Consider the following 223,239-nt stretch of genomic DNA (forward strand, 5'->3'; position numbering starts at 1 on the left):
GCCAGATCGGTTGCCATGGCGATAATTTCCGCCTGCACCCAGTAGAACCACACCAGCGGGCGCGGATAGTGATCGCGGATCTGCTCTGCGAGGTTCATCCCGGTGGCAATCCCCAGTTTGGCGGAAAGCAGCTGGATCAACATCGCCATAATATTGGCCCAGACCACCACCCACAGCAGTTGGTAGCCAAAACTGGCGCCCGCCTGAATATTGGTGGCGAAGTTGCCCGGGTCGATATAACCGATAGCAGCAATAAACGCCGGTCCCATTAAAGCAAACCGTAATTTGCGCGCTGCACGCCCATTACTATTCTCAACGCGACTACTGTTCATTTATTGCCCCTAAATATAGCCTTTGCTATGTTTTATGCTACCAAAATGAGAATGATTATCAAGTTCATTTAAATGGGTTTACCTGATTTCTCTGATAGTCAGAAACAATAGAAGGGTTGAATGTCAAGGATGGTGACGGCGACAACAGCTTTTGCCGCAGCGTTATGTTAAGAGTCTAGCAGTATGACGCAACTTTTCACGCTTTTACTTAACATAACAGAAATGTATGTTGGATCACTAATTTTGAGTCTGGTCACAGGTCATTAATATAGTGTGTGTTTGATCTCGTTTTCTTTTGTCTTGTTACATAGAATGTGCACGAAATTCCTACCCGTCTCATATTTGGAGCAAATATGTCCCGCGTTTTGCACTTTGTCCTGGCGCTTGCTGTTGTGGCGCTGCTTGCCCTGCTCGTAAGCAGCGATCGCAAGAAGATCCGCATTCGTTTTGTTATTCAACTGCTGGTGATTGAAGTTTTACTGGCCTGGTTCTTCCTGAACTCTGATATTGGCCTCGGCTTCGTTAAAGGCTTCTCCGAGATGTTCGAAAAACTGCTCGGTTTCGCCAACGAAGGTACTAACTTCGTCTTCGGTAAAATGAATGATGAAGGTCTGGCGTTCTTCTTCCTGAAAGTGCTGTGCCCGATTGTTTTCATTTCTGCTCTGATTGGCATTCTGCAACATATTCGTGTGCTGCCGATCATTATCCGCGCCATCGGTACGGTGCTGTCCAAAGTGAACGGTATGGGCAAACTGGAATCGTTTAACGCTGTTAGCTCCCTGATTCTGGGACAGTCTGAAAACTTCATTGCTTACAAAGACATTCTCGGCAAAATGTCCCGCAACCGCATGTACACCATGGCAGCGACCGCCATGTCGACTGTTTCGATGTCCATCGTCGGTGCGTACATGACCATGCTCCAGCCGAAATATGTTGTTGCGGCGCTGGTGCTGAACATGTTCAGTACCTTTATTGTGCTGTCGATTCTCAACCCGTACCGCGTGGATGAGAGCGAAGAAAACCTGCAAATGGCGAAGCTGCACGAAGGTCAGAGCTTCTTTGAAATGCTGGGTGAATACATTCTGGCGGGCTTCAAAGTTGCCATTATTGTTGCGGCAATGCTGATTGGTTTTATCGCCCTGATTTCCGGCCTGAACGCACTGTTCGCCGCTGTGCTGGGCATCTCCTTCCAGGGCATTCTGGGCTACATTTTCTATCCGATTGCCTGGGTGCTGGGCGTACCGGCTCACGAAGCGCTGCAGGTTGCCAGTATCATGGCCACCAAACTGGTTTCGAATGAATTTGTGGCGATGATGGATCTGCAGAAAATCGCAGCTAACCTCTCTCCGCGTTCAGAAGGCATCCTGTCCGTGTTCCTCGTTTCCTTCGCGAACTTCTCGTCTATCGGCATTATCGCCGGTGCAATCAAAGGCCTGAATGAAGAACAAGGTAACGTGGTTTCCCGTTTCGGTCTGAAACTGGTGTACGGCTCCACGCTGGTGAGCGTACTGTCAGCGGCTATCGCCGCGCTGGTTATCTGATTGTCATAGGCTAAAAAAACCGGGGATTTCCCCGGTTTTTTTATTCAGCTTTAGCCAGCGGCTGCGGTTTACCCAGCAAATAGCCCTGCAAATAATCGACGCCAGCATTCAGCAATAACTCGCGCTGCGCTTCATTCTCCACATACTCCGCAACAACAGTCAGCGATTTGGCCTTCGCCAGTTCGCATATCGCTTTGACGATCATCGCATCCTGCTTGTCCTGTAAAATATCCCGGATAAAACAGCCATCGATTTTGAGGATATCCGCCTGCAGCCCTTTTAAACGTTCGAAGTTGGCATAGCCAGTGCCAAAGTCATCAATCGCGATTTTGAATCCTGCTTTTCGCAACTGCTTCATATTTTGGATACTCGCTTCTGAATTAGAGAAGGCCTGCTCTTCCGTTATCTCAATAATTACCTGCCGCGGAGAGACGGCATAACGCGCGAAAAGAGCCAGAAATTGTGTAGCAAACTCTTTTTGCATCAGGGTAAGCGGCATTAAATTCACAGAATAACGTGCCGAATCGCCAGGCTCTGGATGCGCCTGCATCCACTGGAGCAGGCACTCTATAACCTGCATATCAAACCGTGCACCAAGGTTGAACTGGGCAATAACGGGAATAAAAACATCTGGCGTAATAAATTCGCCATCAACAACCAGCCGTGTGAGGACTTCCTGGTAGCCGCGCCCTTCGGCATTCACAATCGGCTGGCCATAGAGAACAATGCCATTTTCATCCAGCGCACACTTCACCTTGTTTAGCTGTAACACGCGCTCCGTAGTCTGGTCGGTAACCTCTTGCAAGCTGTTTGTAAGAGCCAGAACCTGATGATCCGCACTAGCTTGTTCTGAAAGCCAGCTTAACTGGCCCAACGTGTGGTGCAGTTCTTCGCCCGAGCCCTGTAATTCCCCCCAGGACGCGCCAAACTCAATATCCAGGGCGGTATTGTTCCAGTAAATACGGCGACTGTTCAGGTAATCCAGCATATGGTGTAAGCGCGATAATATTTCCGGCCCATTGAGTATTAACAATAACTCGCTGCCCGGAAGCTGAAAAAAACGTTCACCGTTATGTAACAGAGGCTGAAGTTCGTGGGTGATGCTGCGTTTCACATGAACACGCATCATCAGGCCAAAATGGCGGCTGAGGAACTCCAGATTTTTCATATACAGACAGCACACCACACTGTTTGGCTGCTGTTCCATCTGTTGTTCAAGCGCGCGCAAATTGGGCAAACCCGTTAAGGGATCGCTCATCGCCTGCACCTCCCAGCGCGCTTTCAACCACTCGCTACGGTTAAAAACGCGCATCATATAAAGCATGCAGATGGTAAAGCTGATAAAAACGGACATGACAAATGCCAGGGAATAATCGGAACGCACGCCATGCAGGAAATTATCGTTGTATGCCAGTAGCATAAACGCCGCAATATCCCAGCTTAATAACAACAACGTTGTACTTAACTTGCTGATGCCAAAGGTAAAAAGAATAAAAACAATGGGCACTAAATAGCCAGCAATATAATCATTTTTATATGGAATACATAAAATAGTAACAATAACGACCAGCGAAAAAATCCAACCTAATGTAAATACACGATTATTTTTTGAAAAACACGGTTCAATGCTTCTTAACCATAATGCACGGGCAAACCGTGGATTGAGGATCATCCGTAAAAAGTAATAGGCACAGGTGGTAAAAATAATCGCAGAGCAAATCAGGCTTTGAATATCGATGATAGAATAAATAACTGATGCAGGGCCAAAATAATTAGACAAACTAAATGGATAGTTAAACCAAACGCCAGCAGTATACATCGAAATTTTTATACCTATGGGGGCAATAACACCTAACCACAGGATACGAGTGCCCATGTCTTTAGCTCTGTTTGTTAGGCTATACCGCCAGCGGGAGCCTAGTTGCCAGCGAACCACACCGCAGAACAGAAACACAAAAAACAACTGACAAAACAAAAGCACTGCTGCCTCGGCAAAAGATAAATGAAAAAAAGCCTCATTTACCAGAGCAAAACCAATAATAACAGGCAGTATTCCGTGCCGTCCGAATAAAAAAATTATTGCCAGCGCTACACTTAACGGCAACCACGCAAGATAAACCTCACTGGCGTCAACAAGAGTAACAGGAGAAATAAAACGGGAAAGAGAGGTAGCTACCAGGCATAAAATTAACGCGAGGAAGAATTTTCTTATCGCACTGTATAGATTATGTTTCATCAGTATTAATGAAATGCTCTGGGCTGGTCAAAAAATGAAGAGCCGAGATAATAGGTTTATTTATTAAGCGAATCAAGTAAGCAGCGGCTCGAATAACCGCCATTACTGACGCCTCACCGGATGTTTGCTTATTAATGTATAGCAGAAAGAATTAACACAGCGCGGAATAAAACGAAAAACCCCCGCGTAAACGCGAGGGTTTGAATTTTGGTGGAGCTAAGCGGGATCGAACCGCTGACCTCTTGCATGCCATGCAAGCGCTCTCCCAGCTGAGCTATAGCCCCACAATATGCCTTATGCGCCAATTCCGTTGGGTGCGGAATTTGGTGGAGCTAAGCGGGATCGAACCGCTGACCTCTTGCATGCCATGCAAGCGCTCTCCCAGCTGAGCTATAGCCCCATCGCGTAAAGCGTGTCGTGTTGACGGGCGGCATAATATGAATTCCCTTGCCAGGTGTCAACGGCAAAATCGCGCCGCATTATTCAATCGCTGAAAAAGCATGCAAATGAAAGACATTGCGAACGCCCTCGCAGCCAGTAGTTAAACATGTCACATTTTCCCCTAAAATGGTGCTATAACATAAACCATTAATTACCCTTACAACAATTCGGGAAATTACATGCTCAAGGAACGAATGACGCCAGAAGAGTTGGCAAGCCTTACAGGATATAGCCGACAAACCATCAATAAATGGGTGCGCAAAGAAGGCTGGGTTACATCACCAAAACCCGGCGTACAAGGAGGTAAAGCCCGTCTGGTCCATGTAAATGAACAAGTCCGCGCATTTATTCGCAGCGCACAGCGTACTGAAGACCAACCAAAAGCCACACTTACCGCCAGCGATACCTCACTCGAGGCATTATTAATCCGGCTGGCAAAAGAGATGACAGACGCGGAGCAAAAACAACTCTCTTCGCTTTTATTACGCGACGGCATTACCGGCTTGTTGCAACGTCTGGGGCTCCGCGATCAAAAATAATATGATGAAATTACCTAACAAAATGACCACCGAAGAATTAGCGGAGTTTCTCGGCGTCGCCAGACAGACGGTAAATCGTTGGATCCGCCAGCAAGGTTGGACAACAGAACCGTTACCCGGTGTAAAAGGCGGTCGAGCCAGGCTGATTCACATTACGAAAGAGGTGCGCAGTTTCATTATGAAAACGCCCTCTATGCGCCATCATAATTCTTCCTATTCTATTGCCGAACCCGCGCCTGTTTACGCCAGCGGAAATAGCGCGCTGCATGAAATTATCAAAGTACTGCAAAATATGACCGCAGAGGAACAAAAACAGCTTTCAACGCTGCTGGCGCGCGAAGGTATTAGCGGGCTTTTAAGCCGTTTAGGCATTGAGAAAACGCTGGCAGAATAAAAAAACGGCCTTATGCAGGCCGATTTTTTTATCTGTTTTCCATCAATGGGTATGCTGATGATTCTCCCGCCGGTACGCACCCGGCGGCAGATTAAAGGTGCGGGTAAAGATGCGCGTAAACGTCTGCTGCGAATCAAAACCGTACTTCAGGCAAATGTCGTAAACCTTCTGATCGGTATTACGTAAATCGCGCGCAGCGAGAGATAATTTGCGCGTGCGAATATAGCGCCCCAGACTCTCCCCTTTATAGTGCAAGAAAAGCCGTTGCAGATGCCATTTGGAATAGCCCGCATGCGCTGCAATATCATCAATACGTAATGGTTGATGGAGATTGTCGTCGATCCACTCGACGATGGTGTCGATAACCTGAGCGGAAATAGTCATACTGCGATCCCCCTCTGCTCTTCGATTAATAAACGGGTTTATTCCCACCAGGCGCGGAAAACTTGCGCAGTGTCAGCCGCAAGCACCGGTTCGCCCAGCCTCGGTGTCAGTAAGCGATAGCTTTTGTCCCGGCTTGCTGCCGCCAGCCGTTTGTACGGATCGTCCCAGGTATGTTTTGCCAACACAAAACGCCCCGCATGGCCCGGCAGAACCGCGCGAGCATTAAGTTCCTGCGCTGCCAGCGCAGTCTCTTCCGGCATCATATGAATGTACTTCCAGTCTTCGTCGTACTGGCCATTTTCCATAATCGCCAGGTCAATCACGCCAAACTGTTCACCAATCGCTTTGAAATGCGGGCCATAGCCGCTATCGCCGCTGTAATAAACGTTTTGCGTGGCGGTAGTAAACATAAAGCTGGCCCATAATGTCTGATTACGTTTCAGACCACGCCCGGAAAAGTGGCGCGCGGGTAAAACGTGCACAGCCAAATCGTCGCTCACCACCACTTTCTGCTGCCAGTCCGCTTCCTGAATGATTGCCGGATCCATCCCCCAGTAACGCAGGTGCGAGCCCACACCGAGCGGCGTCACCGCTTTTTTGATTTTCGGCATCAGCGCCTTGATAGTGGCGTAATCCAGGTGGTCATAGTGATCGTGCGAAATAATCAGCAGATCGATCTCCGGCATATTTTGCGCCGTCCAGAGATCGTTACCGGCAAACGCCTTATTAAGAAATGAAAATGGCGCCGCGTAATTACTCAGGATCGGATCGATCAGAATGCGCTTGCCCGCCAGTTGCAAATACCAGGACGAATGCCCCATCCACACCAGCGTATCCTGTTCAAGCGGCAGGCTGGCCAGATCAGTGTTCACCGTCGGTAACGGTTGCTGTGGACGCGCGTTCTCGCGTTTAATGACCAGAAAATCCCACCATGCTGCCAGCATATTTTTCTTTCCGGTAAAACCGGGAGTCGGCAACTGGTTTTGAAACTTCCCGTCACGATAATGCGGTGATTTTTCGACTTCAGTAAGCTGTTCGCCCTGCGGAAGTTGGCCAAATCCGGCATTCAGAACAAAAGGTAAACTTGAGGCAGAGGCAACGAGCATAACAAGAACCACGCTGAAAATGAGACGCTTCATATCCTGACCCGACAAAATCGATCCATTCCGTAGATACGACGCTGGTTAAACTTGATTATGAGTGAGTAAGCACTCATTATAGAAAGCAACGCTCAACCGTCAAGATCATTTTTTTTCTATGACATTCGACGTTGCAGCGTTACAGAGGGCATGTTTCAATCGTGGTTTTTACAATGTGAGAGGAAAAGTGTAGTGGCTCGTCCAAAGAGTGAAGATAAAAAACTGGCGTTACTGGAAGCGGCTACCGAAGCCATTGCACAGTCGGGGATCGCTGCCTCCACCGCGTTAATCGCCCGTAATGCGGGTGTCGCGGAAGGGACGCTGTTTCGCTACTTCGCCACCAAAGACGATCTGCTCAACGCACTTTACCTGCATCTGAAAAGCGATCTGTGCGGCACCATGCTGGCGAATATCGATCTCTCGATCAACGACTCCAGGCACCACACGCAATGCATCTGGAACAGCTATATTGACTGGGGCATCCGCCACCCGAATGGCCACTGCGCCGTACGCCAGATTGCTGTCAGCGACAAACTCACCGACGCAACCCGCCAGCAAGTCGCGGAAATTTTTCCGGAGCTGCATGAGTTATGCCATCGTTCGGTACGGCCGGTGTTTCTGACCGATGAATACTCCCCTTTTGGCGATGCGATTTTCCTGTCGATGGCGGACACCACGATCACTTTCGCCAGCCGGGATGCTTCTCGCATCACCGAGTTTAAGCGCCTTGGCTTCGAAGCCATGTGGCGTGCGCTGGCCATTGAGGAAAATAATGGACAGTAAAACCCTGCAAGCGAGCGCGCACCGTATTGCGCTCGAACTGCCCTTCACCGAACATTGCTGGCCGTTTGGGCCGGAACATGACGTGTTCAAAGTGTGCGGGAAGATTTTTATGATGACCACCACCGCGCACGGCAGGCCGATGGTGACGATGAAAGCCGAGCCGCAAAAATCGCTGCTCAACCAGCAGATCTACCCCAGCATTGAGCCGGGGTATCACATGAACAAAAAACACTGGATTTCGGTATTCGCTGGCGATGACATCGACGAATCGCTGCTCGCGTTCCTGATTCAGGAATCATGGAACCGCGTGGTCGACGGCTTGCCGCGCAAAGATCAAAAACGTCTGCGCCCTTAAGCGTTTTCCGCCAGCCAGTTCAACGCCTTTTCACCGGCCTCATCCACCGGCAGATAAACCAGCAGCCGCGAGCCGTTACGCGGTGCTGAGTACCAGTACATTTGCTGAAGTGAAAACTCGCCTAACTGCGGATGGTTAAAGATTTTTATCTTATTTTCCACACCGCGCACGTCCAGATGCTTGCGCCACAACGCTTCAAATTCCGCAGAAGCCGCACAAAACCGCGCCAGCTTCGCTTCCCACACCGCATCGCCCCGGTGCTCGGCCATGGCCGCGCGGAAATAGGCAACAAAGGTCTGTAACACGCTCTCATCATAGCCGAGCCGGGTACGCCATTGCGGGTGGGTGAGATAAAGATAAATACAGTTGCGATCATCGTCGGGGATTTCGCTGAAATTAACCCCCATCAGGCGCTCAAAACCGGCATTCCACGCCACAATGTCAAAGTTGGTTTTCTGAATACTGGCCGGTTGCGGCAGCAGGCTATCCAGCAAACGCCGGGTGCCTTCACTGATGCCTTCACACTGCGGCGTATTCAGCGCTTCCGTTGGCGTTAGCCCGGCCAGCAAAAACAGATGGCGGGTTTCCGTTGGCGAACACTGCAAAGCAGCGGCAATCGCCTGCAACACGGTAGCGGAAGGATTGACGTCCCTGCCCTGTTCGAGCCAGGTATACCAGGTGACCCCCACATCCGCCAGCAGCGCCACCTCTTCACGCCGCAGCCCCGGCGTGCGCCGACGCGTACTGCGCGGCAGCCCCAGCCGCTGCGGATCGAGGCTTTCCCGCCGCGCACGTAAAAACGCACCAAGCTGTTTGCGGTTCTCATCGAGCACCGTCAGTTCCGGGATCTTTTCGACCATCGACGTCATAACCATCTCCAGCATGGTAGTGCCAGTACCAGTATAGGCAAGAACTGGTACCCGTTTTTCTGTTAAGCGATGCTACGTCCATCCGATGAATGACGCAATGGAGTTCCCATGAAAACGTCTGCTGTTTCTCCGGGCCGGGCAGGCCTGATCCTTCTGCTGACCGGGCAGATGCTGCCATTGATTGACACCTCAATTACCAATGTCGCGCTCGATTCCATCACCCTGTCGCTGCACACCACCGCCACACAGCTGGCGCTGATTGTCGCGCTATACGGCGTGGCTTTCGCCGTCTGTCTGGCGATGGGCAGTAAACTGGGGGATAACCTCGGTCGCCGGCGTGTGTTTCTATGGGGCGTTGCCCTGTTTGGTATCGCTTCGCTGTTGTGCGGGCTGGCAAATTCGGTCTCCGCATTGCTAGGCGCGCGAACACTGCAAGGCATGGGTGCGGCGTTGATTGTGCCGCAGATCCTCGCAACGTTGCATGTCACGCTAAAAGGCACAGCCCACGCGCGCGCCATTAGCCTTTACGGCGGTATTGGCGGCGTGGCGTTTATCATCGGGCAGATGGGCGGCGGCTGGCTGGTCTCAGCCGATATCGCCGGTCTTGGCTGGCGTAACGCCTTTTTTATCAATGTGCCCATTTGCCTTCTGGTGCTGGCGCTCAGCCGCCGCTATGTGCCGGAAACGCAAAACGAAACGCGCACGCGCATTGACTGGCAAGGCACGATCGCCCTTGCGATGATCCTCTGCTGCCTGCTGTTCCCGCTGGCGCTTGGTCCGGAGCTGCACTGGCCCTGGGAAACAAAAGCCGCGCTGCTGGCGCTGATTCCGCTGGCATGGTGGATGCGCACCAGCGCGTTAAAACAGCAGCAAGCGGGTTTAATCCCGCTGCTACCGCCGCGCTTACTCAAGCTGCACAGCATCCGTTTCGGGCTGCTGATTGCGTTGCTGTTCTTTAGCGCGTGGTCGGGTTTTATGTTCTGTATGGCGCTCACGTTGCAAGCCGGAATGGGCATGACGCCGTACCAGTCGGGCAACAGCTTTGTCGCGCTGGGCGTCGCCTATTTTGTCTCTGCCTGGTATGCGCCCAAAATGATTGGTCGCTATACCATGCGCACCATTTTACTCACCGGGCTGATAATCCAGGTCAGTGGCCTGCTGGCATTAATTGCTACCCTGCAGCTTTCCGGGCGGACGGTGGGTGCGCTGGCGCTCGCGCCGTCTACCGCGCTGATTGGCTATGGCCAGGCGCTGATCGTAAATAGCTTTTACCGCATCGGCATGCGCGATATCACCACCCAGGATGCGGGCGCAGGTAGCGCCCTGCTTAGCACGTTGCAACAAGCGACACTCGGCCTGGGTCCGGCGGTACTCGGCGGGTTGTTTTTGCATCTTGTCGGCCAGTCGCAAGGCAACTACAGCACGGCACTGAGTGGTTTTCTGGCAACAGAAGTGGTGATGATGCTGGTACTGGCCGCAGCGGCAGTGAGCGCACGCCATCAACTGGCACCGCGCTGCCCGGCTAACTCCTGATTCGCGCTATCCGCAGGCGTAAAAAGGGGATAATGTTATCTCCTTGTTAACAAAGGGAGCGCCGTAGTGGAACTTGATATTTACCAGGTGGACGCGTTCAGTACGCGTCCTTTTTCCGGTAACCCGGCAGCGGTATGCATGACACCGCAGGGGCTATCTGCCGCATTAATGCAGCAGATAGCTGAAGAGATGGCGGTATCCGAAACCGCGTTTTTAAACCTTGCGGACAATAACCTGCGCTGGTTTACGCCGCAGGCCGAAGTTGATTTATGCGGCCACGGCACGCTGGCAACCGCACATATTCTGCGCCAGAACGGGCGGCTTGCCGAAGGCGACGCCATCACCTTTCACACCCTTTCCGGCCCGCTGACGGCAACCGCCGCAGCGCAGGGCATTGAGCTTGATTTCCCGCTACTGACGCCGCACATGCAGCCCGAAGCGCCAGCGGAATTACTCAAGGCACTCGGACTGGCGCATGAACAGGTGAGTGGTTACGGTTTGTTCGGCGCGAAGCAACTGGTGGTGGTCGAGGATGCGCAATTAATTTACGCACTCATGCCTGATTTTGCGGCGCTTCGCGCCTTGCCAGGCCGCGGCGTGGCAGTCACCGCGCCCGGTCAGGATGAGTATGATTGCGTCTCGCGCTACTTCGCCCCGTGGGTGGGTGTGAATGAAGATCCGGTGACCGGCTCCGCGCACTGTGCGCTGGCGGCCTACTGGTCGGCGCGGCTGGGTAAGCGCTCGCTTACCGCCTTCCAGGCCTCACCGCGCGGCGGCGTTTTAGCGCTGGCGCTCAGGGAAAATGGACGCGTGCTGATCGGTGGCGGTGCGCATACGGTGCTGGCCGGCACGTTACGGCTTTGACGGTAGACGCGCAATCATCCGCCAGCGGAACCAAATCTGCGCCAGCAGGATCAACACGCCGCCAAGGATTTTTTGCAGCGGTAAGCGCTCACCGTACCAAATCGAAGCGGCAATCACCGTCAGTAAGGGTTCCAGCACCATAATGATGGCAGCGCTGGCGACGGCAGCATATTTTTGCCCTTGCAGTTGCAGGCCAAACCTGAGGCTTGTGGCAATTAAAATGCTCGCCGCCAGCCACATCGCCGTGGTGCTGGTAAAGGGTTGAGTCCAGGACTCAAACAGCGCAGAAATCACCAGCCCGGCAATGCCGGTGATCGCAAGCTGTACCGCCGTGAGCGGCAGCAGCGGCACTTCTCTGGCACAGCGGCTGGTGTAGCAAAAATAGATCGACTGCACGAACGCCGTCAGCAAAAACCAGCCCTGACTGGCATGAAACGTGATGGGCATGTGCAGGCTCAGCAGCGCTAACCCAATAATGGCGACCGGCAAACACTCCCAGTAGGCGCGCGCCGGACGGTTTTTTAGCATCACCCAGGCCACCAGCGGCACAAACAGCATCGACAGGCTCATGATAAATGCCCCCTCGCCCAGTGATGGCGTGGTCGATACCGACCAGATCCACAGGCAAAGGTTGAGCGCCATCCATACGCCGCTTATCACCACCTGGCGCACTTTTTCCAGCGCGATGCGTTGCCCACGGCAAAACGGCAGCAGCACCAGCGCCGCGCCAAAAAAGCGCAGCCCAAGAAAGGCGAAAACCGGCATTCCGCTAATGGCTTCGCGCGAGAAAATCCACCCGCAGGCGGCGATCAGTGTGGTCAGAACCAGAAATAAATCAGCTTGTCGTTGCCGGGTCATGGCAAGGCTCCCTGAGCAATAAAAAAGCCAGCGCGGCGGCTGGCGAAATCTTTATACACATCATGCCTGAAATGTCAGGCGCTGGCGCGGGAAATATAACGCCAGTCCATGATTACGCTTTCTGGCGGGCTGTCCGGGTTATCAATGCGGTTCAGCAACAGCCGGACGGCTTCGCGCCCCATCGCCTGTGAAGGTTGCTCGATAGTGCTGAGCGGCGGCGTAACCATTTCTGCCAGTTCAGTGCCATCGAAACCGACCACCGCGATATCCTGCGGCATTGTCAGCCCGGCTTCATGGATCGCCAGCAGCGCCCCGGCGGCCAGCGTATCGGAAACGGCAAACACCGCGTCCGGGCGTTGCGGCGCATTAAGCAGTTGCTGCATCGCGGTTTTCCCGGCGCTGAAACTCAAATCGCGGGCGTACGCCACATTTTCATAGCGCAGGCGTTTTGCCTGTAAACCGCTCCGGTAGCCACGTTCACGCAGCCGGGCATATTTATAGCTCAGATCGTGGTTAATCATGGCAATGCGCTGGCAGCCGCGTTCAACTAAGCGGTCAATCACGCAGCGGACGGCGTCGACATCGTTAATGCCCACGCAGGAGACGTCGCCGTTATCGGCGTATTCGGCGCATTGCACCCAGGGCGCGGCGCCAATCATGGTGGCCAGTTCCGGCAATTTCGCACACGCATCCATGGTGATGATGCCGTCAACAATCTTGCCCGACAGCAATTTGAGTGCTGAGCGCGAGCGCGCTATATCTGCACCGGAGTTACACAGCAGGATGCGGTACCCGTTTTTTTCCGCCTCTTCTTCGATGCCCTTCACCACTTCGGCGCAAAACGGGTTACCGATATTAGAGACCAACACCAGAATCATTGAGCTGCGCGCGGTGCGCAACTGGCGGGCTAATAAGTTGGGTTGGTACTGGCACGCCTTGATGGCCTGCAATACGCGTTCACGATTTTTCGGTTTCACTGATTCGCTGTTATTCAGCACACGTGAAACCGTTGCAACGGAAACGCCTGCCATCCTGGCAATTTTCTGAATGGACATAACAACAATATATTCTGCGATTGGCCATAAGATCCGAGGCTATCACAGTTGAGACATAGACATCATTACCCGTCCGGCAGGCCGCAGCCCACCGGATCTGGTAGGGAGTCGCGCGAATTACCCGCGCTTCGGCGTACGACGCAGCAGTTTGAAAGCGACAAACAGGAACACAATCCATACCGGCAGCAACACCGCTGACAGGCGCATATCGTCCATCGTGCACATCAAAACGAGGATCATCAGCATGAAGCCAATGCACAGATAGTTACCCGCCGGAAAGAGCAGCGCTTTAAATTGCGGATCGCGCCCTTTGCGGCGCATCGCCGCGCGGAATTTCAGGTGCGCCAGTGAAATCATGATCCAGTTCAGCAGCAGCGTCGCCACCACCAGCGCCATCAGCATGGCGAAGGCTTTTTGCGGCAGCAGATAGTTAACCAACACCACCAGCGAGGTGATAGCCCCCGAGAGAAACAGCGAATTCACCGGCACACCACGGCGGCTGACGCGCGTCAAAAAGGCCGGCGCGTTGCCCTGTACCGACAAACCAAACAGCATACGGCTATTGGAATAGACACCGCTGTTATACACCGACAGGGACGCCACCAGAATGACGAAATTGAGCGCCGATGCCACCAGATTGCTGTCCAGTTCGTGGAAAATCATCACAAACGGGCTGCTGTTAGCTTTGACGTCAATCCACGGATAGAGCGCCAGTAGCACCACCAGTGAGCCGATATAGAAAAGTAAAATGCGGTACACCACCTGGTTAACCGCTTTCGGAATGGTGGTGTGCGGCTCGCTGGCTTCCGCGGCGGTAATGCCGATCAGCTCCAGGCCGCCAAAAGAGAACATAATCACTGCCAGCGCGAGGATAAGCCCGTGCCAGCCGGTGGCGAAAAAGCCGTTATAGCGCCAGAGGTTATCGAAGCTGGCGCGCTCACCGCCGTGGCCGGTAAACAGCATCCACAAGCCAAAGCCAATCATGCCGATAATTGCCAGCACTTTAATCAGCGCAAACCAGAACTCGGTTTCGCCGTACAAGCGCACATTAACGAGGTTGACGGCGTTGATGATGGCAAAGAAAGCGGCGGCCCAAATCCAGGTCGGCACGTCCGGGAACCAGTACTGCATGTAGATACCGGCGGCGGTCAGTTCCGCCATTCCCACCAGCACAAACATCGCCCAGTAGTTCCAGCCAGAGAGGAAACCGGCAAACGGTCCCCAGTATTTGTAGGCGAAATGGGAAAATGAACCGGACACCGGCTCTTCAACCACCATTTCACCGAGCTGGCGCATAATCAGAAAAGCGATAACCCCGGCAATGCCGTAGCCCAGTAACACGGCAGGCCCGGCCATCTGGATCGCAGGGCCAATACCCAGAAAAAGCCCGGTGCCGATCGCGCCGCCCAGCGCAATCAGCTGAATATGACGGTTTTTTAAACCTCGTTGTAGTGTTGGCCCTGCTTCCGACGTGGCATCGGTGCTGCTTCCCGCCGCCTGTGACGCGTTTTTCACGTCCTTCCCCTTTGTGGTTTCATTTAAAGGGGCACCTTTTAACATCTCCGCTGTGGGCTGGCAAGAAATGAACCCTGAGCGGCAAAGCGCGAAACGGCCGGTTGCGTTTAAACCGTCAGGATTTCAATATTCTCTGCGCGGAAGGTTTGATGCAACGCTTTGCTGAGATCGGTTTCGACCACCAGCACATCAATCTGCTGGCTGGCGGCAACAATGTAGCGGGCCACGCCCGGGATCTTATTTGCCGTTAAGGCCACCACCACCTGGTTGCTTTGGGCGATCACCGCCTTTTTAAATTCGCAGTCGGCATAATCAAACCCGGTCAGCCCCATCTCCGGCGACATCGCGCAGCCGCCGATAAACGCCTGATCGAAAATGATCCCATTAAGCTGGCTGATGGCCGGGCCGCTCACGCAACCGCCGGTGCTGCGCTGCACCAGCCCGCCCAGCATAATCACGTCGCAATGCGGATGTTTACTCGCGGCAACGGCGATTTCCGGTGAATTCGTCACTACCGTCAGGTTTAGCGCTGGCGGCAATGCTTTCGCCAGCTCAAGATTGGTAGTGCCGGTATCGATAAATACGCAGGTACCGGGTTTGAGCAGCTGCACGCAGCGCTGCGCGAGGAGGCTTTTTTTTGCCCGGTCCTGCTCTTTCCTTTCCGTAAAACTCCCGGCGGTTGCCAGCTGCAACACCGCGCCGCCATACACCTTTTTGCAGATGCCCGCTTTACTCAGCTCCTGCAAATCCCGGCGAATGGTGTGCTCTGAAACCTGCAATTCAACGGCTAACTCCGCACAGACTACCCGTCCCTGCGTCTGCAGACGCTGACGGATCAGATCTTGTCGTTGATCGGGAAAAGCTGCATAATCGAGCATAAATCCTCTTTATAAAATTCATATCGAGCAATAATGAGCATAATCGTGCAATTGAATTACGCTGTCAATTCACATCCCCTACGCCCTGGAGGTCACCTTGAACATTGCCCATGTCGCACTCTGGACACGCCATCTCGACGAACAGCGCGCATTCTGGCGCGACTTTTTTTCCGCCACCAGCAATGAGAAATATGTCAGTCAAAACCGCCCCGGTTTTGCATCCTATTTTATGTCGCTGCACAACGGGCCAACCATTGAACTTATGACCGTGCCGGAGCTGGCCGATGCGCCAAACGCCGCAGAGTTTGTCGGCTGGGCGCATATCGCTATTCATGTCGGAGATGTCGGGGCGGTGGATAAGATGGCAGAAAAAGCCCGTCAGCAGGGCCGGTTAGCCAGCGCCGCGCGGTGGACGGGGGATGGTTTTTACGAAGCCGTGATTCTGGATCCGGATAATAACCGTATTGAACTGGTTGCCGGCTAAGAAAGGCAGGGAGCCTGTTGCCAGACTCCCTGTTCAGGTTACGCGTCGAGGCGGAACTGATGCACCGTCTGCGCCAGTTGCTGCGCCTGATCTTCAAGTGACGTTGCCGCCGCAGCCATTTGCTGAACCAGCGAGGCGTTTTGTTGCGTGACCCCGTCCATTTCATTGACGGCAATTGTCACCTGGCTAATGCCTTTGGCCTGCTCATCCGAGGCGCTGACAATCTCATTGATGATGGTCTGCACGGAATTCACCGCCTGCGTCATCTCCTGCATGGTGTGACCGGCATCATTCACCAGTTGAACCCCGGCTTCGACGCGTTTGCCGGACTCCTCAATCAACGCACCGATATCTTTCACCGCATCGGCGCTGCGCTGCGCCAGGTTGCGCACTTCAGACGCCACCACCGCAAAACCACGCCCTTGCTCACCGGCACGCGCCGCCTCTACCGCGGCGTTCAATGCCAAGATATTAGTCTGGAAAGCAATGCTGTTGATGATCGCCGTGATATCGCCGATTTTTTTCGCACTGTCGTCAATTTTCGCCATCGTTTCCACCACCTGGCCGACCAGCGTTTCACCCCGGCTGGCAATCTGCGTGGCATTGGCTGTGAGCGCCGTCGCCTGGTGGGCGTTGGCGGCGTTATGTTTCACCGTGGCGCTAAACTGCTCCATACTGGCGGCGGTCTGTTCCAGCGCCGCGGCCTGCTGTTCAGTACGCGAAGAGAGGTTAATGTTGCCGCTGACAATCTCCCCGGCGCCCTGACGCACCGAGTCACTGGCTTCTTTGATCTGCCCGACAATCTGCCGTAACTGCGCCTGCATGGTATGCAGGGCATAGAACAGGCTGCTGCGATCGTTACCTTTCACCGGGATGGCGTTATCGAGTTTGCCGTCCGCGACCGCCAGCGCGATATTCGCCCCTTCCAGCGGTTCGCCACCAATCGGCTTCAACACTTTACGGCTGAAGATCAGGCCGAGCAGCGCACACACCAACAGGATGCTGATAACCCCCAGAACAATGGCGTACATCAGTTGACGGTTAGCTGCCGCCATCACCGAACTCACCGGCGCAACGACGCCGAGATACCAGTTATCGGTACTGTTGCCAATAGAGACTGGCTGCCAGGTGATCAGCGCTTTTTCGCCGAGGATCGGATCATCTTGTTCCACGACTTTACTGGTGAAGCCCTCTGTTTTACCCGGGTAAGGCTTGCTGGTCAGGTTTTTATCCGGGTAAGAAATCACCTTTCCGGCGGTAGAGAGCAGCACCGCATAGCCGCCCCCTTCCCACGGTTTGATCTGATTCACTTTCTGCTGCAATGAGGCCAGCGAAATATCAGACGTCACAACCGCATGCAGTTTGCCACCGCTGACAATCGGTGCAGCCACCGATGTCAGCAGCGTCGGCACGCCGTTATAGGCGTAGCTGTAAGGCTCAATTAACGTGTCTTTCTGGCTTTTTTGCGGCAGCAGATAGTAATCACCCTGGCCTGGCGTAAAGATCGAGATAAGCGGGTGGAGCTTAAAATTACCGGATTGATCGTGGTCGACAAAAAAGGCATAGCGGCCTTTAGGTGCCTGATCGGGTTTGTCGGCGAACTCTGCATCGCGACCGTCAAAGGCGTTTTCTTCAAAAATAACCGAGATAGAGAGATAGTCCGGATTATCGCGCAGGGCGGAGATCAGCAGTTTATCTGCCGCCTGGCGGTCAGTGATCCCGGCTTCTGGCAAGGCAATCATGCTGTGACCGAGGTTATGCGCCACATCGCGGGCATAGTTCAGTTGTTGCTGGATAGTCAGCGCCTGGCTTTCCGCAATTTTTTGCAGATATTGTTCGGCGAGGTGTTTTTGTTCACTGCTGGACTGCCAGCTCAGTACCCCGATAGTTACCACAAAACCGAGGGTGATGGTGATGGCCCCCGTCAGCAACATTTGCGCGCGGGTGCTCATTTTTTTGGTCACACGTTCTCTGGCCATTACGGCTCTCCTGGAGTCAGCCTTTACGTCATCTTCCTTTCAGCACGAACTCCCTGTGAGATCTCTATCGGCGGTTATTTTTTGATCTTTAATTGTTGGCGAATGTGTTATTGCGCGGTAAAAACGTTTCTTAAAGCGTTAAACAGCAGCCTGCACGGGCCAATGAATGTAGTGGCAGTTAACCTATCGGTCACTGAGGCTTACTGCAGAGCTTTACGCTGAGGACGCGAGAGATCACGATTTCGATTAAGGTTAAACAGAGCGAAGAAGACAGCCCCGACAGCACGCCAGGGCGGGAAGGATTAGCCGCGATCGTCTTTCGGGCCGAGGAAATAAAAACCAAACGGCAGCGAACCAATGATGGTGAACATCAGGCTGTAGATAGCAACCCATGCGCCCTGCATGATAAACATCGTTACCGTCCAGGATTCCATCGGCAAATTGTACTGATCTTCAACGCCTTCGAAGGTCACTTTCGAAATGACGCTGACGGCAACCAGGAATACAATCACCACCGCAATGATAAATTTTTTCCCCTCGCGGGTACGCAATTTTTCCAGCATATAAACCTCCTGTCATGTGGCTTTTCTGTGCCGCGAGTGTAACCGATCTGCTGCCTGGTTGTTGTGAAAAATCAGGAAAAAGGCCATTTGCGCGAAACCATAACAAGCCCTGTCGAGCCCCTGATATTGCTGCTTTAGCCATTAACACGGAGAAAACAATGAGTAAGGAAATCCCGATACGCTGCTTTTCGATAGCCCTGTTTGTGCTGTGCAACTCCGCAGCGGGCTGGCGCGTTCTGCTGCTTAAACGCAGCGGTAAAATGCTTAACGGCCTGTGGTGCCAGATTGCAGGCGGCATTGAACACGGTGAAACGACCTGGCAAACCGCACTGCGTGAAGCTCAGGAAGAGACAGGCTTGCAGCTTAGCGAACTCTATTCCGCCGACTGCTGCGAGCAGTTTTACGAAGCGCACCGCGACGCCATCACCGTCGTGCCGGTGTTTGTTGCGTACGTCGATGAAGCCTGCGGGATAACGCTTAACCACGAGCACAGCGAATACCGTTGGGTCAGCTTTGCCGATGCCCACGAATTGCTCACTTTTCCAGGCCAGCGCAAAACACTCGACTGGGTAAAAACGCATTTCGCGGATAGCGCGCCCTCGCCGCTGCTAAAAATGCCTTCCACGCTTTAAACGCGCCATTTTTATACTATTTTTATCGCCGCGTATTTCCTTTTTACGCGGCGTTTATATCAAAATAAAAAGCGCTCTTTTATGCTGAGTTCACCGCCAAAAGGCCTGACAGAAAGAAAAAATATGAACTCGCTGATGACTATTCCGCTGCTGAAAAATATCCGCACCTTTTTTACCACCACAACATTTCCAACACCGTTGCATTCGCGATCTGTGTTGATGGTGGATCAGGAGATCAGACAGCTTCAGCAAAATTTTTCTCATGAAATCAAGGCATATCTGAACGAACATCCGCAAACAAAACACGTTGATATATATCTTAACGATACCCATGGCACATTCCGCGGAAAAAGAGTCGCCGTCGAAAACTTATTTTCGCTAAGCTCGGGTTGTTATTTTCCGCAATCTGTTTACACCATGGATCGCGAAGGGAAAATAATCACCTCTTCGCCCGACAGACTTATTAACGAAGAGCCTGATAATGTATGTTTACCCGTTTCCGGCACGCTACGCCCGAGCGCGCACAATCCGCGCCATAACGCGCAATTATTATTAACCATGCTCGACAGCAATAATATGCCCTGGCCGCTGGAGCCAAGAGTTATATTGCAAAATGTGCTGCGTCAGTTTCACCAGCATGGTCTTTACCCGGTGGTGGCAGCGGAAATGGAGTTCTACCTTGTTGACCCCGCTGCACAGCAAAACCGCCCGCAGGGCTGTTTTCATCTGGCCGTGCCGTCTGCCTACTCTGCGTTTATTGAAGAGCTGGAAAGTATGGCGGCAGCGCAGCGTCTTCCCTTATCCGGCATCGTTAGCGAAGCCGAGGCCGGACAGTTTGAGCTGAACATGTGCCATTCGCACAACGTGGTGGATAGTTGCGAGCAGGTGCTGGCGCTACGCAAACTTACCGGCACTGTGGCCGGGAAATTCGGCTATCAGGCCAATTTTATGGCGAAACCCTTCTCAGAACTGGCCGGTAATGGCCTGCATTTTCACGCCAGCCTTAATAACGCGAATGGCGACAATGTGTTTGCCAGCCCGGCAGAGGCACCCAATGAGATGGTGCGGCTCTCCCTTGCCGGCATGCTGGAACTGATGCCCGCGTCGCTGGCGATCATGGCGCCGGGCGTTAATGGGTTCAGGCGGTTGCGTAAGAATCTGGACGAACCGCTTTTTCACTCCTGGGGTTACAACAAACGCAACGCCGCACTGCGTATTCCCTGCTCTGATGCGCGCAACCGGCGGATCGAATATCGCCTGGCGGGCGCGGACGCCAACCCTTATCTGGTGATGGCGACGTTACTGACGGGTATGTTATACGGCCTGGAGCGTATTGATGATGAGGCGCTGGCCAACTTCACCCACGCCTCGCCCGATCTGCCATTGTTCCAGCAACCTGCGCTGGAGGCGTTTCGCCAGTGCGCTTACCTGGCAGACCATTTAGGCAGCGCATTTTGCGATCAGTGGTATCACGGCAAGCTGGCGGAACTGAACGCGTTTGAACGCATTGTGACAGCAGAAGAATTGTCCTGATCTGCCTGGCTGCGGCTGCATCAAGGTCTTCGCCTTGCCATTTCGTCATTACAAACGTAATGACAGGGGTAAATCCATGGGCAATTTGAATGTTCGTATCGATGACGATTTAAACGCGCGTTCCTTTGTCGCTCTGGAAAAACCTGGCGTAACACCTTCCGAGCTCCTGCGACAGACGCTCGAGTATGTTGCCGAGAACGGCAAGCTACCGTTTCAGCGCACACTGCTTAATGATGAGGATCGCCAATTGATCGAAATCGTGCGTGAGCGTTTACGTGATCCGAAACCGGTTCGTGTGACGCTGGACGATTTGTGATGAAACGCTGATACATCAATGCGGCCAGGGAAAAGCCGCTTTTAGCAAACAAGGAGGTTGTATGGTTTATCAACTGGATTTCGATGAACGCGCATTAAAAGAGTGGCGAAAGTTAGTCAGCCCTGTTCGCGAGCAGTTTAAAAAGAAAATTGCTCAGGTGCTTAAAGCACCGAGGATTGAAGCAAACAGACTCAGCCATTGACCTGATAGCTACCAAATCAAACTGCGCGCTTCAGGTTATCGCCTTGTCTACCAGTTGAACGATGGACGGATTGTGGTGTTCGTTGTCTCTGTCGGAAAACGCGAACGCCACACCGTGTATGGCATCGCAGAAAAGCACCTGAAATAACCCGCGCTGCGCGGGCTGCTCGCTTACCCGGGCTGCGGAAGCGTCACATCCCCCTCCCCCAGCGGGCGCTGCATCAGTACCGTATCGAGCCAGCGCCCGTGCTTCATACCGACGCTTTTCAGCGTGCCGATAATCACGAAACCGGCGCGGCTGTGCAACCGTAATGAACCTTCATTTTCGCTGTTGCCGACGTTAGCGATAAGCTGGCGGTAACCGTTTTGCTCCGCCCAGGCCACCGCGCGGGCGAGCAGCGCTTTGCCTGCGCCTTGCTGGCGAAAGTTGTCATCAACATAGATGGAATCTTCCAGCGTGTACTGATACGCCCGTCGCTCGCGATAACGCGATAAATAGCAGTAGCCCCGAACCTGCCCTTCATGCACGGCGACATACCACGGCAAGCCATTGTGGCGGGTTTTCGCCAGCCGCGTACGCATTTCATCCACGTCCGGCGCTTCGGTTTCGAACGTGGCGTTACCGTGCATCACGTGATAAGCATAAATCTGCACAATCGCGCTAAGATGGTGTTCTTGCGCGTCAATAATTTCCATAAACTGTTCCCCGTTTGATGATATCTACAGGCTACCGGTAACGCCGCCCGCACGGCACCAGGCTGCGCTTATCACCGTTATAAGGAAAACTTTGCCATGCCCCACTTCAGCTTTGACCAGTTAGCGACGTTTAAGCTGGTGCTCGCCCGCGGCAGTTTTACCGCCGCCGCAGAGGTGTTAGGCATTTCGCAACCCGCCGTCAGCCTGCAAATCCGCCAGCTTGAACAGGCCCTGCACGTCCGCCTGATTGAACGTTCCGGGCGTGGTCTGCGTGCCACCGCCGCCGGAGAAACCTTTCTGGCGCATTGTGCAGAGATCGAAAATGCCGTCAGCGCCGCGGTGCAGTCGGTGGCACAGCATCAGCACGCGGTCAGCGGCAGCGTGACGATAGGCACCGGCGCGACGACCTGTATTCATCTGTTGCCGCCGCTGCTGCAAAAGTTGCACCGCGAGTTCCCGTTACTGTCAGTCGGGGTGCGCACCGGCAACACCAGTGATATCGTGCGCGCGGTAGAAGAAAACCGTATCGATATCGGCCTTGTGACGCTGCCCGCCAACGGACGCAATCTGGCGATTTCACCGCTATTTACCGAAGAATTTGTGGCGATCGCAGCCCATGACGCTGACGGCGTTTTATTGCCAACACCGGCAACGCTTGCCCCCCTGCCGCTGATTGTTTTCGAATCCGGCAGCAGCACGCGCCTGCTCATAGAACAGTGGTTTAGCGCAGGCGGTGTCACCCTCGCGCCGGTGATGGAGCTGGGCAGTATTGAAGCGATAAAACGCATGGTGCGCGCCGGGTTGGGTTACAGCATCGTGCCCGGCGTGGCGGTTCAGGCGGAAGAGGACCGTCAGGGCCTGCGCGTACAACCGGTGCAGCCGCCGCTCCAGCGCCAGTTAGCGCTGGTGATGCGTCAGGATAAAGTGGTGAGCCGTGGGATGCAGGAAGTATTGAAAAGCCTGCAACAGGCGGGCATCACGCCCGCCGGATAAAACACCTATTAGAAGTCGTAACTCATTGAGACTTTTACGGTACGCGGATCGCCCTGGTAAATATAGGTGCCGTTGTCTTCTACGCTGGCCCAGTATTTCTCGTTGGTGACGTTATCCACGCCAACGCGCCAGACCATCTCGTTTTTCTCCGCATTAAGCTGCATACGGTAGCGCAGGCCGAGATCGAGTGTGGTGTAGCTGTCGAGTTTGCGGGTATTGGCGGTGTTCACATATTGCGAGCCGGTATAGTTCACTCGTGCCGTGGCGGTCAGGCCATCGACCGGTTTGATGTCATACTCGGCCCCCATCACGCCGTAGAAATTTGCCACACCAATCGGCCGGTTACCCTGATTGATACCATCTTTGGTTTTCGTCAGCTCCGCATCCAGCCAGGTCGCACTGCCATTCAGACGCAGACCGAGCACCGGCTCCCCAAACAGATTCAACTCCACGCCGCGGTTACGCTGCTCACCATCCAGCCCGTAAATATTGGTCGTGCTATTAAGAATGCCGGTCGGCTTTTTGATTTCAAACAGCGCCAGCGTACCGCCGATGCGTCCAAAGTCCGTTTTCAGGCCGATTTCGTTCTGTTTAGAATGCGCAATCCCCACGCTTTGATAGCGATTTTCCGCTGTCTTCGGCGCTACGCCGCCTGGCTGCAACGCTTCGGTATGGTTGGCGTAGAAAGAGACGACATCCCACGGCTTATAGACCACACCGTACGTCGGCATCCAGCGATCCTGGGTATAACGCGCAGTGGTGGTTTCCGCACCGGTGGCATTGCTGTAGTTGCGCACCCATAATTTCTGATGACGCGCGCCCACGGTAAACAGCAGCCGGTCGTCGAATACGCCGAGCGTGTCGCTCAGGGTATAACCCTGCGAGCGGTAGCGCGCGGTCGTCAGCGGGTCACTGTAGTTGCCGCTATGGGTCAAATTGTCCGGCAGCGGGATAGCCGAAGGATCATAAATGTTCACCACCGGCAGATTTTTTTGATCGGACTGGGTCCATGCCACGCGATCGCGCTTGATGTTCGCCGAATAACCGACGTTCACTTTATGGGAAACAAAACCGGTATCGAAGTTACCGCGCAACCCGGCCATGCCGCTCCAGGAGTCGGAAATCCGCACCGTATCCATGCGGCTGAAGGTCGCGTCACCGTTTTTATTGAACAGCTTAGGCGCTCCGTAGGTGCCGTCTTCATGAGCATGTTGGCCGCCGAACGCGCCGTAAGCTGTCCAGTCATCGGTCAGATCGTATTCGGCGCGAGCCAGGCCAAATTCGTTCTCAATATCGCTGTGCGCCCAACGCTGGCTGTAGTTTTTGCGGGTATCCGGCAGCGTCGGAATAAAGTCGACAGCGCTGATATTAACGCCCATTTCGCCGCCGTGAACCGTTTTGTTCTGGTAACCGAGATCCAGCGACGTGCGCAAGCGCTCGCCACGGTAATCGAGACCAATTGACGCCGCCGTCGTGCGGCGATGATCATCTTTCACCGCGGCATCCCCTTCACGATGCAGCAAGTTCATGCGCACGCCGAACTGGTTGTTATCACCGTAGCGACGCCCCACATCCAGCGAACCTCCGACTTGCGAGCGAGTGGTGTAATCAACGCCCACGCGGGTGAGCGGTGTGTCGTCGGCATGTTTCGGTTCGAGGTTAATCATCCCGCCGACACCCGAACCCGCAGAACCGTTCATCAGCGCATTCGAACCTTTAAAAATCTCCACGCGCTCCAGCATCTGGGTATCGACAATCTGGCGCGGCACAATGCCCGCCAGACCGCCCATCAACATATCGTCACCATCAAGCTGGAAGCCGCGAATACGGTACGTTTCGGCGAAGTTGCCGTAACCCTGCCCGACCTGCACGCCCGCATCGTTACTGACCACCTCAGCGATGGTTTTCGCCTGTTGATCCAGCACCAGCTTCGAGGTGTAACCGATAACGTTAAACGGCACATCCATCGCTTTTTGCTCGCCCAGCACGCCAAGGCGGCCGCCATGCGCCACTTGTCCGTCCAGAAACGCGGGCACCAGTTCACTGCCGCCGGGCCTGAAATCACTGACGGTGGCGGGCTGCACGACCATGGTCTCTTCGTGAGTCGGTTTAACGCTGGCGTCAGCCGTCGCCGCCTGTGCGCTATGCGCGGCCGCGCCAATGGTCAGTGCAAGCACGGTCTTGCGCAAAGGTATTGAATGTTTTTTGCGGTTATTCATCATCGTTAGCTATTGAAATAAAAAAGAAATGGCCCGTTTCCAGGCCAGTATCATTACTTGTTCAGATCGATCCTGACGACACTATCCGGGCCGCTGGTGGAGTGATCTTTGTTGAATGCCTGTTTGACGGTGACAAACAGCGTCTGACCATCGGCGGAAAGCAGCAGGCTGTTTGGATGCGGCGGCAGATCCCAGCGCTGTTTTACCGCATAGCTGGTTGCATCAAGGCTCAGCACTTTGCCGGACTCGCGCCGGGTAATGTAGATTTCATGACGTCTGGCATTGAATTTCACCGCCAGCGCATCGCCCACAAGCTGTTTCACAATTTTGCCGCTGTGGATATCCAGCACCAGCGTGGTTTTGGCTTTTGAATTGTCGGTGACGAACAAGCGGCCGGTAGCCTCATCTTCAGCGATATTCAACAGCAGTGCCGGTTTGTCGCCCAGTGGTTTCCAGCGTTGCTCAATGCGATTATTGCGCGGATTCACCACCAGGATTTCGCCACCGCCATTCGCCACGTACAAACGTTGCGTCTGCGCAGAGAAGTGCAGACCGGTCACCCATTTGCCCGCGTTTTTGATACGCGCCTTTACCTTCAGGGTCTTCACGTCAACCACCCACACCAGCGCCGGATCGGCAACGGCACCGATATATAAATTGCCGTTATGCAGCACTATTTCACGCGCGCCGTACGGCTGGCCTTTCTCGTTGCGTTCCGGGAACAGGGTACGGGAAAGCACTTTGCCGGTGCTGGTGTCGATGGCGCTCACGCCGCCGTCCAGCGAATTGGTGACATACACGGTTTTGCCATCCGGGGAGATAGCCATGCCAAAGTTTTTCAGATCGGTGTGGGTCGCGCCGAGGGTTTGTAGTGTTTTCGGATCCAGCTTGTATACCACTCCGCCCTGCACATCTTTAAAGCCTTCCGCGCTGGAAACATACAGTGCATCGCCTTGCGGGCTGATCGCCATTTCATACAGACCACTCGCCAGTTCGCGTTTCACCACGCTCTCTGGTAACTGCACTGCCGCAGGTTTTGCTGCCGGTGCCACAGGCTGTGCGCTGGTGGTGGTATGTGCGCTGCAACCGGCAAGCGCCATCGCCGCCAGCAGAGCCAGCACGGACGTTTTTATCTTCATGGGGGATCCTTTACCGTTAATGTCATCAGGGCAGACGAGCGCCCACGCCACGCATCCTGTGCGCGATCGTTTGATGAGGGCAGATGCGGCCCGGCGCAGCTCGTCACGGCTTTTAAGTGTTCCCTGTCAGCCTTCACGCTCACTGTTATTGCGGGGGAAGATCCTTGCTGCGCCCACAAACACCAAAGAGAATGAGAACTATACGCATTCTTGACTTTCAGGCAAGTACTATCGTTTCACTTCCCTGTCGAGTAAAAAGAGGCGTGTTAAAAAGTGAAAAACGGCGGGTATGAATACGGCGTGAAAGCAGGAACTGACCGGCAGTGCCGGAATTGCGGCATCATCATTCTGCCTGCCGGCAGCGTTTACGCTGCGCCTTCGCAGGCGTTAAGCAAAGGACAAGCGGCAGATGCACTGCATAAGGCATCGACGGCGAAAACAGCTATTGATAATGGCGGATGTATCTTAGTAGCCGCGCAATTTTGAACGTTGCCATGCGCTGTCAACCAGTTCAGCTGCAGCCTGTACCTGATCGCAAAATGGCGCGCCAAAGGTTTCCATCAGCGCGGCGTGTCGGGTAAGAAACCCCATACCCTCTTCGTTACCGGCAATGCTCTCCAGAAACCAGTCGGGCACCTCTTTTTTCAGGCACTGTTCGCACAGCGAGGCGCTAAATTGCGCACGCTGATCGGCATCGTTTATCCAGGAGGGTTGCTGATTATCCATCTCAGCGGCAACCGTCGCCTCGAGCGCACGCTGCGAACGGCTGTAATACTCGCGAATTTTCGCCGAACTCCACGCTTTGCCGAAAAACAGCAGCAATATTGGCACTACACACCAGAAGAGGGTCATCACTTACTCGTTATCTGTTTTAGCCGCAGAGATAGTAATGACAAAACCTGACAAAAGCATTAACAGGGATCACTGTTTGACCGGCATCATTGGCAAAAAAGAGACAGTACAAAGCGCTTCCATCGGGCTTATTTACGTCGCCAGAAGGAATGTAATTTTGTTAATGATGTGAGCTGGCGCGAATTTTTTAAACTCAATGCATTAAGCCGGTGAAGTCGCACAAAATTTGGGGTTGACCGCAAAGATGATAAAGATTATCTTTCTCATTACCGAATGGTTGAGCAAATCACTCAGGTATTCGGTACGACATTGCTCACATTGCTTCCAGTATTATTTGCCCGCCTGACAAGTGCGGGCTTTTTTTTTACCGCCTCTCCGCCCGCCGCCGCAGATATGACTGTGGTTTTGCTTAGGGAGCAATAATCTCCCGTTATTCATCGACTTACTTAATTGAAATCAAACCGTCACAAATCCGCCTTAACCTAAGATTATTCTTATATCGGGATGCTGTTTGAATCATGGATATACCGCTCGCTTCACGACAGCTTAATGCTGGTATCTTGCGCCTTGCCGTCCCGCACGTGACCCCGGATGCCAATAACGTGCAGGTCATGTCGCTGTTCAATGAACACAAATCGTTAATTGGCCTGCCGGTGCTGGAAAATAACCGTCCTATTGGCATGATTAACCGGCATATTTTTCTGTCGCAGATGAGCCGTCCGTTTTTCCATGAGCTGTATGACCAGAAAAGCTGCATCGCGTTTATGGATAAAAACCCGCTGATCGTCGATGCCGATTGCGGTCTCGAATATTTGTCCGAGCGGGTGATCGAAACTGGCGACAAAGCCGTCACCGAAGGGTTTATCCTCACCCAGCAGGGGCAATACATCGGTATTGGTCTGGGCATAGATCTTATCCGCACAGTCTCGGATTTACAGGCCAAGCAGCATCTGCAAATTATGCAAAGCCTTGAATACGCACGCATTATTCAGGAATCGATGCTGAGCCGCTCGCGTAACACCATTGAAAAAACGCTTGATGACTGGTGCCTGCACTGGCACCCGCGCGACTGTGTTGGCGGCGATATCTACGCTTTTCAGCGCGTGGAAAATGGCTGGTTGATGGTGCTGGCGGATTGCACCGGGCATGGCGTTCCCGGCGCGTTTATGACTTTTATTTTCTCCTCGGCGCTGGAAAAAGCGCTCAGCCTCGCCCCAGAGAACGCGCCGGAACAACTGCTCAGCCTGATTAATCAACATATCAAACAGACGCTCAGCCAGGTGCATCCTTCTGCCGATCGCAGCCAGTCCAACGATGGCTGTGACGCCCTTGTTCTGTTTGTCGACACGCAACATGAGCAGGTCAGTTGGGCGAGCGCGCGCATGCACGCTTTCGTACTCAGCGCGGAAAAAGACAGCGCAACAACGCTTGAAAGCTGCCGCAAAGGTGTGGGTTACACCGACACGCCAGTGGATTACCAGTGGCAGCGCTACCAGGCTCCATTGCGTCGTGGCGACACGTTCTTGATTGTTTCTGATGGCGCGACCGACCAGCCAGGCGGCCCGCGCAATGTAATGTTTGGCAAAAAACGTATTCAGTCACTGTTAGCGCAAAACCGCACGCTGCCAATGCCTGCACTTTCCGACGCCCTGCTCGCGGCGCTGAAAGCCTGGCAGGGGCAGCAAACCTCGCGCGATGACATGACGTGGTTTGGTTTTCGCTGGTGAACAACATGCAAATAAACGACCTGCAGGTCAAAGAAGCCGTTCTGTTACCCCTTTTTACGCTGCAACGGCAAAACGCCGTTGAGCTTTTTTATACGGGCTATTTTTCCCAGCAGCATATTGTTTCGCTGGGTGAAGTCATTCGCACATGGCTGGATAAACACGAATCCTCAGCGGTAACGCGCAGAAAGCTGTTCTCGGCTTTTATCGAGATGGGGCAAAACATTGTGCGTTACTCCTCAGATGACCGCTATTTATCGACTGAACAGCAAGAGCTGCGCTTCGGTTCGGTCTGCTTTCATATGGATCAAACTCACTATTATCTCGAAACCGCAAACCTGGTGGGGCCGGAAGCATCTACGTTATTGCAGACAAATCTCGATGTGTTGCGCGGTATGTCGCAGGCGGAGATCCGCGATGCCTGGAAACAGGGGCTGCGCAGTGAAACCCCGGCGACCAGTAAAGGCGCGAACATCGGTTTGTTGACCATGGCGCGGGATACCAGCCTGCCGCTGGAATATCGCATTCACCCTCTGGCGGCGGGTTCGCTGTCCGCCTTTCACTTAAAGGCAACGTTCTGCCATGACTGATATGACACTGACGCCGGCTATTGAATTGCCCGCCACCGCCGCGACGCCGGAGGTGAAATTTGATTTTGCCGCCCAACGCCTGATGCTAAAAGGCGAAGCCTACCCGGAGAATGCCGCCGCGTTTTTCCGCCCGTTGATGGATGCGCTGGAAGGCTGGTTGCAGAGTGGCCAGCAGACGGACGCCCCACTCCAGCTACATGTGGCGCTGAGCTACTTCAACAGCTCCAGCACCAAGCTGTTATTTACGCTGTTCGAAAGCCTGAATGATTACGCCCGCGACGGCGCGGTGTGTGAGCTGCACTGGTACTATGACGCGGAAGACGATATCTCCGAGGAGTTTGGCCAGGAGCTACGCATCGATTTCCCGTCGCTGACCGTTTTTCTTATCCCGGACATTAACGCATGCTAGATATCAATGAGCTATTCAAGGAGGACTATTCCGTCCTCGAAGATGCTCGTCTGGCCGCTGCCGACGACAGGCTGACGGCGGATGCCTGCCGTGAAAAATTGTGGGCGGTGGCGAAAAACTACCAGCGCCTGATCCGTGAATCGTATCGCCTGATTTCGCGCAGTGATCGCGCTGAGCGCGAACTGAATCGCATGAATGAGCAGTTGCAACAGCTGGCGGCGCGCCTTGAATATGAGGCGACGCACGACCCGCTGACCGCCGTGTTTAACCGCAGCGCGATCATTAATCACATTAACCAGGGTCTGACCACCGGCCATGTGGCGCTGATCCTGCTCGATATCGATCATTTCAAACGCATTAATGATGAGTACGGTCACCCGATGGGCGACCGCGTGATTTGCGCGCTGGTGGCGCGTATTCGCCGCGCCGTGCCGCAAAGCGCGGCGATCGGTCGCGTTGGTGGCGAGGAATTCACCATTGTTCTGCCCAAAGCGCGTGTTGAAGAGGCGATGATCACGGCCAGTTATATTCACTCGTCGCTGAACGCCTCGCCACTGGAAGTGCTCCCCCAGCAACTGGTAACCGCCAGTTTTGGTGTCAGCCTGGGGCATAAAGACAGCGATTTCGAGACGCTGTATAGCACGGCCGACACCGCGCTGTATCACGCGAAAAAACGCGGGCGTAACCAGGTGGCGCTGCATGAGGATTTTTTTCGCCCACAGGTGAAAATGGGGCTTTCATCGGAAAATGTTCAGCATTAAGGGGACGGACGTTCGACTACGTTCGGCAGAGTGCAACGATCCACAGCAACACATGGTGCTTTGCGGCAGGCTTTCTGCCTGTCTTGCTCTGTTGTAACCGACGCTTACCGGGCCAACGTTCGCGAAAACAGCAGCCCAGGCGCGGGCATCGCAGAAAAATGAAGATAACTGAGTCAATTTGCCAGGGGCTTGTCAGATTGTTTTATTGTTCTTAAGCGGCTTGTTTTTCCAGCGTTTATGCAACCATTCGAACTCCTGATAAGTAAGAGAAGTACGCAGTTTTTCCCGTAACGCCTTAATCAGCGGCTCAGCGGTTTCGTAGGTGTCTATTACCGTCGTATATGAGGCCTGCTTAATCATATTTTCCTCATAAATACCGGCTCTTATGCTTACCGCCATACGCTCATAGAAATTAAGAATGTATTGTATTTTTCGTCCTTCGTAGTTCTCATCCTTTGAAAGATTTTCTGCAACAGGGAACACATATGAACGGAAGGATTTCCCGGAGTCGCGAACGCGCCGAAGTGTATGCAGACCATCAATGTATTCACTGTCTTTTCTGCTTTCAAAAAGAAAGGTCGCCGTTTGGGTTTTCCGGGCCATCTTCACGTTAAATCGGATGGTAAGGACAGCGGTACAAATACCGCCAAAAACGAGGAGATTGCTGATGACTTGCCACGCTGTCGGACTGATTTCCATAGACAATTCCCTGTCATTAGATAAAAAAGCGGAGCCTGAGCTCCGCCTGTAAAAAAGTTGTCTGTCAGAAACCGTCGAACTCATCACATTTTTTCATATAAATCTCCCTGAACGCGTTACCCTAACAATGAGTGCAATTTCACTTAGGTGGTGATTTTATAATCGCAGTAGCCGCTTCGCAATGGCAAGTCCAATACAATCCTGTTGGATATTTCAAATTGCGGCACCGCTCGAAAAACAACGATAAGCGGTCTGTTTTTTCGGTTCTCAATTGCCGCCTTCAGCGACTGGATTGCAAAAACTTTCTCACCCTGTCCGAGTCCGGGTTGGTGAAAAATTTCTCCGGCGGTGCTTTCTCGATCAGCAGCCCTTTTTCCAGAAACACCACTTCATCCGATACCTGGCGGGCGAAATCCATCTCGTGCGTCACCACTACCATGGTGTAACCCTCTGCAGCGAGATCTTTCATCACGCCCAGCACTTCGTTAACCAGTTCCGGATCCAGCGCTGAAGTGGGTTCATCAAATAAAATCACCTCCGGCGACATCGCCAGCGAACGGGCAATCGCCACGCGCTGCTTCTGCCCGCCGGATAGCGTTATCGGGTAGACATCGGCTTTATGGTTCATGCCGACCTTTTCCAGTTGCCGGTGGGCAATCTCATTCGCCTGTTCACGCTTCATCCCCTTCACATGCACCAGCGCTTCGCTGACGTTGTGCAGCACGGATAGATGCGGCCACAGGTTAAAGCTCTGAAACACCATGCCAACCCGTTCACGGATGTGTGAGAGATCTTTATGCGACATCGCTTTGCCGGTTTTTTCATCCACACCGATGCGCTGCCCGCTGATGCGCACTTCGCCGCGATCCGGCTGTTCCAGCCAGTTCATACAGCGCAGCAGCGTCGATTTCCCTGAACCGGACGACCCCAGAATGCTGACCACTGTGCCCTTCTTCACGTTCAGATTGATATCGCGCAGCACTTCCACGTTATCAAACTGTTTGGACAGGTTTTTGATGCTTACCGCGTTTGCTTCAGGCATGGGTCATTCCTCTTTTCGCTCCGTAATGGCTCAACCGCTTAATCAGCAACTCCAGCAGAATGCTGATGCCCCAGTACAGCGCAATGGCGACAATAAAGGCGTTAAACGGAATAAAGTACGTGGACTGCACACTGTTCGCGGCGGCGGTGATCTCCTGCACGGTAATAATGCACAGAAACGCCGTGTCCTTCAGGCAAATAATCAACTGATTGCCCATTAAGGGCAGCGCGGAAGAGACTATATTCGGCAAAATAATGCGCAGGAAGATCTTATAACGAGAAAAACCTTGCGATACGGCAGCTTCAATATAGCCCGAGGAGAATATTCTGCGCTGGCTGCGTAATATTTCGAAGAAATAGGCACCATGATAAATTACCAGGGCTAATAACCCTGCGGTCCAGGCGTCCATGCTGATACCTAACTGCGGTAAACCGTAATAAAGTAGATACGCCAGAATCAAAAACGGTATTGCCCGCATCAGGCTGACAAAAGCAATAATCAGGCGATGAACAACACGGTTCTGATATTCCATCAGGTAGCAAAACAGCACACCGATCAATAACCCGACCACGGCGGCAATAATAAATAACTCTAACGTTGCCAGCAGGCCGTTGAAAAAACTCTCACGCGCGGCCCAAATAATTCCCCACTGATTCATAAATCCTCCGCCTTTTATCGCGCCAGGCGCTTCGCTTTGCGTTCTGCTACGCCCTGCAACTTCAGCAACAGACCGATAATAATCACGTATAACAGCGCCGCAGCGAGGATCGGCGACAGCGGTTCATAGGTCACAGATGAGATCCGGTTGGTCACGCGCGTTAAATCCACCACACCAATCACCGCAATCGCCGGGCTGCCTTTGATCAAAAACGACATCTCGTTGACCAGCGCCGGCAGGCTTTCGATCCACATTTGCGGCAACATGATGTGGCGGAAATAGGTCCAGCGCCGCATCCCCACAGACTCCGCCGCTTCCCGCTGTTCACGGGGGAAGTTACGGAAAGCGTTGCGCCAGATTTCCGCGTTAAACGCCGAGGTGTTCAGCGTCAGCGCGACAATCGCCGCCAGCGTTTTATCCAGGTTAATGCCGAGCGTCGGCAGGGACAAAAACAGAAACAGCACCAGCGTTACCAGCGGCGTGGCACGCGCCAGGCTGATGTAAACCACCAGAAACTGGTCAATAAACGGGATCTTCATCATGCGGATAAAGGCGATAACCAGGCCGATAACCACCCCGAACGCAATCGCCACGCCTGAGATCCAGAGGGTCGTCCATGCGCCTTCAATCAATAACTGCCATGAGATTAAGTCCATGTTCCCTCCTGTGAAAACGGGCGGCGGTTGCCCGCCGCAGGTTACTTACAAACCGGCTAACTTGTGGAACTGCTCGGCGCTGGTGATCGGCTCTTTCGGCAGTTCATAGGTTTCGCCAAACCACTTTTTCTGCAGCTCAGTGAGCTTGCCGGTTTCAGTCATATGGTTCATAAAACCGGTCATAAATTTCAGCAGCTCAGGTGAGTTTTTCGGGATCGGCCACGCCATGTAGCCCGGACCGGAAACGGCCAGGCCTTTAGCAAAGACCTTCGGTTTGGCTTTCACCAGATCGTTGACGGAAATCACCACGTTAATGACGTAATCAACGCGTTTGTTCGCCAGATCGGCGTAGGCTTCCGGATAGGACTGGTACTCCACCACCGGTCCGAGTTTTCCGCCCACTTTCTCCAGCATCGCTTTCAGCTCCGGCAAACGCGCCAGCAGCGCACTGCCCGCCTGGACGCCCACTTTTTTACCGCTGAGATCGGCAATGGTATTTAAGGTTTTATCGTCGGCGCGTTTGACAAAATAGTGCTGCGCAGAAGCCCACGGCGGGGTGAAATTAAAGACATTGAGACGTTCATCGGTAATTACCGCACCGGTGAGTGCCATATCGTATTGGCCGGTGGAAACCGCAGCGAGTAATCCCGTCCACGGTAAGATACTTTGGTTAATATTAAATTTTGCGTACTTGCGTAATTCCTCAAGCATATCCTTGTTAAAACCATCCGTCTGGCCATTATTCATAAAGTTGAATGGCGCGTAATCGTCCTCGGTCGCCACTTTCATGGTGCCAGATTTTTCTATTTCGGGTAAATCCGCTGCGACTGCGTGTAAGGAAAACGCCAAAGAGATCATGGCTGCAAGACAATATTTGCCGAATACGTTTTTCATCTCTCCACCCTTATTTAATGTGCCAGACCGGTATATCCCAGGTGTGCCGGAAGCGTTGCAAGATATATGCCTAAATACGACATCGTGTGTTTTTCGTGACTGCGTTTTTACAATAGGGAGGCTTGCGCTTTTGTGAATAGAGCCAGTTCTGGCGAATGAGTGTGTCAGTTAACAGGAAGCTGGTATGGAATTTGCTCCATCGCATTACGCGATATATCCGAAGGAGTGCAGCATGATTCGTCACCTGTTGAATGTGAATTTTGACGGCCAGCGTGGATTGCAGGAGCAAGTCCGCGAATGTTTGATCAACGCCATTCTGAGCGGGATTTTCCCGGCGGATACCGCACTGCCCTCTTGCCGCCAGCTTGCCAGCCAGCTTAACGTTTCGCGCAATACCACCGCGCTGGTGTTTGAAGGACTGGTCAACGAGGGTTACCTGGTGAGCCGCCCGCGCAGCGGTTACTACCTGCACCCGGATTACTACCGCTGCGGACAAAACCCGACGCCACCTGCACCTGAATGCGAGAGCGCTGCACCACACTGGGGCAACCGCCTGAAAATCACCCCCAGCCAGCAGGAATCGATCCTTAAACCAGCAGGCTGGATGCACTACCGCTACCCGTTTATCTACGGGCAGCCCTACACGCAGCAGTTCCCGCTTGCCAGCTGGCGCGCGGCGGCAAACTGGCTGCACGGTGGTGTGCGCGACCCGGCATGGGTGATTGATCATATTGACCAGGATGTGCCGATGCTGATTGAGCAGATCCGCACCCGCGTGTTGCCCAAACGCGGCATCGTTGCCGCACCGGATGAGATCCTGATTACGCTCGGCTCGCAAAACGCGCTCTATTTGCTGACGCGTTTGCTGATGTCGCCCGCGACGCGCGTGGCGGTGGAGAACCCGGGTTTTCGCGAAGCCATTAACACCTTCTTATTAAGCGAGCCGCAAATCGTGCCGCACGACGTGGACAGCGAAGGGCTGGTGCTCAATGAAACCCCTTGCGACTACTACTATGTGACGCCGGGCCACCAGGTGCCGACTGGCGTGACGATGAGCAAAGCGCGGCGCGTGCAATTGCTCGATTACGCTGCCCGCCACGATGCAGTGGTGATTGAGGACGATTACGACTCGGAAAGTAACTTTATGCAAAACCCGCTGCCCGCGCTGAAAGCCAGCGATCGCAGCGGGCGCGTGATTTATGTCAGCAGCTTGTCCAAAGCACTGTCGCCGGGGTTACGGCTGGGGTATATGGTTGCCGCGCCGGAAATCATTGATGAAGCGCGGGCGCTGCGCCGCCTGGTGTACCGTCATCCGCCAACCAATATTCAATACCAGATGGCGCATTTTCTGGCGCAGGGGCATTACGAAACCCATTTGCGCCGCTACCACGAAGACTCCGCCCGCCGCTGGGATTGTCTGCACAACGCGCTACACACGTTTCTGCCGGAGTGCCAGTTGATGCAGGGTAGCGAACATGCCAACGCCTTCTGGCTGCGCACACCAGAACAGATCAACACCCAGCAACTGACCTGGCGCGCCGCCCACGCGGGCGTGTTGATTGAGCCCGGCGCGCGGCATTTTCTTGATGCCGCGCCGCCGGATAACTTCTTTCGCATGGGGTTTCACGCTATCAATCCGGATGCAATTGCCCCTGGCGTGGAAGTGTTGCGTGGCCAACTGGCGCAGCTATGTTGATATTTTGAGCGGTTGTCGCCGCCTCGCAGGAAGGAATGAGTAATCGCTTCCATAATGAAGCAAACCCATTTATCGCGAGAACGTTATGCCACTGCCGGATTTTCATGTTTCCGAACCGTTTACGCTCGGCATTGAACTGGAGTTACAGGTCGTTAACCCGCCGGGTTACGATTTGAGCCAGGACTCTTCACGGCTGATTGAAGCGGTAAAACACCAGATAAGTACCGGTGAAGTCAAACATGACATCACCGAAAGCATGCTGGAGATTGCCACCGGCGTGTGCCGGGATATCAACCAGGCGGCACATCAGTTTTCCGCCATGCAGCATGTGATTTTACAGGCCGCATCCGAGCACCATGTGCAGATATGCGGCGGCGGTACTCACCCTTTTCAGAAGTGGCAACGCCAGGAGATCTGCAATGATGAGCGTTATAGCCGCACGCTGGAGACGTTTGGTTATCTGATGCAACAAGCGACGGTGTTTGGCCAGCATGTGCATGTTGGCTGCACCAACGGTGACGACGCGATCTATTTGTTGCATGGTCTTTCCCGTTTTGTGCCGCACTTTATTGCGCTCAGCGCCGCCTCGCCCTACATCCAGGGCACCGACACCCGCTATGCGTCGTCGCGCCTGAACATTTTCTCTTCCTTTCCGGATAATGGCCCGATGCCGTGGGTGGCGAACTGGCAGGAGTTTGAAGGGCTATTTCGCCGCCTGAGCTACACCTCAATGATTGAAAGCATCAAAGATTTGCACTGGGACATTCGCCCCAGCCCGCATTTTGGCACTGTTGAAGTGCGGGTCATGGACACGCCGCTGACGCTGTCACACGCCATTAATGTGGCCGGGTTTATCCAGGCGCTGTCGCACTGGCTGCTGGCCGAGCGACCGTTTAAACATCAGCCGCAGGATTATTTATTGTATAAATTCAACCGTTTTCAGGCCTGCCGTTACGGGCTGGAAGGTCTGATTACCGATGTGCACACCGGTGAGCGGTACACCATTGCTGACGATCTCACTCGCCTGCTGGAGAAGCTCGCGCCGTCGGCAGATAAACTGAATGCGGGTAGCGCCCTGGATGAACTGGCCAATGTGGTGAAACGCGGAAAAAGCGAAGCACAGATGATGCGTGAATTTATTGCCGATGGCGGCTCACTAATTGGATTAATGCAAAAACACGCTGAGATTTGGGCGGCAGGCTAACGCATTAATTTTTTAGTTATTATTCTTAACCACAACGTAAATAACCTGCGCATCAGCAGGTTATTTTTTTCTTATTACGAAAAATAATAACCACTAAGTGGTAGATGGATTCAACAGAATTGATAAATATCAACAAGCCCTGCGTTAGAAATAAAGACCCCGCCCCCTACTCCGATAACGAATTAAAGCAAACGAGAACATGAGGCATTTGTATGAGATGGATTTACCGTTTATCAATGAAATTTAAATTATTACTGGCTTTACTGCCTTTATTGTTTGCCCTCATATGGTTAGCAACCAGCGGCATCCTGGCACGCGTGGAAACAGGCCAGCAGATGCGCACCATCATTACCTTAACGGATCTGGCGAAAAATGCCGGTGGCGTTATTCATGAATTACAAAAAGAGCGCGGCATGAGCGCAGGATATATCGGCAGCAAAGGACAGCAATTTAATGCCGAGTTAACTGCCCAATATATTCTCTCTGATAAAGCCCTGAGCCAGTTAGCCGAGGCGTTAAAAGCATTCCCGCTCCAGCGGGCGAATAATGATATTCGTCATGCGCTCGATCAATTCCGCCAACATCAACAAGGCATAACGGATTTTCGCCAACAAATTCATGCCCTCAGCGTTAGCGGTACAGACTCGCTGACCTGGTACAGCACCATTATTAGCGATCTCCTCAATGTGGTGGGTGGAATTAGTCAGTTGACGGATAACGGCGAAATTGTGAATCAACTGGCGGCATATTACAGCGTGCTGAATGCCAAAGAGCAAACCGGCGTGGAACGTGCGCTGATGTCCAACGTGTTTTCCGCCGACCGGTTTACCGACGGGCAGTTCCGTCAGCTGAACGAAGTGGTTGGCAAGCAACTTTCCTGGCTGGCGGCAACGCGAGCGTTCAGTACTGCCGCCGTCAATGAACGGCTGACGGCGCAACTGCAAACTCCGGAAGTAACGCGCGCGCTTGAGATGCGCCAGCAGGCAATTGACCATGTGGCGACCGGTGGTTTTGGCGTCGCCCCAACCGACTGGTTTAATGCCCAGACGGCACGCATCAATACGCTGAAATCCGTGGAAGATGCCGCGGCAAATACCCTGTTGCAAACGGCAAAAGATCTGGCGGATAACGCCTGGCGTGATGTGATTGTTTTTGCGGTGATAAGCATTGCAGCCCTGTTGATCGCGCTGTTCTTCGCCCTGCTGGTCGCCAGCAGTATTCATCGCCAGTTGCACCATTCACTGGCCACCATTGAAGGAATGGACGGTGATCTTACCCAGCGTCTGGATGTGCCGGGCAGTGATGAGTTGTCGCTCCTGAACCGCGCTTACAACCAGGCCATTGAAAATATTCAGCATATTGTCAGCGAGATAAAACATGGCGCGGGCGTGTTGCGCGGCGCCAGTTCCGAGATTGCCAGCGGGAACCAGGATCTGGCCTCACGGACAGATGAACAAGCCGCGTCACTGGTGGAAACCGCGGCCAGTATGGAGCAGATCGCCACGGCGGTGAACCAGACGGCGGATAACGCGAATGAGGCTAAACGGCTGACGCAAGAGATGGAGCAACAGGTGCAGGAAGCAAGCCGGGTGGCGGGTGAAGCCAGCCAGAGCATGACTGCCATTCGCGGCTCCAGCGAGCAGATCTCGAATATCGTTAGTTCAATCGACGAAATCTCGTTTCAGACCAACCTGCTGGCACTGAATGCGGCAGTGGAAGCCGCACGCGCCGGTGAGCTGGGCAAAGGTTTCGCCGTGGTAGCGAGCGAAGTGCGTAACCTTTCGCAACGGTGTGCCAACGACGCGCACCAGATCCGCGAACTGGTGAGCAAAAACATGGAGCAGATCCAGCAAGGCGTCACGCTGGTGCAGGCTTCTGACCGCGCGCTGCAATCGGCAAAAGCCCATACCGGGCAGATGCTGGCGTTTGTCAGCGATATTGCGCGTGCGGCGAGCGAGCAGTCACTGGGCGTGTCGCAGGTGCATCAAGCCCTGAACCAACTGGAGCAGGTAACCCAGCAAAATGCCGGGCTGGTCGCCAGCGCGGCGACCGCCAGCCAGATGCTGGATCAACAATCGGAAACCATGGCGACGCTGGTTGACCGCTTCGTGGTAGCGTAAAGACCTGTCGGGGGACGTTGCACAGCGCGCAGCTTTCCCCGACAATGCGGCTTTTCACCTTCGATTAACGCTTATGAAACACTCGCTCGAACCGTTGCTTACGCTGGCAGGTATTCTGCTGATGGCTTTTCTCTCTGTGCTGCTGCTTCCTGCCCCTGCGCTTGGGTTGCAACTGGCGCAAAGCCTGGTGCAGCGCTTCCACCTGCTGGATTTGACGCAGCTTTATATCATTCTTTACTGCCTGTGGTTTTTGTTGCTCGGCACGGTGGAGTTTTTTGTTGTGCGCTTTATCTGGAAGCGCTGGCTCGCCGCCTGAAAACGCGCTGTTTCCCCTCCCTGCGCGTGTAAGGTGGGGAATCTCCCCGCCTTTTACCCTCGATAACTATTCAAAAGTCATTCTAATTTTTTGAATACTACGCGCAAATAGTTCAGCTTTTTCTTTCCCCGTCACCGGCCTATCATTCGTTTCATCAGGGCAAAACAGCCCATTACAAACGGAACTGGCCCGCAGGTTGGCCGTAAAATTAATCAAAACTTTCGTTGCAGGCCAGATTAACCATGAACCCATTACAGAAACTTTTTAGCGCTTTGTTTCCACAGTCCGCAGGTAACAACGTAGCGGATGTGCAGCCAACTTCAGGAGTGACTATGTCAGACAATTTTCTCGCTTTAGCAAAACAACGCCGCACTATCTATGCCCTGGGTAAAGATCTGCCGGTGGCAGAAGATGTGGTCATTGAAACCATCAAAGAAGCGATTCGTCAGGCACCTTCGGCGTTTAACTCACAGAGTTCCCGCGCGCTGATCCTGTTAGGTAAAGAACATGTGCAGTTCTGGGAGCTGACTCGCGAGCAGCTGAGAAAAATCGTGCCGGAAGAGAGCTTTAAAGCCACTTCCGACAAGCTGGACGGCTTTGCCGCAGCGGCGGGTTCCGTGCTGTTCTTTGAAGATCAGGATGTGGTGAAAGGCTTGCAGGAGCAGTTTGCGGCTTACGCCGATAACTTCCCGGTATGGTCTGAACACAGCACCGGTATTGCACAGTACGCCGTGTGGCTGGCGCTGACCGAGAAAGGCATCGGCGCGAACCTGCAACACTATAACCCACTGGTTGACGCCGATGTGCAGCGCACCTGGGGTATTCCGGAGAACTGGAAACTGCGCGGCCATATGAACTTCGGTTCGATCGTGGCCCCGGCTGGCGATAAAGCCTTTATGGATGACGCCAAACGCTTTGTGGTTGCCCGTTAATCGACGGAATTCACGCTGCGTGCAGTAAGCTGACAGCCATAAAAAAGCCGCCTTAATAAAGGCGGCTTTTTATTTACAGCAGGTAAAACTTACTGCTGGCTTTCACGCTCAGCAATAAAACCCAGCGCTTTGTTGATACGCGCGATGCTGCGCGCCTGGCCAATGGCGTGAACGGTGACATCCAGCGCCGGAGACTGACCCGCGCCGGTCACGGCAACGCGCAACGGCATCCCCACTTTGCCCATGCCCACTTCCAGCTCATCGGCGGTCGCCTGAATCGCATGGTGAACGTTTTCCGCCGTCCAGTCGGTGATAGCAGCCAGCTTGTCACGCACCACTTCCAGCGGCTGACGCGCAACCGGACGCAGGTGTTTTTTCGCCGCATCGGCGTCGAACTCGTCAAACTCTTCATAGAAATAACGGCAGCTTGCCGCCATCTCTTTCAGCGTTTTACAACGCTCGCCGAGCAGTTTCACCAGCTCAAACAGCTGCGGACCGGTATGGGTGTCGATATTTTCCTGCTCAATGTGCCACTGCAGGTGCGTCGCCACATACTCGGGATCCAGCGAATTGATGTAGTGATGGTTCAGCCACAGCAGCTTGTCGGTGTTGAACGCACTCGCGGATTTGCTTACCGCGCCAAGAGAGAACAGCTTGATCATCTCTTCGCGGGAGAAGATCTCCTGATCGCCGCTCGACCAGCCCAGACGTACCAGGTAGTTAAGCAGCGCTTCCGGCAGGTAACCATCGTCGCGATACTGCATTACGCTGACCGCGCCATGGCGTTTGGAGAGTTTTTTACCGTCGTCGCCGTTAATCATCGACACATGCGCGTATACCGGAACCGGTGCGTTCAACGCTTTCAGAATGTTGATCTGACGCGGCGTGTTGTTGATATGGTCTTCACCACGAATAACGTGGGTAATTTCCATATCCCAGTCATCAACCACAACGCAGAAGTTATAGGTTGGAGATCCATCAGTACGGCGGATGATCAGATCGTCGAGTTCGAGGTTGCTGAACTCAATCGGGCCGCGAATCTGGTCGTCAAAAATAACAGAACCATCCTGCGGGTTGGCAAAACGCACGACGCACGGCTCGTCATCAGCATGGTGCGAATGATCGTGGCGGCAACGGCCGTCATAACGTGGTTTTTCATTATTTGCCATCTGCGTTTCGCGCAGCTGCTCAAGGCGTTCTTTCGAGCAGTAGCATTTGTAGGCGGTGCCCGCTTCCAGCATTTCATCGATAACCGCGTTATAGCGGTCAAAGCGTTTGGTCTGGAAGTACGGGCCTTCGTCCCACTCCAGATTCAGCCAGTTCATGCCATCCATGATGGCTTCAATTGCTTCCGGAGTGGAGCGCTCGAGATCGGTGTCTTCAATACGCAGCACAAACTCACCGCCGTGATTACGTGCAAATAGCCAGGAGTAAAGAGCAGTGCGCGCGCCGCCAACGTGCAGATAGCCGGTGGGGCTTGGCGCGAAGCGAGTTTTGATTTTCATGAAATGGCCTTACGTTTATAAAGATGCCGACCGTCGGCAATAGCTAAAATGAAAGTGGGCGATATTCTATCACTGTGGGCTGATTCCTCAATGTTGTTGCCGCAATGAGGGGGTTATCAGGCTATTTTGTTTAGAAATCATGCTCTCGCGACGCTTTACGCAGCGGTTTGTCTAATTTTACGACGAACGAACAATTTCTTTTGAAAATGCGTTGACTCATTTTCAACTCTCCCTATAATGCGACTCCACACAGCGGGGGTGATTAGCTCAGCTGGGAGAGCACCTCCCTTACAAGGAGGGGGTCGGCGGTTCGATCCCGTCATCACCCACCACGATTTTTGTGGCTTCCGCAGTGTAGATAAGAATGAGAAGTGGGTGATTAGCTCAGCTGGGAGAGCACCTCCCTTACAAGGAGGGGGTCGGCGGTTCGATCCCGTCATCACCCACCACTTTCTCGCCAGCGAATTCTTATCAGTTGAAGTACCGAAGTGGGTGATTAGCTCAGCTGGGAGAGCACCTCCCTTACAAGGAGGGGGTCGGCGGTTCGATCCCGTCATCACCCACCACTTCGGGTCGTTAGCTCAGTTGGTAGAGCAGTTGACTTTTAATCAATTGGTCGCAGGTTCGAATCCTGCACGACCCACCAATGTAAAAAAGCGCCCTAAAGGCGCTTTTTTGCTATCTGCCCAAGTTCAAAATTCGGACCTGCGGCAGGTTCGGGTCGAACGTAGTGAGACAACGGAGCCGCTTGCGGCGACGGCCCGAAGGGCGAGTAAAGCGAGTCATCCTGCACCACCCTCCAATGTAAAAACGGCGCTGGCGGCGCTTTTTTGCTATCTGCTATTCCCCCTTCTCCTGCCCTGTTCCAACCGTCAGTTAAAATCCGTCGAAATCCATTGATTACCAACCCGCGCGATTCCAGTTATGTGACCAGTAAATCGATGAATTTTTCCCGCCGAACAATTTACTTTAAAGCAGCATACAAACGATTAAATCCACGTTACGTTAGCCAAAAAAACCACCCTGACCACAATGTAAAAACGAATAAAATTTCAGTATTTTCAATAAGTAAACACGGTAACGTTTATCCATAATTTATCCTTAATATCCCGATATGATGCCCGCCGAACGGCCATTCGATGAACACAATTCAAGAAATAGATGATGTCGGCCGATAACCATGTTTTATGGCAAAAAGGAGTGTGCAATGACCACAATTTCGACAACAACAGCGTCAATTCAAACGGGTAGCGCGGGTAGTTCATCGTCTACCGGCAACGATACCGCTTCGCAAATCAGCCGCATTACTCAGAAGATCACCAAGCTGACGCAGCAGCTGAAAGAAATCGCTAACGGGAGCGGTTCGACGGAAGACAAGAAGAAACAGCAAGAGATGATTCAGACTGAAATCCAGCAACTGCAAGCGCAGCTGGCGCAACTGCAGCGCAAACAGGCTGAAGAAGCAGAGCAGAAACAAGCCCAGCAGCACCCGCAAACGAAAGCGGAAGGTGTTAACAAACCTTCCGACGATCATCAGATTGATATTTACGTCTGAGTAAATAACGGATCGTCCTCACGGGCCTGGTTTAAACACCGGGCCTGTTCTCTGACAACTTCCCACAATGCCTGCGCCGCCCCTGAGAGCGACCTGTTTTTTCGCCGCACCAGCATAATTTTGCGCTGCATATCCGGCACCAGCCGTTTTACCGCCAGCTCGCTCCCCTGCGGCAACGGCAAGGCGAGTGCGGGCAGAATACTAATGCCTATTCCCGCTTCGACCATCGGAAACAGGGTTGCCGGGTGGCCAATCTCCTGCACGATTGTTGCGCGTACGGCGAAATGGCGCAGCGCCGCATCGATAAGCGGTCGGCTACCAGACGCGTAATCCTGCACCACTAATTGCGCCTCATCCAGCGCCGACCACGGCACCTCAGCAAGCTGTGCCCACGGATGATCGTTACGACACAGCAAAAAGAATGGCTCCTCAAGGATCTCTTCGCTCTCAAAATCGTTCACCGGGCCAGGATCGATAACAATGCCAAAATCCACCTCGCCCTGGCGAATGCTCTCCAGCACCCATTGCTGCGGCCTGTCGTGCAACACAAAATCAATTTCCGGATAACGCTGGTTGCTGCTGGCGATGCATTGCGGGATCAGGTGCGCCGAAATGGTCTGGCTCGCCGCCACGCGCACCGTGCCAGTCAGTTGCTGCCCGACACGCCCGGCTTCACGCAGCGTGCTGCTAAGCTCATCTAACAGTCGTTCGAGGCGTCCGGCCAGTTGATGCCCGGCTTCGGTCAGCACCACTTCGCGGGTGGTACGGTCGAGTAAGCGCACGCCGGTTTGCAGTTCCAGCTCTTTCACGCTGTGGCTTACCGCCGACTGGCTGAGGCCGATTATCTCCCCTGCCCGGCTAAAACTTTTGGCTTGCGCCACCGTGACGAAGACACGTAACTGACGTAAGGAATAATTCATCTTATAAATTCATGAATGGATGCAATAAATCAATTTTATTTCTCAAAGTAGAAAAAGCACAATAGCGACACCGACTTTCAGGAGTGCACATGAAACTTTTTCGTATCCTTGATCCTTTTACGCTCACGCTGGTATGTACCGTTTTGCTGGCCTCTTTTTTCCCGGCGCGCGGCGGTTTTGTGCCATTTTTCGAGGGGCTGACCACCGCCGCCATTGCGCTGCTGTTTTTTATGCATGGAGCGAAGTTGTCGCGCGAGGCGATCATCGCTGGCGGTAGCCACTGGCGTTTACATCTTTGGGTAATGTGCAGCACGTTTGTGCTTTTCCCGGCGCTCGGGGTGCTGTTTGTCTGGTGGTCGCCGGTGAATGTCAGCCAGGAGCTGTATACCGGTTTTCTGTATTTGTGCATTCTGCCTGCGACCGTTCAATCGGCAATAGCCTTTACCTCGCTGGCGGGCGGTAATGTCGCGGCGGCGGTTTGCTCAGCATCGGCTTCCAGCTTACTCGGCATCTTCCTGTCGCCGCTGCTGGTCGGCCTGCTGATGGATCTACACGGCGCAGAAGGCAGTCTTGAGCAAGTGGGCAAGATCATGCTGCAACTGCTGCTGCCGTTTGTGCTGGGGCATCTTTCCCGCCCGTGGACCGGCGCTTTTGTGGCAAAGCATAAGAAATGGATTTCAAAAACCGACCAGACGTCGATTCTGCTGGTGGTTTACTCCGCCTTTAGCGAAGCGGTGGTGAACGGCATCTGGCATAAAGTGGGCATCGGTTCGCTGCTGTTTATCGTGGTGGCAAGCCTGGTGTTGCTGGCGATTGTCATCGTAGTGAACGTAGTGGTGGCACGGAAATGTGGCTTCAACAAAGCCGATGAAATCACTATTGTTTTCTGCGGTTCGAAAAAGAGCCTCGCCAACGGTATTCCTATGGCCAACATCCTGTTCCCGACGTCGGTGATTGGCATGATGGTGCTGCCGCTGATGATCTTCCATCAGATCCAGTTGATGGTCTGCGCCGTGCTGGCGCGCCGTTATAAACGTCAAACGGAGCAACAGCAGGCGCAGGAAGCGGCGAAAGCCTAATTGCGTTTCAGGGGCTGTACCAGGTGGCTCAGCCCTTCCGTTTTGATCAGTAACGTTATTTGCATCAACTCGCCCAGCCGCCCGGCGGGAAACGACTCCTTCCGGGCAAACCACAGCAGATACTCTTCGGGCAGATCGATAAGCCGCCGCCCCTGATATTTACCAAACGGCATGAGCGTATTTGCAATCTCGACCAGCTGTTCCTTTTCCATTTACGCTCCCAGCAGGCGCATCATCTCAGCTTCGTCGATAACCTCTATACCCAGTTCCTGCGCTTTCGCAAGCTTAGAGCCTGCGGCTTCCCCGGCAATCACCAGATCCGTTTTCTTCGACACGCTGCCCGCCACTTTTGCCCCTAAGGCTGTTAAACGTGCTTTGGCGTCATCGCGCGAAAGCTGGCTCAGGCTACCAGTCAGCACGATGGTTTTCCCGGCAAACGGGCTGTCGATCTCTTCAGCCTTGACGACAACCGGCGCAGGCCAGTGAATGCCAACATCCTCAACTAACTGGCGGATAACCTCGCGGTTGCTCTCTTCATTGAAGAAGTTGTCCACGTGCTTCGCGACCACAACCCCGACATCAGGTACTTTTTGCAGCTCATCAACGCTTGCTGCCATCAGCGCTTCCAGCGTACCAAAGTAAGCCGCCAGACCGGCGGCCGTGGCTTCGCCAACCTCGCGGATACCGAGCGCATAGAGGAAACGGGCAAAGGTCGTCTCTTTGGCTTTTTCCAGCGCATTGACCACGTTTTGCGCCGATTTAGGCCCCATACGATCCAGCCCCGTCAGCTTACCGGCCGTCAGGCGGAATAGGTCTGCTGGCGTGTGGACGTACTCTTTTTCAACCAGTTGGTCGATTATCTTGTCGCCCATGCCATCCACATCCATTGCGCGACGGGAGACAAAATGCTTCAGTGACTCTTTACGCTGCGCACCGCAAATTAAGCCACCGGTACAGCGAGCCACCGCTTCGCCTTCAACACGCTCAACGTCGGAACCACACACCGGGCAGTGCGTCGGGAAAACCACTTCACGCGTCTCTTCCGGGCGTTCGGAAAGCACCACATTGACCACCTGCGGGATAACATCTCCGGCGCGGCGAATCACTACTTTGTCGCCAATCCGCAAGCCAAGGCGGTCAATTTCATCGGCGTTGTGCAGCGTTGCATTGCTGACCAGCACCCCGGCAACGTGTACCGGCTCAAGCCTGGCGACAGGCGTAATTGCGCCGGTTCGCCCGACCTGGAATTCCACATCGCGAACAAAGGTCATCTGCTCCTGCGCCGGGAATTTAAAAGCGACTGCCCAGCGCGGCGCGCGGGCGACAAAGCCCAACTGTTCCTGTAAATCGAGCGAGTCGACCTTAATCACCACGCCGTCAATATCAAAACCGAGCGTTGGGCGATCGGCTTCAACCTGGTGATAGAAAGCCAGCACCTCTTCCGGCGTGTTGCAAAGGCGTATGCGGTCACTTACCGGCAGCCCCCAGGCTTTGAACTGCTGCAAGCGGCCCAGATGGCTGCGCGGCAGCTCGCCGCCTTCGAGAATGCCGATGCCATAGCAGAAGAAGGTCAGCGGACGTTTGGCGGTGATACGCGGATCAAGCTGGCGCAATGAACCTGCGGCTGCATTGCGCGGGTTGGCAAAGACTTTCGCACCGGTACGACGCGCATCTTCGTTGATTTTTTCAAAACCCGATTGCGGCAAAAACACTTCACCACGCACTTCAAGACGGGCGGGAATATTGTCGCCGTGCAGCTTGAGCGGGATAGCGCGGATAGTGCGCACGTTGGTAGTGATATCCTCTCCGGTGGTGCCATCACCGCGCGTTGCCGCACGCATCAGCACACCGTTTTCGTAGAGAATACTGACCGCCAGGCCATCCAGCTTTAGCTCGCAGCAGTAAGTGAGCGCGTCGGTGCTTTTCAGCCTGTCCTGCACGCGCTTGTTAAAAGCAAGGAAACTCTCTTCGTCAAACACGTTGTCCAGCGACAGCATCGGCACTTCATGGCGTATCTGGCTAAAAGCGGTAAGCGGCGCTGCGCCAACACGCTGCGTTGGCGAATCCGGCGTGACTAAATCAGGGCGCTGCGCTTCAAGTTCACGCAGTTCCCGCATCAGACGATCGTACTCGGCGTCCGGGATCTCCGGCGCATCCATAACGTGGTACAGATATTCATGATGGCGAAGGCTGGTTCGCAGTTCTGTCAGTTGTTGTTCAATTGAGTCCATATCGCACCATCAATGATAAAAAACCCCCGACTGGCGGGGGTTCTGGAAGGAAATAATGTTCGTGGTCCCGTTACGCGTTGGCGTCTTTGACCTCGCGAATACGATCCTGGTATTCACGTAATTTCTGCGGGGTCATCATCCGACGCTGATCGTCCAGCACTACGCCGCCGACTTCGTCGGCAATATGCTGTGCGGATTGCAGCATCAGTTTAAAGTTTTGCAGTTCGTCGCCATAGGAAGGCACCTGCATAAAGATGGTGACGCCAGGCGTTGCCATCTCACTCATCGTATCGACATCAAACGTGCCGGGGTTCACCATATTCGCCAGGCTGAAGAGCGCCGGGCCACTGCCGTCCGGGCTAAGATGACGATGGAAGATGCTCATATCGCCGAATTTGAACCCGGCCTGCAAAATGCTGTTCAGCAGCACTTCGCCATTCAACGTGCTGCCATGGTGTGCGGCAACATTCATGATAATCACGGTTTCTTTACGCTGCGGTTTTTCCACCGGCGCTTCGACAACCGGCTCAGGTTCCGGCTGAGGCGCGGGCTGCGCAATTTCAGGTTGCGATTGATACTGCGGCGCAGGCTGCTGAGGTGCCATTGGTTGCGGCTGTGACTGTGGGGCAACAGGCTGTTGCGGTGCGTGGCGCACCGGCTGCGTTTCAAAGGCAGGTGCCTGCGCAGGGCGCTCCGGCTGCTGCTGGGAGTAAGGCTGCTGCGCGTGGTGCGGTGGCTCTGCGGGTTGAACTGGCGGTGCCGACGGGCGTGGCTGTGCCGACGCATAAGGCGGCTGATATTGGTGCTGACGCGGCGCGTCCTGCTCGTTACTGGCTCCCGGCGCGTGGTTCACTTTATGAACACGCACTTCACCTACGCCTTCGTCTTCTTCGACATCCTCGTCATCCAAATCGTCGTCGTCACGTCTCGACTTCATGCGTTTTAATGGGCGATCCCGGAACATGGACGAACGTTCTTTGCGACTGGTCCAAAACCCATGAACCAGCAAAGCAATTATGGCGATCGCGCCAACAATGATTAATATCAGACGCAAATCCTGCATCATTATATTCTCTGTTGTTCTAACACCTTGCCACCACGGCAAACATTTACTCACTAAGAGTATTTGCCCATTACGTCAAGTGCAAGTGCGCGCGTGTCTTTCACAGCATAAAGATGAATGAAATTGTGCTTTTTGCTGTTTTTTCGAACATTTCCGAACGGGTTTCCCCAGTATGATGAATATTATAAGCTGCAGTTTTCGGTCGTCATGAAAGGAGTATGGCCAGATTATGGTTTCATCATCCCCGTCTGTTGCTCGCAGCGGCATGTTTTACTTTTCCCAGGGCTGGAAACTGGTCACGCTGCCAGGCATTCGCCGCTTTGTGATCTTGCCATTAATGGTGAATATTTTGCTGATGGGCGGTGCGTTCTGGTGGCTGTTTACCCGGCTCGATAGTTGGATCCCTTCGCTGATGAGCCATGTGCCGGAGTGGCTACAATGGCTTAGCTATTTACTGTGGCCAATTGCCGTTATCTCAATTTTGTTGGTGTTCGGCTACTTCTTCTCAACCCTTGCGAACTGGATTGCCGCTCCGTTTAATGGCTTGCTGGCAGAACAACTGGAAGCACGCCTTACCGGTGCGACACCGCCCGACGTCGGCGTTTTTGGGCTGCTAAAAGATGTACCACGTATCATGAAGCGCGAATGGCAAAAACTGGCCTGGTATCTGCCCCGCGCGCTGCTGCTGCTGGTACTTTATTTTATTCCCGGTATTGGGCAAACCATTGCCCCGGTGTTGTGGTTTCTGTTCAGTGCGTGGATGCTCGCTATCCAGTATTGCGACTACCCGTTTGATAACCATAAGGTGCCGTTTAAAGCGATGCGCGTTTCCTTGCGTGAACGCAAGGTTATTAATATGCAGTTCGGTGCGCTCACCAGCCTGTTTACGATGATTCCGGTGTTGAACCTGGTCGTGATGCCAGTAGCGGTGTGTGGCGCAACGGCGATGTGGGTCGATTGCTACCGGGAAAAACACGCAATTTGGCGATAAGGATTTATTCCGTTTCTTATTCCATACTGATTAGCATTATTTCACCTCAGCATATAGATATGCGATTTCCTTACTTCCCCATCAACAGTAAGTGCGTATGCTGAGGTGGTTCCCAAATTTCATACAGTTAAGGACGGGCTATGAGTAAGATTTTTGAAGACAACTCGTTGACGATTGGTCATACGCCGCTGGTTCGACTGAACCGCATCGGTAACGGCCGCATTCTGGCGAAGGTCGAATCACGTAACCCAAGCTTCAGCGTAAAATGCCGTATCGGTGCCAATATGATTTGGGATGCCGAAAAACGCGGGGTGCTGAAACCGGGCGTAGAACTGGTTGAACCGACCAGTGGTAACACCGGGATCGCACTGGCCTATGTAGCGGCTGCACGCGGCTACAAACTGACGCTGACCATGCCGGAAACCATGAGTATCGAACGCCGTAAACTGCTGAAGGCATTAGGCGCGAACCTGGTACTGACCGAAGGCGCCAAAGGCATGAAGGGCGCAATCCAGAAAGCGGAAGAAATTGTCGCCAGCGATCCGGCGAAATTCCTGCTGTTGCAGCAGTTCAGTAACCCGGCTAACCCGGAAATTCATGAAAAAACCACCGGCCCGGAAATCTGGGAAGACACCGATGGCCAGGTTGATGTATTTATCTCCGGCGTGGGCACTGGCGGTACGCTGACTGGTGTAACGCGTTATATCAAAAATACCAAAGGCAAAACTGACCTGATCACCGTCGCGGTCGAGCCAACTGACTCTCCGGTTATTTCCCAGGCGCTGGCAGGCGAAGAGCTGAAACCTGGTCCGCACAAAATTCAGGGCATCGGCGCGGGTTTTATTCCCGGCAACCTGGATTTGAAACTGATCGACAAAGTTGTCAAAATCACCAACGAAGAAGCCATCAGCACCGCGCGTCGTCTGATGGAAGAGGAAGGTATTCTGGCGGGTATCTCTTCTGGTGCTGCCGTTGCGGCGGCGCTGAAATTGCAAGAAGACGAGACCTTTACCAATAAGAATATCGTAGTGATTCTGCCGTCTTCTGGTGAGCGTTATTTGAGCACAGCGTTGTTTGCCGATCTGTTTACTGAAAAAGAACTGCAACAGTGATGCCAGATTGTTAAATCAGCTCAAAAAAGCACCCATCGCGGTGCTTTTTTGTGGCATATATCAAATTTTTGTCCTACCTGGCATTGCCTGAAACCTCCCGGTCTGGTATTTAACCATCACATTTATTTTGATGCGCGAAATTAATCGAAGGCAAGATTTCACCAAGCTGAATCGATTTTATGATTTGGTTCAATTCTGCCTTTCGCTGCATAATGTTTAATGACGAGCGAAACGTCAGCAGCCAGAAGCGCCAGCGTTTGGTTGCGCCAGGCAGGCTTCTGTAGTTTGTCCCGTTGCGCCGGCGCTAACAATACAGGCTAAAGTCATGCCGCCAGGCTAGACTTTAGTTCCACAACACTAAACCTATAAGTTGGGGAAATACAATGTTCCAGCAAGAAGTTACCATTACCGCTCCGAACGGTCTGCATACCCGCCCTGCTGCTCAGTTTGTTAAAGAAGCAAAAGGCTTCTCTTCTGAAATCACTGTGACTTCTAACGGCAAAAGCGCTAGCGCGAAAAGCCTGTTCAAACTGCAAACTCTGGGCCTGACTCAAGGTACTGTTGTGACGTTGACCGCTGAAGGCGAAGACGAGCAAAAAGCGGTTGAGCATCTGGTTAAACTGATGGCAGAACTTGAGTAAGTTTTACTTACGAGTTCTTTTCAAGATCAGTCACAAGTAAAGGTAGGGTTATGATTTCAGGCATTTTAGCATCCCCGGGTATCGCTTTCGGCAAAGCACTGCTGCTGAAAGAAGACGAGATCGTCATCGACCGGAAGAAAATTTCTGCCGACAAGGTTGACCAGGAAGTTGAGCGTTTCCTGAGCGGTCGTGCCAAAGCATCGGCACAGCTGGAAGCAATCAAAACGAAAGCGGGTGAAACTTTCGGTGAAGAAAAAGAAGCCATCTTCGAAGGGCATATTATGCTGCTGGAAGATGAGGAGCTGGAGCAGGAAATCATAGCCCTGATTAAAGATAAGAACATGACTGCCGATGCGGCAGCGCATGAAGTTATCGAAGGTCAGGCTACAGCCCTGGAAGAGCTGGATGATGAATACCTGAAAGAACGTGCTGCTGACGTACGTGACATCGGTAAGCGTCTGCTGCGCAACATCCTGGGTATGCCGATTATCGATCTGAGCGCGATTCAGGAAGAAGTAATTCTGGTTGCGGCCGATCTGACACCGTCAGAAACTGCTCAGCTGAACCTGAAAAAAGTGCTTGGTTTTATCACTGATATCGGTGGTCGTACTTCTCACACGTCTATTATGGCACGCTCCCTTGAGTTGCCAGCGATTGTGGGCACAGGTAGCGTCACCACTCAGGTTAAAAATGGCGATTATCTGATCCTCGATGCGGTTAACAATAAAGTTTACGTTAACCCAAGCGACGAAGAGATTGAGACACTGCGTGCGGCGCAGGCTCAGGTTGCCGAAGAAAAAGCCGAACTGGCGAAACTGAAAGATCTGCCGGCGATCACCCTTGATGGTCACCAGGTGGAAGTGTGCGCCAACATCGGTACCGTTCGCGATATCGCGGGCGCTGAGCGCAATGGCGCTGAAGGTGTTGGTCTGTACCGTACCGAATTCCTGTTCATGGATCGCGACGCCCTGCCGACTGAAGAAGAGCAGTTCGACGCCTACAAAGCGGTGGCTGAAGCCTGCGGTTCTCAGGCAGTTATCGTTCGTACCATGGACATTGGCGGCGACAAAGAGCTGCCGTACATGAATTTTCCGAAAGAAGAGAACCCGTTCCTGGGCTGGCGTGCTGTACGTATTGCGATGGATCGTAAAGAGATCCTGCGCGATCAGGTACGCGCTATTCTGCGCGCTTCCGCTTTCGGTAAACTGCGAATTATGTTCCCGATGATCATCTCTGTTGAAGAAGTGCGCGCACTGAAGAAAGAGATTGAGATCTACAAACAAGAATTGCGTAACGAAGGCAAGGCGTTTGACGAGAGCATTGAAATTGGCGTGATGGTAGAAACCCCTGCTGCCGCGACAATTGCCCGCCATCTGGCGAAAGAAGTTGATTTCTTTAGTATCGGTACCAATGATTTGACGCAGTACACCCTGGCGGTTGACCGTGGTAATGATATGATTTCACATCTTTACCAGCCGATGTCACCGTCTGTACTCACCCTGATCAAGCAAGTTATTGATGCTTCTCATGCGGAAGGCAAATGGACTGGCATGTGTGGTGAGCTTGCTGGCGACGAACGTGCTACACTTCTGTTGCTGGGGATGGGTCTGGATGAATTCAGTATGAGCGCCATTTCTATCCCGCGCATTAAGAAGATTATTCGTAACACAAACTTCGAAGATGCGAAGGTGTTAGCAGAGCAGGCTCTTGCTCAACCGACAACGGACGAGTTAATGACGCTGGTTAACAAGTTCATTGAAGAAAAAACAATCTGCTAATCCGCGAGATGCGCCCAAATTACTGCTTAGGAGAAGATCATGGGTTTTTTCGATAAACTGAAATCTTTGGTTTCTGATGATAAAAAAGACACCGGAACCATTGAGATTATTGCCCCGCTTTCTGGCGATATCGTCAACATTGAAGATGTACCGGATGTTGTGTTCGCTGAGAAAATCGTTGGTGATGGCATTGCTATCAAACCGACCGGTAACAAAATGGTAGCCCCGGTTGATGGTACTATCGGTAAAATCTTTGAAACCAACCATGCCTTCTCTATCGAATCCGATAGTGGCATTGAACTGTTTGTTCACTTCGGTATCGACACCGTGGAACTGAAAGGTGAAGGTTTCAAACGCATCGCAGAAGAAGGCCAACGCGTAAAAGTTGGCGACCCGGTAATCGAATTTGATCTGCCGCTGCTGGAAGAGAAAGCCAAGTCAACCCTGACGCCGGTGGTAATCTCCAACATGGACGAAATCAAAGAGCTTATCAAACTTTCTGGTAGCGTAACCGTGGGTGAAACCCCGGTGATCCGTATCAAAAAGTAATGCGTAATGCATAAAAGAATGGCGCCGAAAGGCGCCATTTTTGCTTTACTGCGGCGGTAAAATCAGCTCGTCACAGCCTTTTTCCAGCGTATATCCCATCACTTCTACGACCCGTTCGCCCGCAGCCTGTATCGCCACATCGAGCGCTTTACCCTGAACAATACCGCTCACCAGTTCAGAACAAAACAGGTCACCAGTACCTTTGAGATCCGTCGCCACACGCGGATAACCGCTGATATGAACCGCATCGGCGGTAACCAGTACCACGTGAATGTGCTCATTTTGCTGCTCAACCGGCGCACTGGTGATCGCCACCCAATGCAGCGACGCCGATAGCAGGCCTTTAGCCGCCTCAATCGCACTTTGCAAATCCCGGCATGGCTGACCGCTCAGCACTTCCAGCTCGAACACATTTGGCGTAATACCCTGTGCCAGTGGCAGCAGATGTTCACAATATGCCTGCGGGATTTCTGGTTTTACGTAAATGCCGCTATCGGTATCGCCGATCACCGGATCGACCAGAATCAACAGGTGTGGATGTTTTTCCCGCAGCACCTTAAGCCACTTCGCCAGTAGCTTAATCTGACTGGCGCTACCCATATATCCCGTCGTGACCGCTTTAACGCTACGCAGAACATCACGCTCTTCCAGCGCCTGCAAATAGCCGCTAAACCACTCGTCGGGAATGACGCCGCCGTAAAAGGTGTCATAGTGCGGCGTGTTACTGAACAGCACCGTCGGCACGGCCAGTACATTCAAATGGTGCTGGCGAATATTCGGCACCGCTATACTGTTGCCCACGCTACCGTAGACAACCTGTGATTGTACGGCAACGATATCGGCCTGCTGCGCCCGAGTCTTATCCCTGAACAGGATCATCTCCATTCGGTCTCCTTAACGGGTTAAATCCCCGCGCCCTGCGAATAACTCTCTTCACCAAATACGCCAGTAGAAAGATAGCGATCGCCGCGATCGCAAATAATGGCGACGATCACTGCGCCCGGGTTCGCTTTCGCCACCCGCATTGCCCCGGCTACTGCGCCGCCGGAACTGACACCGCAGAAAATGCCTTCCTGTACCGCCAGCGCGCGCATGGTATTTTCCGCTTCGCGCTGATGGATATCCAGCACCTCATCAACCAGAGACGCGTTAAAAATCCCCGGCATATACTCGGCAGGCCAGCGGCGAATGCCGGGAATACTGCTTCCCTCTTCCGGCTGCAAACCGACTATCGTCACTTTTTTATCCTGCTCGCGCAGAAAACGCGATACGCCTGTGATGGTGCCAGTCGTGCCCATACTGGAGACAAAATGCGTGATTCGCCCGCTGGTCTGCCGCCAGATTTCCGGGCCGGTGGTGGTGTAATGTGCGTAGGGGTTATCCGGGTTGTTAAACTGATCGAGCAGTTTGCCTTCACCGCGCGCTGACATCGCCAGTGCCAGATCGCGCGCCCCTTCCATTCCCTGCTCTTTGCTGACCAGAATCAACTCCGCCCCGTAGGCACGCATCGCGGCGCGCCGCTCCTGGCTCATGTTGTCCGGCATCAGCAATTTCATGCGGTAGCCTTTCAGTGCGGCGATCATCGCCAGCGCGATACCAGTATTACCGCTGGTCGCTTCAATCAGTACGTCGCCGGGTTTAATCTCCCCACGCTGTTCCGCCTGCACAATCATCGACAGTGCCGCTCTGTCTTTTACCGATCCCGCCGGATTGTTGCCTTCCAGTTTGACCCAGATTTCACTCCCGTTGTCCGGGCTCAGGCGTTGCAATTTGACCAGCGGCGTATTGCCAATGGTTTGTTCTAATGTGTTCACAATCGCTGTCCAATAAAAAACCCGGTCGCAGGATGCATACCGGGCTTGTAGGCCGGGCAAAGCTGTACGCTATCCGGCAGAAACCACGTCTGTTTAAGCTATCAGGCAGAATCCGCCAGAGCAAGTTCTGCGCGGGCCTCAATGCGTTCGTTACCGTTATATAAACGGGCATGTTGCAGGCCGACGAACAGACGCTCACCGCGCTGGGGGGGATGTTCATCACGCATCACCACGGTCAACGGTTCCGTGTTCCAGCCCAGCGGCTGCACAACCAGTTGGGTGTAATGACCCTTCGGACTGGCTTCCAGCACCTGTACCGGCAGCGGAGAATCGAGACTGGTGCGACGGCTGACATCCACTTCCCACGGGCGCAGGAACAGATCGACATCCCCCTGGTAAGCCGGCGTATAACCAAGCGGCCAGCGGTGCGCACCAACATGGAATTGCCCACCGCTCACAGTGCCTTTCAGGCGGTTAACCTCACCCATAAACTCCAGCACAAAGCGGGTGGCGGGCTCTCGCCAGACCTGATCCGGCGCATCCGCCTGTTCAATGTTGCCCTGGCTCATCACAACGACGCGATCGGCAACTTCCGTCGCCTCTTCCTGATCGTGCGTCACGAATACGCTGGTGAATTTCAGCTCTTCATGCAACTGGCGCAACCAGCGACGCAGCTCTTTACGCACCTGCGCATCAAGCGCGCCGAAAGGTTCATCCAGCAACAGGATTTGCGGCTCCACCGCCAGCGCACGCGCCAGCGCCACACGCTGTTTCTGCCCACCGGAAAGCTGCGCCGGGAAACGGTCCGCCAGATGTGCCAGCTGCACCATCTCCAGCAGTTGCATCACTTTCGCTTTGATCGCCGCCGCATTTGGCCGTTCGCGGCGCGGCAGCACCGTCAGGCCGAAAGCGATATTGTCAAACACCGTCATATGACGAAACAGCGCATAATGCTGGAACACAAAACCGACGCGGCGCTCGCGCGCATGCAGACGGCTGACGTCAGTACCATGAAAACGAATGCGCCCGCTGGTCTGATGCTCAAGACCGGCAATAATACGCAGCAACGTGGTTTTACCGGAACCGGACGGGCCCAGCAACGCCACCATCTGGCCGGATGGGATATCAAGAGAGATATCATTCAGCACCTGGGTGCGACCAAAAGACTTCTTAATATTGGCAATCTCAATGCTCATGATTTCCCTCCTGTTGCTGGCGTTTTTCGTGATTATTCAAACGCCACTGCAACGCACTCTTTAAAAACAACGTCAAAATCGCCATCAACGTCAGCAGAGCCGCAGCGGTAAACGAACCGACGATGTTGTAATCCTGCTGCAGTAATTCAATTTGCAGCGGCAGCGACAGGGTTTCACCGCGGATAGAACCGGAAACCACCGACACCGCGCCAAATTCGCCAATCGCCCGCGCGTTAGTGAGCACTACGCCGTACAACAGCGCCCAGCGGATATTCGGTAGCGTCACGCGCTTGAACATCTGCCAGCCGGACGCGCCAAGCAGAATCGCCGCTTCATCTTCCTGGCTGCCCTGGCTTAACATCACCGGCACCAGTTCACGCACGACAAACGGGCAAGTCACAAACACGGTAACCAGCACCATGCCCGGCCAGGCGAACATAATTTGCAGATTATGCGCATCCAGCCAGCCGCCAAGCGGGCCGTTTGAGCCATAAAACAGCAGATAGATAAGACCTGCGACCACCGGCGACACAGCAAAGGGAATATCCAGCAGCGTCAACAGTAACTGGCGGCCCGGGAAGTTAAAGCGCGTCACCAGCCAGGCCAGCAACGTGCCGAATATCAGGTTCAGCGGCACCGAGATCAGCGCAACCAGCACCGTCAGCCAGATGGCATGGAGCATGTCGGCGTCCGCGAGGTTTTGCAGAACTGGCATCAGGCCTTTGCTAAACGCCTGCACGAAAATGTAAACCATCGGCACAACGAGGATAAACGCCGAGACAATCACTCCCGTGCCAATCAAAAACCATTTGCCCCAGTTCACCTGAGACTTGTCATAGCGTTTCAATTCAGTTAGTTCCGCCATTAGTGACCTACCACACGCTGACCAAAGCGGCTTTGCAGGGTGTTAATGGAAAACAGCAACAGCAGAGAAGCCGCCAGGATCACCGAGGCAATCGCGCTCGCCGCCGGGTAATCAAACTCCTGCAAGCGTACAAAAATCATCAACGAGGTCACTTCTGTCTTCCAGGCGATGTTACCGGCGATGAAGATCACCGCGCCAAACTCGCCAAGGCTGCGGGTAAACGACAAGGCTACGCCCGCCATCAATGCAGGAGAGAGTTCCGGCAGCACCACTTTGCGAAAACTTTGCCAGCGCGTCGCGCCCAGGGTTTCCGCCGCCTCTTCATATTCCGGCCCCAGCTCTTCCAGTACCGGCTGAATGGTGCGCACCACAAACGGAATGCTGGTGAATGCCATCGCCACCGCGATACCGAGCCAGGTATAGGTCACTTTGATATCAAACTTCGCTAGCCATTCGCCGTAAAAACCATTCACCGAAAACAGCGAGGCCAGCGTCAGACCCGCCACCGCCGTTGGCAGCGCAAAAGGTAGATCCATCAGCGCATCCAGCAAGGTGCGGCCCGGAAAGCGGTAACGAGTGAGGATCCATGCCATCAGCAAGCCAAACACGCCGTTAAAAACGGAGGCGACAAAGGCTGCAATCAGCGTGACTTTATAAGCGGCCACAACCTGCGGATTAGTGACCACCTCCCAGTATTGCGCCCAGCTCATCTGCGCCAACTGCATCACCAGTGCGCTCAGTGGCAACAGCAATATCAGACAAACAAAAAACAGGCTGCTGCCGAGGCTTAAACCAAAGCCAGGCAGCACGCGTTTTGATCCTGCAAACATCACTTACGCCCCGCCGCCAGCAACGTGTCCAGCTCACCACCGCTGGCGAAATGGGTTTTCATCACTTCAGGCCAGGAACCAAACTTGTCCTCTACGCGGAACAGCGCCGTCTGCGGGAATTTATCGCTCAGTTTCGCCATCACTTCCGGGTTGTTCACGCGATAGTAGTAATCAGTGATGATGGTTTGCGCCTGTGGGCTGTAAAGCCAGGTGAGATAAGCTTTGGCCGCTTTTTCTGTGCCGTTGGCCTTCACGTTTTTATCCACCCACGCAACCGGGAATTCAGCCAGGATGTTGACTTTCGGTACGACAACTTCAAAACCCTGCGCTTCATACTGCTTACGGATGTTATTCACTTCCGATTCAAACGAGATCAGCACATCGCCAAGCCCGCGCTCAACAAAGGTAGTTGTTGCGCCGCGACCGCCGGTGTCGAACACTTCAACGTTTTTGAGGAACTGGGTCATAAACTGCTGAGTTTTGGCTTTGTCGCCGCCATCCGCTTGATCCGCTGCGCCCCAGGCCGCCAGATAGGTGTAGCGCGCATTGCCGGAGGTTTTCGGGTTCGGGAAAATCAGTTTTACATCACTGCGCACCAGATCGTTCCAGTCGTGAATGTTCTTCGGGTTACCTTTGCGAACCAGAAACGCCATCGTTGAGTAGAACGGCGAGCTGTTATTCGGCAAACGGCTCTGCCAGTCCGCCGGGATCAGGTTGCCTTTGTCGTGCAGGATCTGCACGTCAGTGACCTGGTTATAGGTCACGACGTCCGCTTTCAACCCTTGCAGAATCGCCAGCGCCTGCTTTGAGGAGCCAGCATGGGATTGCTTAATGGTCAGCTTGTCACCGCCGTTATCTTTCGCCCATTGCTGTTCGAACGGCGTGTTAAGGGCCGCAAAGAGCTCGCGTGATACATCATAAGAGCTGTTAAGCAGTTCCGTCGCTTGTGCCTGAGCGGCCCACAGCGTCAGCGCTGCCAGCGTCAGATATCCTTTTTTCAGTAAGTTAACGGCCATTGCGCACCCTTATAAGCTGATGACATTTCGTCACTCAGTTTATTTATAACGAGTGTGAAACCAGTAACGGTTTTATATACCAATTGGTGATTTGGAATCAGAAAAGAATATAAGCAGAAGGGAGTAGTGACCGGGTTTCCCCGGTCAGCAGAAGTGCGTGGTTTACAGCGCCAGCAGCCTATCCAGCGACGGCGCGAAGTAGTAGCCGCCGGTCACCGGGCGGGTAAAACGCAGCATGGCGTCGCGCTTACCGTCGGTATCGCCAAACATGCTCAGCAGTTGCTGCTCAATGTTGTACAAACGGGCGCAATAGGTGCAGAAATAGAGCCCATGCGTGCCGCTGGCGGTGCCATAAGGCAGGCTCTGACGGACGATTTTCAGCCCTTTGCCGTTCTCTTTCAGATCAACACGCGTCAGGTGTGACGTGTCCGGGCGCGCATCACCGTCGATCTCTTCATTGGCCTCTTTGGTGCGGCCGATCATCATCTCCTGATCGCCCACGCTCATGCGATTAAGCTGCTTGAGGTTATGCTCCCAACGCTGCACCATCACGTAGCTGCCACCGGCGTCCACGCCATCCTGAATAATAGCAACCTCGCGGCGTTTCTCATCGCCTGCCGGGTTTTCGGTACCATCGATAAAGCCGCTCAAATCGCGCTCTTCCACCCAGCGGAAACCGTGCGTCTCTTCTTTAACGTCAAGCGCCTCGCCGAACGCCACCAGCGCGGCCTGAGCGACGGAGAAATTCACATCGTGGCGCAGAGAAAGAATATGGATCAGCACATCTCGCTGTGTGGCGGGCGCCAGACCTTTGCCATACGCCGGAAAATCTTTTAGCTCGTCTGCGCCTTCGGCACCGTTCAGTGCGCGCCAGGTCTTGTTGCCAAAGGCAATAGTCGCCCCCAGCGCCGCATCGGGAAATTGTAATTGAAAGGTCGCCAGCTTATCGGCGAATACGCGGCTCGCCACGCGCAGGGCATCGGTGTCCCCTTTCACGTTGGCTTCAATCCAAATCGCCGCACGGCAATGTTCTGGCAAAATGCCGCTTTGAACCTGGGACATGACTCCTCCTGGAAAAAAACAGGCCACGAAACCGTGGCGATAATCGCGGTATTGTACCTGTTTTTCCCCCAGCAGCAGCGAGTTGAGATCAAATTAACGGCGCCAGATAAACTTGCTCACTTTCCAGTTTTTCAGCGCATCATCGGATGGCATCAACCCTTCCGGGCCGCTCCACTGGCCGGTAAACACATAGCTGATATGCTGGCTACCCGGCGCTTTACACTCTACACCCACGCTGTCATCGCCCGCGCCTTTCACACAGTTACCGAAAGCTTTCTCAAACAGCGAATTGAACGGCGCGCCGATTTTTACCCCTTTATCCGTGGCGATACTATTGTCGAGCACATCAATACGGCTGATCGCGCCGTTTTCTCCGTTCACCACCAGCGCCAGTTTGTCATCTTTTAGCGCCTCAAAATAACGAACGATACTGCCTTTTTCCGTCTTCATGCCGCTACGCAGGTGGTAATCGCCACCCAGCGCATCCTGAATTGCCTGCTCGTTTAGTGGCGTGCTGGCGGTGATGTTACCAACGCCGTTGTCGCTCACCTCGACAGATGAACCAAACCAGTTCCACGGATAGGCCGCCGACCAGTTGACGGAAGCCAGCGTCGAGCAGCCGGTTAACGCCAGCGGCAGAACGCAAATAAGTGTACGCAGGGATTTCATGCTTCATTCCTTTTATTCATTGAACGCCTGTTGGAGTCCCGGAAGTGAAAAAAGTGCCGCTTAATGTTGAGCAAGGGAAAAACAGGCCCGAAGACGCCGGTTTGTCGCAAGCCACCACAGCGCAACCAGATCGGCGATAACCAGAAACAGCCCAATCCCGGAAAGCGCCTCGCCGGTAAACCAGCGCCAGGGTTGCCATACCAGCAGCGCCAGTTGCACCAGCAATACCAGCGGGTAGAGTGCGCGCCACAGGCGGGGAAAATGATCGCGGCGGCCGCTCAGTAAAAAGGTCAATGCCGCAGGAATACCGGGCAGCAACCCTAGCCAGAAATCATCGTGATCGGGGTAAAACAATGCGAGCAATGCGTCGCCTTGCCCGCGCGATGCCCCCGCAATAACAAACAGCACCCAGGTGCGTGCCTGTAGCAGCAACACGCACCAGAACAGAAAAGGGAGTTTCAAGCGACCATGACTGTCGTAATCGGCGGGATAAATTTCAGTACTCTTCATCTTCAATCAAACGCTTGCCCAGACTGGCCGAATCCATATGTTCATAACCGAGGCGCTCATACATGCCGATAACCATCTCGTTATCTTCCCGCACCATCAGGTTGATTTTCGGGCAGCCGCGGGCAATCAGCTTTTTCTCCAGCCGGCTCAACAAGGCGTTAGCGATGCCGCGCCCGCGAAACTCAGGATGAACGCCAAGGTAATAAGCCGATCCGCGATGACCGTCATAACCGCCCATCACCGTGCCGACCACTTCCCCGCCGACTTCGGCGACCAGAAACAGACTCACATCGTGATTCACTTTGCGTTCAATATCCATTTCCGGATCGTTCCATGGTCGCAACAGCTCACAACGCTCCCACAAGGTGATCACTTCTTCGAAATCTTCCTGGCGAAAAACGCGTATCTCCATGGTATTCCCCGTCATTTTCAGCTGTGTAAACGTAGATTATGGCCCTAAGCGCCTCTGTCGCCAATATCCGGCATCTTCAGCACTGAAATTTGGCATAATGTCACTCTGTCACGTATTGAAATGAAAAGTAAAACATTAGTTCGCACGGATAGTCGTAACGGTAAACACGATACGATATAACACCAGGGACCACGAATAAGACAATTCAGGCGTATGAGCACCTTTAAACCTTTAAAAACACTTACCTCGCGTCGTCAGGTGCTGAAAGCAGGCCTGGCCGCCCTGACATTAACGGGCATGTCTCGCGCTATCGCAAAGGACGAGACACCACTTAAAACCACGACCGGGCACAGTAAACCGAAAGCCAGGAAAGCCGGCGCGAAACGCATTGTGATGCTTGATCCGGGCCATGGCGGTATTGATACCGGCGCGATTGGTCATAACGGTTCGCAAGAAAAACACGTGGTGCTGGCGATCGCCAAAACCGTCCGCGCCCAATTGCGTGCGCAGGGAATTGATGCGCGCCTGACGCGCACCGGCGATAAATTTATTCCGCTTTATGATCGCGTAGAGATTGCCCACCAGCACGGTGCCGATCTGTTTATGTCGATCCACGCCGACGGCTTCACCAACCCAAGCGCTGCGGGCGCGTCGGTGTTTGCGCTTTCTAATCGCGGCGCCAGTAGCGCGATGGCGAAATACCTTTCGGATAAAGAAAACGCCGCCGACGATCTGGCCGGGAAAAAAGCCAGAGACAAAGATCACCTGCTCCAGCAAGTGCTGTTCGATTTGGTGCAAACTGACACCATTAAAAACAGCCTGACGCTCGGCTCGCATATTCTCAAGCAGATCAAACCGGTACACCGCCTGCATAGCCGCAACACAGAACAGGCGGCATTTGTGGTGCTAAAATCGCCTTCGATACCGTCCGTGCTGGTGGAAACCTCGTTTATCACCAACCCGGCAGAAGAGAAGCTGCTCGGCACGGCGGCGTTTCGCCAGAAAATCGCCAGCGCCATTGCCGACGGTGTACTCAGCTATTTTAGCTGGTTTGATAATCATAAAGCCCACACGAAGAGACGCGGATGACCACGCCTGATATCCACCCGGTTAAAAACGCCCTGCTAAATTTGCAGGACAAGATCTGTGACCAGCTGAGTGCCCTTGATGGCGGCGCATTTATTGAAGATGCGTGGACGCGTGCGGCAGGTGGCGGTGGGCGCAGCCGTGTGCTGCGTGATGGCAGCGTGTTTGAACAGGCGGGCGTCAATTTTTCGCACGTTCACGGCGACGCAATGCCCGCTTCGGCCACCGCGCATCGCCCGGAACTGGCGGGTCGCAGTTTCGAAGCGATGGGCGTTTCGCTGGTGGTTCATCCGCGTAATCCGTATGTACCCACCAGCCATGCCAATGTGCGCTTTTTTATCGCCGAAAAACCCGGTGCGGAACCGGTGTGGTGGTTTGGCGGCGGCTTTGATTTAACGCCCTACTACGGTTTTGAAGAGGATGCTCGCCACTGGCACCGCACAGCGCGCGATATCTGTTTGCCGTTCGGCGAAGAGGTATATCCACGCTATAAAAAGTGGTGTGACGATTACTTCTACCTTAAACACCGTGATGAACAGCGCGGCATTGGCGGGTTGTTTTTCGACGATCTCAACACGCCGGATTTCGATCACTGCTTCGCTTTTATGCAGGCGGTGGGTAATGGCTATCTCAAGGCTTATTTGCCGATTGTTGAACGCCGCAAAGCCACGCCTTATGGCGAGCGCGAGCGCGACTTCCAGCTTTACCGTCGCGGCCGGTATGTGGAGTTCAATCTGGTGTGGGATCGCGGCACCCTGTTTGGCTTACAAACCGGCGGGCGCACTGAATCCATTCTGATGTCGATGCCGCCGCTGGTGCGCTGGGAATACAATTATCAGCCCGCCGAAGGCAGCCCGGAAGCCGCCCTCAGCGAGTTTATAAAAGTCAGAGACTGGGTGTAATTTCTTTAATCTCAAGCCGGATGAGGTGCGCTGTTCAACGGATATGTCGCTGATGAGGTATTGTTCCGTGCACAGATGTTCCACAGTTTCTGAAACATCGCTACATGTGAACGGAAAAAGGGGAGCTGCCGCGCTCCCCTTTTCAATGCCCGCGTCTGCGCGATAAATCGGTGCTTTGCACTACGCTCACTTCCCGACAGCGTGCCTGCGCTCGGCTCGAATCACAATAACTTGCCCCTTCGGAGTCAGCGCAAGCGCTGTTCAGAACGGCTCCCGGGGCAATTTTGTCCGTGGCTCGATTCGCCTCTGGCCGCCATCCATGGCGTCCAGACCTTATCACTCACTCTTCGGTTCGCCGATTTCAGCGGAACGCAACCCATCGCGATTGAATTCCGCCCGGACAGAAAGAGCGAGCGGCTTCCTTCAAAAACAACTCAACAAGCGACAACCCGATTATCGACGGTTCGCAGACACAAACATTACAGCGGCTGCGTTTGCGCCTCCACCACCGCCAGTGCAACCATATTGACGATACGCCGCACCGAGGCAATCGGTGTCAGCACATGGACCGGTTTCGCCACGCCCATCAGTACCGGCCCTACGGTCACCCCTTCCGAACTGGACACGCGCAGCAGGTTGTAGCTGATTCGCGCCGCTTCTACGTTTGGCATAATCAGGATATTCGCCGCCCCTTTCAGCGGGCTATCCGGCATACGTTCATGGCGGATACTCTCATCCAGCGCCGCGTCACCGTGCATTTCGCCATCAATCATTAACTCAGGCGCGCGTTCACGCACCAGCGCTAACGTATCGCGCATTTTCACCGCCGCAGGCGCGTTCGATGAACCAAACTGCGAATGCGAAAGCAGCGCCACGCGCGGTTCAATGCCGAAACGGCGTACCGTTTCCGCCGCCAGAATGGTGATCTCCGCCAGCTCTTCCGCGCTGGGATCCTCATTGACGTAAGTATCGGCGATAAAGGTGTTGCCGCTTGGCAACAATAAAGCGTTCATTGCGCCTGCGACATGGACATTCTCGCGGTAGCCGAAGATCGGCTGCAGCACACTGAAATGCTCGTGATAATCACCGATGGTGCCACAAATCAGCGCGTCCGCTTCGCCACGATGCACCATGATCGCGCCAATAATGGTGGTGTTACCGATCACCGCGCGCTGCGCCTGCTCCTGCGTCACGCCGCGACGTTTCATGATGTTGAAGTACTCCATCCAGTACTCTTTAAAGCGCGGATCGGACTCGTTATTGACGATTTCAAAATCCACATCCGGGCGGATTTGCAAACCGAGTTTCTGAATACGCATCTCAATGACGCTCGGACGGCCAATCAGAATCGGTTTTGCCAGCCCTAACGTCACCAGTTCCTGCGTGGCATGCAGTACGCGCGGCTCCTCACCTTCTGCCAGAACTACGCGTTTCGGTGCGTTACGCGCCTGCGAGAAGATCGGCTTCATAAACAGATTGGTTTTGTAGACAAATTCAGTGAGCTTATCGACATAAGCATCGAAATCAGCGATAGGTCGCGTCGCCACGCCGGAATCCATGGCGGCTTTTGCCACCGCAGGCGCGATTTTGACAATCAGGCGCGGATCAAACGGTTTCGGGATCAGGTAATCCGGGCCAAAGCTGAGATCCTGGTCGCCATAGGCTGAAGCCACCACTTCGCTCTGCTCAGCATGTGCCAGTTCCGCGATAGCGTTAACTGCCGCCAGCTTCATCTCTTCGTTAATTGCCGTTGCGCCGACATCCAGCGCGCCACGGAAAATAAATGGGAAGCAAAGAACGTTGTTTACCTGGTTGGGGTAATCAGAACGGCCGGTGCAGATAATGGCGTCCGGGCGCACCGCTTTTGCCAGATCCGGCAGAATTTCCGGTTCCGGGTTCGCCAGCGCGAGGATCAGCGGCTGGCGCGCCATACCTTTCACCATTTCCGGGGTCAGCACTTTCGGCCCGGAACAACCAAGGAAGATGTCCGAACCGGCAACCACATCCGCCAGCGTGCGTTTGCCGTCATCGTCAACGGCATAAGCGGCTTTGGTTTCCGCCATATTCGGTTCGCGGCCTTTGTAGATAACGCCTTTTGAGTCGCAGACCACAATGTTGTGCTTCTGCATGCCAAGCGCCACCAGCAGGTTCATACAGGCAATCGCTGCTGCGCCCGCGCCGGAAACCACCATGCGCACATCGGAGAGGTTCTTCTCGACCACGCGCAGGCCGTTGAGAATAGCGGCGGTGCTGATAATCGCCGTACCGTGCTGATCGTCGTGGAATACCGGAATATTCATGCGTTCGCGCAGCTTCGCTTCAATGTAGAAGCACTCCGGCGCTTTGATGTCTTCCAGGTTAATGCCGCCAAAGGTCGGTTCCAGCGCGGCCACAACATCAATCAGTTTGTCCGGATCGTGTTCATCCACTTCGATATCAAACACATCGATTCCGGCGAATTTTTTGAACAGTACGCCTTTGCCTTCCATCACGGGTTTACCGGCCAGTGCGCCGATATTGCCAAGGCCGAGTACCGCAGTACCGTTGGATACCACGGCGACCAGATTGCCGCGCGCGGTGTATTTGTAGGCTGCCAGCGGGTCTTTTTCGATCTCAAGACAAGGCGCGGCGACGCCAGGAGAGTAAGCCAGTGCCAGATCGCGCTGTGTTGCCAGCGGTTTTGTCGGGGAGACCTGAATCTTCCCCGGACGGGGGAATTCGTGAAAATCGAGGGCACTTTGTTTTAGTTGGTCGTCCATTTGAGGTTCCTTTCACGTTGTTTTCAGAGTGAAACGTGCGATGTCTATCCCAATGCGCCGCATAGTATGGCCTCTGTCGCCCGCATAAACTTTGAACATAGCCAAAATCTCGCCATGACATAAACAAAATTGTTATCAATTTATCGCAACTTTGTTACGTGCCGCAAAACGCAGGGCCCGGGCGCGTCTGCTATGCTTTTTTGTTATGCACCTCTCATCCTCACAAAAGTGCGACAGAAAGCACTCCAGTAATCCATTGCTTTTAAAGGAGTTATTTTTCATGAATCACTTAGACGGCCTCAAACAATTCACTACCGTGGTGGCCGACAGCGGCGACATCGAATCCATTCGCCACTATCAGCCGGAAGATGCCACCACCAACCCTTCCCTGCTGCTGAAGGCGGCCGGGCTGGCGCACTTCTCGCATCTGATTGACGATGCCATTGCCTACGGCAAAGCGCGTGGTAAAACCCAGGAGCAGCAAGTGGCTGAAGCCAGCGACAAACTGGCGGTCAATTTTGGTGCGGAAATTCTGAAAAGCATCCCGGGACGCGTCTCCACCGAGGTTGACGCCCGCCTCTCTTACGACAAAGAGAAGAGCATCGCCAAAGCGCGCCAACTGGTGGCACTGTACAAAGATCAGGGCATCGATAAGTCACGCATTTTGATCAAACTGGCGTCAACCTGGGAGGGGATCCGCGCGGCGGAAGAGCTGGAAAAAGAGGGGATCAACTGCAACCTGACGCTGCTGTTCTCGTTTGCCCAGGCGCGCGCCTGTGCCGAAGCGGGTGTGTTTTTAATTTCGCCTTTCGTTGGCCGTATTTACGACTGGTATAACGATCGCAAACCGCTCGACCCGTATGTGGTGGATGAAGATCCCGGCGTGAAGTCGGTGCGCAATATCTACGACTACTACAAACAACATCGCTATGAAACCATCGTGATGGGCGCAAGCTTCCGCCGCACCGAGCAGATCCTCGCGCTGGCGGGCTGTGACCGCCTGACTATCTCTCCGGCGCTGCTGAAAGAGCTACAGGCACAGGAAGGCATTGTTGAGCGCAAACTGGTGCCATCGCGCCAAACCTTCCATCGCCCGGAACCGTTAACAGAAGCTGAATTCCGTTGGGAGCATAACCAGGATCCGATGGCCGTCGATAAACTGGCCGACGGGATCCGTCAGTTCGCCGTTGATCAGCGCAGCCTTGAAGATCTGCTCGCCGCTAAACTTTAACCTTTGCCATGGAGTGAATTATGTCCCGTAGAGAGCTTGCAAACGCCGTTCGCGCCCTGAGTATGGACGCGGTGCAAAAAGCCAATTCTGGCCACCCTGGCGCCCCGATGGGGATGGCGGATATTGCCGAAGTGCTGTGGAATGATTTTCTGCGCCACAACCCGGCGGACCCTACCTGGTACGATCGCGACCGCTTTATCCTCTCTAACGGTCATGCCTCAATGCTGCTGTACAGCCTGCTGCACCTCAGTGGTTATGACCTGCCGCTTGAAGAGCTGAAAAACTTCCGCCAGCTCCACTCCAAAACCCCGGGCCACCCGGAGATCGGCTATACGCCGGGCGTGGAAACCACCACCGGCCCGCTCGGGCAGGGGCTGGCGAACGCCGTCGGGCTGGCGATTGCCGAACGTACGCTGGCTGCGCAATTCAACCGACCGGGGCATGACATTGTTGACCACTACACCTATGTGTTTATGGGCGATGGCTGCCTGATGGAAGGCATTTCCCATGAAGTCTGTTCGCTGGCGGGCACGCTCGGGCTCGGCAAACTGATCGGCTTTTACGATCACAACGGCATCTCCATTGATGGCGAGACCGAGGGCTGGTTTACCGATGACACCGCCAAACGCTTCGAAGCCTATAACTGGCATGTGATTGGCGATATCGACGGGCATTCACCCGAGGCGGTGAAAAAAGCTATCGAAGAAGCACAAAGCGTGAAAGATAAGCCGTCACTGATTATCTGCCGCACGGTGATTGGTTTTGGCTCGCCGAACAAAGCCGGGAAAGAGGAGTCGCACGGCGCGGCGCTTGGTGAAGAAGAAGTGGCGCTCACCCGGCAAAAACTCGGCTGGAAATACCCGGCTTTTGAAATCCCGAAAGAGATTTACCAGGCGTGGGATGCCCGCGAACGCGGGGCGAAACATCAGCATGACTGGAATGAGAAACTGGCGGCCTGGGCTAAAGAGTACCCGGATCTGGCAGCTGAATTTAAACGCCGTATGAGCGGTGAACTGCCGGAAAGCTGGGAAAAAACCACCACCGACTGGATCAATAAGCTGCAGGCCAACCCGGCGAAAATCGCCACACGTAAAGCCTCGCAGAACACGCTCAACAGCTATGGGCCAATCCTGCCGGAACTGCTTGGCGGTTCCGCCGACCTCGCGCCCAGCAACCTCACCATCTGGTCCGGCTCCACCTCGCTGAAAGAGGACCCCGCCGGGAATTACATTCACTACGGCGTGCGCGAGTTTGGTATGACGGCCATTGCCAACGGCATCGCGCACCACGGTGGTTTTGTGCCTTATACCGCCACCTTTTTGATGTTCGTTGAATATGCCCGCAACGCGGCGCGTATGGCAGCGTTGATGAAAGCCCGGCAGATCATGGTTTACACCCACGATTCGATTGGCTTAGGGGAAGACGGCCCAACGCACCAGGCGGTTGAACAACTCGCCAGCCTGCGTTTAACGCCGAACTTCAGCACCTGGCGTCCGTGCGACCAGGTAGAAGCGGCGGTCGGCTGGAAGCTGGCGATCGAGCGACATCATGGCCCGACGGCGTTGATCCTCTCGCGCCAGAACCTCACGCAAATGGAGCGAACCCCGGAGCAGGTGCAGGCCATCAGCCGTGGCGGTTATATCCTGAAAGATTGCGACGGCACGCCGGATGTGATCCTGATTGCTACCGGCTCGGAGATGGAGATCACCGTCAACGCGGCGGAGCAACTGACTAACGAAGGCCACAAAGTGCGCGTGGTATCGCTGCCGTCGACCGATATTTTCGACGCGCAGGATGAAGCCTGGCGTGAATCTGTACTGCCATCGGATGTGAGTGCGCGCGTGGCGGTTGAAGCCGGGATCGCCGATTACTGGTACAAATATGTCGGCCTGAAAGGGGCGATTGTCGGTATGACCGGTTACGGTGAATCAGCACCTGCCGAGAAACTTTTCCCCTACTTCGGCTTCACGGTCGAAAACGTGGTGGCAAAAGCCAAAGCGGTACTGAAAAAATAAGCGTGAGCGCGCCAGCATAAATGGCTGGCGCGCCTTTTTTATTTCACCACCAGCAACGGCTCGCTCTCCTGCGGCGTCACGATATCTTCCTGCTTTTCATCCCACAGCGCTTTTTTCACCAGCACATTGCCGTTGTGCTGCGTATCGCGTTTCACCAGCGTTGCGGCGTCATCGTCTTCCTGAACATTGATGTTGATGGGAAATGAAGGCAGCGCTTTCGTCCATTGCCCTTGCTGGATATCAAAGACATAAACCACTCGCCAGGCGCTGGTCCACCATTGCGGGAAAACAACGACCCGATCGCGCCCGCTATCATCGAGCTGCGACAGCGTTTCCACCCCACCACCAATGCACTGCGGCACTACCGCGGGTTGTACAGCCGGGTTGCTGCTCCAGAGCTTACATTCACAGTCACCCTCTTCATCGCAACTGCCACCGGTTTTGGGATCGCGCGCGTTCACCCACACGACATCTTTGCTGTTGCCGTCAAACTTGCCTTTGGTCAACAGCCCCTGCACCGACGCCTCTTTTTGATTCAGGCGGGTGAGCAAATCGGTTTCGCCGCTAATGCGCCAGCCCGCAGACTGTTTGCTGAAGGTAAGCTGCGCCGGGTAGTTTTTTACCTGTTTTTCATCGAGCCCGGCTTGTTTAACAAACTCGACCTGAACCTGGCCCGCCTCATCTTCGGCGATATCAAGCGTGGTGATAATGCGCTGCGCATAGTGTGGTGAGTGAGAGGTGAACGCTTGCTGGCGGCGCAGGACCTCGTCGCGCTCAAGATGCTGGCCAAACCATTCGACCTGGGCCGCATAGAGATCGCTGCCGGTTGCCCGGGCATTGCCATTCAGATGGCTATTCCAGACGTCAACAAGCTGGGTGATGCTCTGTTTATCCGCTGAGGTCAGTTCAGCCTGTGCAGGCAGAACGGCAAAAAAGAGCACGCAGGCCGCAAGCCATTGTGGGTAAAAGCGTTTCATTATTCCCTTCCCGATAAAAATATCCGCAAGGGATTATGTCAGCGAAGGGTTAGCGCGTCACCCACAGCGTTGGCCACGCATCGGGGCCGTGCCAGCTATCGCAGGAGGGCTCCTGCGCGTAACGCACCAGGCGAAAGCGCTGGCCGTCAAAACGCCAGCGGCTCGACACGCCGCAATCCGCCAGGCTGCGGCCTTTGGAGAGCGTGGTGAGTTCGCGGGTTTTCTCATCAAATGCCGCATTCATCAGCTCCATTTCATCGTTACCGTTATCCGGCGTGAAAGGCAGCATCAGGCGCACCAGCCGCGCGGCAAACGGTTTTTCCCGTGATACCAGCCAAGCGCGTTCAACCATGTTATACGCACCCGCTTCACAGTCGATCAACAGCAACGCTTTATCATCGGTTAGCGCGCTCACACGCACCTGACGGCGCATCGGATCCAGCGAACACTGGCTGTTGTTCATTCGCCAGGTGCCGTAATCCAGCAAATCGTTCAGTTCCTGGTGCGTCAGCGGAGCTGGCGCAACGTTGGCCGTGGCTACCTTTTTCAACGCGGGTGCGGGCGGGACGCTTAACGACGGGCTATCGCCCTTTTTAATCCATGCCGTTTCGCTGCCGACACGTTTTTGCAGCGCATCAATAAACAGCAGCGCCGCTTTCAGCCCGACCAGAGAAATCTCGCCCTTGCTGCCTCGCAGGGTAAGCGCCTGGCCTTCCTGAATGTTTTTTAGAAACGAAGTGATGGCATCGGCATTATCCGTCACCAGATGCCACGGCGTGATTTGCCAGCGCTCGCCAGCCAGCACCAGCGGCTGGCCGTCAAACAGTAAGCGCCCGGCAATCGGCGGTTCTTTGGTAACAGGCGCGTCGATGCCGCCATAGTCGATACGCAGCGTCGCATCGGCACGCGCGCCGGCGCTGCGCTCCAGCGTCATTACCAGCCCCTGATGCTCACCAATATTGCGTGCCACGCAAAAGTTCTGGTTATTACAGGTGACCTGCCAGTCGGAAAAGGTTTGTTGCGCGGGCGCAGCGCACAGCCACGGTGCGGCCAGAAGGCCGAAGAGCAAAGTCAAAACGCTGCGGTAACGCATGGCTGGCACAACCCCGGAAGAATAGACGCAGAACCTGCGTATATTCTATTTCCCGGTAGGCTTGCTCAATCGGATTTGTCGGATAGCTTCATCTGAAACCGAAGCTAATAACCTTATAAATTTCAGTCCATTAGGCCAGATGTTTGCAAATATTGCAGCAAAATCACCGCTTTGCCATCACGGATCTCACCGTTGGCGACCATCGTTAAGGCCTGCCGGAAGGGCAACTCCAGCACTTCGATATCTTCATCTTCCACTCCCCCGCCGTTATTAGCGCGCTGCGCATCGTTATATTCCGCAATGAAGAAGTGGACAATTTCCGTTACCCCGCCCGGTGACATATACAACTCAAAGACTTTGCGCACTTCGCCAACTTCGTACCCCGTCTCCTCAATCGCTTCCTTACGAATGCACACTTCCGGCTCATCGTCATCCAGTAACCCGGCGCAGGCTTCAATCAGGCGACCGTCCACGTTGCCATTTACCCAGGTGGCAATCCGGAACTGGCGGATCAGCACCACACTCTGCTTTTCGCGGTTATACAGCAGGATAGTGGCGCCATTGCCGCGGTCATAAACTTCACGTTTATGACGCACCACTTCACCGTCCTGACGGGTCAAATCGTAGGTGATATTGCGCAGGACAAAATAATTTTCAGAGAGGATTTTATCTTTGATAACTTCAATTTTCAGCGACATACAGGCTCCAGAGCGCTAACAACTTTGCGTAATACTACGCTGCGAAGTATAACGCCGTGAAGCCTGTTTTATGGCAAACGCCTTAATGCTGCCCTGGTGCTTTGACGCCCAACCAGTCCATCATGCCCTGCGCGGCGTGGCGCCCTTCCGCCATCGCGGTCACCACCAGATCGGCACCGCGTACCGCATCGCCCCCGGCAAAAATTTTCGGATTACTGGTCTGGTAGCGATACTGGCTTTCGACACTGGCGGCAATGCGCCCCCAGTCATCAACGCGCACACCGTGGCGCTCCAGCCACGGCATCGAATGCGGGTTGAAACCAAACGCCATGATCACCGCATCGGCAGGCATAACAAACTCACTGCCTTCAATCGGCACCGGACGGCGGCGGCCTTTGGCATCCGGCTCGCCGAGCTGTGTGCGCAGCAAGCGAATGCCGCAAACTTTGCCGCTCTTATCCAGCTCAAGATTGACCGGCTGGACGTTGAACTCAAACTCCGCCCCTTCATCCCGCGCATTTTTCACCTCTTTCTTCGAGCCGGGCATGTTGGCTTCGTCGCGACGGTAGGCGCAGGTCACTTTGCTCGCGCCATGGCGCAGTGCAGTACGGACACAGTCCATTGCCGTATCGCCGCCGCCAAGCACCACGACATTACACCCCCTGGTGTTGATAAACGGCTCGTCGGCGCTGTCCGGCAGCCCCATTAACTGGCGGGTGTTGGCAATCAGGAACGGCAGCGCATCATAAACGCCCGGAGCGTCCTCATTTGGCAACCCGGCTTTCATGGAACGGTAGGTGCCAACCCCCACAAACACCGCGTCGTAATCGCTGAGCAGCGTATCCAGCGCGATGTCTTTACCAATTTCGCAATTGAGTTCAAAGCGAATACCCATCGCGCTGAAAATTTCACGACGCCGCGCCAGCAGCGATTTATCCAGTTTAAAAGCGGGAATGCCAAAGGTAAGCAAGCCGCCGATTTCCGGGTGGCGATCGAACACCGTGGCGCTCACGCCATGACGAGCAAGCACATCCGCACAGGCGAGGCCCGCCGGACCAGCACCGATAATCGCGATGCGCTTATCCACCGCCGCAACCTGCTGTACATCGGGTTTCCAGCCCTGCGCCAGCGCCTGATCGGAGATATAGCGCTCAATATTGCCGATCGTGACCGCGCCATACTCATCGCGTACCGTACATGCCCCTTCGCACAGCCGGTCTTGCGGGCAGACGCGACCGGTGATCTCCGGTAAGCAGTTGGTTTGATGCGAAAGTTCGACCGCAGCCGCAATATCGCCCTCTTTTACCCGCTCGATCCACTGCGGAATATGGTTATGCAGCGGGCAGGTCCATTCGCAAATGCTGTGGTCGCCGCACTTCAGGCAGCGCTCCGCTTCACGACTGGCCTGATCGGCGCGAAACGGCAGATAGATTTCATCAAAACCGCTTTTACGCGCCGCCAGTGGCAATTTATCTGGCTCACCGCGCGGCGGCGTTTTACGCATCTGCCGCACTTTGCGGTCATTAAAGGCGGGAGTCAGCGCCGCAACACTGTGCCACGGCTGCGCCTCATGGCTGGCAGTTCGCAGACGACGTGATTTCGCAAGCCCCGCCAGCGCGTCACTGTTCACCAGTTGCAGTGCATCGGCCGGGCAGTTCTGCGCACAGGCCGGCCCTTCCGCCCTGCCCTGGCAGAGATCGCATTTGTGCGCGGTGGCTTTTACCAGCCCGTCACCAGTTGGCGTGACAAGCACTTGCATGGTGCCAAACGGGCAAGCCACCACGCAGGATTTACAGCCAATGCATTTTTGCTGATTGACCTGAATCGCCTCATCAACGCGGCTGATTGCGCCATTCGGACAACTGCGGGCACAGGGCGCAGCTTCACAGTGGTGGCAGGTCACCGCGCTGCGGTGCTGCTGATGTTTAATCACGGTGATCCGTGGGTGAAAATGGTCGGCGCTTAACACATGTTGCTCATTATTGTGCGCCATCACACACGCGACTTCGCAGGCACGACATCCTATACATTGCTGGCTATTCGCCATAATAAAACGATTCATGGCACCCTTCTTTTCTGGTTTAATAAACCTTATTTTTTATATGAGCATTGTATTTACCGGGGCAGCACGACACAGGCAATGTTCAATTGCCCAGAAAGGTTATCTATTTGTCACGAGCTTGTAGCAGATCAATTTATTTCAGGATTCCTGAAAAATTATTTCATTCGATGGACGTTCAGGCCGATGTTTCCTGTACGTAACATCAGGATTGGGAAGCGCTGCAGTGATAGTCAAAAAACCTGTTTCAGGAAGCCTGGCCAGAGCCTTTTTCTCTCTTGTTTTGCTGTCGCTGCTCTCCACCGGGGTGGCGCTCGTCACGCTTGCCAGCAGCCTTGATGACGCGCAAGCCATTAATATTGCCGGGTCACTGCGCATGCAGAGTTACCGTCTTGGTTACGAACTGCAAAAACAGACCGCCGAGCTACAACCCCACCGCCAGATTTACCAGCAGACGCTGAACTCGCCCGTATTACAAACCCTGAACCACTGGTACGTTCCGCAGGAAGTGCAGCAACGTTATGGGCAATTGCACGAAAACTGGCGCCAGATGGAAAAACATCTGATTCAGGGCGACCAGCAGTGGTACGAGCAAAATATCCAGGCTTATGTCGGGCAAATTGATTTGTTCGTGCTGGCGCTCCAGCACTATGCCGAACGCAAGATGATGCTGGTGGTTGCTATTTCGCTGCTGGGCGCAGCAGGGATTTTCACGCTGGTGTTTTTTACGCTGCGCCGTATTCGCCAGCGGGTCGTCAAACCGCTTAATAACCTGGTCGCCACCTGCCAGCGTATCCAGCAGGGGCAATTTTCCTTGCTGCCACTCGATAACAAACTGGATAACGAACTGGGGTTACTGGCTTCAACGTTCGACAGTATGTCCGGACAACTGTTTAAACTCTACCGCTCGCTGGAAACGTCGGTGGCGGAAAAAACCCGCGATCTGCATGAAGCTAACAGCCGCCTGGAGGTAATGTACCAGTGCTCACAGGCGCTCAATACCAGCCAGATAGACGCCCTCTGCCTGCACCACGTGTTGCAGATCGTCTACGATCATCAGGCCGCCTGCTTCCTGGAACTGGTTGTCGATGACAACTGGCGGATCCAGCAAGGGGAGCTTAACCCCGCACTGCCGGTGAACAGCTTGCCGGTAAATATGCAGGAGAACGTACTGGGCGAGCTGCGCTGGCAAAGCCACCAGCAGCCGCTCTCTGCGCCGCTGATGTGCAATATCGCCACCATTCTTGGACGCGGGCTCTATATCAACCAGGCGCAGAAACATTACCAGCAATTAATGCTGATGGAAGAACGCGCCACCATCGCCCGCGAGCTGCACGATTCACTGGCGCAGATGCTCTCCTATTTGCGTATCCAACTGGCGCTGCTTAAACGCTCGGTGCCGGACGATAACGCCCCGGCACATCTGATTATCGACGACTTTTCGCGCGGTCTGAACAACGCCTGGCAGCAGTTACGTGAGCTGCTCACCACGTTCCGCCTCTCTTTACAGCAAAGCTCGCTACCCGCCGCGCTGCGTGAAGCGCTGGATGTCTTGCAAAGCCAGACCAGCGCGAAGCTGAATCTGGATTGCCGTTTACCCACCCAGGCGCTGGATGCGCAACAGCAAATGAACGTCTTACAAATTGTGCGCGAAGCGGTCATCAACGCGATTAAACACGCGCAGGCCAGCGAAATCACCGTCAGTTGTGTGACCGATCCTGACGGGCTGCACTCGGTCTACATTCGTGATAACGGCATCGGTATGAACAGTACGCAGGAGCCCGCCGGGCATTACGGGTTGACGATCATGCGCGAGCGCGCTGAGCGCCTTGGCGGCGTGCTGGAAATCGTCTCACCGCCGAGCAGCGGCACGCAAGTGCAGTTTCGTTTTCCGTTACCGGCCAGCGCGGAGCGTCAATAAGTGTAAAGAATTTAAAGTAAATTGATTTTGTACAGGAGGAAATTTCGCTTAAGTTTCGTTATGCATAGTTATGCCTTAATCGGGCATGATAATTTACATTTTCTCCTTTTTTTCTCCACGATTGGTTTCTGCATTGCCGCTACATTGATGCAAGCAATGTCACTATAACGATGCGCAGCAATATGAGGTTTTATTTCTGATGGCGAATTTTTTTATTGATCGCCCCATTTTCGCGTGGGTGCTGGCGATCCTGATCTGTCTTACGGGGACACTTGCCATTATTTCTTTACCCGTCGAACAATATCCCGATTTAGCCCCGCCTAACGTCCGCATTACCGCTAACTACCCTGGCGCATCGGCGCAAACCCTGGAAAATACCGTTACTCAGGTTATCGAGCAGAATATGACCGGCCTCGATAATTTAATGTATATGTCCTCGCAAAGCAGCGCCACCGGGCAGGCGACGGTCACCCTCAATTTCAGCGCCGGTACCGATCCTGATGAGGCCGTACAGCAGGTACAAAACCAGCTGCAATCGGCGATGCGTAAACTTCCGCAAGCCGTGCAAAACCAGGGCGTCACGGTGCGTAAAACTGGTGATACCAACATCTTAACCATCGCGTTTGTCTCCACCGACGGGTCGATGGATAAGCAAGATATCGCCGACTATGTGGCGAGTAATATTCAGGATCCGATTAGCCGCGTAAACGGCGTTGGCGATATTGATGCCTACGGTTCGCAATATTCAATGCGTATCTGGCTCGATCCTGCGAAGCTCAACAGTTACCAGCTCACCGCCTCGGACGTCACCAGCGCCATTTCGTCGCAGAACGCGCAAATTGCCGTCGGGCAACTTGGCGGAACGCCTTCTGTTGATCGCCAGGCATTAAACGCCACTATCAACGCGCAGTCGCTTTTACAAACGCCGGAGCAGTTTCGCAATATTACGCTGCGCGTGAATCAGGACGGCTCGGAAGTGCGTCTTGGTGACGTGGCGACGGTGGAACTGGGCGCAGAGAAATATGACTACCTGAGCCGTTTTAACGGTAACCCCGCTTCCGGGCTGGGGGTGAAACTGGCCTCCGGCGCTAACGAAATGGCAACGGCAGAGCGGGTGATTAACCGCTTAAACGAACTGGCCCCCTTTTTCCCGCACGGTCTGGAATATAAAGTCGCTTACGAAACCACCTCATTTGTTAAAGCCTCGATTATCGATGTGGTGAAAACCCTGCTCGAAGCTATCGCGCTGGTGTTTCTGGTGATGTACCTGTTCCTGCAAAATTTCCGCGCCACGCTGATCCCCACTATCGCCGTGCCGGTCGTGCTGCTTGGCACATTCGCCGTGCTCTATGCATTTGGCTACAGCATCAACACCCTGACCATGTTCGCCATGGTGCTCGCCATCGGTCTGCTGGTGGATGATGCGATTGTGGTGGTGGAAAACGTCGAACGCATCATGACCGAAGAAGGGCTGTCGCCCAGGGAAGCGACACGCAAATCGATGGGGCAAATCCAGGGCGCGCTGGTGGGGATTGCGATGGTGCTGTCGGCGGTATTTGTACCGATGGCGTTCTTTGGCGGCACCACCGGCGCGATTTATCGCCAGTTTTCCATCACCATTGTTTCGGCGATGGTGCTTTCTGTGCTGGTGGCGATGATCCTCACACCGGCGTTATGCGCCACGCTGCTCAAGCCGCTGCATAAAGGGGAACTGCACGGGCAGAAAGGCTTTTTCGGCGCCTTTAACCGCATTTTCAACCGTAATGCCGATCGTTATGAAACCGCCGTCGGTAAAATCCTGCACCGCAGCCTGCGCTGGATTTTGCTCTATATGTTGCTGATTGGCGGCATGGTACTGCTGTTCCTGCGTCTGCCAACGTCGTTTCTGCCGCTGGAAGACCGGGGCATGTTTACCACATCCGTGCAGTTGCCGAGCGGGGCTACGCAACAGCAGACGCTGAAAGTGGTGCAGAAAGTCGAAGACTATTTCTTCACCCACGAGAAAGCGAATGTTGAATCGGTGTTTGCTACCGTCGGCTCTGGCCCCGGTGGTAACGGGCAGAACGTGGCGCGTTTGTTTATTCGCCTGAAAGACTGGGAAGCCCGCGACCCGAACAGCGGTAGCGCGTTTGCCATTATCGAACGTGCCACCAAAGCGTTTAGCCGTATTAGTGAAGCCCGCGTTTTCGCCAGCAGCCCGCCCGCTATCAGTGGTATGGGGAGTTCGGCCGGTTTTGATATGGAGCTGCAGGATCACGCCGGTGCAGGCCACGACGCGCTGATGGCAGCCCGCGATCGTCTGATTGAGATGGCGGCGAAAGATCCGGCGCTGACCCGCGTTCGCCACAACGGTCTTGATGACAGCGCACAGTTGCAAATCGATATCGATCAGCGCAAAGCGCAGGCGCTCGGCGTGTCGATTGATGATATTAACAACACGCTGAAAACCGCCTGGGGCTCCAGCTACGTGAATGACTTTATGGATCGCGGCCGCGTGAAAAAGGTCTACGTACAGGCTGCGGCCAAATACCGCATGCTGCCGGACGATATCAACCTGTGGTATGTGCGAAATAGCAGCGGTGGAATGGTGCCGTTCTCCGCGTTTGCCACTTCGCGCTGGGAAACCGGTTCGCCGCGCCTGGAGCGCTACAACGGTTATGCCGCAGTCGAGATTGTCGGCGAATCCGCACCCGGCGTCAGCACCGGTACGGCGATGGATGTGATGGAGAAACTGGTTAGCCAGTTGCCTACCGGTTTTGGCCTCGAATGGACCGCGATGTCTTACCAGGAGCGTCTCTCCGGCGCGCAGGCACCAGCGTTATATGCGGTTTCCCTGTTGGTCGTGTTCCTGTGCCTCGCGGCGCTGTATGAGAGCTGGTCTGTGCCGTTCTCGGTGATGCTGGTGGTGCCGCTTGGCGTGATTGGCGCGTTGCTGGCAACCTGGATGCGCGGGCTGGAGAACGATGTCTACTTCCAGGTCGGGCTGCTGACGGTCATAGGCCTGTCGGCGAAAAACGCGATACTCATCGTCGAATTTGCCAACGATATGAATGCGAAAGGCGAAGATCTGCTGGTCTCCACGCTGCATGCTTGCCGTCAGCGTTTGCGGCCGATCCTCATGACCTCGCTGGCGTTCGTTTTCGGTGTGCTGCCAATGGCAACCAGCACCGGCGCGGGCTCCGGCAGCCAGCATGCGGTGGGTACCGGTGTGATGGGCGGGATGATTTCCGCCACCGTGCTGGCAATTTTCTTCGTGCCGCTGTTCTTCGTGCTGGTGCGCCGCCGTTTCCCGCTGAAAGCGCGCACGCAGTAATTTCTGCATAACAAAAAGGCGACCTGCTGGTCGCCTTTTTCATGTGTCGGTGCACATTGTTATTTATTAAGCCGTCACTGCTTAATCGTTGATCAGGAAATTATTTACGAAGCATGCCTTCGATAAAGTCTTTCCAGTTCCCCAGTTCATGTTCAATCATAACTACCTCTCTTATTATTTTGGCAATTCTACTCAAACCCGTAACAACATTGAAGAGACGTTAATCAATTGCTTCAATCGCTATTAGCGGGGTACTTTTAATGCTTGCGATAACTATGAGCCGATGTCATGTCATTTACTGTGAATAACGGCAATATTCCATAAAAACTTTAGGGCCAAATGAAATGACGATCACATTGTTCGATAAATCAGCAATTGAAGAGGTGGACTGGCTGGCGTTAACGGCGCTTATTGCCGCAGGCGGACTTAATCAGCGCGACCCGCTACAGGTCGAGCAAGCGTGGCGCAACAGCACCTTCTGCTGGTTCGGCTACCATAACGGGGAGCTGGTCGCCACGGCGCGTGCTATCAGCGATCTGACATGGGCCAGCTATGTTGCGGATATTGTGGTCGCGCCAGAAATGCAGGGCCGCGGTTATGGAAAACAGCTAATGTCTGACATTGTCAGAACATTATTACCGTTCGGTAAAACCTTTATTTATTCCGTACCTGAAAAGACCGGATTTTATCAACAATATGGTTTCCGTTTTTTAACCACTGGCATGGTATGCGCAACACCTGAAAGTTTATTCAAACTGGAACAGAGTGGTTATATCCGCTGAAATTTGCTTATCAGACTAATCACAGGCAAATTAAAACCCGTTATTCTAATTTCTTGTACAAATAACCAAAAATGAGACAAAAGGATTCACCATGATTACCATGTACGGTATCAAAATACATTGAACATTAGACAAAATTTTCATGTTTTCATCGAAGATGAAGTATTTTAACTATCAATAACAAGTAGTTATATGGACAAACACAAACAAAAAAGAGGCCATAGAGCCTCTTTTTTGTTACAACTTAGGATATCGAGAGGATTCGGACAACACTGATCTACACAAACTCTTCCTTTGCTCCCTGCCGCTATATCAGTTCTCAATGCTGCCAGTACTGGCAATCATCTCTTTTTTTACGCGAAACACTGTAGCCCTGCCGCAGTCGCATAACTTCGCGATCTCATCCGGGGTGTTCTTCCCTGCCTTGAGCATTTCTATGATTTTACTGTGTAGCTCCCTGTTCTTTTGCTTACCCTTGTACTTCTTAGCCTCTTTAGCAAGAGCGATCCCCTCATTGCGACGTGATGCGATCATGCCTCTTTCGAACTCTGCTACCGCTCCCATCATGGTTAAAATCAGTCGGGATTGTGGGGAGTTATCAAAGCTCATAGAGTTTGCCAGGAACTGGACAGTGATCCCGCGATCTACGAGGTTATCAATCATTTCCAGTAAGTCGCGGGTATTACGTGCGAGGCGATCAATTGAATGGGTAACGAGGGTGTCCCCTTCGCGGAGGTGTGAAAGCAGGTTCAGCAATTCGGGTCTTTCGCTGGTGGACTTGCCAGACTCTTTCTCCGTAACAATTTTATTACAAATAGGCTCCAGTACTGCCAACTGCCGTTCAAGGTTCTGATCCTTTGTTGAGACTCTCGCATAACCAAAAATCATTTCCCTGCCCTCGTTACCGATTAGTATCATTTGAATTAATATAATGATACAGTATCATTTAAATGCTTTCAATGTATAAATGATACTAAACGAGATGCAAAAGAGGAGTATCACAAGGGAGTACCCAAAAGAGATTTTTGATCGTGCGTTTTTTAGTCGATATCGGATTAGTGAAAAGTTCAGTACTGAGATCTGAGTACACGGCATTTTGTCGGCAGGGTTGAAGCTGATCATGTGAACGAGATTTTAAATCAGGCGGAAAAAATCTGACTGTACTTTTATCTCAGTAAACGATCCCTTTAACTTTTTTGTCAAAAAATGGATGAGCTGGACTTCGATTATTTTATGATTTAAAGACAGGTAACTTAGCGGCAATTTCATTTCTGTATATGGAAGGCCGTTTTCACGGCCTAAAGAGAATGCTACAACTCACACATCCGGTTCCGTCAAGGTAGCCTTGCCATCATCAATCACATTTTAGAAAAATCATGCTGGCGTACATTTATACTGATTTCTAACCACTACTGGTTGCCCTTGAAACTTAATGCGTTGATAATGGTACATTGTTGCTTGATTTACTATTACTATTAAATTCGCATTATCACGAAAAATTCCATTTTTCACTTTTTTTAAAGTATTTTGTATAAAATTTTTATTTTTATAGTACTCAAGCACTACATGATCATCACTACTATATGATCTGAGTACTGTATCTGTTTTGACTGTTTGCATCACAATATTCGCTTGAATATTAGGGTACTTACTGACACCATCCTCAGTAAAATTATAAACAGGAGTATTTTCATAACAAAATAAATCGGCTCGAACTACACTAGAGAATGACAGTCCAACTAAAATCACCGTATATATTAATACATTCATTATCATACCTCCGATTTTAATACAGCTTATATCACCTAATACAAAAAATCATTACAACTACTTACAGTAATGATTAATTATAAATTCGGGCAATGAATAACCATTGCCCTTATTATGAACTGTTCGCTAAAGGTTATCCTCTTTAAACAACTGTTCTAAGTTCAATGTTATATTCTTTTTATTCAATTCTTTTTCAATACATTCCCAACGCTTACGTTTAGCATCTTTAAGATTTGCTACGGCATTCTTTGCGTCAGCATCACTCATACTACCGATATTTGATTTAAGCTGATAATCAAGATCATCATATTTTTGATGTTCTGATTTACATACGCCAGAAATCGCTTTAGTTACAAGTTTGCTATCTTTATGCGGATCATATGTTTTGTATGCGGCAAAAGTTGAAGTACTGAATAACAACCCTAAAATTAGTAACTTTTTCATTTTATATAGCCTCTTAGTTATATATTTTTCAAACCAAAATAACAATACAATCTGATACAGAAAATATCATGTTATGGATAACACGCATTATAATCACCTCCATTTTCCTGAACACATTGTAACTTCTCAGGAAAATATGCCTCTTGAATTACTGGTTTGGCATTAGGACGAGAAAGGTGATTAGTTTGATTAATTAGTGAAAAAACACATTCTCTGAAAATGTTTTCCAGTTCAGTTTTCTTCTTAGAGTAATCGGCATTAACGATATCCCTTCTATACATTTCCTGTTTTAGCATAGACTTAGGAAATTCACTGAATGGTCGCCAATCCTGAGAGTCTTTCCATGCTGTATATGGAGCTAATTGATTTTTCAATTCCTGACGGCAATTAGATTTATCTATTGCCAAATCATACAATTTAAGACTTACCCCATAATCTAAATAGTCCATTTCCGCCACATCTCTTTCTACTGAATTATTTGAGTAAGATGCTATTTCATCAAGTATCTTTTTAGTCAATTCAGTATTTTCTTTTAGATCTTTACTGATTAACTCTTGTGCTCGCTCCTTTCTAGCAGCATCGGAAAATATAGCTACATACTTAGCCATCTTATCCTGTTCAGCTTTATCTGCTGCCGCTAACGCATCTTGAGCCGCCTTTTCAGCCTTTTTAACATTTTGCTCATCTACAAATTTGTCATAATCGGCAACGTTAGTAATGTTATTTTCACGAGCAATAGAAAACTCTTTACCGTCTTTAAATCCAAGTTTTTGTGCTCTGGATTCATCACTTGATGATCGGGCAGCACTTGCCACGAAAGCAAGTACAATGATCAGTACTGGTACTGTATAATTGTTAACGAATTTATAGGTCAGGAACTTAAATTTCAGGGTTCTAAATGCCAGCACCGCCCAGCCTATCGCAGTAATACATGCCAGTAGTTGACACAATCCAGCGACTGTAAGCATCACTACCGACCAGATCCCCGTACCGATTGCGAAAAGATCACCAAATTTCTCCATTGACGCAAGGAATAAAAACACTCCCCAAATGCCATAAATTCCTATTTTTAAATATTTACTCACCGCAATTATCCTTTAAGAATTTTCCAAGTCGATGGTTCGTTCCATTTGTATTATCGGCAATAATTCGTTTGCCTTTAGGAAGCTCCCTTAAAAAGGAATTCCCCCAAAGTCCATAGATTATCAGTTGTACCACTCTCACCGTTTTGTCCCTCCTGTTAGCTTCTTTCAGGCCAAAAGTACGGACTTGAGGCCATCCGTGTTCAGGTACTCAAGAGTAACACGCATGTCCAAAAATGATCGATATTAACGATCAATACTATTGATATTGATCGTCGTAAACTATCAATAACTATTAATTAGATACAAATCAATAGGTAAAATCGATCTAGCGGATTTTTCATCCATGAAAGGAGTTATGTATATGATTTCAATACGGAGAGTATTGACGATACCATCACGCAAACGCTCTTAAAGCGTCGCTACGCCGTTTTGCGGGGTTTTGTACATTCTAGGTATTTCAGTAATGAACATCGCATTCAGGGGCTTCCTGTGCGTTTTGTCCGAAACACCATCATGAAGGGGGGGGCATCGGATCGGGGTCGCTTCGCTCTGGTAAGTACTGACAGGGCTTTTCCAGCAACTGAAACAGCAGATACCCCACAAAGTACAAAAGGAATGATTTGTAGAATAAGTAATGAAATAACAGTTAGTTATGTACTTACTGACAGAACAAAAAAACGCGATTAGGTTCGCTCTGCCAGTGACCGAAGGAAACGCAGCAGTAGAACCGAATCCAGCGAACAGTACACGCAAAGCGTGTGCTGTTTAATCATTTTATTTGTATAAACAATGAGATAGCCATCAAGTACTCACTGCGTGAGCACTCTCACTAACTACCAGAAACAGTTCGCTTGCTTCGCTGCTCCTGCTTTCAGGCAGTTAATTCGCTTTCGCTCGTTTTTATGTCCGAAATTTATTACCTAAAGATATTATAAGGCTTTATTTTTCGGACATTTATCCGTTTTTATGATGGTGTTCTGGACTTCAATTTCTGCTTGTTTTTTGTACTTCATTTTCGTATTTGTCCCACATAGCCTTTATTTCTTCACTACTGAGACCTGCGTTGGTAGTACTGGCAAGAAACGCCCTGAAAGCTTCTAACTCAAGCCCCGGATTGCTGCCTTTCCAGCGGCGGAAACGCTTTGCTTTGGTATCATCGAGAGTGAAACGCTTTTCCTTGTTCATTGAGCCTTGCGGCCTGCCTCTCTGCCCTCGTTCGTCATCATCAATACCGAGATCTATGTACTCAATATTGTCTGTAAGAGATTTGGCCTGCCATTCATCAAAAACATAAACGGTCTGCGTTTCAGTACTGTCAAAATCCCTCGAAATTCCTCGTAGTACGAACTGATGTAGACTTTCGTACTCCCTCGCAACGTGTATCGCTTCGCCGTCAATCTCAAAGAACATTTCACACTGTTTAGCCTCTGTTTCGGAAGGACGCATACAAGCCAGCCAGACGCACGTCATAAGGTGCTGATACTTATTGAATCCTCTGGCATCCGGGCTTATCTCTGTGCCGTTCTTGAGGCTCTGAGAGTCGCTTTTGTTCTTCGTCCAGTAGAAGTCTTGCCCGTCAAGTCTGGCATCGAGGAAGTCGTATATTTTTTGTACTTTATCAGGATTGTTAGTTTTCCAGGTCCTTGATAGTTTGAGTTTTTTAGAGAAGTAATAAACCTTTAACCTGTCTTTGAGTTCTGTTTCTCGTGTCCGTAATCCTTCAAGTTCAGTGCTTTCAAATAATTCTTTGTTTCCCTTGTAGATCAATGAGTTTTCAAAGTTCGCACCAAGAAAAGTAATTGGCAATTCCTTGTACTTATTAAGATCTTTCCATGCCGTAATATTAAGCTGTACTTTTTCCGTATCGGTAAAGTACTCATTATTCATTATAAAAAGATCATTTTCATTCAATACTGAAAGTTGATTTAAAATATTCTTTACTACATCTCCCTGTACTTCTGGATTTCTTTCAGCCGCAATGTACATATTCCTATCATCCAATGATTGTACTTTGTGAATTAAATCGTTGCGTATTACACTTTTTATATCAACACTACTTTCATTTATATTCTGAAAAGAGTGAAAATTAGTCACATCGTCAATGTAAATATCCCAATTGGATAACAACTCAAGAGGGATTTTAAAAAATGTTTTGTCAGTGATTATTAAATTTGATTTACATGGCGTAGTAAGAAAATCGATAACAGCATTGATAACATTTTCATCTTTTGATACTGACTCTGTGATAATATACGTACAATCGGAAATTTGACTTGCTGTTTGCTTTATAAGCTCTTGTGTATTCTGTACTAAAATATGTTTTCCAGTACTGTTGTTAATTATATTACATATAGCCGTTGTTTTACCCGAACCACAAGGTGCGGATACATACTTTAACCTGGAGTAAATAGGTTCAGGATTAGTCATTAGTACACTCTCCATAATGATTAATTTAGAAAGGTCGATTCATTCCAGTGATTCGGCCTTTCGTCGTTTTTAGTTATTAATATTTAGGAATTCCAACTGGAGCAACATTAAACGACAATATCTTTATTCAATCCATTCAATAAAATTTTCATTGAGATGATAATCAAAACCATCAGGTTCACGCCCAACCATCATAGTCATATATGTTCTTATATCCTCTATTGATTGGTCATTCCTTGCCTGTACCGTCCAAATGTCACCATTACTCTCAACTCTAAAGATCAATCGATTATTTTCACTGAAAGAATAGATTCGCCATCCATTTTTTTGCGAAATTTCACCTACCGCATTAATAGTACCATTCTTCTTATTGAGTAAGAGCACATGCTTAATATGATCATCATTATAGTATTGAACATCTGCGATTATGAATTTTTTTTTAGACTCGGACAATATATCTATACGCTTTATAACCTTCTTCAATTCGACTTCTAAACGTGCTCTTTCTTCGATATTTTTAACATCATGAACATCATCCGAAAATTCAACATGGGTTATACTAGCACTTTCTAATTTTGTCGAAAGAGATTCTTTCAGTGCTTTTAATTTATCTTCTGCTTGAGATTGTTCATCAAGCATCGCAAAAGGAATCAACTGCCCTTGCTTTTTTCGTTTAGCAATACCCTGAACGTACTCATCAATATTTTTCTCTAATTCGACTATTTCAGACTTAATTTTATCAATTTCGTTAAATGTCCTTTCTGTATTATTCAGTACCGCCGCAATATCGATATCTTTGATATGTTTTAGCATGGCCTTTTCAAAAGGCATATAAGGTAACATTGACGCAAAGCAACCGTTATTCTCTCGTGAGTTTGAACATTTTAAATACGTGTATTTCCCTGTTGTGCTCATACTCAAAGCAGAACCACAATACGAGCATTTCACTACATAACTAAAAAGAGTTTTCTTTAAATCGTTGCGTATACGCCCACTATAATTATGTCCCTCTAAACGTCTTTGTACTTCTCTAAACTCATCGTCTGAGACTACTGCTGGATATATTTTTAATATGTCACTTGTAACCTTAATAGTATCATCGTCAAAGTTTCTATCAGTGATGTTTGTAATGTAGTCACCCTTACAGCGTACATTTCTAAGAACACGACAAATTTTCGTACCTGTCCAAAGCTTTCCGTTAATTAATCTCCCTGAATCATTCATCATCTTTGAAATATTAAAGCTGCGGATACCAGATAGATATAGTTCGAAAATATCACGAATGATCTTTGAGTTATCATTAAGTTCATATTTTTTATTAACAATACTAATCCACGGCGGGCAGTTTTTGATCATATACTGCCCTTCTTCCTTTGCCATCCTTCGGCGTTTGTCCCACCCTTTACGAATACGGTAACTTTTTAACCGGGACTCTTCATAAGCACGCTCAGCGATCATTGTCGCAAAGGTAAGGCTATTCGAGTGCCTGCGGCTAATAATTAGCCGCTTATCGACATCATGGAGTTCTATTTGCTTCTTATCGAGATGTGAAATGTATTCGACACATCTAAAGGGATTTTCACGCGAAAAACGATCAAGCGATTCAACAATGAGCACTGAACCCGGTTGAATCAGACCTTCTTTTACTTGTTTAAAAAACTTACCTAACCCAGCATTTTCCTGTAAGTGTTCGGCCTTGAACGCACTTCGCCCCTCATCCCTGATCACCTCATACTGTGGATCAAAATCCTGTGCTGCGGCATTATCCTTAAAATAATTGATTAGCATAGATTCCTGGCGATCCAAACCATCGCCCTGTATCTGCTGATCCGAACTAACCCTTACATACAGGTAGCATTTTTTCATGTCTGATAACGCCCAAAAAAGTTTGTATAAGCTCTATGGTATCAAAAACTGCGACACCATCAAAAAAGCGCGCCGCTGGCTCGAAGCGCAGCGGGTGGAATACCGTTTCCACGATTACCGCGCAGACGGTATTCATGCAGATTTACTGCGTACATTTGTTGATGAACTCGGCTGGGAAGCGCTGTTAAACACCCGTGGCACCACCTGGCGTAAGCTGGATGAAGCCCAGCGCGCAACCATCACCAGTGATGATGCCGCCATCGCGTTGATGCTTGAAATGCCTGCAATTATCAAACGCCCATTGCTCTGCGCGCCGGGTAAGCCTATGCTGCTGGGTTTCAATGAATCCAGTTATGAGAAGTTTATCAACGAGGTGTAGTTTATGTCGTGCCCGGTTATTGAGCTGACACAGCAGCTTATTCGTCGCCCTTCTCTGAGCCCCAATGACGCAGGATGCCAGGCGCTGATGATTGAACGTCTGCGCGCTATCGGTTTTACCATTGAGCCGATGGATTTTGGCGACACGCAAAACTTCTGGGCATGGCGCGGGCAAGGCGAAACGCTGGCCTTCGCTGGCCATACGGATGTGGTACCGGCTGGCGATGCGGACCGCTGGATCAATCCGCCTTTTGAACCGACCATCCGTGACGGCATGCTGTTTGGCCGCGGCGCGGCAGACATGAAAGGTTCGCTGGCGGCGATGGTCGTCGCCGCCGAGCGTTTTGTCGCGCAGCATCCGCAGCATAAAGGCCGTCTGGCGTTTCTCATCACCTCTGACGAAGAGGCCAGCGCCACCAACGGCACTGTCAAAGTGGTCGACGCACTGATGGCGCGTAACGAACGCCTGGATTACTGCCTGGTCGGCGAGCCTTCCAGTACGGAAGTGGTGGGCGATGTGGTAAAAAATGGTCGCCGTGGTTCAATGACCTGCAATCTGACGATTCACGGTGTTCAGGGTCACGTTGCCTATCCGCACCTGGCGGATAACCCGGTGCACCGCGCCGCGCCAATGCTCAATGAGCTGGTGGCGATCCAGTGGGATTACGGCAACGAATACTTCCCGCCGACCAGCATGCAGATTGCCAATATCAAAGCCGGAACCGGTAGCAACAACGTTATCCCGGGTGATCTGTTTGTGCAGTTCAACTTCCGCTTTAGTACCGAGCTGACCGACGAAATGATCAAAGCTCATGTGCAGGCGCTGCTGGATAAACATCAGTTGCGTTACAGCGTGGAGTGGTGGGTTTCCGGGCAGCCTTTCCTGACAGGGCGCGGCAAGCTGGTGGATGCGGTGGTCAATGCTATTGAGCACTATAATGAGATCAAACCGCAGTTGTTAACCACCGGCGGCACGTCAGATGGCCGTTTTATCGCGCGTATGGGCGCGCAAGTGGTTGAGCTCGGGCCGGTGAATGCCACCATTCACAAGATCAACGAATGTGTGAACGCGGCGGATTTGCAACTGCTTGCCCGTATGTATCAACGCATTATGGAACAACTCATCGCCTGATGGCCTGGAGGATGACATGGACTGGCTGGCAAAATATTGGTGGATTCTGGTGCTGGTGTTTTTACTTGGCGTACTGATTAATGTGATCAAAGACCTGAGCCGGGTCGATCACAAAAAATTCCTCGCTAACAAGCCGGATCTGCCGCCGCATCGTGATTTCAACGACAAGTGGGACGATGACGACGACTGGCCGAAACAGGATCAGCCGAAAAAGTAAGCCTCACATTATTCACCCCCTTTCGGGGGTGAATTTTTTTACTCATAAAAATTCGACAATATTGTCGTCATTCGGCTTGCCACCGCTTAACGCTTCATCGAAATAGTGCTTCGGCACGGTGTAGCGCAAATGTTTGAGCGCCAGCTCAATACTGCGATCATCAATGGCATGGCCCAAATCATCGACAATATCCAGCGTGATATCGCCGCCCAGCGTTTGCACTGCTTCCTGCGCCTTCACCGCCCAGGCCAAATCGATAACCCGGTCTTCACCGCCGTGAATCAGGTGAATGGTCTGTGCCGTGGAAACCGCCTGCGGCAGCGTGGCATAACGCCCGTTGAAGGCAATGACACGCGAGGCCAGATCCGGCTGCGCCTTCAGCCCTTCCAGCGCCATAATCGCCCCCTGCGAAAAGCCAATCAGCGCCGTGGCTAATGCGTTTACACCGCTTTGCTGCTGCCAGTAGCGCACAACGTCAATAAATTGCGGCATCACAGCATCAATGCGTTGCTGACGATTTTCTTCCGTCACGCCTGCCACGGAAAACCACTGGCGGGCAGGTGGTGCACCGCAGGCTTCCACACCGCCAATACTGACGATCAGCGCATCGGGAAAGTGCGGTGCAAACCAGCTGCCGATTTGTCCCATGGAGACCGGGTTATCGCCAACGCCATGAAACAACAGCAGTAATTGTTTTGCCGGGGATGGCGGACTTTGTACAACGAAATGGTCATGTTTCATGGTTGTCTCCTTAAATCGTTGAGTGCAGTTTACGCCCGGGAGCCATAATGACCATGCCATTTAACTGAATGAGTTAGTTAAAAAAATTGCAGTTTCTGCACCTGTGTTTTCAGATTGAGCGCGCGATCAGCATCCAGGTGCAAGAGCGCCTGTTCACACTCCTGGCGCTGAGATAACAGCAGCGCTTTACGCCCGCTCAGCGATAAACGCTGACATAACGCCTGTTCGCTTTCGCCATCGCTTACCCGCCCTCGTAATGCCGGCAAAGGCAAATGCGTTTGCGCCAGCAGACGACATAACGCGCCAAAAGCCGCCGAAAATGGTCGATGTGCAAAAGCAAAACCGGCCAGCTCCAGCCAGTCCTCTTCACTAAGCGTAGTCGACTGAACAACAGGCAGAGACAACGTTTCCTCGCGCCAGTCGGCAAGCCAGGGCAGATCGCGCGCCAGCCGGGTCTGTTCCCGCACCCGCAAGGCTTCGCCAGCCGCCGTCAGCGGGAGTATCGCCATGGCGGTAAAACAGCCGCTGCTCGCTTCGCGATGGCTGCCAAGGCGCACCAGTGAAAAACCGCAGCGCTGCCAGAAGCGCCATAACTCTGGCGTATAGCCAAAACTGACAGAGAGGTAATCACACGCCGTTGTTTGCGCCCGCGCATGGGCGATGAGCGCACTGCCAATCCCTGTCCGCTGGCAAAAAGGATGCACAGCAATGCGGCTGATGCGCCGCCCGTGCAGGATTGCCGCCAGCGGACTACCGCCGTGCGCGGCCAGCGATTGCGCGACCAGGTTACCACGCGGGCGACGAAAACCCGCCCATACAGCCAGGCTAAGCCCGGCACTTAACCCACCCTCTTCCACCAGCCAGAGCGCGGCAACGGTCGTTTTTGCCCGGCAAGCCTGCCAGAAATGCTGCCCTGGCGCATCCATCATGCGTCGCAGATCGAGCGGTGACGTGCGGTAATGGGCGCTCGCCAGCAGACGATAAATCGCCGCCGGGATCGCCGGTGCCTCTCGCCAGGCCTGCGCCGGTAGCGGTTGCATGGTGATGTCACCTCTCGGCGGTTCCGCGACAGGTTCATCGTCAAACAGCAACAGGGCGCTAATCACCTGCTCCAGCGGGCAGCCCGGCGCCCAGCGCAGCGGCGTGGAGAGCGTGTAATGGCGTAACTGCGGAAACCCGGCGCAGAACTTCAGCAAAAAACCCTGCCCGGTGCCTTCATAACCCTGAACAGTGGTGCTGAGCAATACACGGGGGAAAGCAGAAACCAGCGCATGCAGCAGCGGGCCAGGCATGGCGGCGGCTTCATCCACCACCAGCCAGCCGGGCTGCGCTCCCTGCGCCGTTATTTTCTGGAGTAACGCATCCGGGGCGATAAAGTTGAACCGCTCCCCGGCGTAGTGCGCCAGCACATCGGTGGCGGCGCGCGCAGGTGCGGTGACCGTGACAGGCTCGGATATGCGGGCAATATGCATCCCTGCCAGCGCTGATTTTCCTCGCCCACGCGGTGCCGTCACCACCGCGACACCTGGCGGCATGTGCTGTAGTTGCGCGAGGATCTGCGCCTGCTCGCGCTCGGGTGCACCGGTTGCCGCGTACCATTCAGCCCGGGGAGAAAAGTCCGGAAGAGAAAAAGAGGATGTTTGCTGCCACACCACGGTTTGTGGATCGTTACGGAGCGTACGGCAAAAGTGATCAACAAAAACCGGGGTTGGAATCGGCTCGGCGGTGTCGCTCCAGCGCAGGCTGTCTGCATCCGGCTGCTGCGACCACAGCGCGAACGGCGGTGTGAGTAACACCAGCCAGCTACCGGCCGTGAGCGTCCCGCCAAGCGCGGCGAAAGCGGCGACATCAAATCCTTCACGCGCATCAAACACCGCATGACGGAATTCCCGTCCGAGCAGGGTGGTTAATGCACGGGGTTGAATATGTTGTGGCCAGCCGCTGTTTTCACCCACCCACAGCCAGTCGCCGGGAAGGAAGTTGCGCAGTTTGCTCGCCTGCGCTTCACTCCACACGGGCTGACCGGCAATGACCAGCAAGCGACGGATCCCTTCCTGCGCCATGCGGGCGCTCAGTTCAATCAGTTGTTGCATCACGAGGTGATTACAGCTGCCCGCTGAATGTATTGCACTGCGCCGGATCGCCGCTGTCCATTCCGCGTTTGAACCAGGTGTAACGCTGTGTCGAGGTGCCATGCGTAAAGCTATCCGGGAATGCGACACCCTGGCTGCGCTGCTGTAAGCGGTCATCACCAATGGCTTGCGCGGCGTTTAACGCCTCTTCGACATCGCCCGGTTCCAGCACGCCCTGCTGCTCCATGCTGTGCCCCCAGACACCAGCATAGCAATCTGCCTGCAACTCCATGCGTACCGACAAGGCATTTGCCTGCTGTTGCGTGGCGTTTTGTTGCAGGCCGCGCACTTTAGCTTCCGTTCCCAGAAGTTTTTGCACGTGATGACCGACTTCATGGGCAATTACGTAGCCCTGAGCGAAATCACCGCCCGCGCCGAGCTTGTTTTTCATCTCATCGTAAAAAGAGAGATCGATATAAATTTTGCTGTCTGCCGGGCAGTAAAACGGCCCCATGATGGATTGCCCGGTACCGCAACCGGTATGGGTGCTGCCGCGGTACATCACCAGCGTCGGCTGCTGATAATGTCGCCCCATTTTTTCAAACAGCTGGCCCCAGGTCTCTTCGGTAGTGGCGAAAATGACGCGGGTAAAATGCGCAGACTCATCCTCGTGCGGGTTCGCGGCGCGCTGTTGTTGCGTGGGTGGGCTAACCGGTTGCCCGGTCAGTAAACTGGTGAGATCAACACCGTAATAGCTCGCGACAATCACCACAAACAGCAGGATTATCCCACCCTTGCCACCCGGTAAACGAAACCCCGGCCCGCGCATCGACGGCCCACCCGACTCATTACGTCGGTCTTCTACGTTGTCACTCTCTCGACGGCCTTGCCAGCGCATAACTACCTCACTATCCCAATGATGGACTCAGTGTATATATGATCGTAGGCGCAGAGGGAAGGATTAGCACAGGAAAAAAGTGAGGAAATCCGGAGGATGCGGGCACCCTCCGGAGGTCAGGCAGGGTGAAAATCAGTCCAGTTTCACGCCAAGACGGTGCGCCACGGCTTCATAGGCTTCAATCAGGCCGCCAAGGCTCTGACGGAAACGGTCTTTGTCCATTTTATCCAGCGTCTCTTTGTCCCACAGGCGGCTGCCGTCCGGGGAGAACTCGTCGCCGAGTACCACTTCGCCTTTAAACAGGCCAAATTCCAGTTTGAAATCAACGAGGATCAAACCAGCATCATCAAACAGTTTGCTCAGCACGTCGTTGGCTTTGTAGGTCAGCTCTTTCATGCGCGCCAGATTTTCTTTATTCACCCAGCCGAAGGTTTCGCAGTAGGATTCGTTCACCATCGGATCGTGCATCGCATCGTTTTTGAGGAACATATCAAACAGCGGCGGATTCAGCTCAATGCCCTCTTCAATGCCCAGACGTTTCACCAGCGAGCCTGCCGCACGGTTACGAATCACGCACTCTACCGGCACCATATCCAGTTTTTTCACCAGACATTCGGTATCTGAAAGCAGCGCTTCCATCTGGGTCGGGATACCCGCTTCTTGCAGCTTGGTCATAATGAAATGGTTAAACTTGTTGTTCACCATGCCCTTACGATCGAACTGTTCAATGCGCGCGCCATCCCCTGCTGACGTATCGTTACGGAATTCGAGCACCAACAGGTCCGGGTTTTCCGTACTGTACACGGTCTTCGCTTTGCCGCGATACAACTCAGCTTGCTTTTGCATCTTCATTACTCCAGGTGTGATTACAAGGCTAATTTGGCTATTTTACGCTGACGCACACGTTTGCGTCACCATAATAAAAAAAGGCCGGAAGATCCGGCCCTGAGGATTATCGGTTAAACGCCGCCTGGAAGGCTGCGACTAACGCGTCGTTCTGCGATTGTGTCAGCGTGTGACCTTTCGGATCGATGAACTGAAGGCTGCTGCGGTTATCGAGATCGCCGACCTGCAGTTTATAGTCGCCGGAGGCCAGACCCGGATCGCGCGCGCCCAGTTCCTGCCAGCTGCTGTCAGACAGCGGCTTGTAGGTCACGGCAATGCTGCCCGTTGAGCGGGTGCTGTCGGTCACTTTCATGCCCACTTTTTCCAGCACGGACGGCAGACGCTGCCACACCACGTTAAACGGACCACGCACCACCAGCATTGGCAGACCGGTATCATCGGCAGCGCTCTGGACGTTCAGCGTAGAGACGCTGCGGTTTTCCGCCGCGTTTTGCGCGTCAGTTGCGGTTTTATCCAGACCGGAGGAGATAACGTTCAGCATTTCGGTGCTGTAACGCTGCAGCGAAGCGGCGTCCGCAACCGGTTTGCCCGCCTGTTCCAGATTCACCAGCTTGACGACAACCGCCTGCTGGTAACCCTGCGGTTTCACCGAGATTTGATAACGACCACGATACTGCTGATCTTCATCCAGACGGTTCCAGTCAACCCAACCAGTGGTCAGAGTTTGCGTAGCATCGTCACGTTTGTCGATGCTGTAGTTTTTCCCCTGAAGAATGCTGACGACCTGCGGCCACAGCGTGCTGTTGCGGCCGTTTTCGACCATCAGCGTCGCGGTGTCACCGGTAAACTGGGTGCGCGCACCGCTCACCAGCGCAAGCGGCTGAGCTGGCGGACGAATGTCCAGCGCTTTACCTACAGCGCCACTGCCGTTAGCAACAGGAATGGTGTAATCACCGTTTTGCACCGGGAGGATCATCCCTGCGGGCGCGTGAAGTTCAGCAAGCGGAGCCGCATCCAGATAGGATTCGTCACCGCTAACCTGACGCTTATAACGTGAATCGGAACTACAGGCGGCGAGCAACATCACAAGTGAAACACCCGCTACCTTCGCCAGGCGCGACTTCTGTACTGAGTAAGCCATCAAATCTCCCTAAACTTTACAGCAGACCGGCATGCTTAAGCGCAGTGCGGACAACGTCACGACCGTGGTCGGTGATGGGCGTCATCGGCAGACGCAGCGTGTCGGTTGCTACAAGCCCCAACTCCATACATGCCCATTTGACTGGGATCGGATTGGGTTCGACAAATAGTTTGTTGTGTAACGGCATCAAACGCTGGTTGATCACGCGTGCTTCGGCGTAATTCCCCTCGGCCGCCAGTTTGCACATGTCAGCCATATCACGCGCCGCCACGTTGCTGGTCACGGAAATCACACCATCACCGCCGAGCTGCATAAAGTCCAGCGCGGTGGCATCGTCGCCGCTCAGCAGAATAAAGTCGTCTGAAACCAGCTCTTTGATCTGGTGAACACGACTTAAGTTCCCGGTCGCTTCCTTAATACCGATAATATTTTTAATTTTCGCCAGGCGACCCACGGTTTCCGGCAGCATATCGCAGCCGGTGCGCGACGGCACATTATACAGAATTTGCGGCAGGTCAGTATGTTCGGCGATGGCTTTAAAATGCTGGAACAACCCTTCCTGAGTCGGGCGGTTGTAGTAAGGCGTAACGGTCAGGCAACCCACCACGCCGCTGTCGTTGAAACACTGGGTCAGGCTGATGGCTTCTGCGGTAGCGTTCGCGCCCGTCCCGGCAATCACAGGGATGCGCCCGTCGGCCAGTTCAACCGTCATCTTCACCACGTCGGCATGTTCATCATGGCTCAGCGTGGCGGATTCACCGGTAGTCCCTACCGAAACGATCGCCGTGGTTCCGTTGGCGACATGGTAATCAATCAGTTTTTTCAGGCTTGACCGGCAGACTTTACCTTGCGAATCCATCGGCGTGATAAGCGCGACAATACTTCCCGTGAACATGGGCCATCCTCTGTGCGAACAAGATTCTCAATGGTACGTGCGGTGCCGTCAGAAAAGCAAGAGACCTGAGGCTCTGTGGCGGTTGTATGCCGGTTTTTTTTATGCTTTCCTTATGATTACCTCATGTTTGACAGGAAGCTCAGGTTTGACAACCTCATCACAACACTTTTTGGTTATCACTGCGCTGGGGGCCGACCGGCCTGGCATTGTGAACACGATCACACGCCACGTCAGCAGCTGCGGCTGTAATATCGAAGACAGCCGTCTGGCGATGCTGGGGGAAGAGTTCACGTTTATAATGCTGCTATCGGGTTCGTGGAACGCCATCACCCTTATCGAATCGACGTTGCCGCTGAAAGGTGCCGAGCTGGATTTGCTGATTGTGATGAAACGTACCGATGCCCGTCCGCGTCCTGATATGCCAGCCACCGTGTGGGTGCAGGTTGAAGTCCCCGATTCGCCCCACCTGATTGAGCGTTTCACTGCGCTTTTCGACGCACACGAAATGAATATTGCGGAGTTAGTCTCCCGTACACAGCCCGGTAATCTTACCGTTGCGCCAACGTTATTTATCCAGATAACCGCTCATAGCCCCGCGTCACAGGACGCGTCAAATATTGAGCAGGCGTTCAAAGCCCTATGTACAGAATTGAACGCGCAAGGCAGTATAAACATCGTCAACTATTCCCAGCATGATGAACAGGATGGAGTTAAGTAATGAATCCACTGAAAGCCGGTGATATCGCACCGAAATTTAGCTTGCCCGATCAAGACGGTGAACAAGTAAATTTGGCCGACTTCCAGGGACAGCGTGTTCTGGTCTATTTCTACCCGAAAGCCATGACACCAGGCTGTACTGTCCAGGCCTGTGGCCTGCGCGATAACATGGATGAGTTAAAGAAAGCGGGTGTGGAAGTGCTGGGTATCAGCACCGACAAACCAGAGAAACTTTCCCGCTTTGCCGAAAAAGAGCTGCTCAACTTTACGCTGCTCTCTGATGAAGACCACCAGGTCTGCGAGCAGTTTGGCGTCTGGGGTGAAAAAACCTTTATGGGTAAAACCTACGACGGCATCCACCGTATCAGCTTCCTCGTGGATGCTGACGGTAAAGTTGAACATGTGTTTGATGACTTCAAAACCAGTAATCACCACGACATCGTGGTTAACTGGCTGAAAGAGAACGCCTGACAGCAACGCACCTTTTCTCAGGGCGGCCCTATCGGGTACGCCCCTTTCCTTTGCCGCCCCCCTGCAAATAGTTGACCGCGATCACACTTCCCACCCTGATGTCGACACTTGTGCCGACAGGTTAATTTTCGCTCTACGCTGACCATCACTTTTGTTCGCCCCTCGTTCCTCAAAAACAGACAACCATTTGAAAATTAAGTATTTATAACTTTGGCACAGCTTATGCTAAAGCAGGCTCAATGTTTTTACCTCGATTCCAGGGAGCCGAAATGAACCGCTTTGTGATTGCCGATCCCGAGTGGTGTATAGGATGCAATACCTGCCTTGCCGCCTGCTCGGATGTGCATAAAAGCCAGGGACTGCAACACCATCCCCGGCTGACACTCGTGCGCACCCCCACCAAAACCGCGCCGATACTGTGCCGCCACTGTGACGACGCGCCATGCAAACAGGTGTGTCCGGTTAATGCCATTTCGTTTCGGGATGATGCCGTTTATCTCAACGAAACGCTGTGCATTGGCTGCAAACTGTGTGGGCTGGTGTGTCCGTTCGGGGCGATCACGCCCGCCGGCAGCCGCCCGCTTAATATTCCCGCCCGTTACGAGCATCACATTGCCGAAGAACAACTGCGCGATGTACCCGGCAGTGCGCCCAACGATCACCCCTTTTTACGCTGGAACGCGGGGGTGCAAACCATCGCAGTGAAATGCGATCTCTGCGACTTTCTGCCCGAAGGCCCAGCCTGTGTACGGGCTTGCCCCACGCAGGCGTTGCATCTGGAAACGGAAAACACACTGCATAAACAGCTCAAGGCCCGTCGGGAGTTGGCCGCGCTGAGTTCAACCGATGTGACCTTCCCTCCTCTTCCCTCTTCGCCGGAGCAACGCTAATGGATGCCCTGCAATTATTGATGTGGTCAATCGTGGTGTACGTCGCCGGAGGCTTCCTGTCATTGTTGCTTGCCCGCAGTCAGGAACTGGCGATCAACGTCGCCGGGATCGCCGCCATGCTCGGCGGCGTGCTGGGGATCGCCAGCGCCCTGAGCGCATTGCACGGCGGCGTGCCGCTGAGTTTTCAGGCCATTGGCCCGTTTGATTTCGCCCATTTCGTGGTGCGCATGGATAACCTGAGCGCCTTTATGGTGCTCGTTATCTCACTGCTGGTCACGCTGTGCGGGCTCTATTCACTGGCCTATGTGCGGGAATACATCGGCAAGGGTGCCGGGGCGATGGGCTTTTTTATGAACCTGTTTATCGCCTCAATGGTCGGTCTGGTGGTGATGGATAACGCGTTCTGGTTCATCGTGCTGTTTGAAATGATGTCCCTCGCCTCGTGGTTTTTGGTTATCACTGACCAGGATGAAGAGTCGATCCGCGCCGGGATGCTCTACTTCTTTATCGCCCACGCCGGGTCGGTACTGATTATGATCGCCTTCTTCCTGATGTGGCGGCAGAGCGGCAGCCTCGATTTCGCCAGTTTCCGCACGCTCACACTTGATCCTGGCACCGCGTCAGCGGTCTTCCTGCTGGCCTTTTTCGGTTTTGGCGCCAAAGCCGGGATGTTACCGCTGCACAGTTGGTTGCCGCGCGCCCACCCGGCTGCACCGTCGCACGCGTCGGCGCTGATGTCGGGCGTGATGGTGAAAATTGGTATCTTTGGCATTATCAAAGTCGGTATCGACCTGCTCGGTCACAGCGGTATTCCGTTATGGTGGGGCGTAGTGGTGCTGGCTTTTGGCGCGGTGTCGTCGGTGCTTGGTGTGCTCTACGCGCTGGCAGAGCACGACATCAAACGCCTGCTGGCATGGCACACCGTCGAGAACATCGGCATCATTTTGCTGGGCGTCGGCGTCGGCATGGCGGGCATCGCTTTACATCAACCGGTGATTGCCGCTGTCGGCCTGCTCGGCGCGCTGTTCCACCTGCTTAACCACGCGCTGTTTAAAGGCCTGCTGTTTCTGGGCGCAGGCGCAATCATCTTTCGTCTGCATACCCGCGATATGGAAAAAATGGGGGCGCTCGGTAAACGGATGCCGTGGACAGCGGGCGCATTTCTGGTGGGCTGTCTCGCCATTTCCGCGATGCCGCCGCTGAACGGCTTTATCAGCGAGTGGTACACCTATCAGTCGCTGTTCTCCCTGACCCGCATTGACGCCATCATCCCGCGCCTCGCCGGCCCCATTGCCATTGTGATGCTGGCGATCACCGGTGCGCTGGCGGCAATGTGTTTTGTGAAAGTTTACGGCGTCAGTTTTTGCGGCAATGCGCGCAGTGAAAAAGCCGATCAGGCACGCGAAGTGCCGTGGCCGATGGTTGCCGCCATGTCCGTGCTGGCGCTGCTGTGCGTCGTGCTCGGCGTGGGCGCAAGCTGGGTAGCCCCGCAATTAATGCATATCGCGCTGAGCTTAACGCCACCAGCAATGCTTGCCGCCGCTGAAGGCGCAACGCTTATCCCCGGAGATGCGCAGCAAGCGATGCTGACGCCTTCCACCGTGTTCCTGCTGTTACTGCTTTTGCCCCTGCTGCCCGGCGTGCTGTGGTTTCTCAACCGCCAGACGCGCGGCGCGTTTCGCCGCAGCGGCGATGCCTGGGCCTGCGGTTACGCGTGGGAAAAAGGCATGGCCCCTTCCGCTGGCAGCTTTACCCAGCCGCTGCGCGTGATGTTCGGCCCGCTTTACCAGCTACGTAAACAGCTCGATCCGGCTCAACCCTTACAGCGCAGCCTGGGCGGTATTACGCAGGCGGCAACGCGCACAGAGCCGTTCTGGGACGAGAAAATTATTCGCCCGCTGGTCAGCGCGACGCAGCGCGTGGCCCGCGTGGTGCAGTACCTGCAAAGCGGCGATTTCCGGCTCTACTGCCTGTATGTGATTGCCGCGCTGGTGATCCTGCTGCTGACGATCGCGCTGTGAGGAGGAGACAACAATGTTAGAACAGACATCTGCGTGGTCACTCGGGCTATTTGCCCTCTGCCAGGCAGCCCTATTGCTGGCGCTGACGCCGCTGTTTACCGGGGTTTCCCGGCAAATCCGCGCCCGCATGCACTCCCGAAAAGGGCCGGGGATCTGGCAGGATTACCGCGACTTACAAAAGCTGCTGAAACGCCAGGCTGTCGCACCGGCTTCCTCCGGCCTGATGTTTCGCGCCATGCCGTGGGTGTTGCTCAGCAGCATGCTGCTGGTGGCGATGACGCTGCCGCTGTTTATCCGTACCGCGCCGTTTGCCGGAGCGGGCGACTTAATCACCCTGATTTATCTCTTTGCCCTGTTCCGTTTCTTCTTTGCCCTTTCCGGGCTGGATACCGGCAGCCCCTTCTCCGGCCTCGGCGCCAGCCGCGAGCTGACGCTGGGAATTCTGGTGGAGCCGATGCTGATCCTTTCGCTGCTGGTGCTGGCGTTACTGGCGGGTTCCACCCAAATCAGCGCCATCAGCAACACGCTGGCGGCGGGCTGGATGTCACCGGTCGCCACCTTTTTAGCGCTGCTGGCTTGCGGGTTCGCCTGCTTTATTGAGATGGGCAAAATCCCGTTCGACGTCGCGGAAGCGGAGCAGGAGTTGCAGGAAGGTCCACTGACCGAATACTCCGGCGCGGGTCTGGCACTGGTGAAATGGGGCGTCGGCCTGAAACAGGTCGTAATGGCCTCGCTGTTGCTGGCGCTGTTTTTCCCCTTCGGCAATGCCGTCACGCTCAGCGTGGGCGCGATGGCGCTGTCGCTGGTGATCACGCTGCTGAAACTGCTGGTGGTGTTTGTGCTGGCCTCGGTGGTGGAAAACTCACTGGCGCGCGGGCGCTTTTTGCTGACGCACCGCCTGACCTGGCTCGGCTTCAGTCTGGCTGCGCTGTCCTATGTCCTCTGGTTAACCGGTTTGTAAGGAGCGCGGAAAAATAATGGAAACTCTTGCTCTGACGACGCTGCTGCTGCCCTTTGTCGGCGCGCTGGTCGTCTCGCTTTGCCCACGGAAAACCGCGCCGCAGCTTGCCACGCTCTTCGCGCTTCTGACAACGCTTGCCACCGTGCTGCTGGCCTGGCGCTTTTACCAGGCAGGCAGTGAAACCGCGGATATGCCGCTACTGGCGGCGGGTCAGGTGGTGCTGTTTGGTCTGTTAGTCGACCGCATCAGCACCCTGATCCTGTTTGCGGTGGTGTTTCTTGGCCTGCTGGTGGCGCTCTATTCGATCGGTTACCTGACGCGCAGCAACCGCGAGCATCCGCATGACGGCAGCAACCGTTATTACGCGTTCCTGCTGGTGTTTATCGGCGCGATGTCCGGTTTAGTGCTCTCCTCCACGCTGCTCGGGCAACTGCTGTTTTTCGAGATCACCGGCGGCTGTTCCTGGGCGCTGATTAGTTATTACCAGAGCGAAAAATCCCAGCGCGCGGCGATGAAAGCGCTGCTTATTACGCACGTCGGCTCGCTTGGCCTTTATCTGGCGGCGGCCACGCTGTTTTTGCATACCCACACTTTTGCCCTGAGCGCCATCAGTCAGCTACAAGGCCCGGCGGCCTATCTGGTGTATGGCGGCATTCTGTTTGCCGCGTGGGGCAAATCCGCCCAGTTGCCGTTACAAGCCTGGCTGCCGGATGCGATGGAAGCACCAACCCCGGTGAGCGCTTACTTACACGCCGCGTCCATGGTGAAAGTGGGTGTCTACATTTTTGCCCGCGCGATCGCCGAAGGCGGGCACATTCCCCACACCATCAGCTGGATTGGTGTCGGCATGGCGACGCTGACGCTGGTATACGGCTTTTTGATGTACCTGCCGCAAAAAGATATGAAACGGCTGCTGGCCTGGTCGACCATCTCGCAACTGGCATGGATCTTCCTCGCCCTGTCGCTGTCGACCTTCGGTTCACCGCTGGCCTTCAAAGCGGGGATTGTTTACATCTTCAACCACGCCTTTGCCAAGAGCCTGTTTTTCCTCGTGGCGGGCACACTCAGCTACAGCTGCGGTACGCGTCTGTTGCCGCGCTTGCGCGGGGTAATGAAGACATTGCCGCTGGCGGGCATTGGCTTTTGCGTTGCCGCGCTGGCGATCACCGGCGTGCCGCCGTTTAACGGTTTCTTCAGTAAATTCCCTCTCTTCGCCGCCGGGTTTGCCCTGTCGAATGACGCCCCGATTTTACTGGCGGTGATGATTCTGGCGCTGGTGGAGTCCGTTGCCAGCTTCGGCTGGTTTATTTACTGGTTCGGGCGCGTGGTGCCAGGTGAGCCGAGCGAAGAAGTGGCGCAGGCCGCACCGCTGCCGTACGCGATGAAACTGGTGCTGGTGATTCTGATTGTGATGTCGCTGTGCTCAAGCGTGATCGCTGCGGCGTGGCTTGGATAAGGGAGTCGATAATGACGGGAACACTGCTTGTTAACAACCTGGCGGGGCTGATGATGTTCACCTCGCTGCTGGTCACCTGCGCCAGACGCTACTCCGTCTCCTGCTGGTTGTATGCCCTGCAATCGCTGGTGCTGGTCTCTATCTTTTTTACCCTGTCGCAGCTGCTGGACGCCGAACAGTTGCTGATGTGGTCGTTCAGCGCGTTCTTCACCAAAGTGCTGCTGGTGCCGCTGATCATGGGCTACGCCTTTCGCAAGATGGCGCAATCCGGCGTTGGAGAACGGCTGTTTGGCCCGGCCACGCTGGTGCTGATGGCGGCGGCAATTGTGCTGCTGTGCTGGTTTGTGGTGCGCCCGGTGCAGTTACCGATGATCGCCCAGCTCAAACCGGCGCTCGCCGTTGCGCTCGGTCACTTCCTGCTTGGGCTGCTGTGCATTATCAGCCAGCGCAATATTTTGCGGCAGATCTTCGGCTACTGCCTGATGGAAAACGGCTCGCACCTGGTGCTGGCGCTGCTCGCCTGGCGCGCGCCGGAACTGGTGGAGATTGGCATCGCCACCGACGCCATTTTCGCGGTGATTGTGATGGTGCTACTGGCACGGAAAATCTGGCGCACCCACGGCACGCTGGATGTCAACACGCTGACGGCGTTGAAGGGGTAACACCATGAGCCATACCTTGATGTTCACGTTGTTACTGCTGACACCGCTGCTGGTTTCTGCGCTGTGCTTCACCTGCCGCCTGAGCGGCAATGCCGCGCGCACGCTGGTTACGGTGGTGCATACGCTGGGGATTTCGCTGCTGCTGGTTATCGCCCTGTGGACGGTTGCGGAAGCGGTGCGCGAAGGGGAAATTTTCGCCGCCAGCCGCTGGTTGCATATCGACAGCCTGAGCGGGCTGTTCCTGTCGCTGCTGGGCGTTATCGGTTTTATCACCGGCCTCTACTCGATTGGCTATATGCGCCATGAAGTTGATCACGGTGAGATCAGCGTGCCGACGCTCTGTTACTACTACGGTTTTTTTCACCTGTTCCTGTTCACCATGCTGCTGGTGGTCACCAGCAATAACCTGATTGTAATGTGGGCGGCGATCGAAGCCACTACGCTCAGTTCCGCTTTTCTGGTCGGTATTTACGGGCAGCGTTCGTCGCTGGAAGCGGCATGGAAATACATCATCATCTGTACCGTTGGCGTGGCGTTTGGCCTGTTCGGTACGGTGCTGGTGTACGCCAATGCCGCCAGCTTTATGGCGCAGCCTGATCACGCCATTTTCTGGACCGAAGTGCTGAAAGAGAGCGGCCAGCTCGACCCAACGCTAATGGTGCTGGCGTTTGTGTTTGTGCTGATTGGTTTTGGTACTAAAACCGGGCTGTTCCCGATGCACGCGTGGCTGCCGGACGCGCACAGCGAAGCGCCGAGCCCGGTGAGCGCCCTGCTCTCGGCGGTGCTGCTCAACTGCGCCCTGCTGGTGCTGATCCGCTACTACATCATTATTTGTCATGCCATCGGCGACAGTTTCCCCAACCGGCTACTGCTGATTTTTGGCCTGCTGTCGGTGGGCGTCGCCGCGTTCTTCATTCTGGTGCAGCAGGATATGAAACGCCTGCTGGCTTATTCCAGCGTGGAAAACATGGGGCTGGTGGCCGTTGCGCTCGGCATCGGCGGCCCGCTTGGTATTCTGGCGGCGCTGCTGCACACGCTCAATCACAGCCTGGCGAAAACGCTGCTGTTCTGCGGCTCCGGCAATGTGCTGCTGAAGTACGGCACCCGCAATATGGATGTGGTGTGCGGGATGCTGAAAGTGATGCCGTTTACCGCCGTACTGCTGGGCGGCGGCGCGCTGGCGCTGGGCGGTATGCCGCCATTCAATATTTTCCTCAGTGAGTTTATGACCGTCACCGCCGGGCTGGCGGCGGAACATCTCGCCGTCACCATCCTGCTGCTGGTGTTACTGACGCTGGTGCTCGGCGGGCTGGTGCGCATGGTGGCGAAAGTGCTGTTCGCCACGCCGCCGCAGCAGGTGGCAACCGGCGAGCTGGGCTGGCTCACTACCGCGCCGATGGTGATTTTACTGGTGATGATGCTGGTGATGGGTACGCATATTCCTCAGCCGGTCAGCCGGTTACTGGCCAGCGCTGCCACCATCGTGCAGCAAAACAATGATGATCATCCCACCCAGCTTAGCTGGCTGTGGGCCAATGTTGATACCACCGCCGCATCGGCAACGCCGTCGCATCGTCAGGGAGAGTGAAAGTGAGTTATTTAGCAAGCGTGAATCTCCAGCAACCTCGCGGCAACGCCTGTCTTGCTGCATTGAAGGCGCAGTTTCCCGGCGCGGTGCTGGACGAGGAGCGCCAGACCTTCGAACAAGTCACTATAACGGTCAAAATCAATCTGTTACCGGACATCGTGCACTACCTCTATTACCAGCATGACGGCTGGTTACCGGTGCTGTTCGGCAATGATGAACGTACCCTGAATGGTCATTACGCGGTCTATTACGCGTTGTCGATGGAAGGTGCGGAAAAGTGCTGGATTGTGGTGAAAGCGCTGGTCGATGCCGACACGCGCGAGTTCCCGTCGGTGACGCCGCGCGTACCCGCCGCGGTATGGGGCGAACGTGAGATCCGCGATATGTACGGTCTGATCCCGGTCGGTTTGCCGGATCAGCGCCGCCTGGTGCTACCGGATGACTGGCCGGACGATCTGCACCCGCTGCGCAAAGACACCATGGATTACCGTCTGCGCCCGGAACCTACCAGCGACACGGAAAACTACACCTTTATCAACGATGGCGGCAATTCCGCGCGCATTGTGCCGATAGGCCCGCTGCATATCACCTCGGATGAGCCGGGGCATTTCCGTTTGTTTGTCGATGGTGAACGGATTGTCGATGCCGATTACCGCTTGTTTTATGTCCATCGCGGCATGGAGAAGCTGGCAGAAACCCGCATGGGCTACAACGAAGTGACATTCCTGTCGGACAGGGTTTGCGGCATTTGCGGCTTTGCCCACAGCGTGGCTTACACCACCTCGGTGGAAAACGCGCTCGGCATTGTGGTGCCGCAACGGGCGCACACCATCCGTTCGGTGCTGCTGGAAGTGGAACGGCTGCACAGCCATTTGCTCAACATCGGTCTTTCCAGCCACTTTGTCGGTTTTGATACCGGTTTTATGCAGTTTTTCCGCATCCGCGAAAAATCGATGACCATGGCTGAGTTGCTCACCGGTTCGCGCAAAACCTACGGTCTGAATCTGATTGGCGGTATCCGCCGGGACATTCTCAAAGAGCAGCGCGTCAAAACCATTCAACTGGTGAAAGAGATGCGCGCGGAAGTGGCGCAACTGGTCGATATGCTGCTCTCCACGCCCAACATGGCGCAGCGCACCCAGGGGGTGGGCATTCTTGACCGCCAGGTCGCACGCGATTTCAGCCCGGTCGGGCCGCTGATCCGCGGCAGCGGTTTTGCCCGCGATTTACGCTTCGATCATCCGTACGCCGACTACGGCAGCCTGCCGAAAACGCTGTTTACCTGGCCGGATGGCGACGTCTTTTCACGCGTTATGGTGCGGGTGAAAGAGGTGTTCGATTCGCTGGCAATGATTGAGTTTGCCCTTGATAACCTGCCGGATACGCCGCTGCTGACCGAAGGGTTCAGCTATCAGCCGCATAAATTCGCCCTCGGTTATGTGGAAGCGCCACGCGGTGAAGATGTGCACTGGAGCATGCTCGGCGACAACCAGAAACTTTACCGCTGGCGCTGTCGCGCGGCGACCTACGCCAACTGGCCGGTGCTCCGCTATATGCTGCGCGGCAATACTGTTTCCGATGCGCCGCTGATTATCGGCAGCCTCGATCCCTGCTATTCGTGTACCGACCGCGTGACGCTGGTGGATGTGCGCAAGCGTAAATCGACAACCGTGCCCTACAAAGAGATCGAACGTTACGGCCTTGAACGTCGCCACTCGCCGCTGAAGTAAGGAAAGAAACGATGCTGAAATTGTTGAAAACCATTCTCAGAGCGGGCGAGCCGACGGTGAAATACCCGTTCGCACCGCTGGAGGTGTGCCCGGGGTTTCGCGGCAAACCGGAACTCGACCCGCAGCAATGCATCGCTTGCGGCGCATGTACCACCGCCTGTCCGGCGAACGCGCTCACGCTGGAAACGGATGCCGGGGAGAACAGCCGCGTCTGGCAACTGTTCATCGGCCGCTGCATCTACTGCGGGCGCTGCGAAGAGGTGTGCCCGACGCGGGCGATCCGTCTGTCGGAAGAGTTTGAACTGGCGGTCACTAACAAAGCCGATCTGTATGTGCGCGCCACCTTCCGCCTGCAGCACTGTAGCGAGTGCGGCGTACCGTTCGCGCCAGAAAAATCCGTGGCGCTGGCGGTGGAACTGCTGGCCCTGAACCAAAACGCACCGCACCAGCTTGAGAACCTGCGGGCGCAGGCCTCTCTCTGCCCGGCGTGCCGCCGACGCGCGGCGCTGGAGCATCGCGGCAGCGTTAACGTGCATTACTATCTTAAGGAGCAAGCATGAGTTCCGACCTGAAAGTGCTGAACCAGCATGTCAGCCAGCCGGTGCCGCTCGATGAATCCGCGCAGAAAATGAAGCAGCTCTTGCTGCGCGATATCCAGCGTTCTGCCTACGTTTACCGCGTCGATTGCGGCGGCTGCAACGGGTGTGAAATCGAAATTTTTGCCGCCATTACGCCGCTGTTTGACGCGGAACGCTTTGGCATCAAAGTGGTGGCTTCGCCGCGCCACGCGGATATTTTGCTGTTTACCGGCGCGGTCACGCGCGCCATGCGCATGCCTGCCCTGCGCGCCTGGGAATCGGCACCGGATCATAAAATCGCCATCTCCTACGGCGCGTGCGGCGTCGGCGGCGGGATTTTCCACGATCTCTACTGCGTGTGGGGCGGCAGCGACACCATTGTGCCGATTGATGTGTGGATCCCCGGCTGCCCGCCGACGCCAGCGGCGACCATCAACGGTTTTGCGGTGGCGCTTGGCTTGCTGGAGCAAAAACTGCACGCCGTCGATCATCAACAAGCGGCTGATGAAATCGCCAGCGTACGCTGGCCGACACTGCCACTGGCATTGCGCGTGACGCTTGAACGGCTGGCGCGCCAGCTGGCGGGTTATCGCCAGGGACGCGAGATCACCGACCAGCTCTTCGCTTTATTAACCGCAGGCGATCCCGCGCAGGCTACGCTGCGGGTAAATAACTGGCTGCAACAGGCGGCGGACCCGCGTCTGACCTCCATCGTGCAGCAACTGATGAACGAGCTGGAGCGTGCCCATGTCTGAGCAGCAAGCGAAAGTGATGTTCTGGATGCTGCGGCAGAAGTTTGTCGATAACAGCGTCGAACTGGAAGAAAAAAGTCGCCAGGTGATGTACTACTCGCTGGCGATTGGTCATCACGTTGGGGTGATTGACTGCCTCAACGTGGCGCTCGAATGCCCGCTTGATGAGTATCAGCACTGGCTAATGTTAATCGATGACGCGGATGCCAGGCGCAAAATGCAGGGGTTATTAACCTTTGGCGAAATTGTCATCGATGCCAGCCACGTGAATACGCTGGCACCGACGTGCGTGGAGTTATCAAAAACCGCAGAAGAACCCTGGCGGAGCTGGAGCCGCCAGTTGCTGCAACATTTACAGGATATGGCGCATGAACCGGCGATCTATCTGATGGTGCGGCTGTTGCGCTGAATGATTCATCACATAAATGTCACCCCAGTGATTTATACGTGAAGCTTGTAACACTACAAAAATAAGGGGTAATGTACTATTTACGCTCACTATTAAGGGCGACGTATCCATGATCTTACGGCAGTTGCTGGAACAGAATACTCACACTTCGTTACTCCGGGCGTTTATCCCTTTACCGCCGCCTTTCAGCCCCGTCCAGTTTATCGAATTACGCTTAAATAACGCCCACTTCTGGCGCTGCTTTGATGATGGCAGCGTCGAAACCAGCGAGCGTGAATACGGCGGAAAAGTCAGCGACAGTTCGCTGCACCTTATTCTGCTGGCGCAAAGTGAGGCGCTGGAGTTGCGTTTTGCCCGTACCGATAACGGCCAGTTCACGGAGCAGGACAACACGATGTTTAGCTGGCTGGCGCGGCTGGCAAGCCAGGCGCTGGAAACACAACTTTCTCAGGTAGCGTTGAGCGAGTCGATCGAAACACTGCGTGAAGAGCGCGACCATGATCGGGTGCTGGTGGACATTACCAACTCGGTGCTTTCGCATCTGGATCTTGACGATCTGATCGCCGATGTTTCGCAGGAAATTCACCGCTTTTTCGGTATCGATAATGTCCGCGTGGTTCTGCGCGACACGCTGCACTCCCGCCAGCTTATTTGCCATGCCACCCACTTTCCCAGCTGCCCGCCGGAAACCGAGCGCTTTGCGCTGCGCAGTGATAGCCCGGTGGTGCTGGCGGCGCTCAATGAAAATCAGGGCGCATTGCTGCACCAGGCGCAGGATGCCGGGTTATGGCAGCGCGATCCGGTATTGCAACAGCTATTGATGCAGGGGTTAAACGTGGTGTTTATTTTGCCGCTGACCTTCAGCCACCACGCGCCTGGCGTGCTGTTGCTGGCGCACCGGGACGCCTCGATTTTCAGTGAGCAAAACTGTCGATTATTGCAGCAAATTGCCGACAGAATTGGCATTGCCGTCGATAATGCCGACGCCTACCGGCAGGTGATCCATTTAAAAGAGAATCTGAACAGCGAAAACCGCAAACTGAACGAGCAAATCGCCTCCAGCCAGAGTTTTGGCGACATCATTTACCAGAGTGATGCCATGCGCGACGTGCTTCAGCAGGTCAATATTGTGGCACTGAGCGACAGTACGGTGCTGATTCTCGGTGAAACCGGCACCGGCAAGGAGATCATCGCCCGCGCGCTGCACCAGATGAGCCCGCGCAAAGACAAACCGCTGGTGAAAATCAACTGTGCCGCCATTCCCGCCAGCCTGCTGGAAAGCGAGCTGTTTGGTCACGATAAAGGCGCTTTCACCGGGGCTATTAACGCCCATCGCGGGCGCTTTGAGATGGCTGATGAAGGCACACTGTTCCTCGATGAAATTGGCGATATGCCGCTTGAGCTGCAACCGAAGCTGTTGCGGGTGTTGCAGGAGCGCGAGATCGAACGCATCGGCGGTACGAAAACCATTCCGGTTAACGTACGGGTGATTGCCGCCACCAACCGCGACCTGCGCCAGATGGTGATTGATCGAGAATTCCGTAACGATCTGTTTTACCGCCTGAATGTTTTTCCGCTGGTGCTACCGCCGCTACGCGAGCGGCCGGACGATATTCCGCTGCTGGCACGTTATTTCACACAAAAACTGGCGCGCCGCCTCAATCGCACCATTGATACCATTCCCGCCGATACTATCCAGCAACTGATGCGCTACGAGTGGCCCGGCAACGTGCGCGAGCTGGAAAACGTCATTGAACGCGCGGTGCTGCTGGCGCGCGACAACACCTTAAACCTGCATCTGCACGCCCAGCCGGTCAGCATGGTGCAGCCGGTTAGCCACGATCCCTTCCCCTTCACGCTGCCCAAAGTGGCGGAGATGATGCGCCCGGAGCCGCCGGAAAATGACGAAGCGGAACGCCAGCAAATTATTCAGGTGCTGCGCGAAACCAACGGCATTGTCGCCGGGCCGCGCGGCGCGGCCGCCAAACTCGGCATGAAACGCACCACGCTGTTATCGCGAATGCAGCGTCTCGGTATCGCCGTGCGCGAAGTGCTGTAACCCCCTTCGGGTTCTGTGAACCCGCTAACGCTCTCTGGTTTGTCGCTGGTATGCGCTATGCATAAGACGGCGGGTGTCTACTATGCATTGAATCAGGAGAATCAAATGGATACCGGCAACGCGTTTGACCTGCGACTTCCTGCGGAAATGGCAAAAGTCGCCGAGCAGTCTGGATTGTATAAAGTCAGCAAACGAAAAGAGCTGTCGTTCTTCCTCGCGATTACTGCGGGCGTGTTTATCTCGATTGCGTTTGTGTTTTACATCACCGTTACCGCCGGGCCTGCGCCCGCGACCGCGCTGGCGAAGCTGGCGGGCGGCGTCTGTTTTTCCCTCGGGCTGATTCTGGTGGTGGTCTGCGGGGCGGATCTCTTTACCTCAACCGTGCTGACGGTGATGGCCAAAGCCAGCGGGTTGATTAGCTGGCGACAACTGTTTACCAACTGGGTGATCGTCTATTTCGGCAACCTCGTAGGGGCACTGTTTTTTGTGGCGTTGATTTGGTTTGGCGGCCAGGCCATGAGCAGCAACGGCTTGTGGGGGCTGAATGTGTTGCAAACCGCTGACCATAAAATGCACCACACCTTTATCGAAGCGGTGTGCCTGGGCACGCTGTGCAATTTAATGGTCTGTCTGGCGGTGTGGATGAGTTATTCCGGCCATACGTTGACGGATAAAATCATGGCGATGTTGCTGCCAATCGGCATGTTTGTCGCCAGCGGTTTCGAGCACAGTATCGCCAACATGTTTTTGCTGCCGCTGGCGGTGATCATTCGTGACTTTTCACCACAGAGTTTCTGGACGGCGGTACACAGCTCGCCAGATAACTTCCCGGCGCTGACCATCAGTAACGTGATTACCGATAACCTGCTGCCAGTGACGATTGGCAATATTATCGGCGGCGGCGTGCTGGTGGGGGTGACGTACTGGATTATCTATCTGCGCCATCAGAACGACACGCATTGAGGAGAATGCCGGGCGGCAAGCTGGCTGCCGCCCGGCAAGATTACTCTTCTGACACCGGCGGCGAATCCGGCCAGGCGTGGATCACCGCCTGAATCAGCGTCGCCAGCGGGATAGCGAAAAAGACGCCCCAGAAGCCCCACAGCCCGCCGAAGATAATCACCGATAAAATGATCACCAGCGGGTGTAAGTTAACCGCTTCGGAGAACAGCACCGGCACCAGCAGGTTGCCATCCAGCCCCTGAATAATCAGATAAACGGCAAAGCAGCTCCAGAACTCAGTGCCAAGACCGAACTGGAACAGCGCCACGCCAACCACCGGAATGGTGACGACAAACGCGCCGATATAGGGGATCAGCACCGAGAAGCCGACCAGCACCGCCAGCAGCAGGGAGTAGTTGAGACCAAACAGGATAAAACCGATCCAGGTGGCGACGCCGACGACAATCATCTCCAGCACTTTGCCACGGATGTAGTTGGTGATTTGCTGGTTCATCTCTTTCCACACCTGGCCTGCCAGCCCACGGTTGCGCGGCAGCACGCGGCGCACGGCGTTGAGCATCTGCTCTTTATCTTTGACCAGGAAGAAAACCATCAGCGGCACCAGCACCAGATAGACCGCCAGCGTCAGCAACCCGACCAGTGAGGCGAGCGAATATTTCACCACGGAATCGCCCATTGTCAGCATGCGGGAGCGCATGTTTTCCGCCATCGCATCGATGATCCCCGCATCCATTAACGCCGGGTAACGGCGCGGTAAGGTGGCGGCAAAATCAGAGAGTTTGCTTAACATGCCGGGCATATCACGGATCAGGTAAATCCCCTGCTGCCAGGCAACCGGCATCACCACAAACGCCATCACCAGCAGGATGCCGACAAACAGCACCAGAACTATTGTGGCAGCCCAGGTACGCGAACAGCCGATACGTTGCAGACGTGCGGTAGGCCACTCAAGCAGGTAAGCGATCACCAGCGCTACCAGCAGCGGCGCAAGAAGGCCGCTGAAGAAGAAGAGAATACAGAACCCCGCGAGCAGAATGACCAGCAGCGCAATCGCCTCCGGATCGCTGAAGCGGCGGCGATACCACTGCATTAACATTTCGAGCATAACGTTCCTTTATGAACCTCTTGAGCGGGGGTAAGGAGTGGAATTGTATCGAAATGTCACAAAAAAGACTTCGCTTTTCGTATCCTTTGCGGGAAACATAGCAATCCACTGAATACAATGTTTTTCATCCCTAAAGGCGGCTACACTCGATGGCCGGTGAGCCGGAACGACGCCGCCGAAAGCAGGTCAACAGTGTGTCACCCCAAATACAGGAAAGAGGTTATGTTCAGGCAGTTGAAACGAACGCTGGTCGCAACCCTGATTGCTGCACTCAGTGCAGGTAGCGTTGCCCCGGCATGGGCTGATTCGATAGACAGCACGTTGCCGGATATGGGCACCTCGGCGGGAAGCACGCTCTCCATTGGTCAGGAGATGCAGATGGGCGACTATTACGTTCGCCAGCTTCGCGGCAGCGCGCCACTGATTAATGATCCGCTGCTGGTGCAGTACATTAATTCCCTCGGTATGCGTCTGGTGGCGCACGCGGATTCGGTCAAAACCCCTTTCCACTTCTATCTCGTCAATAACGACGAGATCAACGCCTTCGCCTTTTTTGGCGGCAATGTGGTGCTGCACTCCGCGCTGTTCCGTTATACGGATAACGAGAGCCAACTGGCCTCGGTGATGGCACACGAAATCTCCCACGTCACCCAGCGCCACCTGGCGCGCGCGATGGAAGACCAAAAACGCAACGCGCCGCTGACCTGGGCGGGCGTACTGGGTTCCATTTTGCTGGCGATGGCTAACCCGCAAGCCGGGATGGGCGCGCTCACCGGCACGCTGGCCGGAACACAGCAAGGGCTCATCAGTTTTACCCAGCAGAACGAACAGGAAGCGGACCGCATCGGTATTCAGGTGTTGCAACGCGCCGGGTTTGATCCGCAAGCGATGCCGACCTTCCTCGAAAAACTGCTGGATCAGTCGCGCTACTCCACGCGCCCGCCGGAAATTTTGCTGACGCACCCGTTGCCGGAAAGCCGCTTGTCGGATGCGCGCAACCGCGCCAACCAGATGCGTCCGGTGGTGGTGCAATCATCCGAAGAGTTCTACATGGCGAAAGCCAGAACGCTGGGCATGTACAACTCCGGGCGTAACCAGCTCACCAGTGACCTGCTGGATGGCTGGTCGAAAGGCAACGTGCGTGAACAACGCGCGGCACAATATGGTCGGGCGTTACAGGCAATGGAAGCGAAAAATTACGCCGAGGCGGCAAAAATCTTGCAGCCGCTGCTGAACGCCAGCCCGAACAACCCCTGGTATATCGACCTGGCGACCGATATCGATTTAGGGCAGAACAAAAGCGCGGACGCCATTAAACGCCTCAATGGTGCCAGCGAACTGAAAACTAACCCGGTGCTACAACTCAACCTGGCGAACGCTTACCTGGAAGGTGGTCAGCCCGCGGAAGCCGCGCGCATTCTTAACCGTTACACCTTTACGAATAAAGAGGATGTCAACGGCTGGGATTTACTGGCGCAGGCCGAAGCGGCACTGAATAACCGCGATCAGGAACTGGCCGCGCGTGCCGAAGGGTTAGCGCTGGTAGGCAAGCTGGATCAGGCGATCACCTTGCTAAGCAGCGCCAGTTCGCAGGTGAAACTCGGCAGCCTGCAACAGGCACGTTACGATGCACGAATTGACCAGCTACGCGAGTTGCAGCAACGGTTCAAGCCGTACCAGAAAATGTAATAAGGAGAAGAGATGTCAGAGACGGTGAAGATTTACCATAACCCACGCTGCTCAAAGAGCCGCGAAACGCTGGCGCTGCTGAAGGAAAACGGTGTGGAGCCAGAAGTGGTGCTCTACCTCGAGACGCCGCCGGACGCAGCGACGGTGCAAAAGCTGCTGAAAATGCTCGGTATGTCCAGCGCGCGCGAACTGATGCGCAGCAAAGAAGATCTCTATAAAGAATTACAGCTTAGCGATAGCGCACTGACGGAAGCGCAACTGGTGCAGGCGCTGGTGGATAACCCGAAACTGCTTGAACGCCCGATTGTCGTTAGCCACGGCAAAGCGCGAATCGGTCGCCCGCCGGAGAAGGTGCTGGAGATTTTGTAGCATTAAAAAACCCTCGCCGCGTGGCGAGGGTTCAGAGTTTGAGGATCTCTTTGACGAACGGAATGGTCAGCTTGCGCTGGGCGGTGATCGACGCGCGATCCAGCTCATCCAGCGTATCGAACAGCGTGCGCATTTCTCTGTCCAGCCGCTTTAACAAAAACCGCCCCACGTCTTCCGGCAGTTCAAACCCGCGGATCCGCGCCCGCAGTTGTAAGGCTTGTAATTTGTCTTCGTCGGAGAGCGGTTGCAGCTTGTAGATTTGCCCCCAGTCCAGCCTTGAGGCCAGATCCGGCAACCCCAGATTGAGCTGGCGCGGCGGTCTGTCGCCGGTTATCAGCAAGCGGGTTTTGCCCTGTTCCAGAATGCGGTTGTAGAGGTTGAAAATCGCCATCTCCCACGGCTCGTCACCGGCCACGCATTCGATATTGTCGATACACACCAGCGAGAGTTGCTCCATCCCATCCAGCACTTCCGGTACAAACCAGGTGCGCTTATCGAGCGGCACATAGCCTACGGCATCGCCGCGCTGGGAGAGTTCGGCACACGCGGCATGCAGCAAATGGCTGCGGCCCGCGCCTTCACGTGACCAGAAATAGATGTATCCGCTGTGCGCCTGGCGCAGAACGTTTTGCAGTGCCGCCAGTAAAGAGGGGTTATCACCCGGCCAGAAACTCGCAAAGGTTTCATCATCGGGTAAGTACAATGGCAGGGAGAGCTGTGCCGGCGTGTTCAGAGGTACCTCAACAAGGCTTACAAAAAACGCAGTGAGTCTATCACAAAATGTTGCAAGGTTTGAACCGGGCGCGAGGCCCGGTTCAATTCTGCACGATGTTTACGACTTCGCGACGTCATCTTCTGGCGCGTCCAGCACCACTTCTTCCGGGCGCAGTACGCTAATCAGTTTAAAGATCAGGCTCAGACCCACACCGACGATCGTCGCCAGCGCCATGCCTTTCAATTCAGCCGCGCCAATGTGCACTTTCGCGCCGCTAACGCCGATGATGAGGATAACGGAGGTGAGGATCAGGTTTTGCGCTTTGCTGTAATCCACTTTCGATTCGATCAGCACGCGGATACCGGAAGCGCCGATTACCCCGTACAGCAGCAGGGAAACACCGCCCATTACCGGCACCGGGATAATCTGGATAGCCGCCGCCAGTTTACCGACGCAGGAGAGCAGAATGGCGATAATCGCCGCGCCGCCAATCACCCAGGTGCTATACACGCGGGTAATCGCCATCACGCCGATGTTCTCACCGTAGGTGGTGTTCGGCGTAGAGCCGAAGAAACCGGAGATGATGGTTGAAAGGCCGTTGGCAAACATGGAGCGGTGCAAACCCGGATCGCGGATCAGATCTTTTTTGACGATATTCGCCGTCACCACCAGGTGACCGACGTGCTCGGCAATCACCACCAGCGCCGCAGGCAGAATGGTGAAAATGGCAAACCACTCAAAACGCGGCGTGTAAAACGTTGGCAGCGCGAACCAGTGCGCCTGAGCAATCGGCGTGGTATCGACAACGCCCATCGCGAAGGAGAGCGCATAACCCGCCAGCACGCCAATCAGGATCGGGATAATCGCCAGAAAGCCGCGGAACAGCACCGAGCCAAACACCGTCACGCCCAGCGTCACCAGCGAGATAATCACGGTTTTGGAATCCGCAGACTGCCCTTCCGCAGGCAGCAGACCGGCCATGTTCGCCGCCACACCCGCCAGTTCCAGACCGATGACGGCAACGATTGCGCCCATCGCCGCAGGCGGGAACATCACATCCAGCCAGCCGGTGCCCGCTTTTTTCACAATGAACGAGACGATGCAGAACAGCACGCCGCACATAATGAACCCGCCGAGCGCCACTTCGTAGCCCAGCGGCAGCAACAGCAGTACCGGGGAGATAAACGCAAAGCTGGAGCCTAAATAGGCCGGGATTTTCCCTTTACAGATAAAGATATACAGCAGCGTTCCGACACCATTGAACAGCAGCACGGTGGCCGGGTTAATGTGGAACAGGATTGGCACCAGCACGGTTGCGCCGAACATGGCGAACAGATGCTGTAAACTAAGCGGGATCGTCTGCAAAAGCGGCGGTCTTTCACTTACCCCGATAGCACGGCGCGTCATAGTGTTTTCCTCTGAGTGTTGTTGTTGTCCACCCGTCCAAAACGGCGGGCAGTGTTATGAATTCCAAAAAAAAGCCGACTATCAAAGTCGGCTTTCGATTTCTTATCAGTTACTTCGTACCAAAGATTTTGTCGCCGGCGTCGCCGAGGCCCGGAATAATGTATCCGTGCTCATTCAGCCCCTGGTCAATCGACGCGGTGTACAGCTCAACATCCGGGTGCGCTTTTTCCAGCGCCGCCAGCCCTTCCGGCGCGGCAACCAGCACCAGCACTTTAATACTGTGGCAACCGGCATTTTTCAACAGGTCGATGGTAGCGATCATCGAACCACCGGTCGCCAGCATCGGGTCAACAACCAGCGCCATGCGCTCGTCGATGTTGGATACCAGTTTCTGGAAGTACGGTACCGGCTCCAGCGTCTCTTCATTACGGTAGATACCCACTACGCTGATGCGCGCGCTCGGTACGTGCTCCAGCACGCCTTCCATCATGCCCAGACCTGCGCGCAGGATCGGCACTACGGTGATTTTCTTACCCTTAATTTGATCAACCTGTACCGGGCCATTCCAGCCTTCGATGGTCACTTTTTCCGTTTCCAGATCGGCCGTTGCTTCATAGGTCAGCAGGCTGCCCACTTCTGAGGCGAGTTCACGAAAGCGTTTGGTGCTGATGTCGTTCTCTCGCATCAGGCCCAGCTTGTGTTTGACGAGTGGGTGTTTTACTTCCACGACCTTCATACTCTTCTCCTTTCCCCTGACAGGTGGCAGCCACAAAAAAAATCGCCGGATTATACCGCTTTTTCTCCGTTGCGCTACAGGAAGGCGCTTGATCGCGATCAATCAGACTGGAAAAGAGTATATCGCAAGAATCCGCCGCGCCCTTAAATAATGGACTCGCAAACGTTTGCCTTGGCTGTTAGAATTGCGCCAAATTTTATTTCTACCGCAAGTAAACGCGTGGGGACCCAAGCAGTGACCGATAAAACCTCTCTCAGCTATAAAGATGCCGGTGTTGATATCGACGCGGGCAATGCTCTGGTTGACCGAATCAAAGGCGTGGTGAAGAAAACCCGTCGCCCGGAAGTGATGGGCGGTTTGGGCGGCTTCGGTGCGCTGTGCGCGCTGCCGCAAAAATATCGTGAGCCAGTACTGGTTTCCGGCACTGACGGCGTGGGCACAAAACTGCGTCTGGCAATGGATCTGAAACGTCACGACACCATCGGTATCGATCTGGTGGCAATGTGCGTTAACGATCTGGTGGTACAGGGCGCTGAGCCGCTGTTCTTCCTCGACTATTACGCCACCGGCAAGCTGGATGTTGATACTGCCGCCAGCGTGATCAACGGCATCGCCGAAGGCTGTCTGCAATCTGGCTGTGCGCTGGTTGGCGGCGAAACGGCGGAAATGCCGGGCATGTACCACGGTGAAGATTACGATGTCGCCGGTTTCTGCGTCGGTGTGGTAGAAAAATCAGAAATCATCGACGGCTCGAAAGTGGCTGACGGCGATGTGCTGGTCGCACTGGCTTCCAGCGGCCCGCACTCCAATGGCTATTCGCTGGTGCGTAAAGTGCTCGAAGTGAGCGGTGCCGATCCGCTGGCTACGCAACTGGAAGGCAAACCGCTGGCCGATCACCTGCTGGAACCGACCCGCATTTATGTGAAGTCCGTGCTGGAGCTGATTGAAAATGTCGATGTCCACGCTATCGCCCACCTGACCGGCGGCGGTTTCTGGGAAAACATTCCGCGCGTACTGCCGGATAACACCCAGGCGGTAATCAATGAGTCCTCCTGGCAGTGGCCGGCCGTGTTTAACTGGCTGCAAAACGCCGGTAACGTGAGCCGCCACGAAATGTACCGCACCTTTAACTGCGGCGTTGGTATGGTGATCGCGCTGCCTGCGGCTGAAGCCGATAAAGCCATCACTCTGCTGAATGCGAAAGGTGAAAAGGCGTGGAAAATCGGTATCATCAAAGCATCCGATTCCAGTGAGCGTGTGGTTATTGAATGAAAAACATCGTGGTGCTGATTTCCGGTAACGGAAGCAATTTGCAGGCAATTATCGACGCCTGCAAACAGAAGAAAATCAACGGCACCCTGCGGGCAGTATTCAGTAATAAGGCCGACGCGTTCGGCCTTGAACGTGCGCGGGAAGCCAATATTCCCGCCCATGCGCTGAGCGCAGATCAGTTCGCCAGCCGCGATGCGTTTGACCGCGAGCTGATGCAGGAAATCGACGCCTACGCCCCGGATGTGGTGGTGCTGGCGGGTTATATGCGTATCCTCAGCCCGGCGTTTGTCGCGCATTACGCCGGACGTCTGCTGAATATCCACCCTTCCCTGTTGCCAAAATATCCCGGTCTTCACACGCACCGCCAGGTGCTGGAAAACGGTGATGAAGAACATGGTACCAGCGTGCATTTTGTTACCGATGAGCTGGACGGTGGCCCGGTGATTTTGCAAGCCAAAGTGCCGGTGTTCGAAGGTGATACGGAAGAAGAGATCACCGAACGTGTGCAGTCACAGGAACATGCGATTTACCCGCTGGTGGTTAGCTGGTTTGTTGATGGCCGCCTGAAAATGGACAGCAACAGCGCGTGGCTGGATGGTGTGCGCCTACCGCCTGAAGGCTATGCGGCCGACGAATAATTACTGCAATTTATCGCTTTTCACCCTGCCCGCCGCGGCAGGGTTTCTTTCCTCTTCCCCTGCTAAAAGAAAAAGTTACTTTATTTCCATCACCTTAGATGCGAAAAACGGATTACTGTCATACTTTTTTGGCACAGTTGGACATCTGACGGCAAAGCTCGCCATAATAAGTTGTGTCATACGAAGGGACGCCAGCAACGTTCACCTGTCAGTCAGGGCACCGCGAGAGCGAGAAGGATTTGCCGTGTCCCGAGCAAGAACCGGAGTGTAAACAGGAATGGGTCAGGAAAAGTTATATCTCGAAAAAGAACTAAGCTGGTTGTGCTTCAATGAACGTGTTCTCCAGGAAGCCGCCGACAAAAGTAACCCGCTTATCGAACGCATGCGTTTTTTGGGGATCTATTCCAACAACCTCGACGAATTTTATAAAGTCCGTTTTGCTGAACTGAAACGCCGCTTAATCATTAGCGAAGAGCAAGGCGTTACCACGAATTCCCGCCATCTGCTGGGCAAGATCCAGTCTCGCGTACTGAAAGCCGATCAAGAGTTCGACAGTCTGTACAACGACCTGCTGCTGGAGATGGCGCGTAATCAAATTTTCCTGATTAACGAACGTCAGCTTTCGCAAAACCAACAGAGCTGGCTGCGCAATTACTTCAAACAATATTTGCGCCAGCACATTACCCCGACGCTGATTAACCGCGAAACCAACCTGGTACGCTTCTTAAAAGATGATTACACCTACCTGGCGGTAGAGATTATTCGCGGCGACGAAATCCGCTACGCGCTGCTGGAGATCCCGTCAGATAAAGTGCCGCGCTTTGTTAACCTGCCGCCGGAAACGCCGCGCCGTCGCAAACCGATGATCCTGCTGGATAACATTCTGCGTTACTGCCTGGATGATATCTTTAAAGGCTTCTTCGATTATGACGCACTGAACGCCTACTCGATGAAAATGACCCGTGACGCCGAATATGACCTGGTGCACGAAATGGAGTCGAGCCTGATGGAGCTGATGTCCTCCAGCCTGAAACAGCGTCTGACCGCCGAGCCGGTACGATTTGTTTATCAGCGCGATATGCCCGATGCCATGGTCGAGATGCTGCGTGAAAAGCTGACTATCTCCCGTTATGACTCCATTATTCCCGGCGGGCGTTATCACAACTTCAAAGACTTTATTGGTTTTCCGAATGTCGGCAAAGCCAACCTCGTCAACAAACCGATGCCGCGTCTGCGCCACATTGGGTTTGATAAGTTCCGCAACGGTTTTGACGCCATTCGCGAACGCGATGTGCTGCTCTATTATCCGTACCACACCTTTGAACACGTACTGGAGCTGCTGCGCCAGGCGTCGTTCGACCCGAGCGTGCTGGCGATCAAAATCAACATTTACCGCGTGGCGAAAGATTCGCGCATTATCGATTCGATGATCCACGCCGCGCATAACGGTAAAAAAGTCACCGTGGTGGTGGAGTTGCAGGCGCGTTTCGATGAAGAAGCCAACATCCATTGGGCGAAGCGGCTGACGGAAGCGGGCGTGCAGGTGATTTTCTCGGCGCCGGGCTTAAAAATTCACGCCAAACTGTTCCTCATTTCCCGTATGGAAGGGGAAGAGATCGTGCGCTATGCGCACATCGGTACCGGCAACTTTAACGAAAAAACCGCGCGGCTTTATACGGACTATTCACTGATCACGGCCGATGCGCGCATCACCAATGAAGTGCGCCGGGTATTCAACTTTATTGAAAACCCCTACCGTCCGGTGAGCTTCGATTATTTGCTGGTGTCGCCGCAGAACTCGCGTCGCCTGTTGTACGATATGATCGACACGGAGATTGCTAACGCGCAGGAAGGTAAACCTTCCGGCATTACGCTGAAGCTGAATAACCTTGTCGATAAAGGGCTGGTGGACAGGCTGTATACCGCCTCCAGTTCCGGCGTGCCGGTGAACCTGCTGGTGCGCGGCATGTGTTCACTTATTCCGCAACTGGAAGGCATCAGCGAAAATATTCGTGTCACCAGTATCGTTGATCGTTATCTTGAGCACGATCGCATCTATATTTTTGAGAACGGCGGCGATAAACGCGTTTATCTCTCCTCCGCAGACTGGATGACACGTAACATCGATTACCGTATCGAAGTGGCCGCACCGCTGCTCGATCCGCGCCTTAAACAGCGCGTTCTGGATATCATTGATTTGCTTTTAAGTGATACCGTGAAAGCCAGGTACATCGATAAAGAACTGAGTAATCGCTATGTGCCGCGCGGCAACCGTCGTAAAGTGCGCGCACAACTGGCGATTTACGACTACATCAAATCACTCGAACAGCCCGACTAACCTATGCCGATACAAGAAAAGACGCCACGACCGGAGGAATTTGCCGCGGTCGATCTGGGTTCAAACAGTTTCCATATGGTCATTGCGCGTGTGGTCGACGGCGCAATGCAGATCATCGGCCGCCTGAAACAGCGCGTGCACCTGGCTGATGGTCTGGACAGCAATAACATGCTGAGCGAAGAGGCAATGGAGCGCGGGCTGGCTTGCCTGTCGCTGTTCGCCGAACGCTTGCAGGGCTTTGATCCGGCAAGCGTGTGCATTGTCGGTACGCACACGTTGCGCCAGGCACTGAACGCCACAGAATTTCTTAAACGCGCGGAAAAGGTAATCCCCTACCCGATTGAAATCATTCCGGGCAATGAAGAAGCGCGCCTGATTTTTATGGGCGTGGAACATACACAGCCGGAAAAAGGCCGCAAGCTGGTAATCGATATCGGCGGCGGTTCTACCGAATTGGTGATCGGTGAAGATTTCGAGCCGAAGCTGGTGGAAAGCCGCCGTATGGGCTGCGTAAGCTTTGCGCAGATGTACTTTATGGGCGGCACGATTAACGGCGAAAACTTCCGCCGCGCGCGCATGGCGGCAACACAAAAGCTGGAGTCGCTGGCGTGGCAGTTCCGCATTCAGGGCTGGAATGTTGCGCTTGGCGCATCCGGTAGCATTAAAGCCGCCCACGAAGTGCTGATCGCCTCCGGCGAGAAAGACGGCTTTATCACCCCGGAACGGCTGGAGAAGCTGGTCGCCGAAGTGCTGAAGTACAAAAGTTTCAGCGAACTGAGTCTGCCAGGCCTTTCCGAAGAGCGTAAAGCGGTGTTTGTGCCGGGGCTGGCTATTCTTTGCGGCGTGTTCGATGCGCTGGCGATCCGCGAGCTGCGCCTTTCCGACGGCGCACTGCGTGAAGGCGTGCTGTATGAGATGGAAGGTCGTTTCCGCCACCAGGATATTCGCAGCCGCACCGCGCAGAGCCTCGCCAGCCAGTACAATATCGACCGCGAGCAGGCGCGTCGCGTGCTGGAAACCACCACCCAGATTTACGATCAGTGGCTGGAGCAAAACCCGAAGCTCGCTAACCCGCAACTGGCGGCGTTGCTGAAATGGGCAGCGATGCTGCACGAAGTAGGGCTTAATATTAACCACAGCGGGATGCACCGCCATTCGGCGTACATTCTGCAAAACAGCGATCTGCCCGGTTTTAATCAGGAGCAACAGCTGATGATGGCGACGCTGGTGCGCTGCCACCGTAAGGCTATCAAGCTTGATGATTTGCCGCGCTTTACGCTGTTTAAAAAGAAGCAGTATTTGCCGCTGGTGCAAATCTTACGGCTTGGCGTGCTGCTGAATAACCAGCGCCAGGCGACCACCACGCCGCCGACACTGCGCCTGACTACCGATGCTAATCACTGGACGCTCAGCTTCCCGTACGACTGGTTCAGCCAGAACGCGCTGGTGTTGCTGGATCTGGAAAAAGAGCAGGAATACTGGGAAGCCGTGACCGGCTGGCGACTGAAAATCGAAGAAGAGCACTCTCCGGAAGTGGCGGCCTGAGCCGCCCGTTCACTACTCGTTAACCAGCGTCTCCAGCGGCGCTGGCTTACCAATCAGATACCCCTGTAAATAGTCGATACCCAGCGCGATTGCCGCGCTGCGTATCTCTTCGCTTTCCACATACTCTGCCACCACCAGCATTTTTTTCATCCGTGCCAGATGGCAAATCGACGCCACAATCTGATAATCCAGGCTGTTCGAGACAATATTGCGGATAAAACTGCCATCGATTTTCAGGATGTCGGCATTAACAGTTTTCAGCCGCGCATAGCTGGCATAACCGGTGCCAAAATCATCGATCGCCACCCGGCATCCCATCTGTTGCAGTTGCCCCAGCGTCTGGTTGGCCTGCTGAAGATTGGTCATTGAGTTGCTTTCGGTGATCTCAAAAATCAACTGCCAGGCTTCGATGCGGTATTTGCGCAATAAACGCCGGACTTCCTGGGCAAACTGCGTGCGGCAAATTGAGGCCGGAGAGAGGTTAATGGAAAAACGCTGGGCGGGGAGTTTTTCACGGTTTTGCGCCATAAACATCAGCACATGTTCGATCACCCATAAATCGATGCGCGACGACAAGCCGAACTCATACGCGACAGGCAAAAACGCATCCGGGCTGATGTTGTCGCCGTTCTCTTCCCGCATGCGCAGCAGGATCTCGTAGTAATCATCGCCGCGCACACCATGAATTAACTGAGCCATCAGGATAAAGTGATTTTTTTCCAGCGCCAGTTGCAGGCGATTCATCATATCCACTTTGCTTTTCAGGCTGCGTTGCAGATTCGCCGCGCCCCGGTTTTGCAAATTTTCCGGGTGGTTGGTCGCCAGCGACAAATCGGCGATGGTGCTCATTTCACCGAGCAGTAAATAGAGGTGCTTCACTGGTGAACGTACGTAGCAGTAACTTAACCCCACCTGCGGCTGCAGCGGCATATCATCCCAGATAAAGCGGAACTGCTTGATGCGCGCGTCCAGTTCCTCAATGCGTGTCTGGTGCGACTGGGCATTCAGGCGGATCGCCAGATCGTGCCCGGAAAGTTGATACACGTTCTCTTCCGCCGACAGCAGCGGCATGAGCCAATCCGCCATGCGCTGTTTATACTGAATGCGCAGCAGCACGCCATAGTTACGCCCCAGCAGTTCCAGCTCCGGCACGCGCAGAAAACAGAGTACCGACCACGGCGTATCCGCCATAGCCCGGCTCAACGCACGAAGATTGGGCATATTGGCAACCGGATCGATAAACGCCAGACGGCGGGCGCGATCATGCACCAGTCTCTGGCGCGTCGCCATCATCGCCATGGCGAGAATGATGAAGGAAAAGACCAGGTAACTTGATGAGGCGATCGCGAGTTGCACGTCGTAAGCGGGAAACCACGGCAAATAACGGTAAAAAAAGTGAATAGAGATGACCAGCAGCGGTGTCCAGACCAGCGACATAAAACGATAGCCGTAGCGCATTGATCCCCATAGCATCACCGGTAACAGAAGTGAAAGCGTGTAGTTGGTGCTGAAAATGGAACTGTTTTTATTCAGCGGCATCAGTAACAGCAGCAAAATGCCAATCACCACCGCGAACCAGACCCCGATCTCAATGCGCGTAACTTTACGATCAAACTCGTGGCGCATTTGCGATAACCACGACATCGCGTAACGCGGATGGCGAATAACGCGGATCAACAAATAGCTAAACGGCACGCCGGTCATCGTCCCGACCAGTAATGCCTGGTAATTGATGAGCATCGGCACATTCCACGCCAGCGCGCCGCCGTCGCTTGTTGCCCGATCGTAAAGATTCAGCCAGACGCCCAGCTCAAGAATAATCAGATAAATCGACGCCGGGCAGAGCACCTGCCAGAAAATACGCTGCGAAACCAGCAATGCCGTGCCATAAGCCACGCGGTGGCGGCGAGTGACAAAAATACGGTAACCCGCCCAGCTAAGTATTACAGGCAGCAGCAAATGCACGCCTTTACTGACCATTTCCAGCGGCGGTGCGGGCCAATAATGGCAAATCAGCGCCAGCACAATGCCCGGCAGCGCCGCCCAGCCATAAAACATCATCAGGGCGATCAGCAACGCCATTGGCAGATAATAGAGAATGACCGTCTGACCAGAAACGGTAGTAAATGTATTAGCGAGGCTAAACAGTGGGTACAAAATAACAGGCGTGATGAGCGGCAAAGCCCACCACTGATCTTTCAGGTGATGATATTTTTGAATAAGTGTCATAGATGCTCGGTTACCCAACCCAGATCCTGGCGGGTGTTTCAGGCAGGTATCCGACCCGACTGTGCTGTGCAACGGTGAAGTGCCAGTTTGTTAACAAACAGAAATTCTAATTCCGGACAATATCTGTTAATTGATTTGCATCAAAAAAAGCGCGCCAGCCAGCTTTAATTACCGGCTTAATGCGCATTATCGTCCATTTTTCATTGCTCACGTAAATATTTAATTTATCTTATATAATCCATGGTGATAATTTAATCATTGTGATTTTGCGCCAGGCTTAATTGACCTGACAAAAAGAGTGTGCATTAATGTCGCTGTCGCCCGTAAATCGGGTATTCCTAAAGGAAACATTGTGAGTCAGGCAACCAGTATGCGAAAACGACATCGATTTGACAGTCGCATGACCCGTATCGTACTTCTTATCAGCTTTATCTTTTTCTTCGGCCGCTTCGTCTATTCCTCTATTGGCGCCTGGTACCACCATCAGGACAAAAGCCAGTCGCAACAAATCAGTCAGACTATCGACCCCACCGCACGACGCTAAAGTTTACCCGATTTTGCTTACACGCTTTACCGCGTGGGTTTACGCTCGTCTGTGCAACGGTATTCGCTCCATTGCACAAACGCATTGCTTATCTGTCGAGGTTTAACCAGCGCTCTTCCAGCCGCGCCAGCGCCGTGTAGGCTTCGCCAAGCCCAACCGCCAGTTTGAACCCTTCAGGCCAGTGACCAGTTGCGGAAATACCTTCACTTTCAAGCCGCAGAACAAACTGCAAACGCCCATAATCCGACACGCATTCCGCCATGATCTTCGCGATTTGCGCACGTTTAATGACTGAGCCAAAGGCCAATTTCCGCAGCCTCCGCAGATCTTTAATCCCCCCGCGCACAGCTTGAATAAAGGTGAACACCACGTATGCCGCCATCAATGCAATCAGCACAGAGAAGGTGGCCTTAAAGACCGGCTCCGCCATCGGATAGCGGGAGATATAATGGATGAGGCTGAAAATAATTCCTACCCCCGCAGCGGATGCCGCAAGAACCGACAGCGCCGCCAGCCATTTTTTGGGGTTCAGCAAATCATGAATTTTACTGCGAACAAACCGACAGATTGCCACCCAGTCAAGCAACATCAACCCTAACACTACATTCGCGGCGGCCAGCCAGCCGTTATAAATGGCGTATCCGCTATAGGTGTAAAACGGTATCGCCGCCAGCGACAGCGCCGGGGAGAACAGCCCAGCAATACTGATCACCAACAGGATGACAAAACTCATCACGCGAAACAGTACAAAGGTGCCGGATATAAAACCCTTATCAATAAATGACGCAGCAGCGCGCGGAGCGGGACTATCACTGCCCGTTTTTTTCGCTTTCTCTGTTTGCGCCGTACGCCCCGCTTTGCCGAACAGCAAAATTGGTGCGGTCACCGCCATCGCGTAACTCACGCTGAAAAGGGTAATAAACGGCAGCGCAATGGCCAGTAACAACGTGCTGATAAGTGCTGCTTTCATGCTCCATAAACGCATCTTCGCAACGCGATAAACCCCGCTTAAGGCATCGGATAATGACAAGCTCAGCAGGATATTCTTGCGCCCGCGCCAGAAGTTGGTTTCCGAAATATTCAGCACGTATTTCTTCATCCCCTCTTCCAGCTCATCATTCATTTTCGGCAGATGACGACAGGCGCGAAACGCGGTCTCCTGTAGCCAGCCATCCTCACCAGCAATCGCGGTGGTCAGCACAGGCGCGGCACGCGATTCGGACAGCAGCCCGGTCGCTTCCAGGCAAATTTTCGCCAGCAGAATGTTATCGCCCGTTTTAACGTGCTGTATCACAAAGGCAGAGAGATCCTCTTCGAACGGTTGCAACACCTCGCGGCGGGAGCCAAATGCGTCGATTAAAAAGCGCAGGCAGTGAATAGCGCGAATGCGCTGACCTGCATCCGCAAAATGGTGCTGGATCTCACCCCAGCAGAGTTCCGCCAACCGTTTTGCTTCGGCTTCGCTACACAACTGGGCATACAGCACCAGCGCATCGCGACCACGTGAATCCGTAGGAATGTGTGAATCCGGCACTTCCGCAGGTTGCTGCAAAAAGCGGGTGGTGACGAAATACTCCAGAAAGCGTCGATGCACAAACGCAAACGACTTCTCATCACCAGGGGTGACTCTGGCAATACGGGCAAAACGCAGGAGTTCCAGCACCGTGTCCACGTGTTCTGAATTGAAATAGCTGCGGATCACTTTCACCGGCGCTTCGAGGCCAAACGTCGAGGAGCGAAAAACAAACCACGCGATATCCGTCGCAACCTCGCTCACCTCACGAGAGGAGATCCCCGTATCGCGCAGCTCCTGTTTGCAGAGCTGTATCCGGCTGTCGATATAGTTTTTATAAATCTCAGCCTGATTGATCGGCAATGTCTCGTTGACCGCGATCCATTCGCCAAGAAGCGCCATCATAAACGGGTTACGCACCAGCGGGATCAGATCCAGTCGGTGGCTGAATAACGTATTTCGCACCTGATCAGTAAATTGCGGATACCGACTCAGCGCTTCTGAAATACCGGCTTCGGAAAGCGGGCGGATCTCCAGCACTTTATCCGCCAGAAACGCGCGCGTCGGCTGGCGGAATACGCGCGAAGCTAAAACCCCGCGTGAGGCCGTTTGCGTAGTAATAAAGCGCGAGATAACCGTGGACAACGAATCGATGACCGTCGAGTTTTCGCTGGCGTCCAGCAACTCGGAGATCTCATCAAACGAATCGAAGATAAAAAATAAGCGACCGGTACGCCACAGGTCATGAAAGTAGTCATTAACAAAATCTCGCGTGTAGGCGTCACCACGCCGGACGAGGTTTTTAATGACAAACGCTTCCAGATCTTCGACAGAAAACTCTTTGCGACCGCCAGTGACAATGCTGTCAGGTACCCACTCGCGCAGGTTGATGTAAATCGGCACGCGGTGCGTCTTTTTAACCTCCGCCAGCATATCTCTGGCAAGTTTGCGCAGCGCCACGCTCTTGCCGGAACCCGGTGCGCCCAGAATCAAAAACGACCGTGAGGTTCTGTCTTTGCGGATCGCGTCTTGCAGCCCAAGGATCTTTTTACGGGAAGCGAGACCTTTTGCTTTGCGGATCTCTACCTCGGCTTCCAGTTCGGTGTAGTACTCAGGGCTCCAGTTACTGCTCACGTCAATCGAGGTGAGATCCTGCTGCAGCATGTTGCAGAACACCTCCAGCTTTCGTGCAAAACGATCTTCCGGGAAATCCTTTTTCAGCGGCGTCGGATGCCCACCGCCAACGCTTCGATCGCGCAGGCAAAAGAACACAATACCAACGATGATGACAACGCTGGCAAGGATCCACGGCGAAGGCTGGCTGATTAGCTGGATATTCTTCAGCCACGCAGGAGCATTTTGCAGCACCGGCAATGTCCAGATAGTCGGTAACAGCGTATTTAACGCGCTGGAACCGCTGCCAATGATGCCGAACCCGAGCACCAGCACCAGCGCGCGTATCTTGTTCGCACCATACCCGGCGGGCATCAGCAACGGGCGCGTGAAATAGATCATCAGGCAGATAAACACGGCAACTGAAGCCGCATTAAACCACGAGGAATAGAGCCCGGTTCCCACCACGAAGCACAACGCCAACGCAAGGAGGAGTAAAACGAATTTTTGGCTACCCGACATGTGAATCCCTTCTTTGTGCTTGTGACGCCTTTTGCCATAAAACAGCACTATAACGCCTCCGGCACCGCAAGCCGGAAGCAAACTACCTGATTTAGTGGGGGTTGTCTGAGGAGAAAAGCCCGATGCGCTTCAGTGAGCAATGCGCACGACGCTTTCACAGCGCATGCGTTGCTTTAATCCGCAACAGCGCGACGGGTGAGGATCTCTTGCACATAATGCTCAATTGCAATGTGATGTTCCCGATTGATGCGCGCAATAAAAGTCTGCAGGGAATCGTTCGTTGCGTGGAGCGTATCCGCAAGCAGTTTATCGAAATCGCTTTGCGTGAAACGGGCATTTCCCTTTAGCGTGGAATGCTGAAGCAGCGTGTGCGCAATGATTTCGAGCACGGCGCGTCGGTAATTATCGGCAAGCAGAACATCCAGATCGCTTTGGCGAATAACAAAACGAAAATCGAAGCTGACAAACCCGGAATCGACCGGCAACGAGTATGTCAGCTTATCGCCTTCCTGCCAGACCTGCGGCTCATAGCCATCCCCCATTAGCTTTACTGACTGCATCGCGCTCCCCGTTCAGCACCGTTGATATGTTCGAATTACCTTAACGTGGTGAAGAACATAGCGTAAAGCCATCACTAATGGCAGTGGCCCACATGGCGAATATAAGCGATCCTGTGAGCCGCCAGAGTAAATCAGCAGGGGAATAAAATGAATCCAGATAGCAGCGAACTGCCGCCCTTAGCGTGGCCAGAATTTACCGATGAGACAGCACGCTTGGCCTGGTGGTGCGCCTGCGTACAGGCCTGGCGCGAACAGTGGAATAACCCTGCGCCAGTGGCTCCGGTTAACGCCAAAGAGATTGAAGCGCTTGAACAACGTCTGGGCTGCGCGCTCCCGCCGCTGCTTCGCCGTTATCATGAAACACTCGGCGCACTCGAACTGGCCGAAAGGTTGTGCAGCGTCACGCCCGCGAAATACGCCAGTATTGAACCGCTGTTAGCGGCTTATCCCCGGCATTTTCGGGCTTAAGCTGTGGTTGGGGAGAAGAGGTGAAGATCGTGAAGTTTCATATGTGGGACCGATAGACGATCAGCTTAATGCAAATTATCAAAAAGTTCTTGAAGGATTCCCATTCAAATGACCATTTTAAACAAATCCATAATTTCATTAATCGTGCTTCTAAGCGGGTGCACATTGGGTGACAACCTGGAACATAGATATACTAAAGAAACATTCGTTCCTGCTCACATGAGAAATAACGATGTATGTCTTTCCTTACCCATTCAAAATAATGAGACTGTGGTTTCAGCAATCACTTATAACGTTGAAAAACCCTTAGAACAGATTATTTTCCCCTCTGACAAACAACCAAAATCTGGTCTTTTTTGTATTTTGCCCACTGAATTTAAGTTTAAAACGGGCCAGGAGTATCTAACCCAGATCGAAGTGAATATAAGAACAAATGGTGAGGATAAAAAATCCACACGTAAAGCATATGTTTCAACCTTCCAGGTCGTACAAAAAGGCGACAGTTTCAATATTATCCAAACGGCTCATAAATAAAAACGACACCCGTGCTACCTATGTACGGGTTAATTTATTTGCATAGGTTCAAACATTTCTGAGCATACGGCTCATAACTCACAGGCTCAATTGGCCTCAACCGGTTCAGCAGCGTAACGGATTTCAAGCTGATGAGTACGGGGCAAGACAGCATTATAACGAGGTGGCAGCGCGAACACCTGGGTGATAACGTTGTGGAAAAGTGGATGTACTGAGCAGCGCTATATTGGGACAGCAGCAGCGATGTGGCCACATCCGCGCCTTTCATGAGCGCTTCTGTACTGTCGACCAATACGTTGAATAGCGGGTAACCGGGTAACGACGAACCATTAAAGAATCACAAACAAGGCAGGCATAAACCTGCCTTGTTTTTTTGACAAAACGTTAGCTCAGTTTAAAAACGGCTACCGTCTCTTCCAGCAATTGAGACTGCTCTTTAAGCGAATGCGCTGCTGCTGATGCTTCTTCGACTAACGCGGCGTTCTGTTGCGTTACCGTGTCCATCTGCGCAACAGCCTGGTTTATCTGCTCAATACCGCGACTCTGTTCACCGGTCGAGAGCGCAATTTCCGCCATCAGTTCAGAAACCTGCTTAACGGTGCTGATAATGCGTTGCATGCTTTCGCCCGCCTGCGACACCCTTTCGCTACCCAGCAGCACCTGTCGGCCGGATTCCTCAATAAGCTCTTTAATCTCTTTCGCCGCGAGTGACGAACGCTGCGCCAGATTACGAACTTCGCTTGCCACGACGGCAAACCCGCGCCCCTGCTCGCCGGCTCTTGCCGCTTCAACCGCTGCGTTGAGTGCCAGAATATTGGTCTGGAAAGCAATGTCTTCGATTAAGGAGATAATGGTGTCGATTTTGCCAGCGCTGGATTCGATCTCTTTCATCGACATCACTGCTTTTTCAACAATCGTATTCCCTTCCTGCGCGGAGCTGCGCATCGCCGTCGCAAGGGTATTTGCCTGTTGTGTGTTTTCGGAGGTGTGCTTAACCGTTGAAGTCAGCTGTTCCATGCTGGCAGCGGTCTGCCCAAGAGAAGCCGCCTGCTCTTCGGTACGGGCCGAGAGATCGGTATTACCGGCAGCGATTTCTTCTGCCGCATGGGCCACGCTCTGGCTGGAATTACGCACCTGGGCAATGATTTCCAGAAGAGCAAGACGCATTTGCTCCAGCGAACCGAGCATGTCGCCAATCTCGTCTTTAGAACCGTAAACAACAGGAGTATGCAGCTCCCCTGCCGCCATCTTCTGGCAGTGCAAACGTGCGGCATCCAACGGCGAAAGAACACGGCGACGCAGCAGGATAAAGATAGCGACAATGATCAAGGTAAACAGTAAGGCGAAAACACCAATGGTCACCATGCTGTTCACGAAGCGATTCTGCGCGTCGTTGTTAAGGCGCTGGGCGTACTTTTCGCGAAAGGCCAGCAGGTTATCGAGAGTGATTTCAAACTGACGATCAAGCTGCGGGATGGTGGTGCTGACGAGCTGGTTGAAACGCGCCGTATCGTTGTTGCTCGCGGCGTCCATCAACGGTCGCAACCCTTGATCAACATACGTTTGCCAGGCCTGGCTGTAAGGCGCGGAAAGCGCCTCTTCGCCCTCGACAGGTGGCGCAGCCTTGTAGTTGTTGAACGCATCGGTGGCTTTTTGCATCACCGCTTTCGCGCTCTCAAGCGACGCATCCGTTTTCTGTTTGTCGCCCAGGGAGGCGTTAATCATGGCTTCCATCAGACGCACACGCAGTGTGCGGCTATGGTTAATCGGGTCAATAACCGACAGCACGACCCTGATCTCTTTGTTCACGTTATCCAGCGACTGGTTGCTGTGAGTAAGTGACCAAAGGTTAGAAGCCGAGCTGATGAGAAAAATACCAAGTAACAGACTAAAAACGAGAAATGAAAAACGCCTAACTGACATATTTATTACCCAGGGTTGAGGTGATTTCATGAATTTCTGCTCCCTTTGAAAGGAGCATACCGAAGAAAACTTATCGGCAATCTGGCGTTAAAATTTAATTTAAATCACATTACACATTTGAATCAAAGAGTTAGAAAGAAGGTACCTGAGAGAAAGAAAATATGCTTAGGATTCACCAATTTATTCAAACTAACGTTTCAAATATGTCGTTTCAGGAAATGGTTATTCATCCTGGCGATGAACCGAATTTGTTCAAAAAACGCACATTCATGACATCAAATGGAAAGCAGAAAAAGGAATTCATGCGCAGGAGGGGAAATACAGGTACAGGAGGCTGATAATTTAAAAGCACGGAATTCGAAACAGAAGAGGCTTTTCCACCGCTATAAGGAAGAAAAAGAGAATAAAAACGTTAAATTAAACTTCTAACTGTGTTTTCTGATTAAATCATTTTTATACATATCAAAGCGGTGTTTAAAGAGCTTTTCATAATCTTAATCTCCATTTGAGTGCTTATATTCTTAATCAATCACACCAAATAGATATGAAGCATCGACAAGAGGTTATAAAAAACATACCTGAAGATTCATACTATTAAGCCGCCTCACAACGGGACAAAAAATATTGAGTTAATTGCCAATAAGTTCCGCAAAAATGCCATAAACAAAAAAGCCCGCTTTCGCGGGCTTAATATTTCTAATATTCAGCAGGAACTAAATCTTATTCCCACTCAATCGTAGCTGGCGGTTTACCACTGATGTCATACACCACGCGGGAAATACCGTTCACTTCGTTGATGATGCGGTTGGAGACGCGGCCGAGGAAATCGTACGGCAGATGCGCCCAGTGTGCGGTCATAAAGTCGATGGTTTCTACTGCACGCAAAGAAACAACCCAGTCGTATTTACGACCGTCGCCCATCACGCCCACGGAGCGAACCGGCAGGAACACGGTGAAAGCCTGGCTCACTTTATTGTAGAGATCGGCTTTATGCAGCTCTTCGATAAAGATCGCATCCGCGCGGCGCAGCAGGTCGCAATACTCTTTCTTCACTTCGCCCAGCACGCGAACACCGAGGCCCGGCCCCGGGAACGGGTGGCGGTACAGCATGTCGTACGGCAGGCCCAGTTCCAGACCAATTTTACGCACTTCGTCTTTGAACAGCTCACGCAGCGGTTCAACCAGCCCCATCTTCATCTCTTTCGGCAGGCCGCCCACGTTGTGGTGAGATTTAATAACGTGCGCTTTACCGGTTGCCGAAGCAGCGGATTCGATCACGTCCGGGTAGATGGTGCCCTGCGCCAGCCATTTCACGTCTTCCAGCTTCAGTGCTTCTTCGTCGAACACTTCCACGAACACGCGGCCGATGATCTTACGTTTTGCTTCCGGATCGTTCTCACCGGCCAGTGCGGCCAGGAAACGGGATTCCCCTTCAACGTGAACAATGTTCAGACCGAAGTGGTCGCCAAACATGTCCATTACCTGCTGAGCTTCGTTCAGACGCAGCAGACCGTTATCAACGAATACGCAGGTCAGATTTTTGCCGATAGCACGGTGCAGCAGCATCGCGGTCACTGAAGAATCCACGCCGCCGGAGAGGCCGAGGATCACTTTGTCATCGCCAACCTGCTGGCGGATGCGCTCAACGGCGTCATCAATGATTTTTGCCGGCGTCCACAGCGCTTCACATTCGCAAATGTCGCGCACGAAGCGTTCCAGCATACGCAGGCCCTGACGGGTGTGGGTCACTTCCGGGTGGAACTGCACGCCGTAGAAGCGTTTTTCTTCGTTCGCCATGATGGCGAACGGGCAGCTTTCGGTGCTGGCTACGGTGACGAAGTCAGACGGGATCGCCGTCACTTTGTCGCCGTGGCTCATCCACACATCCAGCAGCACTTTGCCTTCTGCGGTCAGCGAATCTTCAATGCCGCGAACCAGCGCGCTGTCGGTCTGTACTTCAACCTGCGCGTAGCCGAATTCACGCTCGTTAGAACCTTCAACGTGACCGCCGAGCTGCATCGCCATGGTCTGCATGCCGTAGCATACGCCAAGCACCGGCACGCCAGCTTCGAACACATATTGTGGTGCGCGCGGGCTGTTGTCTTCAGTGGTGCTTTCCGGGCCGCCGGAGAGGATGATGCCGCTTGGATTGAAGTCGCGGATCTGCGCTTCGGTGACATCCCACGCCCACAGTTCGCAGTAAACGCCCAGTTCACGCACGCGGCGCGCAACCAGTTGGGTGTACTGAGAACCAAAATCGAGGATAAGAATACGATGTTTATGAATGTTGTCCGTCATTGACGTTACTTCCGAGGCAAGTTACGAAAGCGCCCGGTGAGAACACCGGGCGCGAAAATCATTAAGAACCCATGCGGTAGTTCGGGGATTCCTTGGTGATGGTCACGTCGTGAACGTGGCTTTCCTGAATGCCCGCGCCGCTAATGCGCACGAATTCCGCTTTGGTGCGCAGGTCGTCGATAGTACCACAGCCGGTCAGCCCCATACAGGAGCGCAGGCCGCCCATCTGCTGGTGAATGATCTCTTTCAGGCGGCCTTTGTAAGCCACGCGGCCTTCGATACCTTCCGGCACCAGTTTGTCGGCGGCGTTATCGCTCTGGAAGTAGCGGTCAGAAGAGCCTTTGGACATCGCGCCCAGCGAGCCCATGCCACGGTAGGATTTGTAAGAACGGCCCTGGTAGAGTTCGATTTCGCCCGGGGATTCTTCGGTCCCGGCAAGCATCGAGCCAACCATCACCGCGGCAGCGCCTGCGGCGATGGCTTTGGCGATGTCGCCAGAGAAACGGATACCGCCATCGGCAATAACCGGAATACCGGTGCCTTCCAGCGCTTCAACCGCGTCGGAAACGGCGGTGATCTGCGGAACGCCCACGCCAGTCACGATACGCGTCGTACAGATGGAGCCAGGGCCGATACCGACTTTCACCGCGCTGACGCCAGCTTCTGCCAGTGCGCGAGCACCTGCGCCAGTTGCGACGTTACCGCCGATGATTTGCAGATCCGGGTATTTAGCACGGGTTTCGCGAATGCGCTGCAGCACACCTTCGGAGTGACCGTGAGAGGAGTCAATCAGCAGCACGTCCACGCCAGCGGCAACCAGCGCGTCAACGCGCTCTTCGTTGCCCGCGCCGGCGCCAACCGCGGCGCCAACGCGCAGTTGGCCCTGCTCATCTTTACAGGCGTTTGGTTTACGTTCAGCTTTCTGGAAATCTTTAACGGTGATCATGCCGCGCAGGTGGAAGCTTTCGTCAACAACCAGCGCTTTCTCAACACGTTTTTCGTGCATTTTAGCGAACACAACTTCGCGGGATTCACCTTCACGTACGGTGACCAGGCGCTCTTTCGGCGTCATGTACACGCTAACAGGCTGGTTCAGGTCGGTGACGAAACGCACGTCACGACCGGTGATGATGCCAACCAGTTCGTTGTCGTTGTTCACCACCGGGTAACCGGCAAAGCCGTTACGTTCGGTCAGCTCTTTCACTTCGCGCAGGGTGGTGGTCGGCAGAACGGTTTGCGGGTCTTTAACCACGCCGGATTCATGTTTCTTCACGCGGCGAACTTCTTCCGCCTGGCGCTCAATCGACATGTTTTTGTGAATAAAGCCAATGCCGCCTTCCTGTGCCAGGGCAATTGCCAGGCGCGCTTCCGTCACGGTATCCATCGCCGCAGAGAGCATAGGAATGTTCAGGCGAATGGTTTTAGTGAGCTGCGTGCTCAAGTCGGCAGTATTCGGCAGAACGGTGGAATGAGCGGGAACGAGGAGGACGTCGTCAAACGTCAGTGCTTCTTTAGCGATACGTAGCATGGGCAATATCTCTGACCTGGGGGGTTAAATATTGCCGTGGCATTATACAGAGCGTAACCGATTGCATCCACACTTTTTTAAGAAAAATACTTGCCATCCCCTCGTTTCGGGTTACTATCGAACGAATAACTTGCTGATTTAGAATTTGATCTGGCTCACATGTCGTCGTTCCAATCCCCCTCAATTTTTACGGTTAGCCGCCTTAATCAGTCGGTGCGCTTACTGCTGGAACGCGAACTCGGCCAGGTGTGGATCAGCGGGGAAATCTCCAACTTTACCCAGCCCGCTTCCGGTCACTGGTACTTCACCTTAAAAGACGATACCGCCCAGGTGCGCTGCGCGATGTTCCGCAACAGCAACCGCCGCGTCACGTTTCGCCCGCAGCACGGCCAGCAAGTGCTGGTACGCGCCAATATCACGCTGTATGAACCGCGCGGCGAATACCAGATTATTGTCGAGAGCATGCAACCGGCTGGTGAAGGTTTGCTGCAACAGAAGTATGAGCAACTTAAAGCTAAGCTCGCGGCCGAAGGGCTGTTCGACCAGCAATTCAAAAAACCGCTGCCCTCGCCCGCCCATTGCGTTGGTGTTATCACGTCTAAAACCGGCGCCGCGCTGCACGATATTCTGCATGTACTGAAACGCCGCGACCCGTCACTGCCGGTGGTGATTTACCCGACTGCAGTACAGGGCGAAGATGCGCCCGCGCAGATTGTGCGCGCCATTGAGCTGGCTAACGCCCGCGAAGAGTGCGACGTACTGATTGTTGGTCGCGGCGGCGGTTCGCTGGAAGATTTATGGAGCTTTAACGACGAGCGCGTGGCGCGGGCAATTTTTGCCAGCCGCATTCCGGTAGTCAGCGCCGTTGGGCATGAAACCGATGTGACCATTGCTGATTTTGTTGCCGACCTGCGCGCGCCAACGCCCTCTGCGGCGGCGGAAATTGTCAGCCGTAACCAGTTGGAGCTGCTGCGCCAGGTTCAGGCGATGCAACAGCGTTTAGAAATGTCGATGGATTACTATCTGGCAGGCCGTAGTCGCCGTTTTGCCCAGATACACCATCGTCTGCAACAACAGCATCCGCAACTGCGTCTGGCGCGCCAGCAAACTGTGCTGGAACGCCTGCAACAGCGCATGCACAACGCGCTGGATAATCAGTTAAAACGCGCTTCCGTGCGCCAGCAGCGCACAGTACAGCGTCTGAATCAGCAAAATCCGCAGCCGCGTATTCACCGGGCGCAAAGCCGCATTCAGCAACTGGAATATCGTCTGAGCCAGAATATTCGTGATCGCCTGAGCGGCACACGTGAACGTTTTGGTACGGCAATCACTCACCTTGAAGCGGTCAGTCCGCTGGCAACGCTGGCGCGTGGCTACAGCGTAACCACAGCAATCGACGGCAAAGTGCTGAAACAGACCAAACAGGTAAAAGCGGGCGACAAACTGACCACGCGGCTGAACGACGGCTGGGTAGAGAGTGAAGTCAGTGCCGTTACGCCCGTGAAAAAAACGCGCCAACGTAAATCCTCTTAATTAGCGCGCTCAATAAATCAGACGAACCTATACTTTTTGTTGTTCTTTTTTGTTTTATCAAGGAGATCAACATGAATGCACGTCATCCGTACAGTGTTATCCCGCCTTATATCCTGCGCCGCATTATCGACAATGGCTCTGAACTTCAGCAACGCTGCGCCCGCCAGACCTTAACGCATGTACAAACGTTGATGGCGCACAGCCACGGCAAAGTCGATGCGCCGCTGGTCACTTCGCCCGGCGAACTGGTACGCGATATTTATGACGCTCAACAAAAAGAGACATTGCCCGGTGAGCAGGTACGCTATGAGGGCCAGCCACCGACGGGTGATGTCGCCGTCACCGAAGCGTACGACTACCTGGGTGTCACCCATGATTTCTTCTGGCAGGTTTATCAGCGCAACTCGCTGGATAACCAGGGGCTAATTCTCAGCGGCACCGTGCATTACGGCAAAGATTACCAGAACGCTTTCTGGAATGGTCAGCAGATGGTGTTTGGCGATGGTGATGGCGAGATCTTCAACCGTTTTACCATTGCTATTGACGTGGTAGCGCATGAACTGAGCCACGGCGTCACAGAAACGGAAGCCGGGCTGATCTATTTTGAACAAGCTGGCGCATTAAATGAGTCATTATCCGATGTGTTCGGTTCGCTGGTAAAACAGTACCACCTGCAGCAGACGGCGGATCAGGCGGACTGGATCATTGGCGAAGGCTTGCTGGCAAAAGGCATTCATGGCAAGGGGCTGCGTTCGATGTCGAAGCCGGGAACGGCTTATGACGACCCGTTATTGGGTAAAGATCCGCAGCCTGCGCATATGAAAGATTTTATTAAAACGCGTGAAGATAACGGCGGTGTGCATCTGAATTCCGGCATTCCTAATCGGGCATTTTACCTGGCGGCAACCGCTATAGGCGGCTATGCATGGGAAAAAGCCGGATACGCCTGGTATGACACGGTGTGTGATAAGTCACTGGCGCAAAATGCTGACTTCGTCACCTTCGCCAAATTCACCATCAAACATGGCGAAAAACGGTCCGGCAAGAAAGTCGCCGCTGCTATCGAACAGGCGTGGAAAGATGTCGGAGTTTTATGATGAACGAACCCGAATTAACCGACGACGCGGTAGTCGAGTTAGCCCGTGAAGGCGGGCTGGCTTACATTCCTAAACTGAGCGGCGCGCGAAAAATCGTCATCGCCCAACTCAGTGCGGAGCAGCGCCAGCGGCTGGTGGACATCTTGCACCAGACGCTCCCGCTCGCTGAGCCGCCAGGCCAGCCGGACTCTCCGGGCAGCGGCGATCAGCGCTTCTACCGTTTGCAGATAACCTGGACCGCCCAGCAAACGGATGTGCTGCTGCTTATCCCGGAAAGCAAAGCGCCACCGTCGTTTGTCGAACTGTGGCGCGAAGGGGAAGACTGTATTTGCAAACCTTAGAGCAGCGTAAACTCGACGCGTTTTTTCGAAATCAGCCCGTGGCCGTGCTGGCAGAAAAAGTCCACCGCGCCACAGGCTTTTAACACTTCCAGAGGCTGGTGGCACTCCGGGCAATGTGCTTGTACTTCAATGTCTTTGCCGCAGCCGTCGCAGTGAGCATGTGTTCCCACTACTTGCAGCGGGTTATGGCAAGTCGGGCAGGTAAGTTCCATAAGGCGCTCCTTAATTTTTCACGGCGTTTATCATACACCGCTGGCGACAAAAAACTCGCCTGCAGACGGGTTAAGTGCCGCGTCAGGTTTGGTTTGCTATTCGCCCACCATCACGAAGCGGGAGCTCTCGAATGCCTGATAAACCCGCTGAGAAGAAAATGCCGGGAATGTCGCCCGTTGCGCTGCGGTTTTCAGCGCTGCACAGTACGCTCTATTCCCTTCCCTCGTCTCGATATTGTTCAGTTTGCCATCATAGGCAAATTCCATATGTAAGCGGCATTTTTTCCCTTTCCATTCAGAACGATCGGCAAGCCGTGATTCGATAGCGTTTTTTATCGCGCGGGCCTGTTTCCCGTACTCATCCTGATCGGTAAAGCGCCCTGAGTCGCAACTACCAAGCGCAGTGGTTTTATGGCAACCGGAGGGGTGAAGCGGTGTGCAACCTGTCATTACACTGCCCAGCAGTATTAACAGTAAAACCTTCTTCATTTCATATCCCTTTTGAAATTATTTATTGAAGCCAGTTATTAACCCGTTGTTTTTATAGCTAGAAAGAGTGTACTGCTATCGACAGGCTGAAACAGCACCTGAATTTTGTAGGTGAGCCAATTCTGGCAAACAAAAAACCCGCCAGGCGGCGGGTTTGAAGCAAGTGATTACTTACTCTTTTTAATGTGTTTAATCAGGCGCTTACGTTTACGCATCTGGTTCGGGGTCAGGGTGTTACGTTTTTCAGCAAACGGGTTTTCCCCTTCTTTGAACTGAATACGGATTGGCGTACCCATCACATCCAGCGATTTGCGGAAATAGTTCATCAAATAGCGTTTGTAAGAATCCGGCAAATCTTTTACCTGATTGCCGTGGATCACCACAATCGGCGGGTTATAACCACCAGCGTGGGCATATTTCAGCTTCACGCGACGACCACGCACCAGCGGCGGCTGATGATCTTCTGCCGCCATGTTCATAATGCGGGTCAGCAATGCGGTACTGACACGGCGGGTGGAGCTGTCATAAGCTTCGCGAACGGATTCAAACAGGTTGCCAACGCCGCTGCCGTGCAGCGCAGAAATAAAGTGAACGCGGGCGAAATCAATAAAGCCCAGGCGGTAATCCAGCGTCTCTTTCACCTGCTCTTTCACTTCCTGGCTCAGACCGTCCCATTTATTGACGACGATAACCAGCGAGCGACCGCTGTTAAGAATAAAGCCGAGCAGCGATAAATCCTGATCGGAGATACCTTCACGGGCATCAATAACCAGCAGCACGACGTTTGCGTCTTCAATAGCCTGCAGCGTTTTGATAACCGAGAACTTTTCTACCACATCGGTGATTTTGCCGCGTTTACGCACACCAGCGGTGTCGATAAGTACGTACTCACGCTCATCGCGCTGCATTGGAATGTAGATGCTGTCGCGCGTGGTGCCCGGCATGTCATACACCACCACGCGCTCTTCACCGAGAATGCGGTTAGTCAGAGTGGACTTACCGACGTTCGGACGCCCGACAATAGCCAGTTTGATCGGCAGATCCTGCGGGTTGAAATCGTCTTCCGGCTCTTCTTTCTCGCCGTTTTCGTTAGCTTCGAACTGCGCCCAGTATTCGGCGTCTTCATCCACCTCTTCCGGCGGGTTGAGCTCGTCCATCCACGGCATCAGCACATGTTCAAGCAAGCTGGTCACACCGCGCCCGTGGGAGGCGGCGATAGCGTGGATTTCACCCAGACCGAGGGAGTAAAAATCGGCCGTTGCCTGATCCGGATCCAGACCGTCGGTTTTGTTCGCCACCAGGAAGGTCGGTTTTTCGCGTGAACGCAGATGTTTGGCAATGGCCGAATCGGCAGGCATCAGCCCCGCGCGCGCATCGACCATAAACAGCACGACATCAGCTTCTTCAATCGCCAGCAGCGACTGTTCCGCCATGCGCGTTTCCACGCCGTCTTCGGTGCCATCGATACCGCCGGTATCGATACAGATAAATTCGCGGCCTTCAACTTCAGCACGACCGTACTTACGGTCACGAGTCAGACCCGGGAAATCCGCCACCAGCGCATCACGGGTGCGTGTTAAACGGTTAAATAGCGTGGATTTTCCAACGTTAGGGCGCCCGACAAGCGCGACCACAGGTACCATGTTTAAAGCCTCATTACAGAAAATTCATTAGCAAAACGTCGCGGATTGCGCGCCGTTTTAAAAACAGGAAAACGGCTCCTGCAACAGGAGCCGTCTTCAGGAACGACAAACCCGACGCGCTTAGCGCGAAAGGGCGTACACTGTGCCGTCTTTCGCCTGGATCAGCAGTTTGCCACCGGCAACCACCGGCTCGGTCAGGAAACCGGAGCTGTCGACTTTCTGTTGCGCGACAAAACGCCCGTCTTCGACGTTAATCCAGTGCACGTAGCCTTCGCTATCGCCTGTCACAATGTAACCATTATACAACGCCGGAGCGGTAAGGTTACGGTGCAGCAGGTCACTTTGCGTCCACAGGGTTACGCCACCGTCGGTAGTCAGCGCCAGAATACGATCGCTCTGGTCAATCATATAGATGCGGTTACCATCAACCACGAAATCGCTCACTGAGCCCAGCTCGCGTTTCCACATAATCTGGCCGCTACGCAGATCGAGCGCTGTCATGTTGCCGTTATAGGCCAGCGCGTAAACCACGTTGCCAACAACAACCGGCGTGGTATCGACATCACTCAGACGATCGATCTCTGTCGGGCCATTAGCCTGGGAGATGCGCTGCTGCCAAATCATCTGGCCCTGCTGCATCAATACCGCACTTACGCGACCGTTATCACCGCCGACAATGGCAGCGCCAAAGGCGGTAGTCGGAGCGGATTCACCGCGCAGAGAAAGCGCAGGCATATCAAGGTTGACGGTCCATTTGGTTGCGCCATCGCTTTCGTTCAGCGCCTGCAACTGACCGTTGCTGGTGTGGATCAGCACTAAACCGTCGCTCACTACCGGGCGAGAAAGCGCTTCGCCAGCGACTTTCGTTTTCCACGCCTGCGAACCATCGCTGGTGTTCAGTGCGTAAACCTGCGCTTTTTCGCTGCCCACATAAACATGGCCACCGGAAACGGTCACACCGCCAGAAAGCAGTGCAGCGCGAGTGGAGAACCAGCCATCTTTTTCAGCCAGGTTAACCGACCAAATTTCATGCCCATCTTCAATGCTAACCGCTTTCACCACACCGTGACGATCGGCGGCGTAAACCACGCCATCAGCAAAAGCCGGATGCAGGTTAGAGTAGAAGTCACCAATACCGTTGCCCACGGAGGTGCTCCATGACGTGGTCGGGGTGAACTGGTTTTCAACCACCGGCAACGGGGACATTTTGACAACATCTTCTTCGCTGTTAAACAGGGAACAGCCGCTCAAAAGCGTGACGGAAAGCAGCCCTGGCAGAAGTAATTTACGCAATTGCATCGGGTCCCTCTTAGATGGACAAATTATTGATTTTCATCTGCATCATTTCACTCAGCGCAGGAGAAGCATTGTTTTTAATGCCGTTTTCCCATGCGGTGCGCGCACCTTGTTTATCGCCTTTGCTCAGCAGTGCTTCGCCACGCAGATCGGCAACAATCGCTGACCAGCTTTCCGCTTTGACAGCATCCAGCGTTTTCAACGCAGCGTCTTGTTGCTTTTGCTGTACCTGAATGCGCGCCAGACGCACATTGATTATCGACTTGAGATTTTCATCATTCGTCGCAGCCAGCCCTTGCTGCAGCTGAGCGGCGGCTTTATCCAGCTCGTTCTTTTCAACGTATTGCTGCGCCAGCTCCAGCGACGCCAGCGCGCCGTAGGTGTTTTTGTTGTCAGCCGCGAATTTTTCCGCCGCGGTGAACGACTCTGGTTTGTCCGCCGAAAGCGCGGCAACCGCGTTTTCATAAGCCTGTGAAGAGGCTCTCGCTGTGTCCGCCTGATGGCCGTTCCAGTAGCGCCAGCCAACCAGCGCACCAATACCCAAAACGACGCCAACGGCCAGCGCTTTACCATTCTCGGCAAAGAAGCGCTTAATCGCGTCTACCTGGTCGTTTTCGTTTTCGTAAATTTCCACGCAGTCCTTCTCCTTAACGATAATTCACCGGGGAGATTAGCCCAGTAGTGTGCGCAAATGCGCCGCAACGCTCTCCTGCGTTACCGTACTCTGCTCACCAGAGCGTAAATCCTTCACCACAACATTACCGTCGGCAATTTCAGTTTCACCGAGCACCAGTGCGACGCGAGCGCCCCACTTGTCCGCGCGGGCAAATTGCTTTTTAAAATTGCCGCCGCCGTGGTTCATCATCAGCCGTACGCCAGGTAACGCATCGCGCACCTGTTCACCCAACTGCATAGCAGCGGATTGCGTATTGGCGCCAGACGCCACCAGGTATATATCGACAACGGATTCTGCTTTAAATTCCGGATTAACTGCCTGAACTAACAAAACAAGTCGTTCAAGACCCATTGCGAAGCCAACCGCCGGGGTCGCACGACCGCCAAGCTGCTCAACCAGGCCGTCATAACGACCACCTGCGCAAACGGTGCCCTGCGCGCCAAGACTGGAGGTTACCCACTCGAAAACAGTGCGGTTGTAGTAGTCCAGACCGCGCACCAAACGCTGGTTCACCGTATAAGCGATACCCGCCGCATCAAGGAATGCGCAAAGACCTGCGAAGTGTTCGCGGGACTCGTCATCAAGGTAATCACCCAGTTTCGGTGCATCGTTCAACAACGCCTGAATGTCCTGGTTTTTGGTATCCAGTACGCGCAGCGGGTTGGTATACATACGACGCAGGCAGTCTTCGTCCAGCTTATCTTTATGCTGCTCAAGGAAAGCCACCAGCGCATCGCGATAGGTCGCGCGCGCTTCAAGAGAGCCAATAGAGTTGAGTTCAAGGGCAACGTGCGAAGCAATGCCCAGCTCGCGCCACCAGCGTGCGGTCAGCATAATCAGCTCGGCATCGATATCCGGCCCTTGCAAACCAAACACTTCCACACCCAGCTGATGGAACTGACGGTAGCGCCCTTTCTGCGGACGCTCGTAGCGGAACATCGGCCCAACGTACCACAAGCGCTGCTCCTGATTGTACAGCAGACCATGCTCGATGCCGGCGCGTACGCAGCCCGCGGTACCTTCGGGACGCAATGTCAGGCTGTCGCCGTTGCGATCGTCAAAGGTATACATCTCTTTTTCAACCACGTCGGTCACTTCACCGATCGCGCGTTTGAACAGCGGGGTCTGCTCTACAATCGGCAAACGGATTTCACTGTAACCGTAGCTGCCGAGCACGTTTTTTAAAGTGCCTTCAATGCGCTGCCAGATGGCGGTTTCGCCAGGCAGATAATCGTTCATGCCGCGAATGGCTTGAATATTTTTTGCCACGTTTATTCTCTTTATTAATACAAAAAATGAACCCTCAGGGCCGCGACGAACTGCGGGTCGCGCCGGGCGGGTTCATCATACACGGGAAGCCAGCCGCTTCCCAGCAACCTTATTTTTCTACCTGTTGCACATCGATACGACGCGCTTCATCCAGCATTGATGCTTTCGCGCGAATACGCGCTTCAAGCTGGCTAATCATATCGCTGTTATCCAGGCGGTCTTTGCGCACACCATCTTCGTACAGGCCGCTTTTCTTGTTGCCGCCGGTCACACCCAGCGTGGAAACAAGCGCTTCGCCTGGGCCATTTACCACGCAACCGATAATGGAGACATCCATCGGCGTGATGATATCTTCCAGCCGCTGTTCAAGGGCGTTGACCGTACCGATAACGTCAAATTCCTGGCGGGAACAGGTCGGACAGGCGATAAAGTTAATGCCGCGCGAGCGAATGCGCAGCGATTTCAGGATATCAAAACCGACTTTGATCTCTTCCACCGGATCGGCAGCCAGCGAAATACGCAGCGTGTCACCAATGCCTTCTGAAAGCAGTAAGCCCAGACCAATTGCAGATTTGACCGCACCTGCACGTGCGCCACCGGCTTCGGTGATGCCAAGATGCAGCGGCTGATCGATCTGTTTTGCCAGCAGGCGATAGGATTCAACAGCGAGGAATACGTCCGACGCTTTCACGCTGACTTTGAACTGATCGAAATTCAGGCGATCGAGATGATCGACATGACGCATGGCGGATTCGAGCAGCGCTTGCGGCGTTGGCTCGCCATACTTTTCCTGCAGATCTTTTTCCAGCGAACCGGCGTTAACACCAATGCGAATCGGGATATTTTTATCGCGCGCACAATCAACAACGGTGCGAATTCGCTCTTCGTTGCCGATATTGCCGGGGTTAATGCGCAGGCAGTCAACGCCATATTCGGCGACTTTCAGCGCAATGCGATAGTCAAAATGGATGTCCGCAACCAGCGGGACACTCACTTGCTGTTTGATCAACTTGAATGCTTCCGCCGCGTCCATGGTCGGGACGGAGACGCGGACGATATCCGCGCCGACGCGCTCAAGCGCTTTGATTTGATTGACCGTAGCTTCAACATCCGTGGTACGGGTGTTTGTCATGGACTGTACGGCGATGGGCGCGCCATCGCCAATGGGCACATTACCAACGTAAATCCGTTTCGATTTCCGACGCTGAATCGGGGCCTGGTTATGCATGAAAAATCTCCCGCGTTGCCCGTCTGTTACTGTGCTGCTGATTGTTCGGCATTGAGGGTCAGACGCGCAACCTGGTTAGTTCTGATAAAACGGCTCAGATCGACAGGTTTACCCTGATACTGAATCTGAACGGCTGACGGCGCGCCAATTTTCAGCTTATATGGCGCCTGGCCGGTTAAATTGAGCGTGGCGTCTTTACGTTGCAAGCCACTGAATAATTTCTTCCCGGTGGCATCGCTCACTTCCAGCCAGCAATCGGCAGTAAAGTTCATCACCAGTGCATTAGTATCTGCTTGCGCACCTGCGACACCGGCCTGGCTGGTCGGGAGCTGTGCAGTATTCGCTGGAGCGGCAGGCTGCTGCATGGCGTCGACATTCGCCTGCGACGGTGCAACAACGGCGTTCTGGTTTGCGGTAGTAGCAGGGGGTTGCGGCGCGCTGGCGGCTGGTGTTTGTGCCGTCGCCGACGGGGCTGGCGCTTCAACAGGCGTGCCGGAATTATCAACCGGGTCTGCTGCAGCCGTGTCGTTATTCAGCGGTACGCTTTGCGCGTTGTTGTTGCCCGCGTTCAATTCCGCAGAAGATTGATCGGCCATGTTGGTGATCTCTTGCTGCTGCGCTTTGTGGTTATCCCACCACCATGCGCCTGTCAGGCCGATTGCGACCAGAAACACCAGCCAGGTGATAAAACTCATCATCCAGCCACCGCGTTTTTTACGCGGTTTGCCTAAAGCAAAAGTCTGCATTGGCGCAACTTTCGCCGCTCTGACCGGCGCTTGTTTTTCAAGAATCGGCAGCAGCTCTTCTTCAGGGATGTGCACAAGGCGGGCATAGGAGCGGATGTAACCGCGTACAAAAGTCGAAGCCAGATCGGCGGGGGACCTGTCCTCTTCGATATCGCGTACCGTGGAGACCTTCAGGCACAAGCGCTCTGCAACCGCTTGCTGGCTGAGTCCAAGTTGTTCACGGGCGTTGCGCAGACGTACGCCAGTGGTTTGTGCTTCATTTTGGTCGTGAGTGGCTTCAGTATTCATTCGCTACAACTACTGGTACGTGAAAATTAAACATTCAGGCGCGCATAACCGCAATGCCTACACGCGCCGCGAAAAAACCGGGTCGGTTAAACCTGGCCCACAGTATAGGACTGTCAGGCTCGTCATAACAGAACAGCTTTCAGCACTTTTTGCTAAACCATTGTTCCATCACTACATACTGCCTTAAAGTCAGGAGAAACGCACCGTAATTATTAATGGCCTGTATATGTACAGGCCAAATAGTCGACATTTTCACAAAATGCAGCATATTCTTCGCGCTGCAACTTATGATTATAGTGCCTTGATCTCAATAGGCTCGCCCTGCATACGCTTACGCATCGTACGTTTGGTACGGTCAATCACATCGCCCGCCAGCTGTCCACACGCGGCATCGATATCATCGCCACGCGTTTTACGCACGATAGTGGTGAAACCATAACTCATAAGCACTTTACAGAAGCGATCGATACGGCTGTTAGAGCTGCGGCCATACGGCGCGCCCGGGAACGGGTTCCATGGGATCAGGTTAATCTTGCACGGTGTATCTTTCAGCAACTCCGCCAACTGGTGCGCATGTTCAGTGCCATCGTTGACATGATCCAACATCACATATTCGATGGTCACGCGGCCCTGGTTAGCGTTGGATTTTTCCAGATAACGGCGAACGGCGGCGAGGAAAGTTTCGATGTTGTACTTTTTGTTGATCGGTACAATTTCATCGCGAATTTCGTCATTTGGCGCATGCAGAGAGATAGCCAGCGCAACGTCAATCATATCGCCAAGTTTATCCAGCGCCGGAACCACGCCGGAGGTGGAGAGCGTTACGCGACGTTTGGAGAGACCAAAGCCGAAATCATCCAGCATAATCTCCATCGCCGGAACGACGTTGGTCAGGTTGAGCAGCGGCTCGCCCATGCCCATCATCACCACGTTGGTAATGGGGCGGCTGCCGGTGACTTTCGCCGCGCCGATAATTTTCGCCGCGCGCCACACCTGGCCGATAATTTCCGAAACGCGCAGGTTACGGTTAAAGCCCTGCTGAGCCGTGGAGCAGAATTTGCACTCCAGCGCGCAACCTACCTGGGAAGAGACGCACAACGTCGCGCGATCCTCTTCAGGGATGTAGACGGTTTCAACGCGCTGATCGCCCACGGCAATCGCCCACTTGATGGTGCCGTCGGAGGAACGTTGTTCTTCCACCACTTCCGGCGCACGAATTTCGGCGACTTCTTTTAATTTGTTGCGCAGCACTTTGTTGATGTCGGTCATCTCATCAAAGTCGTCGCTGCAATAGTGGTACATCCACTTCATCACCTGATCGGCGCGGAAGGGTTTTTCGCCTAAGTTTTTGAAAAATTCACGCATCTGCTGACGGTTTAAATCCAGCAGGTTAATTTTTGCATCTTTGTTTGGCACCGTGAGAGCGTCGTTCTCAGGCATGACAATTTGTTCAGTCATAATGTATTCCGGCCTCGTTATTACACGTTGTGGCCCGTGGAGGGTTAAAAAGAAGCGCCCCAGGAAAGCATCGGCTCATCCTGGGGCGCAGCATTGTACAAATTCTGACGCACAGATACCACGTTTGCACGCGGCTTTTCACAAATTAAAGTGTAAACCTCGTTACACGTTTAACGAGTGATTAACGAGTGCGCGGGCACACTTCGCCTTCGGCGAAGAAGTAGGCGATTTCACGCGCAGCGGATTCAACGGAGTCAGAACCGTGGGTGCCGTTCTCGGTGAAGCTGTCTGCGTAATCAGCACGCAGCGTGCCTGCCAGCGCGTTAGCCGGGTTGGTTGCGCCCAGCAGGTCACGGTGACGCTGCACCGCGTTTTCACCTTCCAGTACGGAAACCACGATCGGGCCGGACGTCATGAACTCAACCAGACCGTCAAAGAACGGGCGACCTTCGTGCTCGGCATAGAAACCGCGCGCCTGCTCAACGGTCAGGTGCAGCATTTTGGTGCCGACAATTTTGAACCCTGCCGCTTCAAAGCGAGAGAAGATGCTGCCAATAACGTTTTTTGCCACCGCGTTCGGTTTAATGATGGAAAAAGTACGTTCAATAGCCATGTTTACCTCTGTAAGTTGTTCTGTTGCCCTGAATAGGTGTGGCGCGGATTATAAAGAGCAATACGGGCGTTGCCTATGGATGAAGGTAACATTTTTTTAAAATGAGACTATTTTTAGCAACACTCCCCGCCAACAGCGCCATTTCATTGGTTATTGCACCGCAAACTGTACTGTCGCTATCTGCCCTGCGTCATCCATAACCAATAACTGATACTCCCCGCTTTTATCAAGTTTCAGGCTCAATAAGTTGTTATGCGAGGCTAACGGTTCGCCATTCAAAAACCACCAGCGACTGCCTTCGCCGCCGCTGCTTTGTAGCGGCAGCAAGGCAAACGCCTGGCCGGGTATGCGTCTGATAACCGCACCTTCACGCACGCCGCTTAATAACAGTGGCGGCGGTGCGTTATCGTCACGAGGCGGGCAGCGTTTATCCGCCGCTGGTAAACGGGCTGCGCGGCGTTCACCGGCAGGTAACCACGGCTCCAGCGGTAGCGGCCAGGCAATCCATGTTTTCTGCTGCGCATCCGGGCAATCTGCGGCAACCCTGCGCCCCTCTTTATTCAGCCAGATCGGGAAATTGATCCCGTGCCCGCCTTCCTGCTCCGGCAATAGCAACGTTGGCGGCTGGCTACCGTCCAACAGCCAGGTGGTAAGTCGACGGCGACAATTGTTGTCGCCAGGCGGTAAGCTTTGCCCGCCCGGCCAGCAGATGACGCCGCTGCTGACCGTTTGCGGGCGCGGGTCGCGCGGCAGTCTCGCCTGTTCAAGCGCTGAGCGCGGCTGCAACAGATTATTGACCTGGTTAAGTAACGGCACCGCGCTGGCAAAACCGAACTGCCCGGCAACGGGCGTGCCGTCAGGTCGGCCCGTCCAGATGCCTATCACGTAGCGGGCATTAATCCCTATCGCCCAGGCGTCGCGATAGCCATAACTGGTACCGGTTTTCCACGCCAGCGGCACCACCTGCGGCAACGCTTCGTCGGGCACCGGTTGTGCTTCTCCGGCGAGAATGCGGCGAATAATCCACGCCGCGCCCGGCGACATCAATCGCCGCTCCATCAGCGGGGCCTTGGGGGTCAGCCGCAGGCTTCCCGCTTTCCCCTCACGGGCAAACGCAGTATAAGCGGCTGCGATATCTTCCAGCCGCGCACCCGCGCCGCCAAGGATGAGTGACAGATTTGGTTCCGCCCCGGTCGGCAAAATCAGCGGCAAACCAACGTTACGCAGATTTCCGGCAAATTTTTTCGGCCCGTAGGCTTCCAGCACCTGCACCGCCGGTAAATTAAGGGAGCGTACCAGCGCTTCATTCATGCTTACCGGGCCATGGAAACCACTGTCAAAATTACCGGGCCGATAATCGCCCACCCGGCGCGGCACATCCTGTAACAGTGAGGCCGGATGAATCAGCCCTTCATCCAGCGCGAGGCCATAAATAAAAGGTTTTAACACCGAGCCCGGCGAACGAACGGCGCTAACCATATCCACATGGCTGAAACGGCTGTCGTCATTGATATCCACGGAGCCAACCCAACCGCGCACTTTCATATCCGTGTGGTCAACGACGATTATCGCCAGCGAGCTGCGCGCTGGCAGGCGGCTTTTCACATTTAACGCCAGATCTTCAAGCTGACGTTGCAGGCTGGCATTCAGCGTGGTGGTGATTTTCAGTGCCTTGCTTTCACCAAGCATCCGCCGGGCGAATAGCGGTGCCAGTTGCGGCATCTGACGCGGCGCCAGCCAGACCGGCTCCTCGCGGGACTCCGCCACCTGCGTTGCCGACCACACCTTTTGCGACACCATGCGCTCCAGCACTTTGTCGCGCGCGGCCTGCGCACGTTGCGGCCAGCGATCCGGACGTAAACGGCTGGGTGCCTGCGGCAAAACCGCTAACAGCGCCGCTTCGGAATAGCTGAGTTTCGCAGGCGGTTTACCTAAATAAGCCCAACTCGCTGCGCCCACGCCCTGCAGCGTGCCGCCAAACGGCGCGCGGTTCAGATAAAGGGTGAGTATTTCACGTTTTGAGAGGTGCCACTCCAGTTGCAGCGCCCGCCACAGCTGGCGTACCTTGCCGCCGAAGGTGCGCGGATGCGGATCGAGCAGGCGAGCAACCTGCATGGTCAGCGTGCTGCCACCGGAAACGACATGGCCGGAACGCAGATCCTGCCAGGCTGCGCGCGCAATCGACAGGGGATTCACCCCGGGATGCGCCCAGAACCAGCGATCCTCATACTGGATCAGCGCCTGCAGATAGTGGGGCGATACCTCTTCGATAGTGACCGGGTAGCGCCAGATACCATCGGCATCGGCAAAGCGCCACAGCGGCGTACCGTCTTCGGCCACCACCACCCGCGCCGGATCAACCTCGCTCAGCGGCAGCGGCCAGATCTTGTCGGCAGCCATAACGCCCAACACCAACAGCAGCGGAACACCCACCAGCCAGCGCCAGCGGGTGCGTATCAGACGTACGATCCTCACGTTACGGTACGATGATCAGCGGACCACTGGTCGCACCGGTTGCCCGCCACTGCGGAACATACATTGACTCCACCTGCGGAGCGGGAACCTGATAAGTGCCTGGCGTGACCGCGCGCGCCAGGTAAACCAGCGTGACCCACTCTCCTGCGTTTACCGGTACCGCTGCAACAAATCGGTCATCACGAAACTCCATATGCTGGATATCCACTTGTTGCATGCGATTAAGCAGATCCTGCACTTCACTGCCGCTATCTTGCAGACTGGCGCTGCTATCGGCGAGGTTCTGGTTTTCCAGTTCCAGCCCGGCGGGCAGTAAATCAACCACCAGTGCATCCGGTACGTTCTGGCTGGCGTTCACGTCGAGACGCACCAGCACCAGTTCACCGCTTTTCAGTGACGAAAGTGATTTACTGCGGCCATCGGTTCCGAGGAACATACGCTCAATTTTTAATACCTTCCCGGACGGCGCGGGTGCCTGCTCCGGATAACCTGTACTGTCGAGACGCAACCATAGCGGTGTGCTGCCGCTATTGGTAACCTGCAATGCCCCCAGTTGATCGGCACTGAGATTACGGCTTTGCGGGCGATCGCCACTGAGCCCCGCGGCATCCAGAGAGGTTTGTGCCTGCCACGCGCCAGTGGCGTTTTGCAGGTTACGCCCGGCCATAAATAGCGCATTGCTCTCCTGTGTCGACAACCAGCGCTGACCGTAAGCCTGCTCGGCGAGCGTCGCCAGCAGACGCGGCTGCTCCTGTGCCAGCAGGTTGTTCTCTTCCAGCAGCGCCAGGATCAATGCGTTATCACGCAGTTCGCTGCCGTAATCCGCCAGCCAGAGCCCGGACTGCAGGCGAGATGTTTTCAGCCCCAGCGCTAACGCTTGTTCGCTGCGCTGCGCATCGCCCATCAGTTTCAGCGCCGCACCCAGCTGCATCAGCGGCAGCGCCGCTTTAGCCTGCTCATGACGTTGCCAGATTTCACGCAGTGCGCCTAACGGTGCTTTCTGCTGGCGCGCCAGCACCAGACCGGCATAGCTTTGTACCGCGAACTTGGTTGCCGGAACGTCATCGCTATAGCGAATGGACATAGCCGCCGGATCCTGCAAATAACGCAGCAGGCGATTATTGGCGTTGTTCAGTGCGTCCATAGGCACGCTGTACCCTTGCGCAGAGGCGCTTACCAGGAAGTCGGTGACGTAGGCCGTCAACCAGTACTCCTCCGGCCCGCTCTTATCCCACAACGCGAAACCGCCATCTTCGCGCTGCATCTGCAGCAGGCGGGAGATACCCAAATCCACCGCCGCGCGGCGCTGCTCATCGCTGTCGCCTTTGATCCCCAGCGCTTTCAACTGCGCGGCATTGGTATAAAGCGACGGGAACAACCCGCTGGTGGTCTGTTCAAGACAGCCGTACGGATAAGCACGCAGCTCTTCGATGTAGCGCGCCAGATTCAGCGGCGGCTTGCCGCTAAGCAGTAAGCGACCTTGCAAGGTCACCGGTGAAATATTGGCAAGATGCTGCCCAGGCGTATGCCAGCTCTCACCCGGATTGAGCATCACACCGCTATTGACAGTCTGTGCCGCGAACGGGGGACGCACACCGATTTTCCACTGCTTTTGCTGCGGTGCGAACGTTTCACCCGGTAAGGTCAGGCCACTGATTTGCGCACTAATCTCGCCATCGCCAAATCCCTCCAGCGCACGCACCGGAATAAACAGCGTGGTGCGCTCGCCGGCAGAGAGCTTAACCGGCTCCGGTTGACCGCTTTCCAGTCCCAACAGGCCGCTCGCCGTCAGCGCGACAGTGAGCGTTTGCGGTTGATCGGTCAGGTTAGTCAGATCCAGCGTCAGGCGCGAGGTATCGCCACTGCCAAGGAAGCGGGGGGTATTGAGATCGGCAATCACTGGCGCGGCCACAATCACTTTGCTTTCGGTGCTACCAAAGTCTTCCGCCGTCCAGGCTTGAGCCATTACGCGCAGCTCGCCGTTGAAATCGCCAATCGGCAAGCTCACCGTCCCTTCACCATTTTCATCAAGCGTTACCGGCTGTGCCTGCTGAGCAATAATGGTGACATGGTTGACCGGCGGTTTGCCGCCACGGTTAAGCTCGTCGCCATCGCCGCCAAAGCGCAGCGCCGCCAGACGTCCCTGCCCTTCAATCACCTGACCATAAATATCGTAAATATCCGCACCGTAACGTTTCTGGCCGAAAAAGCCCTGCCACGGATCCGGCGTCACATAATCGGTAATGTTCAGCACGCCGCTGTCCACAGCAGAAAGCAGCACGTTAACCTGTTTTGGCGTGGCGCCGTTTTTCACCGCCGCTTTGACTTTCACCGTCAGCGGTTGATTAGGACGCATTTTTTGCGGCGCACTGAGCGTCACTTCAAGGCGACGGTTCTCATCGCCCATCGGGAGATGCAGTAAACCTACCGCGCGTTTTGGCGTGGCGGATTTCGATTTATCGCCAGGGCGCACCACCAGCGTGCTGATATAGAGATCGTGGCGCTGCCACTTCTGATCGACAGGAATACTCAGATCAACGCCCTCTGCCGGCACATCGATCTCTTTCCACCACAGCGGACCTTCACTGGATTCGATCATTGCATAGCCCTTACCAGCGGCAGGCGCGGTGACGTGCAATTTGATGGTATCGCCCGGTTTGTAGGCCGGTTTATCCAGTTTCATCGTCACCCGATCCGGCCTTGCCGCACCGGCGCCATCGGTGTTGTCCTGCCAGCTGTAACCGGCCCAGAAGCGCACGCTACTGATGGTGTCATCCGGCCCTTTCACTTCCAGACGATAGGATCCCCAGTCCACCGGGAAACTGACTTTTCCGGTTTCATCTGCCTTGAGCGTCAGGCTTTGTTCGCCCTCGACCAGATCTTTCTGGTCGAATTGTGATTGCCAGCCTTCGCTTTCCGACCAGTTCCAGAAGTAGTCGCGGCGTTCACGAATCAAGCGCACCTGCAAATCGCTGACCGCTTTTTTCGCGCCACTGGCATCGCTATAGACGATGTCAAAAGCGGCATTGCTGCCCTCATCAACTATCGGCTGGTTCACGGTGGTGTCAGTGCGATAGTCATATACGGCTTTGGAGGCAAATTGCGGACGAATGCCCGGTAGCGCTTGCGCGGGCCAGATAGCCTGTTCTGCGCGGCGTGTCACCGGGCGACCGCCAGACTCCAGCAGGCTGGCTTGTAAAATCACCTGCAATGGTGAGTGCGAATCCTGCCACTGGCTCGACGTGGTGATTTCGCCCTGCCCTTGTTTATCCAGCGTCAGATGCACTTCGTCCAGGCTACGGCTTAGATTCTCTTCGGCAATATCGCCAAACTGGAAGCCCGGCAGTGCGGGAACGGCTTCGCGCAGCGGGCGCAGGAACAGCTGGCCTTGCAGACTGTTCCCACTGGCCGGCGCGCCATACAGATAGTGACCATCAATGTTAAACACCACATCTGCGGCGGGCTCAACAGGCTCTGGCTGCGGCGTAATGTTCAGCGCCATGCGCTCTGGCATGAAATCTTCAACGTGGAAACCCCACTCACGGGAAAGGTTATCCCCGGTGTTCGCTCGGATATGCCACATACCGGTTTGCGCGCTGGCTTCCAGCGGGTAAGTAAACTGGTACAGCCCGTTTTGCGGCTGGCTGACCACCGTGCGGATCACCTGCCCGTCCGGTTTTACCACCTCAAGTTTTACCGGCTGCTCTGCCAGTGGCTTGCCGTCGCTGTCGCGCAACAGGCCATTAAGGATCACCGTTTCACCCGGGCGGTAGAGATCGCGCGGGCCAAACATAAAAAACTGTTTGCTGTAGCCAGGATCGCCTGCGATGGCGAACTCGGCGAGATCCAGCGCCGGTAATTTCAGATCCAGCAGCGTGGTTTCACCCGCTTTGCGCGCGAGGATCAACGCCGCTTCTTTATCGGTGCTGAGCGTGGCATGACCATCGCTATCGCTGGTGGCCTGCGCCAGGGTTTGCCCTTTCTCGTTCAGCAACATCACTTCAATGCCGGAGAGCGCAGCGCCGTTTTCCAGCCCCTGGGTGAAGATATCCAGCCGGTTGTGGTAACGGTGCGCAGAAAGGCCAATGTTACTGAGGGTGAACAGGGTCGCGGCATTGCTGTAGTTGTAATGCCCGGCCTGGTTCATCACCGCGATGTAAACGCCGGTTTGCTGTAACGGCTGAATACCGCCCAGTGGCAACAGCAGTTTTTCACGCGTGTTGCGGGTTGGGTTGAGATCAAAACGGCCGGTATAAACCAGGTCGGCCATTTTCAGTAGCGTTTCCGATTCCCAGTTCGACAACGAACTGCGGTACTCCCACTGGCTGATAAACGCGGCCAGCGATTCCGGTTTCACGCGGTAAAAATTGACGTCAACGTTGTCCACGTTCAGCGCCATCACCGGCAGCCCGTCCACTACTTTGCCTGGCAGCAGCGAACCACGGCTGGCGAAACCGACGCTCGGTTGCACATCGCGGGTGGTGATTGTTTTTTCGTAATCGCTACCGAACGTAGCCTTGTTAAGCGCCAGCAACCCTTTATCGACCGATACCAGCAGCTCGCGGTTCGGTTCGAGATGGCGCAGGCGCAACTCTTTCAGGTTAGGCGCCAGCTCCCAGGCACCATCCACTTTGCCACTTTTTTTATCCACCAGATGCACGGCGGAAGCAAAGTTCTGGTCTGGATCCAGCGGCACCGAGAAGGTCAGCACCAACGTTGCTGCGCCGTCAAGCTGCACTTCTGAGGCATCCAGCAGCGTTAACGGTTTGCCTTCGCTGCGTGCGGCAAGCTCAGCAAGCTTTGCTTTATCCTGCGGGATCGCCGCCGGTGTTTTTTGCTCTGGCGCAGGCGCAGCCTTCGATTCGGGAGCACTGGCGGCCTTAGGCTTATCGTTATCATCGCAGCCCGCGAGCGTAAAGGTGGTGACGAGCGCAAGAGTCAGCGCCGCAAGACGTAGCGGTTTCATTCGTTATCCCTGGTTAAGTAACCTGTTGAAAGAGGCTCACACATTATTATGCGCAACCGTGACAATTACAAAAGCGCCGATGAATTCTGGAAAGCGCCTCGCAAAGCGCACTTAACGTTCTTCACCCTCGCTGTTAAGCCGATCACAGCCCGTAATGTAACATGTTACCTTATGAGTCATTTGTTTTTAAAACAATAAGATAGCTGGATATTTCTTACCACTGGCTGCTAACGTTAAGCGGTCTGTGCACCTTTGTGCGCGGTTCTAATAAGAGAGAACATTATGTCCAGAGCCGTGAATGCCCTACAAAATTTTGGTAAGTCCCTCTTTGGTCCGGTGCTCATTTTGCCCATCGTCGGTTTGTTTATTGCCTTCGGAAATATCTTTGGCAACGGCAACCTGGCCGAATATTTACCTTTTCTTGGTCATCCGTTTATTCAAAACGTCGGCCAGCTCATTGCCAAATCCGCCGTCTCCGTGCTGGCTAACCTGGCACTGGTGTTTGCTGTCGGCATCCCGGTCGGGCTGGCTTCGCGGGATAAAGGCTATGCCGCGTTAATTGGTCTGGTGACGTTTATTGTTTTCATCAACGCCATGAATGTCACTCTGCAGATGCAGGGTGCGCTGGCCCCGGCTGCGCAGATGAAAGCCGCCGGGCAAAGCATGGTGCTGGGCGTGCAGGTGCTGGAGATGGGCGTTTTCGCCGGCATACTCACCGGCGCGCTGTCGGGCTATCTGTACGATAAATATTCCGGCGTACAGTTTTCCGGCGCGATGGCGATTTACTCCGGCCACTGTTTTGTCGCCATTATTATGCTGCCGGTATCCATCGTGCTCGGCGTGGTGATGAGTGAGTTATGGCCCTTTGCCCAGCACGGCATCAGCACGCTGGCGCTGGCGATCAAAGGTGCCGGACCATTTGGTGTGGCGGTGTACGGTTTTCTGGAGCGCATTCTGGTGCCGACCGGGCTGCATCACCTGGTTTACACACCGTTTCTGTACACGGAGTTAGGTGGTACGGCAGATGTTTGCGGCAGCACCTACCAGGGCGCACGCAATATCTATTTCGCGGAAATGGCCTGCCCGAGCGTTACACAATTAAGCAGCACGGCAGTGTGGGATGCACGCGGCATTAGTAAAATGTTCGGCCTGCCCGCCGCCGCGCTGGCGATGTATGTCACCGCGAAACCGGAACGCAAAGCCGCAGCAAAAGCCATTTTGATCCCCGCAGCGCTCACCTCGTTGCTGGTGGGTGTGACCGAACCGATTGAGTTCTCGTTCCTGTTTGTCGCGCCGCTGCTGTTTGTGGTTCACGCCGTACTGACCGGCATTGGCATGATGCTGTTTTCCCTGTTTGGCGTTCACGCCATCGGCGCGAATGGCATTATCGATTTCATTCTCTACAACCTGCCGCTCGGCACCGTGAAATCCAACTGGCCGATGTACATCCTCGTCGGGCTCATCATGTTCGCCCTCTACTTCGTTATCTTCCGCTTCCTGATTTTGCGCTTCGATATGAAAACGCCAGGGCGTGAGGATGACAGCGAAGAGACGCGCCTTTACAGCAAGCAGGATTACCAGGCAAAAGGCAATAACGACGCGGTTGGCGAAGCGATTATCGAAGGGCTGGGCGGGCGCGCCAATATTGAAGTGGTGGATAACTGCTACACCCGCCTGCGCGTCACGGTGAAAGACACTGCGGTAATTAATGAGCCGCAGCTAAAAGCGACAGGCGCGAAAGGCGTGATTAAACAAGGTAATAACGTTCAGGTGGTCTACGGGCTGCATGTCAAAAAAATGCGAGAAGCGGTTGAGATGTTTCTCTAAAGGAGTCCAGAAATGATTAAACCCCCGTTTATTTTATCGATCGCCGGTGGCGGCAGCACCTACACCCCGGGCATTGTCAAAAGCCTGATGGTGAGACTGGAAGATTTTCCGCTGGCGGAAATCCGCCTTTACGATATCGATGAAACCCGGCAAAACACCATAGCGCCGGTGGTGGAAAAAGTGATCCGTGACCACAGCCAGAGCATCAAATTTACCGTCACCAGTGATGCGGAAACGGCGTTTCGCGGCGCACATTTTGTCTTCGCGCAGATGCGCGTCGGGCAGTACAAAATGCGCGAGCAGGATGAAAAGATCCCGCTGCGCCACGGCGTGGTGGGTCAGGAAACCTGCGGCCCTGGCGGGCTGGCTTACGGGCTGCGTACCATTTTGCCAATGGTAGAACTGATAGATCTGGTGGAACGTTACGCCGATAAAAGCGCCTGGATCGTTAACTACTCGAACCCGGCAGCGATTGTCGCCGAAGGGGTGCGCCGTCTGCGTCCCGACGCGCGCGTGCTGAATATTTGTGATATGCCGGTGGCGGCAATGCGCAATATGGGCGCGATCCTCGGCGTTGATCGCCACAAACTGGAGGTGGATTACTTCGGTCTGAATCACTTTGGCTGGTTTACCAAAGTGCGGGTCGATGGTGAAGACAGGCTGCCGGAGCTGCGCGAGCACGTCGCCCGTTTTGGCCTGTTAACTGAAGATGCCGCGCAAACCGATCCGCAACACTCGGATCCGTCGTGGGTGAAAACCTGGCGCAACATCAAGCCGATTATGGATCACTTCCCGGAATTTTTGCCGAACCCCTATTTGCAGTATTACCTGATGCCAAACGACATCGTTGCGCATCAAAACGCTGATTACACCCGAGCCAATGAAGTGATGGACGGGCGCGAGAAAAAACTGTTTGCCGCCGCGGCGGAATATCAGCGCACCGGCATTCTGCCGGATGCGTTCCATGTTGGCGTACACGGCGCGTTTATCGTCGATGTCGCTTGTTCGCTGGCTTTTGACCTGCGCCAGCGTCACCTGGTGATTGTGGAAAACAAAGGGGCGATTGCTAACCTGCCCTACGATGCGATGGTGGAAGTCCCGGCTTATATCACCAGTGAAGGGCCGGAGCCAGTGCGGATGGGCGCGGTGCCGCTGTTTCATCAGACCTTGTTGATGCAACAACTGGCGTCGGAACAACTGCTGGTAGAAGCCACTATTGAAGGCAGTTACGAGAAAGCGCTACAGGCATTTACCCTCAACCGCACCGTACCGACCATGCAGCACGCGAAAGCGATTCTTGATGAGATGATTGAAGCCAACCGTGACTACTGGCCAGCGCTGCAAAAAGCATGGGAAAACGGCAAACCAGCATAAAAATAACGAGGTCGCTCGCGGCGTTAGCGAAGTCGGCTTGTCGGGTCATGAAAAAACGTTAACAATTCAGGTTACTGTTGATGACACGGAGACAACCATGTCCACCTCGTTTTTTGTCGCGGCCGACTGGCTGATAGAGCACAGCGATGATCCCGAAATCCAGCTGATTGATGCGCGGATGGCGCCAGTGGGTCAGGAGCATCGCGACATGAGAGCGGAATACCGCGCCGGGCACCTTCCCGGTGCGGTCTTTTTTGATATCGAAGCCCTTTCCGATCACACCACGCCGCTGCCGCATATGCTGACGCGCCCGGAAGCGTTCGCCGTGGCGATGCGCGAACTGGGCATCAGCCAGGATAAACATCTGGTGGTGTATGACGAAGGCAATCTCTTCTCTGCCCCGCGCGCCTGGTGGATGTTACGTAATCACGGCGTGGAAAATGTCTCGATTCTGGCCGGTGGGCTGGCAGGCTGGCAGCGCGATGCCCTGCCGCTGCAAAAAGGCGACGTGCCGCTACCGGAGTCCGACTTCAATGCCAATTTCGATCCTCACGTAGTGAAAAAACTGACCGACGTGCTGCTGGCGAGCCACGAAGGCACGGCACAAATTGTCGATGCCCGCCCTGCTCCGCGTTTTAATGGCGAAGTGGATGAACCGCGCGCGGGCCTGAAGCGCGGCCATATCCCCGGCGCGCTGAATGTACCGTGGGTCGATTTAGTCGTTGAAGGTGAACTGAAAACTACCGATGAGCTGGCGGCGATTTTCCGCCGTCAGGGTGTGGATCTGCACAAACCGATCATCGCCAGCTGCGGCTCCGGCGTGACGGCATCGGTGGTGATCCTTGCACTGGAAACGCTTGGTGCAAGTAACGTGACGCTGTATGACGGCTCCTGGAGTGAATGGGGCGCGCGCGACGATTTACCCATCGAAACGGCGTAAATGGACAACCGACTGGCACCACTGCTGACGCGCGGGGAGTCGCTGACCCGCGCGGAATATCGTGTTCTTGCGCATCTGACGGAACACCCGTTGCTGGTGGGGAACATCACGGTACGCGAACTGGCGCAGGCGATGTTTGTCTCCACCGCCACCATTATTCGCCTGTGCCAGAAGCTCGGTTTCAGTGGCTATAGCGAGTTTATCTGGCACTGCAAACAGCGGCTGGCAGACACGCCGCACATTACCGGGCCACACAGTGAACCCGCCGAGCTACCCGCCGCTTTCGCGCAGTTTATGGCGAATTATCAGCGCACGTTTCAGTGGGTGAGCGCGGAAAAACGGCAGCATTTTGCCGCCCTGCTGCATGAGCAGGAGAGCTTTTTTCTGTATGGTGCCGGGTTTTCCTATCTGTTTGCTGAGTATCTGACCAAGAAATTGCAGGTGCTGGGCAAGACGGCGTTTATTTCCGGGCCGGGCGACAGCCGGAATATCTTTCTCAGTAACGCGGCGCGCTACCAGGTGTTTATTGCTGTCTCCCGTAGCGGTGAAACGGAACAAGTGCTGGATAAAGCGCGTATTGCGCGCACGGTCGGTATGACGGTGGTGGCATTTACCCGCGCGTCGGTAAACCCGCTGGCGGAGATGGCGGATATCCATTTCGCGCTGTACGACGAAGCGGTGCATTTTGCCGCTGAAGCCGCCGGGATCACCTCGTTCGAGTCGAATCTGGTGCTGCTGATGGATCTGTTGCTGCTGGAAGCGACGCAATAAGGCTTGCCGCAATGCGGCAAGCATCAGCAAATGCGCGCATTACGAATGGCTCAGTTCACGCCGCGCCCAGGCCGCCTGAATGTATTCATGAAGCGCGACATACAGCTCCTCAATCGGCATTTTTTCCCGCTGTGCACCTTTCAACACCCCGCCGGGCAGACTTATCACCACTTTGCGCTTCTTCGGATCAACAACAAAATTGCGGAACAAACGCCCCACGGTGCAGGTAGGTGGCTGATAACCCTCCCGCCAGTAGAGATCGATAAATACCCACTCATTAACGCTACGAATATCAATGTTTTCAATCTCCGCCAGCAACAGCGGCGCGCTGAGCTGATAGCTTTCGATGCCTTGTGCCGTCAGTGTGAACAGCGGCTGGCGCACGCGCGTATACATCGTCCAGCTTCCCAGCCCAAAGATCAGCCCGCCAACGGCCAGCCCAAAAATTATCTTCTCCATTGAGGGATTGGCGGTGGCGTTCCACTGGATGCTCAGCGTGAGGACTAAACCGGCACCGGCAACACAGAGCACCGCCAGCACCAGGAACAGCCAGAAATTTTTCTTACGCAGCGAGACAACGACGCTTTCCGTGGAGTGTGCTGCCAGATTCTCTAATTCGGCCTGATAAGCGTCATGATGTGCTTCCACATTGCTCGCCATGCCAGCGGTTAACGCGGCTGATAAAGCCGAAGCATCACGGAATAAACTGCGCATCCACTGGTAATCCGCCTCATCCGCCGGGCGCGACGCCCTGGCCAGCAGCGTTTCATCCAGCGGCACATTCAGTTGCTCGATACGCACGCGCGTCGGCGGGTGGCTGTCTGTTGGATGCGCCAGTTCCTGCTCAAGCGAGGCGGCAACATCAAAACGCCCGCCCTCACGCAGCGAAGCAAACAGGCTGTGCACCAGATCGTGCGTCTCAAGTTTGCGATTAAAGAACAGCTCCATCGGCGCGTTAAAGCGTTCATTGAGCGCAGAGAAACGCAGGAGCGAGGCCGCCAGCGCCTGCGGCGAACTGGTACGCGCGCCCGCAGCGTCCGCCGCCAGTTCGCGTACGCGGCTCCAGCCATTGACCGTTTCATGGAACTGACGGTAAAACCAGAGGCCGAGATGAATAGTCGGGTTGAGCGCCAGCCGCTCAAGCCAGCCGCTGCTCGCCACATCGCGATAAAAGTAGTCGAGACTGTTTTCCATACCGGCATACAACCCGGCAAAATGCAGGGTGTAGACGGTGTCATTACCGGAAAAATGTCCCAGCTCATGACCAATCACGGCAGCCACTTCGTCTTTATTCATAAACGCGGCGTAGCTGAGCGGGAAATAGAGCGTGTTACCGGTTAAACGCGCGCCATTTTCAATTTGCACCGGGCTTGCGGTGACGTAAAAACCCTCAAATAAACCGACAACAATATTATCCGGCACAATAGCCTGCCCGCGCTGGGCTAATTCTCTGACCCAGCGCCACAGTTCCGGCGCGTCGGCTTCAGAAACAGCTGCACCATGAACCTGCATATCTTGTGGCTCAAACAGCGCAAAGCAGCGTTTTAGTAAGAACAGGCTTTTCAGCACCATAAATACCAGCGAACCAATGATCAGCAAAACAAATATCACCAGTTTGATATTAAAGGCGCTCGCCCTGCCGAGCGTGTAGATCCAGCACACTTCATATAACAGTACGCAGACCAGCGCGAAACCAATCGACGCCATTACGCCAACCATAATAAATGGCAGTAACTTGCGACAAAGGGTAAACGCGGCAATGAGCTTTTCCGCAGATATACGGGCTTTCCGTACGCTTAAAATACAGAGAATTACCGCGCTGGTACTGGCAATCAAGCCCAACAGGGAAAACAACATACCGGCTTTGGCGAGGATCTGGCGCGACATATCGGCAAATACGCTGTGACCGACAAAACCATATTGCGTGACCTGATAAACATCCACTTCGTTAATACGGATATTCTGCCAGCAGGCGTAGAAGAAAAGAATTAACGGTACGCCGAAGCAGTACAGCAGGCTTTTTTTGTCCATAAAAAGTAACCGTAAAGAAACGTAAAAACGAACCGTATCACAGGTATGGGATTAATACATAATTTATGAAATTTACAGAGAAAGCCGTACGACGTTATTAATGAAAGGCTAATAATTCACTTTTTTAAATAATAGAAGGCGGTACATAACATACCGCCTGGTAATTAAATAATGCGATTTTGCTTAAAGTCGCGCAGGAAACTTCCCCAGCGTCGTTCGTAGAAAGGGGTAATATGCGCCATCATAAAATGGCTAATTCCTTTTTCACCTTCAACGACCTGGCAAATATCCACCGGCTCATCACCGGGGAGCGTATCGGTCGCCACACTGCCCGCCGCGTGAATAATCTCTTCAATATCACCATCAGCCTCAATACCAATCAGCAGATTGGGCTGCTCATCAGCTTTCTCTTTGATTGAGCAGAGAAACGCGCGCTTCACGGTTTTGATGCTTTTAAACAGCGTGGTCAGCGAATCCACCATTTGCGCGGGCGGTTCAGCCACGTCGGAAAGCAGCAGCGCCGTGCCGCCCTCCAGCACTTCCTGCTGGCTTAGAGGGCTGCCCTCTTCGCCCACCAGGTGGCTGATTTCTCGCGGCGTGAACTCTTTGCCGGTCGGCAACCTGGCATTGAGGAACAGCGTCTCGCCGAGCGTCATTTCAAACAGCGTACGCGCGGGCATCACCACAAACGCCTGCTCCTCTTCCACCGCCTGTTGCAGCGCTTCGAGCGAGGTAAAAAACGGGATCACGGAAGAGCCGTCATCTTTTTCCCAGTGCTGCAAATCGAGCGCGCTGTCTTCAACAATGGCTTCACCTTCCGCCGCCGTGCCTGGCACCCAAACCGTGGATTCCAGCAGCGTGCGGAAAAATGCCGGACGATACGCAGGCTCAGTCGCGGCCTGTTCCAGCAGGGTTTCTAATTCGTTTTTGCTTTCTGACATAGTGGTTCCAGAGAGTTTCCTCCCCCTCGCGGGAGAGGAAAAAAGATTACTTCGCGGTTAACAGATTCGCCAGGGTACGCACGCCAAGGCCGGTTGCCCCTGCGGCCCACTGCTCAACCGCCGCTTTACGATAGGTAGCTGAGCAGTCGATGTGCAGCCAGCCCTGCTGGTAGTTTTCAACAAAGTGCGACAGGAAACCGGCCGCCGTGCTCGCCCCTGCCGGGAATGAACCACCCGCGGTGTTGTTCAGTTCCGCGAAATTAGACGGCAGTTGATTGCGATGGAATTCGGCCAGCGGCAAGCGCCAGAACGGCTCGTTTTCCGCGCTGGCACTGCTGAGCAAACGTCCGGCAAGCGCATCGTCAAAGCTGAACAGCGCGTGATAATCATTGCCCAGCGCGGTTTTCGCCGCACCGGTCAGCGTTGCCGCATCAATAATCAGCTCTGGTTTCTGCGCAGAAGCGTCGATCAGGCCATCGGCCAGCACCAGACGCCCTTCCGCATCGGTATTCATGATTTCGACGGTTTTACCGTTACGATAACGGATGATATCGCCCAATTTGAAGGCGTTGCCGCTAATCAGGTTATCGGCACAGCACAGGTACAGTTTGATGCGTTTATCCAGCCCGCGATGGATGGCAAACGCCAGCGCACCGGTCACCAGTGCCGCGCCGCCCATATCGGATTTCATGGAATCCATTGAGGAAGTCGGCTTAATGCTGTAACCGCCGGAATCGAAGGTAATGCCTTTGCCCACCAGCGCGGCATAAACCGGCGCGTCCGGGTTACCGGTCGGGTTGAAGTCCAGCGCCAGCAGTACCGGCGGGCGCTCGGAACCACGGCCAACCGTATGCAGACCGAGATAATTCTGCTCGCGCAGATCTTCCCCTTTGGTGATGCGATACGAGACGTTATCGCCACCGACTTTGTGCAGCAGATCGACCGCGCGCTGCGCCAGTTGCTCCGGCCCTAACTCTTCCGCCGGGGCGTTGATGGTGTCGCGCACCCAGTCGATCACCAGCAGGCGACTATCCAGCTCTTTTTGCTCTGCGTCGTTAAGCTGCGCCCATTCGACTTTGCGCGTGCCTTTTGGCCCTTTATAACCGGCCCAGAACGCCCAGCTGCGATCCGCATCCCAGCCTTCACCGCTCAGGGCAACATGCTTGATGCCCATGCCGTCGATTTTACGCGCGGCGCGTTGGATCAGGCCTAAGTCATCTTTCCCGGTCAGATGCAGTGCGATGCCGTCGTTATTGATGCTGTAAGCGGCTTTTTCACCCCAGCGCGCGTCGGCGCTTTGCGTTGTCAGCGTAATTTTCATAGCTTCTGTCATTATTTTTATCCTTATGGCTGTTCATGAAAACGGGCCGCCCGAAGGCAGCCCGTTTGATGATTACGATGCTTCGTCTAACCAGACTAGCAGAATCGCTTCGAGAATTTTTTCATTCGATGCATTTGGATCATCGTCAAACTCTTCCAGCTCGCAGATCCACTGGTGCATATCGGTGAAACGCACGGTTTTCGGGTCTACGTCCGGGCGGCTGTCGTACAGCGCCTCGCCGATTTCGCGGCTATCGGTCCATTTCAGCCCCATATTAGTGCTCCCGCGCGTGGTTGATGGTGTAACGCGGAATTTCAACCACCAGATCTTCATCGGTAACACGCGCCTGGCAGCCTAAGCGGCTTTCCGGCTCCAGACCCCACGCTTTATCCAGCATGTCGTCTTCCTCTTCGCTGCTTTCCGGCAACGAGTCAAAACCTTCACGTACCACACAGTGGCAAGTGGTGCAGGCGCAGGATTTTTCGCAGGCGTGCTCAATCTCAATCCCGCCGCGCAGGGCGACATCAAGAATGGTTTCACCGCTCTTAGCTTCCAGAACTGCGCCATCCGGACAGAGATCCTGATGAGGCAGAAAAACAATTTTAGGCATATTAAACCTCGTCGACGGAATGGCCTTTCAGCGCGGTACGTACGGATTGATCCATACGGCGTGCGGCGAATTCCTGGGTTTGTTTATCTACATTTTTAATGGCTTGTTCTATCGCGTCGGTGTCATCGCCGTCGGCAACCGCGCGTAACTGCGCGACTGCGTCGTCGATCTCCGCACGCTCTGCGGCGCTTAACAGCGCGGCGTCAGCGGCAAGCGCACTGGCAAGACTTTCCAGCACGCGCGCGGCTTCCACTTTCTGCTCCGCCAGCATGCGCGCTTTCACGTCCTGCTCGGCGAAACTCATGGAGTCTTTGATCATGTCGGCGATTTCGCCATCGGTCAGACCGTACGACGGTTTCACCTGAATGGAGGCTTCCACGCCGGTGGATTTTTCCATCGCGGTTACGCTGAGCAGACCGTCAGCATCGACCTGGAAGGTGACGCGAATATGCGCCCCGCCCGCCGGCATCGCCGGGATACCGCGCAGTGCAAAACGCGCCAGTGAACGGCAGTCTGCCACCAGCTCACGCTCGCCCTGCATCACATGGATAGACATCGCTGTCTGCCCATCTTTGAAAGTGGTGAACTCCTGAGCACGCGCCACCGGAATGGTGGTGTTACGCGGGATCACTTTTTCTACCAGGCCGCCCATCGTTTCCAGCCCCAGCGAGAGCGGAATGACATCCAGCAGCAGCATTTCGCTGTCCGGCTTGTTGCCAACCAGAATATCGGCCTGGATTGCCGCGCCAATCGCCACCACTTTATCCGGGTCAATCGACGTCAGCGGCGTGCGGCCAAAGAACTCGCCAACCCGCTCGCGCACCAGCGGCACGCGCGTCGAGCCACCGACCATGACCACTTCCAGCACTTCTTGCGCTTCGACACCCGCATCTTTCAGCGCGCGACGACAAGAGAGTAAGGTGCGTTTGACCAGCGTTGAAATCAACGCTTCAAACTGGGTACGTACAATGGTGCCCTGCCAGCCCGCCACCTCAACGGTGACGCTGTCGGCCTCGCTGAGGGCGATTTTTGCGGCAATCGCCGCATCCAGCAATTCGCGCTGTTGGCGCACGTCGCTGCGATCGGCAATTCCCGCCTGTTCGCAAATGTAATCCGCCAGCAGATGGTCGAAATCGTCGCCGCCGAGCGCGGAATCACCACCGGTCGCCAGCACTTCGAAAACGCCACGGCTCAGGCGCAAAATCGAGATATCAAAGGTGCCGCCGCCGAGGTCATAAACCGCAATCACGCCCTCTTTGCCGGAGTCCAGGCCGTAGGCGATAGCCGCAGCGGTCGGTTCGTTCAGCAGGCGCAATACGTGCAAGCCCGCCAGACGCGCCGCATCTTTGGTGCCCTGACGCTGTGCATCATCAAAATAGGCAGGAACAGTGATCACCACGCCGTCCAGCTCGCCGGAAAGCGTCTCTTGCGCGCGAGCGGCAAGGGCTTTGAGGATATCCGCAGAGACGCGAATCGGGTTAACCAGGCCACCACGCGTGGCAATCATCGGCAGACCATTTTCGCTCGGCTGGAACTGCCACGGCAGGTGCGGGTAACGCGCCTGAATGTCGGCCAGGCTGCGCCCCATCAGGCGTTTCACCGAGCTGATGGTGTTTACGGAGTCCTGCGCGGCGTTGGCGCGCGCATCGTAACCGACAACATGGCTGTCGGCCTGGTAGTTAACCACCGAAGGGAGCAGGTGACGTCCGGCGCTGTCGGCCAGCGTTTCCGCCTGTCCGCTGCGCACGGTGGCAACCAATGAATTGGTGGTGCCGAGGTCGATACCCGCCGCCAGACGACGCTGATGCGGCGCGGCGCTCAGACCGGGCTCACTAATTTGTAATAAGGCCATGATGTGCTTCCAAAAAATTAAAAACCGAGCAGTTTTTCTTCGAGTTGTTCTGTTGCGCTGCGCAGTTTATCGAGAAAACGCAGTTTACGCACGGTATCCGCCGCCGCGTCCCACGTCTGGCTATCTAATTGCTCCACCATTTGCCGATGGCGGATGTCATACATTTCTTTCACACGCTGTTGAAATGCTTCCAGACGGGTCGCGTCTTGCGCTTTTTCAATCTCGTCCAGCTCTTCACGCAGCTCAAGTTGTTCCATTAAGAAGGCGGTATCGCGCACCGTGTGTTGTTCGGAGGCTAAATCAAAACCGTGCAGCGACAGCAAATATTCTGCGCGCGTTAGCGGGTTGCGCAGCGTTTGCCATGCCTGGTTAATGGTAGCGGATTGCTGGACGGCAGCCAGTTGTTCCGCCTGCGGGCGGTTTGCGAAGCGATCCGGGTGGAACTGACGTTGCAGATCCTGGAAACGTGTCGCCAGCGCCTGAACATCGAGCGGATAGTGGGCCGGCAACCCAAAGAGGGTGAAGTAATCCATAACAATTCCGGGTGTGCAATCGAAACAAACCCCACGCGCAGAACGCTGCGGTGGGGTCATCGGATGGTGGCGATTAAACGTTGAAGCTTTCGCCGCAACCGCACTCGTCTTTAACGTTCGGGTTGGTGAATTTAAACCCTTCGTTCAGGCCTTCTTTGACGAAGTCCAGTTGAGTGCCGTCGAGGAATTGCAGGCTTTTGCCGTCAACCACTACCTTCACGCCTTTGTCTTCAAACACCGTGTCTTCTTCGTTCGGCGCATCGACAAACTCAAGGACATAAGCCATACCAGAACAGCCGGAGGTTCTCACCCCCAGGCGCAGACCAAACCCTTTACCACGGTTGGCCAGAAAGGTATTGACTCGCGCGGCAGCACTGTCGCTCAGGCTAATGGACATGACAACAACCTCCCGCCTTATTTCGCTTCTTGTTTACTTTTGTAATCCGCAATTGCGGCTTTAATCGCGTCTTCCGCCAGGATAGAACAGTGAATTTTCACCGGCGGCAGTTCCAGCTCTTCGGCGATATCGGTGTTTTTAATCGCCTGCGCTTCGTCCAGTGACTTGCCTTTCACCCATTCGGTGACCAGCGAGCTGGAAGCGATTGCAGAGCCGCAACCGTAAGTTTTAAAACGCGCGTCTTCGATAATGCCTTTATCGTTAACTTTGATCTGCAGTTTCATCACGTCGCCGCACGCCGGTGCGCCAACCATGCCGCTACCAACCGTGTCGTCGTTGTCAAACGAGCCAACGTTGCGCGGGTTTTCGTAGTGATCGATTACTTTTTCGCTATAAGCCATTTTTTCTTCTCCTGCTTGCGCAACTATTAATGATGAGCCCATTCGATGGTGGTCAAATCCACGCCCTGTTTGAACATTTCCCACAGCGGAGAGAGTTCACGCAGACGGCCGATGGATTTACGTACCAGCGCAATGGTGTAGTCAATTTCTTCTTCGGTGGTGAAACGACCTAAAGAGAAACGGATCGAGCTGTGTGCCAGCTCATCATTCATGCCCAGTGCGCGCAGCACGTAGGACGGTTCCAGGCTTGCAGAGGTGCAGGCAGAGCCGGAGGATACAGCCAGATCTTTCAGCGCCATGATCAGCGACTCGCCTTCAACGTAGTTAAAGCTGACGTTGAGGATGTTTGGTGCGCCGTGCTCGAGATCGCCGTTCAGGTAAACTTCTTCAATGTCGTTGATGCCGTTCCACAGACGGTTACGCAGCGCGCGCAGGCGTTCCATTTCGCTCGCCATCTCTTCTTTTGCGATGCGGTACGCTTCGCCCATGCCGACGATTTGGTGAACAGGCAGAGTACCGGAACGCATACCGCGCTCATGACCGCCACCGTGCATCTGCGCTTCGATACGCACACGCGGTTTACGCTGAACGTAGAGCGCACCGATGCCTTTCGGCCCATAAATTTTATGGCCGGAGAAGGACATCAGATCCACTTTCAACTGGCTCAGGTCGATAGGCAGTTTGCCCACGCTCTGGGTGGCGTCAACGTGGTAGATAATGCCGCGCGCACGGCACATTTCGCCGATGGCTGCGATATCCTGTACCACGCCGATTTCGTTATTCACGTGCATGATGGAAACAAGGATGGTGTCTTCACGCATCGCCGCTTCCAGCTCTTTCAGGTCGATAATGCCGTTGCTCTGCGGAGCAAGATAGGTCACTTCGAAGCCTTCGCGCTCCAGTTGACGGCAGGTGTCCAGCACGGCTTTGTGTTCGGTTTTGCTGGTGATAATGTGCTTGCCTTTTTTCTGATAAAAGTTGGCTGCACCTTTAATCGCCAGGTTATCGGATTCGGTTGCACCGGAAGTGAAGACGATTTCTCGCGGGTCCGCACCGACCAGTTCTGCAATCTGGTTACGGGCGATATCTACCGCTTCTTCAGCTTGCCAGCCAAAACGGTGAGAACGGGAAGCAGGGTTACCAAAGGTCCCGTCCAGGGTCAGAAACTGCATCATTTTCTCGGCAACACGCGGATCCACCGGCGTGGTTGCGGAGTAATCGAGATAAATCGGTAATTTCATTGCTCTTTAAACTCCGTACATCGCTCTAATGCAAGGAATCAGGCAACCGGCTGGATGTACGACCGCGTTAACAGGGCACTGTTTTGTGCCCTGGCCCGATTCTGAATTCTGTTTTTTATTATGCGCGCAGTTTGACGTCGATAGCGTCTTGAGCGCGGGTGGTGCGATGGGATTCGTTACTGTGCTGACGATCGGACACATCAAGGATTTCCTGGTTGTTTACCAGTTCGCCCAGCGTGATGTTGTTTAAGAAACCGGTCAGACGATCGCTCAGATCGCGCCACAGCGCATGGGTCAGGCACTTATCACCACCCTGGCAGCCGCTTTTACCCTGGCAGCGGGTTGCGTCTACGGATTCGTCAACTGCGCTAATCACTTCGCCAACGGCAATGGTATTTGCGTCTTTACCCAGCAGGTAACCGCCGCCCGGGCCACGTACGCTGGCGACTAAGCCATTTTTACGCAGACGGGAGAACAGCTGCTCCAGGTAGGAGAGGGAAATTCCCTGACGCTCGGAAATATCAGCCAACGGAACCGGGCCCGCTTCGGAGTTGAGTGCAACGTCCAGCATTGCGGTCACGGCATAACGCCCTTTAGATGTCAGTCTCATGTCTTACAAGCCTCAAACTCGCCCCTGCCCGGGGTGTATTATTAATATGTTAATGTTGCATAGCAGACGCAAGTCTGACATTCCCGACTAAATTGGTCAACTATTTAGTTGACTGTTTTAGTCAGGTATTTGTCGTTTAGTGCTTTCATAGAGTTAGGCCGAAAAAGGCCATTTCCCGGCCTCGCGTATTACTCTTTATGTTTCTGTTCGATCGACGCCAGGATGCCGCGCAGAATATTAAGCTCCTGACTTTCCGGGCGCGCGCGGGTAAACAGACGGCGCAGTTTGTTCATCACCTGGCCGGGGTGGTTTTCACGAATAAAACCGGTCGCCAGCAGCGTTTGCTCCAGATGCCCGTAAAAACGCTCCAGATCATCGACCAGCGGGTACGGCGTCTCTTCATGTTCAACCGCCGGGGCAGTGCTCTCTTGCGCTGCCAGCCAGGCCATGCGCACTTCATAAGCAATAACCTGCACCGCCATCGCCAGGTTCAGCGAGCTGTATTCCGGGTTAGCGGCAATCGCCACGTGGTAGTGGCACTTTTGCAGCTCATCATTGGTGAGGCCAACGCGTTCGCGACCAAATACCAGCGCGATGGGCGCGTGTTGCGCTTCGGCAACGCTTTTCAGCCCGCATTCACGCGGATCGAGCATCGGCCACGGCAGCGTGCGGGAACGCGCGCTGGTGCCAACAACCAGGCTGCAACCGGCGAGCGCTTCATCCAGCGTGTCGACGATTTGCGCATTGCCAATCACATCGCTGGCACCTGCGGCCAGCGCGATAGCCTGTGAATCCGGTTTTACGAGCGGGTTCACCAGCCAGAGATTCGTTAAACCCATTGTTTTCATTGCACGAGCAACAGAGCCCATGTTGCCGGTGTGGGAGGTTTCCACCAGTACGATTCGAATATTTTGCAGCATAGATTTTCAACGGCTAAAGAATATTCGCGCATATTATCATAAAGCAAAGACATAATCCGAATTCGCTGCTATGATATGCGCCGTTTTCCGTTCTTTAACATCCAGTGAGAGAGACCGATGCATCCGATGCTGAACATCGCCGTGCGTGCTGCGCGCAAGGCGGGTAATTTAATTGCCAAAAACTACGAAACTCCGGACACCGTAGAAACCAGCCAGAAAGGCAGCAATGATTTCGTGACCAACATTGATAAAGCAGCCGAAGCGCTGATTATCGAAACAATCCGCAAATCTTACCCGCAACACACCATCATCACCGAAGAGAGTGGTGAGCACGAAGGCGCTGACCAGGATGTGCAATGGGTTATCGATCCGCTGGATGGCACTACCAACTTTGTTAAACGCCTGCCGCACTTCGCGGTATCCATCGCCGTACGAATCAAAGGCCGCACTGAAGTCGCGGTGGTTTACGATCCCATGCGTAACGAACTGTTCACCGCCACTCGCGGTCAGGGCGCACAGCTGAACGGCTACCGTCTGCGCGGCAGCACGGCTCGCGATCTGGATGGCACCATTCTGGCGACCGGCTTCCCGTTCAAAGCCAAACAACACGCCACCACCTACATCAATATCGTCGGCAAACTGTTCACCGAATGCGCGGACTTCCGCCGCACGGGTTCCGCTGCGCTGGATCTGGCCTACGTTGCCGCTGGCCGCGTGGATGGTTTCTTCGAAATCGCGCTGAAACCGTGGGATTTCGCCGCCGGTGAACTGCTGGTGCGTGAAGCTGGCGGTCTGGTATGCGATTTCACCGGTGGTCACAACTATATGATGACCGGCAACATCGTGGCGGGTAACCCACGCGTAGTTAAAGCGATGCTGGCGAATATGCGTGAAGAGCTGAGCGAGGCGCTGAAACGCTAAGTCTGGCTGTACCCGGCGGTGGTTCGCCACCACCGGGTGCTATCAAAACGGTCGTAATCCGCCGCCCGGCGGTAACGCACTGACCCACATTATTACCGACGCGCTAATTAACAACACGCCACCGGCCAGTGCCAGCGTGGCCCAGCCAACCTGTCGCCACAATACCGGCGCACGATCCCCGCTTAATTTCACTGCCAGTTGGCGAAAACCATGGACCAGCAACGCCAGCGAACTGATGGTCAGCGACGTTCCGACCGCCATGGCCAGCGCGGAGGCCACACCCCAGCTAAACACGCCAATCACTTTACTGAACAGCAGCACCATGATCGCACCGGAACAGGGGCGCATCCCCATCGACAAAATAATCACTAACCGTGCGCGCCAGTCATCACCGCTCTGCAACTGCGAGGCCGTGGGTAAATGCTGATGACCACAACCGCATCCTTCGTGATGCACATGGTGCGGCGTAAAGGCGCGGAATTTCGGCGCTTGTACAAGCGCACGCAGCTTTTTCAACGCTCGCCAGCACAAAAGCACTCCCAGCACACCTACCAGTAAATAACTGCCCTTCTCCAGCCAGTAACTGCTCAAATGCAGCTGCCGCGCGGGCAGCGCCAGAATACTCAGCACAACCACCACCAGCGCAATGGCCACCAGCCCCTGCAACAAAGAAGAGGCCAGCGTTAAGCCAATCGCCGGTTTCAGTTTTGACGGATGCGTGGCAAGCCAGGTGGTGATCACCACTTTGCCGTGCCCCGGCCCAAGCGCATGCAGTACGCCATAGACAAAACTGAACAGCAGCAGCGCCCCACCGGCCTGACGCGGGTTTTCTGCCACCGCTTTCAGTAAGCTGCTCATTTTCATATTCACATCGCGCTGCCAGATAACGCTTTTCACCATCACCTGCGGCCAGATCTGCCACAGCCACAACGCGGCGGCCAGCGCACACAGCATAAAAAGCACCAGCGGCCACCAGTGCAATAAGCGTCGTTTTCGCGCCGTAGCGCTCACCATCACGGACATGTCAGCGTCACCGTCTGGGCAAATTGTTTACCGAGTTCCATATCTTCTGCCGGCGCATCGGCTTTATCCAGCGACTGGGCATAATTCAGCACTTCCTCGCCGGGTTTGGGCGTTTGTACCGCCAGTTTGCAGCCCTGCGGTGCGGCGGCAGGCAATGTCGCGTCGCTCGCTTTTGCGTAACTCATATCGACAAAATAGGTGGGATCGAAAGTGGAAAAAGTATACCGCTGTCCGCTGAGTACCTGCGGTTCGGCGAGCGGTAAAACAAACGTCAGCACCGCCTGGTGCGCGACCTGTTCCATGCCATATTCCGTGGGTCGGTTAAGAAACTTCACTTTCTGCCCGTTGTGCCAGACTTCGGTGAAATAGTGTTGCCCCAGCACGTTTGCCATCACTTCCGCCGCCAGTTTTTTCCAGATCTCATCGCCAGGTTTTGCATTGCCCGCGTCATACAGCAGATCCGCCGAAGTGATCTCATCCATCGTCCAGCGCATTTTCAGCCCGGTGAACTGCCCGTTGTCGATCAACACTTGCGTTTTCATGCGGATAAAACTGTGCGGATGCGCCGTCGCTGAAAACGATAAAAGCGCGAGAAACAGGCCACTGGCGCATTGTTTAACTGCTTGCATGTATTCCTCACGAGAAAAATTCTGTGATGCTCCCCGGCAATCCTGAATGAAAGAGCTGCCGCTGCGCTATCGCTGAGCATACCTTTAACTACGCTTATCAAAAACCCCAACTGGAACCTGACAGATGACAACTGTAATGACACCGCCATCTGCGCTCTCCAGTCCGCAGCGCCGCTGCCAGGTGCTTTTGATGCTCGCCTTGCCGGGGCAACACGTCACCATGGAACATATCAGCGCTATGAATGGAGTGGACGACGCCATGGCTCGCCGGGATATCGCTGAAACGGAAAGTGAAATTCAGCGCTACCACCGGCTCTCTATCGTTCCCCATCCTAACGGCGGCTTTCGGATTGAGGGCGCTCCACTCGATCAACGTTTATGCCTGTTGCACTGGCTTCGCCGTGCGCTGCGGCTGTGCCCGCAATTTATCACGCAACAGTTTACCCCGGCGTTAAAAACCGCGCTTAAACAGCAAGGCATTGCCCGAACGTTATACGACGATACAAACCTGCTGGCGTTGATTAACCTCTGTTCGCGCCGCCTGCAGCGCGTCTTTGAATGCCGGGATATGCAGTTTCTGCGTCTCTATTTGCAATATTGTTTACTGCAGCATCACCACGGACATACCCCGGAATTTAACCCGGTTCAGCAAGAGTGGGCGCAAATGCGCGCCGAGTATCAGGTGGCGCAGGAGATTGTGCGCCACTGGCAGCGTCGCGTTGTCGACTATCCGCAGCAGAATGAGCACCTGTTTTTGTCGTTGCTGTTTATGCTGGTGCGCACGCCCGATCCGCTGCGTGACCAGCAACACCAGGATCGCCGTCTGCAAAAAGCCATCCGCCGGATGATTGCCCGCTTTCACGCTCTGGCGGGGCTGCGTTTCAGCGATGAACAGGGTTTAAGTGCCCAGCTCTATATTCACATTGCCCAGGCGCTGGATCGCAGCTTGTTTGGTATTGGCATTGATAACAGCCTGCCCGAAGAGATCAACCAGCTTTACCCGCGTCTGATGCGAACCACCCGCGATGCTTTGCAGGAGCTGGAAGACGAGTATGATTTGCGCTTCAGCGATGAAGAGGCGGGGCTGGTGGCGGTGATTTTCGGCGCCTGGCTGATGCAGGACAGCGATATGCATGAGAAACAGGTGGTGTTGATTACTGGCGAAGACAGTACCCGCGAGCAGCAGATTGAGCAGCAACTGCGCGAATTAACGCTGCTGCCGCTCAGTATTAAATATCTGCCACTGGCGGAATTTCGTAAGGCCGGCGCACCGAAAGACGTGACATTGATTATCACGCCTTACACTACGCCGCTGCCGCTGTTCTCACCGCCGCTGATCCACACCGACGGTCCGCTGAGCGGGCAACAACAGCGGCATATCCGCGACATGCTGGAAAGCTAGCGGGCCTGCACGGCGACGTTCGGGCGCAGGAACAGGGCCGGAATGGCCAGCACGGCCATGACAAAAAACAGCCCCTGATGCAGATGCTCAAACAGAAAACCGGCGATCATGGTCATCAGCGCAATACTGCCGCCCATCGCGACCGCTGAATAGACCGCTTGTAAGCGGATGACTTCGCTGCCCTGCCGCGCCGAGATATAGCGCATGGCGGCAAGATGGCAAACGGTAAACGTGCCGCAGTGCAGGATCTGGGCAATAATCAGCCACGGAAGCTCGGTCGTCCAGCCCATCAGGCTCCAGCGCACCAGCCCGCAAACGGCGGAAAGCAGCAGCAGATCGCGTGCACTGAAGCGGCGAAACAGACGGTTACTGAGCGCGAAAATCACCACTTCCGCCACCACCCCCAACGACCACAGATACCCGACCGTTGAAGCAGAGTACCCCGCCGACTGCCAGTAAATGGCGCTGAAGCCGTAGTAAGCCGCATGTGCGCCCTGCAGAAGCGACACGCAGGCGAGAAAACGCCAGTTCTGCGCAATCAATACCCGCCACGCCTGCCAGCCTGCGCCCTCCTGCTGGCGATTTTCACCCTGCGGCAAAATGGAAGGACGCAGCAACATACCGAGCAACATGGATGCCGCGCCCAGCGTCAGCAACGCCAGAATCGCCTGGTAATCAAACAGGCTCACCAGCTTGCCGGTGAGCGCCGAACCAATCACAAAAGCAATCGATCCCCACAGACGCACGCGGCCATAATCCATCGGGAACTGTTTTTGCCAGGTGCCCGCCAGCGCATCGGTGAGCGGCACCAGCGGTGAAAAGAAGAGGTTGAAACCGATGATTATGACCGCCAGCCACGCCACATGCGTTCCGGCATAAAACGCCAGCGCAAACAGCAACGTTGCCAGCGCCAGCACGCGCAGGGCCGTAATCAAGCGGGAAGGATCGCTCACGCGCGGGGCGATGAAAAGGCTGCCAAGGAAGCGGGCGACAAGACCTGCGCCGAGCAACATACCGATGATTTCGGGGGTCAGCCCCACGCCTTTGAGCCAGACGCTCCAGAAAGGTAAAAAGATGCCGTAGCTAAAAAAGTAGGTGAAATAAGCGAGCGCCAGCCAGCGCGTGGACTGCAAGACCATGATTTCCTCCTGAATGGAGGCGATAGTCTGGCGATAAATAGCAGGACTGGCAAGTAACAATCAGGCAACACATGCGCTTACCCAACGTTTGCAGACGAATATCTGCCCCCAGGTTGCTCGCCGTTGCTTAGCGAATATAAGAATCCAGCACGCTCAGCACCACATCCAGATCCGCTTCACGCTTAATTTCGTCGTTCTCATGCACGATATGATCGGTCAGATGGCCTTTGATCACTTCGCGCATTAACCCGTTTACTGCGCCGCGGATCGCCGCGATTTGTTGCAAAACCTGGGCGCATTCATGAGGCTCATCGAGCATTTTTTTCAGCGCGGCAACCTGCCCTTCTATTTTGCTCGCCCGCGCTTTTAGCTTTTTCTTGTCCCGGATGGTGTGCGACATACAGACCTCAAATCGACCGTGCTTAAACGAACCTTAGCATACCATGCATCAACTGGGGGGGAGTTTATTTCTACTGGGGGGTAGTATTTACTACTGGGGGGGAGTAGATTTGAGCGCACAAATTTTTACCGAGAATTATTCTCATGAATGACTTCACCACGCTTTTTCAGCAAGGGAACGCCTGGTTTTTTATTCCGAGCGCCATCCTGCTCGGCGCGCTGCATGGCCTCGAACCGGGGCACTCAAAAACCATGATGGCGGCATTCATCATCGCCATCAAAGGCACGGTTAAACAGGCCGTGATGCTGGGTCTCGCCGCCACGCTATCCCACACGGTGGTAGTGTGGCTGATTGCGCTCGGGGGTATGTATCTCAGCAGCCAGTTCACCGCACAAGCCGTTGAACCCTGGCTGCAAATGGTATCTGCGGTGATCATTTTTGGTACGGCGGTGTGGATGTTTCTGCGCACCTGGCAAGGTGAACGTTCGTGGCACGCCGGGCATCATCATCACCATGAACATGACCACGGCCACACGCACCGTGCACCAAGCCTGGTGCTTCAGCCGGTACAACCAGCTCGTGTCACCGCGCAGCCAACGATCTTGTCGCTGCGAAAAGTGACTAAAGAAGAGGAGTACCAGGATGCGCACGAGCGGGCACATGCACGGGATATTGAGCGGCGTTTTACCGGCGGCGAGGTGACTAACGGTCAGATCCTGCTATTCGGTTTAACCGGCGGGCTTATCCCCTGCCCTGCGGCGATCACCATTTTGCTGATCTGTATTCAGTTAAAAGCCATCACGCTGGGCGCAACATTAGTGATCTCTTTCAGTATCGGGCTTGCACTTACACTGGTTGCGGTTGGCGTTGGCGCGGCAATCAGCGTCCAGCAAGCGGCAAAACGCTGGTCCGGCTTTAACACGCTGGCGCGTAAGGCCCCCTATTTTTCCAGCGCACTTATCGCGCTCGTCGGCGTTTATATGGGCATTCACGGCTATAGCGCGCTGCAATAAGACATAAAAAAAACCCGCCGCAGCGGGTTTTTCGAAGCGGAATAAACTTAGGCGTAAACCGGGAAACGGGCGCAGATATCCAGGACTTTACCTTTGACGCGCTCGATAACTGCTTCGTCATTGATGTTGTCCAGCACGTCGCACATCCAGCCAGCCAGCTCTTTTACTTCCGCTTCTTTGAAGCCGCGGCGAGTCACAGCCGGAGAACCGATACGGATACCGGAAGTGACAAACGGGCTCTTCGGATCGTTCGGCACGCTGTTTTTGTTCACGGTGATGTTCGCACGGCCCAGCGCGGCATCCGCTTCTTTACCGGTCAGGTTTTTATCCACCAGATCCAGCAGGAACAGGTGGTTTTCAGTCCCGCCGGATACCACTTTGTAGCCACGGTTCAGGAACACTTCCACCATCGCTTTGGCGTTTTTGGCAACCTGCTGCTGGTAAACTTTAAACTCTGGCTCCATCGCTTCTTTCAGTGCCACCGCTTTTGCCGCGATAACGTGCATCAGCGGGCCGCCCTGCGCGCTTGGGAAAACAGCGGAGTTCAGTTTTTTGTACAGCTCTTCGTCACCGCCTTTCGCCAGGATCAGGCCGCCGCGCGGACCCGCCAGGGTTTTGTGGGTGGTGGTGGTCACAACGTGCGCATGCGGAACCGGGTTCGGGTAAACGCCTGCGGCAATCAGACCCGCAACGTGTGCCATATCAACAAACAGGTAAGCACCGATGCTATCGGCGATTTCACGCATTTTCGCCCAGTCAACGATACCGGAGTAAGCAGAGAAACCACCGATAATCATCTTCGGTTTGTGCTCTTTCGCCTGCTTCGCCATGTCTTCGTAGTCAATTTTACCGGACTCATCAATACCGTAAGGGATGATGTTGTACAGTTTGCCAGAGAAGTTAACCGGGGAGCCGTGAGTCAGGTGGCCGCCCTGCGCCAGGTTCATACCCAGAACGGTATCGCCCGGTTGCAGCAGCGCGGTGTAGACCGCGAAATTCGCCTGCGAGCCGGAGTGCGGCTGCACGTTAGCGTAATCCGCGCCAAACAGTTCTTTCGCGCGATCAATCGCCAGTTGCTCAACGATATCCACATACTCGCAACCGCCGTAGTAGCGTTTGCCCGGATAACCTTCGGCGTATTTGTTCGTCAGCTGAGAACCCTGAGCCTGCATTACACGCGGGCTGGTGTAGTTTTCGGAGGCGATCAGTTCAATGTGTTCTTCCTGACGTACTTTTTCCTGCTCCATAGCCTGCCACAGTTCGGCATCATAATCGGCAATGTTCATTTCACGCTTTAACATCCGCATCTCCTGACTCAGCTAACAAAACAACTCTAAATGAGGGCCCAAATTTGGGGAACGGCCCACAGTATAACTGATTAATATTCTGATAACAGGTCTTGACAAAGGTTTTTACGCAAACGATTGGCTCCGCGTCAGACAAGGGTTTGAGCGATAAGACACTTCCCTGTTAAAGCGGATTTCTTTTCAGGTTTGTGATGCAACTTATTCACGATGTAAATCCCTTTACATTGTCCGCTCTTTACAAGCCAGGTCGCCGCGCTATAAGATGCATTTAAAATACAACTTTAAATGATCTGTAAAAAAGGAAGCAATCATGCTCGACGCCCAAACCATCGCTACGGTCAAATCCACTCTTCCCCTGCTGGCGGCTACCGGCCCAAAACTCACCGCTCATTTTTACGACCGGATGTTCACTCACAATCCGGAACTGAAAGAGATTTTCAATATGAGCAACCAGCGTAATGGCGATCAGCGTGAAGCGCTGTTCAACGCCATTGCCGCTTACGCCAGCAATATTGATAATCTTGCCGCGCTGCTGCCGGCGGTAGAAAAAATCGCCCAGAAGCACACCAGCTTCCAGATCCAGCCGGAACAGTACAACATTGTTGGCACACACCTGCTGGCGACGCTGGATGAGATGTTCAGCCCGGGGCAAGAAGTGTTAGACGCCTGGGGAAAAGCCTACGGCGTACTGGCGGGTGTCTTTATCAACCGTGAAGCGCAAATCTACAGCGAACACGCTGAAAAAGTCGGGGGCTGGCAAGGCACGCGCCCATTCCGCCTGGTAGAGAAAAAACCGCAGAGCGCACTTATCACCAGCTTTGAATTCGAACCCGTCGACGGTCAGCCAGTCGCCGCTTATCAGCCGGGGCAATATCTGGGTGTCTGGCTGAAGCCTGAAGGTTTCGCCAATCAGGAGATCCGCCAGTATTCACTGACCCGCAAGCCCAACGGCAAAAGCTACCGTATCGCGGTAAAACACGAAGCGGGTGGGCAGGTTTCTAACTGGCTGCATAACAGTGCGAAAGTGGGCGATATCGTGCATCTTGCAGCGCCTGCCGGGGATTTCTTTATTGATGTGCAGAGCAACACGCCGGTCACGCTGATCTCCGCGGGTGTCGGTCAAACACCGATGCTGGCGATGCTCGACAGCCTTTCAAAATCGCAACATGCCGCGCAGGTAAACTGGTTCCATGCCGCGATGAATGGCGAGGTGCATGCCTTTGCCGATGAAGTAAGCAAACTGGGTGCGTCGCTGAACCATTTTTACCAGCATGTCTGGTATCAACAGCCTGCGGCGGCTGAGGTGAACAGCGGTCGCTATCACAGTGAAGGGTTGATGGATTTGCACGCGCTGGAAGGAAAGTTCAGCGATCCGGCGATGCAGTTTTATCTCTGCGGCCCGGTCGGTTTTATGCAGTTTGTCGCGCAACAGCTGGTCACACTTGGCGTGAACAAAGAGAGCATTCATTACGAATGCTTTGGCCCGCATAAAGTGTTGTAAAACAGGCACCCTCACCCTGCGGGGTGAGGGAAAATATCAGATTGCGGCGTCGTCTTCTTCGCCGGTACGGATACGCACCACGCGTGCGACATCAAAGACGAAGATCTTACCGTCGCCGATTTTACCGGTCTGGGCAGTACGGATAATGGTGTCCACGCAGGTATCAACGATGTCGTCAGTCACGACAATTTCAATCTTCACCTTCGGCAGAAAATCCACCATATACTCCGCGCCACGGTAAAGTTCAGTGTGGCCTTTCTGGCGACCAAAACCTTTCACTTCCGTTACCGTCATCCCGGTGATGCCGACTTCAGCCAGCGCTTCACGTACATCATCCAGTTTGAAAGGTTTAATAATCGCATCAATCTTTTTCATGGTCGTTCCTTACACGCTCTTGCCAGTCTGCTGCATCGTAATCGGTTGCTCACAGTACCATAATCATTTCGCCATTACTCTTTAAAGTCGTTGGCGTCGAGCTCATGGCGGGAGAGTAATTTGTAAAACTCGGTGCGGTTGCGCCCCGCCATGCGCGCGGCATGCGTGACATTGCCCTTAGTGATTTGCAGCAGCTTGCGCAGGTAGTTCAGTTCAAACTGGTTACGCGCCTCAACAAAGGTCGGCAACGCCGTATTTTCCCCTTCCAGCGCCTGCTCCACCAGCGCATCGCTGATAACCGGCGATGAGGTGAGCGCCACACACTGTTCAATGACGTTAACCAACTGGCGCACATTGCCAGGCCAGCCGGCGGTCATCAGCCGCTTCATGGCATCGGTGGAAAACGCGCGAACAAACGGTTTATGTCTCTCTGCCGACTGTTTCAGCAAATGATTGGCCAGCAGCGGAATATCTTCCGCACGCTCAGCTAACGCCGGGATCTTCAGGCTCACCACATTCAGCCGATAGTAGAGATCTTCGCGAAACTCGCCGCGCGCCATCGCTTTCGGTAAATCACGGTGCGTGGCTGAAATGATGCGCACATTAATATCGATATCGCGGTTACTGCCAAGCGGGCGCACTTTGCGCTCCTGCAACACGCGCAGCAGTTTGACCTGCAACGGAATCGGCATATCGCCAATCTCATCAAGGAACAGCGTGCCGCCCTCCGCCGCCTGAAACAGCCCCTCCCGGCTACTGACTGCGCCGGTAAACGCACCGCGCGCATGACCGAACAGTTCAGATTCCAGTAACTGTTCCGGCAACGCGCCGCAGTTAATGGCGATAAACGCGCTTTTGCTGCGCGGACTGGCGTTATGAATCGCCTGCGCGAGCACCTCTTTCCCGGTACCGCTCTGGCCGTTAATCAGCACGCTCACGTCAGATTGCGCCACCATCCGCGCCTGCTCCAGCAGACGCAGCATTACCGGGCTACGAGTGACTATGGTTTCACGCCACTGGTCATCCATCGCCGAACCGCTGTGCTCCAGCGCATCGTCAATCGCTTTATACAGCGCGTCTTTGTCCACCGGTTTGGTCAGAAAGCTGAACACGCCCTGCTGGGTCGCGGCCACCGCGTCAGGAATCGAGCCGTGGGCCGTCAGGATAATCACCGGCATGCCCGGCTGTACGCGCTGGATTTCGGCAAACAGCTGCATACCGTCCATCTCATCCATGCGCAGATCGCTTATTACCAAATCGACCTTTTCCCGCGCAAGAATGCGCAACCCTTCCTGCCCGCTTTCCGCCGTGACGATGCTGTAGCCTTCGCTGGTGAGGCGCAGCCCCAGCAGTTTTAACAGCCCCGGATCGTCATCCACCAGCAACAGATGGGCAGGTTTACGGCTGGTCATGGTTTCACATCCTCCTGAGTGCCGTCGCTTTTAGACGGGTGAGAACTGTCCGGCAGGTCAGTAGCGGCGGGTTTATTGCGCGTGGAGAGACGCCGTTCGATATCGGTGAGGTTTTCCAGTTTACGGGTAGTTGTTTCCAGTTGTTCGCGCAGGAATTGTTGTTGCTGGCGCAGACTATCCAGCTCGCTGTCCGCGGATTGCTGTAACTTCGCGTAACGGGCGCGCTCTTCCGCCAGTTGTAATTGGGCTTTTTCACCATCGCGCCACAGCTCAAGCAGTGGACGAACCTGCGCAGGGATCGTGGGGCTTAATGCGCCCAGCCGCTCGGTGTATTCACGACGCTCAAGCGGCGAAATTTTGGCGTTAGAGAGCAAAATGCCGCGCCTGAACGTGGCCTGCCAGTTATCGTCAGACCAGGTACGTGCTTCAGCACGCGCGGCGGCAGGCGATAAACGTTGCGCACAGTCCATACCGCGCAGCCAGTAAAGCGGGTTGGTGTCGACGTTTTGCCCGGACAGCGACCAGATATCGTCGCAATCTGTGGACAAGAAATCGGCCAGTTGATGTTCAGGGAGTCGTTCTTCCTGGAGGTCATAAATCGCGCTTTGCGGTTTTTGTGCAACACACCCCGCCAGCAGCAGACAAGGAAACACGCGAAGCCAGACGTTTTGCTGTGTAACCGCGTTAATCACGCGGGAAAAAACATGCGACATACTCACCAGATTTAGATTCATTGAGTGGATTTTTCCGGCGCATTGAGAGGTAGCTCAATACGGAAACAGACATCAGCTTTGCTGCTTGCCACCAGATGCAGCTCGCCTTGCATACGGCGAATGCAGTCCCTGGCAATGCTTAGCCCCAACCCGCTGCCTTTCACTGCTCCTTTTCGCTGGTGGCTACCCTGGAAGAACGGTTCGAAGATCATTTCACGCTCCGTTTCAGGGATCGGCGTACCGGTATTTGCCACTTCGATACAGAGCCGCGCGTTGGCAGTATAGCTGTGCAGAGAAATGTTACCGGATTCAGCACCATAGTGCACCGCGTTGGAGTAAAGATTATCCAGCACGCTCATCAGCAACATCGGTTCGGCCTGGCAGGTCGCCACATCAAGGGCGACATCGGTATGCATCATTTTAGCTCGCGCCGGCAAACTGTGGGCAGAGATCACCATTTCTACCAGTGGCGCAAGTTCCACGGTTTCCAGCTCTACCGAACCCTCCGCCAGCTTGCGGTTGTAATCCAGCAATTGCTCAATCAGTTTTTGCAGATTGCGGCTGCTGGCATCGAGGATCTCCACCACCTCTTTCTGTTCCATCGTCAGCGGTCCGACAACCTGATCGGCCAGCAACTCGGTACCTTCGCGCATGCTGGCAAGCGGCGTTTTAAGCTCATGGGAAAGATGGCGTAAGAATTGATGACGCTGTGATTCAAGCCAGGCGAGTCTTTCGCTCAGCCAGAGGATCCGTTCCCCAACATAACGCAGTTCACGCGGGCCTTTAAAGACAACGCTACGGCCCAGGGTTCTCCCCTCGCCCAAGCGATTAATCATCCGCTCGATGCCCTTCACCGGACCGATGATCATGCGGGTAAACAGCAGGACCAGCGCCAGGCTTACCAGGAACAGCACCAGCGCCTGCCAGCCGAAAAACTGACCGCGCTCGGCAATTTCCAGCTGAAGTTGTTGCCCGCGGGAAAAGACCACCGCCCGTGTCGATTGCACCATCTCGGTATTGGCGGCGGCAAACGCTTCAAGCTGCGCAGAGGCCTCGGCAGACGGGCCGCTATTTTTACATTGCAACTGGGCGAGCGCGTTTAAATCCTGGCGCAACGCCTGGTAAAGTTTATCGTCAGGGAGCACGCCCGCGTGGGCGTCAAGCATTTCGCTATAACGCTTACGCTGATTCTGATACACGCGCGCCAGGGTGGCATCATCCAGCACACAGTACTGCCGGTAGCTACGCTCCATTTCCAGTGCGGCATTGGTCATTGCTTCACTGCGACGCGCGTCAATCAACGTTGTGCGGTTAGTCTGCAACGCCTGCGCACTGAGTGCGTTCAGGCTTTGCCACGCCTGCCAGGCTAACACCAGCAGCGGCAACAGGATTAACAAAAACGCCATCATGACCAGTTGGCGAAGCGAGCGGGGGAAAACAGGCCAGCGTTTCAATGCACTTCTCTCGCAAAAAAAGGTATGGAGATGCTAACTGATTTACCAAAAGCCAGAAACAACAAAGCCGGGTATTAACCCGGCTTTGTTATGAAATTAGGCGGTGCCTAACTCGACGTTTCGCCCGATGCCTGATAAAGCAGTGCAATTATCAGCAGGTGGACGGCAGGCACCTTTAAGTGCGTCATTCGAAGTTTATGTAGCGCGTCCCGAAGGGGCTGACATAAGAAGGTGAATGAGCCACTGCGTAATATTATGCAGGTATTGTGCCAACACGCCAACAATTAATTAAAGCTATTGATTTTTAATCATTTAATATTTTAAAAATGAAAGTGTGATGTGCTTATCATTTCAACAACCTGTCGCTATTTAGCAACACACTGATAGCATCAAAAATAAATCATTTATAATCAATAAATTAAATGTCTCTTTTTGGAGACACAACTTAATACCCTATGTCGGGAAATGCAGACACTTTTGCTCAGGCGAAAAAAAGCCCTCTTACAAAGAAGAGGGCTTACTGATGATGACGAAATTAACCCAACTGTTTACGGGCGTTGCGGAAGATACGCATCCACGGGCTGTCTTCGCCCCAGTTTTCCGGATGCCAGGAGTTGGAAACGGTGCGGAACACGCGCTCCGGGTGCGGCATCATAATGGTTACGCGCCCGCTTTCGCTGGTCACAGCCGTAATACCGTTCGGTGATCCGTTCGGGTTCGCCGGATAAGTTTCCGTCACGGCCCCGGTGTTATCCACGTAGCGCAACGCCACCAGCCCTTTGCTTTCCAGCTGCGCCAGATGCGCGCCATCACGCACTTCCACGCGACCTTCACCATGGGAAACGGCGATTGGCATCTGCGAGCCGACCATACCGCTCAGCAGCAGCGACGGGCTTTGCGTCACTTCCACCAGGCTGAAGCGCGCTTCAAAGCGGTCGGAGTGGTTACGCACAAAGCGCGGCCACAGCTCGCTGCCCGGGATCAGTTCACGCAGGTTAGACATCATCTGGCAACCGTTACACACGCCAAGCGCCAGTGTCTGCGGGCGGTGGAAGAAGGTTTCGAACTCGTCACGCACACGCTCGTTGAACAGAATCGATTTCGCCCAACCCTCACCTGCACCCAGCACATCGCCATACGAGAAGCCGCCGCAGGCAACCAGCGCCTGGAAGTGCTCAAGGCCAGTGCGCCCTGCCAGCAGATCGCTCATATGCACGTCAATGGCATCAAAACCGGCGCGATGGAATGCAGCCGCCATTTCAACGTGCGAGTTGACGCCCTGCTCACGCAGCACAGCCACTTTCGGCCGTGCACCGGTAGCAATGAACGGTGCAGCGATATCGTCGTTGATATCAAAAGAGAGTTTCACGTTGAGGCCAGGATCGTTGTCATTGGCTTTCGCCTGATGCTCCTGATCCGCACACTCCGGGTTATCACGCAGGCGCTGCATCTGCCAGGTGGTTTCCGCCCACCACATGCGCAGCTGAGTACGGCTTTCGCTGAACACCGCCTGACCATCAGCTTCAATCACAAAGCGATCGCCAGCAACGGCAGTACCGAGATAGTGAACGCTATCACCCAGACCATAAGCCGCGAGTACGCTTTCTACCGCTTCGCGATCGGCCGCGCGCACCTGAATCACCGCGCCCAGCTCTTCATTAAACAACGCCGCCAGACGATCCTGGCCCAGAGACGCGATATCAACGTTGATGCCGCAGTGACCGGTAAAGGCCATCTCTGCCAGCGTGACCAGCAGGCCGCCATCGGAGCGATCGTGATAGGCCAGCAGTTTGCGGTCCGCCACCAGCGCCTGGATAGCATCAAAGAAACCTTTCAGTTGCTCAACGTTACGCACATCAGCCGGTTTGTCCCCAAGCTGGCGGTAAACCTGTGCCAGCGCGGTGGCGCCCAGTGCGTTATTGCCATTACCCAGGTCAATCAGCAGCAGGGCGTTATCTTCCGTGGAAAGCTGTGGGGTAACCGTGCGGCGAACATCTTCAACACGGGCAAACGCGGTGATCACCAGTGACAGCGGCGAGGTCATTTCGCGCTGCTCGCTGCCTTCCTGCCAGCGGGTTTTCATCGACATGGAGTCTTTACCCACCGGAATGGTTAAACCGAGCGCCGGACAAAGCTCTTCACCCACCGCTTTCACTGCGGCATACAGCCCGGCGTCTTCACCCGGGTGCCCGGCGGCGGCCATCCAGTTCGCCGACAGCTTAATACGTTTGATATCGCCAATCTGCGTTGCAGCGATGTTAGTGAGCGCTTCCCCCACCGCCAGACGGGCGGAAGCGGCGAAGTCCAGCAGCGCAACCGGCGCGCGTTCGCCCAGCGCCATCGCCTCACCGTAGTAGCTATCAAGGCTGGCGGTGGTGACTGCACAGTTCGCCACCGGAATCTGCCACGGGCCAACCATCTGATCGCGCGCGACCATACCGGTCACCGTACGGTCGCCGATGGTCACAAGGAAAGTTTTTTCCGCCACGGTCGGCAGGTGCAGCACGCGGTTAACCGCATCGGCAATGGAAATGCCCTGCACGTTCAGCGCTTCGCCAGCCGCCTGACGAGACGCGACATCGCGGGTCATCTTCGGCGTTTTACCCAGCAGCACATCCAGCGGCATATCGATCGGCTGGTTGTTAAAGTGGCTGTCGTTAAGCGTCAGATGTTGAGCTTCCGTCGCTTCACCAATCACCGCGTACGGCGCGCGCTCGCGGCGGCACAGCTCGTCAAACAGCGCCAGTTGATCGGCGGCAACCGCCAGCACGTAGCGCTCCTGCGATTCGTTACACCAGATCTCAAGCGGGCTCATTCCCGGCTCATCGCTCAGAATATCGCGCAGCTCAAAACGACCGCCGCGACCGCCGTCGCTCACCAGCTCCGGCATGGCGTTAGAAAGGCCGCCCGCGCCAACGTCGTGAATAAAGAGGATCGGGTTGGCATCACCCAGCTGCCAGCAGCGGTCGATAACTTCCTGGCAACGACGCTCCATTTCCGGGTTGTCGCGCTGTACGGAGGCAAAATCAAGATCGGCGTCGGACTGACCAGAAGCCATCGACGACGCCGCACCGCCGCCCAGACCGATATTCATCGCCGGACCGCCCAGCACGATCAGTTTCGCGCCAACGGTGATTTCACCTTTCTGCACGTGATCGGCACGGATGTTGCCGATGCCGCCCGCCAGCATGATCGGTTTGTGGTAGCCGCGCAGCTCTTCGCCGTTGTGGCTGTTCACTTTCTCTTCATAAGTACGGAAGTAACCATTCAGCGCCGGACGACCAAATTCATTGTTGAACGCCGCGCCGCCCAGCGGGCCGTCGGTCATAATGTCCAGCGCGGTGACGATACGATCCGGTTTACCGAAATCCTCTTCCCACGGCTGTTCAAAGCCAGGAATACGCAAGTTAGAAACGGAAAAGCCCACCAGCCCCGCTTTTGGCTTCGCGCCACGGCCGGTTGCGCCTTCGTCGCGGATCTCGCCGCCGGAACCTGTCGCCGCCCCCGGCCACGGCGAAATCGCCGTCGGGTGGTTGTGAGTTTCCACCTTCATCAGAATATGCGCCGGTTCCTGATGGTAGTCGTAACGCCCTTCCCCGCGATCGGCGAAGAAGCGCCCCACTTCGGAACCTTCCATCACTGCGGCATTATCTTTATAGGCCGACAGCACGAAATCCGGCGTTTGCTCGAAGGTGTTTTTGATCATTTTGAACAGCGACTTCGGCTGCTGCTTGCCATCAATCACCCAGTCGGCGTTAAAAATTTTGTGACGGCAGTGCTCAGAGTTCGCCTGCGCGAACATATAAAGCTCGATGTCGTTCGGATTGCGCCCCAGGCGGGTAAACGCCTCTTGCAGATAGTCGATTTCGTCTTCCGCCAGCGCCAGCCCCAGACGCAGGTTGGCATCAATCAGCGCCTGACGGCCTTCGCCGAGCAGATCCACGCTCTGTACCGGCGCAGGCTGATGGTGCTCAAACAGGCGTTCGGCGTCGGCTTGTGACGTGAATACGCTCTCCATCATGCGGTCATGCAGCTCTGCGGCAACGTCGTTCCACTGGGCGTCAGTCAGCCCGGCTGCGTCAACGTAATAGGCGACGCCGCGCTCAAGGCGATTGATTTTGTTAAGGCCGCAGTTGTGGGCGATATCGGTAGCTTTAGAAGACCAGGGAGAGATGGTGCCGGGACGAGGAGTGACGAGCAGTAATTTTCCGGTCGGGGTATGGCTGCTAAGGCTCGGGCCGTATTTCAGCAAGCGCTGGAGCCGCGCGTATTCATCTTCTGTCAGCCCATCATTGAGATCGGCGAAGTGAGCGTATTCGGCGTAAATGTTGCTTACCGGGAGGTTGGCGGCCTGAAAACGTGCCAGCAGTTTGTTGATACGGAAAGCGGACAATGCAGGCGAACCACGCAGAATTTCCATCATAAGTCTCTCGTCTTCGATTACGAAGCGTCGGGGACGCTTTAAGTGTGCACCAGGGGAAAACGGGCGTCATTATAGAGAATCCTGCGCGCCGACGAAACCGTTTGCGTCGAAATAAAATCGCCGTCAATTTTTAACAATAGCTGTCGCCGAATGCTCTAATTAGTTGCCAACTGGCGTTTTGTTGCGCAGAATGCCGCTCAATCACCGACAAACCTTACTGTTATCATCACGAGAATCTTCTGAGGCAAAGCACGGCGCAGAGAATTAACTCCTTGAAAAAATTTAAGATTAATTATCTGCTCATCGGCATTGTCACCCTGCTGCTGGCAGCGGCCCTGTGGCCTTCTATCCCCTGGTTCGGCAAAGCCGACAATCGCATCGCGGCGATCAAAGCTCGTGGGGAGCTGCGCGTCAGTACGGTTGCCACACCGCTCACTTACAACACCGTTGATGGCAAAACGTATGGGCTGGATTACGATCTCGCGCAGCATTTCGCCGATTACCTTGGCGTCAAACTGAAAGTCACGGTGCGCCAGAATATCAGCCAACTGTTTGATGACCTTGATAATGACGACGCCGATATGCTCGCCGCCGGGTTGGTCTACAACAGCGAACGGGTGAAGAACTATCAAACCGGGCCGGTCTACTACTCGGTTTCTCAGCAACTGGTGTACCGCGTGGGCAGCTACCGCCCCCGTACGCTGGAATCCGTTAATGCCAGCCAGTTAACCATCGCTCCCGGTCATGTCGCCCTGGACGATCTGCGTGAATTAAAAGAGAAGAAGTACCCGGAGTTAAGCTGGACGGTGGATGAAAAGCTCGGCACGACCGCGTTGCTGCAACAAGTGGTCGACGGGAAACTGAGCTACACCGTCGCTGATTCGGTCGCCATTAGCCTGTTCCAGCGCGTGCATCCCGAGCTGGCGGTGGCGCTGGATATCACCGATGAGCAACCCGTCACCTGGTTTAGCAAGCGCGATGACGACAATACGCTGTCGGCCGCGATGCTCGATTTTTTCAATTATATGAATGAAGACGGCACGCTTGCGCGGCTGGAGGAGAAATATCTCGGCCATGGCGAGGATTTTGACTATGTCGACACGCGTACCTTTTTACGCGCCGTCGATAGCGTGCTGCCGGATCTGCAACCGCTGTTTGAAAAGTACGCCCAGGCGATCGACTGGCGACTGTTAGCGGCCATCTCTTATCAGGAGTCACACTGGGACTCCCAGGCCACTTCACCCACCGGCGTTCGCGGCTTGATGATGCTGACGCGTAATACGGCGCAGAGCTTAGGTTTAAGCGATCGCACTGACGCCGAGCAAAGCATCAGCGGCGGCGCGCGTTACCTGGTGGACATGATGAGCAAAGTGCCGGACACCGTACCGCAGGATGAAAAAATCTGGTTCGCGCTGGCGGCTTACAATATGGGCTACGCGCACATGCTGGATGCCCGTGCGTTAACGGCGAAAACCAAAGGCAACCCGGACAGTTGGGCAGACGTGAAACAGCGCCTGCCGTTATTAAGCCAGAAACAATACTACAGCAAGCTGACGTACGGCTACGCTCGCGGACATGAAGCCTATGCCTATGTAGAAAATATTCGTAAGTATGAAATTAGCCTGGTCGGTTATTTGCTGGAAAAAGAGAAAGAGTCCGCAAAAGCAGTGAAGCTGGCCAGGAGTTACCCGGCGGTATCAACAGAAGAATTAAATCGCCCGGCTTACGGCGTGCTGCCCTTTAGCGCGTTAACCGCTAATGAAGCCTTCCCGCGTAACCCGCTGCTGGTGTCCGACGCGCTGGTGCAAAACCCGCTAAAAGTTAACCGCTAGCGCTTAACGCCACTACGCCCTAGAAAGCAGTAGGATCGCCAGCCGGTTTTTTCAGGGCTTTTTTCTCCAGCCGACGGTGGCGGAAGAAATCGCTCAGCATCGCGGCGCATTCGTCGCGTAACACGCCTTCGGTTATCTCCACCCGATGGTTCATGCCCGGATGGTGCAACACATCAATCAGCGATCCCGCCGCGCCGGTTTTCGCATCCCGCGCACCAAAAACCAGTTGACCGATACGGCTGTGCACCATGGCACCCGCGCACATAACGCATGGCTCCAGCGTGACATATAAAGTGGTATCAATAAGACGGTAGTTTTGCAGCACCAGCCCACCCTGGCGCAACGCCATAATTTCCGCATGCGCGGTAGGATCGTGGCGGCCAATCGGCCGGTTCCATCCTTCGCCGATCACCTGACCGTTATGCACCAGCACCGCGCCTACCGGCACTTCGCCCTCTTCCCAGGCACGTTTCGCCAGCGTGAGCGCATGACGCATCCAGACGTCGTGATTCAGTTCAGGAATGGACAAAGCGAGATACTCCAGTAATTCAGGCGGAGCGCATTATACACAGCCGTTATCGGTTCGACACTACTCGAGCTGTTGCAAGTCGCCACGCGGCGTCACGCGCCAGCGGTGCTGGCAAAAATAGAGCAACGGGTTGTCTTGCTTGCTGTCGCTGTAACCGCTGTAGAGGCGCAACGGGGTACCGATTTTGCGTTCAAGCTGGGCGACTTTTTCATGACCGAGACAGCGCATAGTCAGCACCCAGCCACCGTAGCGGCGGCTGATTTGGCTGGCTATCAGATTAACGCGCGGGAGCCACGGGGTATCATAATAGACCTGCTCCACCAGCGGCTGCGGCGAACCGGTAATCAGCCAGATATCCGCATCGGACGCCGCCAGATAGTTGGTTAACCGCGTTTGCACGACCGGGAAGGCGGTAACATGCTCACGAAACCAGCTGACAAATTTCTGCTGCAACGCATTCAGGTGCCGTTCGCTATGGCCAAACGTGCAGCCCCACAGCAGCAAGCTCATTGGCCAGCGCGCGGCGCGTCCTTTGAGTAATAATCCGCCCGCAATCACCGGCAACAAAGGCAGCACCAGCAACGCATTTAACGGCTGATGACGCAAAACGTAACGCAGAAACGTGCCAAACATATCCTGCTGATGCAGGGTACCATCCAGATCAAAAAAGACGACGCGGCGCTCGCTGTTAGCCAAATGGGAGTCCTCTGTTGGTTAACCTTCGACCGCCGGGCCTCTCCTTCTGGCGATCGCTCTTTCAATAGCCTAACAGATAGCCCCTCACTTTTCCGGTAACAATCGGTCACCGATACCTGTAATAATCAGCGGCTATGTTGGCAAGGCCAGGATGCTTTACACTGGCCCGAACCTTTACTTCACCGCGATCCTGATGACAACACAACATACGCGCGCCTTTCATTTTGCCCCGTTTCGCCATCTGTTTTTTGCCCGTCTGCTGACAGTGCTCGGTAACGGCATTGCCCCCATTGCGCTGGCTTTTGCGGTGCTGGACATTGGCGGTTCCGCCACCGAACTCGGTATAGTGGTGGCCGCTCGTTCACTGTTTAACGTGGCGTTTTTGCTGGTCGGCGGTGTGCTGGCCGATCGCTATTCACGCAGCCAGGTGCTGGTGCTGTCGTCGCTGGTCGCCGCCTGTTCGCAAGGCGTTGTCGCCTGGCTGGTGCTGGACGGTTCAGCGACGGTGCTGCTCCTCGCGATACTCGGCACCATTAACGGCGCGGCGGCGGGGATCGCGCTGCCGGCTTCGTCCGCGCTGGTGCCGCAAACAGTGCCAGCGCATAACCTGCGCGAAGCCAATGCCTTTATCCAGCTTGGTATTTATAGCGGAACGGTCGTCGGCGCGTCGCTCGGTGGCATCCTCACCAGCGCCGTCGGGCCTGGCTGGGGGCTGGCGATTGACGCACTGGGCTTTGCCGCCTCGGCTCCGCTTTATCTTGCCATTCGCATGGGCGCTATTCAGGAGACAGCGGCGCAAAGCAATATCCTGCAAGATTTGCGCGATGGCTGGAAAGAGTTCATAAGCCGCGCCTGGGTGTGGGCCATTGTCGTGCAGTTCACCATTATTAATGCCGCGTTCAGCGGCGTGGTGATGGTACTCGGCCCGATCATTGCCGATGCCTCGTTTGGCCGCACGCGCTGGGGAATGATTGTCGCCGCGCAGAGCGTGGGCTTGATTGTCGGTTCATTCCTCGCGCTGCGCTGGCGTCCGCGACGCGATCTGTTTATCGGCGTGATGCTGGTTGCCGTATGCGCGGTGCCGATCTATCTCCTCAGCCAAAATGTTTCTACAACGTGGTTGCTGGCGGCGTTTTTCCTCGCAGGCGTCAGTTTCGGCCTGTTCGGTGTGGCGTGGGCGCAGTCATTACAAACACATATTCCGCCAGAGAAGCTGGCGCGTGTTTATGCCTACGATGCAATGGGGTCATTTATCGCCATTCCGGTTGGTGAGCTGCCCGCCGGGCCACTGGCGACGCACTTTGGTAGCAGCAACGTGCTGATCGCCTCGGCAATCGCGGTGGTCATTGCCTGCGCAGGTGCCAGTTTTATTCCGGCAATTCGTCTGCTCGATAATTCACCGAAGGTTAAACAACGCAGCCTCAGCGGATCCTCTTGATCGCTGTCAAAACCCATTCAGGGATATTTTGTGCTAAAAGAATTTTTAATTCATAATCGCAATCTATTACTGGAATATTAAATTCATTCATCGGCAAAATATCGCGGATGGGTTTGCTCCCGGAGATCTTATGAATTGTCTAATCCGCATTCGCCAGCGCTACCCAGGCCTTGCGCAGAGCGATAAAAAGCTGGCGGAATTTCTGCTGGAAAATCCCGATCGCGCCCGTCATTTGAGTTCGCAACAGCTGGCCGCTGAAGCAGGCGTCAGCCAGTCCAGCGTGGTGAAATTTGCCCAGAAGATGGATTTCAAAGGCTTTCCGGCGATGAAACTGGCGATCAGCGAAGCGTTAGCCAGCAATAGCAATCCGTGGTCTGTGCCGGTACATAACCAGATCCGTGGTGATGATCCGCTGCGGGTGGTTGGCGAAAAGCTGATTAAAGAGTACCAGAGCGCCATGCATGCCTCGCTCGATGTTAACAGCGAGGAGAAACTGCTGGAGAGCGTGCGGCTGCTGCGCGAAGCGCGGCGTATTATCCTGACGGGTATCGGCGCTTCCGGGCTGGTCGCCCGTAATTTTGGCTGGAAACTGATGAAAATCGGCGTTAACGCCGTGGTCGAGCAGGATATGCACGCGCTGCTGGCAACCGTGCAGGCGATGGAGCCGGGCGATCTGTTGCTGCCGGTCTCTTATAGCGGCGAACGCCGAGAAATCAACATGGCGGCCGATGAGACACTGCGCGTTGGCGGCAAGATCCTCGCCATCACCGGTTTCACGCCGAACGCATTACAGCAGCGGGCCACGCACTGCCTGTACACCATCGCGGAAGAGCAAGCGACACGCAGCGCGGCGATTTCTTCCACCAGCGCGCAAATGATGCTCACGGATTTACTGTTTATGGCGCTGGTACAGCAGGATCTTGAGCATGCGCCGGAGCGTATTCGCCATAGCGAAGAACTGGTGAAAAAACTGGTGTAGCCTCCCGTCCTGACGGACGAGGTGCCTTAGCGCGGTTACTCGCCGTCGCTGGTCAGATGTTGCACTATCTCCTCGCGTATCATTTCTGCGAGCAGAGCATGGGTTTTGGTGGTCGGGTGCATATTGTCCCAGAAAACAAACGCCCCGTTCGCCGCTTTACATGCCTGCTTCACCGCGACACCTGTGGCGTAAGAGATGCCGGAAGCGGAGATATCCAGGCAAGTTTCGCTGGTATTAACAAAGCCATATTTACCGCTTTCACTGAGCAGATCATTAAATGCGCTATCCAGTTTGATGGTGAAAAAATTCGCTTTCGGATACGCGGTGCGTAATTCGCCGAGCAGGTGGTCCAGCTGCTGGTTAAACTTCTCTGATTTGTTTTTTAGCGCCTCTTTTTCCGTTGATGTCCACGTAGCGACACCAGGAATGACAGAGAAATCAGGCAGCCTGAATATCGCGATATGCTGCGCTCCCAGTGCCGCCAGACGCGCCAGCTGTATGCGGTACGTAGCGATGATATCGTCCGGCGTTTTTGCGCCAGTGATAAAATCATTACCGCCAAACAGCACCGTAAACAGGGTCTGCGCGATGTCATAATTCTCTGTTTTACTCAGATAAGCGCTGAAAGAATCCAGCTGCTTATCAAAACCGTTAAATAACGGTTTCTCACCGCTTTCCGCATTGGCTGTCGCCCATACATAGCCCGGTAAATTAAGTGAACCGGCCAGATATTCGTGCCAGACTTTGCCATTAGAAAAATGACCAAGAAACCACGATGCGTGATTTGGAACCGTGCCGTATGAGCCGTTATAAACATTAATCGTATCGCTAAGGCTGTCGCCAAATATGACCATGCGATCAATTTTATTATTGCCAAACAGTATCGCCGGCTGCGCCTGCCCCTGATGCCAAATCATATAATACCAGGAGAGCGCGTAATCGGAAGCATAAGGAATAACGGTCTGCGCATTAATATTGCTGGCCTTCAACGTACTCCGGCAGATATTTACCAGGTTTGCGTAGGATGATTCGCTATAAAACATATTTGCCAGCGGCGTGGTGCTATACCAATACCCGCGCAGCTTAAGGTAGTTACTCCCGTCACGCGCCCATGTCCAGGATGAGGCAGGATTATTTTGATCCTGATTATCGATGTTATACACACATTTGATATAGGTTGACGTCTCGTCGTTTGTCCGCAACGCACGCTGGTTTGGCGAGGATTCATACGCAGGCGGTACCGGCGTTGTATAGGTATACTCATTCGCCGCATTCGCCAGCCCGCTTGTGATACTGGCAATTAATGCGATATATAATTTCGCTCTTTTCATCATAATCCCTTATTAATTATCCCTGCCAGGCCGCGCTAAAATAGAGCAACATTCATATATCAGAGACGTGGTGATCATTCTTAATTAATAAAAAAACACCGCACTCTATTCTGCCCTCGTGTTATTTATATTTTCAGCGCAGAAATATTATCCGGTCAATGACGCTTTTCTTATGTTTGATTAAGAACATTCGCCAAAACGTCTCCGGAGGGAGTAGAAAGGTTGTCCCGCGCCACTTTTGTGCGCAAAAAGATCATCGTGATTGGGGCTATCCGGTTTCTGTGGTAAAGTGCGCCGGTTAACATCCAGTAATTTCCAGATAGCATCCAGATTTGACGGTAATTCTTTGAAATGGCTTTACTCATTACAAAACGCTGCATCAATTGCGACATGTGCGAACCGGAATGTCCGAACGAAGCCATTTCGATGGGCGACAGCATTTATGAAATCAACAGCGATCGGTGTACCGAGTGCGTCGGCCATTACGAAACCCCGACTTGCCAGAAAGTGTGCCCGATACCCAATACCATCCTCAAAGATCCGGCGCATGTGGAAACTGAAGAACAGCTGTGGGACAAGTTTGTCCTGATGCACCACGCAGATAAGATTTAGCTCTCGATAATCACCGTCGCGCAGGCGTAATGGCGTTCATCCGCCAGCGTCACGTGCATTGCGCGCACGCCCATCTGCTCCGCCATCCGCAGTGCTTCATCCCAAAGGCGCAGGCTCGGTTTGCCCAGCGCATCGTTAAACACTTCGAACTGATTAAACGCCAGCCCGTTACGGATCCCCGTGCCTAAGGCTTTTGCCGCCGCTTCTTTGACGGCAAAGCGTTTCGCCAGAAACCGCACCGGCTGCTGATGCGCCTGATACAGCACCCACTCGTTGTCGCTCAGCACCCGTTTAGCCAGGCGATCGCCACTGCGGGCGACCACCGCTTCGATGCGGGCTATCTCGACGATATCCGTACCTAATCCCAGAATCGCCATTACGCGCGCGCTTCCAGCATCAACCGTTTCATCTCTGCTACCGCCTCTCTCAGGCCGCTCATCACCGCGCGGCCAATAATGGCGTGACCGATGTTCAGCTCGTGCATTTCCGGCAGCGCGGCAATGGCTTTGACGTTGTGATAGGTCAGGCCGTGTCCGGCGTTAACTTTCAGGCCAAGGCTTGCTGCGTAGGTCGCTGCTTTAGCAATGCGTTCGAGCTCTTTTGCCTGATCGGCATCGCTTTTAGCATCCGCGTAGCAACCAGTGTGAATTTCGATGTACGGTGCGCCAACCTCTGCCGCCGCTTTGATCTGCTCAGCATCAGCATCGATAAACAACGACACCAGGATGCCCGCCTGCGCCAGACGCTGGCAGGCGTCGCGCATTTTCTCGCGTTGCCCGGCCACATCCAGCCCACCTTCGGTGGTGACTTCCTGGCGTTTTTCCGGCACCAGGCAGCAAAAATGCGGTTTGGTTTCACAGGCAATCGCCAGCATTTCTTCGGTCACCGCCATTTCCAGATTCATTCGGGTGTGCAAAGTCTGGCGCAGAATGCGCACGTCGCGGTCAGTAATATGACGACGATCTTCACGCAAATGCACCGTGATGCCATCAGCGCCTGCTTGCTCGGCGATAAAAGCGGCCTGCACCGGGTCCGGATAGGCCGTCCCGCGCGCGTTACGCAGTGTGGCGATGTGATCGATGTTGACGCCCAACAGTAATTCAGCCATGACAATCCTCAATGTTCTCAAAGGCACTGACGCGCGCTTCGCCGCGTCAGTCCGGTTGTTATTCTGCTATCTTTTTGGCACGAACTGCCGGAACAGCTCCCGGCTTTTCAGCGGTTTGCCTCCAAGATACGGCTTTAACGCGATACGGGTAAAGCGCTTTGCAGCGCGGAGCGTGTCGGCATCCGGGAACTCCCTCTCCGCCAGTGCGCGTAAATGCCGCCCGGTAAAGGTGCTGTTATCTATTACGACACTGGCAATAAAGCCCTTTTCTTCCCGGTAACGATAAGTCATTACATCATCGACCGGCTCGCCGCTGCCGGCGCAGTGGAGAAAATCAACGCCATAACCCAGATGCCCGAGCAGCGCCAGCTCAAAACGACGCAGCACCGGTTCCGGCGTGCTGGTGACACCCGCCAGGGCCTGGATACAGTGCAGGTAATCAAAAAACAGTTCAGAAAAGCGCGTCTCGTGTTCAAGCACGCGGGAGATAAGTTCGTTAACGTAGAGACCGCTGTAGAGCGTGATGCCGCTGAGCGGCAGTGCCAGCGATACCGCTTCCGCGCTGCGCAGCGTTTTGACTTCGCCACGCCCGCCAAAGCGCACCAGCAGAGGAGTGAAAGGCTGTAATGCGCCCTTCAGATTAGAACGTTTGGAACGTGCGCCTTTGGCGACAAGGCGCACACGACCAGACTCTTCCGTGAAGACGTCCAGCATCAGGCTGGTTTCGCTCCACGGGCGACTATGCAGAACAAAAGCGCGCTGCCAGCCTTCCATATTATTCCCGTCGTCTTTCAGGCCGCAACAGCGCTGGCTTCATCCGCACATCCAGAGCGCTTATTCGAGCAAGCACCTGAACACTCACAACCTGGCAGTTTGCCTGCAACCCGGGAGCCATAGAGAGCAGGTTCTTAGAGATCGTCTACGTAACCGAGACTACGCAGCGCGCGTTCGTCGTCGGCCCAGCCGGATTTCACTTTCACCCACAGTTCCAGGTGAACTTTGGCTTCGAACATCTCTTCCATATCTTTACGGGCTTCAATACCGATGGTTTTGATTTTGGCACCTTTGTTGCCAATCACCATCTTCTTCTGCCCTTCGCGCTCAACAAGGATCAACCCGTTGATGTCGTAACCACCTCGTTCGTTGGTCACGAACTGTTCGATCTCCACGGTGACCGAGTACGGCAGTTCCGCACCGAGGAAACGCATCAGTTTTTCGCGGATGATTTCCGAGGCCATAAAGCGCTGTGAGCGGTCGGTCACGTAATCTTCCGGGAAGTGATGCACCGCTTCCGGCAGATGCTTGCGCACGATGCCCGCGATGGTATCAACGTTCAGACCGGTCTCAGCAGATAGCGGCACGATATCGAGGAAATTCATCTGGCTGCCCAGCCACTGCAGGTGCGGCAGCAGATCGGCTTTCTCCTGCACGTTGTCCACTTTGTTGACCGCGAGGATCACCGGCGTTTTGCCGTCACGCAGCTTGTTCAGCACCATTTCGTCATCCGGCGTCCAGCGGGTGCCTTCCACAACGAAAATGACCAGTTCAACGTCACCGATGGAGCTGCTGGCAGCTTTGTTCATCAGACGGTTGATGGCACGTTTCTCTTCCATGTGCAGGCCTGGGGTATCGACGTAAATCGCCTGATACGCGCCCTCAGTATGGATACCGACGATGCGGTGGCGCGTGGTCTGCGCCTTACGAGAGGTGATGGAAATCTTCTGCCCAAGCAGATTATTCAACAAGGTGGATTTGCCAACGTTGGGACGTCCGACGATGGCAATAAATCCGCAATAGGTTTTTTCTTCGCTCATTCCAGCTCCAGTTTTTTCAGCGCCTGTTCGGCGGCAGCCTGCTCCGCCTTGCGACGGCTGGAACCTGTGCCAACCACCGGTTCACTCAGGCCGCTGACCTGGCAGTGGATAGTAAATTCCTGATCGTGCGCTTCGCCGCGCACCTGCACCACCAGATAAGACGGCAGCGGCAGATGGCGACCCTGCAGAAACTCCTGCAGGCGCGTTTTCGGATCTTTTTGTTTATCGCCAGGACTGATTTCATCAAGGCGCGTTTGATACCAGCTCAGAATTAATTGTTCGACGGTCTGAATATCGCTATCAAGAAACACCCCGCCAATTAACGCCTCAACGGTGTCTGCCAGAATCGATTCACGGCGAAAACCGCCGCTTTTCAGTTCGCCCGGCCCTAAGCGCAGACATTCACCCAGTTCGAATTCGCGGGCAATCTCCGCCAGCGTATTTCCACGCACCAGCGTCGCGCGCATGCGGCTCATATCACCTTCGTCCACACGCGGGAAACGATGATAGAGCGCGTTAGCAATCACATAACTTAAAATAGAGTCACCGAGAAATTCGAGACGCTCGTTATGTTTGCTACTGGCGCTGCGGTGGGTTAATGCCTGCTGCAACAGATCCTGATGTTGAAAAGTGTAGCCCAGCTTCCGTTGAAGCCGATTAATTACGATGGGGTTCATGCGATACCAATAAATAAATGCGTCAACAATGCAGCACACGAAACCGACCTGAGAAAACCAACGCGGTTTCGTGTGCTGTGGCGCCCGGGGGAACCAGCCTTAAACTTCGGGGGAATATTCTATACGCAACGACCGGGGTTGTCGTTAGTCTGGTGGGAATAATATTGGAAATAATTAAGGGCGCAATCGCGGTGATTGCGCCCTGGTTAATTAATGAATTCCGCCGATACGATTCAGGCGCACGCCTGTCGGCCATTCACCTTCTTGTTTTTCGAAACTCATCCAGATTGCCGTGGCACGGCCAACCAGGTTCGCTTCCGGCACAAAGCCCCAGTAGCGGCTGTCTGCGCTGTTATCGCGGTTGTCGCCCATCATAAAGTAATGACCCGGCGGCACAATCCAGGTAGCCAGCGGCTGGCTCTGCTGACGATAGTAGATCCCCAGTTGATCCTGCGCGATAGGCACGGTCAGAATGCGGTGCGTCACATCCCCCAGCGTCTCTTTACGCTCGGTTAAACGTACGCCATCCGGCAGGGACTGGCCTTTCGGTAACTGGAAGAAACCGCTGCTTGCCTCACCACCGGAGCGACGTCCGAAGGTCTGCACAAAATCGCTCTCTTCAACGTTGCTGTAAGTGATAGGCAAAGCGCTACCGCAAGCCTGACCAGAGCTGCAGTTCGGCTGCACGGTCACTTGTTTGGTCACCGGATCGTAAGTCACTTTATCGCCCGGTACGCCAACCACACGCTTGATGTAATCCAGACGCGGATCGTCCGGGTATTTAAATACCGCAATGTCACCACGTTTCGGATGACCGGTTTCAATCAGCGTTTTCTGGTAGATCGGATCTTTAATTCCATAGGCGAACTTCTCCACCAGAATGAAATCACCGATAAGCAGCGTTGGCATCATTGAACCAGATGGGATCTGGAACGGTTCGTAAATAAACGAACGCACCACCAGCACAATAGCCAGCACCGGGAATACGGACGCACCGGTTTCCAGCCAGCCAGGCTTCGGACCGATCTTCTTCAGCGTTTTTGCATCAAGCGCATCGCCTGTCGCAACTTGCGCAGCGGCCTGACGTTCCCGGCGTTTTGGTGCAAAAATAAATTTATCCAGGCACCATAAAAAACCCGTCACCAGTGTCGCGATCACCAGGATCAGGGCAAACATGTTCGCCATGCCAACTCCTTAGGATTATTTGCTATCTTTGCCCACATGCAGAATGGCAAGGAACGCTTCCTGCGGCAGTTCGACGTTGCCGACCTGCTTCATGCGTTTCTTACCTTCTTTCTGTTTCTGCAGCAGCTTTTTCTTACGGCTCACGTCACCGCCGTAGCATTTCGCCAGCACGTTTTTACGCAGCTGTTTGACTGTCGAACGTGCAATAATGTGGTTACCGATCGCCGCCTGAATCGCGATATCAAACTGCTGACGCGGGATCAGTTCTTTCATTTTCTCGACCAGCTCACGGCCACGGTACGGGGCGTTATCGTTATGGGTGATCAGCGCCAGCGCATCCACGCGCTCACCGTTGATCAGCACGTCCACACGCACCATGTTAGAGGCCTGGAAACGCTTGAAGTTGTAATCGAGTGACGCATAACCGCGCGACGTTGACTTCAGACGATCGAAGAAGTCCAGCACCACTTCCGCCATCGGAATTTCGTAAGTCAGCGCAACCTGGTTGCCGTGGTAAACCATGTTGGTCTGCACACCACGTTTCTCTACGCACAGCGTGATAACGTTGCCAAGGTACTCCTGCGGCAGCAGCATGTGACACTCGGCGATAGGCTCGCGCAGTTCGTCAATGTTGTTCAGCGGCGGCAGCTTAGACGGGCTATCGACGTAAACCACTTCTTTATTGGTGGTCTGCACTTCGTAGACCACGGTCGGTGCGGTTGTGATCAGATCCAGATCGTATTCACGCTCAAGACGCTCCTGGATGATCTCCATATGCAGCAGACCGAGGAAGCCGCAGCGGAAACCAAAGCCCAACGCGGTGGAGCTTTCCGGTTCATAGAACAACGAGGCGTCGTTGAGGCTCAGTTTGCCGAGCGCATCGCGGAAGTTTTCGTAATCGTCAGAGCTGACCGGGAACAGACCGGCATAAACCTGCGGTTTGACCTTCTTAAAGCCTGGCAGCGCTTTATCTGCCGGGTTGCGGGAGGAAGTCAGGGTATCGCCCACTGGCGCGCCGAGAATGTCTTTAATCGCACAAACCAGCCAGCCTACTTCGCCACACTTCAGTTCGGTGCGATCAACCTGTTTCGGCGTGAAAATCCCCAGGCGGTCGGCGTTATAAACCTGCCCGGTACTCATCACCTTAATTTTGTCGCCTTTGCGCATGGTGCCATTTTTGATACGCACCAGAGAAACCACGCCAAGGTAGTTATCGAACCAGGAGTCGATGATCAGTGCCTGCAACGGCGCCTCCGGATCGCCTTCCGGCGGCGGAATGTCACGCACCAGGCGTTCCAGCACATCGGGCACGCCCACGCCGGTTTTCGCCGAGCAGCGCACCGCATCGGTGGCGTCGATGCCAACAATGTCTTCAATTTCTTCTGCAACACGCTCAGGATCGGCGGCTGGCAGATCGATCTTATTCAGTACCGGTACGACTTCCAGATCCATCTCGATGGCGGTATAGCAGTTTGCCAGCGTCTGCGCTTCCACGCCCTGGCCCGCATCCACCACCAGCAGTGCGCCTTCGCAGGCGGCGAGCGAACGGGAAACCTCGTAGGAGAAGTCAACGTGACCGGGGGTATCGATAAAGTTCAGCTGGTAGGTTTCGCCATTGTTGGCTTTGTAATCCAGCGTGACGCTTTGCGCTTTAATGGTAATGCCGCGCTCACGTTCAAGATCCATGGAATCAAGAACCTGGGCTTCCATTTCGCGATCGGAAAGACCACCGCAAATCTGGATGATACGGTCAGACAGCGTCGACTTACCGTGGTCGATGTGAGCGATGATCGAAAAGTTACGAATATTCTTCATATAGTGAGTTTTTATGCCTTACGAGTAACTAAGAGGCCTGTACGCGCCTGACGTCAATGTACTGAAACGCCGCATTCTACACTACAACAACAATGCGGGGAAATGCTGATACCAGGCAGAAAAGTATCGCTATTATCGTAAGACTTAAAGAGGATATTACGGCTGGCGTTCAGCGGATGCGTTGTCGACGCGGATAAGATCCGGAGGCAGGCCGACGCTGAGAATAACCGGCTGCCATTCGCTGCGCGTGGCAAGCTTTGGCGACAAACCACGGGCCAGTAAAAAACCGCCAACGCCGCCAAGCACTGCGCCGCAAAGCGCGGCGAGATCCTGGCCGAAGAGCGCCTGGAAAATGGCGCCCATGACAAACAGGCCTACCAGCGGCGACATATAGACCAGTACCGCGGAGCCCAGCAGGCTGCTCTCGGCGATGCCTAATTCAACTTTCTGCCCGGCAACTAACGGCTCGGCACTGGGCACGGCAATGGTATGCGTGGTTTGCGGACCGAGTTTATTCAGCACACGGCTGCCGCAACCGGCACGCGAAGCGCAACTGCTACAGGAAGCTTTGACATCACATTCGACCAGCGCGTTACCATTTTGCCAGGAAACGACGGTCGCCCACTCTTTTATCATTGTGCGGCCTTAAATTTGAGACTGTCCGCAATACGTTTTGCGGTTTGCGGCGGCAATTCACCGACAACCGTGATTTCAGCGTTATCACGAACCGTCGTGCTCACGGTACGTCGACCGGTGCGCAGCATCTGATCGGCGCTATTCTGATTAGCACGGTTAACGTTAACGGAGAAGCTGAACAAGCCGTCGGAATAGAGGCGGGATTCAACGGGCATATCCATGGTTGGCAGTTGGCGGCGGCTGCTGGAGACTTCGCTAAACCCTTGTGGCAACCAGGCCGGTTCCCAGTTAAACACGACGTTATCGCCAGCCGGAAGTGAAAGCAGCGGCGGCAAACTGGCTTTCGCCAGTGTTTGCATGCTGTTGATCACCTGGCTGTTGACGGTGACAGCGATAACGCGGAACTGTTCAAGGGTTTCACCATCACGATCAAGCAAATCAACGCGCATCGGCAGGCGGGTTTCTTCATCCATCCACACAATATAGCTGTAACGGGTGCCATCACGCGCCACAACGCGGATCACTTCGCACAGCCGGTCGGCAATGCGCGTGCGTCCCACGGAGATGAAATCGTAATAGGGAGAAAGACGTTTGAAGTCGGTATAAACCAGCGACGGCAATGAATCGACGATGAAGTTGCCGTTGAGCGTGAAAGGTTCAAGACCCGGTTCGAAGTAGCTGATCTCATTGCCACGCTGCACCACTTCGCGGCGGGGGCCGTCCATTTGCAACAACTGTGCAAGCGGCTGATCGTTAAGACGCACATGGCGGTAGCGTAACGATTCAACACCCTGCTTATTGATGCTGACAAAAGAGAGTTCATAGTTGAGCGACTGGCTCGCCACGTTCATTTGCTGCAGCAACGCCCCGGACGAAACATCAGCCGAGGCGTTGACAGAGAAGAACAAGCCAGTAGCCACAAAAGACATGGCACACCAAAGTTGCTTCATTACTGCGATTGCGTTCCTAAAGTTTGATTTCCTGGCACCTGAACAGCTGCTTGCTGTGTTTGCGCCTGCTCAAACTGAAGCTGTTCGGAGTGCAGACGGCGTTGCAGTTCATAATCCTGCAGCATCGCATTAATGCGACGACGTTGTTCCTGCACCTGCTGTTGCTGACCGGCATTTGCCGTCGCATCAGACGGAACACCCAAACTCACCGGACTGGCTTTGCCCATCATCGGCAGCGTATTAAACACTGGCGCTTCGGGCTGTTGGGTTGATTCAGCCGAGCCATTATAGTGCTGGACGCCAACAATTACAGCAAGCGATACGCATGCCGCAACGCCCATCTGGGTAAGCTGGCTGGCCCACGGACGAACTTTGTGCCAGAACGGCATTTTCTGCCATTGGTGAGGAGCGGGCTGAGCTTCAGGAATCAATGGCGCCGGCGCCTGAACAGCGTCATTCTCAATCGCGGCCATTACTCGGGCTGAGATATCGAAATGGAGGAGATCGGCGGTATCACCACGCATGGAATCGCGGATGAGATGGTAGCTCTCCCAGGTTTTCTGCATTTCCGGATCGTGAGACAACTCAACGAGCAGCTCACTATCCAGCGTTTCACCATCCATTAAAGCGGAAAGTTGTTCTTTCTGCATGCCTAATACCTTTTTCAGTATCCCGCTATCGTCAACGCCTGATAAGCGGTTGAACTTTATTATCAATAGCTTCCCGCGCACGGAAGATACGCGAACGAACGGTACCTACCGGACAATCCATTATGGCCGCAATCTCTTCATAACTCAGGCCATCCAGCTCCCGCAACGTAATTGCCATACGTAAATCTTCCGGGAGTGACTCAATGGTACGAAAAACTATTTGTCGCAGTTCTTCTGACAACATTAAGTTCTCAGGGTTCGAAATTTCTTTCAGTGCACCGCCACTTTCGAAGTTTTCTGCTTCAATTGCGTCCACATCACTGGATGGCGGCCTGCGCCCTTGGGCAACCAGGTAATTTTTCGCTGTATTAACCGCAATTCGGTACAGCCAGGTATAAAAAGCGCTATCCCCCCTGAATGAATCAAGCGCGCGATAGGCTTTTATAAATGACTCTTGTACGACATCAGGCACATCGCCCGAAGGGACATAACGGGAAACCAGACTCGCCACTTTATGCTGGTAGCGCACCACCAGTAAGTTAAACGCTTTCTGATCTCCTTTCTGGACCCTTTCGACCAGGACCTGATCCGTTAACTGCTCGCTCATCCGAGGTAAAGTCTCCCCAAAACCAATTTCCACGCGTATCCAGAACGCCACTCCAATACTGCACTATATGAGCAAGCAGCCAGTTAGAGGGGCAGTATGTGATAAAGTTCCGTCACGCCTTTGTTTTTGTGCATCGTTCCACAGACTTTTCATTCTCACTCATTATAAGTCCGCAAACTTTGAACAATGTGTTTTCTCAAAGAAAAGACCTTAAGACCGCCAGAGAGTAACGCAATACCGCTTTTTTTTCATCTCTAATACGCCCTCGCTAACAAACTGCTTATTAATAGCTTTTTTTCCGGTTACCTCTTTTCATCCTCGCAGACATGTTTAGCCGTTAATACAAGAGAAACAAAAAACAGTGATCAATTGCCGCTTACGGTGCTATGCTGCGCAAACACTGTTTAGTAAATTAAACAAACCATGAAAACGACTCCTGAACTCTCCTGTGATGTACTGGTCATCGGCAGCGGCGCGGCCGGTCTTTCGGTGGCTTTACGGCTTGCAGACAAACATAAGGTCATTGTTTTAAGCAAGGGTCCCATTAGCGAAGGTTCGACATTTTATGCGCAGGGCGGTATCGCGGCGGTATTTGATGAAACCGATAGCATCGAATCGCATGTGGAAGACACGCTGATTGCCGGTGCCGGGATTGTGGAGCGCCATGCCGCCGAGTTTGTCGCCAGCAACGCGCGCCAGTGTGTCCAGTGGCTTATTGATCAAGGCGTGTTGTTTGATACCGAAGTCGCTGCCAACGGCGAAGCCAGCTACCACCTCACGCGTGAAGGCGGGCATAGTCACCGCCGCATTCTGCATAGCGCCGACGCGACCGGCAAAGAGGTCGAAAACACGCTGGTCACCCAGGCGATTAACCATCCGAACATTCGCGTGCTTGAGCGCTGCAATGCGGTGGACCTGATTATCTCCGACAAAATTGGCCTGGCCGGAACGCGCCGTGTGGTGGGCGCGTGGGTGTGGAACCGTAATAAAGAACAGGTGGAAACCTGCCAGGCAAAAGCTGTGGTACTGGCAACTGGTGGCGCCTCGAAGGTCTATCAGTACACCACCAATCCGGATATCGCCTCCGGGGACGGTATCGCCATGGCCTGGCGTGCGGGCTGTCGGGTGGCGAACCTGGAGTTTAATCAATTTCACCCTACCGCCCTGTTCCACCCGCAGGCGCGCAACTTCCTGCTCACGGAAGCGTTACGCGGTGAAGGCGCACATTTGAAACGCCCGGACGGCACCCGTTTCATGCCAGATTTTGACGCGCGGGGCGAGTTAGCGCCACGCGATGTGGTCGCCCGTGCGATCGATCATGAAATGAAACGCCTCGGCGTCGATTGCATGTATCTCGATATCAGCCATAAACCGGCTGAATTTATCCGTCACCATTTCCCGATGATTTATGAAAAGTTGCTCGGACTTGGCATTGATTTAACCAAAGAGCCTGTTCCGATTGTACCCGCGGCACATTACACCTGCGGCGGCGTCATGATTGACGATCGCGGGCGTACCGACGTCGACGGGCTGTATGCCATTGGGGAAGTGAGCTATAGCGGTTTGCACGGAGCAAACCGCATGGCGTCGAACTCGCTACTGGAGTGTCTGGTCTACGGCTGGTCTGCAGCGGAAGATATCGCCCACCATATACCGCATGCCCAGGCGGTCACGACGTTGCCAGCATGGGATGAAAGTCGCGTGGACGATGCCGATGAACGGGTGATTCTGCAACACAATTGGCACGAATTACGGCTGTTTATGTGGGATTACGTCGGCATTGTGCGCACCACTAAACGCCTTGAACGGGCGCAGCGCCGTATTACGTTGTTGCAGCAGGAAATCGATGAATACTACGCGAACTTCCGTGTTTCGAATAACCTGCTGGAATTGCGCAACCTGGTGCAAGTCGCGGAGTTAATTGTCCGCTGTGCGATGGCGCGCAAAGAGAGCCGCGGGTTGCATTTCACGCTGGATTACCCCGATTTACTGCCGGAATCCGGCCCGACAGTGCTCTCGCCACAAAACTACATAAACAGATAAAACGCCTGGGTCAGCGCAGTGTAGCTCTCTGAGTAACGCTGATCTGGCCCACGGATCACCAGACGATCGGCAAACATTTCGCCATCTCGCGGTGAGAAAGCCAGCAGGACCCGATGCGGCAAGCGGCTTTCTGTTTCAGTCACATCTGTACGCAAACGCAGATGCCAGCCCAGCATTTGCGCTTTGCTGACAAAGGCTTCGCTGATTTCAATCGGCAGAACGACGCAGAAAAATCCCTCTTCCGTAATCAGCGTTGCGCCAATTTCCAGCAAGGACTGATGATCAAGCGTTGTGGTATAGCGCGCTTTATCGCGCTCTGGCGTGGCGCATTGCACCCCTTCGTCAAAATAGGGTGGATTGCTAACAATCAGATCGAAGCGGGCGGTGTTTTCCGTGCTCCACTGGCAGATATCCGCCTGATGCAGGGTAATGCGCTCCGCCCACGGCGAGGCCTGGACATTTTCCTGTGCCTGCCCCGCAGCTTGCTCATCCAGCTCGACGGCATCAATTGTTACTTCTGGCGATGTGCGTTGCGCCAGCATCAGCGCCAGCAGCCCACTGCCGGTACCAATGTCCAGCACATGCCGCGCTTTGGAAACTGGTGCCCACGCGCCTAACATCACCCCATCGGTGCCCACTTTCATGGCACAGCGATCGTGCGCAACAAAAAATTCTTTAAACGTGAAGCCGTCACGGCGCAACTGAGCCTTTGACTGGGACATCTTTACAACCTCGATTCGGAAACCGGTGTAGCATAGGGGAAAGCAAAGCGCCGGAAAAGCAATAAGCAGACAACAGATGAAGATTGCAGCCGTAACGTCTATAATCGGCGCCCCACACAGAGGTAGATCATGACTGTAACGACTTTTTCCGAACTCGAACTTGACGACAGCCTGCTGGACGCGCTCCAGAGTAAAGGCTTTACACGCCCGACCGCCATCCAGGCCGCCGCCATTCCGCCTGCGCTTGAAGGGCGTGATGTCCTCGGTTCCGCCCCTACCGGCACCGGTAAAACGGCGGCATATCTGCTGCCTGCGTTGCAGCACCTTCTGGACTTCCCGCGTAAAAAATCCGGCCCGCCGCGTATCCTGATCCTGACGCCGACCCGCGAACTGGCGATGCAGGTTGCCGATCACGCGCGTGAACTTGCCGCAAACACGCATCTGGATATCGCCACCATTACCGGCGGTGTAGCGTATATGAACCACGCGGAAGTGTTCAGCGAAAACCAGGATATCGTGGTCGCGACCACTGGCCGCCTGCTGCAATATATTAAAGAAGAGAACTTCGACTGCCGCGCGGTAGAAACGCTGATCCTTGACGAAGCAGACCGCATGCTGGACATGGGCTTCGCACAAGATATCGAGCATATTGCCGGTGAAACCCGCTGGCGCAAGCAGACCATGCTGTTCTCCGCGACGCTGGAAGGCGAGGCCATTAAAAATTTTGCTGAGCGCCTGCTGGAAGATCCTGTCGAAGTTTCCGCCACGCCATCAACGCGTGAGCGCAAGAAAATTCACCAGTGGTACTATCGTGCCGATGACGTCGTCCATAAAACCGCGCTGCTGGTACATCTGCTCAAGCAACCTGAAGTTAGCCGCTCTATCGTGTTTGTGCGCAAACGCGAACGTGTGCATGAGCTGGCGAACTGGCTGCGTGAAGCGGGTATCAACAACTGCTATCTCGAAGGTGAGATGGTGCAGGCGAAGCGTAACGAAGCGATCAAACGCCTGACAGAAGGTCGTGTGAATGTGCTGGTCGCCACCGATGTCGCCGCTCGCGGCATTGATATCGATGATGTCAGCCACGTCTTTAACTTCGATCTGCCACGCAGCGGCGATACCTACCTGCACCGCATCGGTCGTACAGGCCGCGCGGGTCGTAAAGGCACCGCGATTTCGCTGGTCGAGGCGCACGATCATCTGCTGCTGGGTAAAATTGGCCGTTATGTTGAAGAGCCGCTGAAGCCACGCGTAATAGATGAATTGCGTGCGAAAACGCGCGCTCCCAGTGAAAAGCTGACAGGCAAACCGTCGAAGAAAGTGCTGGCGAAGCGCGCAGAGAAGAAAAAAGAGAAAGAAAAAGAGAAACCGCGCGTGAAGCAACGCCATCGTGACACCAAAAACATTGGCAAGCGACGTAAGCCGAGCGCTGCAAGTACTGCGCCGCAAAATACAGAAGAGTAAAAAAACGCCGGGATATCCCGGCGTTTTTATGTGTGCCTGAAATTACAGGCTTTCAGTAAAGGTACGAGCAATAACGTCGCGCTGCTGTTCTGGCGTCAGAGAGTTAAAACGCACAGCATAACCGGAGACACGAATCGTCAGCTGTGGGTATTTTTCCGGGTGTTCAACGGCATCAAGCAGTGTTTCACGACGCAGCACGTTAACGTTCAGATGCTGGCCGCCTTCAACGCGCACTTCCGGTTTCACTTCCATCGGAATTTCACGGTATTCGATATCGCCGAGTTTGCTAACCGCAACCACTTCATCTTCTGCATAACCCGCTTTGGCACATACGCAACGAGCTTCGCCTTTGTCGTTATCGAGCAGCCAGAACGAATTCAGCAGGTTGTCATTGGCAGCTTTAGTAATCTGGATACCAGTAATCATGAATAGCCTCCCTTAGGCACATTATTTGATTAGCCGGAATCTTTCCGGCCAATTGGTAAAACCATTGTTGTCTGATTGTTTATATACCAGTCCGACATGCGGCATTCTTTGATTTAAATCAATAAAAACCACACAGTGAAAATGGCTATTGGGGAATATACTTGTTTTATATCAAGTTACGCCAGTCACACCAACTTAAAATTTTTGTAAATTTTAAAAAAATTTTTAGGATTTTCGTTCACGAGCGACAGTGAATTTTGTTCCGGGGAAATAAGCAGTTAAGCTACGGGGAACGAACTTCGCAGGAGAGCGGGATGACCACTTCATTAACATGGCATGATGTGCTGGCAGAAGAAAAACAGCAGCCGTACTTTATTAATACCCTTAGCACGGTGGCGGCTGAACGCCAGTCCGGAATAACCATCTATCCGCCGCAGAAAGATGTGTTCAACGCCTTTCGTTTCACTGAGCTTGGCGATGTCAAAGTTGTGATCCTCGGCCAGGATCCCTACCACGGCCCGGGACAAGCTCACGGTTTGGCGTTTTCTGTTCTTCCGGGCATAGCACCTCCCCCTTCTCTGCTGAATATGTATAAAGAGCTGGAAGCCAGCATCCCGGGTTTTGTGCGCCCGCAACATGGTTATCTCGAAAGCTGGGCGCGTCAGGGCGTGCTGCTACTTAATACCGTACTCACCGTACGCGCCGGTCAGGCGCACTCGCACGCAAGCCTCGGCTGGGAAACCTTCACCGATAAAGTGATTAGCCTGATTAATGAGCACCGCGAAGGCGTGGTCTTTCTGCTTTGGGGTTCGCACGCACAGAAAAAAGGGGCGATTATCGACACAAAACGCCATCATGTTCTGAAAGCACCGCATCCGTCACCGCTCTCCGCGCACCGTGGATTTTTCGGCTGTAACCATTTTGTCCTGGCGAATCAATGGCTGGAAAAACAGGGCGAAACGCCAATCGACTGGATGCCGACACTCCCGGCAGAGAGTAAGTAAAAATCAGCCTCCAGAAAAGACGGCGTTAATTGCCCCCTGGAAGGACTTGAAAAAGCCTCTGCCAGGCTTGTGAAATTGAAATCCAACAGCAATAAAGCAGAGCCCAAAAGGTGTTGATGACCATACCCACAGGGTGTGATTTTCAGCGAGTAGAATAAAAAAATGCCAGCATTACGCTGGCATCTTTTATTGCATATGGCGTTGCGCTATCAGGCTTTATTTTGACGCCACCACTCTGCCAGCAACACGCCGGTTGCGACAGACACGTTGAGGCTTTCAACGTTGCCGGTGCCTTCAATTGAGACGCTTAAATCTGAACGAGACAGCGTCACATCAGACAAACCATCACGCTCCTGACCCAGCACCAGCACCATCTTTTTCGGCAACTCAGCTTTAAACAGCGGCGTTCCGTTGTGGCTGGAAGTCGTCACCAGCGCGTAACCCGCCTGGCGGAACTCTTCCAGCGCATCGACAAAGCTATCGCCGGTGATCGGCTGAACGTGTTCCGCGCCGCCTTCTGCGGTACGGACAGCCGCGCCAGATTCAACCACTGCCGCATCCTGCAATACCACGCCTTTCACACCGAAATGTGCGCAGCTACGCATAATTGCGCCGAGGTTGTGCGGGTTGCCCACATCTTCCAGCGCCAGCACGCAATCTTCTTCTGCGGCATTCGCCACCCATTTCTGGACGCTAAGACCATTACGCTTTTTGATCAGGAAGCATACGCCGCCGTGATGTTCTGTACCGGAGGCTTTCGCCAGTTCGTCTTCATCAACCACATGATACGCTTTACGGTTCGCGGCCATCCAGCGCAGAGCTTCTTTAAAACGCGGGGTCACGCTCTGCACAAACCAGGCGCGGACAATCGATTCAGGACGGCTGCTGAACAGTGCCTGGCAGGCATTTTCGCCATAGACGCGCGTCTCTTCCGCGCGCTGACGGCGCAGCACTTCCGGATCGATAAAACTTTTACCGCTAATACCACCGTGATCCGGTTTTTCCGGCGTTTCGTCGCCCGGCGCACGGGAAACGGTACGCCACGGCGAATCACTTTGGTTACTGAAATTGTCTCGCTGCGGGCGGCCTCTGTCATCACGAGCAGGGCGGCCCCGGTCATCGCGGGCAGAACGACTTCTGTCGTCACGGCCAGCACGACCTTTATCATCGCGGGAGGTGCGACGGTCATCGCCACCGCGCGAAGACGTTCCGCTACGCGCTGGCCCTTTCCCGGTGCGCGGGTTATAGCCACGTTTATCGGAATCATCATCACTGCGGACATACATCACTTTGACCTTGCCGCTTTTATTCTTTAATTCATCGTTCATGCTTTTCTCCACCAGCGCTGCGCGAAGCGCGCAGATTACCTGATGTGCTGGCGCTTAGCCATTAATTCGTTCAAAAGTTATCGGCTATTGTACTCATTGAATAAAACGCGTTGTCGTTTAAAACCTTCTTATCAATAATATGTAACATTGAAGAAACATACCGGCGAAACGCCGCTTTGTACCATCGCTTCCCTGAGGTTAGTTATGAATACCGTATGTGCAAGCTGTCAGGCGCTGAACCGCATTCCTGAAGAAAGAATGAACGACGGCGCGAAATGTGGGCGCTGTGGACATGAGCTGTTCGATGGAGATGTAATCAATGCGACTGGCGAAACCCTGGATAAGCTGCTGAAAGATGACCTGCCTGTGGTTGTCGATTTCTGGGCGCCATGGTGCGGCCCGTGCCGCAACTTCGCGCCGATTTTCGAAGATGTCGCAGAAGAACGCAGCGGTAAAGTGCGCTTTGTAAAAGTTAACACCGAAGCCGAGCGCGAGCTCAGTGCGCGTTTCCGCATTCGCAGTATTCCGACCATTATGCTGTTCAAAAATGGCGAAGTGGTGGACATGCTAAGTGGCGCGATGCCAAAAGCGCCGTTCGACAGCTGGCTTAACGAATCACTGTAATCCTTTCGGGGCGCATCTTGTGCCCCGTTTTCAGCTCTGCGACAATGGCGTTTTTCTTGCGCGACCTTCATGACCAATAACGCTGTTCTCCAACTCCGTGCTGAGCGCCTTGCCCGCTCGACGCGCCCGTTTCTGGCGCGTGGCAACCGTATTCGCCGCTGCCAGCGCTGCTTGCTGCCGCTGAAAAACTGTCTGTGTGATACCTTAAAACCGGCTTGCGCCAACAGCCGCTTTTGCCTGGTCATGTTCGACACCGAGCCAATGAAACCCAGTAATACCGGGCGTTTGATTGCCGATATCCTGCCCGATACGCAGGCTTTTCAGTGGTCGCGTACCGAACCAACGCAAGCGCTTATTGATTTATGTACCAGTGACGAGTACCAACCGATGGTTGTCTTCCCGGCGTCTTACGCGGGCAGTGAACGTCAGGTGTTGAGCGCTCCCGCCGCCGGCAAACCGCCACTGTTTATTATGCTGGATGGCACCTGGACCGAAGCGCGTAAAATGTTTCGCAAAAGCCCCTATCTGGATGCATTACCGGTTATCTCCGTCGATCTGTCACGCGTGTCTGCCTATCGTTTAAGAGAAGCGCATGCAGACGATCAATACTGCACAGCGGAAGTGGCCATTGCCCTGTTGGATCTCGCTGGCGACAGCACCGCAGCGCAAGCGCTCAGCGATCACTTCACCCTGTTCCGCGAGCGTTACCTGGCGGGGAAACCGCATCATCCATCCGCCATCACAGCAAACGCCGTAGAAAACGTTTAATATCATCGGGTCACTCTTTTGCGGAGGCCGGTATGAGCCAACGAGGGCTGGAAGCGTTATTACGTCCCCGATCGATTGCGGTGGTGGGTGCATCCATGAAGCCGGATCGCGCGGGTTTTTTAATGATGCGCAATTTACTGGCAGGCGGTTTCGCCGGTCCTGTCTTACCGGTAACGCCCGCCTATAAAGCAGTTCAGGGTGTTCTGGCGTGGCCGGATGTCGCCAGCCTGCCTTTCACGCCCGATCTTGCGGTGTTGTGTACCCACGCTAAACGTAATTTGACGCTGCTTGAGGCGCTCGGCCAAAAGGGGTGTAAAACCTGCATTATTCTTTCCGCTCCGCCCGAGCAGCATGCCGATTTGCTGGCCTGCGCTGGCCGCTATCAGATGCGGTTGCTTGGCCCGAACAGCCTGGGCTTGCTCGCCCCCTGGCAAGGCCTTAACGCCAGTTTTTCGCCGGTGCCGATTACACGCGGCAAACTGGCGTTTATTTCCCAGTCTGCCGCTGTCTCCAATACCATCCTCGACTGGGCGCAGCAGCGGGAAATGGGGTTTTCTTATTTCATCGCACTCGGCGATAGCCTCGATATTGATGTTGATGAACTGCTCGATTTCCTGGCGCGTGACAGTAAAACCAGCGCTATCCTGCTCTATCTGGAACAGCTAAGTGACGCCCGTCGCTTTGTTTCCGCCGCACGTAGCGCATCACGTAATAAACCGATTCTGGTCATAAAAAGCGGTCGCAGCCCGGAAGCGCAGCGTCTGCTGCATTCCCATGCGGGGCTCGATCCGGCCTGGGATGCGGCAATTCAGCGCGCCGGTTTATTGCGGGTACAGGATACCCATGAGCTTTTTTCCGCCGTCGAAACGCTCAGCCATATGCGCCCGTTGCGCGGCGAACGGTTGATGATCATCAGTAATGGCGCGGCCCCCGCCGCGCTGGCATTGGACGAACTGTGGTCACGCAACGGTAAGCTGGCCACACTGAGTGAAGAGACGATAACGCAGTTGCGCGACGTGCTGCCGGAGTATGTGGAACCCGCTAACCCGCTGGACTTGCGCGATGACGCCAGCAGCGAGCGTTACATCGCCGCGTTGAATATTCTGCTCGACAGCCAGGATTACGATGCGCTGATGGTCATCCACGCGCCCAGCGCCGCAGCGCCCGGCAGCGAAAGCGCGGTGGCGTTAATTGACGCACTGAAAAAACATCCACGCGGGAAATACGTTACCGTATTGACCAACTGGTGCGGAGAGTTTTCCTCGCAGGAAGCGCGGCGTCTGTTCAGCGAAGCCGGGTTGCCTACTTACCGGACGCCTGAAGGCACCATCACGGCCTTTATGCATATGGTGGAATATCGGCGAAACCAGAAGCAGCTACGTGAAACGCCAGCGATCTCAGTGAGCCTGACAGCAGATACCGCCGCAGCACACAACCTTCTGCAACAGGCACTGGCCGATGGCGCATCAACGCTGGATACCCATGAAGTGCAGCCAATTTTACGCGCCTGGGGGCTGCAAACGCTGCCGACCTGGATTGCCAGCGACAGTGCGGAAGCCGTGCATATTGCCGAACAGATTGGCTACCCGGTCGCGCTGAAATTACGCTCTCCCGATATTCCGCATAAGTCGGAAGTCCAGGGGGTAATGCTTTATCTGCGTACCGCGAAAGAGGTGCAGCAGGCTGCTGATGCGATTATCGATCGCGTCAAAATGAACTGGCCGCAGGCGCGCATCCACGGTTTGCAAGTGCAGAGCATGGCGAACCGTGCTGGCGCACAGGAACTGCGTGTCGTGGTAGAACACGATCCGGTTTTTGGCCCGCTGATCATGTTAGGTGAAGGCGGCGTTGAGTGGCGGGCAGAGGATCAAGCCGCTGTGGCGCTTCCGCCACTGAACATAAATCTGGCGCGCTACCTGGTCATTCAGGCGATCAAAAGTAAAAAGATCCGCGGGCGCAGCGCATTACGCACGCTGGATATCGCTGGCCTGAGCCAGTTTTTAGTTCAGGTCTCAAATTTGATTGTCGATTGCCCGGAAATCGAACGGCTCGACATTCACCCTTTGCTGGCTTCCGGCAGCGAATTCACAGCGCTGGATGTCACAATGTCTATTGCGCCCAGCACCGGGAACGGTGAGACGCGTCTTGCGATTCGCCCCTATCCGCAGCATCTGGAAGAACATGTTGAGATGAGAAATGGCGAACAGTGCTTGTTCCGCCCGATTCTTCCCGAGGACGAACCTCAGTTGCAGGCATTTATTGCCAGGGTGACAAAAGAAGATCTCTATTATCGCTACTTTAGCGAGATCAACGAATTTACCCACGATGATTTAGCGAATATGACGCAGATCGACTACGATCGGGAAATGGCCTTCGTGGCCGTGCGCAGCACCGATCAGGGCGAAGAGATTTTGGGCGTAACCCGCGCTATTTCCGATCCGGATAATATCGACGCTGAATTTGCCGTGCTGGTACGATCCGATTTGAAAGGGCTCGGGCTCGGACGACGTTTACTTGAAAAGCTCATCAGTTATACCCGGGATCACGGACTTAAGCGCTTGAATGGTATTACTATGCCCAACAATCGCGGCATGGTGACACTGGCGCGTAAACTGGGATTCGATGTCGATATCCAACTGGAAGATGGCATAGTCGGTTTGTCGCTCCATCTGACACAGACAGAGTAATCCCGAGTAAGGTACTGGAAATGTTGACCACTTTGGCAGGCTCGGTGTTATTATTGCCCGCTTATGTCGTCTGCATGCAACAGAAGACCCTTCAATAAACAGAGAAGAAACGCACTGTGATGTTGTCAAAATTTAAGCGTAATAAACATCAACAACACCTTGCCCAATTACCCAAGATTTCTCAGTCAGCTGATGATATAGAGTTCTTCTATGCTCCTGCTGATTTCAGGGAGACGCTGCTTGCGAAGATAGCCACCGCAACGCGCCGGATCTATATCATTGCCCTGTATCTTGAGCAGGATGATGGCGGGAAAGGAATTCTGAACGCGCTGTATGAAGCAAAACGCCAGCGCCCGGAGCTGGATGTTCGCGTCCTCGTTGACTGGCATCGCGCTCAGCGCGGCCGTATTGGCGCAGCAGCGTCGAATACCAATGCGGACTGGTACTGCCGTCTGGCGCAGGAAAACCCTGGCGTTGTCGTTCCCGTTTACGGCGTGCCGGTTAATACCCGCGAAGCGCTTGGCGTGCTCCACTTCAAAGGCTTTATTATTGATGACTGCGTGCTGTATAGCGGCGCGAGCCTTAACGATGTTTACCTGCATCAGCACGATAAATACCGCTATGACCGTTATCAGTTGATCCGCAATCCGCAGATGGCAGACGTCATGCAAGGCTGGGTTGAGCAGAATCTGATTCAGGGTCGTGGCGTGAACCGCCTTGACGATCCGCTGCGTCCTAAAAGCCCGGAAATCAAAAATGATATCCGCCTGTTCCGCCAGGAATTGCGCGATGCGTCGTACCATTTCCAGGGCGATGCAGATAACGAACAGCTGGCAGTGACTCCGCTGGTTGGTCTGGGTAAATCCAGCCTGCTGAATAAGACGATTTTCCATCTGATGCCGTGCGCAGAGCACAAGCTGACGATTTGTACGCCCTATTTCAACCTGCCGGCGGTACTGGTACGCAATATTATTCAATTGCTGCGCGAGGGGAAAAAAGTCGAAATCATCGTTGGCGATAAGACGGCCAATGACTTTTTCATTCCTGAAGATGAGCCGTTTAAGATTATTGGCGCGTTGCCTTATCTGTATGAGATAAACTTGCGTCGTTTCTTAAGCCGCCTGCAATATTATGTGAATACCGACCAGCTTGTCGTTCGCCTGTGGAAAGATGACGATAACAGTTACCACCTGAAAGGAATGTGGGTCGACGATGAGTGGATCCTGCTCACCGGGAACAACCTGAACCCGCGCGCCTGGCGTCTGGATCTGGAAAACGCGGTGCTCATCCACGATCCAAAACATGAGTTGGCCGCACAGCGTGATAAAGAGCTGGAGCTTATTCGCACGCACACCACAGTGGTAAATCATTACCGCGATTTGCAGAGCATTGCGGATTACCCGGTGAAAGTACGTAAGCTGATACGCCGCCTGCGCCGTATCCGCATTGATAAACTGATTAGCCGCATTCTTTAACCTTAAGCCCCGTCCCTGCGATGGGGCTTTTTTTCAGGTCTTCCAATGAAATACACTTTGCTGGCAACAACGCTGCTGCTGACAGGCTGTAGCCATATGGCTAACGATAGCTGGAGCGGGCAGGATAAAGCACAACATTTTATTGGTTCGGCCATGTTTTCCGCAGCCGGGAATGAATACGCGCAACATCAGGGCATCAGCCGTGACCGAAGTGCGGTATACGGCCTGATGTTTTCTGTCAGCCTTGGCGCATCGAAAGAGTTATGGGATAGCCGCCCGGCAGGGAGCGGCTGGAGCTGGAAAGATTTCGCATGGGATGTTGCCGGTGCCACAACCGGTTTTGCCGTGTGGCAACTGGCAAGATAGACACTAAAGCCGGATGCCTTTCCCTTTACGATGCAGCATCAGGGAAACCAGAAATGCCAATGCGCCCATCACCGTAACGTACCAGAAAAAGCTGCTTTCAAAACCGGCCGATTTGAGCGACAGCGCAACATACTCTGCCGAACCACCAAACAGCGCATTCGCCACGGCATAAGATAACCCGACACCTAGCGCACGAACCTGCGCCGGGAACATCTCGGCTTTCAGGATCCCACTGATTGAGGTGTAGAAACTGACAATCACTAATGCCAGCATGACCAGCGCGAACGCGGCATAAGGCGAAGTGACACTGTGCAATGCGCTGAGAATCGGGACAGTACAGAGCGTGGCAAGACCGCCGAACAGCAACATTGAGGAACGGCGGCCTATCTTGTCCGACAGCGCGCCGATAACGGGTTGAATCAGCATAAAGACAAATAACGCAACTGTCATAATGACGCTGGCAACATTGGCATGCATTCCGGCGGTATTTACCAGATATTTTTGCATATAGGTGGTAAAGGTGTAGAACGCCAGTGAGCCGCCAGCCGTAAAGCCAAGCACCATAATGAAAGCCTTGCGGTTACGCCACAGCCCTGTTAGCGAACCCGCTTCTTTCAGGGCCCGTACCTCCTGCCGTGAGGTTTCATCAAGTTGTCGGCGTAGCCACAGCGCAACAATAGCCAGTGCGGCACCGAGCGCAAACGGAATACGCCATCCCCAGGCACGTAAATCTTCGTCGCTCAGAACCTGCTGCAATACAACCACAACCAACAGAGCCAGCAATTGCCCGCCGATCAACGTGACATACTGAAATGATGCGTAAAATCCTTTACGCCCTTCCACTGCAACTTCGCTCATATAAGTCGCGCTTGTGCCATATTCACCCCCCACTGATAGTCCCTGGAACAGGCGCGCCAGCAGTAATAATGCGGGTGCCCAGGTACCGATGGAGTCATAACCGGGCAGGCAGGCGATGACCAGCGATCCCAGGCACATCATACACACCGAGATGAGCATCGATGCCTTACGTCCGCGCCTGTCAGCGATACGGCCAAATAACCAGCCTCCGATCGGTCGCATCAGGAAGCCTGCAGCAAAAACGCCGGCGGTTTGTAATAACTGAGTTGTCGTGTTGCCTGCGGGGAAAAAGATGTGCGCGAAATAGAGGGAGCAAAAGGAGTAGACATAGAAATCAAACCACTCCACCAGGTTACCTGATGAAGCGCCAATGATCGCCCATACCCTGCGTCGGGTATCGCTACTGGTGAGCGAGTCTCGTGTTGTCACACTGCTTTCTGCCATTCTACTGATACTCCTGCTAAAGATTTTGGAGATATGAACCTTGTGAATATCCATATCCACTCAGCGCAAAGATCAAAATGTTACACATTTGTTATATCACAGGGGTGATTTGCATCACATTTCAACTTAGCAAGGTAAGCAATTCAGAATAGGGCATGTGCGAACTTGAAAAAGCCCCGCGCTTTCGCATGAGGCTTTGTTCCGGACAGGCAGTCACGTCTTTTGTGCACTGGCTCCGGAGGCAGGCTGCTTTTTCCGCCACGCACAGAGGGACTGCTGAAAACCGGTGACCGGCAATCAGCATCCGGCATCCGGCATCCGGCATCGCAGGGCGTGAGTTTCACAGCGCAGAAACGCAAAAAGGCCATCCGTCAGGATGGCCTCTTCACTTGTTTGATGCCTGGCAGTTCCCTACTCTCGCATGGGGAGACCCCACACTACCATCGGCGCTACGGCGTTTCACTTCTGAGTTCGGCATGGGGTCAGG

199 protein-coding genes, 6 tRNA genes, 1 rRNA gene, 1 other RNA gene and 1 pseudogene (1 of these 208 only partly in view) are annotated in these 223,239 nt (G+C 54.2%); 90 read left to right on the forward strand and 118 right to left on the reverse strand.

Translation table 11 applies throughout. From position 1 onward, the window contains the following. On the reverse strand, positions 1-332 hold the 5' portion of the coding sequence (locus tag DFO56_RS14170; RefSeq protein WP_045513933.1) for an Nramp family divalent metal transporter. It extends 907 nt beyond the left edge of the window; 332 of the gene's 1,239 nt are visible here — the first part of the coding sequence; the start codon lies at positions 330-332; its stop codon lies off the left edge, out of view. A gap of 353 nt (positions 333-685) precedes the next feature. Here DFO56_RS14170 and DFO56_RS14175 point away from each other — a divergent pair, with 353 nt between their 5' ends. Then, entirely contained in the window at positions 686-1,873 is a 1,188-nt protein-coding gene (locus tag DFO56_RS14175; RefSeq protein ID WP_020454603.1) for a NupC/NupG family nucleoside CNT transporter, read from the forward strand. 40 nt (positions 1,874-1,913) lie between these two features. On the opposite strand, the gene DFO56_RS14180 is transcribed toward DFO56_RS14175, so the two are convergent. From DFO56_RS14180 to DFO56_RS14190, 3 genes are all read right to left on the reverse strand, one after another. After that, positions 1,914-4,109 (reverse strand): EAL domain-containing protein, encoded by a 2,196-nt coding sequence (locus tag DFO56_RS14180; protein ID WP_045513930.1) that lies wholly within the window; start codon positions 4,107-4,109, stop codon positions 1,914-1,916. Positions 4,110-4,317: 208 nt separating this feature from the next. After that, a tRNA-Ala gene (locus DFO56_RS14185) sits at positions 4,318-4,393 on the reverse strand. A 40-nt stretch (positions 4,394-4,433) separates the two neighbouring features. Next, a tRNA-Ala gene (locus tag DFO56_RS14190) sits at positions 4,434-4,509 on the reverse strand. Between the two features lie 220 nt (positions 4,510-4,729). On the opposite strand from DFO56_RS14190, the gene DFO56_RS14195 reads away from it, so the two are divergent. Together DFO56_RS14195 and DFO56_RS14200 are read left to right on the forward strand one after the other, a co-directional pair. Continuing rightward, the gene (locus DFO56_RS14195; RefSeq protein WP_044489437.1) at positions 4,730-5,089 is read left to right on the forward strand and encodes a YfeC-like transcriptional regulator; all 360 of its coding nucleotides are present in this window, start codon (positions 4,730-4,732) and stop codon (positions 5,087-5,089) included. A gap of 1 nt (position 5,090) precedes the next feature. After that, on the forward strand, positions 5,091-5,483 hold the full coding sequence (locus DFO56_RS14200; protein WP_020454606.1) for a YfeC-like transcriptional regulator: 393 nt from the start codon (positions 5,091-5,093) through the stop codon (positions 5,481-5,483). A 42-nt stretch (positions 5,484-5,525) separates the two neighbouring features. On the opposite strand, the gene DFO56_RS14205 is transcribed toward DFO56_RS14200, so the two are convergent. Beyond that, positions 5,526-5,867 (reverse strand): RamA family antibiotic efflux transcriptional regulator, encoded by a 342-nt coding sequence (locus DFO56_RS14205; RefSeq protein ID WP_045513916.1) that lies wholly within the window; start codon positions 5,865-5,867, stop codon positions 5,526-5,528. Between the two features lie 38 nt (positions 5,868-5,905). Beyond that, positions 5,906-7,021 carry an MBL fold metallo-hydrolase gene (locus DFO56_RS14210; protein WP_161796290.1) on the reverse strand — a complete coding sequence of 372 codons (1,116 nt, stop codon included), beginning with the start codon at positions 7,019-7,021 and terminating at the stop codon, positions 5,906-5,908. 177 nt (positions 7,022-7,198) lie between these two features. Between DFO56_RS14210 and DFO56_RS14215 the strand changes: the two genes are divergently transcribed. Both DFO56_RS14215 and DFO56_RS14220 read left to right on the forward strand, forming a co-directional pair. Further along, positions 7,199-7,789 (forward strand): TetR/AcrR family transcriptional regulator, encoded by a 591-nt coding sequence (locus DFO56_RS14215; protein ID WP_045513910.1) that lies wholly within the window; start codon positions 7,199-7,201, stop codon positions 7,787-7,789. Further along, on the forward strand, positions 7,779-8,144 hold the full coding sequence (locus DFO56_RS14220) for an MmcQ/YjbR family DNA-binding protein (RefSeq protein ID WP_020454610.1): 366 nt from the start codon (positions 7,779-7,781) through the stop codon (positions 8,142-8,144). Before DFO56_RS14215 ends, DFO56_RS14220 begins: the two co-directional genes overlap by 11 nt. Here the strand turns inward: DFO56_RS14220 and DFO56_RS14225 are convergent. Continuing rightward, positions 8,141-9,004 (reverse strand): helix-turn-helix transcriptional regulator, encoded by an 864-nt coding sequence (locus DFO56_RS14225; protein WP_370447818.1) that lies wholly within the window; start codon positions 9,002-9,004, stop codon positions 8,141-8,143. The genes DFO56_RS14220 and DFO56_RS14225 overlap by 4 nt on opposite strands. Before the next feature lie 117 nt (positions 9,005-9,121). Between DFO56_RS14225 and DFO56_RS14230 the strand changes: the two genes are divergently transcribed. Then, positions 9,122-10,546 carry an MFS transporter gene (locus tag DFO56_RS14230; protein WP_020454612.1) on the forward strand — a complete coding sequence of 475 codons (1,425 nt, stop codon included), beginning with the start codon at positions 9,122-9,124 and terminating at the stop codon, positions 10,544-10,546. Between the two features lie 66 nt (positions 10,547-10,612). Further along, positions 10,613-11,410, forward strand: a complete 798-nt coding sequence (locus tag DFO56_RS14235) for a PhzF family phenazine biosynthesis protein (protein WP_045513908.1) — start codon at positions 10,613-10,615, stop codon at positions 11,408-11,410. Here the strand turns inward: DFO56_RS14235 and DFO56_RS14240 are convergent. The 4 genes from DFO56_RS14240 to DFO56_RS14255 form a co-directional block, all read right to left on the reverse strand. Beyond that, positions 11,399-12,268, reverse strand: coding sequence for a DMT family transporter (locus DFO56_RS14240; protein ID WP_020454614.1), 870 nt, complete (start codon positions 12,266-12,268; stop codon positions 11,399-11,401). The genes DFO56_RS14235 and DFO56_RS14240 overlap by 12 nt on opposite strands. A 74-nt stretch (positions 12,269-12,342) precedes the next feature. Continuing rightward, entirely contained in the window at positions 12,343-13,323 is a 981-nt protein-coding gene (locus DFO56_RS14245; RefSeq protein ID WP_045513907.1) for a LacI family DNA-binding transcriptional regulator, read from the reverse strand. A 117-nt stretch (positions 13,324-13,440) separates the two neighbouring features. Further along, positions 13,441-14,838 (reverse strand): phenylalanine transporter, encoded by a 1,398-nt coding sequence (pheP, locus tag DFO56_RS14250; protein ID WP_114413882.1) that lies wholly within the window; start codon positions 14,836-14,838, stop codon positions 13,441-13,443. Positions 14,839-14,945: 107 nt separating this feature from the next. After that, the gene (locus DFO56_RS14255) at positions 14,946-15,716 is read right to left on the reverse strand and encodes a DeoR/GlpR family DNA-binding transcription regulator (protein WP_045513900.1); all 771 of its coding nucleotides are present in this window, start codon (positions 15,714-15,716) and stop codon (positions 14,946-14,948) included. Positions 15,717-15,813: 97 nt separating this feature from the next. Between DFO56_RS14255 and DFO56_RS14260 the strand changes: the two genes are divergently transcribed. Further along, the gene (locus DFO56_RS14260) at positions 15,814-16,200 is read left to right on the forward strand and encodes a VOC family protein (RefSeq protein ID WP_020454618.1); all 387 of its coding nucleotides are present in this window, start codon (positions 15,814-15,816) and stop codon (positions 16,198-16,200) included. 38 nt (positions 16,201-16,238) lie between these two features. Here the strand turns inward: DFO56_RS14260 and DFO56_RS14265 are convergent, their stop codons facing one another. Together DFO56_RS14265 and DFO56_RS14270 are read right to left on the reverse strand one after the other, a co-directional pair. Beyond that, a complete protein-coding gene (locus DFO56_RS14265) occupies positions 16,239-18,179 on the reverse strand; it encodes a methyl-accepting chemotaxis protein (protein ID WP_045513896.1) in 1,941 nt (646 codons plus the stop codon). Positions 18,180-18,481: 302 nt separating this feature from the next. Then, on the reverse strand, positions 18,482-18,742 hold the full coding sequence (locus tag DFO56_RS14270; protein ID WP_017458690.1) for a DUF2534 family protein: 261 nt from the start codon (positions 18,740-18,742) through the stop codon (positions 18,482-18,484). 158 nt (positions 18,743-18,900) lie between these two features. On the opposite strand from DFO56_RS14270, the gene DFO56_RS14275 reads away from it, so the two are divergent. The 4 genes and pseudogenes from DFO56_RS14275 (at position 18,901) to DFO56_RS24830 (ending at position 21,572) form a co-directional block, all read left to right on the forward strand. Beyond that, positions 18,901-19,374 carry an NUDIX pyrophosphatase gene (locus DFO56_RS14275; RefSeq protein WP_045513893.1) on the forward strand — a complete coding sequence of 158 codons (474 nt, stop codon included), beginning with the start codon at positions 18,901-18,903 and terminating at the stop codon, positions 19,372-19,374. Positions 19,375-19,497: 123 nt separating this feature from the next. Beyond that, the gene (locus DFO56_RS14280; RefSeq protein ID WP_082071820.1) at positions 19,498-20,907 is read left to right on the forward strand and encodes a glutamine synthetase family protein; all 1,410 of its coding nucleotides are present in this window, start codon (positions 19,498-19,500) and stop codon (positions 20,905-20,907) included. A gap of 76 nt (positions 20,908-20,983) precedes the next feature. Further along, positions 20,984-21,223 (forward strand): type II toxin-antitoxin system RelB/DinJ family antitoxin, encoded by a 240-nt coding sequence (locus tag DFO56_RS14285; RefSeq protein ID WP_045513892.1) that lies wholly within the window; start codon positions 20,984-20,986, stop codon positions 21,221-21,223. A gap of 61 nt (positions 21,224-21,284) precedes the next feature. Next, positions 21,285-21,572: pseudogene (locus DFO56_RS24830) on the forward strand (type II toxin-antitoxin system RelE/ParE family toxin). Positions 21,573-21,595: 23 nt separating this feature from the next. On the opposite strand, the gene DFO56_RS14295 reads toward DFO56_RS24830, so the two are convergent. Beyond that, positions 21,596-22,120: a GNAT family N-acetyltransferase gene (locus tag DFO56_RS14295; protein WP_045513886.1), complete on the reverse strand. Its 525-nt coding sequence runs from the start codon at positions 22,118-22,120 to the stop codon at positions 21,596-21,598. A gap of 96 nt (positions 22,121-22,216) precedes the next feature. Between DFO56_RS14295 and DFO56_RS14300 the strand changes: the two genes are divergently transcribed. Then, positions 22,217-23,113 carry a LysR family transcriptional regulator gene (locus tag DFO56_RS14300; protein ID WP_045513884.1) on the forward strand — a complete coding sequence of 299 codons (897 nt, stop codon included), beginning with the start codon at positions 22,217-22,219 and terminating at the stop codon, positions 23,111-23,113. Positions 23,114-23,121: 8 nt separating this feature from the next. Here DFO56_RS14300 and DFO56_RS14305 read toward each other — a convergent pair whose 3' ends face one another. The 3 genes from DFO56_RS14305 to DFO56_RS14320 all read right to left on the reverse strand — a co-directional run bounded on the left by DFO56_RS14305 (position 23,122) and on the right by DFO56_RS14320 (position 27,323). Beyond that, complete coding sequence (locus DFO56_RS14305) at positions 23,122-25,335, reverse strand: TonB-dependent siderophore receptor (RefSeq protein WP_082071818.1); 2,214 nt, start codon at positions 25,333-25,335, stop codon at positions 23,122-23,124. Positions 25,336-25,385: 50 nt separating this feature from the next. Beyond that, on the reverse strand, positions 25,386-26,471 hold the full coding sequence (locus DFO56_RS14310) for a YncE family protein (RefSeq protein WP_045513882.1): 1,086 nt from the start codon (positions 26,469-26,471) through the stop codon (positions 25,386-25,388). 465 nt (positions 26,472-26,936) lie between these two features. Beyond that, a complete protein-coding gene (locus DFO56_RS14320) occupies positions 26,937-27,323 on the reverse strand; it encodes a hypothetical protein (protein ID WP_045513878.1) in 387 nt (128 codons plus the stop codon). 518 nt (positions 27,324-27,841) lie between these two features. On the opposite strand from DFO56_RS14320, the gene DFO56_RS14325 reads away from it, so the two are divergent. The 4 genes from DFO56_RS14325 to DFO56_RS14340 are packed head-to-tail and all read left to right on the forward strand — an operon-like array spanning position 27,842 to position 30,807. Continuing rightward, complete coding sequence (locus DFO56_RS14325) at positions 27,842-29,050, forward strand: SpoIIE family protein phosphatase (RefSeq protein ID WP_045513875.1); 1,209 nt, start codon at positions 27,842-27,844, stop codon at positions 29,048-29,050. Positions 29,051-29,055: 5 nt separating this feature from the next. After that, positions 29,056-29,637, forward strand: a complete 582-nt coding sequence (locus DFO56_RS14330) for a SiaB family protein kinase (protein ID WP_233500403.1) — start codon at positions 29,056-29,058, stop codon at positions 29,635-29,637. Next, on the forward strand, positions 29,630-30,046 hold the full coding sequence (locus DFO56_RS14335; RefSeq protein WP_020454630.1) for a DUF1987 domain-containing protein: 417 nt from the start codon (positions 29,630-29,632) through the stop codon (positions 30,044-30,046). The genes DFO56_RS14330 and DFO56_RS14335 overlap by 8 nt, the downstream gene beginning before the upstream one ends. Further along, entirely contained in the window at positions 30,040-30,807 is a 768-nt protein-coding gene (locus DFO56_RS14340) for a GGDEF domain-containing protein (protein WP_045513869.1), read from the forward strand. The genes DFO56_RS14335 and DFO56_RS14340 overlap by 7 nt, the downstream gene beginning before the upstream one ends. 192 nt (positions 30,808-30,999) lie before the next feature. Here the strand turns inward: DFO56_RS14340 and DFO56_RS14345 are convergent, their stop codons facing one another. The 5 genes from DFO56_RS14345 to DFO56_RS14365 form a co-directional block, all read right to left on the reverse strand. Then, on the reverse strand, positions 31,000-31,506 hold the full coding sequence (locus DFO56_RS14345; protein WP_045513866.1) for a DUF4760 domain-containing protein: 507 nt from the start codon (positions 31,504-31,506) through the stop codon (positions 31,000-31,002). Positions 31,507-31,786: 280 nt separating this feature from the next. After that, a complete protein-coding gene (locus tag DFO56_RS14350; protein WP_045513862.1) occupies positions 31,787-32,548 on the reverse strand; it encodes an amino acid ABC transporter ATP-binding protein in 762 nt (253 codons plus the stop codon). Continuing rightward, positions 32,541-33,206, reverse strand: coding sequence for an amino acid ABC transporter permease (locus tag DFO56_RS14355; RefSeq protein ID WP_045513859.1), 666 nt, complete (start codon positions 33,204-33,206; stop codon positions 32,541-32,543). The genes DFO56_RS14350 and DFO56_RS14355 overlap by 8 nt, the downstream gene beginning before the upstream one ends. A gap of 14 nt (positions 33,207-33,220) precedes the next feature. After that, positions 33,221-33,862: an amino acid ABC transporter permease gene (locus DFO56_RS14360; RefSeq protein ID WP_045513856.1), complete on the reverse strand. Its 642-nt coding sequence runs from the start codon at positions 33,860-33,862 to the stop codon at positions 33,221-33,223. Positions 33,863-33,907: 45 nt separating this feature from the next. After that, entirely contained in the window at positions 33,908-34,756 is an 849-nt protein-coding gene (locus DFO56_RS14365; RefSeq protein WP_045513853.1) for a transporter substrate-binding domain-containing protein, read from the reverse strand. A 232-nt stretch (positions 34,757-34,988) separates the two neighbouring features. Here DFO56_RS14365 and DFO56_RS14370 point away from each other — a divergent pair, with 232 nt between their 5' ends. The 5 genes from DFO56_RS14370 to DFO56_RS14390 all read left to right on the forward strand — a co-directional run bounded on the left by DFO56_RS14370 (position 34,989) and on the right by DFO56_RS14390 (position 41,024). Continuing rightward, positions 34,989-36,452, forward strand: a complete 1,464-nt coding sequence (locus DFO56_RS14370) for a PLP-dependent aminotransferase family protein (RefSeq protein ID WP_020454637.1) — start codon at positions 34,989-34,991, stop codon at positions 36,450-36,452. Positions 36,453-36,537: 85 nt separating this feature from the next. Continuing rightward, positions 36,538-37,656, forward strand: a complete 1,119-nt coding sequence (locus DFO56_RS14375) for a YbdK family carboxylate-amine ligase (RefSeq protein WP_045513850.1) — start codon at positions 36,538-36,540, stop codon at positions 37,654-37,656. 212 nt (positions 37,657-37,868) lie between these two features. Next, positions 37,869-39,776: a methyl-accepting chemotaxis protein gene (locus DFO56_RS14380; RefSeq protein WP_045513846.1), complete on the forward strand. Its 1,908-nt coding sequence runs from the start codon at positions 37,869-37,871 to the stop codon at positions 39,774-39,776. A 73-nt stretch (positions 39,777-39,849) separates the two neighbouring features. Continuing rightward, positions 39,850-40,092 (forward strand): DUF1158 family protein, encoded by a 243-nt coding sequence (locus tag DFO56_RS14385; protein ID WP_017458712.1) that lies wholly within the window; start codon positions 39,850-39,852, stop codon positions 40,090-40,092. A gap of 332 nt (positions 40,093-40,424) precedes the next feature. Beyond that, on the forward strand, positions 40,425-41,024 hold the full coding sequence (locus DFO56_RS14390) for a nitroreductase family protein (protein WP_020454640.1): 600 nt from the start codon (positions 40,425-40,427) through the stop codon (positions 41,022-41,024). Positions 41,025-41,113: 89 nt separating this feature from the next. Here DFO56_RS14390 and gltX read toward each other — a convergent pair whose 3' ends face one another. Further along, positions 41,114-42,529 carry a glutamate--tRNA ligase gene (gene gltX, locus DFO56_RS14395; protein ID WP_045513842.1) on the reverse strand — a complete coding sequence of 472 codons (1,416 nt, stop codon included), beginning with the start codon at positions 42,527-42,529 and terminating at the stop codon, positions 41,114-41,116. A gap of 256 nt (positions 42,530-42,785) precedes the next feature. On the opposite strand from gltX, the gene DFO56_RS14400 reads away from it, so the two are divergent. From DFO56_RS14400 to DFO56_RS14425, 6 genes are all read left to right on the forward strand, one after another. After that, a tRNA-Val gene (locus DFO56_RS14400) sits at positions 42,786-42,861 on the forward strand. A 41-nt stretch (positions 42,862-42,902) separates the two neighbouring features. After that, positions 42,903-42,978: transfer RNA gene (locus tag DFO56_RS14405), tRNA-Val, on the forward strand. A gap of 41 nt (positions 42,979-43,019) precedes the next feature. After that, positions 43,020-43,095: transfer RNA gene (locus DFO56_RS14410), tRNA-Val, on the forward strand. A 4-nt stretch (positions 43,096-43,099) separates the two neighbouring features. Next, positions 43,100-43,175, forward strand: a tRNA-Lys gene (locus DFO56_RS14415). Between the two features lie 24 nt (positions 43,176-43,199). Further along, a non-coding RNA gene (locus DFO56_RS14420) (RtT sRNA) lies at positions 43,200-43,331 on the forward strand. A gap of 405 nt (positions 43,332-43,736) precedes the next feature. Then, positions 43,737-44,084, forward strand: coding sequence for a FlxA-like family protein (locus DFO56_RS14425; protein ID WP_020454643.1), 348 nt, complete (start codon positions 43,737-43,739; stop codon positions 44,082-44,084). Here DFO56_RS14425 and DFO56_RS14430 read toward each other — a convergent pair. Next, complete coding sequence (locus DFO56_RS14430) at positions 44,075-45,004, reverse strand: LysR family transcriptional regulator (protein ID WP_045510263.1); 930 nt, start codon at positions 45,002-45,004, stop codon at positions 44,075-44,077. The genes DFO56_RS14425 and DFO56_RS14430 overlap by 10 nt on opposite strands. A gap of 89 nt (positions 45,005-45,093) precedes the next feature. On the opposite strand from DFO56_RS14430, the gene DFO56_RS14435 reads away from it, so the two are divergent. Beyond that, entirely contained in the window at positions 45,094-46,083 is a 990-nt protein-coding gene (locus DFO56_RS14435) for a bile acid:sodium symporter family protein (protein WP_020454645.1), read from the forward strand. Here DFO56_RS14435 and DFO56_RS14440 read toward each other — a convergent pair. From DFO56_RS14440 to zipA, 3 genes are all read right to left on the reverse strand, one after another. Next, on the reverse strand, positions 46,080-46,295 hold the full coding sequence (locus DFO56_RS14440) for a DUF3820 family protein (protein WP_045510265.1): 216 nt from the start codon (positions 46,293-46,295) through the stop codon (positions 46,080-46,082). The genes DFO56_RS14435 and DFO56_RS14440 overlap by 4 nt on opposite strands. Beyond that, positions 46,296-48,314 (reverse strand): NAD-dependent DNA ligase LigA, encoded by a 2,019-nt coding sequence (gene ligA, locus DFO56_RS14445; RefSeq protein ID WP_045510268.1) that lies wholly within the window; start codon positions 48,312-48,314, stop codon positions 46,296-46,298. Positions 48,315-48,384: 70 nt separating this feature from the next. Then, entirely contained in the window at positions 48,385-49,380 is a 996-nt protein-coding gene (zipA, locus tag DFO56_RS14450) for a cell division protein ZipA (RefSeq protein WP_045510270.1), read from the reverse strand. A gap of 226 nt (positions 49,381-49,606) precedes the next feature. Here zipA and cysZ point away from each other — a divergent pair, with 226 nt between their 5' ends. From cysZ to crr, 5 genes are all read left to right on the forward strand, one after another. Then, positions 49,607-50,368 carry a sulfate transporter CysZ gene (gene cysZ, locus DFO56_RS14455; protein ID WP_045510272.1) on the forward strand — a complete coding sequence of 254 codons (762 nt, stop codon included), beginning with the start codon at positions 49,607-49,609 and terminating at the stop codon, positions 50,366-50,368. Between the two features lie 140 nt (positions 50,369-50,508). Next, positions 50,509-51,480 (forward strand): cysteine synthase A, encoded by a 972-nt coding sequence (gene cysK / locus DFO56_RS14460; protein ID WP_017458913.1) that lies wholly within the window; start codon positions 50,509-50,511, stop codon positions 51,478-51,480. 383 nt (positions 51,481-51,863) lie between these two features. After that, complete coding sequence (gene ptsH / locus DFO56_RS14465; RefSeq protein WP_007370907.1) at positions 51,864-52,121, forward strand: phosphocarrier protein Hpr; 258 nt, start codon at positions 51,864-51,866, stop codon at positions 52,119-52,121. A gap of 50 nt (positions 52,122-52,171) precedes the next feature. After that, the gene (gene ptsI / locus DFO56_RS14470; RefSeq protein ID WP_020454650.1) at positions 52,172-53,899 is read left to right on the forward strand and encodes a phosphoenolpyruvate-protein phosphotransferase PtsI; all 1,728 of its coding nucleotides are present in this window, start codon (positions 52,172-52,174) and stop codon (positions 53,897-53,899) included. A 39-nt stretch (positions 53,900-53,938) separates the two neighbouring features. Continuing rightward, on the forward strand, positions 53,939-54,448 hold the full coding sequence (crr, locus tag DFO56_RS14475; protein ID WP_020454651.1) for a PTS glucose transporter subunit IIA: 510 nt from the start codon (positions 53,939-53,941) through the stop codon (positions 54,446-54,448). A gap of 45 nt (positions 54,449-54,493) precedes the next feature. Here crr and pdxK read toward each other — a convergent pair whose 3' ends face one another. From pdxK to DFO56_RS14525, 10 genes are all read right to left on the reverse strand, one after another. Next, a complete protein-coding gene (pdxK, locus tag DFO56_RS14480; protein ID WP_045510278.1) occupies positions 54,494-55,333 on the reverse strand; it encodes a pyridoxine/pyridoxal/pyridoxamine kinase in 840 nt (279 codons plus the stop codon). Positions 55,334-55,350: 17 nt separating this feature from the next. After that, positions 55,351-56,262, reverse strand: coding sequence for a cysteine synthase CysM (cysM, locus tag DFO56_RS14485; protein ID WP_045510281.1), 912 nt, complete (start codon positions 56,260-56,262; stop codon positions 55,351-55,353). Positions 56,263-56,363: 101 nt separating this feature from the next. Next, on the reverse strand, positions 56,364-57,458 hold the full coding sequence (gene cysA, locus DFO56_RS14490; protein ID WP_020454654.1) for a sulfate/thiosulfate ABC transporter ATP-binding protein CysA: 1,095 nt from the start codon (positions 57,456-57,458) through the stop codon (positions 56,364-56,366). Continuing rightward, positions 57,448-58,323 carry a sulfate/thiosulfate ABC transporter permease CysW gene (gene cysW / locus DFO56_RS14495; RefSeq protein ID WP_045510283.1) on the reverse strand — a complete coding sequence of 292 codons (876 nt, stop codon included), beginning with the start codon at positions 58,321-58,323 and terminating at the stop codon, positions 57,448-57,450. Before cysW ends, cysA begins: the two co-directional genes overlap by 11 nt. Then, entirely contained in the window at positions 58,323-59,153 is an 831-nt protein-coding gene (gene cysT / locus DFO56_RS14500; RefSeq protein WP_017458920.1) for a sulfate/thiosulfate ABC transporter permease CysT, read from the reverse strand. Before cysT ends, cysW begins: the two co-directional genes overlap by 1 nt. Next, a complete protein-coding gene (locus tag DFO56_RS14505) occupies positions 59,153-60,169 on the reverse strand; it encodes a sulfate ABC transporter substrate-binding protein (RefSeq protein WP_020454656.1) in 1,017 nt (338 codons plus the stop codon). The genes cysT and DFO56_RS14505 overlap by 1 nt, the downstream gene beginning before the upstream one ends. Before the next feature lie 162 nt (positions 60,170-60,331). Then, positions 60,332-61,231 (reverse strand): Dyp-type peroxidase, encoded by a 900-nt coding sequence (locus tag DFO56_RS14510; RefSeq protein WP_045510286.1) that lies wholly within the window; start codon positions 61,229-61,231, stop codon positions 60,332-60,334. A 93-nt stretch (positions 61,232-61,324) separates the two neighbouring features. Continuing rightward, positions 61,325-61,900, reverse strand: a complete 576-nt coding sequence (locus DFO56_RS14515; protein ID WP_045510289.1) for an RpoE-regulated lipoprotein — start codon at positions 61,898-61,900, stop codon at positions 61,325-61,327. Between the two features lie 60 nt (positions 61,901-61,960). After that, entirely contained in the window at positions 61,961-62,410 is a 450-nt protein-coding gene (locus DFO56_RS14520; RefSeq protein ID WP_045510292.1) for a DUF2919 domain-containing protein, read from the reverse strand. Continuing rightward, entirely contained in the window at positions 62,397-62,822 is a 426-nt protein-coding gene (locus DFO56_RS14525; protein ID WP_017458925.1) for a GNAT family acetyltransferase, read from the reverse strand. Before DFO56_RS14525 ends, DFO56_RS14520 begins: the two co-directional genes overlap by 14 nt. Positions 62,823-63,035: 213 nt before the next feature. Between DFO56_RS14525 and amiA the strand changes: the two genes are divergently transcribed. Then, positions 63,036-63,911: an N-acetylmuramoyl-L-alanine amidase AmiA gene (gene amiA, locus DFO56_RS14530; protein WP_020454660.1), complete on the forward strand. Its 876-nt coding sequence runs from the start codon at positions 63,036-63,038 to the stop codon at positions 63,909-63,911. Continuing rightward, entirely contained in the window at positions 63,908-64,810 is a 903-nt protein-coding gene (gene hemF / locus DFO56_RS14535; protein ID WP_045510295.1) for an oxygen-dependent coproporphyrinogen oxidase, read from the forward strand. The genes amiA and hemF overlap by 4 nt, the downstream gene beginning before the upstream one ends. A 479-nt stretch (positions 64,811-65,289) precedes the next feature. On the opposite strand, the gene maeB is transcribed toward hemF, so the two are convergent. Further along, positions 65,290-67,569, reverse strand: a complete 2,280-nt coding sequence (gene maeB, locus DFO56_RS14540) for an NADP-dependent oxaloacetate-decarboxylating malate dehydrogenase (protein WP_045510298.1) — start codon at positions 67,567-67,569, stop codon at positions 65,290-65,292. 280 nt (positions 67,570-67,849) lie between these two features. Here maeB and tal point away from each other — a divergent pair, with 280 nt between their 5' ends. Together tal and tkt are read left to right on the forward strand one after the other, a co-directional pair. Further along, positions 67,850-68,800, forward strand: coding sequence for a transaldolase (gene tal, locus DFO56_RS14545; RefSeq protein ID WP_045510301.1), 951 nt, complete (start codon positions 67,850-67,852; stop codon positions 68,798-68,800). A 20-nt stretch (positions 68,801-68,820) separates the two neighbouring features. Next, the gene (gene tkt / locus DFO56_RS14550; protein WP_045510304.1) at positions 68,821-70,815 is read left to right on the forward strand and encodes a transketolase; all 1,995 of its coding nucleotides are present in this window, start codon (positions 68,821-68,823) and stop codon (positions 70,813-70,815) included. Between the two features lie 38 nt (positions 70,816-70,853). On the opposite strand, the gene DFO56_RS14555 is transcribed toward tkt, so the two are convergent. The 4 genes from DFO56_RS14555 to aegA all read right to left on the reverse strand — a co-directional run bounded on the left by DFO56_RS14555 (position 70,854) and on the right by aegA (position 75,645). After that, positions 70,854-71,792, reverse strand: a complete 939-nt coding sequence (locus DFO56_RS14555) for a hypothetical protein (protein WP_045510307.1) — start codon at positions 71,790-71,792, stop codon at positions 70,854-70,856. A 49-nt stretch (positions 71,793-71,841) separates the two neighbouring features. Further along, entirely contained in the window at positions 71,842-72,885 is a 1,044-nt protein-coding gene (locus tag DFO56_RS14560; protein ID WP_020454666.1) for a DUF1176 domain-containing protein, read from the reverse strand. Between the two features lie 122 nt (positions 72,886-73,007). Further along, entirely contained in the window at positions 73,008-73,583 is a 576-nt protein-coding gene (nudK, locus tag DFO56_RS14565; RefSeq protein ID WP_045510309.1) for a GDP-mannose pyrophosphatase NudK, read from the reverse strand. An 82-nt stretch (positions 73,584-73,665) separates the two neighbouring features. Next, positions 73,666-75,645 carry a formate-dependent uric acid utilization protein AegA gene (gene aegA / locus DFO56_RS14570; protein WP_045510312.1) on the reverse strand — a complete coding sequence of 660 codons (1,980 nt, stop codon included), beginning with the start codon at positions 75,643-75,645 and terminating at the stop codon, positions 73,666-73,668. Positions 75,646-75,868: 223 nt separating this feature from the next. Between aegA and narQ the strand changes: the two genes are divergently transcribed. Next, complete coding sequence (narQ, locus tag DFO56_RS14575; RefSeq protein WP_045510315.1) at positions 75,869-77,563, forward strand: nitrate/nitrite two-component system sensor histidine kinase NarQ; 1,695 nt, start codon at positions 75,869-75,871, stop codon at positions 77,561-77,563. Positions 77,564-77,762: 199 nt separating this feature from the next. Beyond that, on the forward strand, positions 77,763-80,876 hold the full coding sequence (acrD, locus tag DFO56_RS14580) for a multidrug efflux RND transporter permease AcrD (protein WP_045510318.1): 3,114 nt from the start codon (positions 77,763-77,765) through the stop codon (positions 80,874-80,876). 100 nt (positions 80,877-80,976) lie between these two features. Here acrD and ypfM read toward each other — a convergent pair whose 3' ends face one another. Continuing rightward, the gene (gene ypfM / locus DFO56_RS14585) at positions 80,977-81,036 is read right to left on the reverse strand and encodes a protein YpfM (RefSeq protein WP_100181659.1); all 60 of its coding nucleotides are present in this window, start codon (positions 81,034-81,036) and stop codon (positions 80,977-80,979) included. Positions 81,037-81,220: 184 nt separating this feature from the next. On the opposite strand from ypfM, the gene DFO56_RS14590 reads away from it, so the two are divergent. Beyond that, positions 81,221-81,658 carry a GNAT family N-acetyltransferase gene (locus DFO56_RS14590; protein WP_045510320.1) on the forward strand — a complete coding sequence of 146 codons (438 nt, stop codon included), beginning with the start codon at positions 81,221-81,223 and terminating at the stop codon, positions 81,656-81,658. Positions 81,659-81,970: 312 nt separating this feature from the next. On the opposite strand, the gene DFO56_RS14595 is transcribed toward DFO56_RS14590, so the two are convergent. The 6 genes from DFO56_RS14595 to DFO56_RS14620 form a co-directional block, all read right to left on the reverse strand. Further along, the gene (locus DFO56_RS14595; RefSeq protein ID WP_024558697.1) at positions 81,971-82,546 is read right to left on the reverse strand and encodes a recombinase family protein; all 576 of its coding nucleotides are present in this window, start codon (positions 82,544-82,546) and stop codon (positions 81,971-81,973) included. A gap of 486 nt (positions 82,547-83,032) precedes the next feature. Next, positions 83,033-83,428, reverse strand: coding sequence for a hypothetical protein (locus DFO56_RS24620; RefSeq protein ID WP_147271678.1), 396 nt, complete (start codon positions 83,426-83,428; stop codon positions 83,033-83,035). Positions 83,429-83,554: 126 nt separating this feature from the next. Beyond that, a complete protein-coding gene (locus DFO56_RS14600; protein WP_024558698.1) occupies positions 83,555-83,872 on the reverse strand; it encodes a hypothetical protein in 318 nt (105 codons plus the stop codon). A 71-nt stretch (positions 83,873-83,943) separates the two neighbouring features. Further along, complete coding sequence (locus DFO56_RS14605; RefSeq protein WP_045510324.1) at positions 83,944-84,957, reverse strand: hypothetical protein; 1,014 nt, start codon at positions 84,955-84,957, stop codon at positions 83,944-83,946. A gap of 984 nt (positions 84,958-85,941) precedes the next feature. Continuing rightward, positions 85,942-87,384, reverse strand: coding sequence for a hypothetical protein (locus DFO56_RS14615; RefSeq protein ID WP_024558700.1), 1,443 nt, complete (start codon positions 87,382-87,384; stop codon positions 85,942-85,944). 123 nt (positions 87,385-87,507) lie between these two features. Continuing rightward, the gene (locus tag DFO56_RS14620; RefSeq protein ID WP_072051640.1) at positions 87,508-89,250 is read right to left on the reverse strand and encodes a recombinase family protein; all 1,743 of its coding nucleotides are present in this window, start codon (positions 89,248-89,250) and stop codon (positions 87,508-87,510) included. A 22-nt stretch (positions 89,251-89,272) separates the two neighbouring features. Here DFO56_RS14620 and DFO56_RS14625 point away from each other — a divergent pair, with 22 nt between their 5' ends. The 3 genes from DFO56_RS14625 to DFO56_RS14635 are packed head-to-tail and all read left to right on the forward strand — an operon-like array spanning position 89,273 to position 90,977. After that, positions 89,273-89,629 (forward strand): ArsC family reductase, encoded by a 357-nt coding sequence (locus DFO56_RS14625; protein ID WP_114413886.1) that lies wholly within the window; start codon positions 89,273-89,275, stop codon positions 89,627-89,629. A 3-nt stretch (positions 89,630-89,632) separates the two neighbouring features. Continuing rightward, positions 89,633-90,760, forward strand: a complete 1,128-nt coding sequence (gene dapE / locus DFO56_RS14630; RefSeq protein WP_045510332.1) for a succinyl-diaminopimelate desuccinylase — start codon at positions 89,633-89,635, stop codon at positions 90,758-90,760. Between the two features lie 16 nt (positions 90,761-90,776). Beyond that, positions 90,777-90,977 carry a YpfN family protein gene (locus DFO56_RS14635; RefSeq protein ID WP_017458940.1) on the forward strand — a complete coding sequence of 67 codons (201 nt, stop codon included), beginning with the start codon at positions 90,777-90,779 and terminating at the stop codon, positions 90,975-90,977. 42 nt (positions 90,978-91,019) lie between these two features. Here the strand turns inward: DFO56_RS14635 and ypfH are convergent, their stop codons facing one another. The 6 genes from ypfH to dapA form a co-directional block, all read right to left on the reverse strand. Beyond that, positions 91,020-91,718, reverse strand: a complete 699-nt coding sequence (ypfH, locus tag DFO56_RS14640; RefSeq protein WP_020454673.1) for an esterase — start codon at positions 91,716-91,718, stop codon at positions 91,020-91,022. A gap of 77 nt (positions 91,719-91,795) precedes the next feature. Then, positions 91,796-93,811 carry a tRNA(Met) cytidine acetyltransferase TmcA gene (locus DFO56_RS14645; RefSeq protein WP_045510334.1) on the reverse strand — a complete coding sequence of 672 codons (2,016 nt, stop codon included), beginning with the start codon at positions 93,809-93,811 and terminating at the stop codon, positions 91,796-91,798. A 10-nt stretch (positions 93,812-93,821) separates the two neighbouring features. Continuing rightward, positions 93,822-94,688 carry a neutral zinc metallopeptidase gene (locus DFO56_RS14650; RefSeq protein WP_044489442.1) on the reverse strand — a complete coding sequence of 289 codons (867 nt, stop codon included), beginning with the start codon at positions 94,686-94,688 and terminating at the stop codon, positions 93,822-93,824. A 132-nt stretch (positions 94,689-94,820) separates the two neighbouring features. Further along, positions 94,821-95,534 (reverse strand): phosphoribosylaminoimidazolesuccinocarboxamide synthase, encoded by a 714-nt coding sequence (purC, locus tag DFO56_RS14655; RefSeq protein ID WP_017458944.1) that lies wholly within the window; start codon positions 95,532-95,534, stop codon positions 94,821-94,823. Positions 95,535-95,640: 106 nt separating this feature from the next. Continuing rightward, positions 95,641-96,675 (reverse strand): outer membrane protein assembly factor BamC, encoded by a 1,035-nt coding sequence (bamC, locus tag DFO56_RS14660; protein ID WP_020454676.1) that lies wholly within the window; start codon positions 96,673-96,675, stop codon positions 95,641-95,643. Between the two features lie 16 nt (positions 96,676-96,691). After that, the gene (gene dapA / locus DFO56_RS14665) at positions 96,692-97,570 is read right to left on the reverse strand and encodes a 4-hydroxy-tetrahydrodipicolinate synthase (protein WP_045510336.1); all 879 of its coding nucleotides are present in this window, start codon (positions 97,568-97,570) and stop codon (positions 96,692-96,694) included. 145 nt (positions 97,571-97,715) lie between these two features. Between dapA and DFO56_RS14670 the strand changes: the two genes are divergently transcribed. The 14 genes from DFO56_RS14670 (at position 97,716) to focA (ending at position 112,827) form a co-directional block, all read left to right on the forward strand. Continuing rightward, positions 97,716-98,288 carry a glycine cleavage system transcriptional repressor gene (locus DFO56_RS14670; RefSeq protein WP_017458947.1) on the forward strand — a complete coding sequence of 191 codons (573 nt, stop codon included), beginning with the start codon at positions 97,716-97,718 and terminating at the stop codon, positions 98,286-98,288. After that, positions 98,288-98,758 (forward strand): thioredoxin-dependent thiol peroxidase, encoded by a 471-nt coding sequence (gene bcp, locus DFO56_RS14675; protein ID WP_020454679.1) that lies wholly within the window; start codon positions 98,288-98,290, stop codon positions 98,756-98,758. The genes DFO56_RS14670 and bcp overlap by 1 nt, the downstream gene beginning before the upstream one ends. A 269-nt stretch (positions 98,759-99,027) precedes the next feature. Next, positions 99,028-99,648: a 4Fe-4S dicluster domain-containing protein gene (locus tag DFO56_RS14680; RefSeq protein ID WP_045510338.1), complete on the forward strand. Its 621-nt coding sequence runs from the start codon at positions 99,028-99,030 to the stop codon at positions 99,646-99,648. Next, positions 99,648-101,669 carry a hydrogenase 4 subunit B gene (gene hyfB, locus DFO56_RS14685; RefSeq protein ID WP_045510340.1) on the forward strand — a complete coding sequence of 674 codons (2,022 nt, stop codon included), beginning with the start codon at positions 99,648-99,650 and terminating at the stop codon, positions 101,667-101,669. The genes DFO56_RS14680 and hyfB overlap by 1 nt, the downstream gene beginning before the upstream one ends. A gap of 13 nt (positions 101,670-101,682) precedes the next feature. Continuing rightward, on the forward strand, positions 101,683-102,630 hold the full coding sequence (locus tag DFO56_RS14690; RefSeq protein WP_044489443.1) for a respiratory chain complex I subunit 1 family protein: 948 nt from the start codon (positions 101,683-101,685) through the stop codon (positions 102,628-102,630). Between the two features lie 16 nt (positions 102,631-102,646). Next, positions 102,647-104,086 (forward strand): hydrogenase 4 subunit D, encoded by a 1,440-nt coding sequence (locus DFO56_RS14695; protein ID WP_045510341.1) that lies wholly within the window; start codon positions 102,647-102,649, stop codon positions 104,084-104,086. 11 nt (positions 104,087-104,097) lie between these two features. Further along, positions 104,098-104,748 carry a hydrogenase 4 membrane subunit gene (hyfE, locus tag DFO56_RS14700; RefSeq protein ID WP_017458953.1) on the forward strand — a complete coding sequence of 217 codons (651 nt, stop codon included), beginning with the start codon at positions 104,098-104,100 and terminating at the stop codon, positions 104,746-104,748. Positions 104,749-104,752: 4 nt separating this feature from the next. Then, complete coding sequence (gene hyfF / locus DFO56_RS14705) at positions 104,753-106,336, forward strand: hydrogenase 4 subunit F (RefSeq protein WP_045510343.1); 1,584 nt, start codon at positions 104,753-104,755, stop codon at positions 106,334-106,336. A 20-nt stretch (positions 106,337-106,356) separates the two neighbouring features. Continuing rightward, positions 106,357-108,066 (forward strand): NADH-quinone oxidoreductase subunit C, encoded by a 1,710-nt coding sequence (locus tag DFO56_RS14710; RefSeq protein WP_114413887.1) that lies wholly within the window; start codon positions 106,357-106,359, stop codon positions 108,064-108,066. 11 nt (positions 108,067-108,077) lie between these two features. Then, positions 108,078-108,626 (forward strand): hydrogenase 4 subunit H, encoded by a 549-nt coding sequence (hyfH, locus tag DFO56_RS14715; RefSeq protein WP_020454686.1) that lies wholly within the window; start codon positions 108,078-108,080, stop codon positions 108,624-108,626. Further along, positions 108,623-109,399, forward strand: coding sequence for an NADH-quinone oxidoreductase subunit B family protein (locus DFO56_RS14720; protein ID WP_045510347.1), 777 nt, complete (start codon positions 108,623-108,625; stop codon positions 109,397-109,399). Before hyfH ends, DFO56_RS14720 begins: the two co-directional genes overlap by 4 nt. Next, positions 109,392-109,805: a formate hydrogenlyase maturation HycH family protein gene (locus DFO56_RS14725; RefSeq protein ID WP_045510349.1), complete on the forward strand. Its 414-nt coding sequence runs from the start codon at positions 109,392-109,394 to the stop codon at positions 109,803-109,805. Before DFO56_RS14720 ends, DFO56_RS14725 begins: the two co-directional genes overlap by 8 nt. Positions 109,806-109,914: 109 nt before the next feature. Further along, positions 109,915-111,864, forward strand: a complete 1,950-nt coding sequence (locus tag DFO56_RS14730) for a sigma 54-interacting transcriptional regulator (protein WP_114413884.1) — start codon at positions 109,915-109,917, stop codon at positions 111,862-111,864. Positions 111,865-111,969: 105 nt separating this feature from the next. Beyond that, positions 111,970-112,827: a formate transporter FocA gene (gene focA / locus DFO56_RS14735; protein ID WP_045510353.1), complete on the forward strand. Its 858-nt coding sequence runs from the start codon at positions 111,970-111,972 to the stop codon at positions 112,825-112,827. 40 nt (positions 112,828-112,867) lie between these two features. Here the strand turns inward: focA and DFO56_RS14740 are convergent, their stop codons facing one another. After that, complete coding sequence (locus DFO56_RS14740) at positions 112,868-113,932, reverse strand: AI-2E family transporter (RefSeq protein ID WP_017458961.1); 1,065 nt, start codon at positions 113,930-113,932, stop codon at positions 112,868-112,870. A gap of 222 nt (positions 113,933-114,154) precedes the next feature. Between DFO56_RS14740 and bepA the strand changes: the two genes are divergently transcribed. Beyond that, a complete protein-coding gene (bepA, locus tag DFO56_RS14745) occupies positions 114,155-115,621 on the forward strand; it encodes a beta-barrel assembly-enhancing protease (protein ID WP_045510355.1) in 1,467 nt (488 codons plus the stop codon). 12 nt (positions 115,622-115,633) lie between these two features. Further along, positions 115,634-115,990, forward strand: coding sequence for an arsenate reductase (glutaredoxin) (gene arsC, locus DFO56_RS14750; RefSeq protein ID WP_045510358.1), 357 nt, complete (start codon positions 115,634-115,636; stop codon positions 115,988-115,990). 31 nt (positions 115,991-116,021) lie between these two features. Here arsC and DFO56_RS14755 read toward each other — a convergent pair whose 3' ends face one another. The 3 genes from DFO56_RS14755 to upp form a co-directional block, all read right to left on the reverse strand. Further along, complete coding sequence (locus DFO56_RS14755) at positions 116,022-116,723, reverse strand: DnaA inactivator Hda (RefSeq protein ID WP_065370367.1); 702 nt, start codon at positions 116,721-116,723, stop codon at positions 116,022-116,024. A 99-nt stretch (positions 116,724-116,822) separates the two neighbouring features. Next, positions 116,823-118,112: a uracil permease gene (gene uraA, locus DFO56_RS14760; protein WP_045510364.1), complete on the reverse strand. Its 1,290-nt coding sequence runs from the start codon at positions 118,110-118,112 to the stop codon at positions 116,823-116,825. Between the two features lie 109 nt (positions 118,113-118,221). Continuing rightward, on the reverse strand, positions 118,222-118,848 hold the full coding sequence (upp, locus tag DFO56_RS14765; RefSeq protein WP_017458966.1) for a uracil phosphoribosyltransferase: 627 nt from the start codon (positions 118,846-118,848) through the stop codon (positions 118,222-118,224). A gap of 234 nt (positions 118,849-119,082) precedes the next feature. On the opposite strand from upp, the gene purM reads away from it, so the two are divergent. The 4 genes from purM to ppx all read left to right on the forward strand — a co-directional run bounded on the left by purM (position 119,083) and on the right by ppx (position 124,641). Next, positions 119,083-120,120: a phosphoribosylformylglycinamidine cyclo-ligase gene (gene purM, locus DFO56_RS14770; protein ID WP_044489701.1), complete on the forward strand. Its 1,038-nt coding sequence runs from the start codon at positions 119,083-119,085 to the stop codon at positions 120,118-120,120. Further along, positions 120,117-120,758, forward strand: coding sequence for a phosphoribosylglycinamide formyltransferase (purN, locus tag DFO56_RS14775; protein ID WP_045510372.1), 642 nt, complete (start codon positions 120,117-120,119; stop codon positions 120,756-120,758). Before purM ends, purN begins: the two co-directional genes overlap by 4 nt. 277 nt (positions 120,759-121,035) lie before the next feature. After that, positions 121,036-123,096: a polyphosphate kinase 1 gene (gene ppk1, locus DFO56_RS14780; protein WP_017458969.1), complete on the forward strand. Its 2,061-nt coding sequence runs from the start codon at positions 121,036-121,038 to the stop codon at positions 123,094-123,096. A 3-nt stretch (positions 123,097-123,099) separates the two neighbouring features. Further along, complete coding sequence (gene ppx, locus DFO56_RS14785) at positions 123,100-124,641, forward strand: exopolyphosphatase (protein WP_020454696.1); 1,542 nt, start codon at positions 123,100-123,102, stop codon at positions 124,639-124,641. Between the two features lie 12 nt (positions 124,642-124,653). On the opposite strand, the gene DFO56_RS14790 is transcribed toward ppx, so the two are convergent. Further along, on the reverse strand, positions 124,654-126,870 hold the full coding sequence (locus tag DFO56_RS14790; RefSeq protein WP_045510374.1) for an EAL domain-containing protein: 2,217 nt from the start codon (positions 126,868-126,870) through the stop codon (positions 124,654-124,656). Positions 126,871-127,222: 352 nt separating this feature from the next. Here DFO56_RS14790 and DFO56_RS14795 point away from each other — a divergent pair, with 352 nt between their 5' ends. Continuing rightward, on the forward strand, positions 127,223-127,414 hold the full coding sequence (locus DFO56_RS14795) for a YfgG family protein (RefSeq protein WP_071925214.1): 192 nt from the start codon (positions 127,223-127,225) through the stop codon (positions 127,412-127,414). 88 nt (positions 127,415-127,502) lie between these two features. On the opposite strand, the gene DFO56_RS14800 is transcribed toward DFO56_RS14795, so the two are convergent. Both DFO56_RS14800 and DFO56_RS14805 read right to left on the reverse strand, forming a co-directional pair. Next, on the reverse strand, positions 127,503-130,562 hold the full coding sequence (locus tag DFO56_RS14800; protein ID WP_045510377.1) for an NACHT domain-containing NTPase: 3,060 nt from the start codon (positions 130,560-130,562) through the stop codon (positions 127,503-127,505). Between the two features lie 173 nt (positions 130,563-130,735). Next, on the reverse strand, positions 130,736-131,122 hold the full coding sequence (locus tag DFO56_RS14805) for a hypothetical protein (RefSeq protein WP_045510380.1): 387 nt from the start codon (positions 131,120-131,122) through the stop codon (positions 130,736-130,738). 147 nt (positions 131,123-131,269) lie between these two features. Between DFO56_RS14805 and DFO56_RS14810 the strand changes: the two genes are divergently transcribed. After that, entirely contained in the window at positions 131,270-131,590 is a 321-nt protein-coding gene (locus DFO56_RS14810; protein ID WP_052679809.1) for an SMI1/KNR4 family protein, read from the forward strand. A 108-nt stretch (positions 131,591-131,698) separates the two neighbouring features. Continuing rightward, positions 131,699-132,124 carry a putative T6SS immunity periplasmic lipoprotein gene (locus tag DFO56_RS14815; protein WP_045510383.1) on the forward strand — a complete coding sequence of 142 codons (426 nt, stop codon included), beginning with the start codon at positions 131,699-131,701 and terminating at the stop codon, positions 132,122-132,124. A gap of 384 nt (positions 132,125-132,508) precedes the next feature. Here DFO56_RS14815 and DFO56_RS14820 read toward each other — a convergent pair whose 3' ends face one another. From DFO56_RS14820 to guaB, 3 genes are all read right to left on the reverse strand, one after another. Beyond that, complete coding sequence (locus tag DFO56_RS14820; protein WP_045510386.1) at positions 132,509-134,047, reverse strand: methyl-accepting chemotaxis protein; 1,539 nt, start codon at positions 134,045-134,047, stop codon at positions 132,509-132,511. A gap of 720 nt (positions 134,048-134,767) precedes the next feature. Beyond that, positions 134,768-136,345 (reverse strand): glutamine-hydrolyzing GMP synthase, encoded by a 1,578-nt coding sequence (guaA, locus tag DFO56_RS14825; RefSeq protein ID WP_020454704.1) that lies wholly within the window; start codon positions 136,343-136,345, stop codon positions 134,768-134,770. A 61-nt stretch (positions 136,346-136,406) separates the two neighbouring features. Further along, positions 136,407-137,873 carry an IMP dehydrogenase gene (guaB, locus tag DFO56_RS14830; RefSeq protein WP_045510389.1) on the reverse strand — a complete coding sequence of 489 codons (1,467 nt, stop codon included), beginning with the start codon at positions 137,871-137,873 and terminating at the stop codon, positions 136,407-136,409. Positions 137,874-138,032: 159 nt separating this feature from the next. Between guaB and xseA the strand changes: the two genes are divergently transcribed. The 3 genes from xseA (at position 138,033) to DFO56_RS14845 (ending at position 140,844) form a co-directional block, all read left to right on the forward strand. Continuing rightward, positions 138,033-139,406: an exodeoxyribonuclease VII large subunit gene (xseA, locus tag DFO56_RS14835; protein WP_045510392.1), complete on the forward strand. Its 1,374-nt coding sequence runs from the start codon at positions 138,033-138,035 to the stop codon at positions 139,404-139,406. Positions 139,407-139,477: 71 nt separating this feature from the next. Next, the gene (locus tag DFO56_RS14840) at positions 139,478-140,503 is read left to right on the forward strand and encodes a M4 family metallopeptidase (RefSeq protein ID WP_045510395.1); all 1,026 of its coding nucleotides are present in this window, start codon (positions 139,478-139,480) and stop codon (positions 140,501-140,503) included. Beyond that, positions 140,503-140,844, forward strand: coding sequence for a protealysin inhibitor emfourin (locus DFO56_RS14845; RefSeq protein ID WP_044489702.1), 342 nt, complete (start codon positions 140,503-140,505; stop codon positions 140,842-140,844). Before DFO56_RS14840 ends, DFO56_RS14845 begins: the two co-directional genes overlap by 1 nt. Here the strand turns inward: DFO56_RS14845 and DFO56_RS14850 are convergent. From DFO56_RS14850 to DFO56_RS14905, 12 genes are all read right to left on the reverse strand, one after another. After that, positions 140,841-141,056: a zinc ribbon domain-containing protein gene (locus DFO56_RS14850; protein ID WP_020454708.1), complete on the reverse strand. Its 216-nt coding sequence runs from the start codon at positions 141,054-141,056 to the stop codon at positions 140,841-140,843. The two genes, DFO56_RS14845 and DFO56_RS14850, sit on opposite strands and share 4 nt — an antisense overlap. A 96-nt stretch (positions 141,057-141,152) precedes the next feature. Next, complete coding sequence (locus DFO56_RS14855) at positions 141,153-141,545, reverse strand: cell envelope integrity TolA C-terminal domain-containing protein (RefSeq protein WP_045510398.1); 393 nt, start codon at positions 141,543-141,545, stop codon at positions 141,153-141,155. Between the two features lie 167 nt (positions 141,546-141,712). Then, a complete protein-coding gene (gene der, locus DFO56_RS14860; RefSeq protein ID WP_020454710.1) occupies positions 141,713-143,188 on the reverse strand; it encodes a ribosome biogenesis GTPase Der in 1,476 nt (491 codons plus the stop codon). 120 nt (positions 143,189-143,308) lie between these two features. Next, positions 143,309-144,487, reverse strand: a complete 1,179-nt coding sequence (gene bamB / locus DFO56_RS14865; protein WP_020454711.1) for an outer membrane protein assembly factor BamB — start codon at positions 144,485-144,487, stop codon at positions 143,309-143,311. A gap of 10 nt (positions 144,488-144,497) precedes the next feature. After that, entirely contained in the window at positions 144,498-145,118 is a 621-nt protein-coding gene (locus tag DFO56_RS14870) for a YfgM family protein (RefSeq protein ID WP_017458990.1), read from the reverse strand. 36 nt (positions 145,119-145,154) lie between these two features. Beyond that, on the reverse strand, positions 145,155-146,429 hold the full coding sequence (gene hisS, locus DFO56_RS14875; RefSeq protein WP_045510408.1) for a histidine--tRNA ligase: 1,275 nt from the start codon (positions 146,427-146,429) through the stop codon (positions 145,155-145,157). Positions 146,430-146,538: 109 nt separating this feature from the next. Next, positions 146,539-147,657, reverse strand: coding sequence for a flavodoxin-dependent (E)-4-hydroxy-3-methylbut-2-enyl-diphosphate synthase (gene ispG / locus DFO56_RS14880; RefSeq protein ID WP_017458992.1), 1,119 nt, complete (start codon positions 147,655-147,657; stop codon positions 146,539-146,541). 26 nt (positions 147,658-147,683) lie between these two features. Then, the gene (rodZ, locus tag DFO56_RS14885; RefSeq protein WP_045510411.1) at positions 147,684-148,691 is read right to left on the reverse strand and encodes a cytoskeleton protein RodZ; all 1,008 of its coding nucleotides are present in this window, start codon (positions 148,689-148,691) and stop codon (positions 147,684-147,686) included. 291 nt (positions 148,692-148,982) lie between these two features. Further along, positions 148,983-150,149, reverse strand: coding sequence for a bifunctional tRNA (adenosine(37)-C2)-methyltransferase TrmG/ribosomal RNA large subunit methyltransferase RlmN (locus DFO56_RS14890; RefSeq protein ID WP_045510414.1), 1,167 nt, complete (start codon positions 150,147-150,149; stop codon positions 148,983-148,985). Positions 150,150-150,330: 181 nt separating this feature from the next. Further along, positions 150,331-150,762 (reverse strand): nucleoside-diphosphate kinase, encoded by a 432-nt coding sequence (gene ndk / locus DFO56_RS14895; protein WP_017458995.1) that lies wholly within the window; start codon positions 150,760-150,762, stop codon positions 150,331-150,333. A 150-nt stretch (positions 150,763-150,912) separates the two neighbouring features. Next, complete coding sequence (gene pbpC, locus DFO56_RS14900) at positions 150,913-153,237, reverse strand: peptidoglycan glycosyltransferase PbpC (protein WP_045510417.1); 2,325 nt, start codon at positions 153,235-153,237, stop codon at positions 150,913-150,915. A gap of 1 nt (position 153,238) precedes the next feature. Then, positions 153,239-158,203 carry an alpha-2-macroglobulin gene (locus tag DFO56_RS14905; RefSeq protein WP_045510420.1) on the reverse strand — a complete coding sequence of 1,655 codons (4,965 nt, stop codon included), beginning with the start codon at positions 158,201-158,203 and terminating at the stop codon, positions 153,239-153,241. Between the two features lie 282 nt (positions 158,204-158,485). Here DFO56_RS14905 and DFO56_RS14910 point away from each other — a divergent pair, with 282 nt between their 5' ends. The 4 genes from DFO56_RS14910 to DFO56_RS14925 all read left to right on the forward strand — a co-directional run bounded on the left by DFO56_RS14910 (position 158,486) and on the right by DFO56_RS14925 (position 163,115). After that, on the forward strand, positions 158,486-160,030 hold the full coding sequence (locus DFO56_RS14910) for a PTS transporter subunit EIIC (RefSeq protein WP_045510423.1): 1,545 nt from the start codon (positions 158,486-158,488) through the stop codon (positions 160,028-160,030). A gap of 12 nt (positions 160,031-160,042) precedes the next feature. Next, positions 160,043-161,404 (forward strand): 6-phospho-alpha-glucosidase, encoded by a 1,362-nt coding sequence (locus tag DFO56_RS14915; RefSeq protein WP_020454719.1) that lies wholly within the window; start codon positions 160,043-160,045, stop codon positions 161,402-161,404. A gap of 97 nt (positions 161,405-161,501) precedes the next feature. Then, positions 161,502-162,344 carry a 3-mercaptopyruvate sulfurtransferase gene (gene sseA / locus DFO56_RS14920; RefSeq protein WP_045510426.1) on the forward strand — a complete coding sequence of 281 codons (843 nt, stop codon included), beginning with the start codon at positions 161,502-161,504 and terminating at the stop codon, positions 162,342-162,344. Continuing rightward, positions 162,345-163,115, forward strand: a complete 771-nt coding sequence (locus tag DFO56_RS14925) for a MurR/RpiR family transcriptional regulator (RefSeq protein ID WP_045510429.1) — start codon at positions 162,345-162,347, stop codon at positions 163,113-163,115. Positions 163,116-163,154: 39 nt separating this feature from the next. Here the strand turns inward: DFO56_RS14925 and DFO56_RS14930 are convergent, their stop codons facing one another. From DFO56_RS14930 to trmJ, 12 genes are all read right to left on the reverse strand, one after another. Further along, positions 163,155-165,146 carry a M48 family metallopeptidase gene (locus DFO56_RS14930; RefSeq protein ID WP_045510433.1) on the reverse strand — a complete coding sequence of 664 codons (1,992 nt, stop codon included), beginning with the start codon at positions 165,144-165,146 and terminating at the stop codon, positions 163,155-163,157. Between the two features lie 164 nt (positions 165,147-165,310). Beyond that, entirely contained in the window at positions 165,311-166,087 is a 777-nt protein-coding gene (gene sseB, locus DFO56_RS14935; RefSeq protein ID WP_045510436.1) for an enhanced serine sensitivity protein SseB, read from the reverse strand. Positions 166,088-166,133: 46 nt separating this feature from the next. Further along, positions 166,134-167,420: an aminopeptidase PepB gene (gene pepB, locus DFO56_RS14940; protein ID WP_045510439.1), complete on the reverse strand. Its 1,287-nt coding sequence runs from the start codon at positions 167,418-167,420 to the stop codon at positions 166,134-166,136. Positions 167,421-167,480: 60 nt separating this feature from the next. Next, the gene (gene iscX / locus DFO56_RS14945) at positions 167,481-167,681 is read right to left on the reverse strand and encodes a Fe-S cluster assembly protein IscX (RefSeq protein WP_007370809.1); all 201 of its coding nucleotides are present in this window, start codon (positions 167,679-167,681) and stop codon (positions 167,481-167,483) included. Between the two features lies 1 nt (position 167,682). After that, positions 167,683-168,018: an ISC system 2Fe-2S type ferredoxin gene (gene fdx / locus DFO56_RS14950; protein ID WP_017459006.1), complete on the reverse strand. Its 336-nt coding sequence runs from the start codon at positions 168,016-168,018 to the stop codon at positions 167,683-167,685. Position 168,019: 1 nt separating this feature from the next. Further along, entirely contained in the window at positions 168,020-169,870 is a 1,851-nt protein-coding gene (hscA, locus tag DFO56_RS14955) for a Fe-S protein assembly chaperone HscA (RefSeq protein ID WP_045510443.1), read from the reverse strand. 17 nt (positions 169,871-169,887) lie between these two features. Beyond that, entirely contained in the window at positions 169,888-170,403 is a 516-nt protein-coding gene (hscB, locus tag DFO56_RS14960; protein WP_020454726.1) for a co-chaperone HscB, read from the reverse strand. 73 nt (positions 170,404-170,476) lie between these two features. Then, positions 170,477-170,800: an iron-sulfur cluster assembly protein IscA gene (gene iscA / locus DFO56_RS14965; RefSeq protein ID WP_017459009.1), complete on the reverse strand. Its 324-nt coding sequence runs from the start codon at positions 170,798-170,800 to the stop codon at positions 170,477-170,479. Positions 170,801-170,817: 17 nt separating this feature from the next. Next, positions 170,818-171,201: a Fe-S cluster assembly scaffold IscU gene (gene iscU, locus DFO56_RS14970; protein WP_017459010.1), complete on the reverse strand. Its 384-nt coding sequence runs from the start codon at positions 171,199-171,201 to the stop codon at positions 170,818-170,820. 26 nt (positions 171,202-171,227) lie between these two features. Then, positions 171,228-172,442 (reverse strand): cysteine desulfurase, encoded by a 1,215-nt coding sequence (gene iscS, locus DFO56_RS14975; protein WP_020454727.1) that lies wholly within the window; start codon positions 172,440-172,442, stop codon positions 171,228-171,230. Between the two features lie 118 nt (positions 172,443-172,560). Next, positions 172,561-173,052 (reverse strand): Fe-S cluster assembly transcriptional regulator IscR, encoded by a 492-nt coding sequence (gene iscR, locus DFO56_RS14980; RefSeq protein ID WP_020454728.1) that lies wholly within the window; start codon positions 173,050-173,052, stop codon positions 172,561-172,563. Between the two features lie 188 nt (positions 173,053-173,240). Further along, positions 173,241-173,972 (reverse strand): tRNA (cytosine(32)/uridine(32)-2'-O)-methyltransferase TrmJ, encoded by a 732-nt coding sequence (gene trmJ / locus DFO56_RS14985; RefSeq protein WP_020454729.1) that lies wholly within the window; start codon positions 173,970-173,972, stop codon positions 173,241-173,243. 117 nt (positions 173,973-174,089) lie between these two features. Here trmJ and suhB point away from each other — a divergent pair, with 117 nt between their 5' ends. Beyond that, positions 174,090-174,893 (forward strand): inositol-1-monophosphatase, encoded by an 804-nt coding sequence (suhB, locus tag DFO56_RS14990; protein ID WP_045510446.1) that lies wholly within the window; start codon positions 174,090-174,092, stop codon positions 174,891-174,893. A gap of 42 nt (positions 174,894-174,935) precedes the next feature. Here suhB and DFO56_RS14995 read toward each other — a convergent pair whose 3' ends face one another. Next, a complete protein-coding gene (locus tag DFO56_RS14995) occupies positions 174,936-175,916 on the reverse strand; it encodes a nickel/cobalt transporter (RefSeq protein WP_045510449.1) in 981 nt (326 codons plus the stop codon). Continuing rightward, positions 175,907-176,545 carry a DUF1007 family protein gene (locus DFO56_RS15000; protein ID WP_045510452.1) on the reverse strand — a complete coding sequence of 213 codons (639 nt, stop codon included), beginning with the start codon at positions 176,543-176,545 and terminating at the stop codon, positions 175,907-175,909. Before DFO56_RS15000 ends, DFO56_RS14995 begins: the two co-directional genes overlap by 10 nt. Positions 176,546-176,669: 124 nt before the next feature. On the opposite strand from DFO56_RS15000, the gene csiE reads away from it, so the two are divergent. Next, entirely contained in the window at positions 176,670-177,947 is a 1,278-nt protein-coding gene (csiE, locus tag DFO56_RS15005; protein ID WP_045510455.1) for a stationary phase inducible protein CsiE, read from the forward strand. Here csiE and DFO56_RS15010 read toward each other — a convergent pair. Both DFO56_RS15010 and rcnR read right to left on the reverse strand, forming a co-directional pair. Further along, complete coding sequence (locus tag DFO56_RS15010) at positions 177,944-179,086, reverse strand: 3-phenylpropionate MFS transporter (RefSeq protein ID WP_045510469.1); 1,143 nt, start codon at positions 179,084-179,086, stop codon at positions 177,944-177,946. The genes csiE and DFO56_RS15010 overlap by 4 nt on opposite strands. Before the next feature lie 127 nt (positions 179,087-179,213). Continuing rightward, the gene (gene rcnR / locus DFO56_RS15015) at positions 179,214-179,486 is read right to left on the reverse strand and encodes a Ni(II)/Co(II)-binding transcriptional repressor RcnR (RefSeq protein ID WP_017459019.1); all 273 of its coding nucleotides are present in this window, start codon (positions 179,484-179,486) and stop codon (positions 179,214-179,216) included. Between the two features lie 143 nt (positions 179,487-179,629). On the opposite strand from rcnR, the gene DFO56_RS15020 reads away from it, so the two are divergent. Then, positions 179,630-180,499, forward strand: coding sequence for a nickel/cobalt efflux protein RcnA (locus tag DFO56_RS15020; protein WP_045510472.1), 870 nt, complete (start codon positions 179,630-179,632; stop codon positions 180,497-180,499). A 47-nt stretch (positions 180,500-180,546) separates the two neighbouring features. Here the strand turns inward: DFO56_RS15020 and glyA are convergent, their stop codons facing one another. After that, the gene (glyA, locus tag DFO56_RS15025; RefSeq protein ID WP_008502165.1) at positions 180,547-181,800 is read right to left on the reverse strand and encodes a serine hydroxymethyltransferase; all 1,254 of its coding nucleotides are present in this window, start codon (positions 181,798-181,800) and stop codon (positions 180,547-180,549) included. Positions 181,801-182,116: 316 nt separating this feature from the next. On the opposite strand from glyA, the gene hmpA reads away from it, so the two are divergent. Beyond that, a complete protein-coding gene (gene hmpA / locus DFO56_RS15030) occupies positions 182,117-183,307 on the forward strand; it encodes an NO-inducible flavohemoprotein (RefSeq protein ID WP_045510475.1) in 1,191 nt (396 codons plus the stop codon). Between the two features lie 36 nt (positions 183,308-183,343). On the opposite strand, the gene glnB is transcribed toward hmpA, so the two are convergent. The 5 genes from glnB to purL form a co-directional block, all read right to left on the reverse strand. Further along, positions 183,344-183,682 carry a nitrogen regulatory protein P-II gene (glnB, locus tag DFO56_RS15035; protein ID WP_002438074.1) on the reverse strand — a complete coding sequence of 113 codons (339 nt, stop codon included), beginning with the start codon at positions 183,680-183,682 and terminating at the stop codon, positions 183,344-183,346. A 74-nt stretch (positions 183,683-183,756) separates the two neighbouring features. Beyond that, on the reverse strand, positions 183,757-185,094 hold the full coding sequence (gene glrR / locus DFO56_RS15040) for a two-component system response regulator GlrR (protein ID WP_017459023.1): 1,338 nt from the start codon (positions 185,092-185,094) through the stop codon (positions 183,757-183,759). Next, positions 185,091-185,828: a two-component system QseEF-associated lipoprotein QseG gene (qseG, locus tag DFO56_RS15045; protein ID WP_045510479.1), complete on the reverse strand. Its 738-nt coding sequence runs from the start codon at positions 185,826-185,828 to the stop codon at positions 185,091-185,093. The genes glrR and qseG overlap by 4 nt, the downstream gene beginning before the upstream one ends. Then, a complete protein-coding gene (gene qseE, locus DFO56_RS15050) occupies positions 185,825-187,261 on the reverse strand; it encodes a two component system sensor histidine kinase QseE/GlrK (RefSeq protein WP_071925215.1) in 1,437 nt (478 codons plus the stop codon). The genes qseG and qseE overlap by 4 nt, the downstream gene beginning before the upstream one ends. 535 nt (positions 187,262-187,796) lie before the next feature. Further along, positions 187,797-191,684, reverse strand: coding sequence for a phosphoribosylformylglycinamidine synthase (purL, locus tag DFO56_RS15055; protein ID WP_045510482.1), 3,888 nt, complete (start codon positions 191,682-191,684; stop codon positions 187,797-187,799). 239 nt (positions 191,685-191,923) lie between these two features. On the opposite strand from purL, the gene mltF reads away from it, so the two are divergent. After that, positions 191,924-193,516: a membrane-bound lytic murein transglycosylase MltF gene (gene mltF, locus DFO56_RS15060; protein ID WP_233500404.1), complete on the forward strand. Its 1,593-nt coding sequence runs from the start codon at positions 191,924-191,926 to the stop codon at positions 193,514-193,516. Positions 193,517-193,535: 19 nt separating this feature from the next. On the opposite strand, the gene tadA is transcribed toward mltF, so the two are convergent. Together tadA and yfhb are read right to left on the reverse strand one after the other, a co-directional pair. Next, positions 193,536-194,045, reverse strand: a complete 510-nt coding sequence (gene tadA, locus DFO56_RS15065) for a tRNA adenosine(34) deaminase TadA (RefSeq protein WP_045510489.1) — start codon at positions 194,043-194,045, stop codon at positions 193,536-193,538. Between the two features lie 60 nt (positions 194,046-194,105). Continuing rightward, positions 194,106-194,741, reverse strand: a complete 636-nt coding sequence (yfhb, locus tag DFO56_RS15070) for a phosphatidylglycerophosphatase C (protein ID WP_020454742.1) — start codon at positions 194,739-194,741, stop codon at positions 194,106-194,108. A gap of 193 nt (positions 194,742-194,934) precedes the next feature. Between yfhb and DFO56_RS15075 the strand changes: the two genes are divergently transcribed. Together DFO56_RS15075 and DFO56_RS15080 are read left to right on the forward strand one after the other, a co-directional pair. After that, positions 194,935-196,179, forward strand: coding sequence for an MFS transporter (locus DFO56_RS15075; protein WP_045510525.1), 1,245 nt, complete (start codon positions 194,935-194,937; stop codon positions 196,177-196,179). Positions 196,180-196,309: 130 nt separating this feature from the next. Then, positions 196,310-197,158, forward strand: coding sequence for a MurR/RpiR family transcriptional regulator (locus tag DFO56_RS15080; protein ID WP_017459031.1), 849 nt, complete (start codon positions 196,310-196,312; stop codon positions 197,156-197,158). Positions 197,159-197,193: 35 nt separating this feature from the next. Here the strand turns inward: DFO56_RS15080 and DFO56_RS15085 are convergent, their stop codons facing one another. Further along, positions 197,194-198,489: an SGNH/GDSL hydrolase family protein gene (locus DFO56_RS15085; protein WP_045510491.1), complete on the reverse strand. Its 1,296-nt coding sequence runs from the start codon at positions 198,487-198,489 to the stop codon at positions 197,194-197,196. A gap of 351 nt (positions 198,490-198,840) precedes the next feature. Here DFO56_RS15085 and DFO56_RS15090 point away from each other — a divergent pair, with 351 nt between their 5' ends. Next, positions 198,841-199,101, forward strand: a complete 261-nt coding sequence (locus tag DFO56_RS15090; RefSeq protein ID WP_017459033.1) for a YfhL family 4Fe-4S dicluster ferredoxin — start codon at positions 198,841-198,843, stop codon at positions 199,099-199,101. Here the strand turns inward: DFO56_RS15090 and acpS are convergent. The 11 genes from acpS to rpoE form a co-directional block, all read right to left on the reverse strand. Next, a complete protein-coding gene (gene acpS, locus DFO56_RS15095) occupies positions 199,098-199,478 on the reverse strand; it encodes a holo-ACP synthase (RefSeq protein ID WP_045510492.1) in 381 nt (126 codons plus the stop codon). The genes DFO56_RS15090 and acpS overlap by 4 nt on opposite strands. Further along, the gene (gene pdxJ, locus DFO56_RS15100) at positions 199,478-200,209 is read right to left on the reverse strand and encodes a pyridoxine 5'-phosphate synthase (protein ID WP_045510493.1); all 732 of its coding nucleotides are present in this window, start codon (positions 200,207-200,209) and stop codon (positions 199,478-199,480) included. Before pdxJ ends, acpS begins: the two co-directional genes overlap by 1 nt. A gap of 66 nt (positions 200,210-200,275) precedes the next feature. Then, complete coding sequence (recO, locus tag DFO56_RS15105; protein WP_017459036.1) at positions 200,276-200,983, reverse strand: DNA repair protein RecO; 708 nt, start codon at positions 200,981-200,983, stop codon at positions 200,276-200,278. Positions 200,984-201,117: 134 nt separating this feature from the next. Beyond that, a complete protein-coding gene (gene era, locus DFO56_RS15110; protein ID WP_020454746.1) occupies positions 201,118-202,023 on the reverse strand; it encodes a GTPase Era in 906 nt (301 codons plus the stop codon). Continuing rightward, positions 202,020-202,700 (reverse strand): ribonuclease III, encoded by a 681-nt coding sequence (gene rnc, locus DFO56_RS15115; RefSeq protein ID WP_044489704.1) that lies wholly within the window; start codon positions 202,698-202,700, stop codon positions 202,020-202,022. The genes era and rnc overlap by 4 nt, the downstream gene beginning before the upstream one ends. 210 nt (positions 202,701-202,910) lie before the next feature. Then, a complete protein-coding gene (gene lepB / locus DFO56_RS15125; RefSeq protein WP_020454748.1) occupies positions 202,911-203,885 on the reverse strand; it encodes a signal peptidase I in 975 nt (324 codons plus the stop codon). Between the two features lie 15 nt (positions 203,886-203,900). Beyond that, entirely contained in the window at positions 203,901-205,700 is a 1,800-nt protein-coding gene (lepA, locus tag DFO56_RS15130) for a translation elongation factor 4 (RefSeq protein WP_020454749.1), read from the reverse strand. A gap of 156 nt (positions 205,701-205,856) precedes the next feature. Continuing rightward, positions 205,857-206,336: a SoxR-reducing system protein RseC gene (gene rseC, locus DFO56_RS15135; RefSeq protein ID WP_020454750.1), complete on the reverse strand. Its 480-nt coding sequence runs from the start codon at positions 206,334-206,336 to the stop codon at positions 205,857-205,859. Next, a complete protein-coding gene (rseB, locus tag DFO56_RS15140) occupies positions 206,333-207,286 on the reverse strand; it encodes a sigma-E factor regulatory protein RseB (RefSeq protein WP_045510494.1) in 954 nt (317 codons plus the stop codon). Before rseB ends, rseC begins: the two co-directional genes overlap by 4 nt. Next, a complete protein-coding gene (gene rseA, locus DFO56_RS15145; protein WP_045510496.1) occupies positions 207,286-207,936 on the reverse strand; it encodes an anti-sigma-E factor RseA in 651 nt (216 codons plus the stop codon). The genes rseB and rseA overlap by 1 nt, the downstream gene beginning before the upstream one ends. Positions 207,937-207,967: 31 nt before the next feature. Further along, a complete protein-coding gene (rpoE, locus tag DFO56_RS15150; RefSeq protein ID WP_000003307.1) occupies positions 207,968-208,543 on the reverse strand; it encodes an RNA polymerase sigma factor RpoE in 576 nt (191 codons plus the stop codon). 423 nt (positions 208,544-208,966) lie between these two features. Between rpoE and nadB the strand changes: the two genes are divergently transcribed. Further along, a complete protein-coding gene (gene nadB / locus DFO56_RS15155; RefSeq protein WP_045510502.1) occupies positions 208,967-210,586 on the forward strand; it encodes an L-aspartate oxidase in 1,620 nt (539 codons plus the stop codon). On the opposite strand, the gene DFO56_RS15160 is transcribed toward nadB, so the two are convergent. Continuing rightward, positions 210,571-211,410 (reverse strand): tRNA1(Val) (adenine(37)-N6)-methyltransferase, encoded by an 840-nt coding sequence (locus DFO56_RS15160; protein WP_370447819.1) that lies wholly within the window; start codon positions 211,408-211,410, stop codon positions 210,571-210,573. The genes nadB and DFO56_RS15160 overlap by 16 nt on opposite strands. Positions 211,411-211,437: 27 nt before the next feature. Here DFO56_RS15160 and srmB point away from each other — a divergent pair, with 27 nt between their 5' ends. Beyond that, a complete protein-coding gene (gene srmB / locus DFO56_RS15165; RefSeq protein ID WP_045510506.1) occupies positions 211,438-212,772 on the forward strand; it encodes an ATP-dependent RNA helicase SrmB in 1,335 nt (444 codons plus the stop codon). A 42-nt stretch (positions 212,773-212,814) separates the two neighbouring features. Here the strand turns inward: srmB and grcA are convergent, their stop codons facing one another. Continuing rightward, a complete protein-coding gene (gene grcA / locus DFO56_RS15170) occupies positions 212,815-213,198 on the reverse strand; it encodes an autonomous glycyl radical cofactor GrcA (RefSeq protein ID WP_020454756.1) in 384 nt (127 codons plus the stop codon). A gap of 314 nt (positions 213,199-213,512) precedes the next feature. On the opposite strand from grcA, the gene ung reads away from it, so the two are divergent. Next, entirely contained in the window at positions 213,513-214,202 is a 690-nt protein-coding gene (ung, locus tag DFO56_RS15175; RefSeq protein WP_020454757.1) for a uracil-DNA glycosylase, read from the forward strand. A gap of 209 nt (positions 214,203-214,411) precedes the next feature. On the opposite strand, the gene DFO56_RS15180 is transcribed toward ung, so the two are convergent. Continuing rightward, positions 214,412-215,530, reverse strand: a complete 1,119-nt coding sequence (locus DFO56_RS15180; RefSeq protein WP_045510509.1) for a tRNA/rRNA methyltransferase — start codon at positions 215,528-215,530, stop codon at positions 214,412-214,414. 204 nt (positions 215,531-215,734) lie between these two features. Between DFO56_RS15180 and trxC the strand changes: the two genes are divergently transcribed. The 5 genes from trxC to DFO56_RS15205 all read left to right on the forward strand — a co-directional run bounded on the left by trxC (position 215,735) and on the right by DFO56_RS15205 (position 221,450). After that, entirely contained in the window at positions 215,735-216,154 is a 420-nt protein-coding gene (gene trxC, locus DFO56_RS15185; RefSeq protein ID WP_020454759.1) for a thioredoxin TrxC, read from the forward strand. A gap of 69 nt (positions 216,155-216,223) precedes the next feature. Continuing rightward, on the forward strand, positions 216,224-216,922 hold the full coding sequence (locus DFO56_RS15190) for a tRNA-uridine aminocarboxypropyltransferase (protein ID WP_045510510.1): 699 nt from the start codon (positions 216,224-216,226) through the stop codon (positions 216,920-216,922). A 32-nt stretch (positions 216,923-216,954) separates the two neighbouring features. Further along, positions 216,955-219,609, forward strand: a complete 2,655-nt coding sequence (gene pat, locus DFO56_RS15195) for a protein lysine acetyltransferase (protein WP_045510513.1) — start codon at positions 216,955-216,957, stop codon at positions 219,607-219,609. A 119-nt stretch (positions 219,610-219,728) separates the two neighbouring features. Further along, a complete protein-coding gene (gene pssA / locus DFO56_RS15200) occupies positions 219,729-221,084 on the forward strand; it encodes a CDP-diacylglycerol--serine O-phosphatidyltransferase (protein ID WP_020454762.1) in 1,356 nt (451 codons plus the stop codon). Positions 221,085-221,129: 45 nt separating this feature from the next. After that, positions 221,130-221,450 (forward strand): YfiM family lipoprotein, encoded by a 321-nt coding sequence (locus DFO56_RS15205; RefSeq protein ID WP_045510515.1) that lies wholly within the window; start codon positions 221,130-221,132, stop codon positions 221,448-221,450. 3 nt (positions 221,451-221,453) lie between these two features. Here DFO56_RS15205 and DFO56_RS15210 read toward each other — a convergent pair whose 3' ends face one another. Next, complete coding sequence (locus tag DFO56_RS15210) at positions 221,454-222,752, reverse strand: MFS transporter (protein ID WP_045510518.1); 1,299 nt, start codon at positions 222,750-222,752, stop codon at positions 221,454-221,456. A 398-nt stretch (positions 222,753-223,150) separates the two neighbouring features. Beyond that, a 5S ribosomal RNA gene (gene rrf / locus DFO56_RS15215) occupies positions 223,151-223,239 on the reverse strand; the annotation flags it as partial.

This window comes from Kosakonia sp. AG348 (genome assembly GCF_003337365.1).
Lineage (GTDB): Bacteria > Pseudomonadota > Gammaproteobacteria > Enterobacterales > Enterobacteriaceae > Kosakonia.

Bases quoted from the DNA above. Each gene is read 5' to 3' on its own strand.
- rnc (WP_044489704.1), bottom strand. From the start codon at position 202,700: ATGAACCCCATCGTAATTAATCGGCTTCAACGGAAGCTGGGCTACACT.
- bepA (WP_045510355.1), top strand. From the start codon at position 114,155: ATGTTCAGGCAGTTGAAACGAACGCTGGTCGCAACCCTGATTGCTGCA.
- DFO56_RS14505 (WP_020454656.1), bottom strand. From the start codon at position 60,169: ATGGCCGTTAACTTACTGAAAAAAGGATATCTGACGCTGGCAGCGCTG.
- DFO56_RS14645 (WP_045510334.1), bottom strand. From the start codon at position 93,811: ATGCAACAACTGATTGAACTGAGCGCCCGCATGGCGCAGGAAGGGATC.
- DFO56_RS14255 (WP_045513900.1), bottom strand. From the start codon at position 15,716: ATGCTCGATTATGCAGCTTTTCCCGATCAACGACAAGATCTGATCCGT.
- DFO56_RS14270 (WP_017458690.1), bottom strand. From the start codon at position 18,742: ATGCTGGAAAAATTGCGTACCCGCGAGGGGAAAAAATTTATCATTGCG.
- DFO56_RS14360 (WP_045513856.1), bottom strand. From the start codon at position 33,862: ATGGACTTAATCTCATGGCAGTTATTGATTGAAGGCGCATGGACGACC.
- DFO56_RS14690 (WP_044489443.1), top strand. From the start codon at position 101,683: ATGTTAGAACAGACATCTGCGTGGTCACTCGGGCTATTTGCCCTCTGC.
- rseA (WP_045510496.1), bottom strand. From the start codon at position 207,936: ATGCAGAAAGAACAACTTTCCGCTTTAATGGATGGTGAAACGCTGGAT.
- DFO56_RS14850 (WP_020454708.1), bottom strand. From the start codon at position 141,056: ATGGAACTTACCTGCCCGACTTGCCATAACCCGCTGCAAGTAGTGGGA.
- DFO56_RS24620 (WP_147271678.1), bottom strand. From the start codon at position 83,428: ATGAATGTATTAATATATACGGTGATTTTAGTTGGACTGTCATTCTCT.
- DFO56_RS14365 (WP_045513853.1), bottom strand. From the start codon at position 34,756: ATGAAAAACGTATTCGGCAAATATTGTCTTGCAGCCATGATCTCTTTG.
- der (WP_020454710.1), bottom strand. From the start codon at position 143,188: ATGGTACCTGTGGTCGCGCTTGTCGGGCGCCCTAACGTTGGAAAATCC.
- srmB (WP_045510506.1), top strand. From the start codon at position 211,438: ATGACTGTAACGACTTTTTCCGAACTCGAACTTGACGACAGCCTGCTG.
- purL (WP_045510482.1), bottom strand. From the start codon at position 191,684: ATGATGGAAATTCTGCGTGGTTCGCCTGCATTGTCCGCTTTCCGTATC.
- cysW (WP_045510283.1), bottom strand. From the start codon at position 58,323: ATGGCGGAACTAACTGAATTGAAACGCTATGACAAGTCTCAGGTGAAC.
- DFO56_RS14910 (WP_045510423.1), top strand. From the start codon at position 158,486: ATGTCCAGAGCCGTGAATGCCCTACAAAATTTTGGTAAGTCCCTCTTT.
- amiA (WP_020454660.1), top strand. From the start codon at position 63,036: ATGAGCACCTTTAAACCTTTAAAAACACTTACCTCGCGTCGTCAGGTG.
- bamB (WP_020454711.1), bottom strand. From the start codon at position 144,487: ATGCAATTGCGTAAATTACTTCTGCCAGGGCTGCTTTCCGTCACGCTT.
- DFO56_RS14225 (WP_370447818.1), bottom strand. From the start codon at position 9,004: ATGGTCGAAAAGATCCCGGAACTGACGGTGCTCGATGAGAACCGCAAA.
- DFO56_RS14805 (WP_045510380.1), bottom strand. From the start codon at position 131,122: ATGCAGTCAGTAAAGCTAATGGGGGATGGCTATGAGCCGCAGGTCTGG.
- DFO56_RS14995 (WP_045510449.1), bottom strand. From the start codon at position 175,916: ATGTCCGTGATGGTGAGCGCTACGGCGCGAAAACGACGCTTATTGCAC.
- DFO56_RS14590 (WP_045510320.1), top strand. From the start codon at position 81,221: ATGACGATCACATTGTTCGATAAATCAGCAATTGAAGAGGTGGACTGG.
- DFO56_RS14265 (WP_045513896.1), bottom strand. From the start codon at position 18,179: ATGGCCAGAGAACGTGTGACCAAAAAAATGAGCACCCGCGCGCAAATG.
- DFO56_RS14515 (WP_045510289.1), bottom strand. From the start codon at position 61,900: ATGAAATCCCTGCGTACACTTATTTGCGTTCTGCCGCTGGCGTTAACC.
- DFO56_RS14340 (WP_045513869.1), top strand. From the start codon at position 30,040: ATGCTAGATATCAATGAGCTATTCAAGGAGGACTATTCCGTCCTCGAA.
- csiE (WP_045510455.1), top strand. From the start codon at position 176,670: ATGACAACTGTAATGACACCGCCATCTGCGCTCTCCAGTCCGCAGCGC.
- suhB (WP_045510446.1), top strand. From the start codon at position 174,090: ATGCATCCGATGCTGAACATCGCCGTGCGTGCTGCGCGCAAGGCGGGT.
- DFO56_RS14385 (WP_017458712.1), top strand. From the start codon at position 39,850: ATGAAACACTCGCTCGAACCGTTGCTTACGCTGGCAGGTATTCTGCTG.
- uraA (WP_045510364.1), bottom strand. From the start codon at position 118,112: ATGACGCGCCGTGCTATCGGGGTAAGTGAAAGACCGCCGCTTTTGCAG.
- DFO56_RS14370 (WP_020454637.1), top strand. From the start codon at position 34,989: ATGATTCGTCACCTGTTGAATGTGAATTTTGACGGCCAGCGTGGATTG.
- pdxJ (WP_045510493.1), bottom strand. From the start codon at position 200,209: ATGGCTGAATTACTGTTGGGCGTCAACATCGATCACATCGCCACACTG.
- hmpA (WP_045510475.1), top strand. From the start codon at position 182,117: ATGCTCGACGCCCAAACCATCGCTACGGTCAAATCCACTCTTCCCCTG.
- sseB (WP_045510436.1), bottom strand. From the start codon at position 166,087: ATGTCAGAAAGCAAAAACGAATTAGAAACCCTGCTGGAACAGGCCGCG.
- DFO56_RS14555 (WP_045510307.1), bottom strand. From the start codon at position 71,792: ATGAAACGCTTTTACCCACAATGGCTTGCGGCCTGCGTGCTCTTTTTT.
- DFO56_RS14305 (WP_082071818.1), bottom strand. From the start codon at position 25,335: ATGATGAATAACCGCAAAAAACATTCAATACCTTTGCGCAAGACCGTG.
- nudK (WP_045510309.1), bottom strand. From the start codon at position 73,583: ATGTCGCTGAAAATTGAAGTTATCAAAGATAAAATCCTCTCTGAAAAT.
- ypfH (WP_020454673.1), bottom strand. From the start codon at position 91,718: ATGAAACATGACCATTTCGTTGTACAAAGTCCGCCATCCCCGGCAAAA.
- cysK (WP_017458913.1), top strand. From the start codon at position 50,509: ATGAGTAAGATTTTTGAAGACAACTCGTTGACGATTGGTCATACGCCG.
- DFO56_RS14355 (WP_045513859.1), bottom strand. From the start codon at position 33,206: ATGAATCAGTGGGGAATTATTTGGGCCGCGCGTGAGAGTTTTTTCAAC.
- glrR (WP_017459023.1), bottom strand. From the start codon at position 185,094: ATGACCAGCCGTAAACCTGCCCATCTGTTGCTGGTGGATGACGATCCG.
- DFO56_RS15205 (WP_045510515.1), top strand. From the start codon at position 221,130: ATGAAATACACTTTGCTGGCAACAACGCTGCTGCTGACAGGCTGTAGC.
- DFO56_RS14180 (WP_045513930.1), bottom strand. From the start codon at position 4,109: ATGAAACATAATCTATACAGTGCGATAAGAAAATTCTTCCTCGCGTTA.
- DFO56_RS14915 (WP_020454719.1), top strand. From the start codon at position 160,043: ATGATTAAACCCCCGTTTATTTTATCGATCGCCGGTGGCGGCAGCACC.
- purC (WP_017458944.1), bottom strand. From the start codon at position 95,534: ATGCAAAAGCAAGCTGAGTTGTATCGCGGCAAAGCGAAGACCGTGTAC.
- lepB (WP_020454748.1), bottom strand. From the start codon at position 203,885: ATGGCGAACATGTTTGCCCTGATCCTGGTGATCGCGACACTGGTGACG.
- DFO56_RS14240 (WP_020454614.1), bottom strand. From the start codon at position 12,268: ATGACCCGGCAACGACAAGCTGATTTATTTCTGGTTCTGACCACACTG.
- DFO56_RS14295 (WP_045513886.1), bottom strand. From the start codon at position 22,120: ATGGAAATTATTGACGCGCAAGAACACCATCTTAGCGCGATTGTGCAG.
- DFO56_RS14310 (WP_045513882.1), bottom strand. From the start codon at position 26,471: ATGAAGATAAAAACGTCCGTGCTGGCTCTGCTGGCGGCGATGGCGCTT.
- dapE (WP_045510332.1), top strand. From the start codon at position 89,633: ATGTCGTGCCCGGTTATTGAGCTGACACAGCAGCTTATTCGTCGCCCT.
- rcnR (WP_017459019.1), bottom strand. From the start codon at position 179,486: ATGTCGCACACCATCCGGGACAAGAAAAAGCTAAAAGCGCGGGCGAGC.
- zipA (WP_045510270.1), bottom strand. From the start codon at position 49,380: ATGATGCAGGATTTGCGTCTGATATTAATCATTGTTGGCGCGATCGCC.
- DFO56_RS14220 (WP_020454610.1), top strand. From the start codon at position 7,779: ATGGACAGTAAAACCCTGCAAGCGAGCGCGCACCGTATTGCGCTCGAA.
- DFO56_RS14815 (WP_045510383.1), top strand. From the start codon at position 131,699: ATGACCATTTTAAACAAATCCATAATTTCATTAATCGTGCTTCTAAGC.
- ptsH (WP_007370907.1), top strand. From the start codon at position 51,864: ATGTTCCAGCAAGAAGTTACCATTACCGCTCCGAACGGTCTGCATACC.
- hscA (WP_045510443.1), bottom strand. From the start codon at position 169,870: ATGGCCTTATTACAAATTAGTGAGCCCGGTCTGAGCGCCGCGCCGCAT.
- DFO56_RS14425 (WP_020454643.1), top strand. From the start codon at position 43,737: ATGACCACAATTTCGACAACAACAGCGTCAATTCAAACGGGTAGCGCG.
- DFO56_RS14325 (WP_045513875.1), top strand. From the start codon at position 27,842: ATGGATATACCGCTCGCTTCACGACAGCTTAATGCTGGTATCTTGCGC.
- DFO56_RS14335 (WP_020454630.1), top strand. From the start codon at position 29,630: ATGACTGATATGACACTGACGCCGGCTATTGAATTGCCCGCCACCGCC.
- DFO56_RS14810 (WP_052679809.1), top strand. From the start codon at position 131,270: ATGAATCCAGATAGCAGCGAACTGCCGCCCTTAGCGTGGCCAGAATTT.
- guaA (WP_020454704.1), bottom strand. From the start codon at position 136,345: ATGACGGACAACATTCATAAACATCGTATTCTTATCCTCGATTTTGGT.
- DFO56_RS14600 (WP_024558698.1), bottom strand. From the start codon at position 83,872: ATGAAAAAGTTACTAATTTTAGGGTTGTTATTCAGTACTTCAACTTTT.
- DFO56_RS14525 (WP_017458925.1), bottom strand. From the start codon at position 62,822: ATGGAGATACGCGTTTTTCGCCAGGAAGATTTCGAAGAAGTGATCACC.
- DFO56_RS14195 (WP_044489437.1), top strand. From the start codon at position 4,730: ATGCTCAAGGAACGAATGACGCCAGAAGAGTTGGCAAGCCTTACAGGA.
- rseB (WP_045510494.1), bottom strand. From the start codon at position 207,286: ATGAAGCAACTTTGGTGTGCCATGTCTTTTGTGGCTACTGGCTTGTTC.
- cysZ (WP_045510272.1), top strand. From the start codon at position 49,607: ATGGTTTCATCATCCCCGTCTGTTGCTCGCAGCGGCATGTTTTACTTT.
- hemF (WP_045510295.1), top strand. From the start codon at position 63,908: ATGACCACGCCTGATATCCACCCGGTTAAAAACGCCCTGCTAAATTTG.
- acpS (WP_045510492.1), bottom strand. From the start codon at position 199,478: ATGGCGATTCTGGGATTAGGTACGGATATCGTCGAGATAGCCCGCATC.
- DFO56_RS14740 (WP_017458961.1), bottom strand. From the start codon at position 113,932: ATGCTCGAAATGTTAATGCAGTGGTATCGCCGCCGCTTCAGCGATCCG.
- DFO56_RS14790 (WP_045510374.1), bottom strand. From the start codon at position 126,870: ATGACACTTATTCAAAAATATCATCACCTGAAAGATCAGTGGTGGGCT.
- DFO56_RS14595 (WP_024558697.1), bottom strand. From the start codon at position 82,546: ATGATTTTTGGTTATGCGAGAGTCTCAACAAAGGATCAGAACCTTGAA.
- iscA (WP_017459009.1), bottom strand. From the start codon at position 170,800: ATGTCCATTAGCCTGAGCGACAGTGCTGCCGCGCGAGTCAATACCTTT.
- ispG (WP_017458992.1), bottom strand. From the start codon at position 147,657: ATGCATAACCAGGCCCCGATTCAGCGTCGGAAATCGAAACGGATTTAC.
- DFO56_RS14245 (WP_045513907.1), bottom strand. From the start codon at position 13,323: ATGTCCATTCAGAAAATTGCCAGGATGGCAGGCGTTTCCGTTGCAACG.
- DFO56_RS14300 (WP_045513884.1), top strand. From the start codon at position 22,217: ATGCCCCACTTCAGCTTTGACCAGTTAGCGACGTTTAAGCTGGTGCTC.
- arsC (WP_045510358.1), top strand. From the start codon at position 115,634: ATGTCAGAGACGGTGAAGATTTACCATAACCCACGCTGCTCAAAGAGC.
- DFO56_RS15090 (WP_017459033.1), top strand. From the start codon at position 198,841: ATGGCTTTACTCATTACAAAACGCTGCATCAATTGCGACATGTGCGAA.
- upp (WP_017458966.1), bottom strand. From the start codon at position 118,848: ATGAAGGTCGTGGAAGTAAAACACCCACTCGTCAAACACAAGCTGGGC.
- recO (WP_017459036.1), bottom strand. From the start codon at position 200,983: ATGGAAGGCTGGCAGCGCGCTTTTGTTCTGCATAGTCGCCCGTGGAGC.
- DFO56_RS14890 (WP_045510414.1), bottom strand. From the start codon at position 150,149: ATGACTGAACAAATTGTCATGCCTGAGAACGACGCTCTCACGGTGCCA.
- DFO56_RS14800 (WP_045510377.1), bottom strand. From the start codon at position 130,562: ATGTCGGGTAGCCAAAAATTCGTTTTACTCCTCCTTGCGTTGGCGTTG.
- gltX (WP_045513842.1), bottom strand. From the start codon at position 42,529: ATGAAAATCAAAACTCGCTTCGCGCCAAGCCCCACCGGCTATCTGCAC.
- DFO56_RS14520 (WP_045510292.1), bottom strand. From the start codon at position 62,410: ATGAAGAGTACTGAAATTTATCCCGCCGATTACGACAGTCATGGTCGC.
- DFO56_RS14635 (WP_017458940.1), top strand. From the start codon at position 90,777: ATGGACTGGCTGGCAAAATATTGGTGGATTCTGGTGCTGGTGTTTTTA.
- DFO56_RS14230 (WP_020454612.1), top strand. From the start codon at position 9,122: ATGAAAACGTCTGCTGTTTCTCCGGGCCGGGCAGGCCTGATCCTTCTG.
- sseA (WP_045510426.1), top strand. From the start codon at position 161,502: ATGTCCACCTCGTTTTTTGTCGCGGCCGACTGGCTGATAGAGCACAGC.
- cysA (WP_020454654.1), bottom strand. From the start codon at position 57,458: ATGAGCATTGAGATTGCCAATATTAAGAAGTCTTTTGGTCGCACCCAG.
- ligA (WP_045510268.1), bottom strand. From the start codon at position 48,314: ATGGACTCAATTGAACAACAACTGACAGAACTGCGAACCAGCCTTCGC.
- DFO56_RS14320 (WP_045513878.1), bottom strand. From the start codon at position 27,323: ATGACCCTCTTCTGGTGTGTAGTGCCAATATTGCTGCTGTTTTTCGGC.
- DFO56_RS14905 (WP_045510420.1), bottom strand. From the start codon at position 158,203: ATGAAACCGCTACGTCTTGCGGCGCTGACTCTTGCGCTCGTCACCACC.
- DFO56_RS15190 (WP_045510510.1), top strand. From the start codon at position 216,224: ATGACCAATAACGCTGTTCTCCAACTCCGTGCTGAGCGCCTTGCCCGC.
- DFO56_RS14275 (WP_045513893.1), top strand. From the start codon at position 18,901: ATGAGTAAGGAAATCCCGATACGCTGCTTTTCGATAGCCCTGTTTGTG.
- aegA (WP_045510312.1), bottom strand. From the start codon at position 75,645: ATGAATCGTTTTATTATGGCGAATAGCCAGCAATGTATAGGATGTCGT.
- DFO56_RS14280 (WP_082071820.1), top strand. From the start codon at position 19,498: ATGAACTCGCTGATGACTATTCCGCTGCTGAAAAATATCCGCACCTTT.
- nadB (WP_045510502.1), top strand. From the start codon at position 208,967: ATGAAAACGACTCCTGAACTCTCCTGTGATGTACTGGTCATCGGCAGC.
- DFO56_RS14200 (WP_020454606.1), top strand. From the start codon at position 5,091: ATGATGAAATTACCTAACAAAATGACCACCGAAGAATTAGCGGAGTTT.
- DFO56_RS14430 (WP_045510263.1), bottom strand. From the start codon at position 45,004: ATGAATTATTCCTTACGTCAGTTACGTGTCTTCGTCACGGTGGCGCAA.
- iscU (WP_017459010.1), bottom strand. From the start codon at position 171,201: ATGGCTTATAGCGAAAAAGTAATCGATCACTACGAAAACCCGCGCAAC.
- hyfB (WP_045510340.1), top strand. From the start codon at position 99,648: ATGGATGCCCTGCAATTATTGATGTGGTCAATCGTGGTGTACGTCGCC.
- DFO56_RS14930 (WP_045510433.1), bottom strand. From the start codon at position 165,146: ATGGACAAAAAAAGCCTGCTGTACTGCTTCGGCGTACCGTTAATTCTT.
- DFO56_RS14650 (WP_044489442.1), bottom strand. From the start codon at position 94,688: ATGCGCTGGCAAGGCCGTCGAGAGAGTGACAACGTAGAAGACCGACGT.
- DFO56_RS14615 (WP_024558700.1), bottom strand. From the start codon at position 87,384: ATGACTAATCCTGAACCTATTTACTCCAGGTTAAAGTATGTATCCGCA.
- DFO56_RS14205 (WP_045513916.1), bottom strand. From the start codon at position 5,867: ATGACTATTTCCGCTCAGGTTATCGACACCATCGTCGAGTGGATCGAC.
- DFO56_RS14620 (WP_072051640.1), bottom strand. From the start codon at position 89,250: ATGAAAAAATGCTACCTGTATGTAAGGGTTAGTTCGGATCAGCAGATA.
- DFO56_RS14375 (WP_045513850.1), top strand. From the start codon at position 36,538: ATGCCACTGCCGGATTTTCATGTTTCCGAACCGTTTACGCTCGGCATT.
- dapA (WP_045510336.1), bottom strand. From the start codon at position 97,570: ATGTTCACGGGAAGTATTGTCGCGCTTATCACGCCGATGGATTCGCAA.
- tal (WP_045510301.1), top strand. From the start codon at position 67,850: ATGAATCACTTAGACGGCCTCAAACAATTCACTACCGTGGTGGCCGAC.
- acrD (WP_045510318.1), top strand. From the start codon at position 77,763: ATGGCGAATTTTTTTATTGATCGCCCCATTTTCGCGTGGGTGCTGGCG.
- rpoE (WP_000003307.1), bottom strand. From the start codon at position 208,543: ATGAGCGAGCAGTTAACGGATCAGGTCCTGGTCGAAAGGGTCCAGAAA.
- DFO56_RS14510 (WP_045510286.1), bottom strand. From the start codon at position 61,231: ATGTCCCAGGTTCAAAGCGGCATTTTGCCAGAACATTGCCGTGCGGCG.
- crr (WP_020454651.1), top strand. From the start codon at position 53,939: ATGGGTTTTTTCGATAAACTGAAATCTTTGGTTTCTGATGATAAAAAA.
- hyfF (WP_045510343.1), top strand. From the start codon at position 104,753: ATGAGCCATACCTTGATGTTCACGTTGTTACTGCTGACACCGCTGCTG.
- ung (WP_020454757.1), top strand. From the start codon at position 213,513: ATGACCACTTCATTAACATGGCATGATGTGCTGGCAGAAGAAAAACAG.
- DFO56_RS14840 (WP_045510395.1), top strand. From the start codon at position 139,478: ATGAATGCACGTCATCCGTACAGTGTTATCCCGCCTTATATCCTGCGC.
- DFO56_RS15000 (WP_045510452.1), bottom strand. From the start codon at position 176,545: ATGCAAGCAGTTAAACAATGCGCCAGTGGCCTGTTTCTCGCGCTTTTA.
- xseA (WP_045510392.1), top strand. From the start codon at position 138,033: ATGTCGTCGTTCCAATCCCCCTCAATTTTTACGGTTAGCCGCCTTAAT.
- hyfH (WP_020454686.1), top strand. From the start codon at position 108,078: ATGCTGAAATTGTTGAAAACCATTCTCAGAGCGGGCGAGCCGACGGTG.
- ndk (WP_017458995.1), bottom strand. From the start codon at position 150,762: ATGGCTATTGAACGTACTTTTTCCATCATTAAACCGAACGCGGTGGCA.
- DFO56_RS14925 (WP_045510429.1), top strand. From the start codon at position 162,345: ATGGACAACCGACTGGCACCACTGCTGACGCGCGGGGAGTCGCTGACC.
- rodZ (WP_045510411.1), bottom strand. From the start codon at position 148,691: ATGAATACTGAAGCCACTCACGACCAAAATGAAGCACAAACCACTGGC.
- DFO56_RS14330 (WP_233500403.1), top strand. From the start codon at position 29,056: ATGCAAATAAACGACCTGCAGGTCAAAGAAGCCGTTCTGTTACCCCTT.
- DFO56_RS14730 (WP_114413884.1), top strand. From the start codon at position 109,915: ATGATCTTACGGCAGTTGCTGGAACAGAATACTCACACTTCGTTACTC.
- bcp (WP_020454679.1), top strand. From the start codon at position 98,288: ATGAATCCACTGAAAGCCGGTGATATCGCACCGAAATTTAGCTTGCCC.
- pdxK (WP_045510278.1), bottom strand. From the start codon at position 55,333: ATGGAGATGATCCTGTTCAGGGATAAGACTCGGGCGCAGCAGGCCGAT.
- maeB (WP_045510298.1), bottom strand. From the start codon at position 67,569: ATGGACGACCAACTAAAACAAAGTGCCCTCGATTTTCACGAATTCCCC.
- DFO56_RS14435 (WP_020454645.1), top strand. From the start codon at position 45,094: ATGAAACTTTTTCGTATCCTTGATCCTTTTACGCTCACGCTGGTATGT.
- DFO56_RS14380 (WP_045513846.1), top strand. From the start codon at position 37,869: ATGAGATGGATTTACCGTTTATCAATGAAATTTAAATTATTACTGGCT.
- hscB (WP_020454726.1), bottom strand. From the start codon at position 170,403: ATGGATTACTTCACCCTCTTTGGGTTGCCGGCCCACTATCCGCTCGAT.
- DFO56_RS14845 (WP_044489702.1), top strand. From the start codon at position 140,503: ATGAACGAACCCGAATTAACCGACGACGCGGTAGTCGAGTTAGCCCGT.
- DFO56_RS14695 (WP_045510341.1), top strand. From the start codon at position 102,647: ATGGAAACTCTTGCTCTGACGACGCTGCTGCTGCCCTTTGTCGGCGCG.
- DFO56_RS14680 (WP_045510338.1), top strand. From the start codon at position 99,028: ATGAACCGCTTTGTGATTGCCGATCCCGAGTGGTGTATAGGATGCAAT.
- trmJ (WP_020454729.1), bottom strand. From the start codon at position 173,972: ATGCTGCAAAATATTCGAATCGTACTGGTGGAAACCTCCCACACCGGC.
- fdx (WP_017459006.1), bottom strand. From the start codon at position 168,018: ATGCCTAAAATTGTTTTTCTGCCTCATCAGGATCTCTGTCCGGATGGC.
- ptsI (WP_020454650.1), top strand. From the start codon at position 52,172: ATGATTTCAGGCATTTTAGCATCCCCGGGTATCGCTTTCGGCAAAGCA.
- glyA (WP_008502165.1), bottom strand. From the start codon at position 181,800: ATGTTAAAGCGTGAAATGAACATTGCCGATTATGATGCCGAACTGTGG.
- iscS (WP_020454727.1), bottom strand. From the start codon at position 172,442: ATGAAATTACCGATTTATCTCGATTACTCCGCAACCACGCCGGTGGAT.
- DFO56_RS14285 (WP_045513892.1), top strand. From the start codon at position 20,984: ATGGGCAATTTGAATGTTCGTATCGATGACGATTTAAACGCGCGTTCC.
- DFO56_RS14390 (WP_020454640.1), top strand. From the start codon at position 40,425: ATGTCAGACAATTTTCTCGCTTTAGCAAAACAACGCCGCACTATCTAT.
- focA (WP_045510353.1), top strand. From the start codon at position 111,970: ATGGATACCGGCAACGCGTTTGACCTGCGACTTCCTGCGGAAATGGCA.
- era (WP_020454746.1), bottom strand. From the start codon at position 202,023: ATGAGCGAAGAAAAAACCTATTGCGGATTTATTGCCATCGTCGGACGT.
- purN (WP_045510372.1), top strand. From the start codon at position 120,117: ATGAAAAACATCGTGGTGCTGATTTCCGGTAACGGAAGCAATTTGCAG.
- DFO56_RS15075 (WP_045510525.1), top strand. From the start codon at position 194,935: ATGACAACACAACATACGCGCGCCTTTCATTTTGCCCCGTTTCGCCAT.
- qseG (WP_045510479.1), bottom strand. From the start codon at position 185,828: ATGAATCTAAATCTGGTGAGTATGTCGCATGTTTTTTCCCGCGTGATT.
- DFO56_RS14440 (WP_045510265.1), bottom strand. From the start codon at position 46,295: ATGGAAAAGGAACAGCTGGTCGAGATTGCAAATACGCTCATGCCGTTT.
- ppx (WP_020454696.1), top strand. From the start codon at position 123,100: ATGCCGATACAAGAAAAGACGCCACGACCGGAGGAATTTGCCGCGGTC.
- DFO56_RS15180 (WP_045510509.1), bottom strand. From the start codon at position 215,530: ATGAACGATGAATTAAAGAATAAAAGCGGCAAGGTCAAAGTGATGTAT.
- iscX (WP_007370809.1), bottom strand. From the start codon at position 167,681: ATGGGGCTGAAATGGACCGATAGCCGCGAAATCGGCGAGGCGCTGTAC.
- pepB (WP_045510439.1), bottom strand. From the start codon at position 167,420: ATGACAGAAGCTATGAAAATTACGCTGACAACGCAAAGCGCCGACGCG.
- DFO56_RS15020 (WP_045510472.1), top strand. From the start codon at position 179,630: ATGAATGACTTCACCACGCTTTTTCAGCAAGGGAACGCCTGGTTTTTT.
- DFO56_RS14725 (WP_045510349.1), top strand. From the start codon at position 109,392: ATGTCTGAGCAGCAAGCGAAAGTGATGTTCTGGATGCTGCGGCAGAAG.
- DFO56_RS14720 (WP_045510347.1), top strand. From the start codon at position 108,623: ATGAGTTCCGACCTGAAAGTGCTGAACCAGCATGTCAGCCAGCCGGTG.
- DFO56_RS14350 (WP_045513862.1), bottom strand. From the start codon at position 32,548: ATGCCTGAAGCAAACGCGGTAAGCATCAAAAACCTGTCCAAACAGTTT.
- DFO56_RS15085 (WP_045510491.1), bottom strand. From the start codon at position 198,489: ATGAAAAGAGCGAAATTATATATCGCATTAATTGCCAGTATCACAAGC.
- DFO56_RS15080 (WP_017459031.1), top strand. From the start codon at position 196,310: ATGAATTGTCTAATCCGCATTCGCCAGCGCTACCCAGGCCTTGCGCAG.
- pat (WP_045510513.1), top strand. From the start codon at position 216,955: ATGAGCCAACGAGGGCTGGAAGCGTTATTACGTCCCCGATCGATTGCG.
- cysT (WP_017458920.1), bottom strand. From the start codon at position 59,153: ATGTTTGCAGGATCAAAACGCGTGCTGCCTGGCTTTGGTTTAAGCCTC.
- DFO56_RS15210 (WP_045510518.1), bottom strand. From the start codon at position 222,752: ATGGCAGAAAGCAGTGTGACAACACGAGACTCGCTCACCAGTAGCGAT.
- DFO56_RS14855 (WP_045510398.1), bottom strand. From the start codon at position 141,545: ATGAAGAAGGTTTTACTGTTAATACTGCTGGGCAGTGTAATGACAGGT.
- lepA (WP_020454749.1), bottom strand. From the start codon at position 205,700: ATGAAGAATATTCGTAACTTTTCGATCATCGCTCACATCGACCACGGT.
- trxC (WP_020454759.1), top strand. From the start codon at position 215,735: ATGAATACCGTATGTGCAAGCTGTCAGGCGCTGAACCGCATTCCTGAA.
- ppk1 (WP_017458969.1), top strand. From the start codon at position 121,036: ATGGGTCAGGAAAAGTTATATCTCGAAAAAGAACTAAGCTGGTTGTGC.
- tkt (WP_045510304.1), top strand. From the start codon at position 68,821: ATGTCCCGTAGAGAGCTTGCAAACGCCGTTCGCGCCCTGAGTATGGAC.
- iscR (WP_020454728.1), bottom strand. From the start codon at position 173,052: ATGAGACTGACATCTAAAGGGCGTTATGCCGTGACCGCAATGCTGGAC.
- bamC (WP_020454676.1), bottom strand. From the start codon at position 96,675: ATGGCTTACTCAGTACAGAAGTCGCGCCTGGCGAAGGTAGCGGGTGTT.
- hyfE (WP_017458953.1), top strand. From the start codon at position 104,098: ATGACGGGAACACTGCTTGTTAACAACCTGGCGGGGCTGATGATGTTC.
- grcA (WP_020454756.1), bottom strand. From the start codon at position 213,198: ATGATTACTGGTATCCAGATTACTAAAGCTGCCAATGACAACCTGCTG.
- DFO56_RS14820 (WP_045510386.1), bottom strand. From the start codon at position 134,047: ATGTCAGTTAGGCGTTTTTCATTTCTCGTTTTTAGTCTGTTACTTGGT.
- DFO56_RS14345 (WP_045513866.1), bottom strand. From the start codon at position 31,506: ATGGAAATCAGTCCGACAGCGTGGCAAGTCATCAGCAATCTCCTCGTT.
- DFO56_RS15010 (WP_045510469.1), bottom strand. From the start codon at position 179,086: ATGGTCTTGCAGTCCACGCGCTGGCTGGCGCTCGCTTATTTCACCTAC.
- DFO56_RS14175 (WP_020454603.1), top strand. From the start codon at position 686: ATGTCCCGCGTTTTGCACTTTGTCCTGGCGCTTGCTGTTGTGGCGCTG.
- rseC (WP_020454750.1), bottom strand. From the start codon at position 206,336: ATGATAAAAGAGTGGGCGACCGTCGTTTCCTGGCAAAATGGTAACGCG.
- pssA (WP_020454762.1), top strand. From the start codon at position 219,729: ATGTTGTCAAAATTTAAGCGTAATAAACATCAACAACACCTTGCCCAA.
- DFO56_RS14560 (WP_020454666.1), bottom strand. From the start codon at position 72,885: ATGCGTTACCGCAGCGTTTTGACTTTGCTCTTCGGCCTTCTGGCCGCA.
- glnB (WP_002438074.1), bottom strand. From the start codon at position 183,682: ATGAAAAAGATTGATGCGATTATTAAACCTTTCAAACTGGATGATGTA.
- guaB (WP_045510389.1), bottom strand. From the start codon at position 137,873: ATGCTACGTATCGCTAAAGAAGCACTGACGTTTGACGACGTCCTCCTC.